The 230686-nt window shown below is 61.2% G+C and carries 191 protein-coding genes, 12 tRNA genes, 3 rRNA genes, 1 pseudogene and 2 CRISPR repeat arrays (1 of these 209 running past the window's edge); of the genes and pseudogenes, 44 read left to right on the forward strand and 163 right to left on the reverse strand.

Translation table 11 applies throughout. The annotated features are described in order from the left end of the window. The 7 genes from J4862_RS07085 to J4862_RS07115 all read left to right on the forward strand — a co-directional run. Nucleotides 1-22, forward strand: partial view of a cell division protein FtsQ/DivIB gene (locus J4862_RS07085; protein WP_211788423.1) — the end only. The gene continues 1157 nt to the left of window position 1, outside the view; the window shows 22 of its 1179 coding nt (coding positions 1158-1179); the start codon falls outside the window, past its left edge; the stop codon is at nt 20-22. Nucleotides 23-28: 6 nt separating this feature from the next. Beyond that, nucleotides 29-1540 carry a cell division FtsA domain-containing protein gene (locus J4862_RS07090; RefSeq protein ID WP_211788424.1) on the forward strand — a complete coding sequence of 504 codons (1512 nt, stop codon included), beginning with the start codon at nt 29-31 and terminating at the stop codon, nt 1538-1540. A 14-nt stretch (nt 1541-1554) separates the two neighbouring features. Then, nucleotides 1555-3003: a cell division protein FtsZ gene (ftsZ, locus tag J4862_RS07095; protein ID WP_211788425.1), complete on the forward strand. Its 1449-nt coding sequence runs from the start codon at nt 1555-1557 to the stop codon at nt 3001-3003. Between the two features lie 56 nt (nt 3004-3059). After that, entirely contained in the window at nt 3060-3494 is a 435-nt protein-coding gene (locus J4862_RS07100) for a BT0820 family HAD-type phosphatase (RefSeq protein WP_211788426.1), read from the forward strand. 36 nt (nt 3495-3530) lie between these two features. Beyond that, nucleotides 3531-4028 (forward strand): MoaF N-terminal domain-containing protein, encoded by a 498-nt coding sequence (locus J4862_RS07105; RefSeq protein WP_211788427.1) that lies wholly within the window; start codon nt 3531-3533, stop codon nt 4026-4028. Between the two features lie 887 nt (nt 4029-4915). Further along, on the forward strand, nt 4916-5575 hold the full coding sequence (locus tag J4862_RS07110; protein WP_211788428.1) for a hypothetical protein: 660 nt from the start codon (nt 4916-4918) through the stop codon (nt 5573-5575). A 43-nt stretch (nt 5576-5618) separates the two neighbouring features. Continuing rightward, nucleotides 5619-6317, forward strand: coding sequence for a hypothetical protein (locus J4862_RS07115; protein ID WP_211788429.1), 699 nt, complete (start codon nt 5619-5621; stop codon nt 6315-6317). Between the two features lie 92 nt (nt 6318-6409). On the opposite strand, the gene mutS is transcribed toward J4862_RS07115, so the two are convergent. The 5 genes from mutS to J4862_RS07140 form a co-directional block, all read right to left on the reverse strand. After that, nucleotides 6410-9073: a DNA mismatch repair protein MutS gene (mutS, locus tag J4862_RS07120; RefSeq protein ID WP_211788430.1), complete on the reverse strand. Its 2664-nt coding sequence runs from the start codon at nt 9071-9073 to the stop codon at nt 6410-6412. Nucleotides 9074-9137: 64 nt separating this feature from the next. Next, nucleotides 9138-9512: a thioesterase family protein gene (locus tag J4862_RS07125; protein WP_211789574.1), complete on the reverse strand. Its 375-nt coding sequence runs from the start codon at nt 9510-9512 to the stop codon at nt 9138-9140. Between the two features lie 232 nt (nt 9513-9744). Beyond that, the gene (rsmD, locus tag J4862_RS07130) at nt 9745-10329 is read right to left on the reverse strand and encodes a 16S rRNA (guanine(966)-N(2))-methyltransferase RsmD (protein ID WP_211788431.1); all 585 of its coding nucleotides are present in this window, start codon (nt 10327-10329) and stop codon (nt 9745-9747) included. A 12-nt stretch (nt 10330-10341) separates the two neighbouring features. Further along, nucleotides 10342-11199, reverse strand: a complete 858-nt coding sequence (locus J4862_RS07135) for a DUF3822 family protein (protein ID WP_211788432.1) — start codon at nt 11197-11199, stop codon at nt 10342-10344. After that, nucleotides 11199-11834 (reverse strand): hypothetical protein, encoded by a 636-nt coding sequence (locus J4862_RS07140; protein ID WP_211788433.1) that lies wholly within the window; start codon nt 11832-11834, stop codon nt 11199-11201. Before J4862_RS07140 ends, J4862_RS07135 begins: the two co-directional genes overlap by 1 nt. Before the next feature lie 143 nt (nt 11835-11977). On the opposite strand from J4862_RS07140, the gene J4862_RS07145 reads away from it, so the two are divergent. The 3 genes from J4862_RS07145 to J4862_RS08845 are packed head-to-tail and all read left to right on the forward strand — an operon-like array spanning nt 11978 to nt 14826. After that, a complete protein-coding gene (locus J4862_RS07145) occupies nt 11978-13420 on the forward strand; it encodes an ATP-dependent RecD-like DNA helicase (protein ID WP_211788434.1) in 1443 nt (480 codons plus the stop codon). A gap of 39 nt (nt 13421-13459) precedes the next feature. Beyond that, a complete protein-coding gene (locus J4862_RS07150; protein WP_211788435.1) occupies nt 13460-14002 on the forward strand; it encodes an RNA methyltransferase in 543 nt (180 codons plus the stop codon). Beyond that, complete coding sequence (locus J4862_RS08845; protein WP_249107412.1) at nt 13999-14826, forward strand: MnmC family methyltransferase; 828 nt, start codon at nt 13999-14001, stop codon at nt 14824-14826. The genes J4862_RS07150 and J4862_RS08845 overlap by 4 nt, the downstream gene beginning before the upstream one ends. A 173-nt stretch (nt 14827-14999) precedes the next feature. On the opposite strand, the gene J4862_RS07160 is transcribed toward J4862_RS08845, so the two are convergent. From J4862_RS07160 to J4862_RS07190, 7 genes are all read right to left on the reverse strand, one after another. Next, nucleotides 15000-17504: a glycoside hydrolase family 2 TIM barrel-domain containing protein gene (locus tag J4862_RS07160; protein WP_211788436.1), complete on the reverse strand. Its 2505-nt coding sequence runs from the start codon at nt 17502-17504 to the stop codon at nt 15000-15002. An 82-nt stretch (nt 17505-17586) separates the two neighbouring features. Further along, on the reverse strand, nt 17587-17796 hold the full coding sequence (locus J4862_RS07165) for a hypothetical protein (protein WP_211789576.1): 210 nt from the start codon (nt 17794-17796) through the stop codon (nt 17587-17589). 2 nt (nt 17797-17798) lie between these two features. Further along, the gene (locus tag J4862_RS07170) at nt 17799-18263 is read right to left on the reverse strand and encodes an N-acetylmuramoyl-L-alanine amidase (protein WP_211788437.1); all 465 of its coding nucleotides are present in this window, start codon (nt 18261-18263) and stop codon (nt 17799-17801) included. Further along, nucleotides 18260-18721 (reverse strand): hypothetical protein, encoded by a 462-nt coding sequence (locus J4862_RS07175; RefSeq protein WP_211788438.1) that lies wholly within the window; start codon nt 18719-18721, stop codon nt 18260-18262. Before J4862_RS07175 ends, J4862_RS07170 begins: the two co-directional genes overlap by 4 nt. Nucleotides 18722-18999: 278 nt before the next feature. Then, the gene (locus tag J4862_RS07180) at nt 19000-19521 is read right to left on the reverse strand and encodes a DNA-binding protein (RefSeq protein ID WP_211788439.1); all 522 of its coding nucleotides are present in this window, start codon (nt 19519-19521) and stop codon (nt 19000-19002) included. Between the two features lie 167 nt (nt 19522-19688). Beyond that, nucleotides 19689-20240, reverse strand: coding sequence for a shikimate kinase (locus tag J4862_RS07185; RefSeq protein WP_211788440.1), 552 nt, complete (start codon nt 20238-20240; stop codon nt 19689-19691). A gap of 33 nt (nt 20241-20273) precedes the next feature. Next, nucleotides 20274-22343 (reverse strand): HD family phosphohydrolase, encoded by a 2070-nt coding sequence (locus J4862_RS07190; protein ID WP_249107414.1) that lies wholly within the window; start codon nt 22341-22343, stop codon nt 20274-20276. Between the two features lie 1206 nt (nt 22344-23549). On the opposite strand from J4862_RS07190, the gene J4862_RS07195 reads away from it, so the two are divergent. From J4862_RS07195 to rpoN, 4 genes are all read left to right on the forward strand, one after another. Then, complete coding sequence (locus tag J4862_RS07195; protein WP_211788441.1) at nt 23550-24638, forward strand: asparaginase; 1089 nt, start codon at nt 23550-23552, stop codon at nt 24636-24638. A gap of 28 nt (nt 24639-24666) precedes the next feature. Then, entirely contained in the window at nt 24667-25467 is an 801-nt protein-coding gene (locus J4862_RS07200; protein WP_211789578.1) for an MBL fold metallo-hydrolase, read from the forward strand. A gap of 188 nt (nt 25468-25655) precedes the next feature. Beyond that, nucleotides 25656-26234, forward strand: a complete 579-nt coding sequence (locus J4862_RS07205) for a cob(I)yrinic acid a,c-diamide adenosyltransferase (protein ID WP_211788442.1) — start codon at nt 25656-25658, stop codon at nt 26232-26234. Next, nucleotides 26235-27689, forward strand: coding sequence for an RNA polymerase factor sigma-54 (gene rpoN, locus J4862_RS07210; protein WP_211788443.1), 1455 nt, complete (start codon nt 26235-26237; stop codon nt 27687-27689). It abuts the gene before it with no gap. 206 nt (nt 27690-27895) lie between these two features. Here the strand turns inward: rpoN and serS are convergent, their stop codons facing one another. From serS to J4862_RS07230, 4 genes are all read right to left on the reverse strand, one after another. Further along, nucleotides 27896-29179 (reverse strand): serine--tRNA ligase, encoded by a 1284-nt coding sequence (gene serS / locus J4862_RS07215; protein ID WP_211788444.1) that lies wholly within the window; start codon nt 29177-29179, stop codon nt 27896-27898. A 154-nt stretch (nt 29180-29333) separates the two neighbouring features. After that, nucleotides 29334-29591, reverse strand: coding sequence for a 50S ribosomal protein L27 (gene rpmA, locus J4862_RS07220; protein ID WP_211788445.1), 258 nt, complete (start codon nt 29589-29591; stop codon nt 29334-29336). Between the two features lie 35 nt (nt 29592-29626). After that, nucleotides 29627-29944 (reverse strand): 50S ribosomal protein L21, encoded by a 318-nt coding sequence (rplU, locus tag J4862_RS07225; protein ID WP_211788446.1) that lies wholly within the window; start codon nt 29942-29944, stop codon nt 29627-29629. 179 nt (nt 29945-30123) lie between these two features. Further along, nucleotides 30124-30705 (reverse strand): hypothetical protein, encoded by a 582-nt coding sequence (locus J4862_RS07230; protein ID WP_211788447.1) that lies wholly within the window; start codon nt 30703-30705, stop codon nt 30124-30126. A 457-nt stretch (nt 30706-31162) separates the two neighbouring features. Between J4862_RS07230 and J4862_RS07235 the strand changes: the two genes are divergently transcribed. From J4862_RS07235 to J4862_RS07245, 3 genes are read left to right on the forward strand one after another with little or no spacing between them, the layout of a single operon-like run. Then, complete coding sequence (locus J4862_RS07235; RefSeq protein WP_211789579.1) at nt 31163-33847, forward strand: DNA gyrase/topoisomerase IV subunit A; 2685 nt, start codon at nt 31163-31165, stop codon at nt 33845-33847. After that, complete coding sequence (locus J4862_RS07240) at nt 33837-34847, forward strand: hypothetical protein (protein ID WP_211788448.1); 1011 nt, start codon at nt 33837-33839, stop codon at nt 34845-34847. Before J4862_RS07235 ends, J4862_RS07240 begins: the two co-directional genes overlap by 11 nt. A 2-nt stretch (nt 34848-34849) precedes the next feature. Beyond that, nucleotides 34850-35950, forward strand: coding sequence for a S41 family peptidase (locus J4862_RS07245; RefSeq protein WP_211788449.1), 1101 nt, complete (start codon nt 34850-34852; stop codon nt 35948-35950). A 161-nt stretch (nt 35951-36111) separates the two neighbouring features. On the opposite strand, the gene J4862_RS07250 is transcribed toward J4862_RS07245, so the two are convergent. From J4862_RS07250 to J4862_RS07320, 15 genes are all read right to left on the reverse strand, one after another. Next, complete coding sequence (locus J4862_RS07250; protein ID WP_211788450.1) at nt 36112-37425, reverse strand: MATE family efflux transporter; 1314 nt, start codon at nt 37423-37425, stop codon at nt 36112-36114. Next, complete coding sequence (locus tag J4862_RS07255; protein ID WP_211788451.1) at nt 37422-38885, reverse strand: potassium/proton antiporter; 1464 nt, start codon at nt 38883-38885, stop codon at nt 37422-37424. Before J4862_RS07255 ends, J4862_RS07250 begins: the two co-directional genes overlap by 4 nt. Before the next feature lie 555 nt (nt 38886-39440). Then, nucleotides 39441-39635 (reverse strand): hypothetical protein, encoded by a 195-nt coding sequence (locus J4862_RS07260; RefSeq protein WP_211788452.1) that lies wholly within the window; start codon nt 39633-39635, stop codon nt 39441-39443. A gap of 6 nt (nt 39636-39641) precedes the next feature. Continuing rightward, the gene (hemB, locus tag J4862_RS07265) at nt 39642-40625 is read right to left on the reverse strand and encodes a porphobilinogen synthase (RefSeq protein WP_211788453.1); all 984 of its coding nucleotides are present in this window, start codon (nt 40623-40625) and stop codon (nt 39642-39644) included. 21 nt (nt 40626-40646) lie between these two features. Next, nucleotides 40647-41369: a helix-hairpin-helix domain-containing protein gene (locus J4862_RS07270; protein ID WP_211788454.1), complete on the reverse strand. Its 723-nt coding sequence runs from the start codon at nt 41367-41369 to the stop codon at nt 40647-40649. A gap of 12 nt (nt 41370-41381) precedes the next feature. Next, nucleotides 41382-42062, reverse strand: a complete 681-nt coding sequence (locus J4862_RS07275; protein WP_211788455.1) for an ABC transporter ATP-binding protein — start codon at nt 42060-42062, stop codon at nt 41382-41384. Continuing rightward, complete coding sequence (locus J4862_RS07280; RefSeq protein ID WP_211788456.1) at nt 42043-42807, reverse strand: ThiF family adenylyltransferase; 765 nt, start codon at nt 42805-42807, stop codon at nt 42043-42045. Before J4862_RS07280 ends, J4862_RS07275 begins: the two co-directional genes overlap by 20 nt. Nucleotides 42808-42815: 8 nt before the next feature. Continuing rightward, nucleotides 42816-43940, reverse strand: coding sequence for an endolytic transglycosylase MltG (mltG, locus tag J4862_RS07285; RefSeq protein ID WP_211788457.1), 1125 nt, complete (start codon nt 43938-43940; stop codon nt 42816-42818). A gap of 27 nt (nt 43941-43967) precedes the next feature. Beyond that, nucleotides 43968-45107, reverse strand: coding sequence for a DUF4369 domain-containing protein (locus J4862_RS07290; protein ID WP_211788458.1), 1140 nt, complete (start codon nt 45105-45107; stop codon nt 43968-43970). Nucleotides 45108-45129: 22 nt separating this feature from the next. Continuing rightward, on the reverse strand, nt 45130-46137 hold the full coding sequence (gene dusB, locus J4862_RS07295) for a tRNA dihydrouridine synthase DusB (RefSeq protein ID WP_211788459.1): 1008 nt from the start codon (nt 46135-46137) through the stop codon (nt 45130-45132). Beyond that, nucleotides 46134-47831, reverse strand: coding sequence for a SulP family inorganic anion transporter (locus J4862_RS07300; protein ID WP_211788460.1), 1698 nt, complete (start codon nt 47829-47831; stop codon nt 46134-46136). Before J4862_RS07300 ends, dusB begins: the two co-directional genes overlap by 4 nt. Before the next feature lie 516 nt (nt 47832-48347). After that, nucleotides 48348-49856: a CRISPR direct-repeat array (repeat unit 47 nt; unit sequence GTTGGATTGCAACTGCGAAGGTACATAAACGGGAAGCCAATCACAAC). Nucleotides 49857-50160: 304 nt separating this feature from the next. Then, nucleotides 50161-50544: a DUF1573 domain-containing protein gene (locus J4862_RS07305; RefSeq protein ID WP_211788461.1), complete on the reverse strand. Its 384-nt coding sequence runs from the start codon at nt 50542-50544 to the stop codon at nt 50161-50163. 85 nt (nt 50545-50629) lie between these two features. Beyond that, on the reverse strand, nt 50630-51823 hold the full coding sequence (obgE, locus tag J4862_RS07310) for a GTPase ObgE (protein ID WP_211788462.1): 1194 nt from the start codon (nt 51821-51823) through the stop codon (nt 50630-50632). 153 nt (nt 51824-51976) lie between these two features. Continuing rightward, nucleotides 51977-52549 carry an adenylate kinase gene (locus J4862_RS07315; protein ID WP_211788463.1) on the reverse strand — a complete coding sequence of 191 codons (573 nt, stop codon included), beginning with the start codon at nt 52547-52549 and terminating at the stop codon, nt 51977-51979. Between the two features lie 14 nt (nt 52550-52563). Further along, nucleotides 52564-53100, reverse strand: a complete 537-nt coding sequence (locus J4862_RS07320) for a phosphoribosyltransferase (protein WP_211788464.1) — start codon at nt 53098-53100, stop codon at nt 52564-52566. Nucleotides 53101-53165: 65 nt separating this feature from the next. Between J4862_RS07320 and J4862_RS07325 the strand changes: the two genes are divergently transcribed. Then, nucleotides 53166-53306 (forward strand): hypothetical protein, encoded by a 141-nt coding sequence (locus tag J4862_RS07325; protein ID WP_211788465.1) that lies wholly within the window; start codon nt 53166-53168, stop codon nt 53304-53306. Nucleotides 53307-53488: 182 nt separating this feature from the next. Here J4862_RS07325 and J4862_RS07330 read toward each other — a convergent pair whose 3' ends face one another. The 31 genes from J4862_RS07330 to J4862_RS07480 form a co-directional block, all read right to left on the reverse strand. Beyond that, nucleotides 53489-53902, reverse strand: coding sequence for a DUF2752 domain-containing protein (locus tag J4862_RS07330; protein ID WP_211788466.1), 414 nt, complete (start codon nt 53900-53902; stop codon nt 53489-53491). Between the two features lie 20 nt (nt 53903-53922). Continuing rightward, nucleotides 53923-54270, reverse strand: a complete 348-nt coding sequence (locus J4862_RS07335; RefSeq protein WP_211788467.1) for a TM2 domain-containing protein — start codon at nt 54268-54270, stop codon at nt 53923-53925. Between the two features lie 97 nt (nt 54271-54367). Continuing rightward, complete coding sequence (locus tag J4862_RS07340) at nt 54368-55513, reverse strand: metallophosphoesterase (protein ID WP_211788468.1); 1146 nt, start codon at nt 55511-55513, stop codon at nt 54368-54370. Between the two features lie 46 nt (nt 55514-55559). Further along, nucleotides 55560-56951, reverse strand: a complete 1392-nt coding sequence (locus J4862_RS07345) for an MATE family efflux transporter (RefSeq protein WP_211788469.1) — start codon at nt 56949-56951, stop codon at nt 55560-55562. A gap of 209 nt (nt 56952-57160) precedes the next feature. After that, on the reverse strand, nt 57161-57310 hold the full coding sequence (locus J4862_RS07350) for a DUF4295 domain-containing protein (RefSeq protein WP_211788470.1): 150 nt from the start codon (nt 57308-57310) through the stop codon (nt 57161-57163). Nucleotides 57311-57328: 18 nt separating this feature from the next. Beyond that, a complete protein-coding gene (rpmG, locus tag J4862_RS07355; RefSeq protein WP_211788471.1) occupies nt 57329-57517 on the reverse strand; it encodes a 50S ribosomal protein L33 in 189 nt (62 codons plus the stop codon). A gap of 13 nt (nt 57518-57530) precedes the next feature. After that, nucleotides 57531-57782, reverse strand: a complete 252-nt coding sequence (gene rpmB, locus J4862_RS07360) for a 50S ribosomal protein L28 (protein WP_211788472.1) — start codon at nt 57780-57782, stop codon at nt 57531-57533. Nucleotides 57783-58529: 747 nt separating this feature from the next. Further along, on the reverse strand, nt 58530-60590 hold the full coding sequence (locus tag J4862_RS07365; protein ID WP_211788473.1) for a RagB/SusD family nutrient uptake outer membrane protein: 2061 nt from the start codon (nt 60588-60590) through the stop codon (nt 58530-58532). A gap of 11 nt (nt 60591-60601) precedes the next feature. After that, nucleotides 60602-63796, reverse strand: coding sequence for a TonB-dependent receptor (locus tag J4862_RS07370; RefSeq protein ID WP_211788474.1), 3195 nt, complete (start codon nt 63794-63796; stop codon nt 60602-60604). A 1482-nt stretch (nt 63797-65278) separates the two neighbouring features. Further along, complete coding sequence (purL, locus tag J4862_RS07375; RefSeq protein WP_211788475.1) at nt 65279-68989, reverse strand: phosphoribosylformylglycinamidine synthase; 3711 nt, start codon at nt 68987-68989, stop codon at nt 65279-65281. A gap of 477 nt (nt 68990-69466) precedes the next feature. After that, nucleotides 69467-69670 (reverse strand): hypothetical protein, encoded by a 204-nt coding sequence (locus J4862_RS07380; RefSeq protein ID WP_211788476.1) that lies wholly within the window; start codon nt 69668-69670, stop codon nt 69467-69469. Nucleotides 69671-69750: 80 nt separating this feature from the next. Next, on the reverse strand, nt 69751-70020 hold the full coding sequence (rpsN, locus tag J4862_RS07385; RefSeq protein WP_021667372.1) for a 30S ribosomal protein S14: 270 nt from the start codon (nt 70018-70020) through the stop codon (nt 69751-69753). A 6-nt stretch (nt 70021-70026) separates the two neighbouring features. Further along, entirely contained in the window at nt 70027-70587 is a 561-nt protein-coding gene (gene rplE, locus J4862_RS07390) for a 50S ribosomal protein L5 (RefSeq protein WP_211788477.1), read from the reverse strand. Next, nucleotides 70587-70907 carry a 50S ribosomal protein L24 gene (gene rplX, locus J4862_RS07395; protein ID WP_211788478.1) on the reverse strand — a complete coding sequence of 107 codons (321 nt, stop codon included), beginning with the start codon at nt 70905-70907 and terminating at the stop codon, nt 70587-70589. Before rplX ends, rplE begins: the two co-directional genes overlap by 1 nt. A gap of 19 nt (nt 70908-70926) precedes the next feature. Beyond that, a complete protein-coding gene (rplN, locus tag J4862_RS07400) occupies nt 70927-71292 on the reverse strand; it encodes a 50S ribosomal protein L14 (RefSeq protein WP_211788479.1) in 366 nt (121 codons plus the stop codon). A 3-nt stretch (nt 71293-71295) separates the two neighbouring features. Then, complete coding sequence (gene rpsQ, locus J4862_RS07405; RefSeq protein ID WP_044114910.1) at nt 71296-71553, reverse strand: 30S ribosomal protein S17; 258 nt, start codon at nt 71551-71553, stop codon at nt 71296-71298. 12 nt (nt 71554-71565) lie between these two features. Continuing rightward, nucleotides 71566-71763: a 50S ribosomal protein L29 gene (rpmC, locus tag J4862_RS07410; protein WP_211788480.1), complete on the reverse strand. Its 198-nt coding sequence runs from the start codon at nt 71761-71763 to the stop codon at nt 71566-71568. A gap of 8 nt (nt 71764-71771) precedes the next feature. Beyond that, a complete protein-coding gene (gene rplP / locus J4862_RS07415; protein ID WP_009432248.1) occupies nt 71772-72206 on the reverse strand; it encodes a 50S ribosomal protein L16 in 435 nt (144 codons plus the stop codon). 22 nt (nt 72207-72228) lie between these two features. Continuing rightward, entirely contained in the window at nt 72229-72978 is a 750-nt protein-coding gene (gene rpsC / locus J4862_RS07420; RefSeq protein WP_211788481.1) for a 30S ribosomal protein S3, read from the reverse strand. 5 nt (nt 72979-72983) lie between these two features. After that, entirely contained in the window at nt 72984-73388 is a 405-nt protein-coding gene (rplV, locus tag J4862_RS07425; protein ID WP_211788482.1) for a 50S ribosomal protein L22, read from the reverse strand. 54 nt (nt 73389-73442) lie between these two features. Next, the gene (gene rpsS, locus J4862_RS07430; protein WP_009432244.1) at nt 73443-73712 is read right to left on the reverse strand and encodes a 30S ribosomal protein S19; all 270 of its coding nucleotides are present in this window, start codon (nt 73710-73712) and stop codon (nt 73443-73445) included. A 21-nt stretch (nt 73713-73733) separates the two neighbouring features. Then, nucleotides 73734-74558 carry a 50S ribosomal protein L2 gene (gene rplB, locus J4862_RS07435; protein WP_211788483.1) on the reverse strand — a complete coding sequence of 275 codons (825 nt, stop codon included), beginning with the start codon at nt 74556-74558 and terminating at the stop codon, nt 73734-73736. 7 nt (nt 74559-74565) lie between these two features. Continuing rightward, entirely contained in the window at nt 74566-74859 is a 294-nt protein-coding gene (rplW, locus tag J4862_RS07440; RefSeq protein WP_211788484.1) for a 50S ribosomal protein L23, read from the reverse strand. Between the two features lie 17 nt (nt 74860-74876). Then, the gene (rplD, locus tag J4862_RS07445) at nt 74877-75509 is read right to left on the reverse strand and encodes a 50S ribosomal protein L4 (RefSeq protein ID WP_211788485.1); all 633 of its coding nucleotides are present in this window, start codon (nt 75507-75509) and stop codon (nt 74877-74879) included. After that, on the reverse strand, nt 75510-76130 hold the full coding sequence (rplC, locus tag J4862_RS07450; protein ID WP_211788486.1) for a 50S ribosomal protein L3: 621 nt from the start codon (nt 76128-76130) through the stop codon (nt 75510-75512). Between the two features lie 21 nt (nt 76131-76151). Next, nucleotides 76152-76457 (reverse strand): 30S ribosomal protein S10, encoded by a 306-nt coding sequence (gene rpsJ, locus J4862_RS07455; RefSeq protein ID WP_211788487.1) that lies wholly within the window; start codon nt 76455-76457, stop codon nt 76152-76154. 21 nt (nt 76458-76478) lie between these two features. Then, complete coding sequence (gene fusA / locus J4862_RS07460) at nt 76479-78602, reverse strand: elongation factor G (protein WP_211788488.1); 2124 nt, start codon at nt 78600-78602, stop codon at nt 76479-76481. A 15-nt stretch (nt 78603-78617) separates the two neighbouring features. Further along, on the reverse strand, nt 78618-79094 hold the full coding sequence (rpsG, locus tag J4862_RS07465) for a 30S ribosomal protein S7 (RefSeq protein ID WP_211788489.1): 477 nt from the start codon (nt 79092-79094) through the stop codon (nt 78618-78620). A 223-nt stretch (nt 79095-79317) separates the two neighbouring features. Beyond that, entirely contained in the window at nt 79318-79722 is a 405-nt protein-coding gene (gene rpsL, locus J4862_RS07470) for a 30S ribosomal protein S12 (RefSeq protein ID WP_211788490.1), read from the reverse strand. 337 nt (nt 79723-80059) lie between these two features. Further along, nucleotides 80060-80788, reverse strand: coding sequence for a hypothetical protein (locus tag J4862_RS07475; RefSeq protein ID WP_211788491.1), 729 nt, complete (start codon nt 80786-80788; stop codon nt 80060-80062). A 31-nt stretch (nt 80789-80819) separates the two neighbouring features. Then, nucleotides 80820-81548 carry a hypothetical protein gene (locus J4862_RS07480; RefSeq protein ID WP_211788492.1) on the reverse strand — a complete coding sequence of 243 codons (729 nt, stop codon included), beginning with the start codon at nt 81546-81548 and terminating at the stop codon, nt 80820-80822. Between the two features lie 1070 nt (nt 81549-82618). Here J4862_RS07480 and J4862_RS07485 point away from each other — a divergent pair. After that, complete coding sequence (locus J4862_RS07485; RefSeq protein ID WP_211788493.1) at nt 82619-83251, forward strand: hypothetical protein; 633 nt, start codon at nt 82619-82621, stop codon at nt 83249-83251. Between the two features lie 89 nt (nt 83252-83340). After that, a complete protein-coding gene (locus J4862_RS07490) occupies nt 83341-84423 on the forward strand; it encodes an acyltransferase (RefSeq protein WP_211788494.1) in 1083 nt (360 codons plus the stop codon). A 207-nt stretch (nt 84424-84630) separates the two neighbouring features. Here J4862_RS07490 and J4862_RS07495 read toward each other — a convergent pair whose 3' ends face one another. From J4862_RS07495 to J4862_RS07535, 9 genes are all read right to left on the reverse strand, one after another. Beyond that, complete coding sequence (locus J4862_RS07495; RefSeq protein WP_211789580.1) at nt 84631-85938, reverse strand: cobyrinate a,c-diamide synthase; 1308 nt, start codon at nt 85936-85938, stop codon at nt 84631-84633. Nucleotides 85939-86025: 87 nt separating this feature from the next. Continuing rightward, nucleotides 86026-86856 (reverse strand): 4-(cytidine 5'-diphospho)-2-C-methyl-D-erythritol kinase, encoded by an 831-nt coding sequence (gene ispE, locus J4862_RS07500; RefSeq protein WP_211788495.1) that lies wholly within the window; start codon nt 86854-86856, stop codon nt 86026-86028. 86 nt (nt 86857-86942) lie between these two features. Continuing rightward, a tRNA-Leu gene (locus J4862_RS07505) sits at nt 86943-87026 on the reverse strand. A 48-nt stretch (nt 87027-87074) separates the two neighbouring features. Then, nucleotides 87075-87157 (reverse strand) — tRNA-Leu (locus J4862_RS07510). Between the two features lie 1482 nt (nt 87158-88639). After that, nucleotides 88640-88748, reverse strand: a 5S ribosomal RNA gene (rrf, locus tag J4862_RS07515). A gap of 83 nt (nt 88749-88831) precedes the next feature. Beyond that, nucleotides 88832-91722: ribosomal RNA gene (locus tag J4862_RS07520) — 23S ribosomal RNA — on the reverse strand. A 782-nt stretch (nt 91723-92504) separates the two neighbouring features. Next, nucleotides 92505-93992 (reverse strand): hypothetical protein, encoded by a 1488-nt coding sequence (locus J4862_RS07525; RefSeq protein WP_211788496.1) that lies wholly within the window; start codon nt 93990-93992, stop codon nt 92505-92507. Further along, nucleotides 93953-94771, reverse strand: coding sequence for a metal ABC transporter permease (locus J4862_RS07530; RefSeq protein WP_211788497.1), 819 nt, complete (start codon nt 94769-94771; stop codon nt 93953-93955). The genes J4862_RS07525 and J4862_RS07530 overlap by 40 nt, the downstream gene beginning before the upstream one ends. Before the next feature lie 50 nt (nt 94772-94821). Beyond that, nucleotides 94822-95286, reverse strand: a complete 465-nt coding sequence (locus J4862_RS07535; protein WP_371742394.1) for a phospholipase — start codon at nt 95284-95286, stop codon at nt 94822-94824. A gap of 134 nt (nt 95287-95420) precedes the next feature. Here J4862_RS07535 and J4862_RS07540 point away from each other — a divergent pair, with 134 nt between their 5' ends. After that, on the forward strand, nt 95421-96638 hold the full coding sequence (locus J4862_RS07540; protein WP_211788498.1) for an S-adenosylmethionine:tRNA ribosyltransferase-isomerase: 1218 nt from the start codon (nt 95421-95423) through the stop codon (nt 96636-96638). A gap of 113 nt (nt 96639-96751) precedes the next feature. On the opposite strand, the gene J4862_RS07545 is transcribed toward J4862_RS07540, so the two are convergent. The 4 genes from J4862_RS07545 to hflX form a co-directional block, all read right to left on the reverse strand. Beyond that, a complete protein-coding gene (locus J4862_RS07545) occupies nt 96752-97264 on the reverse strand; it encodes a low molecular weight protein-tyrosine-phosphatase (protein ID WP_211788499.1) in 513 nt (170 codons plus the stop codon). Between the two features lie 105 nt (nt 97265-97369). Beyond that, the gene (locus J4862_RS07550; RefSeq protein ID WP_211788500.1) at nt 97370-99418 is read right to left on the reverse strand and encodes an alpha-L-fucosidase; all 2049 of its coding nucleotides are present in this window, start codon (nt 99416-99418) and stop codon (nt 97370-97372) included. Between the two features lie 101 nt (nt 99419-99519). Continuing rightward, the gene (locus tag J4862_RS07555) at nt 99520-100575 is read right to left on the reverse strand and encodes a ferrochelatase (protein WP_249107416.1); all 1056 of its coding nucleotides are present in this window, start codon (nt 100573-100575) and stop codon (nt 99520-99522) included. After that, on the reverse strand, nt 100568-101815 hold the full coding sequence (gene hflX / locus J4862_RS07560; RefSeq protein WP_211788501.1) for a GTPase HflX: 1248 nt from the start codon (nt 101813-101815) through the stop codon (nt 100568-100570). Before hflX ends, J4862_RS07555 begins: the two co-directional genes overlap by 8 nt. Nucleotides 101816-102461: 646 nt before the next feature. Here hflX and J4862_RS07565 point away from each other — a divergent pair. After that, a complete protein-coding gene (locus tag J4862_RS07565) occupies nt 102462-104195 on the forward strand; it encodes a phosphoenolpyruvate carboxykinase (protein ID WP_211788502.1) in 1734 nt (577 codons plus the stop codon). A gap of 146 nt (nt 104196-104341) precedes the next feature. Here the strand turns inward: J4862_RS07565 and J4862_RS07570 are convergent, their stop codons facing one another. From J4862_RS07570 to J4862_RS07735, 34 genes are all read right to left on the reverse strand, one after another. After that, a complete protein-coding gene (locus J4862_RS07570; protein ID WP_211788503.1) occupies nt 104342-105373 on the reverse strand; it encodes a discoidin domain-containing protein in 1032 nt (343 codons plus the stop codon). Nucleotides 105374-105387: 14 nt separating this feature from the next. Continuing rightward, entirely contained in the window at nt 105388-106572 is a 1185-nt protein-coding gene (locus tag J4862_RS07575; RefSeq protein ID WP_211788504.1) for a DUF1735 and LamG domain-containing protein, read from the reverse strand. 14 nt (nt 106573-106586) lie between these two features. Further along, nucleotides 106587-107702 carry a glycoside hydrolase family 18 gene (locus tag J4862_RS07580; protein ID WP_211788505.1) on the reverse strand — a complete coding sequence of 372 codons (1116 nt, stop codon included), beginning with the start codon at nt 107700-107702 and terminating at the stop codon, nt 106587-106589. A 36-nt stretch (nt 107703-107738) separates the two neighbouring features. Further along, a complete protein-coding gene (locus J4862_RS07585) occupies nt 107739-109283 on the reverse strand; it encodes a SusD/RagB family nutrient-binding outer membrane lipoprotein (protein WP_211788506.1) in 1545 nt (514 codons plus the stop codon). A 27-nt stretch (nt 109284-109310) separates the two neighbouring features. Next, on the reverse strand, nt 109311-112325 hold the full coding sequence (locus tag J4862_RS07590) for a SusC/RagA family TonB-linked outer membrane protein (RefSeq protein WP_249107417.1): 3015 nt from the start codon (nt 112323-112325) through the stop codon (nt 109311-109313). Between the two features lie 623 nt (nt 112326-112948). Continuing rightward, nucleotides 112949-113569, reverse strand: coding sequence for a 16S rRNA (guanine(527)-N(7))-methyltransferase RsmG (gene rsmG, locus J4862_RS07595; RefSeq protein WP_211788507.1), 621 nt, complete (start codon nt 113567-113569; stop codon nt 112949-112951). Between the two features lie 16 nt (nt 113570-113585). After that, a complete protein-coding gene (locus tag J4862_RS07600; protein ID WP_211788508.1) occupies nt 113586-114446 on the reverse strand; it encodes an RsiV family protein in 861 nt (286 codons plus the stop codon). 453 nt (nt 114447-114899) lie between these two features. Continuing rightward, nucleotides 114900-114973 (reverse strand) — tRNA-Ala (locus tag J4862_RS07605). Between the two features lie 16 nt (nt 114974-114989). Next, a tRNA-Ile gene (locus J4862_RS07610) sits at nt 114990-115063 on the reverse strand. Between the two features lie 132 nt (nt 115064-115195). Continuing rightward, nucleotides 115196-116725 (reverse strand): 16S ribosomal RNA (locus J4862_RS07615). 883 nt (nt 116726-117608) lie between these two features. Continuing rightward, nucleotides 117609-118097, reverse strand: coding sequence for a hypothetical protein (locus J4862_RS07620; RefSeq protein ID WP_211788509.1), 489 nt, complete (start codon nt 118095-118097; stop codon nt 117609-117611). Between the two features lie 63 nt (nt 118098-118160). Continuing rightward, nucleotides 118161-119579, reverse strand: a complete 1419-nt coding sequence (gene dnaA / locus J4862_RS07625) for a chromosomal replication initiator protein DnaA (protein WP_211788510.1) — start codon at nt 119577-119579, stop codon at nt 118161-118163. 598 nt (nt 119580-120177) lie between these two features. Then, nucleotides 120178-120330, reverse strand: a complete 153-nt coding sequence (locus tag J4862_RS07630; RefSeq protein ID WP_211788511.1) for a hypothetical protein — start codon at nt 120328-120330, stop codon at nt 120178-120180. Between the two features lie 319 nt (nt 120331-120649). Next, nucleotides 120650-121177, reverse strand: a complete 528-nt coding sequence (locus tag J4862_RS07635; protein ID WP_211788512.1) for a hypothetical protein — start codon at nt 121175-121177, stop codon at nt 120650-120652. A gap of 8 nt (nt 121178-121185) precedes the next feature. Next, complete coding sequence (locus J4862_RS07640; RefSeq protein WP_211788513.1) at nt 121186-121674, reverse strand: hypothetical protein; 489 nt, start codon at nt 121672-121674, stop codon at nt 121186-121188. A gap of 729 nt (nt 121675-122403) precedes the next feature. Next, entirely contained in the window at nt 122404-122877 is a 474-nt protein-coding gene (rplQ, locus tag J4862_RS07645) for a 50S ribosomal protein L17 (RefSeq protein WP_211788514.1), read from the reverse strand. 7 nt (nt 122878-122884) lie between these two features. After that, nucleotides 122885-123901 (reverse strand): DNA-directed RNA polymerase subunit alpha, encoded by a 1017-nt coding sequence (locus J4862_RS07650; RefSeq protein WP_211788515.1) that lies wholly within the window; start codon nt 123899-123901, stop codon nt 122885-122887. 22 nt (nt 123902-123923) lie between these two features. Beyond that, on the reverse strand, nt 123924-124529 hold the full coding sequence (gene rpsD, locus J4862_RS07655) for a 30S ribosomal protein S4 (RefSeq protein WP_211788516.1): 606 nt from the start codon (nt 124527-124529) through the stop codon (nt 123924-123926). A 267-nt stretch (nt 124530-124796) separates the two neighbouring features. Continuing rightward, entirely contained in the window at nt 124797-125183 is a 387-nt protein-coding gene (rpsK, locus tag J4862_RS07660) for a 30S ribosomal protein S11 (RefSeq protein ID WP_211788517.1), read from the reverse strand. 11 nt (nt 125184-125194) lie between these two features. Further along, complete coding sequence (gene rpsM, locus J4862_RS07665) at nt 125195-125575, reverse strand: 30S ribosomal protein S13 (protein ID WP_211788518.1); 381 nt, start codon at nt 125573-125575, stop codon at nt 125195-125197. A 32-nt stretch (nt 125576-125607) separates the two neighbouring features. Next, complete coding sequence (ykgO, locus tag J4862_RS07670; protein ID WP_005468190.1) at nt 125608-125724, reverse strand: type B 50S ribosomal protein L36; 117 nt, start codon at nt 125722-125724, stop codon at nt 125608-125610. Between the two features lie 12 nt (nt 125725-125736). Then, entirely contained in the window at nt 125737-125955 is a 219-nt protein-coding gene (infA, locus tag J4862_RS07675) for a translation initiation factor IF-1 (protein WP_211788519.1), read from the reverse strand. Between the two features lie 13 nt (nt 125956-125968). Then, nucleotides 125969-126757 (reverse strand): type I methionyl aminopeptidase, encoded by a 789-nt coding sequence (map, locus tag J4862_RS07680; protein ID WP_211788520.1) that lies wholly within the window; start codon nt 126755-126757, stop codon nt 125969-125971. Between the two features lies 1 nt (nt 126758). Further along, complete coding sequence (gene secY / locus J4862_RS07685) at nt 126759-128099, reverse strand: preprotein translocase subunit SecY (protein WP_211788521.1); 1341 nt, start codon at nt 128097-128099, stop codon at nt 126759-126761. Between the two features lie 6 nt (nt 128100-128105). Continuing rightward, nucleotides 128106-128552 (reverse strand): 50S ribosomal protein L15, encoded by a 447-nt coding sequence (gene rplO / locus J4862_RS07690; RefSeq protein ID WP_211788522.1) that lies wholly within the window; start codon nt 128550-128552, stop codon nt 128106-128108. Nucleotides 128553-128579: 27 nt separating this feature from the next. Beyond that, the gene (gene rpmD, locus J4862_RS07695) at nt 128580-128756 is read right to left on the reverse strand and encodes a 50S ribosomal protein L30 (protein WP_211788523.1); all 177 of its coding nucleotides are present in this window, start codon (nt 128754-128756) and stop codon (nt 128580-128582) included. A 31-nt stretch (nt 128757-128787) separates the two neighbouring features. Continuing rightward, entirely contained in the window at nt 128788-129309 is a 522-nt protein-coding gene (gene rpsE / locus J4862_RS07700) for a 30S ribosomal protein S5 (RefSeq protein WP_211788524.1), read from the reverse strand. Nucleotides 129310-129323: 14 nt separating this feature from the next. Continuing rightward, a complete protein-coding gene (rplR, locus tag J4862_RS07705; RefSeq protein ID WP_211788525.1) occupies nt 129324-129668 on the reverse strand; it encodes a 50S ribosomal protein L18 in 345 nt (114 codons plus the stop codon). Between the two features lie 25 nt (nt 129669-129693). Beyond that, complete coding sequence (gene rplF / locus J4862_RS07710; protein WP_211788526.1) at nt 129694-130245, reverse strand: 50S ribosomal protein L6; 552 nt, start codon at nt 130243-130245, stop codon at nt 129694-129696. Nucleotides 130246-130266: 21 nt separating this feature from the next. Further along, complete coding sequence (gene rpsH / locus J4862_RS07715) at nt 130267-130662, reverse strand: 30S ribosomal protein S8 (protein ID WP_211788527.1); 396 nt, start codon at nt 130660-130662, stop codon at nt 130267-130269. A 427-nt stretch (nt 130663-131089) separates the two neighbouring features. Further along, complete coding sequence (locus tag J4862_RS07720) at nt 131090-131305, reverse strand: hypothetical protein (RefSeq protein ID WP_211788528.1); 216 nt, start codon at nt 131303-131305, stop codon at nt 131090-131092. Between the two features lie 212 nt (nt 131306-131517). Beyond that, a tRNA-Ala gene (locus J4862_RS07725) sits at nt 131518-131591 on the reverse strand. 418 nt (nt 131592-132009) lie between these two features. Further along, nucleotides 132010-132777, reverse strand: a complete 768-nt coding sequence (locus tag J4862_RS07730; protein ID WP_211788529.1) for a DUF695 domain-containing protein — start codon at nt 132775-132777, stop codon at nt 132010-132012. Between the two features lie 343 nt (nt 132778-133120). Beyond that, nucleotides 133121-133948, reverse strand: a complete 828-nt coding sequence (locus tag J4862_RS07735; RefSeq protein WP_211788530.1) for a class I SAM-dependent methyltransferase — start codon at nt 133946-133948, stop codon at nt 133121-133123. Between the two features lie 301 nt (nt 133949-134249). On the opposite strand from J4862_RS07735, the gene J4862_RS07740 reads away from it, so the two are divergent. Then, the gene (locus J4862_RS07740) at nt 134250-134453 is read left to right on the forward strand and encodes a winged helix-turn-helix domain-containing protein (protein ID WP_211788531.1); all 204 of its coding nucleotides are present in this window, start codon (nt 134250-134252) and stop codon (nt 134451-134453) included. 264 nt (nt 134454-134717) lie between these two features. On the opposite strand, the gene J4862_RS07745 is transcribed toward J4862_RS07740, so the two are convergent. The 6 genes from J4862_RS07745 to J4862_RS07770 form a co-directional block, all read right to left on the reverse strand. Then, a complete protein-coding gene (locus J4862_RS07745) occupies nt 134718-135296 on the reverse strand; it encodes an SMI1/KNR4 family protein (RefSeq protein ID WP_211788532.1) in 579 nt (192 codons plus the stop codon). A gap of 355 nt (nt 135297-135651) precedes the next feature. Then, the gene (locus J4862_RS07750) at nt 135652-137835 is read right to left on the reverse strand and encodes a carboxypeptidase-like regulatory domain-containing protein (RefSeq protein ID WP_211788533.1); all 2184 of its coding nucleotides are present in this window, start codon (nt 137833-137835) and stop codon (nt 135652-135654) included. Nucleotides 137836-137840: 5 nt separating this feature from the next. Further along, nucleotides 137841-138668, reverse strand: a complete 828-nt coding sequence (locus J4862_RS07755) for a hypothetical protein (RefSeq protein WP_211788534.1) — start codon at nt 138666-138668, stop codon at nt 137841-137843. A gap of 273 nt (nt 138669-138941) precedes the next feature. After that, a complete protein-coding gene (locus tag J4862_RS07760) occupies nt 138942-139493 on the reverse strand; it encodes a hypothetical protein (protein WP_211788535.1) in 552 nt (183 codons plus the stop codon). A gap of 187 nt (nt 139494-139680) precedes the next feature. After that, nucleotides 139681-142062, reverse strand: a complete 2382-nt coding sequence (locus J4862_RS07765) for a TonB-dependent receptor (RefSeq protein ID WP_211788536.1) — start codon at nt 142060-142062, stop codon at nt 139681-139683. A 118-nt stretch (nt 142063-142180) separates the two neighbouring features. Next, nucleotides 142181-142666: a hypothetical protein gene (locus J4862_RS07770; RefSeq protein ID WP_211788537.1), complete on the reverse strand. Its 486-nt coding sequence runs from the start codon at nt 142664-142666 to the stop codon at nt 142181-142183. Between the two features lie 470 nt (nt 142667-143136). On the opposite strand from J4862_RS07770, the gene J4862_RS07775 reads away from it, so the two are divergent. Next, nucleotides 143137-143409: a hypothetical protein gene (locus J4862_RS07775; protein WP_211788538.1), complete on the forward strand. Its 273-nt coding sequence runs from the start codon at nt 143137-143139 to the stop codon at nt 143407-143409. Nucleotides 143410-144844: 1435 nt separating this feature from the next. Here J4862_RS07775 and rpoC read toward each other — a convergent pair. From rpoC to J4862_RS07855, 17 genes and pseudogenes are all read right to left on the reverse strand, one after another. Next, entirely contained in the window at nt 144845-149209 is a 4365-nt protein-coding gene (gene rpoC / locus J4862_RS07780; RefSeq protein WP_211788539.1) for a DNA-directed RNA polymerase subunit beta', read from the reverse strand. A gap of 110 nt (nt 149210-149319) precedes the next feature. Continuing rightward, a complete protein-coding gene (rpoB, locus tag J4862_RS07785) occupies nt 149320-153132 on the reverse strand; it encodes a DNA-directed RNA polymerase subunit beta (RefSeq protein WP_211788540.1) in 3813 nt (1270 codons plus the stop codon). Between the two features lie 120 nt (nt 153133-153252). Next, nucleotides 153253-153621 (reverse strand): 50S ribosomal protein L7/L12, encoded by a 369-nt coding sequence (gene rplL / locus J4862_RS07790; protein WP_211788541.1) that lies wholly within the window; start codon nt 153619-153621, stop codon nt 153253-153255. Between the two features lie 48 nt (nt 153622-153669). After that, complete coding sequence (rplJ, locus tag J4862_RS07795; RefSeq protein WP_211788542.1) at nt 153670-154176, reverse strand: 50S ribosomal protein L10; 507 nt, start codon at nt 154174-154176, stop codon at nt 153670-153672. 17 nt (nt 154177-154193) lie between these two features. After that, entirely contained in the window at nt 154194-154889 is a 696-nt protein-coding gene (gene rplA / locus J4862_RS07800) for a 50S ribosomal protein L1 (RefSeq protein WP_211788543.1), read from the reverse strand. A 17-nt stretch (nt 154890-154906) separates the two neighbouring features. After that, nucleotides 154907-155347, reverse strand: a complete 441-nt coding sequence (rplK, locus tag J4862_RS07805; protein WP_211788544.1) for a 50S ribosomal protein L11 — start codon at nt 155345-155347, stop codon at nt 154907-154909. 65 nt (nt 155348-155412) lie between these two features. Beyond that, nucleotides 155413-155964, reverse strand: coding sequence for a transcription termination/antitermination protein NusG (gene nusG / locus J4862_RS07810; protein WP_211788545.1), 552 nt, complete (start codon nt 155962-155964; stop codon nt 155413-155415). Nucleotides 155965-155991: 27 nt separating this feature from the next. Then, nucleotides 155992-156198, reverse strand: a complete 207-nt coding sequence (gene secE / locus J4862_RS07815; protein ID WP_211788546.1) for a preprotein translocase subunit SecE — start codon at nt 156196-156198, stop codon at nt 155992-155994. Between the two features lie 15 nt (nt 156199-156213). Then, nucleotides 156214-156286 (reverse strand) — tRNA-Trp (locus J4862_RS07820). Nucleotides 156287-156341: 55 nt separating this feature from the next. Continuing rightward, the gene (gene tuf / locus J4862_RS07825) at nt 156342-157529 is read right to left on the reverse strand and encodes an elongation factor Tu (protein ID WP_211788547.1); all 1188 of its coding nucleotides are present in this window, start codon (nt 157527-157529) and stop codon (nt 156342-156344) included. Nucleotides 157530-157596: 67 nt separating this feature from the next. Then, a tRNA-Thr gene (locus J4862_RS07830) sits at nt 157597-157671 on the reverse strand. Nucleotides 157672-158190: 519 nt separating this feature from the next. After that, nucleotides 158191-161349: a type I restriction endonuclease subunit R gene (locus J4862_RS07835; RefSeq protein WP_211788548.1), complete on the reverse strand. Its 3159-nt coding sequence runs from the start codon at nt 161347-161349 to the stop codon at nt 158191-158193. Nucleotides 161350-161551: 202 nt separating this feature from the next. Next, nucleotides 161552-161683, reverse strand: a complete 132-nt coding sequence (locus J4862_RS08875) for a hypothetical protein (protein ID WP_256438144.1) — start codon at nt 161681-161683, stop codon at nt 161552-161554. Next, nucleotides 161684-162091, reverse strand: a pseudogene (locus J4862_RS07840) (restriction endonuclease subunit S); the annotation flags it as partial. After that, complete coding sequence (locus J4862_RS07845; RefSeq protein WP_211788550.1) at nt 162091-162735, reverse strand: restriction endonuclease subunit S; 645 nt, start codon at nt 162733-162735, stop codon at nt 162091-162093. The gene J4862_RS07845 and the pseudogene J4862_RS07840, both read right to left, overlap by 1 nt. Then, nucleotides 162732-163340: an ORF6N domain-containing protein gene (locus J4862_RS07850; protein WP_211788551.1), complete on the reverse strand. Its 609-nt coding sequence runs from the start codon at nt 163338-163340 to the stop codon at nt 162732-162734. The genes J4862_RS07845 and J4862_RS07850 overlap by 4 nt, the downstream gene beginning before the upstream one ends. Beyond that, nucleotides 163337-164911, reverse strand: coding sequence for a type I restriction-modification system subunit M (locus J4862_RS07855; RefSeq protein ID WP_211788552.1), 1575 nt, complete (start codon nt 164909-164911; stop codon nt 163337-163339). Before J4862_RS07855 ends, J4862_RS07850 begins: the two co-directional genes overlap by 4 nt. Before the next feature lie 1637 nt (nt 164912-166548). Here J4862_RS07855 and J4862_RS07860 point away from each other — a divergent pair. The 10 genes from J4862_RS07860 to J4862_RS07905 all read left to right on the forward strand — a co-directional run bounded on the left by J4862_RS07860 (nt 166549) and on the right by J4862_RS07905 (nt 180633). Beyond that, nucleotides 166549-167379 carry an oxidoreductase gene (locus tag J4862_RS07860; RefSeq protein WP_211788553.1) on the forward strand — a complete coding sequence of 277 codons (831 nt, stop codon included), beginning with the start codon at nt 166549-166551 and terminating at the stop codon, nt 167377-167379. Nucleotides 167380-167758: 379 nt separating this feature from the next. Then, nucleotides 167759-168949, forward strand: coding sequence for a hypothetical protein (locus J4862_RS07865; protein WP_211788554.1), 1191 nt, complete (start codon nt 167759-167761; stop codon nt 168947-168949). Then, a complete protein-coding gene (locus tag J4862_RS07870; RefSeq protein ID WP_211788555.1) occupies nt 168946-169533 on the forward strand; it encodes a hypothetical protein in 588 nt (195 codons plus the stop codon). The genes J4862_RS07865 and J4862_RS07870 overlap by 4 nt, the downstream gene beginning before the upstream one ends. A gap of 5 nt (nt 169534-169538) precedes the next feature. Continuing rightward, complete coding sequence (locus tag J4862_RS07875; RefSeq protein ID WP_211788556.1) at nt 169539-172175, forward strand: TonB-dependent hemoglobin/transferrin/lactoferrin family receptor; 2637 nt, start codon at nt 169539-169541, stop codon at nt 172173-172175. A 15-nt stretch (nt 172176-172190) separates the two neighbouring features. Further along, nucleotides 172191-173957 (forward strand): hypothetical protein, encoded by a 1767-nt coding sequence (locus J4862_RS07880; protein ID WP_211788557.1) that lies wholly within the window; start codon nt 172191-172193, stop codon nt 173955-173957. A gap of 9 nt (nt 173958-173966) precedes the next feature. Continuing rightward, entirely contained in the window at nt 173967-175385 is a 1419-nt protein-coding gene (locus J4862_RS07885; RefSeq protein ID WP_211788558.1) for a hypothetical protein, read from the forward strand. Beyond that, complete coding sequence (locus J4862_RS07890) at nt 175382-176419, forward strand: hypothetical protein (protein ID WP_211788559.1); 1038 nt, start codon at nt 175382-175384, stop codon at nt 176417-176419. The genes J4862_RS07885 and J4862_RS07890 overlap by 4 nt, the downstream gene beginning before the upstream one ends. Before the next feature lie 18 nt (nt 176420-176437). Further along, nucleotides 176438-178282 carry a BACON domain-containing protein gene (locus J4862_RS07895; protein WP_211788560.1) on the forward strand — a complete coding sequence of 615 codons (1845 nt, stop codon included), beginning with the start codon at nt 176438-176440 and terminating at the stop codon, nt 178280-178282. Nucleotides 178283-178314: 32 nt separating this feature from the next. Beyond that, entirely contained in the window at nt 178315-180156 is a 1842-nt protein-coding gene (locus J4862_RS07900; RefSeq protein ID WP_211788561.1) for an Ig-like domain-containing protein, read from the forward strand. A gap of 3 nt (nt 180157-180159) precedes the next feature. Further along, entirely contained in the window at nt 180160-180633 is a 474-nt protein-coding gene (locus J4862_RS07905; RefSeq protein WP_211788562.1) for a hypothetical protein, read from the forward strand. A gap of 513 nt (nt 180634-181146) precedes the next feature. Here the strand turns inward: J4862_RS07905 and J4862_RS07910 are convergent. From J4862_RS07910 to J4862_RS08015, 22 genes are all read right to left on the reverse strand, one after another. Continuing rightward, entirely contained in the window at nt 181147-181605 is a 459-nt protein-coding gene (locus tag J4862_RS07910; RefSeq protein WP_211788563.1) for a hypothetical protein, read from the reverse strand. A 45-nt stretch (nt 181606-181650) separates the two neighbouring features. Beyond that, the gene (locus tag J4862_RS07915) at nt 181651-182454 is read right to left on the reverse strand and encodes a UDP-2,3-diacylglucosamine diphosphatase (protein WP_211788564.1); all 804 of its coding nucleotides are present in this window, start codon (nt 182452-182454) and stop codon (nt 181651-181653) included. A 10-nt stretch (nt 182455-182464) separates the two neighbouring features. Next, nucleotides 182465-182788, reverse strand: coding sequence for a metal-sulfur cluster assembly factor (locus tag J4862_RS07920; protein WP_211788565.1), 324 nt, complete (start codon nt 182786-182788; stop codon nt 182465-182467). A 55-nt stretch (nt 182789-182843) separates the two neighbouring features. Then, nucleotides 182844-184463, reverse strand: a complete 1620-nt coding sequence (locus tag J4862_RS07925; protein WP_211788566.1) for an ABC transporter ATP-binding protein — start codon at nt 184461-184463, stop codon at nt 182844-182846. Continuing rightward, nucleotides 184457-185590, reverse strand: a complete 1134-nt coding sequence (locus tag J4862_RS07930; protein ID WP_211788567.1) for a nucleotidyltransferase family protein — start codon at nt 185588-185590, stop codon at nt 184457-184459. The genes J4862_RS07925 and J4862_RS07930 overlap by 7 nt, the downstream gene beginning before the upstream one ends. 64 nt (nt 185591-185654) lie before the next feature. After that, on the reverse strand, nt 185655-185921 hold the full coding sequence (locus J4862_RS07935; protein WP_249107418.1) for a PqqD family protein: 267 nt from the start codon (nt 185919-185921) through the stop codon (nt 185655-185657). Between the two features lie 37 nt (nt 185922-185958). Then, the gene (locus J4862_RS07940) at nt 185959-186390 is read right to left on the reverse strand and encodes an RNA-binding S4 domain-containing protein (protein WP_211788568.1); all 432 of its coding nucleotides are present in this window, start codon (nt 186388-186390) and stop codon (nt 185959-185961) included. A 98-nt stretch (nt 186391-186488) separates the two neighbouring features. Beyond that, entirely contained in the window at nt 186489-186875 is a 387-nt protein-coding gene (locus tag J4862_RS07945) for a DUF2147 domain-containing protein (RefSeq protein WP_249107419.1), read from the reverse strand. Between the two features lie 56 nt (nt 186876-186931). Further along, the gene (locus J4862_RS07950) at nt 186932-187918 is read right to left on the reverse strand and encodes an HNH endonuclease (RefSeq protein WP_211788570.1); all 987 of its coding nucleotides are present in this window, start codon (nt 187916-187918) and stop codon (nt 186932-186934) included. Between the two features lie 6 nt (nt 187919-187924). Continuing rightward, on the reverse strand, nt 187925-189184 hold the full coding sequence (locus J4862_RS07955) for a DNA cytosine methyltransferase (protein WP_305792243.1): 1260 nt from the start codon (nt 189182-189184) through the stop codon (nt 187925-187927). A 34-nt stretch (nt 189185-189218) separates the two neighbouring features. Beyond that, nucleotides 189219-190664, reverse strand: coding sequence for a CCA tRNA nucleotidyltransferase (locus J4862_RS07960; protein WP_211788572.1), 1446 nt, complete (start codon nt 190662-190664; stop codon nt 189219-189221). A gap of 159 nt (nt 190665-190823) precedes the next feature. Further along, nucleotides 190824-192689 carry an oxaloacetate decarboxylase gene (locus tag J4862_RS07965; protein ID WP_211788573.1) on the reverse strand — a complete coding sequence of 622 codons (1866 nt, stop codon included), beginning with the start codon at nt 192687-192689 and terminating at the stop codon, nt 190824-190826. 31 nt (nt 192690-192720) lie between these two features. Continuing rightward, nucleotides 192721-193476, reverse strand: coding sequence for a 16S rRNA (uracil(1498)-N(3))-methyltransferase (locus J4862_RS07970; RefSeq protein ID WP_211788574.1), 756 nt, complete (start codon nt 193474-193476; stop codon nt 192721-192723). A gap of 924 nt (nt 193477-194400) precedes the next feature. Beyond that, nucleotides 194401-195324 carry a riboflavin biosynthesis protein RibF gene (ribF, locus tag J4862_RS07975; protein ID WP_211788575.1) on the reverse strand — a complete coding sequence of 308 codons (924 nt, stop codon included), beginning with the start codon at nt 195322-195324 and terminating at the stop codon, nt 194401-194403. Further along, nucleotides 195309-196703 (reverse strand): murein hydrolase activator EnvC, encoded by a 1395-nt coding sequence (locus J4862_RS07980; protein ID WP_211788576.1) that lies wholly within the window; start codon nt 196701-196703, stop codon nt 195309-195311. Before J4862_RS07980 ends, ribF begins: the two co-directional genes overlap by 16 nt. Beyond that, nucleotides 196700-197566, reverse strand: a complete 867-nt coding sequence (locus J4862_RS07985; RefSeq protein ID WP_211788577.1) for a DUF4292 domain-containing protein — start codon at nt 197564-197566, stop codon at nt 196700-196702. The genes J4862_RS07980 and J4862_RS07985 overlap by 4 nt, the downstream gene beginning before the upstream one ends. After that, a complete protein-coding gene (locus J4862_RS07990) occupies nt 197538-199367 on the reverse strand; it encodes a tetratricopeptide repeat protein (protein WP_211788578.1) in 1830 nt (609 codons plus the stop codon). Before J4862_RS07990 ends, J4862_RS07985 begins: the two co-directional genes overlap by 29 nt. A 149-nt stretch (nt 199368-199516) precedes the next feature. Next, a tRNA-Glu gene (locus J4862_RS07995) sits at nt 199517-199591 on the reverse strand. 44 nt (nt 199592-199635) lie between these two features. Then, nucleotides 199636-199890, reverse strand: a complete 255-nt coding sequence (rpsT, locus tag J4862_RS08000) for a 30S ribosomal protein S20 (protein WP_211788579.1) — start codon at nt 199888-199890, stop codon at nt 199636-199638. Between the two features lie 28 nt (nt 199891-199918). Then, a tRNA-Glu gene (locus J4862_RS08005) sits at nt 199919-199990 on the reverse strand. A 598-nt stretch (nt 199991-200588) separates the two neighbouring features. Beyond that, nucleotides 200589-200663: transfer RNA gene (locus J4862_RS08010), tRNA-Pro, on the reverse strand. Nucleotides 200664-200699: 36 nt separating this feature from the next. Further along, nucleotides 200700-200773 (reverse strand) — tRNA-Asp (locus J4862_RS08015). Between the two features lie 498 nt (nt 200774-201271). Between J4862_RS08015 and J4862_RS08020 the strand changes: the two genes are divergently transcribed. Both J4862_RS08020 and J4862_RS08025 read left to right on the forward strand, forming a co-directional pair. Continuing rightward, nucleotides 201272-201357 (forward strand) — tRNA-Ser (locus J4862_RS08020). A gap of 236 nt (nt 201358-201593) precedes the next feature. Next, nucleotides 201594-204050: an outer membrane beta-barrel protein gene (locus J4862_RS08025; protein ID WP_211788580.1), complete on the forward strand. Its 2457-nt coding sequence runs from the start codon at nt 201594-201596 to the stop codon at nt 204048-204050. A gap of 168 nt (nt 204051-204218) precedes the next feature. Here J4862_RS08025 and J4862_RS08030 read toward each other — a convergent pair whose 3' ends face one another. From J4862_RS08030 to purH, 9 genes are all read right to left on the reverse strand, one after another. Next, complete coding sequence (locus tag J4862_RS08030) at nt 204219-205025, reverse strand: RNA methyltransferase (protein ID WP_211788581.1); 807 nt, start codon at nt 205023-205025, stop codon at nt 204219-204221. Between the two features lie 135 nt (nt 205026-205160). After that, a complete protein-coding gene (locus J4862_RS08035; protein ID WP_211788582.1) occupies nt 205161-205982 on the reverse strand; it encodes a GIN domain-containing protein in 822 nt (273 codons plus the stop codon). A 1311-nt stretch (nt 205983-207293) separates the two neighbouring features. Next, nucleotides 207294-208037 carry a DNA alkylation repair protein gene (locus tag J4862_RS08040; RefSeq protein ID WP_211788583.1) on the reverse strand — a complete coding sequence of 248 codons (744 nt, stop codon included), beginning with the start codon at nt 208035-208037 and terminating at the stop codon, nt 207294-207296. A gap of 122 nt (nt 208038-208159) precedes the next feature. Further along, the gene (gene rodA, locus J4862_RS08045) at nt 208160-209626 is read right to left on the reverse strand and encodes a rod shape-determining protein RodA (protein ID WP_211788584.1); all 1467 of its coding nucleotides are present in this window, start codon (nt 209624-209626) and stop codon (nt 208160-208162) included. Between the two features lie 6 nt (nt 209627-209632). Then, on the reverse strand, nt 209633-211492 hold the full coding sequence (gene mrdA / locus J4862_RS08050) for a penicillin-binding protein 2 (RefSeq protein WP_211788585.1): 1860 nt from the start codon (nt 211490-211492) through the stop codon (nt 209633-209635). 4 nt (nt 211493-211496) lie between these two features. Further along, on the reverse strand, nt 211497-212012 hold the full coding sequence (locus J4862_RS08055; protein WP_211788586.1) for a rod shape-determining protein MreD: 516 nt from the start codon (nt 212010-212012) through the stop codon (nt 211497-211499). Further along, nucleotides 212005-212874 carry a rod shape-determining protein MreC gene (mreC, locus tag J4862_RS08060; RefSeq protein ID WP_211788587.1) on the reverse strand — a complete coding sequence of 290 codons (870 nt, stop codon included), beginning with the start codon at nt 212872-212874 and terminating at the stop codon, nt 212005-212007. The genes J4862_RS08055 and mreC overlap by 8 nt, the downstream gene beginning before the upstream one ends. A gap of 45 nt (nt 212875-212919) precedes the next feature. Continuing rightward, on the reverse strand, nt 212920-213939 hold the full coding sequence (locus J4862_RS08065; RefSeq protein WP_211788588.1) for a rod shape-determining protein: 1020 nt from the start codon (nt 213937-213939) through the stop codon (nt 212920-212922). Nucleotides 213940-213970: 31 nt separating this feature from the next. Then, on the reverse strand, nt 213971-215488 hold the full coding sequence (purH, locus tag J4862_RS08070; RefSeq protein WP_211788589.1) for a bifunctional phosphoribosylaminoimidazolecarboxamide formyltransferase/IMP cyclohydrolase: 1518 nt from the start codon (nt 215486-215488) through the stop codon (nt 213971-213973). A 737-nt stretch (nt 215489-216225) separates the two neighbouring features. Here purH and J4862_RS08075 point away from each other — a divergent pair. The 8 genes from J4862_RS08075 to J4862_RS08110 all read left to right on the forward strand — a co-directional run bounded on the left by J4862_RS08075 (nt 216226) and on the right by J4862_RS08110 (nt 230399). After that, entirely contained in the window at nt 216226-216771 is a 546-nt protein-coding gene (locus J4862_RS08075; protein WP_211788590.1) for a hypothetical protein, read from the forward strand. A 691-nt stretch (nt 216772-217462) separates the two neighbouring features. Continuing rightward, nucleotides 217463-220495, forward strand: a complete 3033-nt coding sequence (locus tag J4862_RS08080) for a TonB-dependent receptor (protein WP_211788591.1) — start codon at nt 217463-217465, stop codon at nt 220493-220495. A 21-nt stretch (nt 220496-220516) separates the two neighbouring features. After that, nucleotides 220517-222163, forward strand: a complete 1647-nt coding sequence (locus J4862_RS08085; RefSeq protein ID WP_211788592.1) for a RagB/SusD family nutrient uptake outer membrane protein — start codon at nt 220517-220519, stop codon at nt 222161-222163. Between the two features lie 63 nt (nt 222164-222226). Further along, a CRISPR array of direct repeats spans nt 222227-222461; the repeat unit is 33 nt; unit sequence CTGCCTTTTTGTGCGCGCACGCGTGCCTAGTCT. A 553-nt stretch (nt 222462-223014) separates the two neighbouring features. Next, a complete protein-coding gene (locus J4862_RS08090; protein ID WP_211788593.1) occupies nt 223015-226317 on the forward strand; it encodes a DUF2723 domain-containing protein in 3303 nt (1100 codons plus the stop codon). Nucleotides 226318-226344: 27 nt separating this feature from the next. Further along, nucleotides 226345-226977: a polysaccharide deacetylase family protein gene (locus J4862_RS08095; protein WP_211788594.1), complete on the forward strand. Its 633-nt coding sequence runs from the start codon at nt 226345-226347 to the stop codon at nt 226975-226977. Between the two features lie 294 nt (nt 226978-227271). Next, nucleotides 227272-228681, forward strand: coding sequence for a tRNA (N6-isopentenyl adenosine(37)-C2)-methylthiotransferase MiaB (gene miaB / locus J4862_RS08100; RefSeq protein ID WP_211788595.1), 1410 nt, complete (start codon nt 227272-227274; stop codon nt 228679-228681). 19 nt (nt 228682-228700) lie between these two features. Then, nucleotides 228701-229681: a dihydroorotate dehydrogenase-like protein gene (locus tag J4862_RS08105; protein ID WP_211788596.1), complete on the forward strand. Its 981-nt coding sequence runs from the start codon at nt 228701-228703 to the stop codon at nt 229679-229681. 46 nt (nt 229682-229727) lie between these two features. Then, nucleotides 229728-230399, forward strand: a complete 672-nt coding sequence (locus J4862_RS08110; protein ID WP_211788597.1) for an OmpA family protein — start codon at nt 229728-229730, stop codon at nt 230397-230399. Nucleotides 230400-230686 lie beyond the last annotated feature (287 nt).

A 230686-nucleotide genomic window follows, 5' to 3' on the forward strand; every position in this document is an offset into this window, starting at 1 on the left:
AGCAAAGCAACCCAAGCACTAAGACGATATGAACGAAGGAAGAGAAGATATCTTTGTCGTGATCAATATCGGGAGCAGCTGGCTCTCCGGTATCCTAGCGCGCAAGCACAGCGATGGCCGTGTACGCCCTATCCACGCCTGCCGCGTCCCCGCCGCTGGCGCGATACGTCAGGGCTGTATCCACAATATGGACGCTGCCGCACGCTACATCACTCAGATCGTCGACGAGCTGACGAGCCACCTCTCCGACGACGCCTCCATCCAGGGCGTCTACGTCGGGCTCGACTGCCGCAGCATGCACTCCGAGACCTTCACCGCCTCGCTCCAGCTGGGCTCCGAGCCCCGCGAGATCAAGCAGGCCGACCTCGAGGCCCTACGCGAGCAGGTAGACCAGGCTCACTACGAGGGGCAGCGTATCCTCGCCATCACCGACCCGCGCTACCTCGTGGACGGCCGCCGCGAGCACACCCCCCGCGGCGTCATGGGTCGCCGCATCGAGGCTCAGTACAAGGTCATCGTCGTGCGGCAGAACATCCTGGCACACATCGAGGAGCTCATCGCACGCCTCGAGCTCCAGCTGCTGGGCACCCTCCCCGCACCGCTCGTCGAGGCGCGCGCTACCCTCACCACCGAGGAGAGTGCTCTGGGCTGTGCCTACATCAACATGGGCGGAGGCACCACCTCCATCGCCATCTACAAGGAGCGCCTCCTGCAGGGGCTCTTCATCATCCCCTTAGGCGGGCAGTGCGTCACACGTGACCTCACAAGCCTCCCCACCCCGCTGCTGGAGAAGGACGCCGAGCTGCTGAAGATCAGCGAAGGCTCTATGGATACCTCTATCCCTCGCGGGGAGATCGTCGAGCGCATGAGTCCAGAGAGCGGCAAGGCTATCCGTATCGACCGCCTGGAGCTCAATCGCTTCGTCGACGCCCGTGTGCGGGAGCTGCTGTGGAACTGTGTCCACCTCATCCACGAGTCGGGCAACGAGGCCAACGTATCACGCGGGCTGGTCTTCGCAGGCGGCGTCACGCGCACGCGCTTCTTCTATGAGACGCTCGAGCAGCTCAACTTCGAGTACCGCCGCGGCACGCTCCGCCGTGAGGTCTACGACGAGCGTCTGGAGCTGCAGCCAGAGGGCGCGACAGGCGGCATCAACTACCTCGGCGACTACATGTCCGAGCTGGCGCTGGCGTGGTGGGCGCAGAAGTCGGGCGTCAGCTACCAGCTGCGCGACCTCGACACCTTCATGCAGGACGAGCCCGAGCCCACCCCTGCCGCCACGACGCAGTACGCAGCCCCTGTCGAGGAGCCACAGCGTGCAGCCGACGACTTTACCTTCGAGCCGCTCGACCAGAAGTTGAGCAACTACCTCGAGGAGGCCGAGGAGCAGGAAGAGACCGAGGAGCGCACGGGCAAGAAGGGCGGCAGCACCTCGCAGTGGCTCTCCAACGTATGGGGCAAGCTAACTAAGGCCCTTGCCCCCGAGGAGCACCCAGAGGACGACGACGAGGATGAGGACGACGGTGAGATCCACCGCTAGCAGCGAGCCGAGGTATGACAGAACGTGGTAGCATAGACTTTATGTACGAAGAGAATACAATCCCCCAGCTGATCAAGGTCGTAGGCGTAGGCGGGGGCGGTGGTAACGCCGTGAGCATGATGCACAGCCAGGGCGCTGTGCGTGGGGTATCCTTCCTGGTGTGCAATACCGATAGGCAGGCCTTCTCCAACAATAGTGTAGAGCATCGAGTGCTACTCGGGCCCAACCGCACCCGCGGGCTCGGCGCGGGCAACCGCCCCGAGGTAGCGCGTGAGGCAGCTGAGGAGAGCGTCGAGGAGATCCGCAGCGCGATGATGGGCGACGATACGCGTATGGTCTTCATCACCGCGGGCATGGGCGGCGGCACCGGTACCGGGGCAGCTCCCGTCGTAGGGCGCGTCGCCATGGAGGCAGGGCTCCTGACGGTGGGCATCGTCACCATCCCCTTCCTCTTCGAGGGCAAGCAGAAGATCCTACAGGCCCTGCGCGGCGTCGACGAGATGCGCAAGCACGTGGACGCCCTCCTGGTGATCAACAACGAGCGCCTACTGGAGGTCTACCCCAATCTCGAGCTCGACAAGGCCTTCGAGATGGCCGATAACACCCTGAGCTGGGCGGCGCGCGGTATCTCCGACATCGTCAACATCGCGGGGAAGATGAACCTTGACTTCGCCGACGTCGAGGAGACGCTCAAGGCTGGGGGCGTGGCCGTCATCAATACGGGTATGGCCTCGGGCACGGGGCGCATCGCCCGCGCCATCGAGGAGGCCCTACGCTCACCGCTGCTGAACAATAAGAATGTCCACCTGGCGAATAAGCTCCTGCTGAACGTCTACCAGAGCAGCAGCAGCCCCCTCAGCACGGGTGAGCTCCAGGAGGTACGTCTCTTCACCGAGCGCTTCAGTGATCAGGTGCGCGTCATCTGGGGCTATGCCACACGTGACGACCTAGGGGATCAGGTGGCCGTGACCATCCTGGCCTCGGGCTTCGACTACAATGAGGATGACTACAACGACTTCGTGAGCAAGACCGACAGCCATAGCTTCGAGGCTGCCGACGCTGCCAAGCGACAGAAGGAGGAGGACAAGCGCATCGCCGAGATCTATGGCAAGAAGGCGGTCTCCAACCGTCAGGCAGCTCCCCTCTACCTACGTCTTGCGGAGCTAGACGACGAGGACCTCATCCTCATCCTTGAGGAGCAGTCGCCGCTCAAGCGCGACCGCACCATCTTCGACCGCAAGCGCACAGAGCAGGACGAGCTTCGTCCTGTGCGCATCGCTACGCAGAGTAGCGACACGCTCGCCGCTGCCGCCTGGCAGCCACAGAGCGTCTACAGCTCGATCTCAGAGGCCGAGGCCCAGGATCGACCCTCGGCATCCGCCGTGCCCAGCGAGGCCGTGCGTGATGCCCAGCCCCAGGAGCAGCCTGCCGAGGACGACGAGTCCCAGGTCATCCGCTTCTAGGGGGCTCAGCAGCAGACAGGTAATCGTACCCTCCCTTTTATTCACATCTACCGTATATGATCATCGCTGTGGACTTCGATGGCACCATTGTACGCCATCGCTATCCCAAGATTGGGGAAGAGATCCCCTTTGCCACCTCTACCCTGCGCATGCTGATCCAGGATAGGCACCGCCTTATCCTCTGGACGGTGCGCGAAGGCGAGCTGCTCGACGAGGCAGTCGAGTGGTGCCGTGCCCGAGGCGTGGAGTTCTACGCCATCAACCGTGACTTCCCCGAGGAGGACAGCTCGGGGGAGGGCTATTCGCGCAAGCTCAAGGCCGATCTCTTCATTGATGACCGCAGCTTCGGCGGTCTCCCCGACTGGGGTACTATCTACCACCGCATCAGCGAAGGCAAGGCTCTGGAGGCCGACTGGGGGCTCCTGACCAGCGGGGAGGTGACGGAGCGCGAGCGCCCTGGCTTCTTCGCCCGCCTCTTCGGTGCGAAGTAGTCCGCCTTGTATTCATCTACTATTTAGATTCAGGCTATGCGACGACTCTTCTCGAGCTTAGCTCTGGCCCTTGGGCTCTGCGCCTGTCACTCCCCCACGGGGACGAGTACAGAGCAGCAGCCTACCGCCGAGCCAGGGCCCACGCCCACAGACACCGTGGCCGCTGAGCCCCCACAGAGCAGTGATACGACGCTCGTGGGGAAGCGCCTACACTTCTCCTTCGAAGGGAATAGCTCCGTCGTGGAGTACCTCTCGGACCGTCACCTGCACTGGCTCTCGCGGGACTCTGTCCACGGCGAGAAGGAGGGCGAGGATAGGTACCATGCGCAGCATATCGAGCCGCATGTCTTCTTCGTCAACTGGGTGGAGGCCGATGGGACGACCATCAGCCAGGTGCTTGACCTCAAGGCGCGCACCTGCCAGGCCTTCATCAACTCCAACGTCTACGCACGCAATCGCCGCGGACGCGAGACAGTGATCCTCTCGGGCCGCATCACCAAGGTCGAGGACGCCACCCACGTCCTCCTCGAGTAGCCCGACGAAGGGCTCATCCTAACGACACGTTCGCCCCCAGCAGTACGCTAGCGTATTGCTGGGGGCGAACGCATTAGGGTAGGCAGGGCGAGCAGCGATGAGCAGCCTCAGCGCTAGCTGTGCGAAGGAGGTACACCCGCTAGCAGAAGGCCCCTCGACCGAATGCACAGCATGCTCATTATCACGTAGCGACACAGCCCCTCCGCCGAGGGCTTCTTCACCTAGGTAGGTCAGCCTGCTCTGCTCGGAGCTGAGGACGCTGCCCCACCTAGGTGAGCGTGCTCAGCATCGTACACACGAGAGGAGCACACCGATAGGGAGGGGAGCGGATACCCAGCGGCATGTATGCCCTAGGAGCGATGTACATCCTTATCCAGCAGAAAGATTAACTTTGTGACATACTACTACGCAACTAGGGCGGAGGCACATAGAGCCCCCGCCCACTAAGGAGCTACACAGCTATGAAAGGCAAGGACATCGCTACAGGGCGCGCTCGAGCCGAGGAGCTTGAGTCGCTGCACGCAGCCCGCACCACGAGTATGGGGGACGACAGGGGCTCAGAGAGCAATCCCCTAAGCCTGGAAGAGTTTCGCCAAATACGGATGCAAGGAGACTTCGCCCCTTATTGGGTCAAGGTTGGCAAGCAGGTCTACTTCGCCCCTTATGGAGGAGAAAGAGGCTATACATTTGGGAACACAGCCCCCTCTCGCGACTACGCCCAAGTGCAACTGAACAGTCGGCTCATAGACAAGACCGATATAGGAGTCACTTCCTCCCTACTACAGGAGCTCACCCACGCACGCCAAGTATGTCCATTCATTGAGCATGGCATCAGGCAGTGTCAGAAGGATCATTGAGCGCTACAATATTTAAAGTCGCTTCCAGAGATGATGCAAGCTAAACACATCCTTGCGCTCGGCGCGATGCTGGCGCCTTGCGGTAACGCGCTCGGGCAGATACGTCTTGGCGAAATGGAGCGGGGACACAGACTAATCCCCGACACGGTGTACGAGGAATATCTGAAGACGCCTGTCCCTCTGCCTGTCGGGCCTATAGGCTACATCAAGCTAGGGAAGATCGTACCCGACGAAACAAAAGTGCGCCCTAGAGACTACCCCGTATGGGCAAGATATGATGAAACTCAAAAGTACCTACAGGATAGCGCTAAGCTCATCAAGTACTCCTGTCAGAGTCGCTTTTGCTATATTCCACGGTGCTGGCATATCAACGCGACAAAAGATGACTGGTACTACCTCTACTACAAGTATCCTGCTGTAGAGATTAGCGCCGAGGAGTACAAGGCGCTACGCTTCATCCCCATGAAGCAGATCGACAAGTTCCTTAAGCCCTATCGTCTACCTCGACCGAGGCACCCCAATGGGAAATTAATCTATGGTATCGGCGAGCTGTACCGCTATCAGCACCCCAACCTCTACGCCGTAGAGTACGAGCCCAAGGAGCAGCGCTACTACAAGTACCGCATCGTCCTCGTCATCTATATTGACACCATGCATCCCAACGCGGCGCGCCTACGCTTCGAGGAATAGCAACGACTTCTCCAATGGAAATCCCTATAATAAGAGAAAAGCTATGCAAGCTAAACACCTCCTTGCGCTCGGCGCAATGCTGACGACTTGCGCTAGCGCACTCGGGCAAATACGTCTTGGCGAAATGGAGCGGGGACGCCTCCTAAGCCTCGACACGGTGTACGAGGAATATGTGCAGACGCCTGTCCCTCTGCCTGTCGGGCCTATAGGCTACATCAAGATAGGGAAGATCGTACCCGACGAAACAAAAGTGCGCCCTAGAGACTACCCCGTATGGACAAAATGGAAAGTTACCTCAAGATTCCTACAGGATAGTATTAAATACTCCTGTGACAATCAATTCGTCTACTATCCTAGATACTGGGGTGCTTACGAGGAGAAGGATGAGCGGTACTACCTCTTCTACAAGTATCCTGCTGTAGAGATTAGCGCCGAGGAGTACAAGGCGCTACGCTTCGTCCCCATGAAGCAGATCGACAAGTTCCTTAAGCCCTATCGTCGACCTCGACCGAGGCACCCCAATGGGAAGTTAATCTATGGTATCGGAGAGCTGTACCGCTATCAGCACCCCAACCTCTACGCCGTGGAGTACGAGCCCAAGGAGCAGCGCTACTATAAGTACCGCATCGTGCTCGTCATCTACATTGACACCAAGCATCCCGACGCGGCACGCCTACGCTTCGAGTGTGGGTTCTTCCAGCAGGAAATGAAACACTATAGGCCCCAAAAGCTAAAGCGATAGCCCCCAAAAGCGATAGCCCCCAAGTCCGTCAGTGTGCGGACTTGGGGGCTATCGCTTTAGCTTTCTAAGGCGTAGAGCAGTTATGCTGGAGGCTACTTGGGGACCTTGAGCAAGGACTGGATCTCGCTGAGCTTATTGAGGGCCTCCAGCGGCGTCAGCTGCTCGATCTTGACCTCCAGCAGACGGTCGCGGATGTCGGAGAGCACAGGATCGTCGAGCTGGAAGAAGCTCATCTGCACGCCTTCGACGCGGGCAGCGGTGGTGCTGGCAGCAGGCTGTGGTGCCTTGGCGCGCTTCACCCGCACCTCGGCCCCTAGCCCCGTCTCCTCGTGGATGTGCGCCGTCTCCAGCTGCTCGAGGATCTCGCTAGCGCGCTCGGTAATACACTGCGGCATCCCCCCGAGGCGGGCGACCTGGATCCCGAAGCTGTGCTCACTGCCCCCAGGAACGAGCTTACGGAGGAAGAGCATCTTGCCCTCGATCTCGCGCGCCGAGACGTTGAAGTTCTTGACGCGCTCGAGACGTTCCTCCAGATCGTTGAGCTCGTGGTAGTGCGTGGCGAAGAGCGTCTTGGGTCGGCCGACAGGGTTGTCGTGCAGATACTCGATGATGGCCCAGGCTATAGAGATACCGTCGTAGGTGCTGGTACCACGGCCGAGCTCGTCGAAGAGGATGAGGCTGCGGTCGGTCAGACCATTGAGGATGCTCGCCGCCTCCTGCATCTCGACCATAAAGGTGGACTCGCCGCGGGAGATGTTGTCCGAGGCTCCGACGCGGGTGAAGATACCATCCACGATACCTATGTGTGCGGCCTCAGCGGGGACGAAGCTACCGATCTGCGCCAGCAGCGTGATGAGTGCCGTCTGCCGTAGCAGGGCAGACTTACCGCTCATATTGGGCCCCGTGATGACCATGATCTGCGTCTGCTGCTGGTCGAGCAGGACGTCATTGGGGACGTAGCTCTGCCCGAAGGGGAGCTGCTCCTCGATGACGGGGTGACGCCCCGCACGGATGTCGATGCGCGTCCCCTCGTCCACGACGGGGCAGACGTAGCGGTGCGTGACGGCCGTCTCCGCCAGGGCCGTGAGGCAGTCCAGGCGCGCCAGCTGCTGCGCGTCCTGCTGCAGGGGCTGGATGTAGCGGGCGATGCGCTGCAGTAGCGCCGTATAGAGCTGCGCCTCGAGGCTGGAGATCTTGTCCTCCGCCCCTAGGATCTTCTCCTCGTACTCCTTGAGCTCGGGGAAGATGTAGCGCTCGCCCGAGGTCAGCGTCTGCTTGCGCGTCCAGTCCTCGGGAACCTTGTCGCGGTGCGTATTGCGTACCTCGATGTAGTAGCCGAAGACATTATTATAGGCCACCTTGAGCGAAGGAATGCCCGTGCGCTCACTCTCGCGCTGCTGCAGCTCCAGCAGGTACTCCTTGCCGTGGGAGGAGAGGCAGCGCAGCTCGTCGAGCTCGGGGGAGATACCTGGGGCGATGACCTCACCGCGGCCAAGGGCTGCGGGGGGCTCGGCCGTCAGCGTGCGCTCGAGGTCAGCACGCAGCTCGGGGCAGGGGTCGATAGCCTCGGTCAGCGCCACGAGCTCAGGGCAAGGGACGAGGCTAGTGAGGCTACGCAGCTGCTCGCAGGTGGCGAGCGTCGTGGCCAGCATACGCGCCTCACGGGGGGAGATACGCCCGACGGCGACCTTGGCCGTCAGGCGCTCGAGGTCGCCGATGCCGCGCAGCAGCTCGGCGATGCTACGCCGTAGCTCGGCCTCATGGTAGAGCTGCGAGACGACGCGCTGCCGCTGCTGGATCGCGCTGAGCTCCAGCAGGGGGAAGGACAGCCAGCGGCGCAGCATACGCCCGCCCATGGGGGTCTGCGTCGCATCGAGGACCTCGAGGAGGCTCTTGCCCTCCTGGCGATTCATCGGCTGCAGGATCTCGAGGCTGCGGAAGGTAAAGCTATCCAGGCGCATGGTCTCCAGGCGCTCGATGCTCCTGAGCGTGGTGAGGTGCCCCAGCTCGGTGTGGCTCGTCAGCTCGAGGTAATTGAGGATGGCGCCCGCAGCGGCTATGGAGCGCGGCTTGTGCTCGAGGCCGAGCCCCTTGAGGCTCTGCAGGCCGAACTGCTGCTGGAGCTTGCGCCTATTGTTCTCCAGGGCGAAGGTCCAGTCCTCCACCTCGTAGACGAAGCCACGGTAGCTGAAGTGCTGGTCGAGCAGCGCGCGGTAGCGTCGGTCGACCAGCACCTCCTTGGGCTGGTAGGAGGAGAGGAGCTTGTCGAGGTAGTCGGCGCGCCCCTCCGAGACGAAGTACTCGCCCGTCGAGATGTCCAGCAGCGAGAGCGCGCCCTCGGCCTCGGGCTCGAGGTAGAGCGCCGCCAGATAGTTGTTCTCCTTATTTTTCAGCACATTGTCCCCGAGCACGACGCCTGGGGTGACGAGCTCGGTGATACCGCGCTTGACGAGCTTCTTGGTCAGCTTGGGGTCCTCCAGCTGGTCGCAGATGGCTACGCGGCGGCCAGCGCGCACCAGCTTCGGCAGGTAGCTGTCGAGGGCATGGTGGGGGAAGCCCGCCAGCTCGACGTACATCGCAGCGCCATTGGCACGGCGCGTCAGCGTAATGCCGAGGATCTCGGCCGCGGCGATGGCATCGTCGCTGAAGGTCTCGTAGAAGTCCCCCACACGGAAGAGGAGGATCGCGTCGGGGTGCTTGCTCTTGATCTCCTGATACTGCTTCATCAAGGGCGTCTCAGCGATTTTCTTGGCCATAGTCGTACTGGGCTGGAGGGAGGAGAAGGAGGGGAAGAGGCGGGGGAAGAAGTAAGGGCGCGGCCTAGTCTAGGTAGTCCTTGAGCAGCTCGGCGAAGAACTCGCCCCGCGTCAGACGGCCGTGATCCACGACGACGCACTCCACCTCGCCGCGTGCTGCGAGCGTGCCATCGGTGTGGAGGATGTCCTGGTAGAAGACGAGCTTGGGCGGGCGCATAGCGCAGCGCAGGGCCGAGCGGTAGTGGTCGCCACTACGCAGGCTCTTCTTGTAGGAGATGCTCACCTTGGTGACGAAGGCATCCAGTCCGTCCTCGTGCATCTTGCCGAAGTTGACCCCGAGGCTCTCGAGGAACTCATGGCGCGTATGCTCCATGTAGTGCTGGTAGTTGGCGTTGTTAACCACGCCCTGAAGGTCGCACTCGTAGTCACGCACCTTCATATCGAGACTATAGATGTAGTCCACTGCTTGTATCTGATTCTAGGGATGAATAATGCCCCCAGTGCGTCAGCGCCCCACTTGTCTAGGGGCGTCGCACCTGAGGGATAAGGCTGAGCCCGCGTGAGGGATATCCGTCAGCGCGCTGAGGGACGGCCGTGCGGCCGCTGAGGGATATCAGTCAGCAAGGGTACAGCGTGCAGGCGGTGCAGGCTGCCCCTTAGGCGGCCTCAGGCTAAGGCTCCTCGGCGCTATCTTCCTCCGCCTCCTCGGGCTCCTCGAGGGCGAAGATGGAGAAGTTCACCGAGCCATAGACGCGGCGCTCACTGAAGTAGGACAGCGCGCTGAAGTCGTACTGCGCGGGGTGCTCGACGACGAAGACACCCCCCGTACGCAGCAGCCCCGAGTCGTGGATGAGCTGGGGTAGCGTCGCGATCTCGCTGAGCTTGTAGGGCGGGTCGGCAAAGATGAAGTCGTACTGCGCGCCGCCCTTGGCAGTAGCCAGATAGCGGAAGACATCGGCCTGCAGCACCTGCAGGCTGCGCTCCTCGCCCAGCTCGCGCACCACGCTGCGGATGAAGAGGGCGTGCTCGCGCCGCTGCTCGAGGGCGACGACACGGCTGCAGCCGCGGCTCAGCAGCTCGAGGGCGATGCTCCCCGTACCGCTGAAGAGGTCCAGCGCCGTGAGCCCCTCGAGGTCGAGGTACTGCTGCAGGACGTTGAAGAGATTCTCCTTAGCGAAGTCTGTCGTGGGACGAGCGTTGAAGCTCTTAGGGACGTCGAAGCGGCGCCGCTTGTACTTCCCGCCTATGATGCGCATAGCTGATGATCATTAGAGTGGGGCGAGGCTGGTCGAGCGATAGGCCTCGAGCTGCAGCTGCCCGATATGGGGTCGTAGGAGCTCCGCCAGTAGGTCGGCCGCCTCGTGCAGCAGATGGCAGGTGGCGGCATCGCCCTCCTCGGGGTAGCCGATCACGAGCCCAGCCGTCTGCCCCTCGAGGCCGTGGTGACGCCAGTAGCTGATGAGGTAGAAGGCCGCTTCCTCGGCCACGACCCGCGCCTCCTGCATCCCGACCAGCGGGTAGTGCCCGCAGCTCAGGAGCTCGCCCTCACGCAGCAGGAAGAGCTCCAGCTGTCCCGCACGCAGCAGGAGCAGCACCTCGGGCGAGCGGCTAGCACGCGACAGCTGTCGGTGCGCCGAGAGGGGCAGGGCGAAGTAAGGACGCGGCTCCAGCAAGAGGAGCGTACGTCTGAGGAAGTGATAGGCCTCGGCATCCCAGGCGAAGACGAAGGTCTGCACCGAGTCGGGCTGCGTCCAGGAGAGGAGCTGCTGGCGCTGCTCGGCTCCGCCCGTAGCCGTAGGCTCGGTAGCGGCATCCAGCCAGAGGGCTTCGCTGCCTGGGCGGAAGAGCTCGGTAGGCACGAGGCACCAGCGCTGCGGCTCGACATAGAGGACGACCTCGCCGTAGGGGTAGCTGAGGAGCTCGCTCTGGTAGTAGAGCTCCTCGAGCTGCTCGTAGAGCCGCGCCTCGGGGCGGCGGCTGGCGAGGAAGCCCCGCTCGACGAGCTCGGGGACAGAGCCACGGCGCTGGACACAAAAAGCAAGTCCACCCGACGCGGGTCGGATGGACAAGCTATAGTCTGCTGCCGTAGCAGCCGTGAGGGGTGAGCTGCTGGGCTCCTGAGTCATTACTCCCAGTTACCGTTGGTCTTAACCTCGGTCAGCGAGCCGACACGTACGCCAGCGAAGGCATTGGCCTTGCTGTTGGCCTTCTCGATCTTCTCCTTGACGAGGCGATCATTGCCGAGGCGGCCGAGGTAGCTCTGGTAGCCAGCCGATGCCTGGAAGACAGGGACCTGGATCTTATTGTCCCCTACCTCCTGCTCGATGGTGCCAGCTACGACCTGGATCGTAGAGTCAGAGCCTGGGATGGAGAAGAGCTTAGCCAGGTCGGTGCCGTCCTTGAGCAGCGAGTCCTTAGCGCTGACCCAGATCGTATCACGGCGGATGAGGCCGCGACGAGCTGCATCCTCTTCGGACAGCCCCTGCTCGCGCATGGCGCTGGTGTAGTCACCTTCGGCACGGATGTAGAAGACGCGACCGTTGTTGAGGAAGTTCACGAGCTCGTCCTTGTCGGCATACTTGTCGTACACGCTCTTGTAGGCGTCTTCGTAGGTAGCGATCTTCTTCAGCTGCTTCTGCAGTACCAGCTCGATCTCTTGCTGTTTCTTGTCGAAGCTCACAGGAGCCAGGACGCTCTGCACAGTGACGTAGGCCAGAGCCAGTACAGCTACGGCTACGATGATGAGGATAACCTTCTTCATTTCCTTGTATAGTAGTTTTAATTTAGTCTAGACGGGCGTGCGACCCACGCGCCCCAGGACGAGCACCTCGTCGAGGCTCTTCCTAGGCGTATGTGCGCCAAATGCACTAACTTCACAGCAACAAAGATAGAAATTATTATCACATGCCGTATACAGCGCTCTCAGATCTGCTGGCTCGGGGCAGCGACTTACCGCTGACGGGCGATCAAGAGGAGGCCATCGCAGCCCTCATCGACTACCTCGATGACCCTTCGCCCTACACCGTCTACCTCCTACGGGGCTATGCGGGGACGGGGAAGACCTACCTCCTGCGCTGGATCACCGAGGCCGCGATCGCCTCGGGGCTGCAGGTCGAGCTGATGGCCTCCACGGGACGCGCCGCCAAGGTGCTGGCCGCAGCCTCGGGGCGCCGCGCCGCCACCATCCACCGCACCATCTACCGTGCCTCCAGCCAGATGCAGGAGGAGGGCGGCACCTTCCAGCTGGCCTCCTCGAGCCCCGAGCGACGCCCCACCCTCTACATCGTGGATGAGGCCTCGATGATCTCGGGCAGCTCGGGCGAATACAGCCCCTTCGGCTCGGGCAACCTCTTGGATGATCTCCTGGCCTACGTCTTCGGCAGCGAGGACAGCCGCCTCCTGCTCGTCGGGGATACGGCACAGCTGCCGCCCGTGGGGATGGAGCTGAGCGAGGCGCTCGACCCCGAGGTGCTCTCGGGGCGCTACGGCCTCACCGTCTACGGCGCCGAGCTGCGGCAGGTCGTGCGCCAGCGTCAGGGCGGCATCCTGCATAATGCCACCGCCCTGCGCGACCTCATCGACGAGTACAGCGACAGCGAGCCCGAGAACTACCTGCCCATACACCTGGAGACGGAGGACTGGCGCGGCATCTACCCCGTAGAGCCAGGCGAATTTTTCGAGGACCTCGAGGAGGCCTACCAGCGCTACGGCAGGGAGGAGACGCTCGTCATCTGCCCCTCCAACCGCCTCGCGCTGGAGTGCAACCAGGCCATCCGCGGCGAGCTCCTCTACTACGAGGAGCAGCTCGTCCCCGGCGAGCGCCTCATCGTAGCGCGCAACAACTACCACTACACGCGCCTTAGGGATCACTCCGACTTCATCGCCAACGGCGAGGTCATCGAGCTCCGCCGCGTCCTGCGCTACTGGCACGAGTACGAGCTGGACTTTGCCGACGCCCTCGTCTACCTGCCCGACCGCGATGAGCAGCTGGAGGTGCGCCTCCTAGTGAGCTCCCTCACCGACCCCAGCCCGCAGCGCAGCGCCGAGCAGCGCCAGGAGCTCTTCGACCGCATCTCGGCCGACTACGCCCACATCAGCTCCGTGGTCGAGCGGCGCAAGGCGATCCGTAGGGATAAGTTCTGGGGTGCCCTCGAGGTCAAGTACGCCTACGCCGTGACGGCGCACAAGGCGCAGGGCGGGCAGTGGCGCTGCGTCTTCGTCGACATGAGCCTCGCGGGGCGCTACCTGCCCCTCGACCGCTCCATGGCCCGCTGGATCTACACCGCCCTGACGCGCGCCACGAGCCGCGTGTATCTCCTAGGCTTCGTCCCCGAGCTCGTAGACTAAGCCCCCACCCCTTCGACCCGACACTACCCAACAAGCTACATGAGCAAACTCAAGATCACCGAGATGGAGCGCCTCAGCGCCGACGACTACCGCACGAGCGCCAAGCTGCCCCTCATTCTCGTCCTAGACAGCATACGCAGCATGAATAACATCGGCTCTATCTTCCGTAGCGCCGACGCCTTCCGCATCGAGGGGCTCATCCTCTGCGGCATCACCGCACAGCCCCCGCACCCCGACATCCACAAGACCGCCCTCGGTGCCGAGGACAGCGTCCCCTGGCGCTACAGCAGCAGCGCGCTAGAGGCCGTGCGCGAGCTGCAGGCGAAGGGCTACACGGTGCTCGCCCTCGAGCAGGCCCACGAGAGCCTCCGCCTCGACCACTTCGTCCCCGAGCCTGGGAGGCGCTACGCCCTCGTGCTGGGCAATGAGGTGAAGGGCGTCGCCGAGGAGGTCGTCGCCGCTGCCGACCACTGCCTTGAGATCCCGCAGTACGGCACCAAGCATTCGCTCAACGTGAGCGTCGCCGCAGGTATCGCCCTCTGGCAGCTCGCCCACCCACTCTTCCCCCAGCTTGCCCGATGAGCCAGACGATCCCCCAGCTCGAGGAGACCGAGGACGGCAGCCTCACGCTCTACACGCCACGCTTCGGCGAGCACTATCACTCCACGCACGGCGCTGTGCAGGAGAGCGCCCACATCTATCTCGGCCTCGGCCTTAGGCAGCGTCTCGAGCAGTGGACAGAGCCCGAGGGGGCGGCGCTGCGCTGCTTCGAGGTCGGCTTCGGCACAGGACTCAATGCCCTCCTCAGCTGGAGGGAGGCCGAGCGTAGCCACCGACTTATCCACTACTACAGCATAGAGCGCTACCCCATCCCCGCCGAGCTCTACCGCCAGCTGCACTACGAGCTATCCACAGCACTCCCCTTATCCACAGCGGGCGGCACCGAGCCGAGCTGCAAGAAGGCCTTAGCCCCTGCCGAACTAGCGGCTCGCCTAGGGACACAGGGGACAAAGGAGGTGAGTTCCTCCACGAGCAGCGCTCCCCTCGACAGCCTCGAGGACAGCCACAGCGCGCTGATGCGGCTGCATGAGGCGGCCTGGGACGAGGACGTCACGCTGAGCCGCTACTTCGTCCTGCACAAGATCTCGGGCGACCTCAACGCCCTGCCCTTCCCCGCCGCACTTGACCTCGTCTACTACGACGCCTTCTCCCCCGAGAGCCAGCCCGAGCTGTGGCGCGAGGAGCTCTTCGCCCAGCTGCGACGCTGCTGCCGCCCAGGGGCGATCCTCACGACCTACTGCGCCAAGGGCGAGGTGCGCCGCCGTCTCGAGCGCTCGGGCTTCTCGGTCGAGCGCCTCCCTGGCCCTCCCGGCAAGCGCGAGGTGCTCCGCGCTACCGCCCGCTAGCACACAGCCACCGCAGCAGCGAGGAGGCAACAGCCGTGAGGAGGCTGTGGCAACGAAAAGGCCGCAGCACCTCCCGCTTCCTTCCCTGCCCCGCCAGCGGACAAAAAAGAAAGGCCAGCGCCTCGGCTCCCTAGGGAGTCGAGGCGCTGGCCTTAGTATTGGGGGATAGTGGGCTACTTGACCTGGATCTGCAGGCTCGCGGTGGGGAGGTCCTTAGCGCTGACCTTGAGCGTCGCGCTGCCGCCCTTCGTACCGCCCTGTACCAGCACGACGAGCTGACCACTGAAGGCGTGGTGCTGCGGTAGGTGGAAGGCGTCGAGCGAAGCGGGGTTACCCGAGGCCGCAGCGCGGAAGCTGGCGGCGCCCGAGACGGCGAACTTCAGGAGGCGTCCATCGTCGGGGATGAGGTTGCCGTCCTTGTCCACTACGCGCACCGTGACGAAGGAGATATCCTTGCCGTCGGCGGCGATGGTGCTGCGATCAGCGACCAGCTCGAGGTGGTGCGGCTTGCCTGCCGTGCGGACGATCTGCTCCTCGGCGGGGCGACCTGCAGCGTCGTAGGCGACGACCTTGATCTCCCCGGGCTCGTACTTCGCGTCCATCCACATCAGGCGATAGCGACGCTGGCGGACGAAGTCGCGGCGGCTCTGATCGTTCTCCGTGTCAGCGATCTTGACGCCGAGGTCCTTCTTCTGTCGGCCCTGACTCTTGCCGTTGATGAAGAGCTCGGCCTCGGGGTAGCTGGTGTAGACGAAGACGGGCGTCGTCTCGCCCTCGCGTCCCGGCCAAGTCCAGTGCGGCAGTATGTGCAGGGTCTTGGCCTCCTTGTTCCAGTGGCTGCGGTAGAGGTAGAAGCGGTCCTTCGGCAGTCCCGCCAGATCCACAGCCCCAAAGAGCGAGGAGTGGCTGGGCCATTCGCTGTAGTAAGGCGTAGGCTCGCCGAGGTAGTCGATCCCCGTCCAGATGAATTCGCCCATCATCCAGTCGTTGTCCTCCTGGCGGATGAAGTCATCCTCGGGGAGGTTGCTCCAGCCGCAGTGCTCTACGTCGTAGCTCGAGGACTGATGGTCGGGGTACTTGGCCATGGACTTGCGCACGACGGGGAACTTGTAGACCCCGCGCGAGCTGACGGTCGAGCAGGTCTCCGATCCGAGGAGGAAGCCCTGCGGCAGTACCTTATGCGCCGTGTCGTAGAGGAAGGGGCGGTAGTTGAAGCCCGGCACGTCGAGCGTGCCAGCCATGCCCGTACGCAGCACCTCGATGGGATTGTCCATACCGTTGGTCACAGGGCGGGTGGGATCCTCGCGGTGGCAGATCGCCTGCAGGCGGTAGGCCAGCTGCGTGCCCACGGCGTGCCCCTGCTCGGGCACCTCGTTGCCTATGCTCCACATGATGACGGAGGGGCTATTGCGGTACTGGTGGATGAGGTTCACTAGGTCACGCTCGTGCCACTCATCGAAGTCCAGATTATAGCCGTTGGGGACCTTAGGCATCTTCCAGCAGTCGAAGCTCTCGGCCATCAGCGGCATCCCCATCTCGTCGCAGAGACGGACGAACTCAGGGGCGGGCATGTTGTGCGAGGTACGGATGGCATTGACACCCATATCCTGCATGATGCGGATCTGGCGGCGCATGGCGGCCTCATTGACCGCCGCACCCAGTGGGCCAAGGTCGTGGTGCAGGCAGACGCCCTGGAACTTGATCTTACGCCCGTTGAGGAAGAAGCCTTCGCCCGCCTTGAGCTCAATGGAGCGCACGCCGAAGGGCACCGTATCCCTGTCGAGGAGCTTGCCCTCATGACGGACGCTCACTACATATTTATAGAGCTGCGGCTGACCGATGTCCCAGAGGCGGGGGGCCTTGAGGTCGAAGCCCGCGCGGAAGACCGAGTCCACGCTCTCGGGGCCGAAGTAGCCCGCACGCTGCTCACGCGCCACGACCTTACCCTCGGGGGAGAGAAGCAGTGCCTCGAGGTCGAGCCTGCCCGAGCGGAGCGTCCCGAGGCCGCTGAGGCGGGTGCGTACCTCCACGCGTGCGTAGTCCTTGCTCACCTGGGGCGTCAGGATCTGCGTCCCCCAGGTGGAGAAGTGGATGGGCTCGATGATGGTGAGATGCACATTACGGTAGAGCCCTGCACCAGGATACCAGCGGCTGCTCTCGTGCTTGTTCTCTAGTCGCACGGCCAGCACATTGCGCTGCCCGGGGCGTACGTAGTCGGTGATGTCGAAGTAGAAGCTATTGTAGCCGTAGGGCCAGTAGCCGACCTCCTGCCCGTTGACGTAGACCCGTGCGTGGCTCATCGCCCCATCGAAGGTCAGGCGTACGCGACGCTGCCCGAGGTCGCGGGGGATCTCCAGCTCGCGACGATACCAGCCCACGCCGACGAAGGGCAGTCCCCCCGTACGGCCAGCGTGCTCCATCGCCTCCTTCTGACCATCCTGAGTGATCGCTAGGTGCTGCTTGTCGTTCTCAAAGCTAAACGGTCCGTAGATGGCCCAGTCATGGGGTACGGTGACCTGCGACCACTTGCGGTCGTCGAAGTTGGCGGCTGCGGTGCCGGGCTTATCCTCGCGGGAGAAGCGCCAGCCCTGCTCCAGCTGCGTCGTCGTGCGCTGGGCTAGAGCTGGGAGGCTGAGGGCTGCCCCTACGAGGAGGGAGCAGACGAGTCGTCTCTTCATCGAAGCTATTATTTAATGGTGAGTTAGTCGATCTGTGGGCTCACGGCGGAGCCCAGCGCAAAGATAAGGAAAGTACCCGTGCCTAGCGCCCCCGATAGTGGTAGTCGATGCCGAAGAGCGCTCCAGCAAAGGTCATCACCTCGCCGTAGGCCACCAGCACGCTGGAGTGGATCTCCCCTGGCGGGCTGGTGAAGAAGGCCGCTCCCAGCAGCGCCATGCCGAAGGTGCAGAGCACGCAGGCCATCCACAGCTGCACCCTATGGCGCCCGTCCTGAGGTCTTGGCGTCTCCATCATCATAGGTCATTAAGGGTGCGGTATTCGGTCTCAGCCTCGAGACAGGGGCAGCTCTTGAGCCACTCCTCGGAGGTGATGCGCCCATCGCCATTGCGGTCGGGGCTGAGGTCTCTGTGCCCGAGGATGTGCGCCTGGGGAGCATAGCCCTTGAGCTGGCGGAGGAGGCGGAGGAGGCTCGCCCGCTGCTTGGGCGTGCGTGTGTCGGCGGGTCGCCCTGCGCTATCGAGGCCGCCCTCATAGCAGACGCCCCAGCTGCAGGCGTTGTAGCCGCGCACGTGGGCGCCGATCTGATCCAGCGGGCGGCAGGGGATGACCTCGCCCGAGCGGCGCACGTAGTAGTGGTAGCCTATACCGCGGAAGCCCCGCCCGCGGTGGTCGTGCTCCAGCGCCTCGGGGCTGTAGTCCTGCGTGCTCCGCGTGGCGCTGCAGTGCAGGACGATGTAGCGGATGTCTGTCGTCCTCATCTGAGCGCCCTCCGCACTCTATAGCTAAGATAGGCCCCGAGCCCAGCTCCAAGGGCGAGACCTAGGCCAAGGAGCAGGAGGCGTGGCTGGCGCCGTGACTCCTCGCGCAGCTGCTGCTGGGTCTGCCTGCTCTGTGTGACGGAGGCCGCCTGCAGCTGCGCGGCACGCGTACGGCGCTGGTAGTAGAGGCGCCCCTGGGTGCGTGACGGGCGAAGAGGCGCGGCGGAGGCTGCGCGAAGGGGGAGGGAAAGCCCCGCCGAGGGAAGCAGCGGCACAAGCTCAAGGCTATCAGGGAGCTCCAGCAGCAGCTCCTCCTCGATGAGCTGACTCTGGAGGGCGGACTGGCGGAGCTGCTGCTGGGCCTCGGCGCTCAGCTCCTGCCGCTTGATCCTGGGGCTACAGCCCAGGCTGCCGAGCGTCGCCACGAGGGCGAGCCCGCAGGCTACATAGTACATCATAGATATAGGAGTATAAAGTGAGTATAGCTAGGCCTCCATCCTCTGGAGACCGCTGCGAAGGTACGGCCGCGCGCACCTCCCGCCCCCTGCTCCAGTCCGCTAGGCGGGCTAAGTCCATTAGGCCGAGGCACAAGCCCCCGCACTAGGACACTCAGCGCCCCCGACGCCCCTCCCCGACCGCTACCAAAGCACTGGCGGCACCCAGCCCCACAAGTGGGGAGGATGCCGCCAGACTTAGCTAGGGCTGTAGGGAGCGCCTTGCAGCGCTTCGCCTCGGACTAAAGGCCGCTATTATGCCCGCCCGTGCTGCCAGGGCCCGAGGACTCAGAGGAGCCGCCGTGCCCCTCCTCGGCCTTCTTGGGCTGCTTGGTCTTAGGTGCTGTGCTAGGGCTCACGGGCTGGAGCGAGAAGCGCTTGTAGCGCATGCCCTTGAGGTCGAAGTAGCGCTGCTTGGGGCGCAGGACGACGCGGGCGCTCTTGATGTGCTTGGCCGCGTCGAAGGCCTCGCCCTCGGGTACCTGCACGCTGCGCATCGAGGGCTGGAGGAAGCCGAGGCGTCCGTACTCGACGCTGGAGCCGTTGGACACCAGGTCGCGTGCCATATCGGCCGAGAGGTTGAGGATGGAGGCTACCTCCATGTAGTTGAAGGTGGAGTGCCCGGAGACGAGCGTACAGAAGCGCTCGAAGGAGACCGTCTGGCGGTGCGTGGGGTGTGCCTGCACCACCTTCTTGCCTTGGTGCTTGCCGAGCTTGGCGACGTGTGTCTTCAGGACGTAGGTCAGTGGCTGTGTCTGTGCCATGATGTAGAGGAGTATAAAAGGTGAATAAACTGTATTGCCCTCAGTCCCTCTGAGGACACTGCAAAGGTAGCTCCTCCTCTAGGGGCTCCCCCCTCATCACGGCTTTTCGTGGAGCTAGCGGCCTCAGCCTCCTAGCCTTAGCCCCCAGACCTCACGCCGCGCTGGGATCAGCCCCCCAGTACGGGCTGACGTAGCCGAGGGTCGGCCGCGAGCTGGCGGGCGAAGTCCCGCTCCATCCTCGGGCTGACGATCTCGTCTATATCATAGGTATAGTGCGCGCGCGTATAGATGGGCGCACGCTCTAGGAGCGTCTCGCGCACGAAGGTCTCCAGCTCCGCTCCGCTCTTGTCGCGGATGGTCGGGCGGGTACGCTTGCAGAGCTCCAGCCGCTGCACCAGCACCTCGGGGGTGCAGCGGAAGTAGATCGTCACCCCCGCCTCCCGCAGCAGCTCCATCGTATCGCCGTAGCAGGGCATCCCGCCCCCTGTGGCGAAGACCGTGTCCTCCATCGTCATCAGCTCCTCGATGACCATACGCTCCCGCCTGCGGAAGCCTGCCTCCCCCACCGAGGCAAACATATCGGTGATGCGCTGCCGCCAGCGCGTCTCGATGAAGACATCGGTGTCGATGAATTGCCAGCCGAGTTCGTCGGCCAGCTGACGCCCCACGGTGCTCTTGCCCGAGCCCATGAAGCCGAGGAGGAAGATCGCCTTGTACATGCTCTATCGGTGGGTAGTGCTCATCCTCGGGCGCTAGCGCTTGTCGGGGTAGGCGATGCGCGCGTGGTACATGGTCATGAGCTTGAGGATGAAGACCTCCTTGATCTCGCGGATGTCACGGAAGGTCAAGGGCGTATCCTCCAGCAGCCCCTCGGCGACAATGCCGTCGACCAGACGCTGCACCAGCTGCCGTATGCCCTCCTCGGTGTAGCTGGTGAGGCTGCGGCTGGCAGCCTCGACGCTGTCGGCGAGCATCAGGATCCCCTGCTCCTTGGTCTGGGGATTGGGCCCTGGATAGGTGAAGGGCTCGGGGTCTACCTCCTCACCAGGGTGCTCATTGCAGTAGGTATTGTAGAAGTAGCGCGTCGTGCTGCGCCCATGGTGCGTGCGGATGAAGTCGATGATCTGCGGCGGCAGCGAGCTCTTCTGCCCGAGGATGATCCCATCGGTGACGTGGCGGATGATCACGCGGGCACTCTCGTGCGCCGAGAGCAGGCGGTGGGGGCTATTGGACGGGGCGTTCTCGGTGAAGAACTCAGGGTGCAGCATCTTGCCTATATCGTGGTAGAGCGCCCCGGCACGGATCAGCTGCGTATCGGCCCCGATACGTGTGGCGGCGGCCTGCGCTAGGATGGAGACCTGATAGGAGTGCTGGAAGGTCCCGGGCGCGATCTCCGAGAGCTCGCGCAGCAGCGGCATGGCCGTATCGCTCAGCTCCACCAGGCGCACATTGGACACGTAGCCGAAGGCACGCTCGACGAGGAAGGCCAGCACGTAGGTGAACATCAGGAAGACGAGGTTGACCCCGTAGTACAGCAGCTTCATCCAGTAGTCGGTGGTGATCATGTCCTTGCCCAGCCACTCGACCAGCATCGAGGAGAGGATGTAGACAAGATAGACCGAGAAGGCAGCGCGGATCAGCTGCCCGCGGTTGGAGAGGCTCTGCAGGGTGAAGATCGCGGAGAAGCCCGCCAGGAGCTGCACGAAGATGAAGTTCAGCGGGTCGAGGGTGAAGTAAGCCACCGCAAGGATCGTGATGACGTAGGTCGTCAGTGCCATGTGGCTGGCGAAGAAGGTACGCAGCAGCAGGATGATCATCACGTAGGGGACGACCTCGATGCTGAACCAGTCGACGTGCGCCACCTGCAGCTTGGTCAGCCCGATGAAGGTGAGGATGCTCAGCAGCACGAGGACGACATTCTTCGTCTGCTCGGTGAACTCGCGGTAGAAGAGTACCAGATAGATCGCCAGCGCCGTGAAGAGGAAGAAGAAGTAGCCCAGCAGCGGCAGCTGTAGGAAGCTGGTCTGCTCCCCGACGCGGGCCTTGTACTCCTCGTTGAGCGAGCGGATGACATTGAGCGCATAGGGCGTCAGCACCTCCCCCTGGTCGATGATGCGGCGGCCCTGCTGGTAGCGCTCCGTCGAGGTCGCCAGGCTCGAGAGGGCCTCGGCGAGCATGCGCTTGGTCTCGGCCTCGGCATAGCTCACATTGGGCTGCAGGTACTGCGTGATCTCCAGCTGGCGCAGCAGCTCGGGCTTGAGCCCCTGCCGTGTAGCCTCGTCGATGATGAGCTTGTAGACCTCGCTCAGGCGGTAGAGGCGTGCCACGGGGACGTTCGTCCAGCCCGTGCCCGTCTGCCCGCTGCCGAGCATACGTACCTCGAGGCGGCGATCTAGGTGCAGCTCGTCGAGGGTCTTGCTGTCTATGATCCCGAAGGAGTAGTACTTCTTGAGCTGCTGCTGCAGGAAGAGGTAGTAGCTCTCGGGGACGGTCGCTGCCAGCTCCTTGTACTGGTCGTGCAGCTGATTGATCATGCGCGGCATGACGTTCTCATCCATGCGGCACATGGGCGGGATGATACGCTCCACGCTGTCCCGCTCCATCTTCATCTGCTCCTCCGTCTTGAGGACGGGGAACTCAAAGGGGGCTACCAGAGGCCGCTCACCCCAGGGCTGGTCAGCCTTGAGGGAGGGGTAGTTAGGCACATAGCCCTCCTTGGGCGAGGTGTTGATACTCGCCACGAGCGCCCCGACGAAGAAGATCGCCAGCACGTAGAGCATGTGGAGGTAGAGCGCCTTATTATCCTTGAGGAACTTCAGCATATCTAAGCTATTAGGTCTTAGACAAAGATACGCAAAAGCCCCCGAGCCCCCGCCGAGCCTAGGACGGACGCATCGCATCGATTAGGGATAGGAGGGGTACTCCTTGAGCTTTACCCAGAGACCTAAGGCAAGGCTTAGCCTCCCCCCTCCTATACTTTGAGCAGACGAGAAGGAGAAGCCCCAGCGGGGCGACCCCTTCCAAAGCCCAGGGTGCGTAGCCCTGCAAGGGCGACCAAACCCTAGGACACGAGAAAGTATGAATTAGGAAGAGGAAGAGCGCCCCGTCAGCTTTACCCAGAGACCTAAGACAAGGCTTGGCCTCTTCCCTCCTATACTTTGAGCAGACGAGAAGGAGAAGCCCCAGCGGGGCGACCCCTTCCAAAGCCCTGGGTGCGTAGCCCTGCAAGGGCGACCAAACCCTAGGACACGAGAAAGTATGAATTAGGAAGAGGAAGAGCGCCCCGTCAGCTTTACCCAGAGACCTAAGACAAGGCTTGGCCTCTTCCCTCCTATACTTTGAGCAGATGAGAAGGAGAAGCCCCAGCGGGGCGACCCCTTCCAAAGCCCAGGGTGCGTAGCCCTGCAAGGGCGACCAAACCCTGGGTAGGCTAAACAAATAGGTATAGAGCCCTACAGGGGCGACCCTCAAAACACCCATAAGCAAGGGCGGAGTGGTGTAGCAAGGGCACTACGAACGCTTTATGGGTCGCCCCTGCAGGGCTCTTTAAGGATCGGAGGGCTTGACCCAGGGTTCCGTCACGCCTACAGCGTTCCCTCACCCTGGGCTTTGGAAGGGGTCGCCCCTATAGGGGCTGGCTAGACCTTTTGCTCTTATCGGAGGATGGAGAATAGGCTGCGGGCTTCTTGACGCAGCCACCCCCGCCGAGCAGGCCCGGCAAGGGGCGGAGTGCAGCGATAGCCTAGGGTGAGCGGCCGTGAGGGATATCAGTCAGCCTGCTGAGGGACGTCCGTCAGCGCCGCGAGGGATATCCGTGGCGCAGCTGAGGGATATCCCTGAGGAAGGCTCCCCCCGTAGAGGCGCCTTGCACCCGAGCAAGGAGCGGGCCCTCCCCCACCCCGGGGAGGGGCGCCGCAAGGCACCGCGCAGCAGTACGACCGCGCCTGCTATTTTGCTATCTTTGTAGGGAGGGCTAGCCCCCTAGCTGGCCCAAAGCATGACACGAGTGCTCCTCTAAGCGATACACTATGGCCACCGAACGACGCATCTCCATCCTCCTCATCTACACCGGAGGGACTATAGGCATGGTCGAGAACCCCACGACGGGGGCCCTCGAGCCCTTCGACTTCGCCTATCTACAGGACAACGTCCCCGAGCTACGCCGCCTCGGCTGCGACATCTCCAGCGTGGCCTTCACCCCTCCGCTCGACTCCTCGGCCATAGCACCCGAGGACTGGACGCGCCTGGTGGACATCATCGCCGAGCACTACGACCGCTACGATGGCTTCGTCGTCCTGCACGGGACGGACACCATGGCCTACACGGCCTCCGCCCTCAGCTTTGCCCTCGAGGGGCTGGCTAAGCCCGTGGTCTTCACCGGCTCGCAGCTCCCCGTGGGGAAGCTGCGTACCGATGGCAAGGAGAACCTCATCACCGCCATCGAGATCGCTGCCGCACGTGACGAGGCCGGGCAGCCCCGCGTGCCCGAGGTCGCGCTCTTCTTCGAGAACTACCTGATGCGCGGCAATCGCACCAGCAAGGTCAGCGCCGACCAGTTCAGCGCCTTCGACTCCTACAACTATCCCCATCTAGCCTACGCGGGCATTGAGATCCGCTACCACGATGCGGCCATCAAGCGCGATGCCCTCGGCCAAACCCTGAGGCCGCACCGCTCCTTCGACCCCAATGTGGCGGTGCTCAAGCTCTTCCCAGGCATCACCCGCGAGGTCGTGCAGTCGCTGCTCAGCCTGCCCTCGCTCAAGGGCGTCGTGCTGGAGACCTTCGGCAGTGGCAATGCGCCGATGCTCCCATGGTTCCTCGAGGCGCTCGAGGCAGCTGTGGCACGCGGCGTGGTCATCGTGAACGTGACGCAGTGCGTGACGGGCTATGTGGACATGATGCGCTACGAGACGGGGATGCTGCTGCAGCGTATGGGGCTGGTGAGCGGACGGGACAGCACCACGGAGAGCGCCCTGACGAAGCTGATGTACCTCTTCGGTCGTGGCTACAGCCCCCAGGAGGTCAAGCAGCAGATGGCCCTGCCCCTGCGGGGCGAGATGACCCTCGAGCCGACGGCCGAGGACTTCGGTCGTGAGACCTATATCTATAGACGCTAAAGGAGAGACGAAGCAAGTGATACGATTCATGAGCCTGGGGAGTGGGAGCAGTGGCAACTGCTACTACCTCGGGGACGAGACGGGCGGCCTGCTGCTGGATGCAGGCATCCCCATACGCAGCATCAAGAAGAGCCTAGCCGCCGAGGGCATCAGCCTCGAGGACGGCCATATACGTGGCGTGCTGGTGACGCACGACCACGCCGACCACATACGCACCATAGGCGTGCTGGGAGCAGTCTACCACCTCCCCGTCTACGCTACAACCCTGGTGCACGACAGCATCACCCGCAGCCGCTTCGTACAGGAGCCGCTGGGGGCCTCGCGCCGCGAGCTCGCCATCCACGAGCCGCTGGAGCTGGCGGGCTTCTCCATCGAGGCCTTCCCCGTGCCGCACGATAGCGCGGAGAACGTAGGCTATCACATCACCCGCGGCGAGGACTTCCGCTTCACTCTCGCTACCGACGTAGGCCACCCCACCGCGGTCATCGAGCGCTACATCGCCGCCGCCCAGCACGTCGTGCTGGAGGCCAACTACGACAGCGAGATGCTCCGCACGGGCAGCTACCCACCCTTCCTCAAGGAGCGCGTAGCCAGTCCGCTGGGACACCTCTCCAATGAGGAGGCCGCCGAGGTCCTAGCGCGCTGCTACCACCCCGAGATGCGCAACGTGTGGCTCTGCCACCTGAGCAAGGACAACAACCACCCCGAGCTCTGCTGGAAGAGCATCGAGCAGCGCCTCTTCAGCGAGGGCATACGCGTGGGGAAGGACCTTAGCCTGACAGCCCTGCGCCGCACCGCGCCCTCCCCGATGTACCTACTGGAGCCCTAGCCCCACTAGCACGCCCCTACCCCCACAACGGGGACGCCCCGCCGCCCCGCCTAGGAGGAGACAGCTCCTCCCCTCCCTGCAGCCCGAGCGGCACGGCACCCCTTCCTGCGCCTCCTCTAGAGCGCAGATAGCACAGACAGACCATTACCCTAGGCTGCCCCCAGCAGCCCCACACCCGACACAGCACTATGGATACAGAGAAGTACAAGCTCTATACGAAGGGCGGCGACAAGGGCCGCACCTCCCTCGTCGGGGGACAGCGCGTCCCCAAGTATGACCTCCGCCTGGAATGCTACGGCACCATCGACGAGCTCAATAGCTTCGTCGGAGTCCTCTTGGCCTACGAGCTCGAGGAGCCCGACAGCCGCTTCCTCTACTGGCTACAGCACAAGCTCTTCTCCGTCGGCGGCTATCTGGCCACCGACACCAGCAAGGACGAACTCCACGAGGTGACCTGCGTCACCGAGCGCGCCGTAGCCAAGGTAGAGCGTGAGATCGACCGGCTTGATGACCTCGTGCCGCCCATCAAGGCCTTCATCCTCCCCTCGGGCGGGCACATCACCGCCGCGGCACACGTCTGCCGCACCGTCTGTCGCCGCGCCGAGCGCCTCATCTACCGCCTCGACAGCGAGCATCCCCTAGCCCCCGAGGTCCTGCGCTTCGTCAATCGCCTCAGCGACTACTTCTTTGCCCTAGCACGCAAGGAGGTCTTCCGCGCCCAAGGGCAGGAGATCGTCTGGACCTACGATCACGACGACGCCGACTAGATGGCAGGACTGGAGCAGACCCAACGCCTAGAGCAGACCCAGGGGCTGACCCCTGCGCAGCTGCTGGCGGTGAAGATGCTGGAGGTCACGAGCCTCGAGCTGGAGACCCGTATCGAGCAGGAGCTGGAGGAGAACCCCGCCCTCGAGGAGAACTATCCCGAGGAGGAGCAGCGCAGCGGCACGGACGAGGGGGATGAGGACGGCGCCACCGAGCAGGACTGGGAGCTAGGCGAATACGCCCAGGACGACATCCCCGAGTACAAGCTACGCGAGCTGCAGGAGCGCCAGTCGGTGCGTGAGGAGATCCCCTTCGCCGCTGGAGCCCCCAGCCTCGAGGAGCAGCTGCTGGAGCAGCTCTCCATGGTCACCGAGCTCGAGGGTCGCCGCTACGAGCTGGCACGCTACATCGTGGGCAGTATCGACGCCGATGGCTACCTGACGCGCTCGGTGGAGGAGCTCCAGGACGACCTACTCTTCAAGGCCGGCATTGATGCCCGAGCCGAGGAGCTCGAGGAGCTCATCGCTCTGGTCAAGACCCTTGACCCGCCCGGCGTAGGGGCGCGTGATCTGCGTGAGGCCCTCTTGCTGCAGCTGCAGCGCCTGCCCGAGGACGAGCTCTCACAGGCAGCTGATCGGCTTATCCGCGAGCACTACGAGGACTTCGTCAATAAGCGCTTCGACCGCCTCTGCTCGGCCCTAGGCATCGACGAGCAGCGCCTCTCGGAGCTCTACGCCTTCATTGCCCGCCTCAGCCCACGCCCCGCCAGCGGTCTCGGGGACGACGCCGAGGCACGCTTCGCGCACTTCACCCCCGACTTCATCGTCACCGAGCGCGACGGCGAGCTACAGGTCTCGCTCGTCGGGGAGCGCGAGATTGCCCCGCTGCGTCTGAGCCCTACATACCTCGAGCTGCTGGAGGCGCACCGCGACCAGGCGGGTCAGAGCCGCCAGAGCCGCGAGGCGATGACCTTCCTCAAGCACAAGGTCGAGCAGGCGCGCTGGTTCATCGAGGCCCTCGAGACGCGCCAGCAGACGCTGCGCCGCACGATGATGGCCATCGTGGAGCACCAGCGTGACTTCTTCTTCTCAGGCGAGGTGAGCGACCTCAAGCCTATGGTGCTGCGCGACATCGCCGAGGCCACGGGGCTCGACATCAGCACCATCTCGCGCGTCAGCAACAGCAAGTCGGTGCAGACCGACCACGGCATCTACATGCTGAAGTTCTTCTTCGGCGAGGGCATCACCACCGAGGAGGGCGAGAGCATCTCCACGCGTGAGGTACGGCAGGCCTTAGCCGCACTCATCGAGGCCGAGGACAAGCGCCAGCCGCTGACGGACGAGGAGCTGACGCAGCAGCTGGCCGCCCAGGGCTACCCCATAGCCCGCCGCACGGTGGCCAAGTACCGCGAGCAGCTTCGCCTGCCCATCGCGCGCCTACGCCGCCAGCTTCCCTAGCTCGGCAGCAGCTCAGGCTCCCTAGCCCTAGCCCCATCTCCCAGCTTCCTCGACCCACCTCCCGAACTTCCTCTGCCCTCGTGGAGCGAACGAGCGGAGCCCCTTCGCCCCGCACCCCACCAAAGGCACAAGCCCCACCGAGACGCCCCAGCTACGGCTGGAGCTACTCGGTGGGGCTTGTGCTCTAGAGGGCTTAGCCTCGGGTGCTACTTCTGGGGCAGCGGGATGAGATCGAAGCCCGTGTAGGGTCTCAGCGCCTCGGGGATGCGGATGCCCTCGGGCGTCTGGTTGTTCTCGAGGAGGGCGGCCACGATGCGGGGGAGGGCGAGGGCACTCCCGTTGAGCGTGTGTGCGAGCTGTACGCCCTGCTCGCTATCGCGGTAGCGCAGGCGCAGGCGGTTGGCCTGATAGCTCTCGAAGTTGGACACCGAGCTGACCTCCAGCCAGCGCTGCTGCGCGGCGGAGAAGACCTCGAAGTCGTAGGTCAGCGCACTGGTGAAGCTCATGTCACCGCCGCTGAGACGCAGGATACGCCAGGGCAACTCCAGCTTCGTCACGAGGGTCTCCACGTAGGCGACCATCTCGTCCAGACGCTCGTAGCTACGCTCGGGCTTGTCGATGCAGACGATCTCGACCTTGTCGAACTGGTGCAGACGGTTCAGTCCGCGCACGTCCTTGCCGTACGAGCCAGCCTCGCGACGGAAGCAAGCCGAGTAGGCGGTGTTGCGTACGGGCAGGTCCTTCTCGTCCAGGATGACGTCGCGGTAGATGTTGGTCACGGGTACCTCAGCCGTGGGGATGAGGTAGAGGTTGTCCACGCCGACGTGGTACATCTGCCCCTCCTTGTCGGGGAGCTGGCCCGTGCCGTAGCCCGAGTCCTCGTTGACGACGTAGGGGGGCTGCACCTCGGTGAAGCCTGCCTCGCGTGCGTTGTCGAGGAAGAAGTTGATGAGCGCGCGCTGCAGGCGTGCCCCATAGCCCTTGTAGACGGGGAAGCCGGCACCCGTGATCTTGACGCCGAGCTCGAAGTCTATGAGGTCGTAGGTCTTCGCGAGCTCCCAGTGGGGAGCAGCGTCGGCAGGGAGCTCAGGGTTGTGCCCGCCCATCTTGACACAGACGTTGTCCTCGGCTGTCGCGCCCTCGGGCACGATCTCGGCGGGGAGATTGGGGATCTGCAGCAGGATCTCGCGGATACGAGCCTCTGCCTCGTTCTTCTTCTCCTCGAGCTGGCGGCTAAGCTGCTTGAGGTCGGCGACCTGGGCGCGTATCTTCTCGGCCTGATCCTTCAGTCCCTGCTTCATCAGGGCACCGATCTCCTTGGCGATGGCATTCTGCTGCGCCAGGCTCGCGTCGAGCTCCTGCTGGGTGCGGCGGCGCAGCTCGTCGAGGTCGAGCACCTCAGTGATGTACTGGCGCGCCTCGAAGTGCTTCTTCTGTAGGAGGCGGAGGACGTCCTCCGTCTGCTCCTTGATTCGCTTGATGGTAAGCATCTCTCTCTTGGGTCTATTAAAGGAGGAGAGCTTGCCCTCAAGGACTATGGCCCTCGGAGCAAGCTCTCTCGTTACCTATATCTCTCTGTAGGCGGGATGATCCCACCTCGGGAGGGTAGCTGGTCGTCCCCTGGGGGACGTCGGGGTCTCGTCCTTAGGCTTCTGCCTGGATCGAGACGTAGGAGCGATCGTTCTTCTTGCGCGTGAAGACGACCGTACCATCTACGAGGGCGTAGAGCGTGTGGTCCTTACCGATACCCACGCCTGCGCCAGGGTGATGCTGCGTGCCGCGCTGGCGCACGATGATGTTACCAGCCTTGGCATGCTGACCACCGAAGAGCTTTACACCAAGTCGCTTGCTTTCTGATTCGCGTCCGTTCTTGGAGCTACCTACACCTTTTTTATGTGCCATTGTCCTTGTCTAACTAATGCGGTGATACTTATTTACTAGCCTACGATTTCCTTCACGACGACCTCGCTGAACTGCTGGCGGTGGCCATTGAGCTTGCGATAGCCCTTGCGACGCTTCTTGTGGAAGACGAGCACCTTGTCGCCCTTGACGAGCGGCGTCAGTACTTCGCACACGACCTTAGCACCGGCTACGGTAGGCGTGCCTACGGTGAACTGACCGTCCTTCTCAATGAGCAGGACCTTGTCGAACTCTACGGTAGCACCAGCCTCGGCGCCCTTGACGTGATGGATGAACAGGCGACGGCCTTCCTGGAGGTTGAACTGCTGTCCCTGGATGTCTACGATGACGTACATTGTACTTTATACTAATTAGGATTAGCCCCGCAAGGTGTCGCCCCCGCTCTCGGTGACGTGCTTCGTCCGTGTACCTTGCATAGGAAATGCGCACAAAGATACACATTATCGCACAGATACACAAGGGACGAGTCCACACACATCCCTCACCGCAAGGCAGAGGCGCGCCTAAGGGCTACTCATGGGCTGTAGCGGAATCCCTCAGTCGCCTCCTCTGAGGCAAAGAGCTCCGCGTCATGGACATAGCTCTCCCCCTCCTCGCAGAACCACGAGGGCTCGAAGCTAGGCGGCTCCTCCCCCTTACGGAGCGCGGTCTGAAGCCCCGAGAGGAACTTCCACAGGAAGATATTGAAGGACGAGGCGATGAGGAAGACTTCCCTCCGACGGGCGGGGTCATAGGCCCCGATATAATGATTGCCCGCGCTATCGACCTTGGCCAAGTAGCCCCACTTGAGCCCCGAGGGTGAGGACGAGAAGCCCCAAAAGGACGAGCTCAGCATAAAGTCCCAGGCCCAAAGGGAGAGCATATGATCGTGCAGATAGGGGCGCAGCTCCCGCGACTTGAAGCCGTAGAACTCATGACCAAAGGCCCTCATACCATTGCTCAGGCAGAGGAAATCGACGTACTGCCTATCGCAGGCGCCGAGGATCTTCCCGATGTTCCGAAGGATGACGAGCCGCCCGTACTGGGGGTACAGCTCCACCTGATCGCTCTCCTCGGCCAAGGCCTCAGCCAGCTCCATAATGCGGGATAGCTCCATCGCTCTACTATCGAATAAGCCGTCTTAATTACTGCTACCTCGCCCCTCACCACTGCCCGCAGCCCGCTGGGACGGAGGGGGGGTCGGGCACGAATTTAGGGAGAAAACTTCACCTAGCACGCCTCTCGCGGCGGGGAGGGCTAGGGGGGGCTCGCTGAGGGATAGCAGTCAGGGCGCTGAGGGACGTCCCTCAGCGACGGGAGGGATATCAGTCAGCGCCCTGAGGGATATCTCTAAGGAAGGCTAAGGGATAAGGGGCGGGAGGCCTTGGGGATTAAGAGGCGAGGGCGGCAGGGCTTGGAGGGGGAGACGGCGGGGGAAGACCTTCGGAGGGTGGGGAGCTTGGCCCCAGGGAGGCTATAGGCCTCAGGACAAGCGCCACACTGCCTTAGCGGAGTGGCTACGCTGCCGACCTTTCCTTATCTTTGTAGCTATGATAGATCAGCCAGATGCACAGATGACAGCACAGCACGACGAAGAGATCGGGGAGGAGCTACAGCCCACAGAGGAGCTCCTTGACCCCGAGACGCCCCAGGGCACCGAGAGCCCCGGCCTACGCCCCGAGCTCAGCAGCCTGACGCGGATGTACCAGACGTGGTTCCTCGACTACGCCTCCTACGTCATCCTCGAGCGTGCCGTACCCCATATAGATGATGGACTGAAGCCCGTACAGCGCCGCCTGCTGCACAGCATGAAGGAGATGGATCGGGGCAAGCTCATCAAGGTCGCCAACATCGTCGGCGAGACGATGAAGTACCATCCGCACGGGGACGCCTCCATCAAGGACGCCCTCGTGCAGCTCGGTCAGAAGGGCTTCCTCATCGACACGCAGGGCAACTGGGGGAACATCCTCACAGGGGACTCCGCCGCCGCTGGCCGATACATCGAGGCCAAGCTCAGCGCCTTCGCCCTCGAGGCCGCCTTTAGCGACCGCGTGACCGAGTGGAAGAAGAGCTACGACGGCACGACGGACGAACCCGTGGCACTGCCCGTCAAGTTCCCCCTCCTCCTAGCCCAGGGCGCCGAGGGGATCGCTGTCGGACTCTCGTCCAAGATCCTCTCGCACAACTTCACCGAGCTCGCGGAGGCCGCCTGCGCCTATCTGCGGGGCGAGTCCTTCACGCTCTATCCCGACTTCGCGACGGGGGGGTTGATCGACGTCTCGCGCTACAACGACGGCGAGCGTGGCGGCAGTCTGCGCTCCCGTGCCAAGATCGACAAGATCGACGCCAAGACGCTCAGCATCACGGAACTGCCCGCGGGCAAGACGACGACCTCCCTCATCGAGTCCATCCTCAAGGCCGTAGAGAAGGGCAAGATACGTATCCGCCGCGTCGACGACATGACGGCCGCCGGCACCGACATACGCCTCAGCCTAGCGGCGGGGGTCTCCTCGGACAAGGCCATCGACGCGCTCTACGCCTTCACCGACTGCGAGGTCAGCATCAGCCCCAACTGCTGCGTCATCTCCGACGAGAAGCCGCTCTTCACCAGCGTCAGCCAGCTGCTACGCTACAGCGTGGATAGGACGAAGCAGCTCTTCACCGAGGAGCTGCAGATCCTGCTGGGCGAGCGTCAGGAGCAGTACCTGGCCGCTTCGCTGGAGCGGATTTTCATCGAGGAGCGTATCTATAAGGATAGGGAATTCGAAGACGCGGAGAGTGAGGCACTGGCGCTGGCGCATGTGGCGCGGCGCCTGGAGCCCTTCGCCGAGCAGCTACTGCGCCCTATCACGGAGGCCGACCTCAAGCGTCTTCTAGAGATCCGCATGGCACGTATCCTGCGCTTCAACCTCCCCCGCCACGAGGCTGCGATGCTGCAGCTCGAGGAGGAGATCGACCGCCTGAAGTACGACCTGGGGCACATGACCGAGTACACCATACGCTGGTATGAGCACCTCATCGCCCGCTACGGAGCGGCCTACCCCCGTAGGACGCGCATCACGAGCTTCTCCACGATCGAGGCGGCGAAGGTAGCCGAGCTGGACGCCAAGCTGTACATCAACCGCGAGGAGGGCTTCGTCGGGACGGCGCTGAAGGATGGGGAGTTCGTCTGCAACTGCTCTACGATGGATGAACTGATCATCTTCTTCCGCTCGGGGCGCTACAGCGTCTTCAAGGTCGAGGACAAGAAGTTCTACGGGCACGAGGAGGTCATCCACGTGGCGCGCTACCAGCGTGGGGACGAGCGTACTATATATAATGTAGTGTATCGCGACGGCAAGGCGGGGGCGGTGTACGCCAAGCGCTTCAACGTCCTCTCTGTGATCCGTGACCGCAGCTATGACCTTAGCCGCGGCAAGGAGGGCTCCCGTATCCTGTACTTCTCAGCCAATGCCAATGGCGAGGCGGAGAAGGTATCCATCAAGCTCAAGATACGCAACGCACGGCAGCGCCTCTTCCAGTTCGAGAAGGACTTCTCCGAGCTGCCGATCAAGAGCCGCAGCTCTGTGGGCTTCCTCGTCACCAAGGCCGAGGTGCACTCGGTGACGCTGCTCAGCAAGGGCTACTCGACACTCGGGGGGCGCGACGTGTGGTTCGACCGCGACGTCCTGCGCCTCAACTACAATGGTCAGGGCGAGTACCTGGGCTCCTTCCACGCCCACGACCGCATCCTCATCATCCTCGACTCAGGGGAATGCTACACGACGGACTTCAGCGACAGCATCCATATCGAGGAGAACCTCATGCGCATCGAGAAGCACCGCCCACAGAAGATCTGGACGGCCGTCTACTACGACGCCGAGCAGCGCCTGCAGTACATCAAGCGCTTCAGCATCGAGCCCGAGGCCAAGCGCGAGCAGATCGTCGGCGAGGACACGCGCAATAAGCTGCTGCTGCTGACCGACACCTACTACCCTATCCTCGAGTACGGGCGCAAGGAGAAGGGAGGCGAGCTGAAGCTGACCACCCTCGAGGTCGAGGACTTCGCCCTCGTGAAGAGCATTCGCGCTCGAGGCAAGCGGCTAGCGCCGCAGCTCGTGGAGGAGCTGCGCGAACTGGAGCCCCTCAAGCCCTCCCCCAGCTTCGACGACGAGCCCGAGGAGGGCAGCGCGGACGAAGCGGACGCTCCGAGTGAGGAGGCGGAGCTCTTTGCCGAGACCGACTTCACCCCTAGCCCTAAGCCCAGCGATGAGGACTAAGTACACGACCCTTGCTCACCGCGCAGGGCTCACCCTCGGCCTCCTGACAGCGCTCCTCAGCGGGGCACTCACCGCTGCGGGCGCTCCGCTCGCCGAGGCCACAGCCCAGGAGGCACAGGATAGCCTCCCCAGCACAGAGCGTGCCAAGAGCATCCTCCTCGAGCCCCGCGAGGTCACCCACAGCCCCATCAGCCAGGTGCGCTCCTTCAGCCTCGGGGGGATCATCCAGCGCGACAGCTACCTCAGCCCCCTGCGCTACGGGGGCACACAGCTCGGCTTCGTCAGTCAGTCTGCCAGCTACGGCTATAGGCGGCAGCGCCGCGGCGGCCTCAGCCAGCTGCTGGCACGCCCCGAGCGCAGCGTAGACCCACGCTGGACCGACCACAGCCTCCTCAGCCTCAGCCTCAGCCAGAGCACCAATCCCGCAGGCAACGGCCGTATGTGGGGGCTACAGTTCAGCTACGACCGCAGCTACCTCAGGCGCCTCGTAGAGGGACGCTACGGCCGCCTCGCCCTCGGCCCTGCCCTCGTCGGGAGAGGAGGCGCACGCTACAGCAGCCGCAATGGCAATAACCCTGTGAGCATCGAGGCCTCCCTCGGGCTTGGCCTCTCGGCCCTCTATAGCTATCGCCTGCCCAGCCTCCGCTTCCCTGCCCGCCTAAGGCTCTACGGAGAGCTGGACCTCGTGAGCCTCTCCTTCAGCCAAGAGTACGGCGAGAGCTACTACGAGCTCTACTACTACAGCTCCTGGCAGCGACGCCTCTACCTCCGAGGCCCGGGGCCAGCCCTACGCAGCCAGCTCGTGGCGGGCATCGACCTGCCGCTGCTGGACTGGATGACCCTCAGCCTGGGCTACCGCCTCGACCTACAGCGTCTCCGGGTCAATGCCCTAGAGCGCTCGAGCCTCAGCCAGGGGCTGCTCGTCGGGGTCTCCACCCAGCTGCTGCCCCTCTCGGGACGCCGAGCACAGACCGACTACGCCCCACTTAGCCCCTTCTAGCCATGCCGCTACACCACAGACGATCCCGCCTCCTCGGAGTCCTCGTGACGGCCTTTCTCCTCATCTCGGGGCTGGGCTCCTGCTCCACCGAGGAGGACTTCACCAGCGATAGCTTCCGCAACTTCGACGTCCTCTGGGAGACGCTCGACCGCAACTACTGCTACTTCGACCTCAAGCTCCCCAAGGACTCCAGCTGGGCTGACATGCGGCTGAAGTGGCGCAGCCAGCTCCGCGCCCAGATGTCCAGCGACTCGCTCTTCCTCGTCCTGACGGGGCTGATCTCCGAGCTCAAGGACGGGCACGTCAACCTCATCACGCCCTTCGACCAAGGTCGCTACTGGCGCTGGAAGAGCGACTACCCCGCTGGGAGCAATAGCAGCCTCATCGAGGACTACCTCGGGCAGGACTACCGCATCGCTGGGGCGCTGAGCTACACCTGGCTCAAGCACCACGATCACGGGCAGGACAGCATAGGCTACATCCGCGTCTCGAGCTTCGCCCAGGGCCTCAGCGAGGGCAATATCAATGCCGCCCTGAGCCGCCTCAGCGGCTGCCGTGCGCTGATCATCGACATACGGGATAATGGCGGCGGACAGGTAACGAACTCTGACCTACTGGCCAGTCACTTCATCGACGCCGAGCGCGTGGTCGGCTATATGAGCCACAAGCACGGCCCCGGGCACGACGACTTCGCCCCGCGCGTAGAGCTGCGGCTACGCCCCGTAGATCGGGGCGTGCGCTGGCTGCGCCCCGTGGTGCTGCTCGTCGACCGCGGGGTCTACAGCGCCGCCAATGACTTCACGCTCAGGATGAGCAGGCTGCCGCTGGTGACCATCATGGGGCAGCCTACGGGCGGCGGCGGTGGGCTGCCGATGAGTAGCGAGCTGCCCAACGGCTGGTCGGTACGCTACTCCGCCAGCCGCACCTACGACGCCGAGGGAGGCGACATAGAGCAGGGGATCAAGCCTGACCTCACGCTCAGCTTCGAGCGCGAGGCTGCTATCCGCGGCTACGACACGATGATCGAGGGCGCGGTGAGCTACCTGAAGGAGCGCTTCGAGCACCTACGCCGCACGCGCCGCTGGTCTAAGTTCCCCCGCTAGCCCCCAGCCGCCCCCAAGAGCTCCCCACAGAGCCCGAGCCTGCACGAAGGCCAGCACAAAGCAAGCGCCCCCACAGATCCGAGTGATCTGTGGGGGCGCTTTTCTTCGGGCGAGAGCCCTATAATAAGGAGTTAGGAGGGACAGCCGAGCGCGTGCCGAGGCTAAGCGTAGAGCCTACGCGCCGCACGCAGCACCCAGCCGCTACGCAGCGCCAGATAGCTGACGAAGGCCAGCCACAGCGCATCCGCCCCCAGCCAGCTGGCTGTCGCGGCATAGAGCAGCACGTAGCCCACCAGGCCCACCAGCACGGCGCGGCTCATGTCGATGCTGCGCGTGGCGCCGACCATGATCCCATCGCCGAGGAAGGCGAGGAAGGACGCGAGCGGCACCACGGCGATCCACAGGCGCTCCTCGGCAGCGCGCGCCAGCACATCAGCCTTGTCCGTCAGCAGCGCCAGTAGTGGCTCAGGGATGAGGGCATAGAGGAGGGCGAAGTAGAGCGCCACGCCAGCGCCGAGGCGCACGACCGCAGGGATGACCTCCCCGAGGCGGCGCTTATCCCGCGCCCCGACGGCCTCACCCACCAGCGCCTCCGCGGCGTAGGCTAGGCCGTCCATGAAGTAGGAGAAGAGGCTGAAGAGCTGCATCAGGAGGCCATTGGCCGCCAGCGTCACGCTCCCCATACGTCCCCCGATATAGACGAAGCTCAGCATCACCGACTGTAGGAGCAGCGTGCGCAGCATCAGATGCTTGCCCACGTGGAAGTAGCGCAGGATGGTCTCGGGGTGCCAGGCATCGCTGAGGCGTAGCCTACGGAGCACCTCCCGCTCGCGGCGCCAGCCTCCGAGGGCCAGCAGCACGAGGGCGCTGTACTGCGCCAGCACCGTCCCGAGGGCCAGTCCCCCGACGCCAAGGCCGAGGGGGAAGGCTAGGAGGTAACTGTAAGTGATGTTGAGCACATTGCTGGCGATGCTGACGCTCATGACGAGCTTCATCTGCTGCATCCCCACCAGCCAGCCATTGAAGACATAGAGCAGCAGTGCCGCGGGCAGCCCGAGGAAGGCATAGCCGAGGTAGTCCTCGGCGGCGAGGCTCAGTGCCCCACCCTCCTGCTCGAAGAGCGAGGCCACGGGTGCGACATACAGCGGGCTCGCCAGCGCCAGTATGAGGCCCACCACGAGCGCGATAAGGCTCCCCGAGGCCAGCCCCCGACCGAGGGCGGCGACGTCGCCCGCCCCACGTGCCTGCGCCGTGAAGCCCGTCGTGCCCATACGCAGTAGGCTCCACTGCCCGACGACGAAGGAGGTGACCGCCGCCCCTACCGTGACGGCAGCGATGCTCTCCCCGCCAGCCATACGGCCAGCCATAGCGATGTCGCTGATCATCAGCAGCGGCACCGTGATATTGGAGAGGATATTGGGATAGGTGAGCCTGAGGATCTGTCGGTAGAGGCTCTCGGGTGCGTGCTGCTTCATCGGGAGAGGTGGTGCTCGGAGACGATGAGGAGGATGTCGCCCACGGCGAGCTCCAGCTTGCCCTTAGGCACCATATAGCGATCGCCACGGCGCACGAGGATGACGAGCTCCTCCTCCCTGAGGTCGAGCTCCATCAGGAGGCTGCCGCCCGCCAGCATGGGTGCATCGACATGACGCTCCTCCATGCGGGCGCCCGTATGCTTGGGGATCTTGACGCCGAAGAGGCTTACCTCCTCCTTGACCTCCTCATCGAGCTTGAGCCAGCGCGCCACCAGCGGCAGCGTCGTCCCCTGGATCAGCAGCGAGAGCAGGGTGATGAAGAAGACGATATTGAAGAGCGTCTCTGCCCCCTCGACCTGGCTCATCAGCGGATAGGTGGCGAAGATGATGGGCACGGCGCCACGCAGGCCTACCCAGGCGAGGAAGTGGCGCCCGTTCATCGAGATGTGGGGGAAGAAGAGCAGGCAAAGGTGCACGGCCAGCGGACGCGCGAAGAGGATCATGAAGATCCCTGAGAGGAGCGCAAAGCCCGTGATGGGCAGCAGTTCGCTGGCGTTGACGAAGAGCCCGAGGCTGATGAAGAGCGTGATCTGCAGCAGCCAGGTAATGCCGTCGAAGAAGGTGGAGATACTCTTGCGGTGCACGATCTTCCTATTCCCCACCAGTACGCCCATGATGTAGACAGCTAGGTAACCATTGCCCTGCAGCAGGCTCGTCACCGAGAAGGTGAGGAAGACCAGGCAGAGCAGCAGGATGGGATAGAGCGACTCGTTGCCGATGTTCACCTTGTTGAGGAACCAGCCCGTCAGCTTCCCCAGCACATAGCCCAGCAGGCTCCCCACGCCGAACTGTAGGAGGAAGGTCTTCAGGATATCCGTCCACGCCCCTTCGCCTCCGCCCGTGATGTACTGGATCAGTGCGATGGTGAGCATGTAGGCCATGGGGTCATTACTCCCACTCTCGAGCTCGAGGATGGGGCGTAGGTTCTCCTTGAGGTGCATTTTGCGCGAGCGCAGCAGCGCAAAGACCGAGGCTGAGTCCGTGCTGGACATCGTCGCCGCCAGCAGCAGGGCGATGGGGAAGGAGAGGTGTACGGGCGCCCAGCCCAGCAGGTCCATTCCGTAGAAGAAGCCCCCAAGGCAGAAGGTCGTCAGCAGCACCCCCAGCGTCGAGAGCATGATCCCTGGGCCGAGGACAGGGCGTATGTCGGTGAGCTTCGTCTCCAGTCCCCCCGTGAAGAGGATGACCGTCAGAGCGAGGATCCCGAGGTCCTGCATACGCCCTGCATCATTATACTGAATGCCCAGCCCCGAGCTGCCGAAGACCATACCCGTCAGGAGGAAGAGCAAGAGGGCAGGCACGCCGAAGCGCGTCCCCACCTTGCCCGCCAGGATCCCTGCCAGGATGAGCAGCGAGCCCATGAGGAGGAAAAACTCAAAGGAGAAGAGGTCCAATGTCATCTAGTGCTATTCTATTCGCTTTGTCTGCATGAGCGCCCGAGGGCGTTTAACAAATATAAGCATTTTGCCAGGGGAAAGCAAGACTTCGCGCACACTGTGCCCCCGAGGCAGGCTGCACAGCAGCCCAGCGCTCCTCCCCCACCGCTTCGAGCTGCGGGCGCAGCCTCCCCACAGCGCCTCCCCGCTCCCTAAGGGACACGCACGCCCGAGGGAGCACCAGCGCAGCGCGAGCCCTACCTCCCGCTCCCGAGGGATATCAGTCAAGCAGCTGAGGGGCGTCCATCAGCACGCTGAGGGGTATCAGTCAGCACGCCGAAGGATATCCCTCAGAGTGCCTCGGAGAGGCGACGCGTGCGGCAAGGCTTAGCCGAGCCTCCCGCAGGACTAAGCGCGGGCTGCTTCGAGGGGCTACTGAGCTCCTTCGGACAAATCAGCTCAGCCCGCCCAAGCCCACAAGGGGCGCAGGGCGCACAAAAAGCAAGGAGCGCTGCAGGCCTTGCCCCGAGGAAAGGTGACCTGCAGCGCTCCTCGAGCGTGCACGATAGGGAAGCTGGACTAGCGACGCGAGTGGCGCTGGCGCCAGCTCTTGATGATTGGGTAGAAGACGAAGACGGCCGAGAGCAGCAGCGTGAGCAGCGTCGGTCCGTCTAGCCGCCCGCCGCGCATCCACAGCGTATAGCCTACAAGGCTCAGCCACAGCAGCGCGAAGAGCAGCATCTGCCGCGTGGTCAGCGGTCGTCGGTAGGCCATAGCACGCTAGTACTTAGCCTCACGCAGCAGCGCGGCTGCCTCGCGGGCGAAGTAAGTGAGGATGAGGTCGGCGCCCGCACGCTTGATCGACAGCAGGCTCTCCATCATGATGCGCTCGCGATCGATCCAGCCGTTCATCCCCGCAGCCTGGATCATGGCGTACTCACCGCTCACCTGATAGGCTGCCAGCGGCAGGTCGTAGCGATCGCGCGCCCAGCGGATGACGTCGAGGTAGGGCATGGCGGGCTTGACCATGACGATATCCGCCCCCTCGGCGATATCGCTCTCGATCTCGCGCATGGCCTCACGGATATTGGCGGGGTCCATCTGGTAGCTGCGTCGGTCACCGAAGGCAGGGGCGGAGTCAGCAGCGTCACGGAAGGGGCCGTAGAAGGCGGAGCTGAACTTCGCTGCGTAGGACATGATGGGCAGCTGCTCGTAGCCCTCGCGGTCGAGGGCCTCACGCATGGCGGCGATACGCCCGTCCATCATATCCGAGGGGGCGACCATGTCCACCCCAGCGCGGGCGAAGGAGAGGGCCTGACGGCAGAGGTAGGGTAGCGTGGCATCGTTGTCCACCGTGTAGTGCTCGTGCAGGATGCCGCAGTGCCCGTGGTCGGTGTACTCGCACATGCAGATATCGGCGATGACGACGAGCTCAGGCAGGGCGGCCTTCAGCGCACGGATGCCCTGCTGGACGATGCCGTGGTCGCTGTAGGCTTCGCTACCCGTCTCGTCCTTGTGCTCAGGGATGCCGAAGAGCATGACGGAGAGGACACCGAGGCGGTAGAGCTCCGTACACTCCTTCACCAGTTCGTCCACCGAGAGGCGGTACTGTCCAGGCATGGTGGAGATCTCCTCACGGATGCCCGTGCCGTGCACGACGAAGAGGGGGGCGATGAAGTCGGAGGGGCTGAGCGTCGTCTCACGGACGAGGCTACGCAGCTGAGGGGTCATACGCATACGGCGTAGACGTGTCGTAGGGTACATAAGCTAGCTTATAGGATGTGATCAATGTGCTGAGTGAAGGCTGTCGGGGAAGTAAGGCGCCAGGCGGATACTATCCTCGCGACTGAAGGCAGGGCTCTGACGCAGGTGACGCCAGCTGAGGCGACGCCCCTCTCGCAGCACCCCGAGGCGCAGGCCCTGCAGCTGCGCGCGGTTGAGGTAGGGATGCCAAGGCAGCGAGTCGGCTCGCAGCGCGGAGAGCGGATGCTGGCGCGGCGGCGTACGGACGGCGAACCATGGCCGCAGCTGGACGAAGCGGTCGGCATCCATCCCATAGACCTCCTGCAGCTGCAGCACCGTATAGTAGCCCCCGAGGCGGCTACGAAGGGAGAGGATGCGGTGGGCGAAGGCTGGGCCTATGCCTGGGACGCGCAGCAGCGTCAGCGAGTCCACGGCGTTGAGGTCCAGCGAGACGTAGTGCTGATACTTAGCTACGGTGCGCTCCGTCCCCGAGGGCGGGCCCACATAGTCGGGGCTCGTCACCAGGCGCTGGGCGGAGTCCCTCCGCTCGGGCGCCGAGTATACCCCCTTCCGCAGCTCGGGAGTGGGCGCGGAGGCTGTAGTGCTATCGCTTGAGGGGGAGGGGGCGAGCGCTGCGACCGCCCCTGGGCTAGGGCTGCGGTACTGCGTCCAGGCGTAAAGCGCGAGGGCCGAGCTTAGGACGATGACCAGCAGCATGAGGACGATACGCTCTGCCTTACCTATGGGATGGTCGCCCTGTCGCATGTCGGTCTCTGGCTATAGGCTATCGCGGCGCAGCTCCTGCTCGATGCGTCCATCCCGAAGGACGATCATGCGGTCGGCACGCGCGGCGAACTCGGAGTCGTGGGTGACGATGACGAAGGTCTGCCCCAGCTGGGCACGCAGGTCGAAGAAGAGCTGGTGTAGGCTCTCCTTATTGGCCGTGTCGAGGCTGCCCGAGGGCTCATCGGCGAAGATGACGGCGGGCTCATTGACCAGCGCACGTGCTACGGCGATACGCTGGCTCTCGCCGCCCGAGAGTTCGCTGGGCTTATGCCCCGCCCGCTCGGCGAGGCCGAGACGGCTGAGCAGCTCGAGGGCACGCGCCTTGGCCTCAGAGCGCGAGCGCCCCAGCAGTAGCGCGGGGATCATGACGTTCTCCAGGGCGGTGAACTCAGGCAGCAGCTGATGCGACTGGAAGATGAAGCCGAGGCTACGGCAGCGGAGCTCGGCCAGTCGGCGCTCGCTGAGCTGGGCGACCTCCTCGCCCTCGATACGCAGCGAGGCCCCGGGCTCGGCCTGCTCCAGCGTCCCGAGGATCTGCAGTAGGGTCGTCTTGCCCGCGCCACTAGCGCCGACGATGGAGATGATCTCGCCCGCCTCGACGCTGAGGTCAACGCCCTTGAGCACCTCGAGCGAGCCGAAGTGCTTGTGTATGTTAGTTGCCTGTAGGAGCATGCTGCGGGGGGATAGCGGATGAGGCGTGGATATGCTGCAGCACATAGGCCGCCAGCTGGCAGCCGAAAAGGGCCGGCATATAGGAGATGGTGCCCGCGGTGGAGCGCTTGCAGCGCTCGCCCTCGATCTCCAGCACGGCCGACTCATCGGGCAGCTCGCTAGAGAAGACGACGGGCACGCCGCGGCTGATGCCCAGCTTACGGAGGCGCTTGCGGAGGGCACGGGCCAGCGTGCAGTTGTAGCTGTGCGCTAGGTCCGCCTGATGGATCTTGGAGGGATCGCTCTTCGCCCCCGCCCCCATGGAGGAGACGATGGGCAGCCCGCGCTCCCGCGCCAGGGCGATGAGGTAGACCTTGGGGGAGAGGGAGTCGATGGCATCGACGACGAAGTCATAGCGATGGCGGTCGAGGAGCTCGACCATGTTCTCATCCTTGAGGAAGTCCTCGATGACCTCCAGCTCGACCTCGGGGTTGATGTCCCGGAGGCGCTCGGCGAGCACGCGGGCCTTAGGCTCGCCGATGCAGCTATGCGTGGCGATGAGCTGGCGGTTGATATTGGAGGGCTGTATCGTGTCGGCGTCGACGATGGTGAGGCGACCGATGCCGCCACGCACGAGGAGCTCGCTGGCGTAGCCGCCGACGCCCCCCAGCCCCACGACGAGGACATGGCAGGCAGCGAGCTCGTCCACACGCTCATCCCCGAGCAGCAGTCGCGTGCGCTCCGTCCAGGCTTTGGCTTGACTCATCGAGGGACTTAGTTGATGCCGCGCTTATTGAGCTCCTGCTGGTAGAGCTTGGCGTTGACCAGATGCTCGCTGAAGCGTGCGGCGAAGCGGTGGTAGCCCGAGAAGTCCTCGCGGGCACACATGTAGAGGTAGTCGTGCGCCTCGGCCGCCAGCACGCTGTCGATGGTCGCCGTGTGGGGCAGCACGATGGGCGCAGGCGGGAGGCCTACGACGCGGTAGGTGTTGTAGGGCGACTCGATGGCTAGGTGCTCACCCTTAATGCGCTTGAGAGCGAAGTTGCCCGTGGCATACTTCACTGTCGGGTCGGACTGTAACTTTATGCCCTGACGGAGGCGATTGAGGTAGAGGCCTGCGATGCGGCTATACTCGTCGCGCTTGGCTGACTCGCTCTCCACGATGGAGGCCAGCGTCGTCACCTGCAGCGGAGTGAGCCCCAGGCGCTGGGCAGCCTCATTGCGCGCACCGCGCCAGAAGCGCTGGTAGCCGCTGTGGATGCTATCCAGCAACTCCTTCCCCGTAGCCGTCCAGCGCAGCGTGAGCGGCTGACGCATCAGCTGGGCACGCAGCGTCTCGCGGGTCATGCCATAGCGGGAGAGGAGCGCAGGGTCACTGAAGGCAGCCTCCAGACTGTCGCGCTTGACCCAGAGCTGGGCGGCAAAGAAATCGAGAATCTCGGCATTGGTACGCAGCGCCCCCGGCTGGAGCACAAGGGGCACATCCGCACCGTGCTGCAGCTCGTCGATGACCCCAGCCATATTCATATCGCGCGTGATGGCATAGCGTCCAGGGCGCAGCGGCTCGGAGCTCAGGCCTCGGTAGTCCGCCAGCCAGCCGAAGAAGCGGGGGTAGCGCAGCCAGAGCTTGGACTGCAGCTGCTGTCTGAGCTCGGGGTACTTCGCCCCTGGAGCTACGAGGATGTAGGTCGTATCGGCCTCAGGGCGTCCTGCAGGTGCCGTATAGAGGTAGCCCCCCGCACCCAGCCCTAGGAGGACGAAGAGCAGGACAAGGAGCAAGAGGTAGCGTCCCCAGGGACGGCGGCGACGCCCGTAGCTGGAGCGGTGCCCGCGGTACTTGGAGGGCAGGAGGCGACGCCCGTTGATGCGCTGATAGTGCGCGACAGAGTTCTTTGACATGGGAGGGAGGGCTCGGGGAGGTGAGTATTAGCGGTAGAAGGCACTCGGCGAACTGAGGCGCTGCAGGTCCCCGCCGCGGATGGCGTAGAAGGAGGGCAGGTGCTGCACATTGTACAGACCAAGGCTACGCCCCTCGGCATCGTGGACAGTCGTCCAGGGGAGGGTGCGCGTGGCGTTCTTCCAGAAGTAGCTATCGGCATCCACCGAGACCTCGTAGATACGCAACTCGGGGTGCGCCTGCTGGAGCTGGCGCAGCTCTGCCACGAGCTCGGGCGACCAAGGCTCGGCGTAGGAGGTGAAGCTGACGAGCGTAGGGCCCTGAGCCGCGAGCTCCTTGAGCGAGACCTTGCGCCCCGTGCGGTCGGGATAGCTGAGCTCGGGATAGGCGACGACCTCAGGCTGCTGAGGCAGCTCGTAGTCTGGCTCATCGATCACGCAGCTGCCACGCTTGATAGCTCGCGCCTGGAGGGCAGCCTTTTTGAGCAGGGCCGCATAGGGAGCCTCGGGATAGAAGGTATCGTAGGCCGTAGCTACGGCAGCGAAGGCCGCGGCATCGTCTGGATTGAGCGGGGAGAAGTAGCTGCCCGACCCAATGGTCTGCAGCAGCGCAAAGCAGGCTGCAGGGCTCTTGGGGTCGGCGTAGATGAAGCGCTCGGTGAGCTGCTTCTTGAGCGCCGCGATGAGCTCTGAGCTACGAGCACGCGCCGAGTCGGCATTGAGCCTATTCGCCCAGGCCTCCTGCACGATGGGCTCAAGCTGACGGCTGGTAGCCGTACTGAGGCGACAGACCTCCTGGATCTGCTTATTGTAGTCCTCGGGCGAAGTGATACGGTAGCTGTCGAAGAGGCGCGCTCCCTCGGCTGTGATGCTGAAGCGACGTGCCGAGTCCGCCGCGAAGGGGATATGCTGCTCCCCGAGGCGCAGGCGGTAGAGCATCGGGTAGCTGTGCCCCTCACTGCGGAAGGAGAAGTGCCCCTGCTTATCAAGGCGCACCGAGTCAATGAGGCGAGGCTCCTCAGAGATCGTCTCCTCGAGGTAGAGCATCTGGTTGGCAGCGCCGCTGATGGTACCCTCGGCGATGAAGTCGCTCGACTTGCGGCCCGAGCAGCTGGCTATAAGGCAGAGGGCTAGCGTCAGCCCCAGTAGTCGTCCTATTCTCTTGGTCATGTGTCTATGATCGTGTGTGTCCTTATTCTGTCCAGTAGTCCCCAGTGGCAAGCAGCAGCTCCTCGGCACGTGCGATCTCGGCAAAGAGCGTCTCGCGGGTCGTGGCCTGCAGCATGGCGATGCGCACGGGGCGGAAGTGGTCTATGCCCTTGAAGATGGGGCTGGCGGCGATGTGGCGGCGGCTGTGGAGGATTCCGCGGCGCTCATCGAGCTTAGCGATATTGTTATCCACCAGCTGACGCAGCACCTCGACGTAGTAGCTCTTGGCACGCATCGGCAGCTGCTCGCCCGTCGTGAGGTAGTGGCGCATCTGCTCGAAGATCCAAGGCTGCCCGATGGTCGCACGGCCTACCATGACGGCATCCACGCCGTAGGTATCGAAGGCGCGACGAGCCTCTTCGCCCGCCGTGATATCGCCGTTGCCAATGATGGGGATATGCATGCGGGGATTGTTCTTCACCGCCCCGATGAGCGTCCAGTCGGCCTGCCCCGTGTACATCTGGGCACGGGTACGGCCATGGATGGTAAGCGCCTGGATGCCGCAGTCCTGCAGTGCCTCCGCCAGCTCGACGATGATTCGACTGTCGTGGTCCCAGCCGAGGCGTGTCTTGACCGTCACGGGGATCTTCACCGCCTTGACGATCTCACGTACGATCTCCAGCATGAGGGCAGGGCAACGAAGCATCCCGCTCCCAGCGCCCTTACCCGCTACCCGCTTGACGGGACAGCCGAAATTGAGGTCCAAGAGGTCGGGGCCTGCAGCCTCGGCGATGCGTGCCGCCTCCACCATGGGGGCGACCTCACGCCCGTAGATCTGGATGGCTACGGGGCGCTCCTCGGGGTCAATGACTAGCTTGCGCGTCGTGCCCGCCACTTGACGGATGAGGGCATCGGCGCTGAGGAACTCGGTATAGACAAGGTCAGCGCCGAAGCGGCGACACATCAGCCGAAAGGCGGCATCCGTCACGTCCTCCATCGGAGCCAGCAGTAGCGGCTCCCGTCCTAGCTCTAGGCTCTGTCCTATCTTCATCCCTTCTTTCCTTCTACTATATATACTGAGGCCACCTCTAGTGCCCGATGGATATCCGGACAAATATAAGTATCTCCGATGAGATCTGCTAGCCCCGTGGCACGCAGCGTACTATGGACGCGCTCGTTGACCCCCGAGAGGATGAGGCGCGTGCCGCTACGCTTCGAGGTCGCGACGAGGATCCCGAGGTTGCGCACCGCCGTCGAGTCCATGAAGGGCACCGAGCGCATACGTAGGATACGCACGGGTGGAGCGGCCTGCGTCACCGACGTCACTTCCTCGAAGCGATTGGCAATGCCGAAGAAGAAGGGCCCCTCGATCTCGTAGACCTCTACCCCTTCGGGCAGCGTGAGGCGCTCGCTCTTGCCCTGATGTCCGTCATCCCCCGAGGCATGCAGCTCGAGCTCGCCGCGCGAGACGAGGATACGCGTGCTCTCGACCATGCGCTGCATGAAGAGCAGCATCGCTAGCAGCAGCCCCAGCTCGATGGCGATCGTCAGGTCGAAGATCACCGTCAGCAGGAAGGTCACCACCAGCACCGCCACATCGCTCTTCGGCCCGCGCAGCGAAGCGCGCACAGAGCGCCAGCCACTCATATTATAGGATATGACCACCAGCACCCCTGCCAGCACCGCCATAGGAATATAGGCCATCAGCGGCATGAGGAAGAGGAAGGTCACAAGGAGTACCACGGCGTGCGTCATCCCCGCGATGGGGCTGCGCCCGCCGTTGTTGATGTTGGTCATCGTGCGGGCAATGGCTCCCGTGACGGGGATCCCACCGACGAAGGGCACGATGATATTGGCCACACCCTGCGCCACGAGCTCCGTATTGGAGCGGTGGCGCTCCCCGATAACCCCATCAGCGACGCTAGCGGAAAGGAGCGACTCGATGGCGCCAAGCAGCGCGATGGTGAAGGCGGGTGAGATGAGGCGCTCCACCAGCTCCCAGCTCAGCTCAGGGGCGACGAGCGGAGGCAGACTCGTGGAGATCTGATAGCGGTCGCCTATGGTCACCAGCTCGGTGATGCCGCAGTAGGTCTTCAGCACATAGCCAAGGATCGTCATCACGACGATCGCGACCAGCGAACCCGGAATGACCTTCGTCAGCCGTGGCGTCAGCTGGATGATCGCGATGCTCCCTAGGCCTACGGCGAGCGTCAGCCAATGGGTCTGTCCGAGGCTCGAGAGCAGGACGCCCCACTTGGGGACGAACTCCTTAGGCAGGCTCGTGAGGCCGAGGCCGAAGAGGTCATTGATCTGCGTGGTGAAGATCGTCACCGCAATCCCTGCCGTGAAGCCTAGGATGATGGGATAGGGGATGAACTTAATCAGCGTCCCCAGCCTAAGCAGTCCCATCAGCACGAGAAGGATCCCTGCCATCAGGGTCGCCACGAGCAGCCCGCTCATGCCGTACTCGGTGATGATCCCGAGCACGATGACGATGAAGGCGCCCGTCGGCCCCCCGATCTGCACCGAGCTACCGCCTAGGGCGGAGACCACGAAGCCCCCGATTACAGCCGTAATCAGCCCCACCTCCGGGGAGACGCCACTGGCGATGGCGAAGGCGATAGCCATAGGTAGGGCAACAATCCCTACGATTAGTCCTGCCAGGAGGTCGCTCGTCAGCATCCCCCGACTGTAGCCCTTGAGGCTATCCAGCAGCATAGGTCGTACAGAGAATCCTAGCTTCATCTACTTCCGTCTATATATGATCATGAGGACTACAAAGATACGAAGAGCAGGGCGCATCACCCAGCCCTAGCCTCAGCCCGCCGTCAGGACTCTCTCCCCAAGTACAAGCACGAAGGCAAGGAGGCTACCACACCTCACACGGAGTCTTCTCCTTACACACTCCCTCCAAGGCTTGCACGTATCAGGGGGCATCGCCTATACCACACTCAAGCTACGGCAGACGGAAGGTCAACGGGCTTCGGCAAAAGGCTCCATGGTATCCTGCATGCCCTGCTAGGCTCCAAGTAAGGTCCTAGCCGACCTCCCCGTCTCCCACCAGAACAGCCCTTGGGCGCAAAAAATGAGCCCATACACGAAAAAGCCAGTGGTCACCCACTGGCTTTTTCTTTCTTCGCATCCCTTAATAAGTAGCTGTCCCCAATAGACTTACAGAGGTCGCGTTGGATTGCAACTGCGAAGGTACATAAACGGGAAGCCAATCACAACAGTACGTGCCATCAGCGTTGAAGGTCGCATGTTGGATTGCAACTGCGAAGGTACATAAACGGGAAGCCAATCACAACTGGTCGGTCGTACCTTCTGGGTAGCTGTACGTTGGATTGCAACTGCGAAGGTACATAAACGGGAAGCCAATCACAACTGCCCGAATGCGTCAGTATGCACAGCATCGGTTGGATTGCAACTGCGAAGGTACATAAACGGGAAGCCAATCACAACAGCATGAAGCATTCTATACTCTTTGACTTCGTTGGATTGCAACTGCGAAGGTACATAAACGGGAAGCCAATCACAACTGCATCTCAGCCCTCCTCTTCGCTCTCTCCGTTGGATTGCAACTGCGAAGGTACATAAACGGGAAGCCAATCACAACGACCTTGACGATGGCGAGATTGGCGGGCGCGTTGGATTGCAACTGCGAAGGTACATAAACGGGAAGCCAATCACAACGCGTCCTTGTAGATGTCATCCATGATAAGCGTTGGATTGCAACTGCGAAGGTACATAAACGGGAAGCCAATCACAACCAGAACGATCCTCGCCCGAGCTGCCTCACGGTTGGATTGCAACTGCGAAGGTACATAAACGGGAAGCCAATCACAACAGTAGGTCGCTCGCTTTCAGCGTGGTGTTCGTTGGATTGCAACTGCGAAGGTACATAAACGGGAAGCCAATCACAACCTCGTTAACAAACAGGACGTCTCGCTTGCGGTTGGATTGCAACTGCGAAGGTACATAAACAGGAAGCCAATCACAACCCCAGGAAGTACGAGTCTTCCGAGGCCTATGTTGGATTGCAACTGCGAAGGTACATAAACGGGAAGCCAATCACAACGCTGACCATCCTTGCCTACCTAGTGCAGAGTTGGATTGCAACTGCGAAGGTACATAAACGGGAAGCCAATCACAACAAGTAGATTCGTTTGACCGATAGGGACGGGGTTGGATTGCAACTGCGAAGGTACATAAACGGGAAGCCAATCACAACGTCAAGTCTGCATCTATTGAGTTTAAGGGGGTTGGATTGCAACTGCGAAGGTACATAAACGGGAAGCCAATCACAACCGCTGTGAAAGCCTTTCGCCACAGCGTTAGGTTGGATTGCAACTGCGAAGGTACATAAACGGGAAGCCAATCACAACCCTTATGCGTCGATTACAGGCTCTCCGATGGTTGGATTGCAACTGCGAAGGTACATAAACGGGAAGCCAATCACAACAGCTTGCGGATAATCGATTCCCTTGTCTTTGTTGGATTGCAACTGCGAAGGTACATAAACGGGAAGCCAATCACAACCGATGAAACTTGCTGATAGTGACTTCTTCAGTTGGATTGCAACTGCGAAGGTACATAAACGGGAAGCCAATCACAACGATTCGGATGGCATCCTTAGCAGACCCAAGGTTGGATTGCAACTGCGAAGGTACATAAACGGGAAGCCAATCACAACAGCGGTCGCGAGTACGAGTGGCGCAACATCGTTGGATTGCAACTGCGAAGGTACATAAACGGGAAGCCAATCACAACTGACCTGAGGCGGCGTATCCTCTGAAATAAGTTGGATTGCAACTGCGAAGGCACATAAATGGGAGGCAATCACCACCTAGACCTTGGCGAGCGCGGAACGGGGAGGCCGAGGAGGGGTACGAGGGAGAGAGGCGGCAGGGACACAAGGACCGCCCCCGCGGAGCGGCTGCTAGGCAGCGGCGCTTCGCGGGGGCGTTCGTCGTTAGGGATGCTGAGGCAAGGGAGACGCCTCGACCCTGAGGGAGAGGCTATGTGGCCTCAGCAGAAGGCTGAGGCGACGGAGCCTCACGGGGCGGCGAGGGGCTTACTTCACCTCGCCCTTGATGCGGAGGGTGAAGCCGCCGTCCTTGCCGTTGCTGTAGACGGCGATATTCTTGTAGAAGGGGCCGGGGCGGCCTGCGGGGTTGTAGGTCACGACGACCTTGCCCTCCTTGCCTGGGGCGATGGGCTCGCGGGTATGCTCGGGCGTGGTGCAGGAGCAGGGTGTGGAGACGCGCGTGATGATCAGCGGGGCGTCGCCGATATTTTTGATGATAAAGGTATGCGAGACCTTACCATTAGCCTCCAGGATCGTGCCGAAGTCGAACTCCGTCACGGGCGCCGAGATGACTGCCCCCTTGGTAGCCTGAGCTAGGGCAATCCCCACGAAGAGCAGGAGCGCACTGAGGATAAAAGCAAAACGTTTCATAATCTATCATTATTAGGTGTTCACAGCCGTCCCCCATTAAAGGGGAGGGCTAGCAAAGGTAAGTAAATAACGCCTAGCGGGCAAGCTAGCGTATCTCTGAGTCCTCGGCCTCGGGCAGCTCGTCCCAGTCGAACTCCAGCTCCTCGCCTTCGTCCCACTCCTCGTCCCACTCGTCCTCTTCGTCCAGCTCGGGCAGCTCCTCATCCTCGTCCTCCCAGCTGAGGCTGGTGACGTCGATGGTCTGCTGGATAAGGCTCTCGGGGCGGTGCTTGGTCTCACGATTGAGCTCCTGCCACAGCAGGTCCTTGAGCTCGGTGAGGCCCATGTGTGCTGCCGAGGAGATGAAGACGATGGGCAGATCTGCGTCCAGCTCCTTGTGGAGCTCGTCCAGCAGCCAGCCCTGGATCTCCTCGTCGATGAGGTCGCACTTGGTGATGGCCAGCACCTTGCGCTTCTCCACCAGCTCGCGGTTGTACTTGACCAGCTCCCCGAGCAGCAGGCGATACTCGTCGGCGATGCGCTCGGTGTCGGCGGGGATCATGAAGAGCAGGAGGGCATTGCGCTCGATGTGACGAAGGAAGCGCAGCCCTAGGCCACGCCCCTCAGCTGCGCCCTCGATGATCCCTGGGATGTCGGCCATGACGAAGGAGCGATCGTCACGGTAGCGCACCATGCCGAGGTTGGGCTCGAGCGTGGTGAAGGGATAGTTGGCGATCTTGGGCTTGGCAGCCGTCAGGACGGAGAGCAGCGTAGACTTCCCAGCGTTGGGCAGGCCTACGAGGCCGACGTCCGCCAGCATCTTGAGCTGGAGGATGATGGTACGCTCGCGGGCGGGCTCGCCAGGCTGTGCGTAGCGGGGTGCCTGGTTGGTGGCTGTCTTGAAGAAGGTATTACCCTTCCCGCCGCGACCACCCTTGAGGAGCAGCTCGGTCTGTCCGTTGCGGTTGAGGTCGGTGATGAACTCGCCCGTCTCAGCATCGTAGACCGCCGTACCCACGGGCACCTCGATGACCTGATCCACTCCGTCGGCACCCGAGGAGCGCTTGCCGCTGCCGGGGGCACCGCTGGTAGCGATGACGTGGCGCTGGTAGCGGAGGTGCAGCAGCGTCCAATAGTTCTCATTGGCACGCAGGTAGATGTCACCACCGCGACCGCCGTCGCCGCCATCGGGGCCACCCTTGGGGATGTACTTCTCGCGTCGGAAGTGCGTCGAGCCGCGACCGCCCTTACCGGAGCGGCAGTAGATCTTGACGTAGTCTACGAAATTTGATTCTGCCATAGTCGGCTATACATTGATAATAAGGAAAGGCGGACATCCGAGGCGTAGCCCCCTCGGGAGCGAGGACGACTACTCTTCGGATGCCGCGCCTTGTCCTCCAACCGTAGTGGTCTGGTCCCTCCCCGCTCGGGGGAAGGGCCGAGATGAGGGGGCTTAGCCTAGTGCGTCGATCACCGCAGCGATGCGCGCTGTGATGTCGCTGATGGCACCACTGCCTGCGATGGCGTGGTGCACGCCCTTCTGGGCGTAGTACTGGGCGATGGGCGCCGTCTGCGCGTGGTAGACCTCGAGGCGCTTCTTGATCGTCTCCAGGTTGTCATCGCTACGACCGCTCTCCTGGCCGCGCTTGAGGAGGCGCTCTACGAGCTCGTCCTCAGCGACCTGCAGGTCGAGGACGGCGTGCACGGCCGTAGCGTGCTTCGCCAGCAGCGCATCCAGCGCCTCGGCCTGAGGCACGGTGCGGGGGAAGCCGTCGAAGATAAGGCCCTTCTTGGGCTGGCGCTCCTGGAGCACCTTCTCGATCATGTCGATGATGAGGCTGTCGGGGACGAGCTGCCCAGCGTCGATATAGCTCTTGGCAGCCTTCCCTAGTTCGCTCTCGGCCTTGATCTCAGCGCGGAGGATGTCGCCCGTGGAGAGGTGGTCGAAGCCATACTGAGCGATGAGCACCTCGCTCTGCGTTCCCTTACCAGAGCCTGGGGCTCCGAAGATCACTAAATTCAGCATCGTGGGTATGATGTTTAGTCTTTGAGTTGGTAAATGTCCTTGTACATGCGGCCGTACTCATCGTAGTCGAGGCCGTGGCCGAGGATGAACTTATTCTCGATGTCCATGGCTACGTAGTCGGTGTCGACGTCGCAGCTGACCGCCTCGGGCTTGCGGAGCATGGCGGCGATATGGACCTCGGCGGCGCCCTGCTCGAGGAAGAGCTTCTTGAGGCAATACACCGTATAGCCGGTGTCGATGAGGTCCTCAACGATGACGACGACGCGCCCCTTGAGCTCCTGAGTGACGGGCATCAGCTCCTTGAGCCGACCCGTGCTCTGCGTGCCCTCGTAGCTCTTGTAGCGTGCGAAGGCGACCTCCCACTCCTCGTCGATGGTGTACATCAGCTCGGAGGCAAACATGAAGGAGCCGTTCATGATGCAGACGAAGAGGGGATCACGACCCTTGAAGTCATTCTTTAGGCGCAGCCCTAGCTCTCTGACGGCAGCACTGACCTGCTCGCCCGTCAGATAGGGCTCGAAGGTGCGACCATGAAGTACTACTTCTTTCATCTTTGTAGCGTTACTATTCTATACGGTCTATTACGAAGATACCTTACTAAGAAGCCACAAAGATAATGCTATTCCCTGAGACACAGCCCCAGGCACTCCATGCGGCCTCCAGCGCAGGCGGAGCAGCCCTCCCTCCCCTACCCTGGTGCGGCCTCACCCCTACGCCAGCCAAGGCCAAGCAGCGGTCTGGTGCGGCAGCAGCCTGAGTCCAGCGCCGCGAGGGATATCAGTCAGCGAGCTGAGGGACGTCCGTCAGCGCCGTGAGGGATAGCAGTCGGCGCGCTGAGGGATATCCATCAGCGACCTGCGGGTAAGGGCAGAAGTGCGGGAGGAGCGGCGCGGGGGCTTCGGTCAAGGCTAAGCCGCAGGAGAGGCGCACGGGTACGAGCTAGAGCCCGTAGCAGTTGCGTAGGACGACCCAGCCCAGGGTCAGGAGCGCCAGCAGGAGGAGTGTCGCGGGATGACGCAGCAGGCGCGCCAGCCGCGGCCAGCGCTCCCCATAGTGCGGCAAGGCTAGGTAGAGCAGCCCTAGGGGGAGCATGATAAGGAGGAAGTAGTTATAATGTAGGGCTTCGCCCAGCCGTCCCCCGAGGAGGGCATGCAGCGCACGCTGCGTCCCGCAGCCTGGGCAGCGCACGCCCGTCCAGCGATAGATCTGGCAGCTGGGGAAGTAGCCCAGCGCGGGGTCTACTAGGGCGTAAAGCAGGAGCAGCAGCCCTAGGCCTAGAAGCCAATAGTCCCTAGCCCACCGCCTGAGGCGTGTGAGATAGGGACTAAGTCGTAGGGCAGGCCGGCGCCGCATGATGCGTCTCGGAGCGCCTACTAGGAGAGGATGGAGAAGTACTGTGCGATGGTCTCGAAGTTCTTCTGGCGGGCCTTATCCTGGATCTGGAACCAGTCTATGACGGTCCAGATCCCGCAGCCACCAGCGGTGATGAGCTTGAGCGCGCCCATCGGGATATCCCCCAGCAGGAAGCGATCGATGCCGAGGTAGCCGCCGAAGATCGAGACGAGGAGCATGACGGTAGGATCCATCAGCTCGACTCCATTGATCGAGTGAAACTGCTCATCCGTCAGCTGCATGAGGCGCTCACGGATGTAGGGTAGGTGTTCGGCGGCGAAATACTTCTGCTTCATGACAAGGTAAAGGTCCACCATTTGCTTGTCCATAATCTCTCTGATACTTATGTGAATGAATGCTTGGGGCTAAGGAGCCCTAGCACAAAGATAGGGCTATTGGGCGAGGGTACAGCGAGCTCGCAGCGCGCTACCACCAGAGGTCGTAGACGACGATCTCGCTGCGCGTACCGATGCGGTAGGTAGCCCCCGCCGAACCGATCCCCTGCGAGATATAGAGCTCACGCTCGCCCTCACGGCGCAGGCCCGAGGCCATGCCGACGCGCGCCCAGACCAGCAGCTGCCCCGGCCAGATCTGCCCGCCGTGCGTATGCCCGCAGAGCATGAGGTCCATGGGATAGAGGCTGAGGCTGTCGATGGACTTCGGCGTGTGCTCCATGAGGATCGTGGGGAGGCTGCTGGGTGCGCCCGCGAAGAAGGACTCCAGCGGACGGCGCTCCTCGTTGACCGCATCGTCGCGGCCGATGAGCCTGAGGCTATCCCCGCGAGGGCTGACGATGAGGGCAGTGCTGTCGCGCAGGAGCGTGGCACCCGTCTCCGCCACGTAGCGGATATTGGCCATCGTATCGGCGCGGTACTCATGGTTGCCCAGCACATAGTAGGCACCGCTGGGGGCGCCGGCGTGGAGGCGCCGCATCAGCTTCATCACCCGCGGGTCATAGGCGTACTCGCTGAGGTGGTCGATGAAGTCCCCGCCCGAGAGGATGACGTCGGGGTGCTGGGCGAGGATGAGGTCTACGGCGCGGCCTACGTAGTCGGGGGTCATCGCCTCGCCGATATGTAGGTCAGAGAAGAAGACCAGCCTCATGCGCTGGCGCGGCTCAGCCCCCGCGGGCGTCAGCCGCGAGAGTACCAGGCGGCGATGCACTACCTGCGGGTAGCGGACATTGTGATGTCCGACGACCATGAGGCCGAAGAAGAGCAGGACGAGCCCTGCGAAAAGGCCCTGCTTGAGCCACCTCTGCCCTCGCAGCCCCAGGCGCCCATAGCAGCCCCAGTAGCGCGCGTCGAGGCGCCGCAGCCCATTGATCAGGAAGACCGCAGCCGCGACATAGAGCGTGGAGAAGAAGATGTAGACCATCCCATTCATCACGGCGCTCATCCAGTCCGCCTGGAAGAGGCGATGCGTCGCCAGACACAGGAAGAAGAGGACGAAGATCGTCGCCAGTAGTCCCCAGTAGAGGCGGCGTGCCCGCGCCCCGAGGGCTTGACCTCCGCGCCAGCCCAGATAGGGGAAGAGGAAGAGGCAGCAGAGTACGGAATAGAGGTAGACCATAGGAGTAGTGATGCTTAGCGCCGAGGCCAGCCAGCGCGCCTGGGGCCTAGCGCCCTTCGCCGAACTGACGGTCGAAGATGCGGAACTGGTAGTACATCAGCGCCATCCCCAGTACCCCGGAGCAGATGTCGGAGAAGGGCAGCGCCAGCCACACGCCCGTACTCCCCCAGAGTCGGGGGAAGAGTAGGAGCGCAGGGATGAGGAAGAGCGTCTGACGCGAGATACTCAGCAGGAGTGCCTTCCCCCCGAAGCCGATGCTCTGGAAGAACTGCGTGGCCGTCACCTGGAAGCCCACGAAGGCGAAGCCATAGAGGCAGAGGCGCAGCGCATGCACTGAGGCCTCGATCATCTCAGGCGAACTGGTGAAGAGCGAGGAGATAAGCCCTGGCGCCACCACGGCCGAGAGCGTCATCAGCAGCCCTATACCGAGATTGGTCGCCGAGCAGATCTGGAAGGTCTGCCGCACACGAGGCAGGGCACGCGCCCCGTAGTTGAAGCCCACGATGGGCTGCATCCCCTGAGCGATACCCACCATGAACATGAAGCCTACCAGCGCGGCGCTATTGATGATCCCATAGGCGCCCACAGCGCGGTCGGCCATCAGCGGGCTCTCGGCGTAGTCGGCCAGTGTCTTATTGATCAGGAAGGCCACACCGCTGCTGAGGAGCTGCAGGAAGAAGGGCGACATCCCGATCGAGAGGATAGAGCTGATCTGCTGCCAGGAGAAGCGCAGATTGCGGCGGCGGAAGTGCACCTCACTATCGGCGCTCAGGAAGTGGTGCATCACGAAGGCCATAGACACCGCCATAGCGATGACCGTAGCCCAGGCGGCACCCTCGATCCCCCAGCCAAAGCCGTAGATGAAAAGCGCGTCGAGGAGGGTATTCAGCACCGCTCCGATGAGCATCGTCACCATGGCCTTGTAGGGATAGCCCGAGGCACGCATGACGGCATTGAAGCTAAAGCTGAGGGTGGAGAAGATGTTCCCCGGGATGATGATCTTGAGGTAGTCGTAGGCGAAGGGGAGCGTCCTATCGTTCGCCCCGAGGAGGCGCAGCAGGTCCTCCAGCCAGATCATCACGGGGATGATGGTCGCCAGCTGCGTGACGAGCGTCAGCAGGAGGCTATTCCCCAGGATGCGCTCAGCCTCGTCATGCCGCCCCTCACCGAGCAGGATGGACACGCGGGAGGAGGCGCCCACGCCGATGAGCATGCCCCAGGCCTGCATGAAGATGATGATGGGGAAGGTCAGCGCGAGGCCCGTGATGGCGAATTCGCTGACGCCCTGACCGATGAAGACGCGGTCTACGACGCTGTAGAGGGCGTTGACCATCGTCCCCACGACGGCGGGGATACCATAGTGGAGGAGGAGGCTAGGGATGCGCTCGTGGGCAAGGCGCTCCGTGCGCTCGGTATGAGGGGTGGCTGTAGCCGACATATCGGGAGGGGATGTGGGAGGTGCGGAGGGATCGAGGGGATACGGGTGATACCCCTACCGAGCGCGCTCAGGCGCGGTACTGGGTAGGAGGGCTAGGGAGCTACACAGAAGAGGCTGCCCGCAGTATGGGACAGCCTCTTCTAGGGTAGCTATACACACAGCATAGGCCTTTGAGGGACTAAGGTCTGTGTGGGAGGGGGAATGTCGGCTTAGGAGAAGAACTCCTTGACAGCTTCGTTGGGTACCATCTCTTCCTGGAAGACGTAAGCGCCCGTCTTAGGGGACTTGACCATCTTGATTACCTTAGAGTAGGTACGGCCGTCAGCCTTCTTGAACGATGCGACTGCTTTCTTTGCCATTGTCTTATCTCCTTATCCTTACTTGATTTCCTTGTGAACAGTCATGCGCTTGAGGATGGGATTGTACTTCTTCAGCTCGAGACGCTCTGTCGTGTTCTTTCTGTTCTTGGTCGTGATGTAGCGGGACGTACCGGGTAGACCGCTTTCCTTGTGTTCGGTGCACTCGAGGATGACCTGCACTCTGTTGCCCTTAGCTTTCTTTGCCATGTCGTTTATCTCCCTACTTTACTTTGATTTCACTTAGATAGCCCTTATCTGCAGCCTGACGGATAGCAGCATCGAGACCGATCTTGTTGATGATGCGGAGCCCAGCGGCCGAGACCTTGAGGGCGACCCAGCATCCTTCTTCTGGCCAGAAGAACTTCTTGGTAAACAGGTTGACATCAAAGCGGCGCTTCGTCTTGCGGTTGGAGTGCGAGACGTTGTTGCCGACCATGGCCTTCTTGCCTGTAATCTGACAAATCTTTGACATTACTCTTTATATTTAGTTTGTTTGGTTCAAACGCTTGGGCGACTTCGGGACCGATCCTCACGGACACAGGACCCTACAATCGGTTTGCAAAGTAAGTAAAAAAAACGCACTTCAGCAAATGAATACAGCTCTGCCCAGTGCCTAGGCGCACTCTACCCTCGGACGAAGGTGCGACAGAGCGTAGACGGACGGCCCTTCCCGTCTAGCTTTAGCCTAAGGAGGAGGCTTGGGCGAAGCGCTCGGAGCGCCTCTTCGATGACTCGCGACACCCCTCCCCTAGCCCAGCCGCCCTCCCCTCGCGCTCGGGCAATAGAGCTAGCTGGAGCGCGGTCGGCAAGCCTCCCCAAGGCCTCGCCCCAAGCCCCTCGTGCTCAGCTAGGCCAAGGGCCGCGGCGCCTCGTGCTAAGGGTAGGAGCCCGTGAGGGCTATCCGTCAGCGGGCTGAGGGACGGCAGTGAGCGGCGTCACAGCTATCCCTCAAAGCACTGAAGGATATCCCTCAGCAAGGCAAGTGCAGGCGACGAGCGCGCTGGCCCTCCCCCCGAGTAAGCGCTGGGAGCCCTCCACCGAGCCATCGTCCAGGAGGGGCAGGGTGCGGCCGAAGTAAGGAGAAGAGAAAAAGGCGCAAAGGCTAGGATACAGGGAACTAAGGGACAGGATACAAAGGGGACGCGCCCCCAGGCGGCGTCAGCTCGAGGGCTGGCGTGCCTGGGGGCGCGTCCTTAGTATAGGGGCTATACGCTCGTGCTTACTTCAGCGCATAGGGCTTGTCCGCGCTGGTCGGCCAGTTGATATTCTGGTAGAAGTAGCTGGCGTCGACCTTACCCGTAGGCGAGCAGAGCTCCATCGTCTGTATGGTGACAGGCGCGAGGTAGTGCGCGAGGTAGAAGGTGTAGCCGTCGTACATCACGTTGTTGTTCTCCTTGGAGATGATCTGATAGGGACGGTGGTACACGCCGAGGCTGCGCGCCGAGAGGTTGGACTTAGAGGTACCATCGGCGACGATACGGCTCTTGTACTGGCCGCCTTCCTTGACGAAGTTACCCTGCTTGTCGCGCTCGATGAAGTAGGGGTAGGTGTACATCTTCGTCCAGATGTTGACGCCCTCGATCTGATAGTTCTTCACCTGGTCCATAGCACACCAGCGGACGAGGTCCTCATTGCGCATGCCTTCGCCAGCGAACTCACAGCGGCGCTCGCGGCGGATGCTGTAGAGCGTCTTGTCCACGGGCTGCCCTGCGGAGAAGGCACCCCAGTCGTAGGAGGCGCGGTTGACGTTGGCCTCCTTGCTCATATCCGTAGCCGCGATCGTCTCGTCGATCGAGCCCGTGATGCCGGCACGCTTACGCAGGGCATCCCAGTACTTACGCGCGTCGGCGTCGAGCGTCTTGGTCAGCTCGTAGCTTGCCTCGATGTAGTTGAGGTAAGCCTCGGAGGCGCGCAGGATGGGTACACCCGAGACGTCGTTCATCTCAGAGCCAGCACGCATGGCAGGGTCGTAGTTGTAGTACTTGCGCTGCGCGTAGCCCGTGACGTCACGTACCTCAGGCTTGTCGATCATATTGGGGAACTCGTAGGCACGTACCTCGCGCTTCTCCGTGTCGTAGAAGCGGGGAGTCTTCTCATCGAAGAGGAAGAGCGACAGGCGCTCGTCTCTGTCCTTCTTAACCTCCTCCAGCGTGGCGTCGGTGTAGCTACCCGTCTTGGCGTAGTAGGGCTTACCATCCTTCATTAGGAAGGACTCGACGAGCCCACGCGTCCAGCCCGAGTTGGTCCCCGAGATCAGCTGGTGGGAGACGAGGTGCACGATGCCGCGCTCCTTGTTGTACTGGCGCCACAGCAGGATCTCCGAGTAGCCCGCCAGGCTACGCGATGCGAACATCTCGTAGTAGGGATTCCAGCCGCTGAAGTTCGGCAGGTCGGGGTTCATCTTGTGGCTATTGGGCGTCAGCTCGACGGCATCGGCCACTACCTTGGCGGCGTTCTTAGCCTCGGTGAGGAAGAACTCTACCTCGGCCTGCTGGTTGAAGGTCTTGCCTGCGTTCCACTCCTTATCCTTACCGGGCCAGTTGGCATCGCCTGGCACACGACCCGAGCCGCGGTGGTGCAGCTCGAAGGTCCCCTCATAGAGGGCGACACGGCTCTTGAGGAGCTGAGCGGCGAGCTTCGTCAGGCGCTGGTTCGCTGGGTAGCTAGGACGCAGCATCGAGATAGCCTTGTCCAGGTCCTTGAGGATGAAGCGAGCCACCTCATTACGGGGCATACGGCGCGAGGCCTCGAGGATCAGCTGATCGTCCGTATCCTTGAGGATCTTCGTCTCATCGAGGATGGGGAAGTCGCCGTAGGAGGTCAGCACGTCGAAGTAAAGCATGGCACGGATGACGTAGGCCTCGCCGATGTAGTGCTTGATGTCGTCGGCGTTCCCCGTGATCGTCCCTGCCTCGTACTTCGGCAGTACGTTGCTGAGGAAGACATTGACATTGCGGATCGAGGAGATATCAGGCTGCCCCGTGCTCCCGACCTTCCACTGGTCATTGCTGAAGGTCTGGCGGTTGGGCTGGGTGCCGGCCTGGTTGTCCGTGCCGTTGTCATAGAGGGCGATCCCTGCGTTCCAGCGCCCACTACCATGCCCCTGGAAGATGGAGGCGTAGTAGTTGATGGGGAAGGTGCTCAGCTGGTCGGCCGTGTTGTAGTAGGCCTTGGGCCCGACCTGGTCCAGCGGATCGCGGTCGAGGACGTTGCACGAAGTGGTAGCCAGGGTAGCCAGTGCTAGCACCAGCGCCTTCTTAGTACTCTTATATAGGTTCATCGTAGTCAGGATTAGATATTGACGTTAAGCCCGAAGGAGATGACACGCTGCAGTGGATAGATCTTACCAGGACCCCAGTCACCACCCGTAGCCTCAGGGTCGAAGATCTTAGGCATCTTGGTGAAGGTCACGAGATTGTCCGCTGAGGTGTAGACACGTACGCGGCTCAGACCCCACTTGGTCGTCAGAGAGGTAGGCAGCGTGTAGCCGATCTGGAGGTTCTTGATACGCATGTAGGCAGCGTTCACGATGTAGCGGGACTGCGTCTGCATGTTCTTACCCCCAGCGCTGAAGAGCGGACGGGGCAGATAGGCGTTGAGGTTCGCACCGAGGGGGTCACCCTCTGGGCGGAAGAAGTCCCAGTGCTCCTTGAAGCCTGCCGCCTGCCACTGCCCAGCGCTGGTAGCACCGACCGAGTAAGGCGAAGCGTCGAACCAGTCGCGATGGCCTACGCCCTGCAGGAAGACGGAGACGTCAATACCATTCCACGAGGCGTCGAGGTTGAGACCGAACTTGTAGCGGGGTACGTTGTAGCCCAGGATGCTGAGGTCACCGTGATTGTCCAGGGTGCTGGCGCCGTCGGAGACCGTCTTGTCGCCGTTGAGGTCCTTGTACATGATGTCCCCAGCCTGCCAGTTGGAGCCCCAGGTGGGCTTGTTCTCCTTGAGGTGCTCGGTCATCTCCTGATTGCTCTTGGCGATACCGACGGTGGTGTAGCCCCAGATCTCACCGACACGCTTACCCGAGTACCAGGTACTGAGGCTACCGGTGGGGTTGTTGTACTCGGTGACCGTCTGGATGTCGTCGGAGAGGACGAGACGGGCGCCGTAGTTCACCTTACCGATGTTGTCGCGCCAGCGGAGCTCAGCTTCCCAGCCCTTAGAGACGAGGGTAGCGTTATTGACCTGAGGCAGGCCAGCACCGATGGTGAAGGGCTTGGGCGCAGGAGGACCGACCATGTCGCGCGTGGTGCGGTTGAAGTAGTCGAGCTGTCCCTGCAGTCTGTTGTTGAAGGCGCCGAAGTCCAGCCCGACGTTCCAGGACTCGATGCGCTCCCAGGTCAGCGAGCTGGAGACGAGGCCAGGGGAGTTGGATGTATTCTGTCGCTCGCCGTTGAGGACCCACTGAGAGTTGGCCGTACCGACGGGCTGGGCGAGGAACCAAGGATAGAGGGCCTTCACCTCAGTGTTCCCCAGCGTACCCCAGGAGCCACGGAGCTTGAGCATGGAGACGTGCTGCTTGAGCGGAGCGAAGAAGGCTTCGTTGGCGATGTTCCACCCGAGCGAGAAGGCGGGGAAGGTCGCCCAGCGCTTGTCGCCGATGAAGCGAGAGGAGCCGTTGCGACGCAGGGAGACCTCGAAGAGGTAGCGCTCGTCGTAGGCGTAGTTGAGACGTGCGAAGTACCCCATCGTAGCCCAGTGCGTGTAGCCACCATAGAGGCTAGGCTTGTCATTGGTAGCGGTGTTGACGGTCGCTACGTCGTTGGTGATGAGGTCGAGCTTGGTACCGCCGAGGTCGCGATACTTATTGATCTCAAGGTCAAGACCAGCTACGACCTTGACGTCGTGCTTGTCGGCGAAGAGGTGACGATACTCCCCGTAGTAGCGACCGTTGAAGTAGTTCGTCTTGTAGGCGTCCTCATGGACAGAGGTACGACCCGCGTCACCACCCTCGCGGCTGGTGAGGACAGGCTCGCCCTTCTTATCGTGGCTATAGATGGCGCGTACGTCCCAGTGGTTATTGGCCGAGGTGACGTTGTAGTTGTTCTCAGCGCGCAGCATCAGGCCTGCGATGGGTCGAGCCTCGAGGGTGATCTGCTGGGCGGAGTAGTCCTTCTGCGTGCGGTCGATCCCGCTACCCTCCATCTGGATGATTTCATTCCCTGCGACGTAGTGGCCGTTGGGGTCACGTACGGGGTTGGTCGGCCAGCGGCGGGCGATGTTGTGGAAGAAGAGGCCCGTCATGTAGCTGGGGCGGGAGTACTCCTCGCGCGTCCAGCGGTTGGTGTAGCCGAGGGTTAGCCAAGGGAGGATCTTGATGTTCATCTTGGCCGTGAGGTTGTAGCGCTTGAAGAGGTCCGAGCCGTGGCGGATGATCCCCTGCTGATCCAGGACAGCACCGCTGACGTAGTAGTTCACGTTGCCCGAGCCACCCGAGACGGAGAGGTTGTGCTCCTGTGTGGGGGCGTTCTTGCGATACATCTCGTCGAACCAGTTGGTGTTGGCCCAGGCGTTGGTATAGAGCGCCCAGTTCTGGTCACGATCGTTCCACTCGGTACCGAACTCATCGCCCTTCTCGCTGCGGCCAGCCTTGTAGGCCAGGATACGCTTCATCGCTGCGTCGTTGAAGACGACCCCGTTCCCGGAGTTGGCCCCTGCGGCGTTGAAGTACTTGGCGAACATCTCCGAGTCCATCATCTCAGGGATCTGCGTCGCGGTAGCGAAGCGCACATTACCCGTATAGGATACGCGGGGCTTGCCCTCACGGCCGCTCTTGGTCGTGATGAGGATTACCCCGAAGGCAGCACGCGAGCCGTAGATGGAGCTGGCGGAGGCATCCTTCAGGACGGAGATATTCTCGATATCGTTGGCCGACAGAGCGTTCATATCGCCCTCCGAGCCGTCGATCAGGATGAGCGGGCTAGCGTTGGAGCCCGAGCCAATCGTACCTGTACCACGGATGTCGATGCTCAGCTTGCTGTTCAGCGCACCCCCGCTATTACCTACGGAGAGGTTGAGGCCAGGGATCATCCCCTGCAGTGCCTGACCGACATTCTGCACAGGGCGAGCTGCCAGCGCCTTGGAGTCGAGCTGCGAGACGGCTCCCGTGAGGTTGACACGCTTCTGCGCACCATAGCCGACGACGACGACTTCCTGAGTGATCTTGGCGTCCTCGCTCAGCACGACATCGACGGTCGTGCGACCTGCGAGGGCTACCTCCTGCGTCTTCATCCCGATGAAGGAGAAGACCAGGGTGGCATTCTTAGCCACTCCCTTGAGGGAGTATTCGCCCTTCATGCCGGTCAGTGCTCCGTTAGACGTGCCCTTGACGCGGACCGAGACCCCAGGGAGGGCCTCCTTCTTGGCATCGGTGACCGTCCCCTTGACGGTGATCCCCTGTGCCCAGACCAGCGAAGGACTAGCCAGAAGCATCACTAAAGTGGCCAGGACAGCCACTAGTGATCGTACTCGTAAGAGATACTTCATGTTGTAGAGGTGTTAGTGTGGATTGATAGCGTTTAGTGTAGTTGTACGACCGAGGTCTATAGATAGAGCAAGCCGCCTCGTGGGTAGCTGCACCACGGCGCTGCCCCTAGGGGCTCCGCAGCGCGCCAGCCTCTTGGCGGCACCATTTGTATAATATGGTTAAATCCTTGCATCCTGCTCTGCAAACCTTTTGTGCCAAATTTAGACAAATTTGAAGCAATACAAAGCCGCGCCGAGGGATTGGATTTATTAAATTTTGATGATAAGTAAAGCCACTTAATATCATCACCTTACCAGCCTCCCAAGAAAGTCCCTAAGCAGCCCCCAAAGTCGCGCGCCGCGCCCCAAAGCGCCCGGGAGGCCCTAACGATCGAAGTATAAATTTATTCCCAGGCGTACATTATTTAACATATTCATACACTATCAGCGCCCTCCGAGACCGCCCGAAGCTCCTCCAAGGTCGCTCCCGAAGGCGGCAGCAGCAAAGCACGAGCAGCACCCAAGGATAAGCCTCTGAGCGCCCCACACAGGTGTGCTGCCGCGCTGGCGGACGCCCCATCCCGCCCTGAGGGATATCAGTCAGCTCGCTGACTGCCGTCGGTGGGCACCGTCACTGCCGTCAGTCAGCGCGCCGAGGGATAGCAGTCAGTACGCTGAAGGAGATAAGACGAATAAGCACGCAGACGACAGACCTAGCACAGCGCCACGCGACTTCGGAGGATCGCCCCTGTAGGGCTCTATACTTCTTTGTCCAAGCACCCCAGGGTTTGGTCGCCCTTACAGGGCTACGCACCCTGGGCTTTGAATAGGGTCGCCCCTATAGGGACTTAGCGCCATGAAGAACAAGCAGGCACACGGGTGGCTAGCGAACAGCGAGATCCGACATGCCAGCTGCGCCCTCCACACCGACTGCCTACGAACGGCCACGCAAGCCCCAGCGGGGCGATCCATCCAGAGCCTAGGGTGCGTAGCCCTGTAAGGGCGACCAAACCCTGGGTCAAGTCCCCCCCCAATATCCCCAAGAGCCCTACAGGGGCGACCCATAAGACGAATAAGCACGCAGACGACACACCTGGCACAGCGCCACGCGCCTTCGGAGGATCGCCCCTGTAGGGCTCTATACTTCTTTTATCCAAGCACCCCAGGGTTTGGTCGCCCTTACAGGGCTACGCACCCTGGGCTTTGAATAGGGTCGCCCCTATAGGGGCTTAGCACCATGAAGAACAAGCAGGCACACGGGTGGCTAGCGAACAGCGAGATCCGACATGCCAGCAGCGCCACCACGGGAAGCTAGCGGACGGCACGATTCACATACCAGTAGCACCCTCCGCACCTACAGCCTACGAACAGCCACGCAAGCAGGCACACAGCGGTCGTAGCGAAGCGGGGGCGGCGACTCAGCCCATATAAAGAAGCCCTGCGAGGCGGAGGCTGCCGCAGCAGCTCCGCCCCGCAGGGCTCTTTGCTTAGTCGCTCGGGAGGCTAGGCCTTCACCTGATGCGCGAGGCACCAGTCGTAGGCGTTGCGGAAGGCCTGCATCCAAGGAGTCACCTCATGCGCAGCACGCTCCCCCTCGGGGTAGTAGCCGCACTGCCAGGGGAAGATCGCTCGCTCGGGGTGCGGCATCAGCGCTAGATGACGGCCGTCGGCACTGCACAGCCCCGCGATCCCCTCGGGCGAGCCGTTGGGGTTGGCAGGGTAGCCTTCGTAGGCATAGCGGGCGATGACGTGGTAGCGGTCACTGCTGTAGGGCAGGTCGAACTTGCCCTCCCCGTGCGCCAGCCATACGCCGAGTTCGCTGCCAGCCAGATTGCCCAGCATCACGGAGTGGTTCTCAGGGATGGTGAGGCTGACGAAGGCGCTCTCGAACTTGTGCGAGTCGTTGTGCGCCATCTTGTGCTTCAGCTCGTGCTCGGGATAGAGCAGCTCCAGCTCGGCCATCAGCTGACAGCCGTTACAGATCCCGAGGCTGAGCGTATCGGGACGTGCATAGAAGCGGTCGAGCGTAGCCTTGGCGCGCTCATTGAAGAGGATACCCGCAGCCCAGCCCTTGGCCGAGCCCAGTACGTCGGAGTTGGAGAAGCCCCCGCAGAAGACGATGAGCTGCACCTCCTCCAGCGTCTCACGACCCGAGATGAGGTCCGTCAGGTGTACGTCCTTGACGTCGAAGCCTGCCAGCCAGAGGGCATAGGCCATCTCGCGCTCACCGTTCGTCCCCTTGTCGCGCAGGATCGCGGCACGCACGGGCGCCTTGGCACTGCGGTCGGGATCGAGGCCAAGGCTCGCGAGCTTGCCATCGAAGCCCTCGGGGAAGCGGAAGCGTAGCGGCTGTTCCTTGTAGTGCTCGAAGCGCTGGCGCGCCAGCTCCTCGCCACTCTGATGCTGATCCATGAGGTAGGAGGAGCGATACCACAGCTCGCGCTTCTGGTCGATATCCAGCTCGAGCCTGCGGCCGCCCTGATGCAGCGCGAGCGTGCGGCTGCCGAGGACAGGGGTCGCTAGGCGCACGAAGCCAAGGCTGGCATCACGCAGCAGCGCCTCCAGCTGCTCGGGGTCGCTGGTCTGCACGAGCACCCCAGGGTTCTCGGCGAAGAGGAGCTTGACCCAGTCGCTCTCGGGGAAGGCCGAGAGGTCGACGGAGAGCCCGCCCTCGGTGTGGCTGAAGCAGAGCTCCAGCAGCGCCGTGATGAGCCCGCCGCCCGAGATGTCGTGCCCCGCCACGAGGATGCCGCGGCGGAGGGCCTCCTGCACGGCGGCGAAGGCCTCGCGGAAGTACTCGGGCTCGGCGATGTAGGGCGTCTCGTCCCCCAGCTGACCGAGGGCCTGCGCCAGCGCAGAGCCGCCCAGCGCCAGCGGAGCGAAGCTGAAGTCGATATGGTAGACGGGATACTTGGGATCGAGGCGCAGCACGGGCGAGAGGATCTCCTTGACCTCCGAGACCTCAGCCATAGCGCTGATGATGACCGTGCCAGGGCTGAGCACCTTGGAGCCGTCGGGGTACTTCTGCGTCATGGAGAGCGAGTCCTTACCCGTGGGGATATTGATGCCGAGCGAGATCGCCAGATCCGAGGCAGCCTCTACGGCGTCGTAGAGACGAGCGTCTTCGCCGGGGTTGCGGCAGGGCCACATCCAGTTGGCACTCAGCGAGACGCCCTCCAGCCCGTAGGTCAGGGGGGCGAAAACGATATTGGTCAGCGCCTCGGCGATCGCCAGCTGCGAGCCTGCTACGGGGTCGACCAGCGCAGCCGCTGGGGCGTGCCCGATGGAGGTCGCCATACCCGAGCGGCCGCGGAAGTCCACAGCCATAGCGCCGCAGTCACTCAGCGGCAGCTGCAGCGGGCCCTGACACTGCTGGCGTGCCACGCGTCCCGTGACGGAGCGGTCGACCTTATTGGTCAGCCAGTCCTTACAGCCGACGCCTTCCTGCTGCAGCACCGCATCGAGGTACTGCTCCAGCTGGCTGGGCTCGTAGCGGAGGGCGGGCTGCTCCTGGGGCTGGCGGCTATCCCGCATATAGGTCTTCGGCGCCGAGCCGAACATATCCGAGAGCGCCAGGTCGATGGGACGCTCGCCGCGTGCGTTCTCGAAGGTCAGGTGCATGTCGTCCGTCGTCTCCCCGACGACGTACATCGGGGCGCGCTCGCGCTCGGCGATGTGGGCGATACGCTCCAGCGCCTCTTCCTCGACCAGCAGCCCCATACGCTCCTGGCTCTCATTGCCAATGATCTCCTTGTCGGAGAGCGTCTCGTCGCCGACGGGGAAGCGCTGGAGGTCGAAGTGCCCACCTGTCGTCTCGACGAGCTCGGAGAGGCAGTTGAGGTGCCCCCCTGCGCCGTGGTCGTGGATGGAGATGATGGGATTGTCCTCGCCCTCGGAGAGGGTGCGGATGACGTTCTGGACGCGCTTCTGCATCTCGGGATTGGAGCGCTGGACGGCGTTAAGCTCGATGGCGCCAGCGTACTGGCCCGTATTGACCGAGCTGACGGCGCCTCCGCCCATACCGATGCGGTAGTTATCTCCGCCGAGGAGGACGACCTTCTCACCGGGCTTGGGCGTGCCCTTCTGCGCATCGCTGCGGCGGGCATAGCCGACGCCGCCCGCAAGCATGATGACCTTGTCGAAGCCATAGTGCGCCTGGGGCGTGTCCTGCTCGAAGGTCAGCACCGAGCCGCAGATCAGCGGCTGGCCGAACTTATTCCCGAAGTCGCTCGCCCCATTGGATGCCTTCGTGAGGATCTGCTGTGGTGTCTGGTAGAGCCAGGGGCGCGCCTCGGTATACTGCTCCCAGCTACGCCTTGCCTCACTGCGTGGGTAGCTGGTCATATAGACGGCCGTACCCGCCAAGGGTACACTCGCACGGCCGCCCGCCATACGGTCGCGGATCTCGCCGCCCGTACCGGTGGCGGCACCGTTGAAGGGCTCGACGGTGGTGGGGAAGTTGTGCGTCTCGGCCTTGAGGCTCAGCACGCTGTCGATAGACTTACGGACGAAGAAGTCGGGCTTATCCCCAGAGGCGGGGGCAAACTGCTCCAGCGCCTGAGGTCCGTCGATGAAGGCGACATTGTCCTTGTAGGCAGAGACTAGGTGGTTGGGATTGGCGGCACTGGTGTCCTTGATCATGGAGAAGAGCGAGCGCTCCTGCTCCTCGCCGTCAAGGACGAAGGTACCACCGAAGATCTTGTGACGGCAGTGCTCACTATTGACCTGCGAGAAGCCGAAGAGCTCGCTGTCGGTGAGCGGACGCCCTAGGCGTCCTGCCAGCTCCTCGAGGTAGACGATCTCCTCCTCGCTCAGGGCAAGCCCCTCAGCCTCATTGTAGGCACGGATATCCGTAACAGAGGCGATGGGCGCCGCGCTGAAGTCCGTGACGAAGACCGACTGATCCAGCCCCTCATAGCGGTGCTGCAGCATGGGGTCGTAGGCGGCGTCCGCCGTGGCGACCTCGGTAAACTCCTCGATGCGCTTCACGCCGGGGATGTTCATATTGCGGACGATCTCCACGGCATTGGTGCTCCAGGGGGTCACCAGCTCGCGGCGAGTACCGACGAAGTGTCCTTTAAGCTCGCGCTCGGCAAGGGGCTCGGCCCCTGCGAAGAGCCATATCAGACGATCAAGAGAGGTGGGATCTAGTGCCTCCTGGCTCTCTACCACGTAGAGGGTAGCTCGCTGAGGCTGGCGAAAGAAGGTAATCATTCGGTAGGTCTTATCCTAGTCTAGTATAGTGAACAGACGTGCGGTGAGCGCCTGTAAAGACGCCACTTAGCGCCACAAAGATACGCAAAAGGCTCGGAGGCCACGCCGCACCACGCTGCCCGAGGCGCTAGCCCCGTGTATTCCGCGTCTGCCGCCCCCCTACTCCGCCCCATCCTATCCGAAGAACCCGACCCGAGGCAGCCTGCTGCGCTACGCCCGACGCTGCCGACCTTCCCCACGTCTCCTAAGGACGCTGTCCAGCCTCTAGAGCCGAGCAAGGGTGCTAGGCTGGGACAGCAAGGACGCTTCAAGGCCAGTCCTATTCGGGGGCTTGGCCCATCGAGACGAAGCCTGAGACGCGTAGCAAACGAGGAAGGCGAGCTAAGGGAGGCCCTATATATATGTAGCGCGAGAAAGAGCGGGAAAGCGCGGAGGGCGAAGCTGAGGAGCTAGAGACAGCGGGGCTGAGGGCTGAGCTTAGCGACGGCAGACGCCGCAGCTATTCCCCGGCAGGGAGCAATGACGGCAGTAGCGGCAGTTCTTGCACACACGGCAGGACTTACTGCCCGTACAGCCGCGACGCTCGAGCGTCTGGGCGTAGGCATAGTAGCAGCTCGCTCCCGCCCCCACGAGGAGCACGGAGAAGAGCAGCGCGTAGAGGAGTCGCTTCTTGGTAAGCATAGGAAGGAGGGAAAAAGGAAGCGCCCCTCACCCTGCCGTACGGCGGAGTGAGGGGCGCTATCATTGGGGATAAGGCACTATTACCAGCTAGCCTTCTTCACACCAGGGATGAGACCGGCAGAAGCCATCTCACGGAACTGGATACGAGAGATACCGAACTGGCGCATGTAGCCCTTAGGACGACCCGTCATGCTGCAGCGGTTGTGCAGACGTACGGGCGAAGCATTCTTAGGCAGAGCCTGAAGCGCTTCGTAGTTACCTTCGGCCTTGAGCTGAGCACGCTTGGCAGCATACTTAGCGACGAGCTTCGCACGCTTTACCTCGCGTGCCTTCATTGATTCCTTTGCCATAGTATATTAGTTGCCTTTCTTAGCGTTCTTGAATGGGAGGCCGAACTCCTTGAGCAGGGCATAGCCTTCTTCGTCCGTCTGAGCGGAGGTGACGAAGGTGATGTTCATACCCAGGATCTTCGTGATGCCATCGAGGTTGATCTCGGGGAAGATGATCTGCTCGCTGATACCGAGGGTATAGTTACCACGGCCGTCGAACTTGCTTTCGATCCCCTTGAAGTCACGGATACGAGGCAGGGCGATGCGGATGAGGCGCTCGAGGAACTCGTACATCTGCTCGCGGCGGAGCGTCACCATGACACCGATAGGCATCTTCTTACGGAGCTTGAAGTTGGAGATATCCTTCCTCGAGACCGTAGCGACAGCCTTCTGACCGGTGATGGCGGAGAGCTCAGCGATAGCTACGTCGATGATCTTCTTATCAGCGGTAGCGATACCGAGGCCCTGGTTGATGACGATCTTCTTGAGGACGGGCACCTGCATGCGGGACTGGTAGCCGAACTGCTCGATCAGGGCAGGAACGATGCGTTCCTTGTATTCGTTCTTAAGACTTGCAGTGTTGCTCATTACTTGATCTCCTCTCCTGACTTTTTGGAATAACGTACGAGCTTCCCTTCGTCATTGAGGCGACGACCTACACGCGTAGCCTTACCCGTCTTAGGATCTAGGACGTTGAGCTTAGCGATGTGGATAGGAGCTTCCTTCTTCTCGATACCCCCCTGAGGGTTCTTTGCGCTGGGCTTAGCGTGCTTAGCGACGATGGCGATACCCTCGACGATCGCGCGCTGCTTGTCGACCAGGACCTCGAGGACGCGGCCCTTCTTGCCCTTGTCAGCACCACTGAGGACGACGACCTGGTCGCCCTTCTTGATATGTAACTTACTCATTTCTTCTTCGTCTTTAGGATTAGAGGACTTCAGGCGCGAGAGAAACGATCTTCATATTCGTGGCGCGCAGCTCACGAGCTACAGGACCGAAGATACGGCTACCACGCATTTCGCCAGCGGCGTTGAGGAGGACGCAAGCGTTGTCATCGAAGCGGATGTAGGAGCCGTCGGGACGACGTACTTCCTTCTTCGTGCGGACGATGATAGCCTTGGAGACGACACCCTTCTTCAGATCCGAGGAGGGGATGACGCTCTTGACAGCTACTACGATGATATCACCGACAGAGGCATAGCGTCGACGCGTACCCCCGAGGACGCGGATGCAGAGGGCTTCCTTAGCACCGCTGTTGTCAGCTACTACGAGTCTTGATTCTTGCTGGATCATATACTACTTAGCTCTTTCGATAATATTGACTAGTCTCCATCTCTTGGTACGACTCAGAGGACGCGTCTCCATGATACGGACCGTATCACCGATGTTGCACTCGTTCTTCTCGTCGTGTGCATGGTACTTCTTCGTCTTGTTGACGAACTTACCATAGATAGGGTGCTTCTCCTTCCACTTGACCGCGACCGTGATGGTCTTGTCCATCTTATTGGAAGAAACAACGCCTACACGTTCTTTTCTTAATCTTCTCTGTTCCATCGGGAGGACACATTAATTGTTGTTGAGTTCACGCTCACGAAGAACGGTCTTCATCTGAGCGATCGTGCGACGCATACGGCGGATCTCAGCTGGGCTATCAGCTGGCGTGACCGCGTGGTCGATGCGCTTCTTGTTGTAAGCTGCTTCCTCAGCTACCACACGCTCCTGTAGCTCGGGCGTGGTGAGCGCCTTGATCTCTGCTAACTTCATCTCTTCTATTACAGGTTGGTGTTGGACATATCGTAGTCACGGCGGACGACGAACTTGGTAGTTACGGGGAGCTTCTGAGCGGCTAGGCGAAGTGCTTCCTTAGCGATCTCGAAGGATACACCCTCGATCTCGAAGAGCATACGACCTGGAGTAACGTTGGCGACGAAGCCCTCGGGCGAACCCTTACCCTTACCCATTCGGACGTCGGCAGGCTTCTTGGTGATGGGCTTATCTGGGAAGATACGCACCCATACCTGACCCTGACGCTGCATGTAGCGCGTCACCGCGATACGAGCAGCCTCGATCTGGCGGCCGGTGATCCAGCGTGTGCCGAGGGACTTGATCCCGAAAGAACCGAAGGCGAGCTGATTGCCACGCTGAGCGTTGCCCTTAGCACGACCCTTTTGGACTCTTCTAAACTTAGTTTTCTTAGGTTGTAACATTGCTGTCTTCTGTTCTTATACGTTAGCGATTGCCCCCGCGACGACCGTCACGACGGTCACGGCGACCACCGTCACGGCGCTCACGGCCGTCACGACGACCTGCCTGGCCGGGCTGGGGGTTGGTGAACGAAGGAGCGAGATCACGCTTGCCGTAGACTTCGCCCTTGCAGATCCACACCTTGATACCGAGGATACCGACCTTCGTCAGAGCCTCAGCCTGAGCGTAGTCGATGTCGGCACGCAGCGTGTGCAGAGGCGTACGACCCTCCTTGAACATCTCGGAGCGAGCGATTTCGGCACCATTCAGACGACCAGAGATCTGTATCTTGATCCCTTCTGCGCCACCACGCATAGCAGCGCCGATGGCGCCCTTGACTGCACGGCGGTACGCGATCTTCCCCTCGAGCTGGCGAGCGATGTTATCAGCAACGATCGCAGCGTCGATATCTGGACGACGTACTTCAAAGATGTTGATCTGAACATCCTTGTTGGTGATCTTCTTCAGCTCTTCCTTGAGCGTATCTACATCCTGTCCACCCTTACCGATGACGACACCAGGACGTGCCGTGCAGATGGTGATGGTGACGTGCTTGAGGGCACGCTCGATAACGATACGAGAGACACTTGCCTTAGCCAGACGGACGCTCAGGTAGCGACGTAGACGGCTATCTTCGAGAAGCTTCTCACCGTACTTACGACCGCCATACCAGTTGGAATCCCATCCACGGATGTATCCCAAACGACTGCTAATAGGATTAATCTTTTGTCCCATCTGGTTTAGTTCTCTTTATTGGTTATTGAATCGACAAAGATCGTGACGTGGTTCGAACGCTTGCGGATGCGGTACCCACGACCCTGAGGGGCGGGGCGCATACGCTTGAGCGTAGCTGCTCCGTCGACGAAGATGCGCGAGATGTAGAGCTCGCCATCCTCGGCCTTGCGTCCGTTCTTCTCTTCCCAGTTAGCGATAGCCGAGCGGAGGAGCTTCTCCACGCGTGCCGACGCTTCCTTGTTAGAGAACTTGAGTACCCCGAGGGCACGACCTACTTCCATACCGCGCACCAGGTCAGCCACCAGACGCATCTTGCGAGGCGAGGTGGGGACGTTGCGCAGGGAAGCGAAGTACGTGGACTTCAGGGCTTCCTTTCTTCCTTCGGCTGATATTTTCTTTCTTGCACCCATTTCTTTAATCTTACTTAGTTCAGAGGTCTGAAGTGTGAATTACTTCCAGCCGAATTACTTCTTCTTGTTGCCACCATGACCACGGAAGGTACGCGTGGGGGAGAATTCCCCTAGCTTGTGACCGACCATGTTCTCCGTGATGAACACGGGGATGAACTTGTTCCCGTTGTGTACGGCAATCGTATGACCGACGAAGTCAGGGCTGATCATCGAGGCACGAGCCCAAGTCTTGATGACGACCTTCTTGCCAGATTCATTCATCGCCAAGACCTTCTTCTCGAGCTTCAGGTTGATATATGGACCTTTCTTTAGTGAACGACTCATAGTTCTTTTGCTTTAATCAGATTACTTCTTACGTCTCTCGATGATGTACTTCGACGAGTGCTTCTTAGGAGCACGCGTCTTGAGACCCTTAGCGTAGAGACCCTTACGAGAGCGTGGGTGACCACCGCTTGCGCGACCTTCACCACCACCCATTGGGTGATCAACAGGGTTCATGACGACACCACGGTTGTGAGGACGGCGACCGAGCCAGCGGCTGCGACCAGCCTTACCGGAGCGCTCCAGCGCGTGGTCGGAGTTACCTACGGCACCGATGGTAGCCTTACAAGCGGAGAGGATGCGGCGGGTTTCACCCGAAGGCATCTTGATGACCGCATAGAGACCTTCACGAGAGGTAAGCTGAGCGAAGACACCCGCGGAGCGGACCATCTTGGCTCCCTGACCTGGACGAAGCTCGATGTTGTGGATGATCGTACCCACAGGGATGTTAGCCAGTGGCAGGCTATTCCCTACTTCGGGGGCAGCTTCGGCACCCGACATCACTGTCTGACCTACCTGCAGGCCGTTGGGAGCGAGGATATAGGCCTTCGCACCATCGGCGTAGTACAGCAGAGCGATACGAGCCGTACGATTGGGGTCGTACTCGATGCTCTTGACCGTAGCAGGGATACCGTCCTTATTTCTCTTGAAGTCGATGAGACGCAGCTTCTGCTTGTGACCACCACCGATGTAGCGCATGGTCATCTTACCGGTGTTGTTACGACCACCGGACTTTCTCTTACCTACGACAAGAGACTTCTCTGGTGCGCTGGCAGTGATGTTATCGAACGCACCAATAACCTTATGTCTTTGCCCCGGGCTAGTGGGCTTCAGTTTACGTATTGCCATTATTTACTTAGATATTAGCGTAAAAGTCAATGGTCTGACCATCCTGGAGGGTAACGACGGCCTTCTTAAACGCAGCGAACTTGCCGCGTATGAGTCCACTCTTCGTATAGCGAGCCTTACGCTTGCCGCTATAGTTTACGGTGTTTACACTCTCGACCTTTACATTATACAGAGCCTCGACAGCCTTCTTGATCTCGATCTTGTTGGCATCGGGAGAGACGCGGAAGACGTAGCGTTCAGCCTTCTTCTCCGTCAGGGCAGTAGTCTTCTCCGTGATTACGGGCTTGATGATGATTCCCATTCTTCGTATCTCCTTTATTATGCCTTAAACTGTTCGTTGATCACAGCCACAGCCGCTTCGCTCAGGACGAGCTTCTTGCAGTCGAGCACCGAGTAGGTGTTCAGCTGGAAGGCGTTCATCACGCGAGCCGTGCGGATGTTGCGCGAAGAGAGGACGAGGTTGTCCGTGAGGGCTTCGACTACGAAGAGCGCCTTCTGACCTTCGATCTTCAGAGCCTTCGTGAGGGCGATGAAGTCCTTAGTCTTGGGGGCAGCGAAGTCGTAGTTCTCCACCACGATGATCTCCTGCTTCTGGGCCTTGTAGGTCAGTGCGGAGCGACGAGCCAGCGCCTTAAGCTTCTTGTTGAGCTTGAAGCTGTAGTCGCGGGGCGTGGGGCCGAAGACGCGACCACCACCGACGAGCACGGGCGAGTTGATATCCCCGCGGCGAGCACCGCCACCGCCCTTCTGGCGGATGAGCTTGCGCGTACTACCGGAGATCTCGCTACGCTCCTTAGACTTGTGCGTACCCTGACGCTGGTTGGCCAAGTATTGCTTTACGTCCAAGTAGATGGCGTGGTCGTTTGGCTTCTCGATGGCGAAGATCGCGTCATCGAGGACGATCTTGCGACCGGTATCTTCTCCCTTGATATTATATATGCTCAGTTCCATTTACTTTTCGATTGCAACGATTGAACCTTTAGCACCAGGCACGCTCCCCTTGATGAGCAGGAGGTTGTGCTCGGGCATTACCTTGATCACTTCGAGGTTCTGAACGGTCACGCGCTCAGCACCCATCTGGCCCGCCATGCGCGTTCCCTTGAAGACCTTCGCAGGGTAGGAGCACGCACCAACAGAACCAGGAGCACGGAGTCGATTGTGCTGACCGTGGGTCGTCTGGCCGACACCGCCGAAGCCGTGACGCTTGACTACACCCTGGAAACCCTTACCCTTCGACGTACCGACGACGTCTACGAAGACCGTGTCAGCGAAGAAGTTGACGTCGATCACATCTCCCAGATTGTACTGAGAGCAGTCGAAACCCTTGAACTCGGCCAAGTGGCGCTTGGGAGCGACGCCGGCCTTCTGGAAGTGACCCTGAAGGGGCTTGGACGTGTGCTTTTCCTTAGCATCCACGAAGCCCAGCTGAAGAGCTTCGTAGCCGTCCTTTTCCAGAGACTTGATCTGCGTCACTACGCAAGGTCCTACTTCAATAACAGTGCATGGGACGTTCTTCCCCTCGGCACTGAAAACGGATGTCATTCCGATTTTCTTTCCTAATAAACCTGGCATTTCAGTTTCTTATTTAGTTGATCACACCTTGATTTCTACTTCTACACCGCTGGGCAGCTCGAGCTTCATTAGCGCATCGATCGTCTCAGCCGTCGAGTTGTAGATATCGATGAGTCGCTTGTAGGAGCTGAGCTCGAACTGCTCGCGAGACTTCTTGTTGACGAAGGTCGAGCGGTTCACCGTGAAGATACGCTTGTGCGTAGGCAGGGGAATTGGTCCGCTGACCACAGCGCCGGTAGCCTTGACGGTCTTGACGATCTTCTCTGCCGACTTGTCGAGCAGCGTATGATCGTACGACTTCAACTTGATTCTAATCTTTTGGCTCATATCTCTAGTTGGTAATACTATTTACTTGATGAGATCTACACGACCGCCGACTTCCTCGAGGACCTGACGCGCGATGGATGCAGATACGGGTTCGTAGTGCGAGAAGGTCATCGACGAGGTAGCGCGACCAGAGGTGATCGTACGCAGGCTCGTGACGTAGCCGAACATCTCAGCCAGGGGCACCGAAGCCTTCACCAGGCGAGCGCCGGATGGCGTACTGTCCATACCCTCGACCTGACCGCGACGCTTGTTGAGGTCACCGATCACGTCACCCATGCTTTCCTCAGGCGTATCGACCTCGAGATGCATGATAGGCTCGAGGAGGACGGGGCCTGCCTGTGCCGATGCGTTCTTGAAGGCCTGGATAGCACAGATCTCGAAGGAGAGCTGATCCGAGTCAACGGGGTGGAACGAACCATCGAGCAGCGTGACCTTCAGCTTGTCCAGAGCATAGCCTGCTAGGACACCGTTGGTCATAGCCTTCTGGAAGCCCTTCTGTACCGAGGGGATGAATTCCTTAGGCACGTTACCGCCCTTCACTTCGTCGACGAACTGCAGGTCGCCTTCGAAGCCTTCGTCAGCGGGCTCTACGCGTACGATGATGTCAGCGAACTTACCACGCCCCCCAGTCTGCTTCTTGTAGACTTCGCGGAGCTCGACGGGCTTAGTGATCGCTTCCTTGTACGATACCTGGGGCTTACCCTGGTTAGCCTCTACCTTGAATTCACGCTTCAGACGGTCGATGATGATCTCCAGGTGGAGCTCACCCATACCGCTGATGACGGTCTGGCCGGTCTCTTCGTTGGTCTGCACACGGAAGGTGGGATCTTCTTCGGCCAGCTTAGCCAGACCGACACCCATCTTATCCATATCCTTCTGCGTCTTGGGCTCGACGGCGATACCGATCACGGGCTCGGGGAAGTCGATCGACTCGAGGACGATAGGATTATTCTCGTCGCAGAGCGTGTCCCCCGTACGGATGTCCTTGAAGCCGACACCTGCACCGATGTCACCGCAGCCGATGACCTCCATGGGGTTCTGCTTGTTGGAGTGCATCTGGAAGAGACGCGAGATACGCTCCTTCTTCTCAGAGCGCGTGTTGTAGACGTAAGAGCCTGCGGGCAGCTCACCAGCGTAGACGCGGAAGAAGCAGAGGCGACCTACGTAGGGGTCGGTAGCGATCTTGAAGGCCAGTGCCGTCAGAGGCGAGCTGGGGTCGACCTTGCGGACGATCTCCTTCTCGGGATCGCGGGGATCCGTACCGATGACCTCGGGCGTATCCATAGGGCTGGGCAGGTAAGCAGCGACTGCGTCGAGCAGCGTCTGTACCCCCTTGTTCTTGAAGGACGAACCGCAGAGCATGGGGTTGATCTTCATCGCGAGCGTACCCTTACGCAGAGCAGCGCGGATCTCATCTTCGGTGATCGTGGAAGGATCCTCGAAGTACTTCTCCATCAGGACGTCGTCGCAGTCAGCCAGAGCCTCGAGCATCTTGTCGCGCCACTCCTCAGCCTCAGCCTGGAGCTCAGCAGGGATGTCGACTACGTCATAGTGCGAACCCATGGTCTCATCGTCCCAGACCAGAGCCTTCATCGTCACGAGGTCAACGACCCCACGGAAGGTCTCTTCCTGACCGACAGGAATCTGGATGGGGCAAGGCGTAGCACCCAGGATGGTCTTGATCTGGCGGACAACCTCGAAGAAGTTGGCACCCGAGCGGTCCATCTTGTTGACGTAGCAGATACGGGGTACGCGGTACTTGTCGGCCTGACGCCATACCGTCTCACTCTGAGGCTGTACACCACCGACAGCGCAGAAGGTGGCGATAGCACCGTCGAGGATACGGAGCGAGCGCTCTACCTCTACAGTGAAGTCCACGTGCCCTGGGGTGTCGATCAGATTGATCTTATACTTCGTATTGTCGTAGTTCCAGAAGGTCGTCGTAGCAGCAGAGGTGATCGTGATACCACGCTCCTGCTCCTGCTCCATCCAGTCCATCGTAGCGCCACCATCGTGTACTTCACCGATCTTGTGCGTCAGACCGGTGTAGAAGAGGATACGCTCGGACGTGGTCGTCTTCCCGGCATCGATGTGGGCCATGATGCCGATATTTCTCGTAAGTTCTAGGTGTTTGTGGTCAGCCATTGTCTTTTGCCTTTCTTAGAATCTGAAGTGAGCAAATGCACGGTTGGCTTCGGCCATACGGTGCATATCTTCCTTACGCTTGAAGGCAGCACCCTGGCTATTGAACGCATCCACGATCTCTGCTGCAAGCTTGTCTGCCATGGTCTTACCACCACGCTTGCGAGCAAAGAGGATGAGGTTCTTCATGGAGATAGATTCCTTTCGCTCGGCGCGGATTTCCGTAGGCACCTGGAAGGTAGCACCACCGATACGGCGGCTCTTTACTTCTACCTGAGGAGTGATGTTGTCGAGGGCGGCCTTCCAGATATCCAGGCTGGTCTTTTCCTCCTGCTGGATCTTCTTGCCGACAATCTCGAGGGCGGAGTAGAAGATATCGAAGGCGATATTCTTCTTACCGTCGTACATCAGGTGATTTACGAACTTCGTCACCTTTACGTCACCAAATACGGGATCAGGTAGTACCTGTCTCTTTTTGGGCTTAGCTTTTCTCATTGCTTGTTTTAATTGCGTTTCTGTCGATTGGTTGTGCTTGGATCGTCTTCACCGCCCCCGCTGGAGCAGTTACTCAACCTTGCTAGCCTATCCAACGAACTCAAGAAACTTGGTTCTATTGTTACTGAGCTATGCCCTCTCCTGGAGGGCGTCCCGCAGCCTAGCGCTAGCGACCTCTCGGCCTAGAGAGAGGCGGCGGGTGGGGCGAGGAGTGGTCGGGCGACTACTTCTTACCCTTAGCTGGAGCAGCCTGACCTGGCTTGGGACGCTTAGCTCCATACTTAGAGCGGCGCTGCAGGCGACCGTTGACCCCAGCCGTATCGAGGGCACCACGTACGATGTGGTAGCGTACCCCTGGAAGGTCCTTCACACGTCCACCGCGTACGAGGACGATGCTGTGCTCCTGGAGGTTGTGACCTTCACCTGGGATGTAGGCGTTCACTTCCTTACCATTCGTCAGGCGCACACGTGCCACCTTACGCATTGCGGAGTTAGGCTTCTTAGGGGTCGTCGTGTACACACGCACACAGACGCCTCGGCGCTGGGGGCAGGAGTCCAGAGCAGGGCTCTTACCCTTCTCCACGAGCGACTCACGTCCCTTTCTTACCAATTGTTGAATAGTTGGCATTTCGTTTCTACTTATGTTTGAACAACTTATCTATCTAGCTGGGCGCATAGCGCAGGGTACTCCATACGCTATACGGCATACAAAGATACGTAAAATCAGCGAATAAACAATAGGGGCTCAAGTCCTTAGCGTGCAGAAGCGCCCCCTTAGCTGCCGCAGCGCTCCCGCTCCCCTCGGGACCCCGCTCCCCTCCATCTCTTCCGACGCCACTCCTCATATATATAGGTAGCGATAGCCCCCTCAGCGCGCCGTGTGCTGAGGGGGCTAAATTATGCCCGCCGAGCAGGTAGCCTAGCTCGGGACGGCCCAGCGGAGGGCCTACTACAGCGCCTAGACGCTATAAGCTCAAGTAAAGCCCCAGGGGAAGCGCCTCCGAGAGGAAGCCATAGCGCAGCAGCTGGCGATAGAGCTCCTTGTCGCGGGCGATCTCTTCCCGAGTAATCGTCCCAGGATAGAGGTCGCGGGCGAAGAGGTTTCGTCGCCTATAAGCGATCTTGTCCCAGGTATGCAGACGCGCGCCGATTTGATAATCTATATATAGATAGTAGAATAGGACCGCATAGTTCACCCGATGGCGTAGTATCCGTCCGCGGTAGTCACGCGTCACGACATAGAGCGTCTTGTCGAAGTAGGCAGCACGTGCCTCCACCTTATCCATGACTTGGACGAAGGCGGCCACTGGCGTATAGCGCTGAGGCGGCGTGAAGAGTGTATCAATGCGGTCGACATAGAGGAGCAGCATGGCCTCAGGATAATCCCAACCCGTGTCGTAGACGAAGAGCGGGAGCTCGAGCGAGTCCTGCAGCCCCTTCCATACGGGGCGCAGCGAGAGCCAGCCCCTATTGCTCGGAGGAGCCTTGTGCCGCCGCTCCTTGATCGGGCTCTCGTAATAGGCCTTGATCCGCGGAGCAAAGTCTCGCATCCGCTCCATCCGCGGCGAGCGCTGATAGTCAAAGAGCAGGGAGGTCGTGTCCGCAGGCGCGGCGACCTCCGCCGAGGCCTTCGCCCCGAAGCAGAGCCCCAAGAGCGTGACCAAAAGAATAGCGAGATAGCGTGAATAGCTCATAAGGCGAGGAAGACGAAGCACAGGAAACAGCCTAGAAGGTAAAGTAAGGCCCCAGGGGAAGCGCCTCCGAGAGGAAGCCATAGCGCAGCAACTGACGATAGAGCTCCTTGTCGCGGGCGATCTCCTGCCTAGAAATACTCCTAGGGAAGAGCACTCGAGCGAAGATGTTCTTCCGCTCATAGTCCAGCTCATCCCAGGTATGAAGCATGACGCACATATCGTGCCCTCGATATACATAGTAGCGCAGGAGCACATAGTTCACCTGATGGCGCAGCATCCGCCCGCGATAGTCGCGCGTCACGACGTAGAGCGTCCTGTCGAAGTAGGCAGCACGCGCCTCCAACTTCGTGATAGCCTCAGCGAAGGTAGCCATCGGCGTATAGCGCTGAGGCGGTGTGAAGAGCGTATCAATGCGCTCGACGTAGAAGAGCAGCATCTTTTTAGGCTCAACGGCACCCGCTTCGTAGACGAAGAGTGGCAGCTCGAGCGAGTCCTGCGGCCCCTTCCACACAGGGCGCAGCGAGAGCCAGCCTTTATTCTTCGGGCGATTCTTGAACCCTAGCTCCTCGTAGGGACGAGCAAGGTAAGCCTTGAAGCGCGGGGCAAAGTCCCGCATCCGCTCCATCCGCGGCGAGCGCTGATAGTCAAAGAGCAGGTAGGTCGTGTCCGCAGGCGCGGCGACCTCCACCGAGGCCTTCGCCCCGAAGCCAAGCCCCCAGAGCGCGAGCAAAAGAAAAGCGAGATAGCGTGAATAGCTCATACGACAAAGACATAAGCACAGCTCCTCGGAGCATGCTCGGAGGCATGCGGCAGGGGCGGCAGTGAGCGCTCAGTGCTCCCCCAGCCCTACGAACGCCGAACCCTGCCCCAAGGGCCAGCCATCGGGCCGCGATCCCGAGCGGAGCACAAGCTGCAGACAGCACGGCCTCGAGGGCTCGTCCGAGACAAAGTTAATCATTAACCACACAGATAGATACGTCCTGAATAAAGCAAGTTTTTAAGGAAGGGGAAGTGCCCCTAGAGAGGCGCTCTGAGGCTATTTCGGAGCGAGCTCGAGCCCCAGCCGCAGGCTGCAGCCCGAGCGCTCGGAGCCAAGCTCACCCGCGCTGAGGGGTATCCGTCGGCGCCCTGAGGGGCATCAGTCACGCGGCTGAGGGACGGCAGTCAGCACGCTGATGGATATCCCTCAGCGTGCTCTACCGCCAGGCGGAGGCTGCTGAGGGTTCACCCTCGAGGAGCGCCGCAGCTCTGCGGGCAGCTATCTGCTCCTTAGCGGCAGAGGAGCGCCAGGCGCGGGAGGGCGCCAGCGCTAGCCCAGCGGGGCAGGATGTGCCGAGGGCTCGCGATACAGCCCAAGATCAAGACAAGGCACCAAGCCAAAGCGCCTTAGAGCGGATCTACGAGCCGCACATCCACCCGAGCCCAGCCTGCGGGGGACGAGGTATAAAAATAGCTGTATATTTGCCGCCGAAGAAAAGCGAACCCTGCTCCTAGCTCTAGCTAAGGACATTAGGCAGCACCTGCTGCCCTCGGCTCTACGTTGCGGTGAAACCTGAGAAATTTCCAAGCAAGCAATTCGGGAGCGGAGGGTAAGGATCGGTGCATAGGCGTATGCGTGGGCGCTATTCTTTATCCAGTACGAATTGCGGGCATTCTCAGGGCCTCACCGAGTATGTGTTGAGATAGCGTCCACGCTATCTTCCGTAATTCATGGGATAGGATAGGTTCTGCCGCCCAATGACTTGACACCGGCTCCCCCCTTAGATCTCAAGGGGCGGGGCTGGTGCATGTCGCGCCTTGGCTCAGGCCTCCCCCCGACGACATCAGACTATGCTCCAGGTTCTCTACCAGAGGTATCCCCTCCTGGTACATCTAGGCTATAGCCTCCTCTTGCTCCTCTCCGCCACGGCTTGTCAGCCTGAGGCTGAGGGCAGCTACACCAGCCGAGCGCGCGCCGAGACCGCAGGCCAGCACGAGGCCGCGGACCCCATCCGCCTACTCTCCGAGCTCTCGGAGGCCTTCGCCGAGGATAGCGTCCCACTGGCACGCATCCTAGGCGCTAGCCCCGCTAGTCTCTCGCGCCTGATGAGCCGCGAGAGCAGCCCGACCCCCGAGTTCCGACAGCAGCTGAGCTCCACGCACCGCCTCTACCGTCAGTCGGGGCGCGACACGCGGATACTGCGGCAGCAGCTCGACCCCGAGTACAAGTGGTACGAGTACGTCCTGCACTACCCGCTACTCTATCCGCTGCATCCCCTGCTGCTGGTGCTAGTACTGCTCATTCTCTACAGGCTCCACCGACATCCGCTGGTGCTGATCCTCCCCCTATTCACCCTCTTCTTCCTCTGGATCGTAGCCCTCATCTATACGAGCCTCACCCCCTGCCGAGGCACGCATGACCACTATCGTCAGCAGCTCAACCCCAAGGTCGAGCGCCCGCGAGAGGCTCACCGCCCGAGCTAGCTGCTGCGAGACGGGCATACGCCCTCAGACAAAAAGCCTTACCTTTGAAGGGGCGAAGGACTATCCTTCGCCCCTTCCTTATATCCGCTATGCAGTCCGCCCCCCCATCTCCCGAGTTCTCTCGCCTGGTGAGCGCCCTACGCTTCCCCCTGATCCTCCTGGTCGTCTCGGCGCATCTGCTGCCGACGCAGCTACGGCGCCCGCAGGTGGAGGAGCACTATATCTACTCCTATCTGGTCGAGCTGGTGAGCCACGTCCTGGCGCGCGTGGCCGTGCCGCTCTTCTTCTTTATCTCGGGCTACTTCTCCTTCTGGGCGAAGGACTGGCGCCGTCGTGAGGTCTTCCTTCCCGCCTGGCGCAAGCGCCTCCGTAGCGTCCTGCAGCCCTTCCTCCTATGGAATGCGCTGGCCTTCGTCCTACTGAGTGCCTACAGCGCCGTGACCACCGCACTCGGCGGCAGCCCAGCAGCGCACCACGATCCGAGCTGGACGCAGCTGCCGCACTACTTCACCGACCAGGTGCTGGACTACCCGCTGTGGTTCATGCGCGACCTCATCTGCCTGACGCTGCTCTCGCCCCTCATCTACTATCTGCTGGGCCTCAGCCGCGGCTGGATCCTGCTGCCGCTGGCCCTGCTCTTCGTCCTCGACCGCGAGATGAGCGTGGCGATGCTGGGCTCACGCGCCCTCTTCTTCTTCCCCCTAGGCGGCTGGATGGCCATCGAGCAGCTCGACCCGATCAAGGCCCTACGGCGCCTGCGCTACCCGCTGCTAGGGCTGGCGCTAGTCCTAGCGCTGGCCATACCCTTCTGCTCCTACGGCGCCGCCTATCCCTACTACCGCTATGTGCTCAATAGCTTCATCCTCACGGGCTGCCTCTCGGTACTGGCCTGGGGGCAGCAGCTGCTGGCGCTCCCCCCGCGACTCCTCGAGCGCTCCGCCGCCCTCAGTAGGTATGTGATGTATATCTACGCGGCACACGCCCTGCTGCTGCTCGACCTCGGGCGCTGGCTTGCCTACCTCTGGGCGCCGCTACGCCCCAGCGGCGCACTTCCTCTGCTGGGCTATCTGCTGACCTGGGGGCTGACGGTAGGGCTCTGCTTCCTGACCTTCGCCCTCTTCAAGCGCCTAGCCCCCCGCCTGCTGGCCTTGCTCTACGGCGCCCGCCTCTAGCCCCTGAGGCGAACTAAGGCCTTGCCCGCCGAGCCCTCCACGCTCAGCGGCGCACGCCGTCTCAGGCAAGCCATCCCCCATCCGCCGTCCCTTCGTACCTCACGACGAAGCAGCTCACACAAAGCACGAAGCCCTGCGGGACGACACTCGGTCGTCGCGCAGGGCTTCGTCTTTACCTACACTTGGACAGCCGTAGAGGCCGCCGTGCTAGTGGGCGAACTGGTCGAAGAGCTGCAGCGGATCACGCTCCGCCCAGTACCAGTGCGTATAGCCAGCCAGCACGCCGCCCACACGGTACAGCAGCGTCGGCGCCGCCTCACCGCGTGCCGTACGCTGCCCCCCGAGGGTCTCGAGGCCTTCGGAGGCCTCTACGATGCTGGAGTAGTGGAACTCATGCCCGCGCCACAGCTCCGTCCCCACCGTGAGCTCACGGTAGCCGAGCCTGAGGCGCATGCCCTCCATCGTAGCCTCCATATCGAGCACGCCACACATACGCCAGGCGCGCCCCTCCTCATCACGGATAGCACGGCAGAGGTACATCATCCCCCCGCACTCAGCCAGCACACGGCCGCCCTCGGCCACGTGGGCCGCTATGGTGCTGCGGCTCGTCGAGGCAGCCTCCAGCTCCTCGAGGTAGAACTCTGGGTAGCCCCCCGGCAGGTACAGCAGGTCGCAGGGAGGCAGCGGCTCATCGGCCAGTGGGGAGAAGAAGCTCACCGAGCCCAGCTCCGCCAGGCGGTGTATGTTCTCCTCGTAGATGAAGTTGAAGGCTTCGTCCCGCGCTACCACTACACGCAGCGAGCCCTCGGGGGCAGGGCGTGCGGGAGGCGGGGGGAGGCAAGGGCGCATGCAGAGCTCCAGGAGCCCATCGAGGTCCACGTGCTGCTCCAGCAGGTCAGCCACATGCTCGGGCAGATCATCCAGCTCGGCCAGCTCCTCCAGCGAGAGGCCGAGGTGACGCGAGGGTACCTCCAGCAGCTTTGTCTTGGGGATATAGCCCAGCGGACGTACGCCAGCGTCTTCGGCTGCCTCACGGAGGAAGCGATAATGGTTCTCCGAGGCCACGCGATTGAAGACCACACCGACGACCTCTGCCTCGGGGCGGAAGTTCTTGAAGCCGTAGAGGATGGCGCCCACCGAATAGGCAGAGGAGCGCGCATCGATGAGCAGCACCACGGGCGCCCCGACCGTCGCGGCGACCTCGTAGGACGAGCCCTGCATACGCACGTAGCCGTCGTAGAGCCCCATCACACCCTCCAGCACCGCCACCTCGGCCCCGGCCGTGCGGCGCGCATAGACCTGACGCACGTGCTCAGGGCTCATCATATAGAGGTCTAGATTGGTCGAGGGCTGGCCGCTGGCTAGCTCGTGGAACTTCGGGTCGATATAGTCAGGCCCGCACTTGAAGCTAGCTACCTGCAGTCCGCGGCGGCGTAGCGCGCGCAGCAGACCGAGCGTGAAGGTCGTCTTGCCACTGCCAGAGCTGGCGGCAGCGACAAGGAGCTGGGGGATCATCTTATTCATAGGAAAGGGATAGGATACTTGGGTAAGAGGTGTAAGGCTTGCACGTCGTCGGCGTGCTAGCTAGCGCAGCGCCTATGGTTAGAGCCGCGTCTGCCAGTGGAAGCAGCCCGGCCAGGGGCTGAGGTCAAGCTGCAGTGGCTGCGCGGAGAGGGCGTAGAGCGCGGCGCCCGAGCCCGTCAGGAGGGCGAAGTCCGCCCCTGCCGCGTAGAGCGCCGCCTTGAGGGCCGCTAGCTCGGGATGTCGGGGGAAGAGGCTCGGCTCGAAGTCATTGACCAGCCGTTCACGCCACTCCTCGAGCGGCGCGGCCAGCACCTCCTCGATGCTGTAGCCCTTGGGCGCTATCGGCAGCAGCCCGCGGAAGGCCTCCGCCGTCGAGATATGCAGCTGTGGCTTGACGACCGTCAGCCAGCGCCCCTCGAGCTGCGGCAGCTCCAGCGGACTAAGGACTTCGCCGATGCCACGCGCCACGGCGGGCCTATTGGCAATGAAGACGGGGCAGTCTGCCCCGAGCGTCAGTGCCACGCGCTCCAGCTCGGCATCCGTGAGCGCGCAGCCCGTGAGCTCGCGCAGCGCCGTCAGGGTAAAGCTCGCATCGGCCGATCCGCCGCCCATGCCCGCACCCGAGGGGATCTCCTTCTTTAGGCGAAGAATCACCGCAGGGATAGGCACGAGCTCACGCAGCGCTCGGACGGCACGCAGCACAAGGTTATCCTCCACGGCACCGAGATCTGCCCCTACCGCACCCTCGAGCTGGAGGCGATCCGTCCCCGACTCGGGCTGCAGCTCTAGCTCCAGCGTATCGACTAGGGGTATCGGGAGGAAGGCGGTCTCCAGTAGATGGTAGCCGTCGGCGCGGCGCCCCGTGACGAAGAGCCCGAGGTTTAGCTTGGCATTGGGGTAAACGATCATTGCTGCGAAGATTCTTACGAGCCTGTATAAAAGCAGAGCGCGAGACCAGCTAAGTACCCTTAGTCCGTCTCGCGCTCTTCGTCTTGTACGCGGGATGAGATTTGAACTCACACGCCGTAACCGGCACTACCCCCTCAAAGTAGCGTGTCTACCAATTTCACCACCCGCGTATCTATGTTTGCTCTCGGAGAAACGACGCTCTGTTTCGCTCAGAGGTGTGCCCGGGACAGGAATCGAACCTGCACGTCTTTTGAACACTCGCACCTGAAACGAGCGCGTCTACCAATTCCGCCACCCGGGCGCTTTCCGTTTGCACTGCAAAGATAGTGCAAATCTTGTTTCCCTCCAAATCCTCCCCGCAAGCAAGCTCGCGCCAGCCCCTTCTCTCCATATCGTCCCACCGCTCATCGCCCTCCTCTCACTCGAAGAAAAGCACTGCAGTAACCACTGCACCAGTCACTTCCCCTCCACCCGCAGGCTGCCCTATACTCCAGCCACAGCGCCCCGCCCCTATCTTCACAGCAAAGGCCTCCCACACTCCCCATCGAAGCACCCCAAGCCCCCCGCCGAATGATGACTCGCAAGAAATCCAATCCCGCTCCGCCCCTCACCCCAGACTGCCTTTGTCCTTAGCCCAGTGCTGCCAGCCCTCCAGCTAAGCGCACCCAACCTTCCAGCAAAGCCCGTCAAGTCTTCAAGCCGAGCCCACAGCCAAGCCCTAACCCCACGAGGGATATCCCTCAGCCTCCTGACTGATATCCCCCACGCCTCCCATTGACGTCTCTCATCCCGCTGACTGATATCCCTCACCACCCCTCACTGACGCCCCTCTGCCCACCGACTAATATCCCTCCCCTCCTCCAGCCAATAAGGACCAGCGACTGTACAAGCCCCCAGCAAAGTCAGCCGTTCCGAGCCCAAAGTACGCAGCCCTGGAAAGGCAAACACCTCCTGAGTAGGCTAGATACGCAATGAATGAAGCCCGCAAAGTCGACCCACAATTGATCCTTCCACCCCTTATCTAAGAAGATAAGGCTACTCCCCTGCGAGAAGGCCGCTTTACTACTCCTCCGAGGGAAAGGCGCAGCTATGCAAATGGGCAAGCCCGAGAGCAAGCTAACAGAGGCGCTGGAAGTAGGCTGAGAGAAGAGACGAAGCACTCGGAAGAATAGACGAAGCAAGCCAAAGGAAAGATTACCACACTGTCAGGACAGACTTTGCCCTTCGATAGAAATCCTCCTCTCCTTGACACAATCAAGCCTGCTACTCTTGTTGGCAGCAGGGCGGAGCTTCAACGGGAGGAGGCAGGCTCTACTGGACGGCGGACTATACTTGGGAGTTGGAGGCTTAATAATAAGATAACAGAGAGCTATATGCGCAGCTGGTAGCGAGCAGCCCACTGGCGATAAAAGCACTTTCAATGCTGGGCGACAGGCTTTGTCGTCGGGGGTATGAGCGGCGTGTGCTTGGCTGGTAGCTTGGGCGACGTACAGAACGAGCGGCAGACGGGGGCTCTGCTCGCAGGAGTGCTTGCACTGCTGGCGACAGGCTTTGCCGTCGGGGGTATGCGTGGCGTGTGCTTGGCTGGCAGCTCGGTCGATGCACGGCTGGCCGCTGGAGGCAATTCTGCTGGCGGAGCGGAGAGTAGGCAGGCTGAGGTAAGCGGCGGCGCTGTTAGTAGGAAGCGCTGCTGCCCTCGTGCGGTGATCTGAGTGCCAGCTCGCAGCAGGGCACAAAAAAAGAGCGGGTGCGATCGCTTCTGCAATCACACCCGCTCATCCTAAAATGGCGGCTACCTACTCTCCCACTTTCGCAGTACCATCGGCACAATTGGGCTTAACTTCTCTGTTCGGAATGGGAAGAGGTGGAACCCCAACGTTATAACCACCTAAATATCTCAATATCTAGACAATCATTGACTTGATAAAAACATCCGATACTCACCACCGTAGCGCTAAGTCGGTATACAACCACGCGCGCAAAAACTTTCGGGCTATTAGTACTACTCGGCTTTGATGTCACCATCTTTACACCTGTAGCCTATCAAGGTCATCGTCTTTAACCACCCTTATAATGAGATCTAATCTTGAGGCAAGCTTCGTACTTAGATGCTTTCAGCACTTATCTCAACCGAACGTAGCTACTCGGCACTACACCTGGCGGTATAACCGATAGACCAGCGGTTCGTCCAACACGGTCCTCTCGTACTAGTGTCAGGCCCCCTCAAATCTCAAACGCCCACAACAGATAGAGACCGAACTGTCTCACGACGTTCTGAACCCAGCTCGCGTGCCACTTTAATGGGCGAACAGCCCAACCCTTGGGACCTTCTCCAGCCCCAGGATGTGACGAGCCGACATCGAGGTGCCAAACCGCTCCGTCGATATGAGCTCTTGGGAGCGATCAGCCTGTTATCCCCGGAGTACCTTTTATCCTTTGAGCGATGGCCCTTCCATACGGAACCACCGGATCACTATGCTCTAGTTTCCTACCTGTGCGACTTGTTAGTCTCCCAGTCAAGCACCCTTGTGCCATTACACTCTACGACCGGTTACCAATCGGTCTGAGGGTACCTTTAGAAGCCTCCGTTACTCTTTTGGAGGCGACCACCCCAGTCAAACTACCCACCATGCAATGTCCTCGCATCCGCGAGTTAGAACCCAAATAACAAAAGGGCCGTATTTCAACGGCGACTCCACGAATACTGGCGTACCCGATTCATAGTCTCCGGCCTATCCTACACATTTGTTACCCAAATCCAATGCAAAGCTATAGTAAAGGTTCACGGGGTCTTTTCGTCCCGTTGCGGGTAATCGGCATCTTCACCGATACTACAATTTCACCGAGCTCGCGGTTGAGACAGTACCCAGATCGTTACACCATTCGTGCAGGTCGGAACTTACCCGACAAGGAATTTCGCTACCTTAGGACCGTTATAGTTACGGCCGCCGTTTACTGGGGCTTCAATTCAATGCTTCTCTTGCGATGACATCTCCTCTTAACCTTCCAGCACCGGGCAGGTGTCAGGCTATATACAGTATCTTTCGATTTAGCATAGCCATGTGTTTTTGTTAAACAGTCGCCTGGGCCTATTCTCTGCGGCTCACCTTTAGAGTGAGCGTTCTTTTTCCCGAAGTTACAGAACCATTTTGCCTAGTTCCTTAACCGCGAATCACTCGAGCGCCTTAGTATACTCAACCCAACCACCTGTGTCGGTTTATGGTACGGGTAATCATGCAATATGCTTAGCGGATTTTCTTGGGAGCGCCGTTACTCTGTCCATATCACCTCGTGCAAGCACTCAGCGTACTGTCAGGTTCAGCTCTCAGGGCGGATTTGCCTACCCCGATCATCGCCTACACCCTTCAACCAGCTATTCCGTCAGCTGGCAGGACCGTCACATCTCCGTCTCCACATCGCTCACATAATTAGTACCGGAATATTAACCGGTTCGTCCATCGGGTGCGCCGTTCGGCTGTCCCCTTAGGCCCCGACTAACCCTGATCCGATTAGCGTTGATCAGGAAACCTTAGTCTTTCGGCGAGGAGGTTTCTCACCTCCTTTATCGTTACTTATACCTACATTTGCTTTTCTAGAAGCTCCAGCCTGAGTTGTCCTCAAACCTTCTACGCCGCTAGAATGCTCCCCTACCGATATTTTCATATCCCACAGCTTCGGTAAATAGCTTATGCCCGATTATTATCCACGCCAAAGCACTCGACTAGTGAGCTGTTACGCACTCTTTAAATGAATGGCTGCTTCCAAGCCAACATCCTAGCTGTCTTAGCACTCTGACTTCGTTTGGTCAACTTAGCTATTATTTCGGGACCTTAGCCGATGGTCTGGATTCTTCTCCTCTCGGACATGGACCTTAGCACCCATGCCCTCACTCCATGGATCTAACTTGTGTGCATTCGGAGTTTGTCTGGACTTGATAGCCGGTGAAAGCCTCGCATCCAATCAGTCGCTCTACCTCACACAAGAAACTCCACAGGCTGCACCTAAATGCATTTCGGGGAGTACGAGCTATCTCCAAGTTTGATTAGCCTTTCACCCCTACCCTCAGTTCATCCGAAAGCTTTTCAACGCTTACCGGTTCGGTCCTCCAGTTGGTTTTACCCAACCTTCAACCTGACCAAGGGTAGATCACTTGGTTTCGCGTCTACTCCCTCTGACTATCCGCCCTATTCAGACTCGCTTTCGCTTCGGCTCACGTGACTCCTCATCACTTAACCTTGCCAGAGAAAGTAACTCGTAGGTTCATTATGCAAAAGGCACGCAGTCACAGCCAATGGCTGCTCCTACCGCTTGTAGGCAGACGGGTTCAGGATCTATTGCACTCCTCTGTTCGAGGTTCTTTTCACCTTTCCCTCACGGTACTGGTTCACTATCGGTCTCTCGGGAGTATTTAGCCTTACGGGATGGGCCCCGCAGATTCACACAGGATTTCACGTGTCCCGCGCTACTCAGGATACTCCTAACTCCAACTAAAACTTTCGGATACACAGCTGTCATGTTCTATGGCAGGCCTTTCCAGACCTTTCTCCTAGTCTTGTCTTCATATGACGGAGTCCTACAACCCCGTGCTTGCCGAAACAAGCACGGTTTGGGCTTCTCCCCGTTCGCTCGCCACTACTAAGGGAATCACTTTTGTTTTCTTCTCCTATGGGTACTTAGATGTTTCAGTTCCCCACGTTCGCTCACTGCTCTGCAGTGTGACATGTCTTCTACATGCCGGGTTGCCCCATTCGGAAATCTACGGATCAATTCGTATGTGCCGATCCCCGTAGCTTATCGCAGCTTATCACGTCCTTCGTCGCCTCCGAGAGCCTAGGCATCCACCGTCTGCCCTTATCTGTTTTTGCGCCTAAGATGCTTCAAGTTACCCATCCGCATCCAGGTTGTATACTAACTTATTTAATATGCTCTACGTTGTTTTCTCGTTTGTTTTTATCAAGTATGTCAATGATCGCTTTTAGCTATCTAAGGAGAATTGCTTCTCGTCTTAGACTCATCTCGCTCCCGAGGCTTGTCTCTTCCGTCCCTGCCCGGCGCGCTTGCCGTAGCTCCGTGGGCGTTTCCTCGTTTGCGGTTGCAAAGGTAAGACGAAAAAGCAATACCAACCAAATCTCGAGGAGAAAAAGGCGCTCGGAGTAGGCCCTGAGTGCTATTCATTAGGCCGTAAGACAGCTAATTACAAAGGCCAAAAGTTTTTTCTCGTTCGGGTGAAGATGGGGGCTGGAAGGGGCGCTCAGCAAGCGCGGAGCGGGGTGAGAGGGCGCGGAAAAGGGGAAATGGAAGCGCTGCGACAAGCCGCGCGGGGCGGTGAGACAAGGCGAGAGGAGCAGCGGCAGACTTGGCAGAGGGAGACGAGCGACCTGGCGGAAAGCAGAGCGGAGCCGCTTCGACGTCGCTGACCCATAGCAGTCACGCAGCCCACTGACGCCAGTCAGCCCAACGACCCTCGCCAGTCAAGACGGCGAGGGATATCAGTAAAGGCCGCTCCCCCACAAGGCTCGATGAGCTTTGCGGGGGAGCGGCCTTCCTTTATATATACACGACGAGAGGAATAGCTATACGCGAGGGCGGGGATAGAGATACGTCAGAGGGACGCTATATACTAGGTACGGGCTGGGGCGCGGAGGGAGCTAGGGGCGGCTGGGGAGCTCTTCGAGACGCGGGGCGAAGCCCAGTTGGCACGCCAGCTCGGCATCCTGCTCCAGAGCCGCCCGATAGCGGAGCGCCGCGGTGCGATCCGTGAAGCCCCAGACGCGGAGCCCCTGCCGCCCCGCCTGCTGGTAGGGGCTGAGCTCGAGCAGCTGTTGGGTAAACTGGCTGTAGTGGTAGGCGGTGAGGAGGAAATAGACTTCGTATGGCGCCAGCCGCAGCTCGGCGGGGAGGGGGAGGAAGTAGCTCGGGATGACTTCGGCGGTCGCCTTGGACTGCACCTCACGCGGGGAGGGGGGGAGGCTGTCGGACTTCGACCAATCGAGCTCGGGCGGTGCGATGGGGAAGGCGCCAGGCTGACGTCCCGCCGCGAGGTTCTGCAGCAGGCCCGCCACCAAGGGCTGCAGCGCGGAGGCCGGGTAGCGCTGATGCAGTTGGGTGAGCTGCTCGCGGAAGGCCGCGACTCGCCCCTCCTGAGCAAGGAGCAGCGCCGCGAGGAGCTCGACCTGCACGCGCGCCGTCGTGTCCAGTCTCTGCCCGAGGAGGCTGTCCAGCAGGGGACGCACCTCGTGGCTGCGCCCGCTCCGATAGGCCTCCAGCGCCCGATCATAGAGCGCGGGACGAGGTGAGGATGCGGCTGCGGAAGGCGTGGGGCTGAAGTTCGTAAGGGGCGAAGCCGCGGGGAGGCTCTGGACGAGGCGGCTGTAGTAGCGGCGCAGCTGGGGGCGGCGCTCGCGACGCAGGAGCTCAGGGAGCAGGCGGCGGGCGGCGGGATAGTCGCCCGAGGCCAGGGCTAAGGCCAGCCGTGCCGTATAGCCCTCCACCTGCTGGAGGGCAGGGCTCGCGGCGCGCTCCAGCTCCTCGATCAGCAGCGCAGCCTCCGCCGTGCGCCCAGTCTCAGCATAGAGCCGTGCCAGCCACAGCGAGGCCGCAGCATAGGGCACGGGCTCGGTGAGGTAGCGCTGACGCATCTGCTCCAGCCGCTGCTCGGCCTCGGGGAGCTGCCCGAGGAAGTAATGGCTCTGCCCGAGGAGCAGCCAAGCGCGCCACAGTACGGGATTGTGCTCCTGCCGTGCCTGCGCCGCCAGCGCCTTCGGGTCGCGCCGCCAGCCGGGCGCCTTCGACGGGCGCTGCGTGAGGCTGTGCTCGGCGATCGCCAGCTGCGCCTTGTCCCGCGCACGAACGAAGAGCGCCCGCGCGGAGTCCCGAGCGAGCGGTACGTAGTAGGTCGTAGGATGGGGGGGAAGGGTATCGGCGAGCGAGGCTAGGAGCTTAGCCTGCCCCTCTGCGAGCGCCTGGTCGCCATGGTAGAGGACGTTGTATCGGGTGGTGAAGCCCTGCCAGAAGTGCGTCCAGGGGGTTATCCGCCGTCGTGAGCAGGAGGACACCACGAAGAGGAGCAGCAGGAGGACGAGCGGGAGGAAGCGCCTTAGCCGCGTGCGCCTCGTCGCTGAAGCATGCGTACACATTTGCCTAGAGCGAGGAAGAGGAAGAGCAGCAGGATGATCAGCACGCCCGAGGGGACGGCGATGAGGTAATAGCTCAGGAGCAGCCCCCCGACATTGGCCACGAGGCAGAGCAGTACCGAGCCGATGATGATGCGGCGGAAGGAGGCGGTGAAGAGCCCCACCGTAGTCTGTGGCAGCGTAAGCAGTGAGAGCAGCAGCATGATACCCACCGAGCGTATCGTCAGGACGAGGCTGACCGCGACGAGGATCAGCAAGAGGCGTTCCCAGGCCTCGACCCGCAGGCCGCGTGTACGGGCAAAGTCGCGGTCGAAGGCTAGGTAGAGGATCGTATGATAGCGCCAGGAGAAGAGCAGGATGAGCAGCGTCGCCAGCGCCGCCAGCGCCCAGAGGTCACTCGTCGTGACCAGGAGGATATTGCCGAAGAGGTAGGAGGGCAGGCTGCTCGCGTAGCCTGGGGTCAGCGTCATGAAGAGCACGCCGAGGGCCATACCGAGGGCCCAGATGCTGGCAATGGCCGAGTCCTCGCGGATGCCTTCGCTGCGGCTCATGCGCCCGATGGAGAAGGCGGCCAGCACCGCCGCCCCTGCCGCCGAGAGTAGCGGAGGGATGCCGAGGTAGAGCCCCAGCCCGATGCCCCCGAAGGAGGCGTGCGTGATGCCGCCGCTGACGAAGACGATGCGACGCACGACGATATAGGCCCCGACGATGCCGCAGACGAGGGCCGTCAGCAGCGACGCTAGGAGCGCGTTCTGGAAGAACTGGTAGCCGAAGATCTCCATCCTCTTCCTCTATCCCTATTCTATGCGGCCTACGGACTTAGCCTAGGCCTTTAGGCAGCCGCTTCCTCAGGGCGCCCATGCAGGGCGTGGGCGGCACGCTGCTCCCCTACCAGCAGGTAGAGCTCGGGGCGCAGCGCCTCGGGGAACTCGAGCCCGCGTAGCTGCAGGCTGCGCACCCAGGGCGATACCTCGTCCTCCTGCAGCGAGAGCAGCACGTCGCGGAATTCCTCCACGGCGGCCTCGCTATAGGCCTCGGGGCTCGTGCCGCGGTAGCGGTCCAGCTCCTCATCCTCGTAGTAGACGATCTCGGGACTGACGGCAGCCAGCAGGCTGTCGGCCTCACAGGTGGCGTGCTGCCCACAGCAGCCCTCAGCCGGAGCGACGTACTCGGGCTCGGGGGCGACGTATTCGCCGCGGTCGATACGGCGCTGGCGGCTACGTGCCTGCAGGCTGCTGACGATGGCGGCGGCAGCCCCCAGCAGGACGAGGGCCGCGATGATGACGATGATTCCCATATATATAATGTAGGCTTGAGATGATACCTGGCTATCCCTTGCCCCCTCCTCTGGGGGGAGCTCAGCGCCTTGTGGCGCCTTATCTCTATAGGAATAGTACGGGCGCAAAGATAGTTCATTATATCTTTGCAGGTATGACGCAGGACATCAGACCCCAAGACATCGCAATAGCCTCATACGACTACGAGCTCCCCGAGGAGCGCATCGCCAAGTATCCCCTCGAGGAGCGCAGCCAGTCGCGCCTCCTCATCTGGCGCGGTGGCGACATCGCCGAGCGCCACTTCTACGACCTCCCGGGCGAGCTGCCCGAGGGCACGGTGCTGGTGCGCAATGACTCGAAGGTCATCCGTGCGCGCCTGGTCTTCGCCAAGGACTCCGGGGCGCGCATCGAGATCTTCTGCCTTGACCCTTCGGCCCCGACGAGCTACGAGCGTGCGCTAGGCTCGACGACGGGCTGCAGCTGGCACTGCATGATAGGCAATGCCAAGCGCTTCAAGCTCGGCAGCTCCGTCACCGCGAGCCTCGAGGGAGCTAAGGGCCCCGTGACGCTACGCGCTAGCCGCATCGCCGAGACGGAGGTGCACTTCGACTGGGACGAAGAGGCCTACAGCTTCGGCGAACTGCTGGAGCTCCTCGGCATCCTCCCTATCCCCCCCTACCTCAATCGCGCCACCGAGGAGCGCGACCTCAAGACCTACCAGACGGTCTACGCCGCGCATGAGGGCTCGGTAGCCGCACCGACGGCAGGGCTGCACTTCACCCCCGAGGTCTTCGCCGCCCTAGAGGCACGCGGGACGCAGGTCGTGGATGTGACGCTGCACGTGGGGGCGGGTACCTTCCGCCCCGTCAAAGCCGAGCAGATCGGCGACCACGAGATGCACGCCGAGCTGATCAGCGTCAGCCGCACCACCCTCGAGACGCTGCGCGCCGCCCTCGGGCGCATCATCGCCGTCGGGACGACCTCGGTGCGCACACTGGAGAGCCTCTACCACCTCGGCGTACAGCTGCACGCAGCCCCCGAGACACCTGCCGAGGCGCTGCACGTCGGCCAGTGGCAGCCCTACGAGGTGGGCTATCCCCTGAGCCCCGAGGAGGCGCTCTCGAGCCTCATCGCTTGGCTGGAGGCCCACGGCGAGGAGCAGCTGGTCTTCCCCACCAGCATCATCATCGCCCCGAGCTACCGCTACCAGCTGATCCGCGGGATGGTGACGAACTTCCACCAGCCGCACAGCACGCTGCTGCTGCTGATCGCCGCGCTCGTCGGCGAGGACTGGCGGCGCATCTACGACTACGCCCTCAGCCACGACTTCCGCTTCCTGAGCTACGGCGACAGCTCGCTGCTGCTGCCTTAGCACGGGCACACTATATACCTATAAGCAAAGGCCAGGGGGCGCTGCGATCAGTTGATCGCAGCGCCCCCCAGCCTTACTGGAATAAGGGCGACTAGCGGCCCCGAGGCGGGTAGCTAGCGGCGGTGGGTATGGCGGTAGAGGTCGGGGAGGATGGCCTCGAGGAGGTCCAGGACGTGCTCGAAGCCCTCGGCGCCGCCGTAGTAGGGGTCAGGCACGTGGTCGCGGGCGGGGCGCTCCGACCACTCGGGCAGCAGGGAAACCTTCTCCTGCAGCTCGGCCGTCGGTGCCAGGGCTAGGAGGCGCTCCCTATTCTGCTCGTCCATCCCGATGATGTAGTCGTAGTAGAAGAAGTCCTCGTAGCTGATGGGACGCGAGCGCGAGTCCAGCGTGTAGCCACGGCGGGCAGCGTGCGCACGCATGCGTCCATCGGGCAGCTCACCCTCGTGGACGGCGATGAGCCCTGCGGAGTCGATCTCGTAGTCCTCTGCGGCACCCTGCTCGGTGACGTAGTGGCGGAAGACGCCCTCGGCCGAGGGGCTGCGGCAGATATTGCCGAGGCAGACGAAGAGGACGCGCACGGGACGCTGCTCCTCACGGGGGGCAGTACTGAGCTTAGGGAAAGGCATAGCTATTGGATCTATCGTGGATAAAGCTGCGTGCAGCACAGTGCTGAGGCTCGAGGCCCCGAGGGCTGTGCTGCACGCGCATTAGGAGGAGTCTTAGGCTAAGGCCTACTCGACGGCGAGGTCACCGATATTGACCTGCTCGACGTCGCCTACCAGCTTGGTGACTACCAGGCGCAGCGTCTGTCCCTTCGTCCCTGCGGGGAAGTCCACAGCGACGGGGATAGGGTTGTTGCGGATATTGGCGAACTCTCCCGCCGCTACGCGCTTGCCGTCGACGTAGAGCTCATAGCCCTGGATGTGCCCCTGCGCATCGCGCTGCTGGGAGGGCGTGTAGACGAAGCGCGTAAGCGGACGCGCCTCGGGGAACTCGATCGCCAGCGAGCGGACACCCTTCCCCAGACGCGTCTCCGTGCGTCCCGAGCCATCGAAGAGGGCGAAGTGCTGCGCGGGGCTAAGCCCAGGCGTGACGAACTGGCTGGCGGAGTAGCCCGAGCGGTAGCGCAGCTCTGGCTTGTCCTTATTCACCTCCGTAGAGACGCGCGCCACGAGCTCGACATGGTCGCCGGGCAGGTAGACGGGACGCGTATAGGTCTGCCAGGGGCCCTGCTTGCCGCCCGTGAGGAGGGCGTACTCGAGCTTGGCATCACGGCTGAGGCTCGTCAGGTAGAGGCTGTCGCGGCTGTCGCGGCGCACGCTCGGCGCCTCCAGCACCTCGGGCACGAGGTAGGCAGCGACCTCGGAGAGCAGCACGGGGCCACGCGATTCCAGTACCGTCACACGCAGCTGCTTGGTCTCTACGGGACGGAAGCGCAGCAGGCGCTTGTAGCCTATGGTCGTCAGCGAGTCCTGCGTGTCGATGGGGCGGAAGCTGCCATCGGCGCCTGCCGTCTCGACGCGGAAGCGCGCCACACGCTGCCCCAGAGCGATGGGCTCCTGCAACATGAGGTTATTGATCTGCGTGGCGCGCGGCAGGGTGAAGGTGAGGCTCACCTCGCCCGAGCCCTCGGCAGCCGCCCAGTAGGTCTTGGTCTGGCCGTCGAGGAGCTGCTGTGGGGCGAAGGCCTTACCCGTGCGCTGGCTCGAGGCCTGGACGGAGGCAGAGCTCAGGAGGTTGTGACGGAAGCCTGCCTTGAGGTGATCGTACCAGGCCACGATATTGGTCGAGTCCTGCGCAGGCACCTTGCCGCGGAGGTCGATGGGGAAGTTGAGCAGTAGATTGGCGTTGCGCCCGACGCTCTGGTAGTAGAGGTTGACGAGGTTGGCTACGGAGCGTACCTGCTGGTCCTCACGGGCGTGGTAGAACCATCCTGGGCGCACGCTCACGTCCACCTCCCCGGGGAGCCACTGCTTGGCATCGCGCATGCCCCACTGAGCCTCGGTGTGGTGCTTCTCCTTACTATAGTCGTACATCGCCCAGTTGGTCTGCCCAGCCCAGCCGCGCTCGTTGCCGATCCAGCGGATGGTGGGCTCGGTGCCGCCGAAGATCATCATCTCGGGGTTGTTGCGGTAGAGGATCTCGGCCGCCACATGGTAGCCGTAGTAGCTCTTGGGGTCGATCTGGCGTGCCTCACGAGCACCGCCGTAGTAGCCCGTACCGCCGTTGGCGCCGTCGAACCAGAACTCAAAGAGCTGTCCGTACTGCGTGGAGAGCTCGCGGATCTGCTCGTGGTAGATCTTCTGATAGGCCTCCTTGCCGTAGCCCGCATTATTACGGTCCCAGGGCGAGAGGTAGAGGCCGAACTTCAGCCCATACTTCTTACACGCGCGGCTCAGATCGCCGACGAGGTCGCCCTTGCCCCCCTTCCAAGGGCAGTTCTTGACGGAGTAGTCCGTCGTCTTGGTAGGCCAGAGGCAGAAGCCATCGTGGTGCTTGGCCGTGAGGATGACGCCCTTCATGCCGGCGCGCTTGAAGGTGCGCACCCACTGCTCGACGTCGAGGAGCTCGGGGGCGAAGGTGCTGCTGGGCGTGTCGCCGTAGCCCCACTCGAGGTCGTTGAAGGTGTTGAGCCCGAAGTGGACGAAGGCATAGGTCTCCAGCTCTTGCCAGGCGAGCTGCGCCTTGGTGGGCACGGGCCCCACAGGGGCGGGTGTCTGGGCGCTGAGGCTCGCCGCGGAGAGCACGGCACTGAGCGCCAGGAGGCTTAGTTTCTTCATAGGTGTATCGCTATACATTAGTGTTTGTACTTACGTTTGTTCTCCTCGCTCAGGAGGGCAGCGGGGTCGGCCAGCGTCGACTCCACGAGCTCGCTGAGGCTCTAGATGAAGGCGGGACTGCTATTGAGGCAGGGTACGTAGCTGAAGCGCTCACCGCCCTCCCGCTCGAAGATGCCGTGGTAGTAATCATCGATCTCCTGCACCGTCTCCAGGCAGTCACAGACGAAGCCTGGGCAGACCACCACCACACGCTTCAGCCCCTCGGGCACGAGCTGATGGATGCGCTCACTCATATAGGGGCGCATCCACTCATGGATGCCGAGGCGCGACTGATAGACCAGCTCCACCTGCTCGGGGGCTAGCCCCAGGTCGCGGCAGAGGTAGTCCTTGGTCTCCTCGCACTGCAGGCGATAGCAGTCCTCCTCGCCCCAGCGCTCGTGCCAGGAGCGGCGGGAGGCACAGCCCCCGACGACACCGTTGTCGTGGCGGCAGGCCTTGGGGATGTGCGAGGTGGGTATGCCATGCATGGAGACGATGAGCCGATCGAAGGGCTCCTCTAGATACGGCCGCACGCTCGCGGCAAGGGCCTGGCGGTAGTGCTCGTCGGCGTAGAAGGGCGCCAGGAGCCTCACCCTCAGATGCCCGAGGTCGAGGCGGCGCAGCTCGGAGAGGGTATAGGCCACCGCCGTCTCGTAGCTACTGCGGGCGTAGTGAGGATAGAGCGGCGCGATGACCAGCTCCTCGAGGGCGGGCATAGAGGCCAGGGCCTCGAGCGCCTCTCCCGTCGTCGGGCTGCCGTAGCGCATACCGAGGGCCACGGGCTCGTGCCTGAGGGCGCTGAGCTGCTCGGCGATGGCGGCGCTGTGGGTGATGAGAGGGAAGTTCTGGGCACGCTCATCCCAGATGGTGGCGTAGCTCTCGGCCGAGCGCGGCGCGCGGCGTGGGACGATCATCTTCTTGACCAGCAGGTAGCGCACCCACTGCGTGAGCCCGATGACGCGCCTATCCATGAGGAACTCATCGAGATAGCGGTGGACGTCCTCTACGGCAGGGCTGTCGGGGCTGCCGAGGTTGAGCAGCAGCACCCCGCGGCGTGCGCCCTGGTACTCCCCGCCATAGAGGCAGGGACGGGGACTGGGGGAGTAGCGGCTAGGCATGATCCTCTGCGGCTAGCTCCTCGGCCTCGGCACTGTAGTCCTGGAAGAGGAAGTCGTTGTAGGGGAAGCGCTGCACGTGGATCTCCTTGACGCTGTCGTAGAGGCGCTGCTTGAGCTGCTCGATGCCCTCCCCCGTACGGGCGGAGATGAAGACGCAGCCCGACTCGCCGAGCTGAGCCATCCAGCTTGCCTCGAGCTCGGCGCGGCTGACATTGCGCTGCGTACGCTCGCTGAGGTCGTCGGCCTGCTTCTCCTCGTAGGTGAAGGCATCGATCTTATTGAATACGAGGATCACGGGCTTCTGCTCCCCGGCCATGATCTCGCTGAGCGTCGTAGAGACGACCTGGATGTGCTCCTCGAAGTTGGGGTGCGCTATGTCCACGACGTGCAGCAGCAGGTCGGCCTCACGCACCTCGTCGAGCGTACTCTTGAAGGACTCGATGAGCTCGGTGGGGAGCTTGCGGATGAAGCCCACCGTATCGCTCAAGAGGAAGGGTAGGTTATGGACGATGACCTTGCGCACCGTCGTATCGAGCGTGGCGAAGAGCTTGTTCTCGGCGAAGACTTCGCTCTTGCTCAGGACATTCATCAGCGTGGACTTACCTACGTTGGTATAGCCCACGAGGGCGACGCGTACGAGCTTGCCGCGGTTCTTGCGTTGCATGGACATCTGGCGGTCGATGACCTTGAGCTCCTCCTTGAGGTGCGCGATGCGGTCCTGGATGAGGCGCTTGTCGGTCTCCAGCTGGGTCTCCCCTGGGCCGCGCATCCCTACCCCACCGCGCTGGCGCTCGAGGTGCGTCCATAGGCGCGTCAGTCGGGGCAGCATATAGCGGTACTGGGCGAGCTCGACCTGCATCTTGGCGTAGGCCGTAGTGGCGCGGGCGGCGAAGATATCGAGGATGAGGCTCGTGCGGTCAAGGATCTTGACCTTGAGGACGGCCTCTATATTGCGGAGCTGCTTGGGCGTGAGCTCGTCGTCGAAGATCACCAGCCCGATCTCCTGCTCCTCGACATAGAGGCGGATCTCCTCGAGCTTCCCCTTGCCAACGAAGGTGACGGGGTGCGCCTGGTCGATGCGCTGGGTGAAGCGCTGGACAGGGTGCACGCCGGCGGTGCGGGAGAGGAAGTCCAGCTCATCGAGGTACTCCCTCGACTGGGCCTCGCTCTGCTGGCGGGTGATTAGGCCGACGAGGACGGCCTCCTCGCTCTTGGCTTCGGTTATAATGAAATCTCTCATATACTTAACAAAAATACGACTTATCCGCCACTTGGCACCGAGGGAGCCTAGTGGCGCTCGAGAGCACTGTCCCCGAGAGGATGTGGCGGCCGTAGCCTGCGCTGCTCGAGGGAGGGCGAAGCAGCTCGTGCTAAGCACACTACGAGGGACGAGCGAAGCCCTCCATAAGGAAGGCGAACGCTGCAGGCTAAGGCGGGCGCGGCTGAGGGATATCCGTCAGCGCGCTGATGGGTATCAGTCAAGGGGGGTGAGGGATAGCCCTCAGCGCCCTGATGGATATCCCTTAGGAAGGCGGGGGATAGCGGTCAGAGAGGCAGGGGCAAGGCTTGGGCTGCGGGCACAGGCCTAGGGGAGCGCTGCGCGGGATGAGGGAGCACGCGCTGAGGCTGCAGCGGGAGGGAGTTACAGGGGCAGCGAGAAGGATGCGGCGGGGCGAGGAGGAAGGGTACGGAGGGATCAGCGGGAAGGGTGCGGAGGGGCGAGGAGGAAGGGCGCTCCGAGCCGCGGGGAAGCGGCCCTCGGAATGCACACTCAAAACACTTATGTGCAAGCAAAAAGCGGATAAATTTCCTTATTCGTAAAGTTTGCCTTACATTTGCAGAGGTAAGGACACCTTTGTCGTCACCTATTAAACCAACCGTTAGCAATGTTACAGGAATTCACCCTTAGCCGAGGTCGCGCCATCATCAACTTCACCTCGAAGTACTGCGACAACCGCCGCAAGATCCTGACCAGCTACGCCTATGGCCGCGTAGTCGAGTCCTTTATCTACTATCTCAAGAAGGACAACCCCGTTATCTTCGAAGCCTTCAGCAAGGGCTTCGAGAGCGATGACCAGCTCATCCGCTCCTTCATGGAGGTCATCCGCCTGCTCAGCGTGTGCAGCGTCGAGGAGCTCCTAGAGGTCAACAACAAGTACGCTCCCTTCTTCCAGGACCGCGACCTCTTCCTCGAGGTCATCGAGCTCCTCTACCACTACTGGCGCCGCATGGAGCGCATCGTCGTCGTCCACAACCAGCGTCAGGGCGATGGCGTGCAGAACGTCCGCTTCGTCCAGGCCTACGAGCTCTTCAACGAACTGATCCTGTCCATCTACCGCCGCACCAAGGAGGTAGCCAACGGCTTTGCTAGCCAGGTCTACCGCCAGACGACGGCGGGCGCCAACGCGGGGCTCATCCTCAATGACGTCACCTGGAACAGTCCCCTCGAGTACAAGGGCCTCACCGGGATCCCCTTCATCAACTCCGTCCTCATCAACCCGCCCTACGTATCCTACACCAAGAAGAATACGCGTGACGGGATCTTCAGAGAGCAGACGCTCAACCCCGTAGCCGGCATGATCCTCAACGAGGACGACTGGTTCCTCTTCCCCGCTAAGGTCGGCGACCTGCTGGCCTTCGTCTACTTCCACAAGGACTTCATGTGCCACGGGCTCGGACTGGCCAACCTCTTCGAGCTCGCCAAGCAGGACGAGTACGTAGGGAAGAAGCCCGACATGATCTACATCTTCGGTTACCCCGACGGCCACGATGAGAAGCGCACCTTCTACTACAAGGACAAGAAGAACGACATCCTCGTGGGCTATGCCAACTACTGCGACGAGATCGACTACTTCGGCTATATGAAGAAGATGCTGCTGACCCTGCACAACATCAAGCAGATGGAGCGCGGCAAGCTGCCTATCCACGGCGCTATGGTCAACATCATCCTGAAGAATGGGCGCGAGGCTAATATCATCATCATGGGTGACAGCGGCGCCGGGAAGAGCGAGAGCCTAGAGGCCTTCCGCACGCTCAACGAGAAGTACATCCGCCACATGCGTGTCATCTTCGACGACATGGGCTACCTCTCGCTCGATGCCGATGGGCAGCTCAAGGCCTACGGGACCGAGATCGGGGCCTTCGTCCGTACCGACGACCTCGACCCCACCTACGCCTTCAGCCAGCTCGACCGCGGGATCTACACCAACCCCGACAAGGTCAACGCCCGCGTCACCATCCCCATCTCGACCTACGAGCTGATCTCTAAGGGCTTCCCCGTGGACTACTTCCTCTACGCCAACAACTACGCCGAGGCCGAGCAGAAGATAGCCCTCTTCGACGACATCGACGAGGCGATCAAGACCTTCGAGGCAGGGGCGCGCAAGGCTAAGGGTACGACGACGGAGCAGGGTCTGGTGACCTCCTACTTCGCCAACCCCTTCGGCCCCGTGCAGGAGCGTCCTCTGGCCGAGCAGCTGGTGCGCCAGTACTTCGGCGTCCTCTTCGAGCGTGGCGTCAAGGTCGGTGAGATGCACACCTCGCTGGCGATCGAGGGTCAGACGAAGGACGGGCCTCGCCTGGCGGCTGAAGAGCTCTTCAGCATGATCAACGAGGACTAAGCCTCCCCTCCCCCTACAGCAAAAGATGAGCGCCCCCGAGTAGCACGTGCTACTCGGGGGCGCTGTCGTATAGAGGGGCCTCGCGAGCGGTGAGGCGAGAGAAGGCAGCGCCCCGAGGTCCAGCGGACACTCGGGGCGCTCCATGCTTAGTTGTCGCTATCTACGATCGCGTAGACCTCGGAGATCGAGCCACGACCGGACTCGTCGTAGGAGGCTGCAGTACTCGTATAGCGGAGGTAGCGTGCAGCGTAGGCCTTGCGGAAGTAGATCGTGCCGAGGTCGAAGAGGAAGCCTGCGCTCGTGGTCTTCTCATCCCCGAGGGTGAGCTCACCTAGCGTCGTCCAGGCCTTGCCGTCCGCCGAGCACTCGAGGCGGAGGCCTACGGGCATGTAGGTGGCACTCCAGTACTGGAGGTAGACCCCACGGAGCTTGGGCACGACACGACCGAAGTCTATCGTGAAGCTGATGGGAGGCTGGTCAGCTGCCAGGTCGCTGCTCTCGCCGTCGAAGAGGACGTTGGGATTATTGGCTCCCTGGATACCAGGCGTGACGTCGATGAGCTTCCACTTCGTGGCACGCGTATCATCGCCATCGTCGCCGTAGTCGAGGTAGGAGACATTGCCCGTATAGCTGGCGATGAGGGCATCCTCACTCTGCTTGCGCTTGTGGAAGGTCACCGCATAGAGGTTCTGATTGCTGGAGAGCTGCACACCTGCGGGCGCACTCTTGACCGCATCGATAGAGAAGCTGACCTTGAAGGTCTGGCTCTCGGCCTTCGTCTCGAGCTTAGACTTGTCGATGGTGAAGGTGACGGGCTCGCTGGTGATCTGCCCTGCCTTGATCGTAGCCTCGGTGGCACTTACCTTGAGGGCATCCTTGAGCTCTGCCTTATCGAGGGTGGACTTGAGCGAGACGACGACGTCCTGTGCCTGAGGGCGCGTCAGACGTACCGTGACCGATCCACCCAGCTCGCCCTCAATCCCATCGGAGCTATGCTTGAGGGTATGGGTCAGGGCAGGGGCGGAGTAGCGGTCGCCCTGCAGATAGACGCGTGCGGGGTAGTTGCGCTCCATGAGCTCCTCGACCGACTCGCTGTCCTTGGAGCAGGAGGAGAAGGCTGCCGTGAGGGTCAGGGCTGCACACGCAGCCACAGACCAGTGCTTGATATACTTGTTCATTCTTGTCAGCTAGCTTAGTCCTGATCGGAGCGGATATCCACCCAGTGCGAGGTCAGGTTCTGGTTAGACGAATAGAGCTCGAGGGCGGGCGTCTTACCCGTGTACTCCTTGAAGCTCGTACCCGCGCCGTCGTCCAGCTTCCAGTAGGCCATGAGGCCAGGCGTCTTGGGGTCTACGGCGTAGCGATTCTGACGGATCTGGCTAGCCGTACGCACGACGTTCCAGAAGCGTACCTCGCTCATGTAGTAGCTGGAGCGGCGGTAGGGGTGCGTGGCAGAGCGGGGGTAGGCCAGAGCGAACTCCTTGTACTGCGCCTTGATGGCGAACTTGGCGTTCTGGAACTCCCCACTGGGCTGCCCATTGACGTAGAGGCGTACCGTACCAGCGTCGCAGACGATGGCCACATGGTACCACTTGTTGCTCTCGGGCTTGACGGTAGCGTTGATCCCGTCGTGGCCGTTGATCTTGAACTGCAGGGCCTCACCCTCCCAGCGACCGAAGATGAAGCCTGAGCCCTCACCTCCACCAGGGATCCCCGAGCCGAAGCCCATGAAGGACTGGTTGTTGTAGCGCTGGCGGATGTCGTCGCTCTTGATGCGCATCTCCACCGTCCAGGTGTTGGTCTGGATACCCTCGGGGCGCATGACGCGCATGCCCTGGGTCGGCTCCAGCTTGATCGCCTTGGTCTTAATGACCTGGTCGCAGGCCACGACGAAGGTACGCTCGGCAGCCTGAGGAGCGAAGTCGGCACCCGTCACGCTAGAGATATAGACGGGGACGGCGTACTTCTTACCGCTCTTCTGCAGCTCGGCGCTGAAGGGCTTGATCTTGACGGTGAGCGCGGGGGCGGACACACGTCCTGGCTCGATGGTCAGCTCCGTAGCCGAGAGCGTATAGAACTCTGCGGGCAGGAGCTCATAGCTGGCATCGTAGCGCTTGTTGTAGGCCTCGAGGGCCGCCTTGTCCACCGACAGCTGCACCTTGACGGGCTGAGCCACGGGAGCAGCGGTACGGATGAGGAGCTCGGTCGAGACCTCATTGTCGCCGATGGTAAGGGTGCGCAGCGGGTCAGCCGCCGCGCCGTGGATATAGACGGAGTTGTCCAGGGGCTTGTAGTCGGCATTGGAGCAGCTCGAGAAGGCTGCCAGCGCCAGCGCTAGGCCGCAGACGGATAGGATCGTCTTATTCATCTTGTTCATTGCTTAGCCTGTGATTACTTGACGGGAGGGTTCATGATGCGGATGGCGCGGCGCAGGGCGGGATAGGTCCCTGGCTGACCCGAGACGGTGTACTCGTACTCCATGTGATAGGTACCGACACCGGCCTTCTGCAGCACCTTGCCGTCGACGATGGGCATCCAGCGCGCCATACCCTCGACGCTGGCCATGGTGTTGCCATAGCGGTCGCGGTAGTTGGGAGCGCCACCCGTAGAGGCGTACTTCTCGTAGTTCTCGGTGACGAGGTACTTACGTGCCACTTCGGTCGCGGGGAGGTGCCCAGCGTAGTTGCGCACCGTGGACTGGAAGCGGCGATCCAGGTCAGCGTCGCCGCTGCTGTCGTAGGCCTGGACGATGAAGTAGTCGAAGTACTTGCCCAGCTCAGGCACCATGCTCTGCGGCTCGCCGTTGACCGTCAGGATACGACCCGTGCCCGACTGGGGGCCGAGGCGCTTGCCGAGGGTCTCGATGAAGGCCTTCATGTTGTCGGCCTTAATCTTCTTACCTGCCGTGCTGTAGTTGGCATTGTAGTTGAAGGCGATGTTCCCACTGTGGCCGTAGCTCGGCTCGAAGTCGAAGTCGAAGCCGTCGAGGCCCAGCGAGTCGATGAGGTCACAGATGGCGTTGGCGTACTTCTGGATGGCGGCCTTCTGCTTGGCTAACGCCTCCGCGCTCGTGCCGTCCTCCCAGCCCCAGTACTTGGCAGCGTCCTGGCCGGCAGGGGTCATCTGCACGCCGACGTTGTCGATGATGAAGCCAGCGATAACCTTGGTCCCCTTGAGCGTCTGCACGGCCTTGAGGTCGGCGCGCTTGAGGTCGTTCATATTCTTCCAGTCACCCCAGAGCGAGACGAGGCCGAGGCTATCGGGGAGCCCCATGAGCTGCGTCTTCATCGAGGCCCCCTCACCCGTCCAGCCAGCGAACCAGCCGAAGCCCGTGGGTGCACCCGTCGCCTTCCAGGCGCGGAGGTTGGCGTAGTAGTCCTCCGTCGTCGTATTGCCACTTAGATCTGTGGGCTTGTACTGCGTGGGCTCCGTCCACTTGGAGCAAGAGCTCGCTCCAAGGGCGACGACAGCACCAGCAGCCAGTGCCCAGCGCTTGATATTCTTCATATGCTTATTCTTTACCATGGATAGTATAGGGCGGCCTTAGTTCTTCTTCTGCCACCACATCTTCGTGGCGAAGTTATCGGGGCCGCCGAGTAGGCCGACAGCCGCCTGGATATTGGCGCCATTGACATCGTACTCCTTGCGCGAGAAGGGCATGCGGTTGGCCACGTCCATATTGGCGTAGGCCGACTCGACGGTGCCCACCAGCGGGAAGAACTTAGGATAGCCCGTACGACGATGCTCACACCAAGCCTCGAAGCCCAGCGGCCAGAGGGCGATCCACTTCTGCGTGATGATACGCTCGAGGTTCTCCTCCGTGCTGGCACCCGAGTCCCAGCGGGGAGTGATGGAGCTGACGGCAGGCGTGCTGTACCTACCCGAGGGATCGGTGTAGGCTGCAGGCGTAGCCGTGCTGGCGAGGTAGCTCGCAGCCGAGCTAACCCCCCACTGAGCGAAGGACAGCTTGATCCCATCCTCGTAGAGGCTCTGAGCCGTAGCCGCACCCATGTTCCAGCCGATCAGCGCGGCCTCTGCCTTGAGGAAGGCCACTTCGCTGGCCGTCATCAGGATCGTGGGGTCGTTGTTGCCCACCTGGACATTGGAGTACTTGGTGTACTCAGCACCGTCCTGCGTGGAGCCCGAGCGGATCCCCTGGAAGCCGCCGCCTGGGAAGGTCGTGGCCGTGAAGTAGAAGGGACGACGGGGGTCATTGTAGCCATTCATGTAGCTCGTCAGGTCGGCGGCCACACGGGCATCGTTCCAGCCCTGCGTGATGAGCCAGAGCATGCTCTGCCCCTTCTGACGGAGGATAGCGTTGTCGCCGTTCTCCGTGATGACGCCGTAGGTCTGGCTGACGGCCTCCTCAGCGGCCTTGCGAGCCGTAGCGGGGTCGGCGTAGCGCATACGCATGGCGATACGCAGCTTGAGCGAGTTGGCGAAGCGCACCCACTTGCGGAAGTCACCCTGATAGACCAGGTCCTGATCCTTCATGAGGATGGCCGTAGGATTGACCGTCAGGTAGCTCGTGATCTCAGCGATAGCGGTGTTGAGGTCGGCGAGCATCGCCTTGTAGACAGCCTCCTGCGAGTCATAGGGCACGTGCAGGTTACCGCCCTCGATCTGCGTGTAGGGGATGGGCCCGTAGAGGTCGGTGAGGCGGTGCATCAGCCCCACGCGGTTGATCAGCGCCCAGGCGTAGCTGATGCCACGGCCCTGAGTACCCTCCTTGATCTTACGGAACTCGGGGTAGAAGTTCGTCAGGATATCGAAGGGCGTATTGATCCAGCCCTCGTGCATGTAGCGGAAGACCGAGAGGTTGTTGTTCCACTTCGTATTGCTCATCAGGAAGCGGCCCCAGGTATCCCCAGCGAGGCTGAAGTGCTGGAAGTAGCCCGAGCTAGCGGCGGGCACGATGAGCTGCTGCAGCTGGGGGAAGGAGGCTGCGATCTCGTAGTTGTCCCCACGGAGCTGCTCCTTGGTGAAGCTATTCTGCGGCTCGTTGATCTCATCGAAGCCACTGGTACAGCTGGCGACCGAGCCAGCCACGACGAGCGTGGAGAGCAGGATCTTCTTGGATATATTCATTGCTTGTAGTAGTCTTAGGTAGGGATACTAGAACTCCAGTCGGAGGCTGAAGCCGAAGCTACGCAGCGAGGGCATCATGAAGATGTCCGAGCCCTGATTGTAGGTACCCGTGGAGGCCGTTGCCTCAGGGTCGAAGGGAGCCTTATTGTAGATCATCCAGAGGTTGCGCCCGACGAGGGAGGCCGTGAGGCGAGCCTTGTTGGCGAGCCACTTCTTGGGCAGCGTGTAGCCCAGCGAGAGCTCCTGCAGGCGTACGTTGGTCGCATCGTAGATGTACTCCTGGAGGATCCCGTTGCGGCCAGCCACTTCGTTGTAGTAGCCCTCGGCATCGACCATACCCTTATTGACACGGATACCGCCTGCGTTGCGTGCATCAGCCGAAGCCTGCGATACGCCGTAGGCATCCATCATCATCTGCGTCATCGAGGTCACCTGACCACCGAAGCGAGCTGCGACGAGTGCCGTGAGGTTGATCCCCTGCCAGGAGAAGGCATTGCGCCAGCCGAGGTTGCCATCGGGCAGTACGCTACCGATCTTGCGGGGCGTCTCGAGGTTGGTCGCCTTGACATTATTGGAGGAGGGGTCTACCCAGATATTGCCGTTCTCATCGCGCTGGAAGTCACGCGAGGTGTAGAGGTCACCCATAGAGCCATCCTTCACCAGGCGCACGTTGCCCATGTTGAGGAAGGGCAGGCTGTAGGTCTCCTTGGTGACGGGGTCGTAGTAGTTGTCCAGCAGCTCGACGATACGGTTGCGGTTGAAGCTGTAGGTGACGTTGGTCTCCCAGTTCAGCTTGCCGAACTCCTGACGATAGCCCAGGGCGAACTCCATACCATAGTTGCGCACATTACCCGACTGCACATACATCGAGGAGTAGCCACTGGCGGGCGAGGTCGTGATGTTGAAGGTCTGATTCTTCGTATCCGACAGGTACCAGGTGACGTCCAGCGAGAGGGCGTTGCGCAGGAAGCGCATGTTCAGACCCGCTTCCCACGAGGAGGTTTTCTCAGGATAGAGCTTCCCGAGGGGACGATAGGTGGGGGCTACCCAGGTACGCGACTTGGAGTCCCAGGTGTAGCGAGGCTGCGTGAGGTTGCGTGGCAGCGGCGAGCCTACGTCCGCGTAGGACACACGAGCCTTGAGGTAGCTGACGAACTCAGGGAGCTTCACCATATCGGAGATCACACCCGAGAGCCCGATCGAGGGGAAGAAGTAGGAGAGCTGCTCCGTACCGGCCAGCGTCGAGGACCACTCATTACGCGCCGTGACGGTGAGGAAGAGGTAGCGCTTGTAGCCCAGCTCGGCGCTCCCGAAGGTCGCCAGCGAGCGCTCGCGCCAGCCGCCTGCACTCGGAGAGCCGAGGTTGCGGTCGATGTTGTAGACGTTGAAGCCATTGGGTACATCGGCCAGAGGACCGCCGTAGCCCAGGGACTTGTAGGAGGTGTTGGAGAGGCTACCCCCGATATTGGCCGTGAGGCTGTAGTCGTCCCCGAAGTTCTTGTTGATGTTGGCCATAGCATCGGCGTACATCTGCTTCTCCTCGGAGCGGCTCTCGCCATAGCTCCCCTTGAGGCTACCGCCCGTCCAATAGGTATCGGTACCAGCGCGGAACTTGTCCGAGCTATTGACCACGGAGTTATCGATGCGGATACGTCCCGTCAGGTCGAGCCAGTCAGTGACCTTCCACTTGAGGCTACCGTTGAGCATATAGCGCTCGCGGCCCTGGTGGCGGTTCTTGCCATACATCTGCCAGTAGGGGTTCTCCATGTCGATACCGCCGTTGCCCCAGCGCCAGTTCTGTACGCTGACGTTGCGCGCCTCGTCGTAGATCTCATACTGACGCACCTCGTCGAAGCTCTCCCCACGGGGGTAGAGGTAGAGTGCGGGCAGCGGGTTGTAGTAGTAGCCCTGCGCCACCATGTTCTTCTGATTCTGGATGATGTACTGCGCCCCGAGGTCGAGGTGGAGCTTATCGCCAAGGAACTTGGTGGAGTTACGGAAGGTGAAGTTGTAGCGGTTGTAGTGGTTGTTGGGCAGGATCCCTGCGGAGTTGGTCGTCGCTGCCGAGAGGTAGGTCTGATTCTTGTCCGTACCCGTGGTGAGGGCTACCGAGTTGATGACGTTAGTCCCGGTGTTGAAGAAGTTCTTCGGATCGTAGTTCAGCGCAGCGCCCTTAGCACCCCAGCTGCGGAAGGAGCCAGGGACATTGCCGTACTCGCTCTGGAAGCGGGGCATGATGAAGGGATCGGAGAAGGTCGTGCTGTTGGAGAACTCGAGCTTGACCTTACCTTCCTTACCCTTCTTGGTGGTGATGAGGATGACCCCCTGTGCAGCGCTGGAGCCGTAGAGGGCAGCAGCGGCAGGCCCCGAGAGGACGCTCATGCTCTCGATATCATCGGGGTTGATGTCCGAGATACCTTCGCCGCTAGGCTGGCTGGAGTATTCGCCCGAGGTAGCACCGTTATTGACGTTGAAGATGGGTACCCCGTCGATGACGTAGAGGGCGTTATTATTGGCGCTGATGGACTTGATCCCACGCATGACGACACGCGTAGCACCGCCGACGCCAGCTGCCGAGCTATTGATGTTGACCCCAGCGACCTTACCCGCGAGGCTGTTCATGAAGTTGGCGTCCTTGACGGCCGTCAGGCTCTCGCCCTTGACCTCCTGGACATTATAGCTCAGCGCCTTCTGCGAGCGCTTGATCCCGAGGGCGGTGACGACCACGGCATCGATCTGCTTGTCTGCCGAGGCGAGCTCGATCTGGAGCTCCGTCTGCTTGCCTACGGGCACCTCCTTGGTCGTGTAGCCGATGTAGCTGACCACGAGGGTAGCCCCAGCCTTCACGCCCTTGAGGGTGAACTTACCGTTGATGTCGGTCACAGCACCCTGTCCCGACGCTCCCTTTACGGTCACTGTCGCACCGATCAGGGGCTCATGATCGGCGGCATCCGTGACGGTACCGCTCACACCTCTACCCTGGGCAGCTGCTGTAGCCACACAGAGCACGAGGCTCATGAGGAATAATAGTACTTTCTTCATATAGTTAAATTAAACACACTTGTGTACAATCCTTGGGCTGGGTGAGGCGCAGTGCGTGGCGCTGCTCACCCGACGAGCAGCTCCCCGTGTAGGGCCGCTGACTCGCAATAGTCTTTCAGCCACTAAGCCCCCCGAAGCAAAGGGCACGTCGCGGCAAAAAACCGGGCTAAGATAGGCAAAATAAGCCTGCCAGCAAAGGCGTATTAGGCCCTGAGACTTAATAAATTATTTAAGGAAATATATTCCCCTCAGTCTCTGCCCGCTACGCCCCTCGGGAAGGGCGCTTGCCCAAGGCGTGCGAAGGCCCCGTTGCGCCCTTATTTAGGCCGCCGTCCCCTCCCGAGGGAGGCTGTGCGGCAGGCTTAGCCCAGAGCGCCGCTGAGGAATATCAGTCAGGAGGCTGAGGGACGTCCATCAGCGCCGCGAGGGATAGCAGTCAGCAAGCCGAGGGATAAGGGCAAGGAAAGCCCCCTGCTAAGGGCGCTTGCTCCTCAAGCAAGGCCTCCGCCCAAGCGCCCGCAGCGGCCAAGCCCGAGCACAGAAAAAGCCGAGCGGACAGAGACGCTACTGCATCGCTGTCCGCTCGGCTGGGGGCTTCGCCCACCTGGGGCTGCCGAAAGGGCTTAGAGAGGAAGGTAGACGACCTTCTTGGTCTTGAAGAAGTCCTCCTTGAAGGTCGGATAGAGCTCCTGCACCTCGACGATACGCTTGTAGGGGCGTAGCTCGGCCTGCAGCTCACCACCCTTGAGACAGATGAGCCCATTAGGCATACCGTTGCGCTGCTCGTGGTGCACGAGGCGACGCACGAAGCCTACCAGCTCGCTGAGCTGCATCACGGCGCGGCTCACGACAAAGTCAAACTGCTCCTGGACGTCCTCGCCACGGCCGTGCAGCGTACGCACGTTCGTCAGACCAAGGGCCTCGGCGACCGCTGCGGCGACCTTGACCTTCTTGCCTATGCTATCCACGAGGAGAAACTCACACTCGGGGAAGAGGATCGCCAGCGGGATCCCAGGGAAGCCGCCACCCGTACCGAAGTCGAGGATACGCGTGCCGGGCTTGAAGCGGATCATCTGTGCGATGCCCAGCGAGTGCAGGATGTGATGCTCGTAGAGGGCGTCGATGTCCTTGCGGGAGATGACGTTGATCTTGGCGTTCCAGTCGCGGTAGAGGGCGTCCAGAGCAGCGAACTGGCGCTGCTGCTCCTCAGTGAGCTGGGGGAAGTACTTCAGGATAAGCTCCATCGAATGGTAGGGGGACTTAGTTCGTAGGGAGATAGGCCGCCAGCGGCGAACCAGGGCGCAGGAGCTTCGTCAGCTCGACATAGGGCACGCGCACACGGATCGTACCCGCGGCGAAGGGCGCTATCTCGTAGGGGTTGTAGCAATAGATGAGCCCCTCGGGCGAGAGGGTGAAGTTATCGTTCGGCGCAAAGTCCGTGAGGTAGGCCCCGATCTTCTCCTCCAGCTCCTCGACCGTCTTGCAGCCGTAGGTCGTAAGGGCACAGCGCTGCAGCACCTTGGCCAGCTCGGGCTGATAGCCGTCGACGAAGAGGTCGCCCTCACTGAGCACGGTGCGCGTCTTGAGGTCGATATTGTAGTAGGAGGTGCCGAGGAGCCCATGCGCCGCACCTGCCGAATAGGTGTAGAGCTCCTTCTGCAGCGAGAGCAGCCCATGGGGGACATCTACGAAGCTGGCCTTGGTCACCAGCGAGAGCGCGCTCTTGAAGTCCGCGATCTCCTCGGCCGTGTACGTCGTGATGCTATCGTCTGGGGCGAAGAGATACTCCGCCCGCACCTCACGTGCATAGCTTGCCAGCGCCTCCTGCGGCGGGATGCTATCGTAGCCGTCCCCGAAGGTCAGACGTCCAAAGAGGCGCTGCAGCGTGCTGTCGGCCTTAGGGAAGAGGTAGTTGATGAAGACGTCCACGGAGGAGCCCTTCTTGTGCACATCGTCGTCGTAATAGGTACGGTCGAGGATGAGGGAGTCCCACTGGATCTCGGAAAGCATAGCCGCCGAATCCACCGCGCCCTTAGCTCCACCCGAGCCCGTGCAGGCCGTGAGCGAGAGGAGAACAAACAGCCCGAAGGCCAGCAGCAAGGAGGGGATACGATGTGACATAAGCATAGCAATACGCGCGATTATCAAGTGTGTAGCAAAGATACGGAATTATAAGCCGCCCACCTAGCCGTGCCGCTCTCCGCCACCCCTTGCCGCGCCCTCTTTCCGCTGCCTGCCAAAACGCCTCCACACACTGCCCACTACCCCTCCACGCTCTCTACGATCCGCCTCCCGACGTCCTATAGTCGACCAGCAAGGCATAAGGGGAAGCTCGCCCAGCGTAGTGTGCAAGGCAAGCCGCGTAGAGGTCTAAGGGAAGACTGAAAAGCCGATAAGGCAAAGCAGCGTAGTATATAAAGACAAGGAGGGAAAGGGCCAAGCAAGCCCGGAGACCTAAGACAGCGCGGCTATAACTAAGGAAGAATGCCCCGCCGCCCGCCGCGCACAGTAGGGATAAAAGGAAAGCCGCTAGTCACTAGGCGTACCTAGTAACTAGCGGCTCTTAGTCGGAAGTGGAGAATAACGGATTCGAACCGTTGACCCCCTGCGTGCAAAGCAGGTGCTCTAGCCAGCTGAGCTAATCCCCCGGGGAAGTCTCTTAAGTAGTCCCAGGCAGATTTGAACTGCCGACCTCTACATTATCAGTGTAGCGCTCTAACCAACTGAGCTATAGGACTGTCTTAGGACTCGATAAGGAAAGACATTGATATGACAGCAGAAGGTAGCACGCGCGCTAAAGGTCCAAAACCTAACACATCTATACGTACATACTACACTAACTATACTAAAGCCCATTTTCAGAACTCCAGAAAGGAGGTGTTCCAGCCGCACCTTCCGGTACGGCTACCTTGTTACGACTTAGCCCCAGTCACCTGTATTACCCTAGGCCGACCCTCGCGGTTACGGACTTTAGGTACTCCAGACTCCCATGGCTTGACGGGCGGTGTGTACAAGGCCCGGGAACGTATTCACCGCGCCATGGCTGATGCGCGATTACTAGCGAATCCAGCTTCACGGAGTCGAGTTGCAGACTCCGATCCGAACTGTGATGGGGTTTGGAGATTCGCATCCTGTCGCCAGGTAGCTGCCCTTTGTCCCCACCATTGTAACACGTGTGTCGCCCCGGATGTAAGGGCCGTGCTGATTTGACGTCATCCCCACCTTCCTCACGCCTTACGACGGCAGTCTCTACGGAGTTCCCAGCATCACCTGATGGCAACCGCAGACAGGGGTTGCGCTCGTTATGGCACTTAAGCCGACACCTCACGGCACGAGCTGACGACAACCATGCAGCACCTACATAGATGCCCCGAAGGGAAGCCGACTTTCACCGGCGGTCATCTACATTTCAATCCCGGGTAAGGTTCCTCGCGTATCATCGAATTAAACCACATGTTCCTCCGCTTGTGCGGGCCCCCGTCAATTCCTTTGAGTTTCACCGTTGCCGGCGTACTCCCCAGGTGGATAACTTAACGCTTTCGCTTAGGAGCATACTGTATATCGCATACGCCCAGTTATCATCGTTTACTGCGTGGACTACCAGGGTATCTAATCCTGTTTGATACCCACGCTTTCGTGCTTCAGCGTCAGTTGTACCTTAGTAAGCTGCCTTCGCAATCGGAGTTCTGCGTGATATCTATGCATTCCACCGCTACACCACGCATTCCGCCTACCTCATCTACACTCAAGCCCGCCAGTATCAATGGCAATTTAGGAGTTAAGCTCCTAGATTTCACCGCTGACTTAACAGGCCGCCTACGCACCCTTTAAACCCAATAAATCCGGATAACGCTCGCATCCTCCGTATTACCGCGGCTGCTGGCACGGAGTTAGCCGATGCTTATTCGTAGGGTACATTCACTGAGGCACACGTGCCCCTCTTTATTCCCCTACAAAAGAAGTTTACAATCCATAAGACAGTCATCCTTCACGCGACTTGGCTGGTTCAGGCTCTCGCCCATTGACCAATATTCCTCACTGCTGCCTCCCGTAGGAGTCTGGTCCGTGTCTCAGTACCAGTGTGGGGGTTCAACCTCTCAGTTCCCCTACCCATCGTCGCCTTGGTGAGCCGTTACCTCACCAACTAGCTAATGGGACGCATGCCTATCTCACAGCGAAATTCATTTCCTCTACCCTGGATGCCCAAAATGGAGTGTACGCGGTATTAGTCCGTCTTTCGACGGGTTATCCCCCTCTGTGAGGCAAGTTGCATACGCGTTACGCACCCGTGCGCCGGTCGCCATCAGTCTTAGCAAGCTAAGACCATGCTGCCCCTCGACTTGCATGTGTTAAGCCTATCGCTAGCGTTCATCCTGAGCCAGGATCAAACTCTTCATTGTCAATATTTTTATTGTACTTTGTTTCTGTTTGTCTTGCTCCGAAGATGTTTCTTGCTTCAGATTCATTAGTGTTCTTACCTAAGTAAGGTTCGTATTGACGGTTAGGTCTTTTTGTTCCCTAAACGTTTGTTACTACACTTCTGTTTGTCAATATCAAATATCTCAAAGATCTCTCAAAGTCAGTCAGTAAGCATCTCTCAGCTTAGCTGCCCGTTTTTTTGATTGCGAGTGCAAAGATAAGAGCTTTTATCCAAACCACCAAATCAGCGCGATGATCCTTTGCTCTGCGTCCTGCTGTGACTTAGGCCTCAGCTAGCCTCGCTATCGTATCTCATTTTCGTCGCGCCCCTCGCTCGGTTTGCGGTTGCAAAGATAGAGCTTTTCCTGAATACAATCCAAATCAAAAGAAAAAGTCGTGCGCAAGTGAGCTTAGATTAGGGGATTAGACAAGGGGACTCAAAGCCAGGGAGCCGCTTCGATGGGGCTAACAGCGTGGTGAGGGCGGGGATGAGGGGCCGCCGAAGAGAATAAGAGCAGCGTTGCGAGGCAAGAAGAGCGAGCTACTTTATAGCTCGCGGGGCACCTATATATAAGGATGGACGAGCCGAGGGATAAGGCAGCCCTCCCCCACCGATATCCATCAACCTCACCACCGACGTCTGTCAGCGCCCCGAGGGACGCCCCTCAGCGCGCTGATGGGTATCAGTCACCCGCGGCAAGCGCAAGGAAAAGCAGAGACACGAAGCAAGCTGGAGCGAGTGCCAAGCAAAGCCACAGCACAAAAAGCCCTGGCCCCAGGTAGCGCTCCATCGGAGCAGCTACCTGGGGCCAGGACTATAGGGGGAATGGGTGGCGGGCAAGGAGCCCGCGTGGGGAGGGGGCGCTAGAAGGCGGAGAGCTGGACTTGGTCGGAGACGGAGTAGTCCGTCAGCTTGAGCTCCTTCACATAGGTCTGCACCAGCGTCCCCTGACGATAGAGACGCGCGACGAGGCGGACGGGGATCTCGGCAGGCTGATTCGCACTCTCGGTACGCTTAGCGATAAGGCCGATGCCGAGGGCGATCCCCCGATGGGTGAAGGTCGTCTGCAGCTTCTTGATCGCCTTGTCGGCGCTGTCCTCATTGTAGAAACTCTGAGCGACGAGCTTCCCGTCCCTATATATATTAGGATCGCCACCCGTCGAGGCCAGCCACGAGAGGTTGACGGGTGCGCCCGCCTCGATGCTGAACTCACACTTCAGCTCCACGCCGTTGATCCCGGGGGGGACAGGGCTATCGTTCTTACTGCTGCAGGAGGGCAGCGTGACTACGGCCGCAGAGGTCGCAAGGAGCGCTGCGAAGGGCAGCGCCTGGAGGAGTTGTCTTAGCTTCATATCCTTAGATTAATAATGGATTAATAATGGATTAATAATGGATTAATAATGGGTGAACTTGGGCTACTGGCCGAGGAGCTCGGCCTCGATCTGACGGACGCGCTCGCGGAGCTCGGCCTCGATCTCGAGGCGGCCCTCGATGCTCTTGACGCCGTGCATGATCGTCGTGTGATCCTTACGGTTGAGGAGCTTGGCGATAGCCTTGTAGGAGCTGTCGGTATGCTTCTTCACCAGGTACATGACGACCTGGCGGGGCAGGGCCAGCTCGGCCTTGCGCGAGGAGACCTTGAGCTGCGCGGCCTCGATCGCGTAGACGCGGCAGACGCAGTCGAGGATGCGCGAGGGGGTGAGCTCGAGCCGCTGGATATTGACCGAGCTGCCGACGACCTCGCGTGTCGTCGCTAGATCCACAGGGCGATCGGAGTAGCGTGCCCGCGTGATGAGCGTGCGTGCGGCGCCCTCGATCTCGCGGATATTGCTCTTCATGTTCTCGGCGATGAACTCCATGCACTCCTCGCCGAGCTGTACGCCGCTCTCCGCGACGCGGCTCATGAGGATCTTGCGTCGGAGCTCGAGGTCAGGGCGGTCAATGTGGAGCATCATCGCACTCTGCATGCGCGTCAGGATACGCGTCTCCATACCCTGCAGATCGATAGGGGGGACGTCGGAGGTGACGATGATCTGCTTGCCCAGCAGCGTCAGGTGATTGAAGATGTCGAAGAAGGCCTGCTGCGTCTTCTCCTTACCGATGAGCCCCTGGATATCGTCGATGATGAGGATGTCCATCTGCTGGTAGAAGTCGATGAAGCGCCCGCGGCCAGGGCCGTTGAGGCTGTCGCGCATGTACTGCATCTGGAACTTGGAGCAGGCCACATAGCACACGCGCATCGAGCTGTGCAGCTCCATGGCACGCTGCCCTATGGCTTGGCATAGGTGCGTCTTCCCCACCCCGCTGGGCCCGTAGATAAAGAGGAAGTTCAAGCCCTCCTGCCCAGGACGTGCCGCCGTAGCCTCGGCGATGCGCAGTGCCTCGCGGTTGCATGCGCTCTCGAAGAAGGTCTCGAAGCGCAGCGCAGCACTCAGCGCAGAGGAGTAGGTCTGCATCTTGGGCGAGAGCTGCGGCGCCGCAGGCTGCGTCGTCCCCAGCCCCGCAGTCCCCTCGGGCTGCGGCTCGACATCCAGCACGGGCTCGATGTCGGCGCCCATCACCTCACGCAGCACCGCCAGCAGAGGCTGCGCGTAGTGCGTCGTCAGGCTCTGGCAGAAGGTGCGATCGGGGGCGTAGAGGTAGAAGATGCGGAAGGTACCCTGCGCGTCACTCCCGGTACCGAAGCCCCCACAACGCAGCGGCTGGAACCACTGCTGTATGGTCTGCGCATCAAGGCGCTGAGTGAGGAGCTGAAGGCTCTGCTGCCAGAGCTCCTCAGCCGAGGGGCTAGGGGCGACCTGCGGGGCAGGCTGCGGGCTATAGGTCGTTGTCACGAGGCGGGTACTTAGGGGTATGGCTTATTGGTTCGTTCTATGGGCGGCAGGCGCACTCCGAGGCAGGGCACTTATCCACAGCAGCCATACCAAGACAATCGTCTGACATACAGCTCGCTAAGGCCTAAGCACGCTCCTCACGAGGGCTGAGCCTGGACTGCAAAGTTCTACAATTCGGTGCACTTAAAAAAACGTCCCCTTATTTGCTTTTCTCGATTATTCTCTATGCTCTTTGTGCTCAACCGCTTACAGAGCTCTCCACATAGCCTCGCCGCGCGCCCCTGGCTAAGTAGCTCATTGCTAAGCCTGCAGGAGAATACCCACAGGCTTACCCTCAGCCTTATCCACAGAGCACCTCAGCTCACTCACATTTGTAGCTCAAGATCTTAGCACATCACGGAGAAAACTTTTCCACAGCCGCGGAGCAAGGTGCTTAGCAGTCAGCGGTGGAAGCCCAAGCCTAGGCCAGCTCATCCACAAGGCCGATAGAACAGACTTGGGGCAAGGAGCTTGGCTTCCTTGCCCCAAGCTCTAAGCTGATCCAGAGCCTATTAGGCGAACGCCCCAGAGGCCTCTGGACGAAGTGCTGCCTACGGGCTTACTTCTTCCCCTGCGTACGATTAGGGTTCAGCTGCGCCCCCCTATTACCATGCACCAGGGAGTACTGTCGGTTCACGCCTGACGTTCCCTTGTTGGCGTTCTGCATGTTGGCACTGTTGTCTGCTGGCTTGATGGGCTTCTTTGCGCTCATTGTCGTGAAGATGATTAGTTGTTAGTAATAGCTTTTCCCCACCTAAGGGGGCAGCAAAGATAAGGAAAAGGATGAAAGAGCAAACACCTATAGTCCCCGAGTCTACTAGGGTACAAATTCGCCCGCCTCGATCGACAAGCATCCGCCTAGCTCTGTCGGGAACAAAGCAGCTAGAGCAGTCCACTAAGCCCGTCCGAATAGTGACTACTCGCCAGTACCAAGCCCACTCTCAGTGATAATGCAAGCAGCGCCTCGACCTGCTTCGTAGAGCGGGGTCAAGGCGCTGCCTAAAGTAAATCGCAGAAGAAATTGGCGAGTCCTAGCGCATCTTTAGATTGAAGCGCACGCCCTCCTCGAGCCACTGGAGCTGGGCTGGCTTGGAGACCTTCTTGAGCTGCTCGTTATACTGCACCTTATTCACGATTACCTCATAGGGACGTCCTCTGTAGCGAGGGACGCCCAGCGTCAGTACCCCTTGTAGCACACAAGTACCATAGGAGACACCCGACCAGTAATCGCGCGCGAGGAAGCGAACCTCCAGGGCACAGGCTACCGCAGACTCATCCTCGTTGCTCCAGACGGGGTAGAGGTTGATGGAGTGCTGCAGCTCCTTGCCGCTGCGAGGAGCGATCTTCTTCATCACGAGCTCTGCGAACTGAGCCCCTGCCAGATCGAAGGCATCCCCATAGTCAGTCCGGAGACGGCGCTGGACCTCAGCCTCGGTAGGCTGAGCGCGGTTCGAGCGCGAGCTCACGCCCTGAGACATCCCGCAGCTCTGCAGCACGAGGCTGAGCAAAGGCAGGAGCAGGAGCGCAGCTAGCGCACGGAAAGATTTTAGCTTACACATAGAGTAGCTTACTTCTTATAGACATCGAAGCTGGCGACAGAGCTCGCATCGCCCTTACCTACCTCCTTCGTCACCTCGTTAGCATAGCTAGGGGTGAAGATAGCTGGGTACGAATCGGGACGGAAGCTGAGGCTGACCGTCAGGCGGCCACGGAGCTCGAAGTCGTGCTTCCCCTCAGAGAGTAGGGCCTTACGAGCCTTCCAGCGCAGCGTCACCTCTACCGTAGCTTGATCCGACTGCGCATCATAGCTAATGGCCTTATCATCGAATGTATAGGTCATCTCATGACGCGTGTTGGGGGAGATGGCACGGCTCTTACGATCGACAGCTGCACGTGCCGCATCCTCCATCAGGGTACGCAGCTGCTGCTCCGTGGGGCGTACGCCGCGCTGGATCTCGGTGGACTGGCGCTTGGGTTCCTCAGTGACACAGGAGCTCATGGCTGCCGTGAGGCTCAGTGCCAGGAGCATACTAGGGAGTAGCTTCTTCATTCTCATTTCTGTTCTTTTGTTTATAGGTTAATAAAGTGAACTGCAGGGTAGCATCCGTCCGCTCGCGTACGGAAAAGAAACAGCGCAGCATCCTCCCCCAGCTGTGGGGAGGATGCTGCGCTGTCTATGCTAGGCGATTTCAGAGATAGGCTAATATGCTTGTGCGCGAAGTGCACAAGCATCCGTAGTACTACGGATGCCCTTTAGGCAATGTGGTGCCATCTCTGCATGCCAGACCATAACTATTTCTAAGGGGTAACTTTTAGCAAAGATAAGTCTTTTCCCCATGCCACACGACTAGGGAGCTCACCAACAGCTCGGAGGAGCCAGCCCCGAAGCATCAGCCCCCTTAATCCAAAGCCTCGCGGGCGGGCCTCTCTATGCCCCAGCAAGCGCTTGCCCTAGGCTAGCCCGCCTCAATATATTCCCCCGACCAGCCTCCGCAAAGGCAAGCGCAAAGGCGCCGACCAAGGGGCAGCCGATCGAGGCGTAAGGGAGAAGTCTGCTGACTGCTATCGGTCAGCTCACTGACGGGTGTCCGTCAGAGCCGTGAGGGATAGCAGTCAGCGAGCCGAGGGGCAGCAGTCAGGACGTAAGGAGCAGGAGGGGACGAAGCTAGAGGCGTAGGGTGAGCTCAGACGAAGGTAAGGAGAGGGAAGCTCGGGGGACAAAAAAGCCAGGGCTGCGTCCTCGAGGAGGACGCAGCCCTGGCGTAGTAGTGGAGGCGAAGGCAGATTACTCTGCGCTCTCTGCAGCAGGAGCAGCAGCTTCGGCAGCAGGCTTGGAGCTGCGGCGCGAGCGGCGCGTAGTCTTAGCAGCCTTCTGCTCGGCCTTAGCACCGAGCATGTTCTCGTTGAAGTCTACGAGCTCGATGAAGCAGACAGCCGCATTGTCACCGAGACGGTGCCCCGTCTTGAGGATGCGGGTGTAGCCACCAGGGCGGTCAGCGACCTTCTCAGCGACGGTGCTGAAGAGCTCCTTGACAGCGAACTTGTTCTGCAGCTCGGCGAAGACTACGCGACGGCTGTGCGTAGAGTCTTCCTTAGCACGCGTGATCAGGGGCTCGACGTAGACACGGAGTGCCTTAGCCTTAGCGACGGTGGTGAAGATGCGCTTGTGCAGGATGAGCGATGCAGCCATATTGGACAGCATGGCCTCGCGGTGCGCCTTCTTACGACCGAGATGATTGAATTTCTTATTATGTCTCATCTTTTACTTAGTCATTATCTAAATTGTACTTGCTAACATCCATCCCGAAGCTAAGCTGCAGACGCTCGATGAGGTCCTTGAGCTCCTCCATCGACTTGCTCCCGAAGTTGCGGATCTTCTTGAGATCCTCTTCCTCGAGGGCCACGAGGTCTGCCAGGGTGACGACATTGCCGGCACGCAGGCAGTTGAGGGCGCGGACGGAGAGGTCGAGCTCGCTGAGCTCCTTCTTGAGCAGGTCAGTGACACGGTTGATCTCCTCCGTGTCCTCTACCTCAGCTACCTCAGCGGCGAGCTCCTCGCTGCTCTCCTCGACCTCGACAGGAGCGAGGGTGAAGAGGCTGAAGTGCTCGATGAGGATAGCTGCCGCATCCTTGAGCGCCTGCAGCGGATGGATGCTCCCGTCGGTGGTGACCTCCAGGACGAGCTTCTCGTAGTCGGTCTTCTGCTCGACACGGAAGTTCTCCACCGCATACTTGACGTTGCGGATAGGCGTGTAGATAGAGTCAATCGCTATCGTCTGCAGCTCATTGTCCTTAGCCGTCTCGACTGCCTTCTCATCAGCGGGGATGTATCCACGTCCCTTATTGATGGAGAGCTCGATGGTGAGCGTGTAGGCCTCATCGATATGGCAGATGACGAGCTCGGGATTGAGGACCGCGAAGGAAGAGAGCTTGCCGTTGAGCTCCCCGGCCAGGAACTTATCCTTGCCAGAGATCGTCAGACGGACCGTCTCCTCGGTAGCATCCTCAGTGAGCGGACGGAAGCGTACCTGCTTAAGGTTGAGAATGATGTTAGTTACATCCTCCAAGACACCCGGAATAGTAGCAAATTCATGATTGACACCTTCGATCTTGACCGTCGAGATGGCATAGCCCTCGAGTGAAGAAAGGAGTATACGGCGCAGAGCATTGCCGACGGTGGTGGCATAGCCTGGCTCTAGGGGACGGAACTCAAACCGAGCGAATGAGTCCGACGCGTCCATCATGAGGACGTTTTCGGGCTTCTGAAATGCTAATATTGCCATGTGAGTGAGCTTCTAGAGTTTATTACTTAGAGTATAGTTCGACGATCAGCTGCTCCTTGATCTCCTCGGGGATATCCGCACGCTCGGGGGCGTGGAGGAAGGTACCGGAGAGGGAAGCACTGTTCCACTCGAGCCAGCTGTAAGCCGTGTGGCTACGACCAGCGAGGGAGTCGGTAATTACCTCTAGGCTCTTAGCCTTCTCACGTACACCGACGACCTGACCAGGCTTGAGGGTGTAGGAGGGGATATTGACGACCTGCCCATCGACAGTGATGTGGCGGTGCGAGACGAGCTGACGAGCTGCGGCGCGGGTCTTAGCGATACCGAGGCGGTAGACGACGTTGTCCAGGCGGCTCTCGAGGAGCTGCAGGAGGACTTCACCCGTCACACCCTTGGTGCGCTGAGCCTTCTCGAAGAGGTTGCGGAACTGACGCTCGAGTACGCCGTAGGTGTACTTGGCCTTCTGCTTCTCCTTGAGCTGGATGCCGTATTCACTCGTCTTACGACGGCGGTTGTTCCCGTGCTGGCCAGGAGGGTAGTTCTTCTTGGTCAGAACCTTATCTGCTCCGAAGATAGGAGCGCCGAGCTTACGGGCGATCTTGGATTTGGGACCTGTATATCTTGCCATTGTCTTCTATTGATTGAGTAGCAGCTCCGCCGCGGGAGTAGCGCGGGAGGTGGATAGCTGGGATGGAGGACGGAGTGCAGCCGCGACCGGTTATGAGGAGAGGATAGATATTGAAAGTATAGCCAATCTATTCACTCATCGTACCTCATCCGAGCATCATCCCTAGGGCTAGGCCCCGACACGTCCGAGAGCAGGGCTCTATGGCGGGACGTGGCGTGGGGAGCTGAGTACTACGATTGATATTGCTAGGGGATCCTAAGCGGAGGCTTAGACGCGACGACGCTTAGGAGGACGGCAACCGTTGTGGGGCATGGGCGTCACGTCGATGATCTCGGTGACCTCGATGCCCTTGGCAGCTAGCGTACGGATAGCGGACTCACGGCCGTTACCGGGACCCTTTACCAGCACCTTGACCTTACGCAGGCCGAGGTCGTAGGCGACCTTAGCGCAGTCCTCAGCAGCCATCTGAGCTGCATAGGGGGTATTCTTCTTGGAGCTGCGGAAGCCCATCTTACCAGCGGAAGAGGCGCTGATCGTCTGCCCTTCGTTGTTGGTCAGGGTGATGATGATGTTATTGAAAGAAGAGTGGATGTGAGCCTGGCCCACGGCGTCGACCTTGACGACCTTCTTCTTTGCTACTACTTTCTTTGCCATATCAACGTCTATTACTTACTAGCCTTCTTCTTATTAGCGACGGTCTTCTTCTTACCCTTACGCGTACGAGCATTGTTCTTAGTGCTCTGACCACGCAGGGGCAGACCGATACGGTGACGGACACCACGGTAGCAACCGATGTCCATCAGTCGCTTGATGTTGAGCTGGACTTCGGAGCGAAGATCCCCCTCGACCTTGTACTCAGCGCCGATGACCTCACGGATAGCGGCAGCCTGGTCGTCGGTCCAGTCCTTGACCTTGATATTGCGATCGACCCCAGCCTTATCGAGGATCTTGATGGAGCTGCTGCGCCCGATCCCGAAGATGTAAGTCAAGGCAATTTCTCCTCGTTTGTTTTGTGGCAAGTCTACGCCAACAATTCTGATAGCCATACTTATCTATTGGTTTACTTAGTTCGGTGAGACTAACCCTGACGTTGCTTGAACTTGGGGTTCTTCTTGTTGATTACGTACAGACGCCCCTTGCGGCGAACGATCTTGCATTCGGCGGTGCGCTTCTTGAGTGATGCTCTTACTTTCATATCTATATAGGGTTATTTATATCTGAATGATATACGCCCCTTCGACAGGTCGTAGGGGGACATCTCCACCTTGACCTTGTCCCCTGGGAGGATCTTGATGTAGTGCATACGCATCTTCCCAGAGATATGGGCGGTGATGACGTGGCCATTCTCGAGCTCGACCTTGAACATAGCGTTCGAGAGCGCCTCTAGGATGACCCCGTCTAGTTCTATAGCTGCTTGCTTCGGCATATATCGTACTTGATTAAAACTCGCGGTCGCCCAAGACGTCCTTGATAAAGTCAAACGAAGAGAGGATGTCGGCGCGGCCGTTGCGGATGGCGACACAGTGCTCGAAGTGAGCGCTGGGCTTACCAGTCTTGGTGCGCACCGTCCAGCCGTCGTTGCGGTCGAAGGTGACATTCTTGGAGCCCATGTTGACCATAGGCTCGATGCAGATGCACATTCCCGAGCGCAACTCAGGCCCAGTGCCGCGGCGTCCGAAGTTGGGGACACCTGGCTCCTCATGCATATTCTTCCCGATACCATGCCCCTCGAGCTCGCGGACGATGTGGTAGCCGCGATGCTCGCAGTACTGCTGTACCGCGTGGCCGATATCTCCCACACGCTTACCAGCTACAGCCTGCTCGATGCCGATGTAGAGAGACTCCTTGGTGGTGCGCAGCAGCGCAAGCACCTCGGGAGCGATCTCACCGACGGCGAAGGTGTAGGCGGAGTCGCCTGTGAAGCCAGCGAGCTTGGTCCCACAGTCGACGGAGACGATGTCTCCCTCCTTGAGGATCATCTTCGCTGAAGGGATGCCGTGCACCACATGGTCATTGACCGAGGTGCAGAGGCTACCCGGGAAGCCATTATAGCCGAGGAAGGCGGGAGTAGCACCGTTGTCACGGATGAACTCCTCGGCGCGCTTGTCCAGATCCAGGGTCGAGACCCCAGGAGCTATGATCTTAGCGACCTCGGCCAGCGTGCGCCCCACGAGGAGGTTCGCCGCACGCATGAGTTCTATTTCTTCGTCTGTCTTTAGGTAGATCATCTTAGTAGGCAGCTACAGAGCCTGTACGCCCCTTGATACGGCCGCTCTTGAGCAGACCGTCATAGTGACGCATCAAGAGATGGCTTTCGATCTGCTGGAGCGTATCCAGGACGACACCGACCAAGATCAAGAGCGAGGTACCGCCGAAGAACTGTGCGAACTCTCCTGAGATACCTAGGATACGAGCGAAGGCGGGCATGATAGCCACGATCGCCAGGAAGAAGGCCCCAGGCAGGGTGATTCTATCCATGATCGTATCGAGATAGTCCTTGGTTGCCTTACCTGGCTTGATCCCGGGGATGAACCCATTGTTACGCTTCAGGTCGTTGGCCATCTGCGTGGGGTTGATCGTGATCGCGGTGTAGAAGTAGGTAAAGAGCAGGATCAGGATCGCGAAGACGGCATTGTACCATACGCCAGTATTATCCGAGAATGCACGGACGAAGGCGCTGGGGCTGTCGCCCTGAGCGAAGGAGATCAGCGAGATCGGGAGCATCATGATCGTCTGCGCGAAGATGATCGGCATGACGTTGGCGGCATTGACCTTCAGAGGGATGTACTGACGGGCACCACCATACTGCTTATTGCCCACCACGCGCTTGGCGTACTGGACAGGCACACGACGCGTCCCCTGCACCAGCAGGATAGCACCAGCCATCACCGCGAGGAGGAAGACGATCTCGAGGAGGAACCACACGATCCCCCCAGAGTGGAGGGAGGTACGTACGCCCCACTCCGTCAGCACAGCGGCTGGGAGGCGGGCGATGATCCCGACCATGATGATCAGGGATACCCCGTTACCGAGGCCCTTATCCGTGATGCGCTCACCCAGCCAGAGGACGAACATACTACCGGCCGCCATGACGACGATCGCATAGATGTCGAACCACAGCCCGCTAGGCAGCATACCCCCAGAAGCCTGCAGCTGTTTGCCTAGGTTCACTAGGTAGACTGAGCCCTGGAGGATCAGCAGGAGCACCGTTAGGTAGCGTGTCCACTGGTCGATCTTGCGGCGACCACTCTCACCCTCCTGCTGTAGCTTCTGAATCGAAGGCACAACGATAGCTGCGAGCTGCATCACGATCGAAGCCGAGATATAAGGCATGATCCCCAGCGCAAAGATTGATGCGTTGGAGAAGGCCCCCCCGGAGAACATGTCCAGCAGCGCCATCAGCCCCTCGCGGGTCTGAGACTGGAGAGCTGTCAGGTGGTTCGGATCAATCCCTGGGATGACGATGTACGACCCCAGGCGATAGATCAGGACGAAAAACAAGGTGGTGAGGATCCGCTGACGCAGTTCCTCAACCTTCCATATGTTCTTCAGTGTCTCGATTAAGCGCATGAGCTACTAGAGTTTTACAGCGCTACCTCCCTGTGCGATGATAGCAGCCTCAGCTGACTTGGAGAAGGCGTTGGCCTCTACCTCGAGCTTGACGCTGAGCGTGCCGTTACCAAGGATCTTCACGAGGTCGTTCTTGCCGACGAGACCAGCCTCTACGAGCTCGGTCTTGGAGATACGGCTCAGCCCCTTAGCTTCGGCCAGCGCCTGCAGCGTAGCGAGGTTGACGGGCGCGTACTCTACACGGTTGATGTTCTTGAAGCCGAACTTAGGCAGACGACGCTGGATAGGCATCTGACCACCCTCGAAGCCGAGCTTCTTGGAGTAGCCCGAGCGGCTCTTAGCACCCTTATGACCACGCGTAGAGGTACCCCCGAGACCAGAACCTGGACCACGACCGATGCGCTTACGCGTCTTTACAGAGCCCGCGGCGGGCTTCAAACTTGACAAATCCATCTTTGCTTTCTGTCTTTTATAGGGTGATTACTCTACGATGCGGACGAGGTGCTTTACCTTCTCGACCATACCACGGATCTGTGGCGTGTCGTTGTGCTCAACGATCTGGTTGAGCTTCTTGAGGCCGAGGGCCTGGAGCGTGAGCTTCTGGTCCTTGGGGCTCTTGATCTTGCTGCGTACTTGCTGGATCTTTATCTGTGCCATTGTACTAATTCTGTCTTGTGGTGAGCACTTACTAGCCCTTGAATACCTTCTCTACAGAGATACCACGATGGCGAGCGACGGTCAGCGGCGAGCGCATCTCCGTCAGTGCCTGGATCGTAGCCTTGACGAGGTTGTGAGGATTGGACGAGCCCTTGCTCTTAGCCAGGACGTCCGTCACACCGACGCTCTCGAGGACGGCGCGCATAGCACCCCCAGCCTTAACCCCCGTACCGGCAGAAGCGGGCTTGAGGAAGACGCGAGCGCCACCGAAGGAAGCAGTCTGCTCGTGAGGGATCGTGCCCTTGTGCAGGGGGATGGAGACGAGGTTCTTGCGAGCAGCGTCGTTACCCTTCTGGATAGCAGCGCTCACTTCGCCTGCCTTACCCAGGCCGAAGCCGATGCGGCCCTCGCCATCACCTACGACGACGATAGCAGCGAAGGTGAAGGTGCGGCCCCCCTTGGTGACCTTGGTCACGCGGTTGATCGCCACCAGGCGGTCTACGAGCTTATCCTTCTGCTCGGTCTCTCTATTCTTAGTGCGATTATCTGACATTGCGATAGACAGTATTAAAAGTTAAGCCCTGCAGCACGTGCTGCTTCTGCTAGCTCCTTCACGCGACCGTGGTAGAGGTAGCCGTTACGATCGAATACTACGGTGGATACCCCAGCGGCCTGAGCAGCCTTAGCTACCTCAGTACCTACGAGGGCGGCGATCTCCTTCTTCGTGCCCTGAGCATCGAGCTTGAGCGAAGAGGCGCTAGCAAGCGTTACCCCTGCTACGTCATCGATCACCTGAGCATAGATCTGCTTATTGCTTCGGAATACCGTCAGGCGAGGACGCTCTGCCGTACCGCTGATCTTGGCACGTACACGCGTCTTGATCTTCTTTCTTCTAGTTTCTTTCTGTGGCATGATTGCTTATACGTGTTTTAGCGGTTTACTTACCTGCGCTCTTACCCGACTTACGACGGACGACTTCGCCCTCGAAACGGATACCCTTACCCTTATAAGGCTCAGGCATACGGAAGGAGCGGATCTTGGAGCACACCTGACCGAGCAGCTGCTTGTCTGCGCTGGAGAGGATGATCAGAGGGTTCTTGTTACGCTCCGACTTCGTCTCTACGTTGATCTCCTTAGGCAGCTGGAGGAAGATGTTGTGCGTGAAGCCCAGCGAGAGCTCGAGGAGCTGACCCTGGTTGGATGCACGATAACCGACACCTACGAGCTCGAGCGTCTTGGAGAAGCCTTCGCTCACGCCTACCACCATGTTGTGGATCAGGGCGCGATAGAGACCGTGCAGCGAGCGCTCCTGGCGCTCGTCGCTCTGACGGCTGACGACGACCTGACCTTCTTCTACCGCTACTGCGATACGAGCGTCTACAGCCTGGCTGAGTTCGCCCTTAGCCCCCTTGACAGTGACGACACCATCCTTTACCGTGACGGTCACACCTGCGGGGATGCTCACTGGGAGCTTACCTATTCTTGACATAGTTTGCTTAGCCTCCTTGCTTTAGTAGATGTAACATAGTACCTCACCGCCCACCTTGAGCTGCGAAGCTTCCTTGTCGGTCATGACACCCTTCGAAGTAGAGAGGATAGCGATACCGAGACCATTGAGTACGCGGGGCATCTCACGATAGCCGACATACTTACGGAGACCTGGGCGAGAGACACGCTTCAGAGCCTTCAGGGCATTGATCTTGCCGCTGCGGTCATACTTGAGCGCTACCTTGATGCTGCCCTGGGGACCATCCTCGACGAACTTGAAGTTCAGGATGTAGCCCTTGTCGAAAAGGATCTTCGTGATCTCTTTCTTTAGATTAGACGCGGGGATCTCGACCACACGGTGACCGGCCTTCACTGCATTACGCAGGCGCGTCAGGTAATCTGCAATAGGATCTGTCATTCAGATTGAGAATTAAATTGATCCGGACTGTCCGGACAATATTTAAACATGATTACTTGCTTGCCTTTCCCTGCCACCGACCCTCACCCGAGGATACATGTGCGCATGAAAAAGCACACAAAAGTACAAACAATTATCGAGATACGCAACTATCACAGACAGACGCCAATCATATCAACTCGGCGCAATACGGAGACCAAGCTCTCAAGCACCCTCCCCTAGCCTCGAAATACCACTCAGAGAACACCCGCAGCACCCCCTCCAGCTACAAAAGAGCCTCCCCTAGGCCACCCGTCGCGACGACGAGCAGCCCAGAGGAGACCCCAAAAGAACGATCGGCTGGCGACCTCGAGGATCACCAGCCGACCATTAAGAGGCTACGCTGCAGCACTCATCGTACTGCGGCGCGCAGTCTTGCAGACCTAGCTTACTTGACTACAGCTTCTACAGCAGCCTTAGCGGAGTCTACAGCAGCAACAGCCGTAGAGTCAACTACTGCCTTAGCAGAGTCAACAGCTGCTACAACTTCCGTAGCGATGCTGTCCATAGCCGTGCTATCCGTAGCGTTAGCTTCGCTGTTACCACCGCAAGAAGCAAGGGTAGCTGCAAGAGCTACGAATGCGAAAGCGAAAAACTTCTTCATCTTCGTTTCTGTTAAATTGGTTATTAATTTGAATTCATCTTGAATAACACAGCAAATATACTGCAAGTTTCTGATCCAGCAAGCGCTAAGACCAAGTTCCCTCGCTACCGCCCGCCTCGGAGCGCTTCTCCAAGGCAGCCTAAACCTCTCATTCAAAAAGAGTCTTTGCTGTGCTATGCAGAGAGGGCGGCACATGACCACCCTCTCTGCGGTGGAGTATAGCGGACTCGAACCGCTCACCTCGACACTGCCAGTGTCGCGCTCTAGCCAGATGAGCTAATACCCCGTATATATAAGCTGTATGGGGCGATCCCCCGTGCCTTTTCCGCTGCAAAGATAAGCATTATTTTATTTACTTGTATCTCGCAGCGAAAAAACTTAGTGGCGGCAGCCCAGCGCGCTCCTGCTAAGATCGACGGCTAGCCTGGGGGCCTACCGTCCCCTCGCCGCCTCTTCCTAGCCCTGCGATCCCGCACATACACGCCGAGCCGCATGGCAAGCCATGTAAGCCCGAAGTAGAAGAGTAGCGTAGTCACATTATTGCTCATCGTATACCAGCTATCACAGACCGGAACTGGTCATCAATTAGAAGTCGTCCTGAATAACGCAGCAGAGACACCCCTAGCCTCTGACCCAGCGAGCTGCAGTACGGGACCAGCCGCACGATGTGGTCTGATGTGATGTCCTCCCAAGCTGGGATAGACTCATGCCTCAGCCTTACCGCAGGCCCAGCCATCATAGTAGCCACCGAGCTCCTCGGCCACATCGAGCAAGAGCCAGGTAACAGGATGGATATCCTCGGGGACGTCTCGGCGAGCGACTCCGACCTGATAGGGAAATTCGTCCTCCGAGTCGAGGACATTGGTCGTGAAGACCTCGAAGCCCTCAGCGACCACCTTGCCGAGGAACTGCTCCGCCGACTCCTTGGAGCTGAAGTAGGCCCAGTGCTCCACGTAGCGCTCCTTGCTCACATCGTCGCCCTCGCTGATGAGAGCTCGCAGCACCCTACTATTGGCAATCTCCTGCAGGGAATACCTATCGGGATAGAGTAGCTCTAGATAGCACTCCCACGCCACGTCTTCGTCTACCCACAGCTGGCACTTGTAGTCGGGGAACTTGTCGTCTAAGGCCTTTACCAAGGCCTCTTCGATCCCTTCCGCGCTCTTGGCATAGAGGAAGAAGTTTACTCTGTTGTTCCACTTCATGACCCCTGCGTAGATGACATCAAGCGTCTCCATGCACTCATACAGGGCATCCTCCACCTCCCAAAGCATTGGGTTCTCCTCCTCCGTAGGGAGTCCGCGCTCCGTAGGCGTACGATAGTAGACGGCAAACTGAATCCGCTGGGCGTACTCCGCGCTGGGGGTAAGCTCGATCAGAGCCAGGTTGGTGCGGATCACCGCAGGCTTGTCATCGACCTCCTGCATATAGAGGCCCCAATTCTGTTCTAGTTCCTTGATGTTAATTCCCATGTGACCTTCCTCCTTTTTGATTACGTTTAGACTTGATCGCTGCCCCTGAAGCATGGGGCACAGGGACAAATATAGGTATAAGTCTCAAGCTAGCACAAGGGCATATAAGACAAGGCCTTAATCCCCCAGCCCCCCTATGTTGCGGCCCTCGCCCAGCGTGTAGCCCAGCACTGCAGCTTAGCCCCAGAGTCTCGCCCCAGCTGCGGAGGAGCACAGCTGAGGGATATCAGTCAGCTCGCTGAGGGACGTCCATAAAGCAGGTGAGGGCTATCAGTCACGATGCTGACTGATAGCCCTCACGGAGCTCACGCAAGGCTAGCACCACGCGCTGCCCTTAGTCCCGCTAGAGCGTGAAGGTGAAGATCTGCGTGCTGTAGCGCGAGGGCTTATGCAGCCGCATCAGCCTCGCAGGCCACCACACCTCGGCCATCAGGTCCATGACGGCCACTTTACGATCGAAGTGTGCCCTAGGCACGAGCGCCACGATATCGGCCTCGGAGTCGATGCCGCCCGTGAAGCACGCCTCCATCTTCTTTAGCGTGTCGTGCATCTTCGTACGCCCCGCCCAGAAGCTGCTCAGCGCGTCGAAGACGACGACGCAGCGACCCGCGAAGTGCGTCTCGAGGAGCTGTAGCACACGCTGGATTTGCTCCCGCGTGAGGTAGGCAAAGACGCCCTCGATGGCCACAAGCACCCAGCAGCGCTCCCCCACCTCGGCTGCCAGCTGCTCCACCCAGCCCGACTCCAGTAGGTCACAGCCTATCGCGTGCTCCTCGTCCCCAAGCAGCCCGCGCCGCAGCGCTACGACCTCGGGGAAGTCCACCGCGTAGTGCGCCGCGCCGAAGGTCTTCGCCGCGATCCGCTGCTCCCGTGTATCGAGCCCGCAGCCCGCATTGACGAGGACGAAGTCCCGCCCCTCAGCATGCAGCTGCTGGGCATAGCGCACCAGCTCCGCATCTATATAGCGCGCCCGCTGCAGGCAGCCGTAGTAGCTGGGGCTACGCCGCGGGGCGAACTTCTCCCTATCGTAGCTCACGCGATGATAGAGCTCCTCGGCACGGCGATCCCCGAGGATGGGCCGCTGATCGGCAGCATCAATGGCCCGCATCGCCAGCGGGATGATGAGGGTCTCCTGGACGGCACCCAGTCCCTCGATCTTGATCTCGTTCATAGTAGTATCTATAGGTGGCACTCCCTTGATGGAGCCTAGGTGCAAAGCTAGGCGAAGCATCCGCCTCGAGCAATACCTAGTCGAGGGGATAAGGCTCCCCGCTGCTACATAGATATACTGAGGGGTACGGCGGCAGGCTACCCATAGCCGAGCGCACCGAGGAAGCAGGCAGGGCGGGCATTTGGAGATTAGGCCGAGAGTCTCTACCTTTATCCCAACACAAAGGGGAGGCTTCGCCCTAAGGCGCCTCCCACACTAGGGGAACAAGCATTCAATACTCACTTCCTAAATAGTACGACCTATGATAGAACTAATCGGGACAAACGCAGGCCTCGTCTGGCAGGCCCTAGACAAGCTAGGCAAGATGGATACCAAGGCACTCAAGAAGGCGACCAAGCTGCGCACGGACAAGGAACTGTATGCTGCCCTCGGCTGGCTCGCCAAGGAAGGCAAGCTACACTTTGACCAGTCGGGCGACGAACTCATCGTAGAGCTCATCTACTAGTCTCAGCTCCGCAGCGCCTCGCTGCCGCCGTCCCCCGCGACCGCCGCAGCCCAAACAAAGTACCGCCCCCACCCACGGCAGCAGCCGTAGGTGGGGGCGGTGTCCTTTTTGCGGCTCATAGCCCTAGGGATAGGACTTACTTCGCCTGACTCCCGAGAGCAAGGGCTCTGTTGCTTTGTCTGCCAGCCTCCCTTCCCGGCCGAGGAGCTCCGCTCAAGGATATTCCTCAGCACGCCGAGCGCCCTTGGCCACGGGCCTGAGTCACTATATAGGGAGGGTCTTCTGCCGCTCTACCTGGAGCACTCCCCGAGGATCGTGGATGGAGCGCAGCCGCTGGATCTCCTCGGTCAGCATCGCAGAGAAGCTATCCCACTGCCGAAGCGGTGTAGCATCACGGCGAGCACAGTAGTACACTTGCTCCCCATCCCTCCGCATATAGAGGCGCGAAGCATCATAGCTATAGCTCCCAATAAAAAAGCAATCTTCATCAGCATTCCGCGGACGCTCGTAGCAGTTCGGTATATCTAGGTCAAAAGGGCCAAGGACCCCGCTCCGCCGATGGAGCTCCCCCTGCAAGCCATAAAGGTTAAGGCAGCGATGGAAGAGGTGCATCCCATTGCTGACCTCGCTCAGGAAGGCTGCATAGGCCTCGGGAAGCACCATCCCTAGACGCTCTCTCAGGAGACTCAGCTGCTCCTCGGCCAAGGGCGCGAAGGTATAGACGCTGTAGGCCTCAGGGCCTATATGCGGGAGATGACCATACTTGTGCACGCCCGACGCACAGACGTAGCCGTAGGCGGACTGCTCCTCGAGGAGACTTTGAATAGAGGCTAGATACTCCATAGATACTTATTGATTAGACTTCATCGCTAGTCCTGCCTAGGGGCTCTAGCTATTCTAGAGCAGCCCCGCAGTGTGCTGTGCTCGGCTCCGAGAGCGCCTCTGCTGCCGCGTGAGGAGGCCTCACTGATCCTCCCTGCAGTGCAGGTGCATCCCCGCTCCAAGTCCTCCAGCTCGCCCTCTAGCTTGGCAAACTAGGCTCATGGCCCCGAAGGGAGGCCTACGCGACAAACGCAGTGCTCCGCCCTACACAAAGATAGCATACTGCTAGCCGTGCGGGCGGAGCAAGGGGAAAAGGAGCTAGGAAAGGCGGAGGAGGGAAGGTGCGGCCGTGGGGCGAAGCGCCGCGCTGGGAGCGCTAGTGCCAGCTGAGCATCGCCCCGAGGTAAAGGGCGCGGCGCTGCAGGTAGAGTGGATGGGTCGTGCTGTAGTCGGGGGAGAAGTAGTGCTCACGTACGTTGGCCGTATTGAGCAGATTGCTCAGCGAGGCATAGAGCGTCAGCATCGAGCGCCCGAGGGACATATAGCGGAAGACCTGCAGGTCGAGGCGCTGATAGTCCGCCCCACGCTCCCAGCTTAGCCCGCGCGGCACATAGATGCCAGGGGCGAGCTGCTCGGCACCGCTGACCTTCGCCAGATAGGGCCCTCTATGGGCTAGGTAGGCGAGGCTCGCGGTGAAGTAGCGCGGGTGGCTCCACTGCAGGTGCAGCTTGGCGAAGTAGCCCCACTCTTGCTGCGTCGCCTGCTCCGCCACGAGCGGCGCGCGCTGTCGCCTCAGCGCCGAGAGCGCCAGCCCATAGCTCCAGTGCGGGTTCAGCACATCCTCCCAGCTGTACTCCGCGCCCCAGCTAGGCAGCTCGCGGCGCTCCCGCCGCCCGAGGCCGTGTAGCCTCCAGGAGCTGTCGTAGGGCACATCCTCCCGCCTTAGGTAGACCGAGACCTTCATCTGACGCGCCCCGTGGCGATACTCGTAGTCGAGGTTGAGCCCGCGTGCCGCGCACAGCAGGCCCTCCGTGGCGTAGAGGGCGGGCGGCACATAGGCGCGGTAGACGCCTGCCCCGAGGAGCAGCCGATGGCCCAGTGCGGGCTGCAGCTGCAGCATTCCTTGGTAGCTAAGGAAAGGCGCGTCCTCCTGCCCCATAGGGTGCACGTAGCGCAGCCCTAGCGATAGATCCAGCAGCCCCCGCAGCAGCGGGCGATAGGCATAGAGGTAGGCGTCGAGCGAACCGTAGCGTCCGCGCCCTGCAGCGTCGCGGGCAGGAGCACCAGGGGCGAAGCCTCCTGCGTAGCGAGGCAACTGCCCCAAGAGCGCGTAGTAATGCCCGTCCCAGGCGAGGCCTCCCTCCAGCTCCATCCCCCAGGCCTGTAGCTTGTGCTCAAGGCTGAGGTAGCCGTGCTCGGCACGCTGCTGGAGGTCGAGGAGCCCCAGGCTAAGGCTAGGGCGCTTGGCGTCGTAGCCGAGGTTGAGGCTCGTCACCCCGAGCCGCTCCGAGCTATGGCGGAGGTTGAGGACAGAGAAGAAGCGCCGACTGCGCGTCCGTACCTCCCCCGCATAGTTCATCGTCCCCGTCACCCCGCGGAAGGCGTCCAGCAGCCCATAGCTATAGAGCTGGAGGACGAGGCGCGGAGCCAGCTGCAGCCTGAGGTTCATCCCGAGATCAAGGGCGGAGAAGTGCCGCAGCTCGGGGTAGGACTCGGGGGCAAGCGCTGTCAGGAGGTCGGAGCGCTGGGCATTGCCGTAGAGCTGGACGAAGCTACGAGACGAGCCAAGGCGCTGGGAGCGCACCACGCTCACCCCGGCCATCCCCAGCGAGAGGGCGGTGCTGCTGGTCTCGAGGCGCTGGCGCGAGCGAACGTCCACCAGCCCAGAGAGCGCCTTGCCCGCCGTGATCGGCGGGTTGCTGGCGTAGACCCACTGCTGATCCAGCAGCGCGGGATGGAAGAGGCTGAAGAAGCCCTGATTGCTCAGCCCGCTGTAGCGCACGGGACTCTCGATCGGCACCTTGTTGATCGTGACGAGGCTGTAGGCAGCGGGGCTGCCGCGGAACTCAGGGTTGGCCTGCTCGGTGGCGGCCGTCGAGCTCGCCAGTGCCGTCACGGCCTTGAGCGGATCGGCCTGCGCCAGCGGGTTGAGGTAGACGTCTAGCTCCGTCATCCGCTCGCCAGCGAAGCGGTGCGCTATAGGGGCACGTGCGAGGATCTCTACCTCCGCCAGGGCCCGCTCTCGCTCTCGGAGCTGCACCACCAGCGAGTCCAGCCGCGGCTGCCGCGCCAGAGGGAGGCGAATCGGCTGGTAGAGGCTGTGGCTGATGAGGAGCGTATCGCCACGCCCCAGCCCCTCGAGGCGGAACTCCCCCTCGAGGCCGCTAGTCACACGGCGCGTGCTATCGCCCAGGCGCTGGATACGTGCCCCGAGGATGGGCTGCCCCTCGCGGTCATGGACGTAGCCCGAGACGACGAGCCCCTGCCCCGAGGCCGAGAAGGCCCCGAGGAGCAGCCCGCATAGCCCTCCGAGGAAGAGGCGTAGAAGGCGTATCGACATCGTGGCTAGGGCTTCGTACTCGCGGCTGCGGCCTCGATCCGTCCCTTCAGCTGCTGCAGCATGGGACTGGCGGGGAACTCCCCGAGGGCCTTGGCGCAGAGCGCAGCCGCCTCATCCCGCGCCCCCGTGTCGAGGTACAGGCGGATGAGGTACTCGTAGGCTTCATCGCGGCCCCAGCTCGGGAGGTAGTCGGAGGGGGTCTGCTGGGCGGATAGCTCGAGGGCCTTGGTCAGATACTCCTTGACCTTAGTCTTGCCCCCGAAGGCGACGGGGGTGAAGTAGTTGTTGACCCCAGCCACGACGTAGGCGCGGGGGTTCTGCGGGTCAAGGGCGATGGCCTGGGCGGCGTGCTCGGCCATAGCCATGGCCAGCTGGGGCGTCTTGCTGCCCGCGTAGCTCGTGGCGAGCCCCTCGAGGCGCGCCAGCAGGGCGTACTCCTCCGATCCCTTGTGCCCGTAGCCCTCAAGGAGCTTGATGCCCTCGCCGACAGCCTCGGCGGCACGCTCGTGCTGCTGGTGCTGGCTGTAGTAGAGCGTCTGGAAGAAGCGGAGGTAAGCCTGCCAGTAGGTGTGGAGCTGCTCGAGGCTGCGGTTGCCTGTGGGGCGCTCTGCGGCGAAGAGCTGCAGGAGGGCAGGCAGCGCCTCGGCCTTGCCCGAACGCATATCGCTGGCGAAGGCCTGCTGCACGCGCTGCTGCATGCCTGCGAGCTGGAGTTTGGTGGCGGCCGTCTGCTGCTGGGCAAACGGCGCGGCGGCCTGACTAGGGGACTGCGGGGCGGCCTCAAGGCCGAGGCTGCCCGAGAGCAAGAGGAGGCTAAGTAGTGTAGGACGCATAGTAGTAAGTATTTAGTAAGGAGCGGCGGCGGGCACGCACTGAGGCGACGTCCTCGCCGCGTGCTGTCGTAGGACCTCTCTAGGGGCAAAGGTACATAATTTCCCTGCCCCTTCGCCGCCTAGGCCTCGGGGTACACAAGTCCCCCCATCCGAGCCTCTTAGCCCCAGCCCTAGCCCCTCGTCCGAGGCTAGGAAAAGGCCGCGGCGCGCGCCTCCTCGGGGGGGGAGACACGCGCCACGGATGCTGAGGCCCTTGGGCTAGGCGCGAGGGCCTTAGTTTGCCTTCGGCAGGAGGCTGAGCTTACCTGCTCGCTCTGCGATACGGACGACATTGAAGCCCTCCTCTGCGGCACAGGCCTTTCCCTCGTGCAGCAGCTGCTCCAGCGCGACGCCCGAGCTGAGGCCATAGGCCTGCTCCTTGGCCTCCCGGTAGCGGAAGGTACACTGCAGCGTGAGGGGCTCTGCGCCCGCGCTGAGGCTGAGGTCGTAGTGGAGGAGGTCGCCATCCTTGACCAGCACCGTCCTAGGGAGCTGCGGGTCGGGGAGCGTGAAGACCAGGCGCGCCCTATCCCCCGCGCGGCGTCCAGGCTGGACGACATAGGGGAGACGCTCCCCGCTGTAGGGGGCACGTACGGTGAAGCGCTGGAGGAAGTCGCTCGTCAGACCCTCTCCAGACTCGAGGATCACCTCGAGGCGGCGCTCGACTAAGGGGCGCTGGGCATAGGTACGGAGCTCCTCGGCCTGGCTAGCCTTGGAGCATGAGCTGAGGGTGGAGCCGGCCACGCAGAGCCCGAGGGCTGCGAGCAGCATATAGGTCCTTGTCATAGTGATAGGGGCAGCGCGGGGAAGGCCTTGCCCCCTAGGGAGCTAAGGGAGGGGGACTGCCTCGGCGGGTCCTAAGTTTAGCTTGAGGTTAATAATGCGTGCTATTTATATGGGGTAAAGGTAGCAAGAAAAGCGACACGCAGCAAAGCCCTAGCCAAGCCACCGCGCCCCCACGGGAGGCCAGCGGTCAGAACTTAGCGATCAGCCCCAGCGTCGGGAGGACGAGGCGGCTGTAGTAGTCGAGCTGGCGCAGCTGCTGACGGCTCGGGTCGGTGGGGTGCTCCATGAGGCGCCCTGAGGGGTCGAGGTTGGTATAGACAGGTGCATTGACCGTACCGCTCAGGTAGGCATTCTGTACGTCCACGTAGAGGTTCAGCATCCAGCGCTTGAAGTAGAATTCCTTATCCAGGCGCAGGTCGAGCTGATGCTTGTCGGGGAGCCTGAGCGTATTGAAGCGCGCGTAGTCGGGATAGGCGCGGTGCGTCAGCGCCCAGGCGGCGCGATCCGTCGAGCGCTCCATATCTACGGGCGTGTAGGGCGCTCCACCGATGTAGCGCCAGCGTGCCGAGAGGTACCAGCTCTTGCCCAGGCGATAGCTCAGCAGGAGGTTGAGCATCTGCTGCGTGTCCCAGGAGGAGGGGCGGTAGACCCCTGCCCTATCAGTGAACTCGCTCCTGAAGAGCGTATAGGTCGCCGTGGCCGAGAGCTGGCGCCAGGGCGAGAGGCGTGCCACGAGCTCGAGACCATAGGCACGACCCAGCCCCGTAGACTCCACGGCCTCATCCCCCACCTGGCCATACTCCGTCCCCTTGCTGGATAGACTCACCCCCTCCAGCTCAGAGATGGGGTAGCCGCTGTAGGCCTTGTAGAAGCCCTCGGCCGAGAAGCGCAGGTAGTCCCCTGGGTGATACTCCGCCCCCAGCACAGCCTGATGGGAGATGATGTAGCCGAGGCGCTCCTGATTGGGGTAGCTGCCGTCCGAGGCACGGTAGCCCATCAGCGTGTAGGAGGGGCGCATGGCGTAGCGGCCGAGGTTGGCATTCAGGTCAATATCCTCCGTCAGGGCGAAGGAGAGGGAGAGGCGGGGCGAGAGCTGCGGCAGGGGATTGCTCATGCGCGCATTGAGCGTATTGCCCACGAGGTTGAGGCCGAGGGCGACCTTGAGCCTGCGATCCAGATACTCATCCGAGGCCTGGGCGAAGGCCGTGTAGGCGAAGAGCCTCGCCTCAGCACTCGTCGAGCGCGAGACGAAGCGTCCCGCCTCGAGCGTGAGGCGCTCGGACTCGTTGCTGTAGCTGGCGTAGCGGAGGCCTGCGCCTAGGCTGAGCTTGAAGGGCAGGGAGGTGTAGACGCGCTCGTAGCGGAGCTTATTCTCCGTCTCGTCGGACTGGTATTCGGAGAGCTTACCCGCGGCAGGATCGTTGCCCTGGTACTTGACCCCGCGGTTGCGGAGCATATTGCGGCTCAGCGTCCAGCTGTCGACATGGCCGCGGGCGTAGTGCTTGTAGACCGCCCCGACGGTATAGTTCCACTGCCGATACTCGGGGAGGTAGCCGAGGATATAGCGCTGCACCTCGGTGCCCGTAGTCTGCAGCTGGGTATTGAGGCTCATATTGTCGAGCGCCCCGATGCCAATGAGGGTGAGCTCGTGCTGCGCATCAAGGCGGCACTTATACTTGAGCTGGAAGTCATTATAGGTCGGCAGGAAGGGCAGCTTGATGGCCTTGAAGAGCCACTGCAGGTAGGACTGGCGGGCTGAGGCGATGAAGGAGGCCTTCGACCCCAGGGGTCCCTCGACGGTCAGGGCGGCGTCGGAGGCGCCCACCGAGGCCTTGAAGTGCATGCGGTCGGCATCCCCGTCGCGCTGCTTGATCTCCATCACGGAGCTCAGCGCACCAGGGCGGCTGGCAGGGAAAGCCCCGCTATAGAAATTGATCTCGCGCACGAAGTCGGGGTTGATCATCCCCACGACGCCACCCGAGGCGCCCTGCGTGGCGAAGTGATTGATCACGGGGATCTCGATGCCGTCGAGGTAGAAGACGTTCTCCGACGGCCCCCCGCCGCGCACGATCAGGTCATTACGGTTGGGATCCGTAGCGCCGACCCCGGGGAGGGTCTGCACCAGCTTGGAGACGTCGCGATTGGCCCCCGCGCTCTTCTCGATCTGCTTGAGGCCGAGGGTCTGCAGCGAGAGCGGGCTCTCGGCACGCTTGAGGAAGAGCTTGGGGCGCACGAGCACCTCCTTGAGGCTCGTGGCCTCCTCGCTGAGGGCGATGTCCATGAAGCTCGTCTGGTTGCCCAGCACCTGCAGCTCGGCCGAGAGGGTCGTCTCGTAGCCGACCATACGGACGATCAGGCGCACGAAGCCCGGCTTGACGCCCGTGATGACGAAGCGCCCCTCGAGGTCTGTCCTTCCTCCGAGCTCCATGCCCTGGACCTGGACGGTGGCGAACTCTAAGGGTTCATTGTTCCGAGCGCTATAGACGCGCCCCTTGATCGTCCCTTGCTGTGCCAGAAGCGAGCTCACGGAGAGCAAGAGCAGCAGCAGGCTGTAGTATAAGTGCCTCATAAAATGGGGCTAAACCCTTAAGTACCAATAAATCGAAGCAGAGCGCCCACGCGGGCGTCCCTACATGTACCCCACGGGGAGGCATCACGGCACGAGGCCGCGCCTCCCCGCGGGGGTGCTAAGGCCGCTCTACCAGACGCACGGGGCCAAGGTAGTCCCGCGAGACGATGACGGCGGCGAAGGGACGCATCTGGGCACCCTTGAGCTCCGCACCACGCACGACGCGGTAGCTCAGGACGAGCTCCCCTGGCGTGCGCTGCTGTAGCGAGAGGGGGACGATCTCGGTGGAGACGCCCGTGGCAGGCAGGACGATGGGGATGACGAACTCGCGCGACCAGTCGATCGCCGTTGGGCGGGCGCTCATCGTCGCGGCCATGCCCATATACTGCTCCTGCTCCTCAGCGCTGAGGATCGTCTCGGGGAGGCTATCGGCGGCGGCAAAGTAATGCTCGGCCAGGCGGAAGGGGACGCGGTCCTCCATGAGGGTCGTGTCCGAGAGCAGGGCGACGCTGTCGCGGTCGTTGGTGCTCGACTGCTCGCCCGTGCAGGCGGAGAGGAGGCCTAGGCTAAGGAGCCCAAGGGCCAGGAGCTGGATCTTATTCATCTGTCTGCGGGATAAGTACACATGTACACTACACAAATGTAGTACTTTTATCCCAGCTCAATCCGCCACCGCTCGGGGGCGTGCTCCGACGAAGGTGCGGGCGAACTGAGGACTAAGTGTCCACGAGCTGAGTGCTAGGTGCGGGCGAGCTGAGGGCCTGGTCGGACGGAGCAAAGTAATATAATATTCGGCGGAATCTTATATAATATTTCGGTAAAAGTAATATAAGAATTGACGGAAAGTAATATAACTTTTGCCCAAATATTATATTACTTTTCCTAGCCTCAGCCTAGTTGCCGCTCCGCCCGCCTCTCTGGGGCGCGTGCCAAGGGCTTAGTCCCAACGCGCCGAGCGGCTGCTCTAGGGAGCGCGCCGAGTCAACTAAGGCCAGCCCTAAGTCTCCCAAGGAGCTCAGCGCTAGCCTACTTCGGGAGAATGACTACCTTTGGAGAGAGAAAACACTACTTACTATGCAGTCCTCAAGCCAGCGTCCCCCCGCCTACCTTCCCGTCGTCTTCGGCTCCCTCGTGCTGGGGGCTATGGTCTATCTCGGATGGATGCTTGACCATGGCTTCCTCCACTCGCTGAGCCTTGGCCTCGGCATCGTCGGCTCCATAGCACTCTACCGCGGTGTCGCTAGGCGCTACGGCTGCAGCGAGGTGTGGACATTCTGGGCGATCCTCACGACCTTCCTCGTGATGAGCCTCGCCGCCTTCCTCTCGGGCGTCGTCTTCCACAGCTAGCCGTCCGCACCCCGCGCCGCCTAGGCCTCCCCCACTCAGTCCCTCCCCCATCCCCCATAGACGCACGACGTAGCGGAGCAGCGATCTGTGCTGCTCCGCTACGTCGTCTCGGCGCTCTATAGCCTAGTCACAGATGAGGCACAAGCTCCCTGTAGAATACCCCGCAACATCAGGAAAAGTCCTCCCCTCTGCCGAACAGCAACTGCTCGAAGGGTCGCCCCTGTAGGGCTCTACTCTAGTTGCTCTAGCCTACCCAGGGTTTGGTCGCCCTTGCAGGGCTACACACCCTGGGCTCTAAAAAGGATCGCCCCTATAGGGGCTCAACCCTGCAGGCCGCGACTCCTGCACCCCCTTGGAGGCGCATACTATAGCGTCTTGGGAGGAACTGCGCTACCTTGGGGAGCGTGCACCCACGTACCCGTGGGTACCCAGATCGCAGCACCTTGGGGAGGAAATACCACTATCCAGTGAGAGGAACCGAAGCTCCTTGGGGGCACATACCACGTACACTTGGAAGCGCATACTGCAGCACCTTGGAAGGAAATACCGCAGTACCCGTGAGCAGAACTGCGGTGCCTTAGGAGCACAGACTGCAGCACCTTGGGAGGAAATACCGCAGTACCCGTGAGCAGAACTGCGGTGCCTTGGGAGCACATACTGCAGCACCTTGGGAGGAAATACCGCAGTACCCGTGAGCAGAACTGCGGTGCCTTGGGGGCACATACTGCAGTACCTTGAGAGGAAATACCGCAGTGCCCGTGAGCAGAACTGCGGTGCCTTGGGAGCACAGACTGCAGCACCTTGAGAGGAAATACCGCAGTGCCCGTGGATGGAAGCGCAATACCTTGGGGGCGGATACGAGGCCCATGTCCTCTTGTAGTCGAGGTCGTATTCTTCGCTCTGCGGGCTACGACTGGGCGAGTAAGCCCCTATAGGGGCGGCCCCTCCAAAGCCCAGGGTGCGTAGCCCTGCAAGGGCGACCAAACCCTGGGTAAGCCATAAGGCCTAAAGGAAAGAGCCCTACAGGGGCGACCCCTCCAAAGCCCAGGATGCGTAGCCCTGCAAGGACGACCAAACCCTGGGTAAGCCATAAGGCCTAAAGGAAAGAGCCCTACAGGGGCGACCCCTCCAAAGCCCAGGGTGCGTAGCCCTGCAAGGGCGACCAAACCCTGGGTAAGCCATAAGACCTAAAGGAAAGAGCCCTACAGGGGCGACCCTCCAAACGCTTAAGCGAATGCTGGCGAGCGCTGTCCCCCCTAAGCGACAGCACGAGGGAAGCTCCCTTATCCTTAGCACAGATGAGGCACAAGGCAAGGGAAGGCAGCAGCCCTAGCCCTGCGGCGGAGGCCGCGGCTAGGAAACAAAAGCGCCCGAGCGGCTGCCTTCCCCTAGGGGAGGACAGCCGCTCGGGCGTTCTTGGCTGATGGTGCGGAGCTTACTCGGCCTTGGCTAGGACGGCATCCTCAGCGGCGTCGTCGAAGGAGGCAGAGGCAGCCAGCGCCAGCTGGTGCTCGCTCTCGGGCATGACCACGAGGCGCTTGTACTCGCGCAGACCCGTACCTGCGGGGATGAGGTGACCGCAGATGACGTTCTCCTTGAGCCCTTCGAGGGTGTCGACCTTACCGTTGATGGCGGCGTCGTTGAGCACCTTGGTCGTCTCCTGGAAGGAAGCAGCGGACATGAAGCTCTTGGTCTGCAGCGCGGCGCGCGTGATCCCCTGAAGGATCTGACGAGCCGTAGCGGGCTTAGCCTCACGTACCTCGACGAGGCGGAGGTCACGGCGCTTGAGCTGGCTGTTCTCATCACGCAGACGGCGCAGGGTGACGATCTGACCAGGCTGGAGCGTCTCGCTGTCGCCAGCGTCGACGACTACGACCTTGCCCCAGAGGCGGTCGTTCTCCTCCATCACCTCGAGCTTGTCAGCGATCTGCTGCTCGAGGAAGAGCGTATCCCCTGGATCGAGGACCTCGACCTTGCGCATCATCTGGCGGACGATGACCTCGAAGTGCTTATCGTTGATCTTCACGCCCTGAAGACGGTAGACGTCCTGTACCTCATTGACGATGTACTCCTGGACGGCCGTCGGGCCCTTGATCTCGAGGATGTCGGTAGGCGTGATCGCACCATCGGAGAGCGGCATACCAGCGTAGACCGAGTCGCCCTCCTGGACGAGGAGCTGCTTGGAGGTAGGTACGAGGTACTTACGCTCAGCGCCCAGCTTGGTGGTGACGATGACCTCACGATTACCACGCTTGAGGCTCTTGCCGAAGGAGATGACGCCATCGACCTCAGCGACCACTGCGGGGTTGGAGGGGTTGCGCGCCTCGAAGAGCTCGGTGACACGAGGCAGCCCCCCAGTGATGTCACCCGCCTTGCTGGCAGAGCGGGGGATCTTCGCCAGCGTCTCCCCGACGTGGACCTCAGCACGGTTCTCCTGCACGAGGTGAGCACCTACAGGGAGGTTGTAGCTCTTGACGATGTTGCCCGCGGCGTCCTCGATGTGGATGCCTGGGATGACGTTACGGTCCTTGGACTCGGTGATGATGAGGTCACGTACGCCCGTAGCTTCGTCGACGTCCACACGATAGGTCGAGCCCTCGATGAGATTGTCGAAGATGACGCGCCCTGGCACTTCGGTGATGATGAGGGCGTTGAAGGGGTCGAACTCAAAGAGGACTTCGCCCTTCTTGACCTCCTGCCCTTCGGCGAAGAAGAGCTTGGCACCGTAGGGCACCTTGATGGAGCGCAGGACCATCTTGGTGTTCTTGTCCAGCAGCTTGAGCTCGGTCATGCGGCTGACGACGATGTCGTAGCTGGGCTGACCTGCCTCGTGGCTGCCCTCGACGACACGCAGGTCATCGAAGGAGACGATCCCGTCGTACTTGGCGGCGACATTATTGCGCGTAGCGACGTTGGAGGCAACCCCCCCGACGTGGAAGGTACGGAGCGTGAGCTGGGTACCAGGCTCCCCGATGGACTGAGCGGCGATGACCCCGACGACCTCACCCTTCTGGACGAGGATGTTGGTGGCCAGGTTACGGCCGTAGCACTTGGCGCAGACGCCCTTCTTGGACTCACAGGTGAGCACGGAGCGGATCTCGACCTGCTCGATGGGCGAGGCCTGGATGCGCTCGGCGGCAGCCTCACGGATCTCCTCACCAGCACGGACGAGGACTTCGCCCGTCGAGGGGTGGATGATGTCGTGGACGGACACACGGCCCAGGATACGCTCGTAGAGGGTAGCTACTACCTCGTCGTCGTTGTCGGGCTTGGTGAGCTCGGTAGCCACGAGGCCACGCAGCGTACCGCAGTCCTCCTCGGTGACGATGACGTCCTGCGAGACGTCGACGAGACGACGCGTCAGGTACCCAGCGTCCGCCGTCTTGAGGGCGGTATCGGCAAGACCCTTACGGGCACCGTGGGTAGAGATGAAGTACTCGAGCACGGAGAGCCCTTCCTTGAAGTTGGAGAGGATGGGGTTCTCGATGATCTGTCCGCCATCGCTACCGCTCTTCTGAGGCTTAGCCATCAGACCACGGATACCGGAGAGCTGACGGATCTGTTCCTTCGAACCACGAGCCCCAGAGTCCATCATCATGTAGACGGAGTTGAAGCCCTGGTTGTCCTCACGCAGGTGCTTCATCAGGATGTTGGTCAGCTCGCTATTGACGTGCGTCCAGGTGTCGATGATCTGGTTGTAGCGCTCGGTGTTGGTGATGAACCCGCCGCTATAGTTGCCCATGATCTCCTCGACATCCTCGTAGCCCTTGGCGATGAGCTCGGCCTTCTCCTCGGGGATGATGACGTCACCGAGGTTGAAGGACAGACCGCCCTTGAAGGCCATGTAGTACCCGAGGTTCTTGATGTCGTCGAGGAACTGTGCCGTCGTGGCGACCCCGCAGACCTTGATGACGCGGCCGATGATGTCGCGCAGCGACTTCTTACCGAGAACCTCATTGACGAAGCCTACCTCCTGGGGTACGTACTCATTGACGAGCAGGCGACCCATAGAGGTCTCGACCATGTGACGGACGGGTGCGCCATCCTGGACATCGTCGACGTAGACCTTGATCGGAGCGTGGAGATCGATCTTGCCCTCGTTGTAGGCGATCGTAGCCTCCTCTACGCCGTAGAAGGTATAGCCGTCGCCCTTAGCACCGGGGCGCAGCTTGGTGATATAGTAGAGCCCGAGCACCATGTCCTGCGAGGGGACGGTGATGGGGGCGCCGTTGGCAGGGTTGAGGATATTGTGCGAGGCGAGCATCAGCATCTGTGCCTCGAGGATAGCCTCGTTGCCGAGGGGGAGGTGGACAGCCATCTGGTCACCGTCGAAGTCGGCGTTGAAGGCCGTACAGGACAGTGGGTGCAGCTGGATAGCCTTACCCTCGATCATCTTGGGCTGGAAGGCCTGGATACCGAGGCGGTGCAGGGTTGGAGCACGGTTGAGCAGCACAGGGTGGCCCTTCATGACGTGCTCGAGGATATCCCACACGACAGGATCCTTGCGGTCGACGATCTTCTTAGCGCTCTTGACCGTCTTGACGATGCCGCGCTCGATGAGCTTACGGATGACGAAGGGCTTGTAGAGCTCAGCAGCCATGTACTTAGGCAGACCGCACTCGTGCATCTTCAGCTCAGGGCCGACGACGATGACCGAGCGGGCAGAGTAGTCGACACGCTTACCGAGGAGGTTCTGACGGAAGCGGCCCTGCTTCCCCTTAAGGCTATCGGAGAGCGACTTGAGGGGACGGTTGTTGTCCGAGCGTACGGCGCTGGACTTACGCGAGTTATCGAAGAGGGAGTCTACCGCCTCCTGCAGCATACGCTTCTCGTTGCGCAGGATGACCTCGGGCGCCTTGATCTCGATCATGCGCTTGAGGCGGTTGTTACGGATGATCACACGACGGTAGAGGTCGTTGAGGTCAGAGGTAGCGAAGCGTCCCCCATCCAGCGGCACCAGCGGGCGCAGATCGGGTGGGATGACGGGGAGCACCTTCATGATCATCCACTCGGGGCGGTTGATATGCTTGGAGGCACGGAAGCTCTCGACGACCTGCAGGCGCTTCAGAGCCTCGTTCTTGCGCTGCTGCGAGCCGTCAGTGCTGGCGCGGTGACGGAGCTCGTAGGAGAGCGAGTCGAGGTCGAGGCGCAGGAGCATATCGTAGATAGCCTCGGCACCAGTCTTACAGATGAACTTATCGGGGTCGCTGTCCTCGAGCTGGTCGTTGCCGGGGTATTCGGCATCCAGGTAGTCGAGGTACTGCTCGTACTGATCTTCGCTGAAGACGGGGTTTGGATCCTTCTCCAGGGACTTGGCAGCGGACTCATGCGTCAGCTCGTCGTTGATGCGTGCAGCCAGCACCCCAGGCTGGATGAGGACGTAGCGCTCGTAGTAGATGATGGACTCGAGCTTCTTTGCCGACATACCCAGGAGGTATGCCATCTTGTTGGGCAGCGTACGGAAGTACCATACGTGGGCTACGGGCACCTCGAGCTTGATGTGCCCCATGCGCTCACGGCGTACCTTCTTCTCCGTGACCTCGACGCCGCAGCGGTCACAGACGATGCCACGATAGCGGATGCGCTTGTACTTACCGCAGTGGCACTCGAAGTCCTTGACGGGACCGAAGATGCGCTCGCAGAAGAGGCCGTCACGCTCGGGCTTGTAGGTACGGTAGTTGACGGTCTCCGGCTTGAGCACCTCACCGCTGGAGTTCTCCAAGATCTCCTCTGGGGAGGCCAGAGATATCCGAATCTGTGAGAAGTTACTCTTTATCTTATTGTCTTTCTTGAAAGCCATAATCGGGATGGAAAATAATCTGTAGACTCCTGCCTTTGCCCTCAGCCCCTAGCTGCTCCCCCACTCTAAGCAGGGTCAGCGGCTAGGGGCGTGGGCCTAAGGATTCGGATTTATTCGAGGGAGAAGCTGAGGCCAAGACCCTTGAGCTCGTTCAGCAGGACGTTGAGCGACTCGGGGATGCCTGGCGTAGGCATGGGGTCCCCCTTGACGATCGCCTCATAGGCCTTGGAGCGGCCGTGGACATCGTCCGACTTGATGGTCAGGATCTCCTGAAGGATGTGCGAAGCACCGAAGGCCTCAAGAGCCCAGACCTCCATCTCCCCGAAGCGCTGGCCACCATGCTGGGCCTTACCCCCGAGGGGCTGCTGCGTGATGAGCGAGTAGGGACCGATGGAGCGCGCGTGCATCTTGTCATCGACCATGTGACCGAGCTTGAGGAAGTAGGTCACACCAACGGTCGCGGGCTGGTCGAAGCGCTCACCCGTACCCCCGTCGTAGAGGTAGGTCTTACCGTTGCGAGGCAGGCCAGCCTTGTCCGTCCAGGCGTGCATATCGTCGAGCGAAGCACCGTCGAAGATAGGTGTGGCGAACTTGCAGTCCAGACGACGACCCGCCCAAGCTAGGACGGCCTCGAAGATCTGACCGAGGTTCATTCGCGAAGGCACCCCGAGCGGGTTGAGGCAGAGGTCCACAGGCGTACCATCCTCGAGGAAGGGCATATCCTCCTGACGGACGACCTTGGAGACAATACCCTTATTCCCATGACGACCGGCCATCTTATCCCCGACCTGGATCTTACGCTTCTTGGCGATGTAGACCTTGGCCATCTGGATAATCCCGGAGGGGAGCTCGTCGCCCATCGTCTCGTCGAGCTTCTTGCGGCGGAGCTCGGAGTCGTACTCCTTAGACTTCTTGAGGTAGTTGGCGATGACCTCAGCGATGAGCTTGTCTGTATGCTCGTTGCCCGTCCAGCTCGATACGAGGATCTCGTTGTAGTCGAGGCTCTCGAGCTCGGTGCGGGTGAACTTGGCCCCCTTGCGGATCTTCTCGATGCCGAGGAAGTCCTTGACGCTGTTCTTGCAGGTCTTGCCCGAGGTGAGCTTATAGAGCTTGTCGATGAAGCTGTCACGCAGCAGGCCCTGACGCTGCTCGCCCTTGGCGTCGAGCTGAGCGACGACCTCCTTGAGCTCGGCGCGGCTCTTCTTACCCGCCTTGGAGTAGAGCTTGGTGTCGATGACTACCCCGCGCAGCGAAGGCGTGGCCTTGAGCGAAGCATCCTTGACGTCGCCTGCCTTGTCGCCGAAGATGGCGCGCAGCAGCTTTTCTTCAGGCGTAGGATCAGACTCACCCTTAGGCGTGATCTTACCGATGAGGATGTCCCCAGGGTTGACACGCGCCCCGACACGGATGATCCCGTTCTCATCGAGGTTGCGTGTAGCGTCCTCCCCGACATTGGGGATGTCGCTGGTGAGCTCTTCCATCCCACGCTTGGTCTCACGGACGTCGAGGCTATACTCGTCGACGTGCACCGAGGTGAAGAAGTCCTCACGGACGAGGCGCTCGTTGAGCACGATAGCATCCTCGTAGTTGTAGCCCTTCCAAGGCATGTAGGCAACCTGCACGTTGCGGCCAAGCGCCAGCTCTCCAGCCTGGGTCGAATAGCCCTCGGTCAGGATATCGCCGTGCTCGACACGCTGCCCCTTGTGGCAGATGGGGCGCAGGTCGATCGTCGTGCTCTGGTTCGTCTTACGGAACTTGGGTAGGTGGTAGGTCGTGATGGGATCCTCGAAGCTGACGAAGATCTCGTCCTCGCTGCGGTCGTAGCGGATCTTGATGCAGGTAGCGTCTACGTAGACGACCTCACCCGAGCGCTCGGCGACGACCTGCGTGCGGGAGTCGCGTACCAGCTGAGCCTCGATACCCGTACCGACGATAGGAGCCTCGGGGCGGAGGAGGGGGACAGCCTGGCGCATCATGTTCGATCCCATGAGGGCACGGTTGGCATCGTCGTGCTCTAGGAAGGGGATGAGCGAGGCAGCTATGGAGGCGATCTGAGTAGGAGCGACGTCCATCAGCTGGACCTCCATGGGGTGTACGACGGGGAAGTCGGCCTCCTTACGCGACTTGACGGCGTCGCGGATGAAGCGGCCTTCGTCGTCCAGCGGAGCATTCCCCTGAGCTACGATCAGGTCTTCCTCTTCCTCTGCGGTGTAGTACTTCAGCGAGTCGTCAGAGAAGTCCACACGCCCCTCCTCTACCTTGCGGTAGGGGGTGGTGATGAAGCCGAGGTTATTGATCTTGGCGTAGACGCAGAGCGAGGAGATCAGACCGATGTTTGGTCCTTCTGGCGTCTCGATAGGACAGAGACGGCCGTAGTGGGTATAGTGTACGTCACGGACCTCGAAGCCGGCACGCTCACGCGACAGACCGCCAGGGCCGAGGGCCGAGAGGCGGCGCTTGTGCGTGATCTCGGCCAGAGGGTTCGTCTGGTCCATGAACTGCGACAGCGCGTTCGTCCCGAAGAAGGAGTTCACGACCGAGGACAGGGCCTTGGCGTTGATCAGATCAGTGGGGACGAAGACCTCATTGTCGCGAACGTTCATACGCTCACGGACGGTGCGGGCCATACGTGCTAGGCCGACGCCGAACTGATTGTAGAGCTGCTCACCCACGGTACGCACACGGCGGTTGGAGAGGTGGTCGATATCGTCGACGACCTCCTTGGAGTTCACCAGCGCGATGAGGTGCTTGATGATGGCTACGATATCCTCGTTGGTCAGGACGCGGATATCGGGATCGATTTCAAGGCCGAGCTTCTTATTGATACGGTAGCGGCCGACCTCGCCGAGGTCATAGCGCTTGTCCGAGAAGAAGAGGCTCTTGAGGACCTCACGTGCGCTCTCCTCGTCGGTAGGCTCCTGGTTGCGGAGCTGACGATAGATGTAGTAGAGAGCGTCGTGCTCGGAGTTACAGGGGTCCTTCTGCAGCGTGTTGAAGATGAGGCTGAAGTCTAGGGCATCCTCAGCCTTATCCTTATGCAGGAGGATAGTCTTATTGCTGGACTCGAGGATCAGCTCGATGTTATCCTCCGTCAGGACGGCCTCACGGTCGACCAGCACGGTGACGCGCTCCAGCGAGACGACTTCACCCGTGTCCTCATCGCTGAGGTCATCGATGTAGGTCTTGGTGACGCGGCCTGCCAGACGGCGGCCGATGCACTTCTCCAGCTGGGTGCGGCTGACCTTCACCTCCTCGGCTAGGTCGAAGAGATCCAGGATATCCTTATCCGTCTCGATACCGATGGCACGAAGGAGCGTCGTCATAGGCAGCTTCTTCTTGCGATCGATATAGGCGTACATCACATTGTTGGTATCGGTGGCGAACTCGATCCAAGAGCCCTTGAAGGGGATGATACGTGCCGAGTAAAGTGGCGTACCATTGGTATGGATGCTCGAGCCGAAGAATACCCCGGGCGAGCGGTGGAGCTGAGAGACGACGACGCGCTCCGCACCATTGATGACGAAGGTCCCAGCATCCGTCATATAGGGGATGTAGCCCAGGAAGACATCCTGGACCGTCGTGTCAAAGTCCTCGTGGTCGGGATCCGTACAAGAGAGCTTGAGCTTTGCCTTGAGGGGCACACTATAGGTCAGCCCACGGCTAAAGCATTCCTCAATGGTGTACTTCGGGGGATCGACATAGTAGTCGAGGAATTCGAGGACGAAGTTATTGCGCGTATCGGCAATCGGGAAGTTCTCGTTGAAGACGCGGTAGAGTCCTTCGCTCTTACGCGACTCGGTAGCTGTGTCCAGCTGGAAGAAGTCGCGGAAGGACTTCAATTGGACCTCGAGGAAGTCTGGGAACTCCAGGGGGTTCTTGATCGAGGCGAAGTTGACTCTCCGTGATTGAGGATTAGCGGCCATCTATATATCTGAGTGATGTGATAGTACGGATTCGTTATTCTAAGACACGAAAAGGTTAAGACCCCCCTCGCAGGGGGTCTTAACCATAATCACCTGTAGGACAGGTGGTATAGCGTTAGCTTACTTCAGCTCTACTTCAGCGCCGGCTTCTTCGAGAGCCTTCTTCAGCGCTTCAGCCGTAGCCTTGTCTACGCCCTCCTTGACAGGAGCGGGAGCAGCGTCTACGATGTCCTTAGCTTCCTTCAGACCGAGGCCGCACTGTTCCTTAACAGCCTTGACGACCTGAAGCTTAGCAGCACCTGCGCTCTTGAGGATCACATCGAAGGAAGACTTTTCTTCTTCCTGAGCGCCTTCAGCGGGGCCAGCAACCACTACAGCAGCTGCTGCGGGTTCGATTCCGTACTCATCCTTGAGGATAGCTGCGAGTTCGCTTACTTCCTTTACCGTCAGGTTTACTAGCTGTTCGGCAATTGCTTTGATATCTGCCATGTCGATTGATTATTTCGTTGTTGTTGATTCTTGTTACTGTATAGGGGCTTACTCAGCTGCAGCTTCCTCTGCCTTGTCCTTGTTCTCAAGCGCAGAGACCACGTTGCGGATAGGCGACTGGAGGAGCGCGACGACGTCGGCGATGAGCTCTTCCTTGCTCTTGATAGCGACGAGCTCAGCGAGCTGGTCAGCACCGTAGAAGCCAGTCTCAGCGTAGGCAGCCTTGAGGCGCAGCTTCGACTCTTCCTTCTTATCCTTAGCGAAGTCCTTGATGATCTTGGCGGGGGCGTTTGCTACCGTGGTGAACATGATAGCGGTGTTGCCCTTCAGTGCGCTGTAGAGGGTAGCGAAGTCCGTCTCAGCCTCAGAAAGCGCCTTGCGTAGGAGCGTGTTCTTAGCTACGACGAGCTTGATCCCACCCTTGTTGCAGGCACGACGGAGCAGAGCCGTCTTAGCTGCATCGAGACCTTCGATGTTGGTCAGGTAGAAGTGTGGATACTCGTTGAGGTAGCCCTTGAGCTGCTCTACTACAAGTCCTTTATTTTCCTTTCTCATGATTTCTTCCTTTGCTATTATTCTTCTACGGACTTAGGATCGATCTTGATACTTGGACTCATCGTGCTGGAGAGATAGATGCTCTTGACATAAGTCCCCTTGGCAGCCGTAGGCTTCAGGCGGATCAGCGTAGAGATGATCTCATGCGCATTGTCGTAGATCTGCTCCGCAGAGAAGGATGCCTTACCGATGGAGGTATGGACGATACCCGTCTTGTCGACCTTGAAGTCGATCTTACCCGACTTCACGTCCTTGACAGCGGCGGCGATATCGTTGGTCACCGTACCACTCTTGGGGTTAGGCATGAGGCCACGAGGACCGAGGACGCGACCGAGAGCACCGATCTTACCCATGATAGCGGGCATGGTGATGATGACATCGATCTCCGTCCAGCCACCGCGGATCTTTTCGATATACTCGTCGAGTCCTACATAGTCAGCACCTGCCTCCTTAGCTTCAGCTTCCTTGTCAGGAGTACAGAGGGCAAGTACACGTACCTGCTTACCCGTACCGTGAGGCAGAGTGACGACGCCACGAACCATTTGATTTGCCTTGCGAGGATCGACACCGAGGCGGACATCCACGTCTACGGAGGCGTCGAACTTGGTCGTGGTGATCTCCTTGACCAGTGCTGCTGCTTCCTTCAGTGAATAGCTCTTCCCGGGCTCGATCTTAGCGAAGGCCTCCTTGCGCTTTTTCGTAAGTTTGCTCATTTTCGTCTTGATCTATATTAGTTACCGGGGAAGTCGCCCTTAACGGTGATACCCATACTGCGAGCCGTACCAGCAACGATCTTCATCGCAGCCTCGACAGTGAAGCAGTTTAGGTCAACAATCTTATCCTGTGCGATCGCGCGGACCTGATCCCAAGTGAGCTCAGCTACCTTGTTGCGGTTGGGCTGTGCCGAGCCGCTCTTGAGCTTAGCCACTTCCTTCAGCTGGACAGCTACGGGAGGGGTCTTAACGATGAAATCAAAGGACTTGTCAGCATAGTAGGTGATCACTACAGGGAGCACCTTACCAGCCTGGTCCTGAGTTCTGGCATTGAATTGCTTGCAAAACTCCATTATATTGATCCCCTTAGCACCCAGTGCAGGTCCTACGGGAGGTGAGGGGTTTGCAGCCCCACCCTTAATTTGCAATTTTAGTTGTCCAGCAACTTCCTTAGCCATTGTTTTACTCTTTGACTATTACACACTTAGTAAATAGTGCAAAAGAATAGCCTGCGTAACCAGCGCTACTCTTTAACCACCTGCGAATAATTAAGCTCCAGCGGAGTCTTACGCCCGAACATCTTGACCATCACACGCAGCTTCTGCTTCTCGGGAGTGACCTCCTCGACCGTCGCTTCGTAGTTGGCAAAGGCCCCATCGATGATGCGTACGACATCACCCACATAGAGATCGATCTCGTAGACCCCTTCCGAATCGGCCATCTGGTCGGCTCTGCCTAGGATCTGCTCCACCTCTGAGCGCTTGAGGGGCTCGGGCTCTCCACCACGCTTAGCACCCAGGAAGCCGATGACGTTGGTCATATTGCGCAGCGTGTGCGCGACATCACCGACGAGGACAGCCTCGATGAGCACGTAGCCGGGGAGATAGGGGCGCTCCTTGATGACCTTCTTGCCGTTACGCTGAGAGACGATCTTCTCTGTGGGGATAAGCACCTGAGAGACATACTGACCCAAGCTCGTAAGCTTCATCTCTGCCTCGATCTGCTCCTTCACCTTCTGCTCCGTGCCGCTGACGGCGCGTAGCACATAGAATCTCTTTTCTCTTACTTCAGACATAAACTGCTCTTGGTCTCTAGGGTAGCGCTAGGCTCCGATCGTGCTATACACCAGCTTCAGGATGGTCTCGAATGCCTTGTCCATCCCTAAAACGACTATAGCGATGATGAGGGAAGCAACCATCACCACCACAGCGCTATTGGTAAGCTCCGACCACGTGGGCCAGCTCACCTTCTGCGTAAGCTCGACATACGAGTCGCGGAACGCGGCTCCTATCTTTTTTGTGAAACTCATTATCGCTTTATTTAGCACGGGTTGAGAGACTCGAACTCCCGACACCTGGTTTTGGAGACCAGTGCTCTACCAACTGAGCTAAACCCGTAGGAGAGAGGGGCAGCAGCGGAGGCTGCTACCCCTCTTCTTTGTTTGGCCTCTTCTTAGTCGAGGATTTCGGTGATCTGACCCGAACCTACCGTACGGCCACCTTCACGGATAGCGAAGCGAAGACCTACAGAGCAAGCTACTGGGTAGATGAGCTCAACGTTGATCTCAACGTTGTCACCAGGCATCACCATTTCTACACCTTCGGGGAGGGTGATCTCACCGGTTACGTCGAGCGTACGGATGTAGAACTGAGGACGGTACTTGTTGTGGAAAGGCGTGTGGCGACCACCTTCTTCCTTCTTCAGGACGTAGACACTAGCCTTGAAGCGAGAGTGGGGCTTGACCTGGCCAGGCTTAGCGATGACCATACCACGCTTGATTTCGTTCTTGTCGATACCACGGAGGAGGAGACCGACGTTGTCACCAGCCTGACCTTCGTCGAGGATCTTACGGAACATTTCGACACCCGTTACGACAGACTTCAGACCTTCTGCACCGAGGCCGATGATCTGAACTTCGTCACCCGTGTGGATAACACCCGTTTCGATACGACCCGTTGCTACCGTACCACGACCCGTGATGGAGAACACGTCTTCGACGGGCATGAGGAAGGGCTTATCGATGTCACGAGGAGGCAGGGGGATCCAGGTGTCAACGGCATCCATCAGCTCCATAACCTTCTCTTCCCACTGGGGCTCGCCATTGAGCGCACCGAGGGCAGAGCCACGGATGACGGGCGTTTCATCACCGTCGAAGTCGTAGCTGGAGAGCAGCTCGCGCATGTCCATTTCGACGAGCTCGAGCATTTCTTCGTCATCGACCATATCGCACTTGTTCATGAAGATGACCAGGCGAGGTACGTTGACCTGACGAGCCAGAAGGACGTGCTCACGCGTCTGAGGCATAGGACCATCCGTAGCAGCTACTACAATGATAGCACCGTCCATCTGAGCAGCACCGGTAACCATGTTCTTCACATAGTCAGCGTGACCTGGGCAGTCAACGTGAGCGTAGTGACGGTTAGCCGTTTCGTACTCTACGTGCGAGGTGTTGATCGTGATACCGCGTTCCTTTTCTTCGGGAGCGTTATCGATCGAGTCGAACGAACGGAGTTCGGAGAGACCGCGCTTAGCAAGCACCGTGGTGATTGCAGCGGTAAGGGTCGTCTTACCGTGGTCGACGTGACCGATCGTACCGATATTTACGTGCGGTTTCGATCTGTTAAAAGTTTCTTTAGCCATAACTAAAATATCTATTCTTAAGAAATATGCTCGATGTGAGCGTCTAGATACTCCACGTCCGACTCTTTGGAGCCGATGTCGGGACTTGAACCCGAGACCTCTTCCTTACCAAGGAAGTGCTCTACCGCTGAGCTACATCGGCTTGTCATGCATGCGTATCTGTGGAAGACGCCTCTCCCTAATAGCGTGAGCCTCACTGGACTCTTGGGCTATTTTCGCCTGCAAATATACAAACTTTTCTCAACATACCAAACGCACAAGCAATTACCGCCTGCACGCCGCCCTCCCACGCTCCCCTAGCCTCCTCTATCTCTTGACGCACCGCCTCCCTAAGGCTGGGAGGGAAGCACCGCCTCTAGGCTCTCGCCGCGCGCTCCTACGCTCTATATATAATGGAGCAGAATGCTCTCCCCTCACCCCAAGCAGGCGCTTGCCCGCCTCTCCCTTCGAGGACAAGCTCCCCTAAGGGCCACGCCCGCGCTCCGCCCATTAGCCTCGGGGCGCGCTGAGGGATATCCGTGAGGCCTCGTGAGGGCTATCGATCAGCGAGCCGAGGGACGGCAGTCAGCGCGCTGATGGATATCCCTCAGCGCGGGGGCAAACTACAGTGATGACTGCAAGGGTAAGGAAAGGGAAAGCAAAAGGGAAAAGCGAGCGCGGCCTACTCGTCCTCAGGATCAAGCGCCGAGGGATCGAGGAGCTCGCCCCCGATCTGCTTGTAGGTATCCACGAGGCGCTCGACCCGCTCGAAGATACGCCGCAGCCGCTGCAGGTAGCCTGGATTCTTGACAAGCGGAGCTGGGGGCAGGATCTCACTAAAGTCCGTTCCCAGGTCGGAGGCATACTCCTGGTGTAGCGCAGCAGCGATATACCGTCGTGCCTCCTGGGGGCGCAGCCCCTCCTCGCTGATGAGCTCCTCGACCTCCTGCTCCTTGCGGTCTCGGGCATAGGCATAGAAGGCACGCACCAGCGTCTCCTTGTCGGGGATGCTGTCTAGATCCTGCCCCTGGATGAAGTCAGTGATCAGTCCCTCCTTGGCTCGGTGCTCTACGCTCGCACGCACCACGCGGCGCAGCTCTTCGATGAGCCCTTCCTTACTCTTCTTCTCCTTGTAGTAGTCAAAGAGCAAGCTCAGCAGGTAGTCCAGCGTGATCTCCTGGCTCTTGAGGAGCTCGATCTCGAAGGTCACTCCTGACCAGTCGACTGCTGGGGTAGGCGATGGGGTATCGTCCTCCTCGCCTCCTGTTGAGGGCGTAGCAGAGCGGCGCTTGCGGAGGATGTCCTGGTAGGTCGATCTGTAGTCCTGCGTATCGCGATGGCTGAGCAGCTCGGTCTCTACCAGCTCCTGCAGCTCCTCCTCGCTCAGTCCATAGCGCTCCTGGATACGAGCACGTCCCTCGGTATCCTCGGGCTGCAGCGCCTCGAGCTCACGGCAGGCCGTATACTGGTCATAGTTGCGCAGCCTGTGTTCCATCCTCAGATAGGCACCGAAGAGCACCACGAAGTCGTACTCTGCCTGTTCCCCCACGATAGCCTTAGGGTCGGGGAAGCTGCTGCGCAGCTCACCGAGCAGCTGCTGATAGCCGGGCTGGAAGGTGCCCGAGGCATCCTCATAGCCGTGCATGTAGTCCCCATAGCCAAGCTCCAGCAGTAGCGTGGTCTCCTTACCCAGGCTGTCGCTGAAGAGGCGCAGCGCTTCGTTCGTCGCCCCCTCGAGGTCTCGGAAGCAGACGATATTCCCGAAGGCCTTCGTCTCGTTGTAGATACGGTTGGTGCGGGAGAAGGCCTGGATCAAGCCATGATAGCAAAGGGGCTTATCCACGAAGAGCGTATTGAGGCACGGCGCGTCGAAGCCCGTGAGGAACATCCCCACCACGAGCAGCAGGTCTACCTCCCCTGCACGCGTCCGCTTCGCCAGGTCACGGTAGTAGTTCTGGAAGGAGGCGCTATCCAGCCCATAGTTCGTGCCGAAGTAGCCGTTATAGTCCTTGATGGCCCGCGCGAGGAACTCCCGATTCGACAGCTCCAGCAGCTCGGGATCCGCCCCCTCGTCCGCGATCGAGCCCTTCGGTTGTACCGGCTCATTGGGCTGGACGGAGAAGATCGTCGCCACACGCAGCGGCCGATCGAGTCCCTGCTGCAGCTGCTGCAGCTCGTCATAGTAGACGCGTAGGGAGTCGATACTGTCGACGGCGAGCATCGCATTGAAGCCGCCGCGGCCGCTCACCGGGCGGTGGGTCTTGCGGGGATACTGCTCGAGGATATAGCGACAGATCTGGCGGATGCGCTCGGGGCTCCTTAGCCCGACGTTCGCCCCAGGGAGTGCATCCACCTCCTCAGGCGAGGCGCGCTCCAGATCACGGAAGGCAGGGCGCACATCATTATAGTCGACCTTGAACTTCAGCACCTTCTCATCCCGTATCGCATCGGGCAGGATATAGCGGTGCAGGCAGGGACCGAAGACCAGCTCCGTCGTCTGGTCCTCGACCGCGTTCTCCTTGAAGATGGGCGTCCCCGTAAAGCCGAACTGATAGTAATAGCGGAAGCGAGTCTGGATGAGCTGCTGCGCCTCGCCGAACTGCGAGCGGTGCGCCTCGTCGAAGATCAAGACCACCTGCTGCTCGTAGACGGGGAGCTCCGCCTCCCCACGCAGTAGGCGCGTGAGCTTCTGTATCGTCGTGACGATGATCTTGCGGTCAGTGCGCTCAAGGTTGAGCTTCAGGCCGCGCGTGCTGTCCGATCCATTGACGCTGTCGGGCGAGAAGCGCTGGTACTCCCGCATCGTCTGGTAGTCCAGGTCCTTGCGGTCGACGACGAAGAAGACCTTATCCACGAAGTCCAGCTGCGTGGCTAGCTGGGCGGCCTTGAAGCTGGTCAGCGTCTTGCCCGAGCCCGTCGTATGCCACACGTAGCCGCCCGCCTTGGGAGTGGACCAGGCCTTTTGCAGCCAGGCGTTGCGCACCTTGCTGAGGATGCGCTCGGTAGCCGCCACCTGATAGGGACGCATCACCAGCAGCGTATCCGTCGTATCCAGCACCGTGTAGGTCAGCAGCAGCGAGAGCAGCGTGCGCTGCCCGAGGAAGGTAGCGGTGAAGTCCCGCAGCTCCTTGATCGGCTGGTTGTCTACCAGCGCCCAGTTCATGGTGAAGTCATAGCTACTCTTCTCTCGGCGCGTCGTGGCGGCGAAGTAGCGGGTATCCGTCCCGTTGCTGATGACGAAGAGCTGTACGTAGCGGTAGAGCGAGCTCTCCCCGTGGAAGCTCTCGCGACTGTAGCGGTGGATCTGGTTGAAGGCCTCACGTATGGCCACCCCGCGCCGCTTGAGCTCGAGGTGCACCAGCGGCAGCCCATTGACGAGGATCGTCACGTCGTAGCGGTTCGTCCGCAGGCCCGTCTGCTCGAGCTGCGAGATGACCTGCAGCTTGTTGCGCCGCTGGTCCTGCTTATCGACCAGGCGGATGTTACCCAGGTGCCCATCATCGTAGACGAAGTCATAGATATAGTCATCGTAGAGCTTACGCGCCTTGGCCACGGCATCCTCACCGGGCTTGTCGAGGTATTCGTCCACGAAGCGCTGCCACTCGGCCTCGTTGAAGCTGATGCCATTGAGTGCCTCCAGCTGCCGCCTCACGTTGGCCAGCAGCTGTGCGGGGGTCTTGATCTCGGGGGCATACTCGTAGCCCTGCGCCACGAGATCGGCGATCAGCTCGCGCTCTAGCTCGGCCTCACTCTGATAGTGATCGCCCGAGCGCGCTACGGGGGTGTACTGGTCGAGGACAATATAGTCGGGTGCCTCTGCGATGGGAGTGTACTGCTTCATTTCTGGCCTTACTTGCTTTTGATGGTAGCTTATGCTTAGGAGGCTCCTTGCTGCCCCCAGGGGGATGCGGGGCTCCCTTACGTACGTATATATATGTAGTAGTAGCACCCCGTCCATAGACCGCGCTGGCGACTGGGGTTGGGGCGGTCCGCATAGAGGCCGCCCTATGAGAGGGGGCTCCTGTGAGGGTAGACGGAGGAGATCAACTAGCGTCAGCCTCCCTCGGGAAGGAGAGCAGCTGGTCTCTGTAGTAGGCGTACTGCTGGCGGCGCAGCTCGATCTCGCGGGGCAAGCCCTCCGTCAGCGAGCTGGTCAGCGTATCGAACTCGTCCAAGAGCCGCACGATGCGCTCCTGCTCCTCTAGCGGAGGGATGGGGATGGGGAGCCTCTCAATTCTATGTTTGGGCAGATGGGCTGGTATCGCTTCTGTTGCCAGTGAGTATATCTCTCCTTGACGTGCCCTAAGGAAGTGGAGTAAGAAACGATTATCAAGCTCCAGATGTGGGAACACCGAGTAGCAGACATCGTTCGCCCAAAAGTCCGTCTCTTGCCAGTCCACATAACCAGCCGTCCCATATTGAGCTATGGTTATAGTCTCTGCCTTCCTGTTAGACTGAGAGAAATATCCCAAAGGTTTAGTCCCTCCACTTACTACAGGGTAAGCCCCATTAGCAGTCAGCTGCGACTTTGTGACCCTATCACCTCGCCTGATAGACGCCACCTCACCGAGGGGTCTATACACTATTTTACCCCCCCCCCCCCGCGGTTCGTGAACTTTAACAATTCATCTCGGTAATGGGCGTACTGAGCCCGCCTCGCCTCCAGCTCCGCCTCCAGCTCCGCTGTCAGCGAGGTGAACGAGTCGAGGATACGAACTATCTCCGCCTGCACCGACAGCGGAGGAATAGGGATGACAACCTTGGCAAGATCGGTTGCCGATACATCAATAACCTTGGTCCCTTTTGCCAGCTTACGCTTCTGCTGATAGAACTCATCGGTCATCGTATAATAAACTAGATACTTCCCCAAAAGTTGGTTCGACGGCCTAAAGGTACAAGCATGCCCACCTATCACCCCCTGCTCCTCCACTAGATACAGTAGAGCCTTACAGACGTCATCGATATTCTCGCTGGTGTTGGTAATGATGACATCCCCGTAATCTACCTTACGCAGCTTACTGGCAACCTCCTCTGTAACGTAGGATAGAGTCTTCTCCACCGAGGCCTTGTAATAGGTATAGATCTGCCCGTAATGGATGGCGGGAACCCCTGTCTCACAAAGGTCTTTCTTCTGTAGCCCCGAGCCTCGGGTGAATACTCCCACCTCGCCGAGGGGCTTCCAGACGACGGGCTGGCCTTGCAGTAGCTGCTCTATGTACTTGATCATGATTCCGAGGGCTCTGTTTTCTTGACCCGCTTGACGGTGTGCTTGATCTTACCGATGAAGAAGTTCAGCTCCAGTGTGGACTCGGTCTCCGTCGTCTCGAGGTCGGGCATGACGATATCCGTGAGCACCTGGCCGAAGTGCTCCAGCTTCTCCCGATGCCGCGGCACATCGCGCTCCTCATGGAGCTCGACGAGCTCGCGCCTGAGGCTGCGCACCTGGGCAAAGGTCTCGATGATCGCGAAGGTCACGGCCGTAGCAGCGCGCCCACGGAGCACGGTGGCCAGCATGTAGAGCCCCTTCTCGGTGAAGACCTTAGGCAGGGCGCGCGTCTTGGGAGAGAGCTTTGTGGCCGTTTTCTTCGTCCGCAAATCCGCGACCTCCTCCTGCGTGAGGACGAACATATAGTCCTCGGGGAACTTGTCCGGATTGTTGCGCACGGCCTCGTTGATGCGCTTCGTCTCCACCCCGTAGAGGGCGGCCACGTCGGCATCGATGATGACCTGCTGCCCACGCAGCGAGAGGATATGCTGCTGTACGCGCTGGGTGAGGAGCTCGAGCGAGGTGCGCGCTCCTCCTCCCTTGCGCTCAGTGACGAGCTGGCTCATGAGGCAGCTCCCTCCTCCTCGAGCGCCGCGATGATCTGGTCTATCCCTCGACGCAGCTCGTCGATACGCACCACACGCTGGCGGAGCTCCTCGTTGAGCGCGCGGATGTCGATAGCCTCACGCGTGTCCCGCGCCTCGATATAGCTTGAGACGGAGAGGTTGAAGTCCTGCGCCGCCACCTCCTCAAAGGGGACGGAGCGCGCTACATGCGGCTCCTCCTCGGAGCTGGCGAAGAGCTCCTCTATGCGGTTGATGTGCTCGGGACGCAGGACGTTGTTATTCGTCTCCTTGCTATAGAAGTCCTCCCCACTGGCGTCGACGAAGCGTATGGCGCGCGTGGACTTGGCCTTGGAGAGGGTCATGATGTTCACCGCGATAGAGGTGCCGTAGAAGAGGTTGGGCGGGAGGGCGATGACGCTCTCCACATAGTTGCCCTCCACCAGCCAGCGGCGGATCTTCTGCTCCTTTCCCCCGCGGTAGAAGATCCCTGGGAAGCAGACCACGGCGGCACGCCCGCGCTCGGAGAGGCGGTCGAGGATGTGGAGGATGAAGGCATAGTCCGCTTTGGAGCGCGGCGCCAGCACCCCCGCGGGGGCGAAGCGGTCATCATTGATCAGCGTGGGATCCGCGTCCCCCACCCAGTTCACCGAGTAGGGAGGGTTGGACACGATGGCGTCGAAGCCTAGGCGCGGCTTATGGGCAGGGCGCAGGAGGGTATCCCCGTGCTGGATGTCGAACTTGGAGTAGTTGACCCCGTGCAGGAACATGTTCATCCGCGCCAGGTTGTAGGTCGTCAGGTTGATCTCCTGCCCACAGTAGTTCCCGCTGAAGCGTCCCTGACGCTCCAGATGCCGCGCCTGCAGCAGCAGCGAGCCCGAGCCACAGGCGGGATCGTAGATGCTGCGCACCTCCCGCTGCCCGTGCACCGCCAGCCGCGCGATGAGGCGTGAGACGGCCTGCGGGGTGAAGAACTCGCCCCCCGACTTGCCGGCATTGGCTGCATAGTTGCCGATGAGGTACTCATAGGCGTCGCCGAAGAGGTCGATCTGCGCCTCTCCGAAGGGACCGAAGTCCAGCTCCGCCACGCCCTGCATGACGGCCAGCAGGCGGCGCGTCTTCTCCTGCACGGTGTTCCCCAGGCGGGTGCTCGTGGTATCGAAGTCAGCGAAAAGCCCCTGCAGCTGCTTCTCGGAGGGATAGCCCAGAGCCGAGCCCTCGATGGCATTAAAGATATTCTTGAGGCGCGTATTGAGGTCGGTATCCTGCGCCGCCGTACGAATGACATTGCCGAAGAGCTGGCTGGGGGCGATGTAGTACCCCAGGCGGCGAACGATCGTATCACGCTCGACCGCGCTGATCTCCTCGTCCGCCATCTGGGTGTAGCCTATCGAGCTATCGCCGCCCTCCACTGTGAGGACGAACTGCTCGCTGATGAAGCGATAGAAGAGCATGCCGAGGACGAACTGCTTGAAGTCCCATCCATCGACCGCCCCGCGTACCTCGTTGGCCATCTTCCATATCTGCGCATGCAGCTGCGCGCGCTGGTTCTGTGCCAGCTGTGTATCTTGCATCTGTAGTCACTCTTGGTCTATCGCCCAGGCCTAGCGGCTGCGGCGCCTCGTCTCGCGCTCGAGGCAGCGCATGCGCTAAGGCACCAGGGGGCTAATGATCCCTATCTATTACCTAGCGGTAAAGATACGGCGAATCGCCAAGACAGCAGCCTCGGGGCGCGCTGAGGGATATCCGTGAGGCCTCGTGAGGGCTATCAGTCAGCGAGCCGAAGGACGGCTGTCAGCGCGCTGAGGGATATCCCTCAGCGCGGGGGGCTGGTAAGAGTCAAGCTGAGCCGCGGGAGCACAGAGTACCGCGAGAGGCAAGCCGCAGCGTGGTCGGGAGACCTAGGAGCAGGGTGCTACGGACTTCTTGAGGGTCGCCCCTGCAGGGCTTCATGGCTATTTATCTAGGCTACCCAGGGTTTGGTCGCCCTTACAGGGCTACGCACCCTGGGCTTTGGGAAAGGATCGCCCCGCTGGGGCTTGCGCAGCCGCTAGCGCCCTACAAGCAGGAGGGTACAAGGGGGAGGAAGCCCCTTAGGATGGATCAAGTCATAAAGCGTAAGGGGAGCTAGGAAGCTACAGAAATAAGCTGCGGGCATAGCAGAGCAGGAGGACTAGCCTTGCCTCCTCGTACTCCGTGCCCCAAGCCCCGATAGGGGCGATCCCTCCAAAGCCCAGGGTGCGTAGCCCTGTAAGGGCGACCAAACCCTGGGGCCTCAGGAGAGCTAGCCTTGCCTCCTCATACTCCGCGCTCCAAGCCCCGATAGGGGCGACCCTTCCAAAGCCCAGGGTGCGTAGCCCTGTAAGGGCGACCAAACCCTGGGGACGCAGGAGGACTAGCCTTGCCTCCTCATACTCCGCGCTCCAAGCCCCTATAGGGGCGACCCCTTCAAAGCCCAGGGTGCGTAGCCCTGTAAGGGCGACCAAACCCTGGGGACGCGGGAGAGCTAGCCTTGCCTCCTCATCCTCCGCGCTCCAAGCCCCTATAGGGGCGATCCCTCCAAAGCCCAGGGTGCGTAGCCCTGTAAGGGCGACCGAACCCTGGGGACGCAGGAGAGCTAGCCTTGCCTCCTCATACTCCGCGCTCCAAGCCCCTATAGGGGCGACCCCTCCAAAGCCCGGGGTGCGTAGCCCTGTAAGGGCGACCAAACCCTGGGGACGCGGGAGAGCTAGCCTTGCCTCCTCGGACTCCGTGCCCCAAACCCCTATAGGGGCGACCCCTCCAAAGCCCGGGGTGCGCAGCCCTGTAAGGGCGACCAAACCCTGGGGACGCGGGAGAGCTAGCCTTGCCTCCTCGGACTCCGTGCCCCAAACCCCTATAGGGGCGATCCCTCCAAAGCCCAGGGTTCGCAGCCCTGTAAGTGTAAGGGCGACCAAACCCTGGGGACGCAGGAGAGCTAGCCTTGCCTCCTCATGCTCCGCGCTCCAAGCCCCGATAGGGGCGACCCCTCCAAAGCCCAGGGTGCGTAGCCCTGTAAGGGCGACCAAACCCTGGGGACAGCAGCACCAATAAGGACAGAGCCCCACAGGGGCGACCCTGCATACGGGCGGCGGGCAGCCGCGGGGGGGCTTCGTCGCGCGGGGGAGGGGCGGGCGGGACATTAGCCCTATCTTTGGGGGCGAAGAAAGCTACAGAAGCAAAGGACAGCAGTATGAGTAAAAAGCAAGCTAAGGTCATCCTCATCACGGGCGCCAGCTCGGGCATAGGGCGCGTCAGCGCCGAGCGCCTCCTCCGTGAGGGCCACATCGTCTACCCCCTTGCCCGCCGCCTCGAGGCCATGGAGCCCCTTCGCGCCCTCGGGGCCCACCCCCTACACCTGGACGTCAGCGACGAGGCCGAGGTGCGCGCCGTCGTCGCCCAGATCTTCGCCGCCGAGGGACGTATCGACGTGCTGTGGAATAATGCGGGCTTCGGCCTCTTCGGCCCCCTCGAGGACGTCCCCCTTACGGAGGCACGCCGCCAGCTGGAGGTCAACCTCCTGGGGCTCGCGGCGATGACGCAGGCCGTCCTGCCCTATATGCGCCAGGCGCGCCGCGGCCTCATCCTCAATACCTCCTCCATCGCGGGCAAGATCCACTTCCCCCTCGGGAGCTGGTACCACGCCAGCAAGCACGCTGTGGAGGGCCTCAGCGACTGCCTGCGGCTGGAGCTGCAGCCCTTCGACATCGAGGTCGTGCTGCTGGAGCCGGGCTTCATCGCCACCTCCTTTGGCAGCGTGCTGCGCGATGAGACGGGGCGCTTCACCGCGGGGAGTGCCTACCGTGCCCTGATGGAGCGCGTCAGGGAGCAGAGCCACCGCAGCGATACGGGCGGCGGCGGTTCGTCCCCCGAGCGGGTGGCTGCCGTCGTTAGCCAGATCGTCCGTGCGCGCCGCCCGAGGACGCGCTACCGCGTCGGCCAGTTCGCCACGACCCTCCTCACGCTGCGCGCCCTGCTCCCCGATAGGCTCTTCGACCGACTGATGCTCCGCCAGCTACGCTAGTCGGGGCAGGCCCCGAGCGCTAAGCACTTCGCCCCTTAGCCCAGGCCCCCCAGCGCTTGGACTAAGGGGCGAAGCCCTTTACTCCCTTCCCCTAAGCCGCTCTGCAGCCTGCGCAAGGGGCGAGCCGTCCAAGGGAGCGTAAGCCGTGAGGACAGGGCCCCGAGTGCTGCCCCACCCTCGCGCGGGTTCCCGCAGCGGCTGGTGAGCGGCAGGGAGCCTAGGCCTAGGGCAAGGCTCGAGCGTCATGCGGCTACCCCCGCGCACGCAGTACCTACATATAGGGACACGCGCGCGGAGATTTACCTAAGACTATGGAGGGCGGAGGGAAGTGAATTCCCCTACCTTTGCGGCGCACGCAATTTTATTGACGCAGCCCCGTATGAAACATCTATTTTCCCTCCTCGGGCTCGGTCTCCTGCTCGGCCTCTCGGCCTGCAGCGAGCGCGGCGAGGACCCCACACGTGCCGCAGAGGAGCTCAGCCAAAGCCAGCGCCGCAATCTCCTGGAGCGCATGGATCAGCTCCTGGACGAGGTCTGGGAGGCGCCCGAGGCCGTGGCGCGCCAGACGCAGCAGCTCTTCCCCGCTGGAGCACACAGCCTCCTCGCGGAGGACGAGGAGCTACGCAGCACTTGGAGCTACCTGCGCAAGGCCCAGCTCCTCAGCCAGCGCGTACGCCAGATCCAGGCCGAGTGCCGTACTACGCGCTACGACCGCTACCAGTCGATGATCATCCTCTCGGGCAGCTACAGCAAGCCCAGCATCGAGCAGGTCGCCACCGACCCCAGCCTGCTGCTTTTCCGCCGCGCCCAGCTGGAGGCTCAGCTCCGCACCTTCCTCCAGCAGGAGGCCCCGAGCTACAAGCGCCGCTCCCCCCAGCGCGAGGCCGCCCTAGAGCGTGCCGTACAGCAGCGGGGGCTGGCGGTGCTGGATAGCACACTGGCCACCTACCCCGAGTTCACAGGGCGCGAGGCCGAGCTGGAGGGTAGTCGCTGGCAGCAGCAGGGCTTCCGCCGCGGGGCCCTACTCCCAGGCTCCTACAGCAGCTATGAGTGGCTCACCACCGAGCCGCTGGGCAATAGCCTCAGCTTCGGCGCGGGACACGCCCTCAGCCTCGACTACCTACAGACACCCAAGATCTACGGCAACTTCCCCTACGGCTACGACGCAGCGCGTATCTTCGACGACTACGACTCGCGCGGCACGGGCGAGGGCGGTAGCATCTACGGGCGCGGCGAGGACTGGGACAGCAGCCGCCCACAGCGCTACTACTTCGGCAAGCGCTACCTGACGCTCGTGCTGCCGATGACGCGTGCGCTGGCCTCGAGCTTCGGCCCCTATACCGTCGTCTGGACGATGCGCTACCAGGGGGAGGCCTACAAGGCGAAGCAGATGCTAGAGCCCGAGTACGACACGTCGAAGCGTACCGAGGCCGCAGCCGATCCCTACCTCTACATCAGTATCTATGACTCGGAGCGCCACTACGGGACGCTGTTGGTCGGCCGCGCCGTACAGCGCGACTGGCACGGCCCCGTGCGCCTGCTCAAGTCCCAAGCCAAGGCACAGCGATGACCCACCACCCTACTCCTTATATATATAGCCGCGCGGGACGGCTGCTCCTAGTGCTGGGGCTGGCCGCTGGGCTCGCGGGCTGCTTCGAGCGCGAGCTGGAGCGCGAGGACAACTATCAGAACGTCAAGCAGGCGCCCAGCATCGCCGACAACGAGGTGCTGCGCTTCCGCAGCTTCAAGATCGAGGGGCACGACCGCTTCCTCATCTTCGGTACGAGCAATGAGGTGAGCCTCGAGGGCTCGGCACAGCTGCCCTGCCTCTTGTCGGTAGACGGGCGCAACCACGCCGCCACGATCGATCTAGCGGGCAGCATCTACAGCTATACGAGCCGCAGGGACAGCCTGCACTTCGACGGGGCGCTCCTACGCACCAGTGCCCTCCCCGAGCCTGTGGTCGTCGGCGTCACCTGCCGCCTACGCCGCGAGGAGATCGAGGGTGCTCGCGACCGCTATACGCTCCGACTGCAGGGGCTCAGCCTCCCCTCGGGCGCCCAGCTGACGGTCGAGCAGCGCGCCCCCTGGCAGGGGCATGAGCTCGGCTTCAGTCTCGAGCAAGTCTTTGACCTCACCTATTACCGTAGCTAGAGCCCATGACGAGACGACTACTCCTGCCGCTACTTAGCCTCAGCCTCCTCTCGCTCGCCTCAGAGCTCCATGCCGAGAGCAGCGATAGCCTGCAGCGCCGCCCCGTGCTCATCCGTCGGGCGGTAAAGAAGCAGACGCCCACCGAGCCCCTCAAGAAAGAGCCGCTCAAGAAGGAAGCGCAGCAGCATACCCCCGCCCGGAAGGACGCCACCCCCAGCAGTCCCAGCAGCCCAAGCCCTGCCCCCAGCGCTACGGCACAGACGCCGAGCAGCACGGACAGCGTGCGCCGCACCATCCAGCTGCGCAAGGTCTACATCGACGACCGCCTGCGCCCCAAGAAGATCCGCAAGAAGGACATCGGCCGCGAGGAGCTCACCGAGCGCGACATCGCCCGCCAGTTCATCCTCCAGACCAAGGACTTCGTCCGCTACCTCCCAGGCATCGGCCTCAGCGAGTCCGTCTCCCGCTATGGGAACAAGGGCTTCGCGATCCGCGGCGTGGACGAGAACCGCGTATCCATCTCCGTGGACGGACTGCCACAGCCTGAGACGGAGACCAACGTCGTCTTCAGCTCCTACGGACTGATCAACTCGGCCCGCCCGCAGTTCGAGACTGAGTTCATCAAGAAGGTGGACATCAAGAAGGGCGCCTCCTCCTTCGAGCACGGCACGGGGGCGCTGGGCGGAGCGGTGAACTTCGAGACCAAGGAAGCCCGTAGCATGATCAGCCCAGGCCGCTCCCTCGGCCTGCAGGCCAAGGTCGGCGGGGATAACATGGCCCAGGGGCGCGTCTACTCCGTCGGCGGGGCCGCCGTCCTCGGCGGGCTGGAGGCCATGGCGCTCTACGCCCACCGCACGGGAGGCGAGACGCGCAACTTCGGCTCAGGGCCGCTCGTGCGCAGCATCTTCGCCACACGCCCCGACCCGCTGAGCTACCGCCAGCAGTCCTTCCTCGGCAAGCTGGCCTACCGCCTCGGCGAGCACAAGCTGACGGCCTCCTACTACACGCAGAATAAGGTCACCGACACCGAGGTCTGGTCACTGGAGCCCGCCTACGTGCTGACCTCCCAGCACGAGCCCTACTACTACGGGCACGACCAGGTACTCTCGCGCCGCTGGGACCTCAACTACCGCTACACGCCCCTCGAGTCCAGCTGGCTCAATGAGGTCAACGTCTACGCCAATACGCAGACCAGCTACCTCGACGCCGACACGCGCAGCTCGCTCTACCGCCCCGAGATCAGCTCCTTCCGCCCGAACTATCTCTTCGCCGGTAGCCGACGCCTCCTGAAGGGGATGAGCTTCGGCGACCAAGCCCTCTCGCTGAAGGCCACGACCAAGCCCCTCAACTTCGGTGCCCTCGGCTACCACTTCTTCACCCTGCAGACCAGCTACCTGCACCACCACACTGAGGACAAGAACGTAGACATCTCGCGCAGCATCAATACCTACAGCGAGGGCCTACGCTACAAGGGGCGCACCTATACCTTCGGCGAGGAGCTCCCCCCGAGCAGCTACGTCTACTCCTTCCAGCGCCCAGCTAACCGAGACAACTTCTCCCTCCTCGTGAGCGACCGCATCTCTCGTGGGCGGCTACGCCTGGAGCTGGGGCTGCGCTACGACTTCTTCCACTCCGAGACGCTGGACTGGAAGGGCGACAACGACTTCAACTACCTGGGCTACCTCATCGGCAACCTTAAGACGGCGGGGATGGACTTCGACCGCGCCAGCATCCGTGAGTGGGGGCTGACGCCTATGGCCATCGTCAGCTATGATGTGGCGCCTGAGCTCTCCGTGGGCTACAAGTTCTCCACGGGCTACCGCGTGCCGACCTCGCAGGAGCGCTTCTTCCAGTACGTCAGCCTCTCGCCTGCCTTCTTCGTCCTGTCCAATCCGCAGCTGCGACGCGAGCAGAGCTTCAACCACGAGTGGCACGTCGGCACGGCCCAGCCCAAGGCCTTCGCCTACGACCTCAGCTTCTACTACAATACCTATAGGGACTATATCGAGCCGCTCTACGGCGTGCAGAAGGTCTTCCTCGACGGGCAGAATAGAGACGTAGCCTACTCGATCAATGAGAATAAGAAGCGCGCCTGGCTCTGGGGGATCGACTTCAGCAGCAGCGTCTACCTCGAGGAGCTGCTGCCCCAGCTGCGCCGCTACGGCTCACTGGCGCTGAGCAGCTCGCTGAGCTACTCGGTGGGACGCTTCAGCGACGGCACCTCGATGATGGCCATCCAGCCGCTCAAGGCTGTGGCGGGCCTGGACTTCGACCTGCCGAAGGAAAAGGGCGGGCTGAGCCTCAGGGTGAACTTCCTCAAGGCCAAGGACGTCGACCAGACGCGCTTCGTCGGGAGCTTCTACGGCGACGAGCAGATCCAGCAGTTCCCCTACTACCTGATGCAGAACCACGTGACGGTGGACCTCTTCGCCTACGCCCAGCTGAGCCGCTGGCTGACGCTGCGCGCCTCGGTGATGAACCTCACCAACGCCCGCTACTGGCTGTGGGATGACCTCCGACAGATCATCAGCCCCGTGATGCTGGTGCACCACGCCGACTTCTTCCGTGGCGGGCTGGAGCGCCTCGTCCGCTTCTCCCAGCCCAAGCGCTATGTCAACCTAGCGCTCGAATTCAAGCTCTAAGTCCGCATCCATCCTATGACACCCCGCATATCCCTCCCCTCCGCCACGGCGCTGCGTCGGGCACTCCTACCTCTGGCGCTCACGCTGGGGCTCCTCGCCTCCTGCCAGCGGGTCTACGAGCCCCTGACGCGGCAGCAGCCCGACGAACCACCCGCCCAGGGGCTGGAGCTGAGCCAGGCCCAGCTACAGCAGCACATCAGCGACTATCTGAAGGGGCTACAGTTCGCCCTAGCACGGCAGGAGCTGGAGCTCATCACCGACCGCCACACCCAGGACTCGCTGCGCAGCGTACTGGAGCGTGCTGAGGCCTTCGCCGACGCGCACCTCATCTACGCTATCGACGAGCAGCAGCGCAAGACCTACCTCGGCGGCAAGGAGCGCATCAACTACTACCTCCAGCACGGGCACCTCTCCTCGATGGAGGACCCCACAGCGCTGAACTTCGTCATGGCCGGCCGCGACAGCCAGCAGGACTTCAGCTCGGGCATTGCCCTTCCCGAGACGATGACGCAGCTCTACAACCTCGCCCGCTACAGCACCCTCACCGAGCTGCACCTCACGGCAGGCTCGCTGGAGCGCCTTGACCTCAGAGGCCTCTCACAGCTACGCAGCCTCGAGCTACGTCACGCCAAGGACGGGCTCGAGGTCGACCTCAGCGAGTCGCCCCACCTCCAGGAGCTGCGGCTGAAGAATACCCCCAACCTACGCCTACGCCTTGCCCCCCAGGCGCGTCCCCGCATCATCGTCCAGGGCGGCTACTACAGCTCCCTCTCGGGGCTGCAGGTCGAGCAAGCCTCCAGCCTTATCCTCGAGGGCATACGCCTGAGGGATGTAGAGCTGCTGGGCAAGGTCAGCCCCCAGCTCCGACGCCTCGACATTACGATCGAGGATGGGGACCAGCGCGGCGCCGACGGTATCCTCTACCACCCGCTGCGCTTCGACAAGGCCTTCGTCACGAAGCTCAGCGAGCAGCTCCCCCAGCTGGAGCAGCTCAACATCCTCGTCACGGCACGCGAGTCGCTGGAGCGGGCCTCGCTGCAGGAGCTCCGCCTACCCGCCCTCAGACGCCTCAGCCTGCAGCTTCGTCCCAAGACGACCTACACGCCCGAGAAGGACTGGGGCAAGCGCTTCGCCCTCAGCCTCCCCCACTGCCCCCAGCTCGAGGAGCTGACCCTCGGCGCCCTCTACTATAAGGAGGTAGACCTCTCAGGACTCAGGGAGCAGACGCAGCCGCGGCTAAAGAGCCTTCTTTGCTACGGCGCCCTCTCCAGCCTCCGCACCCCGAGCCTTGGGCACCGCTACGACCTGCGCCTGCACCTCGACCACGTGGACGAGCTCCAGGTGCCCGAGGCAGGACGCCTCCAGGCAGAGCTAGCACTCTACAACTATACTAGCCGCAACCAGGACGGCAGCCCCGCCGCCAGCTACGAGCACGGACTGCTGCCGCTGGATGGACAGCAGCTCTTCCGCGACTTCCGCAGCGTCGTCGGCTACGTGCTGCCCCTCGTCCCGAGCCGCTACCAGCCACGTGGCGATGAGTCAGTGCTGCGCTTCTCGGGCTCGGTGTGGGACTTCAGCGGCAGCCAGTGGCAGGGCTTCAAGGGGCTCATCTCCACACGCGCCGTCAGCTCCTACAACGCCCTGCCGCTGGACTACCTCGACTTCGGGAAGCTCAGTGCCAGCTGCTTCGTAGAGAAGAGCATCACCGTGCGCCCGGGCTGCATCGTCAAGAACGTGCCCGAGGGGATACGTGTCGTCGAGGAAGAGATCAAGAACTATTAAGGCAGCTATATGATACGACACAGCTATATCGCTAGCCTCGCCCTAGCGCTGGCAGGCCTCACGGCGGGCTGCAGCGAGCAGCCCCGCACGACGGGGAGCACGACGCCCTCCGCCAGCATGACGTCAACCACCACCCCCGCGCTGGGACGGGATCGCTACGTGCTGATGACCTACATCCCGCAGGTCGTGCCCGCAGGGCCGCTGAAGGGGCGCACCAGCTACACCAGCTATATCTCCTACAGCGATACCCTCCCCCAGGGGCAGGCGCTTAACAACATCCTCCAGGACAATACCCTCATCGGGCGCTATGGCGCTGGGGGCGGAGGGCTGCTGGAGGGTGGCGGACGGCTCTACCGCTTCGCCAACAATGCCAACCAGCAGACGCAGACCGAGCTGATGACCAATACGCCCGTACGCCTGCTGCTCTCCTCCAAGGGCGGTGTCATAGAGCAGCGCGCCTACCTCGAGGATCGCCGCACGGGCTTCAGCCAGGCGCCGAAGAACTTCGTCGTCGGGCCCGACCGCGGCTTCCTCGTGATGCCACCCGCTCGGGACGAGAGCTACAGCATACAGCTCTTCGATCCCGAGAGCTTCGCCCCGCTGCTCGAGCAGATCCTCGTCAACAATGCCGACCGCGAGCAGATGCGTCAGTTCGTTCTCGAGAAGACACCCTCGCTGAAGGGGCAGACGCTGCCGCTGGTCGTCCTCGGGCAGCAGCTGATGGTGCTGCATGGCGGGGCGCTCATCATGGACCTCAGCCTACAGACCGCACAGGGTAATAGGATCTCGCGCGACAGCTACCTCGTAGCCTACGAGGCCAAGTCAGGCGGGCGCCTGCTGAGCCTCTCCTATCTGCCCAATACGGGGCGCCTCGGCTCAGCCTCCGAGCTCCTGCAGTACAGCCACGACGAGCGGGGCGACCTCTACCTCATGACGCAGGGCGGTGACCCCCAGGGCTTCTACCAGAATGCCCTCATCTACCGCATCCGCAAGGGCGCCACCGAGGTAGACCCCACCTGGAGCTACAGCATCGCCGAGCTCGTCAGCGACCGCCCCGCACGCTTCCATGGGATCCTCGCCCGCGGGGGCAAGCTGCTGACGCTGGTCAATGTCTCGGCCCTCACGGAGAGCAGCGCCCTCGTGCCACCCAACCTCTGGCAGTACTACCTCATCGACATCGCTAGACGCAGCGCCCAGCCCCTCCCAGGCCTACAGCCCTGCTCAGCTCCGCTGCTGGGCGTCAACCTCGGCATCGCCCTCGGCGATGAGCTCTACCTGCGCTACGTCCGTACGGGCAGCGACGCCCCCTACAACGGCTACTACAGCTACGAGCCCAAGAGCGGTAGGCTGCGTCCCGCCTTCTCTGTCTCCCTGCAGAGCGGCTACGTGGCCGACCTCAAGCACATCACCCTACCCGCCGACCGATGAAGACCCAGCTATATATCTGCCTGCTCTCGCTCCTGATGCTCCTTGGCCTCGGGGGCTGCACCAACGACCTGCCGATGAAGGGCGACGAGCAGAGCCGCATCGAGTTCCCCGCCTCGCTGACCCTAGAGAAGATCATCGGGGTGACCTGGCGTGTCGATGCCCAGCGCCTGAGGGTGCTGCTGCCCACACGCCTCGACCAGCTCTCCGCCACGGCTCGCCCTATCCTCAGCGTCAGCGGCGGCTACCTGCACTCCCTGCAGCTCTCCAAGACGGGGCAGGTCTACGCCACCTACACCATCCCCGAGCTAGGCAATACGATCTTCTACTACACGGGCTCGTGGCGCCTGGACAAGGACCAGCCCGAGGAACTGCTGCTACGCTTCGGCTCGCCCGTCGGGGGCGACCTGAGCTGCAGAATGAAGGTACGCCGCTTCCACCTGCTGGACAACATGCTCCACATGGAGGCCTTCTTCGTCAACTCAGAGTACAGCTTCTCCGCCGAGCTCATCGGTAAGGGAGCACAGGAGAACTACTGGAGCCGCGAGACCGACGTCATCGACCCCAGCTGGAGCGCACGCAACCCGCTGAGCACCGAGCCTCTCGAGGCGAAGGCCCTCGAGGGCAGCTATCGCGTCAATAGCGAGGACTGGAAGCGCGTCACGCTGATGGATGATGCCGTGCGCAACCTCTATCCCCTCTTGATGAGCTACCGCCTGCAGCTGCGTCCCAATGGCGAGGTTATCCTCTCGGCGCTGCCTGTGCCGCGCTTCGGCGTCAATCAGTTCCGCGGCCGCTGGCGTGTCGCTGGCTCCCGCGCCCTGCTGCACTTCGACCTCTTCCCCTTCTTCGGGGACAATAAGGCCTACCCCGGCGTCTTCGAGAGCGACTATATCTTCCCCATCATCACCAGCTACGCGCGCCAGCAGGTAGACCTCTACCTCGAGCTAGTACGTAGCGAGGAGGGCAAGCTCCTGGTGCGCCTCACCGAGCCTGGGGTCTGCTCCGTCTACCTCACCATGCACCGCACGGCCTAGCCCCCCATACCGATCATCATGAGTATCCACCTCTATAGACTCAGTCTCCTGCTCACCCTCGGCCTCGGCGCCTGCCAGCAGAAGGATGAAGCCCCTCGCCTGAGCCTCGCCTCCTCCCTCACCGAGGCGCCCATCACCGCCCGCAGCGAGGGTGACACGCTGCGCATCCCCTTCACCAGCTCCATCGACGACGCTCGCCTGCAGGTAGCCGAGCAGGCCGACTGGATCGAGACCAAGCTCCAGCAGGGCATGCTCCTCGTCTACGTGGCGCGCAATGCCACAGCCGCCCCACGCCAGACGGAGCTCCTCCTGCAGATCATCGAGCGCGGCGAGCGCAAGGCAGGCCAGCGCCTGCGCATCCAGCAGAGCTCCACAGAGCAGCTCGCGGCCGACCGCTACCTCTTCCCCTACGTCACGGCCTTCGACTACCCCGTCAGCACCTTCTATGAGAACCGCAGCGACGTCTACACGCTGCTCGCCCCTCAGGGAGGCGGCACGCTGCGGGAACCGCTGGTGCTGCGCTGTAGCTTCGACGCGCGGACGCTCGAGCAGCGCTATGAGTGGCAGGGCGGTGCCGAGGGCTGGCTAAGGACGGCCAAGATCGTCCCCCACGAGCTCGGCTGGGGGATCGAGCTCGAAGCCGATCCCCTACCCAAGGGGCTCGCCCAGCGCAAGGCCCTCCTGCACCTCTCCGACCCGCTGCACCCCTCCCTCTCCATCAGCTACCGCATCCTCCAGCTCGGCGCCAGCGTCCAGCTCGAGGCCACGCGCCAGCAGCTGCCCCTCCTCACCCCAGGACAGACGGAGCTACGGATCCCCTTCACCAGCAGCCTCCCACTGGAGGAGCTGGAGCTGACGACCTATGTCGTGACGCGCACCCATCAGGGGCTAGGCAAGAGCGTCGAGGAGACGCAGCGCCAGAGCGCCCAGATGCTCCAGTCCGCCTTCTGGCAGTACAGCATCAAGCCCGAGGACTTCCAGATGGAGCGCCCCGAGCTGCAGCAGTATTTCCAGCTCGTGCGCACAGCAGGCGGCCTAGCCATCCAGGGACGCCCCACGAGCAATGTCAACCACCTCGGCAATAGCCTGGCGGATATGGATGACGCCATCTACGCCTTCTGCATCACGAATAAGCGGAACGAGCAGCGGGCGTGGTTCTTCCGTCAGGTGCCCTTCTTCCCCACCAGCAGCTATATCAAGAGCCGCACGGGCAGCAAGTCCGAGACACTACGCATCGATCAGGAGGCGGGTACGCTCGAGCTCACGCTGCAGCTCAACGGCCGAGGCAATAGCCTCAGCTGGAGTACCCCCTCAGGCGTCAGCATCCCCTCCGACGACTGGCAGACGGGGCTCCCCGAGGGTGCCGAGCTCAGCTACCCCGACCTGCTGACCGTGCGCGGCATCAGCTTCCCAGCGAACGCCTCTCGCCGCGAGCGCCGATTCACCATCACCGTCGGCTACAATGATCAAGGGAAGAGCAGCTCCGAGGCTGCCAAGCCCGTGAGCTTCCACTGCGTCCAGGCACCCTTCACGGGTAGCTACACGCTGACGACGGACGAGTCCCGCAGCCTACGCTTCGCCGCCGCGCCCGAGTACTATGAGAAGTACGTCGTGGCCACCGTCGCCCTGACGACCAACCTCTCCCCCGAGCTCATCCGCATCGAGCGACCCGCCACCCGCTCGGGCTGGCTACTGGCCCAGCTCAAGACCGACCCCACGACGGGGCTGGTCAGCTCCATCGCCTTCTACGCCGAGCCCAACGAGACGGGCAGCCCCCGCAGCACCTCGCTACGCCTCGTACCCCCCTCGGGCGAAGGGCTGCAGCCGCTCAGCTTCACCTTCACTCAGGCCGCAGGCCAGTAGTCTACGCGCCCTAGCCCATCGACCCCACGCTTATGTCCCTACTCCATAGACTCGGCGCCCTCGCTACGGCGCTCCTCGCCCTAGCCTCCTGCTCGGCCGAGGATCCCATCGTCCAGCAGCTCTCGATCGCCCCGCTGGCCTCGGACACACTCTACACGGGCCGCAGCTACCAGCTGGAGGTACGCACCACCCCCGAGGTAGATGCCCCACGCCTCAGCTGGAGCGTCTCCGATGCCAGCCTCGCCTCCATCCAGTACGGCGGGCTCTTGAAGCCGCTCGCCAGCGGCGAAGTCACCGTCTACGTCACCAGCCTCAATTCGGGTGGGCAGCGCGTCCGCAGCAGCCGTCGCTTCCTGCTTCTCTCCTCAGGCGTCTACCTTCGGGACAAGAGCCTTACGCTCAACCCGCTGGAGCGCTACACCCTCGGCACCCAGTATCTCCCTGCCGACTACCGCCCCAGCGAACCCGTCCACTGGAGTAGCAGTGCCCCCGACATCGTCCGCGTGGACCAGTCTGGGCAGGTGGAGGCCCTCCAGGAGGGTGAGGCCGTAGTACGTGTACGCCTCGGCGATCCCCTCTCCAGCACCTTCTCCGAGGACTCGGTGAGCATCACCGTCAGCCACCACGAGGCCCCGAGCTTCACCTACCGTGAGGGCATCCTCGAGCTGACGCAGCGCGTGCCAGGACTGCTCCCGCAGGTGGCGAAGGATATCCCCTTCTTCACCAAGATCATCGTCCACGGCCCCGTCAACGGCAGCGACCTACTCTTCTTCGTCGAGCAGCGGGACAAGATCGCCACGCTGGACCTCGGCGATGCACAGCTCTCGCCTGGAGGGCGCGGCATCACCCGTCGCCGTCGGTGGAACGAGACCAAGGACCCCGAGCCGATACGTGTCACCGAGGGGCGCCTCCCCGATGAGTTCGCCACTGGGCTACAGATCAAGCGCCTGACGCTCCCGCTGGGGATACAGAACGAGCTGAACTTCAACCCCGGCTACAGCTACGAGCTTCTGCGCTGCCCCGAGGGCTACAGCAGCCTCAGCCTCGGCACCCTCTCCGTCCAGAGCCTCGAGCTGCCGAGCTCGCTGCGGCAGTTCTACTGCGGACAGAGCCTCCTGCCGATCGACGAGAAGGAAGGCAGCGAGGAGCGCGAGCTGCCGAGCATCACGAAGGAGCTAAGCCTCCCCGAAGGCCTCGAGGAGCTACGTCTGCTGGCTAAGCTCTCTGCCCCGCTCAGCCTCCCCCGTGGGCTCCGCGCCGTGACGCTACAGGGTAGCTACAGCGATGTGCGCTTTGCACCCACGACGCAGCTGCGTAGCCTCGACCACCGCTTCAGCCTCCTCAGCCCAGCGCACAAGCCCAGCTATGGCCGTGCCAGCTTCGGCACGCTGAGCCTTCCCGAGGGTCTAGAGCGCCTAGCCCCCTATGCTCTCTCCGCCTCGGTATGGCATAGCTACACCGCCAGCGGCACGATCCAGCCCGAGCAGGGCTGTGCCCTCCAGGTGCTCCGCCTCCCCTCCACGCTGCGACATATCGACCGCGCGGCCCTCTTCGCCCTACAGCTCAAGGGACCCTTGACCCTCCCTGAGGGATTGCTTAGCCTCGGCGACCAAGCCCTCTACGCTGCGGCCATCACCGAGATCACGCTCCCCTCGACGCTCCAGAGCATCGGACAGCAGGCACTGGCGCAGTGTAAGGCGCTCGAGCTGGTACGCTGTCTGGCGAAGACTCCCCCCAGCCTCGGCGCGGCGGCCTTCTTCCGCCCCACGCAGAGCGAACGTATCGCCCGCCTCCTCGTCCCCCGAGGTACGAAGCAGGCCTACACCCAGGCGGGCTACGGCAGCTACTTCTTCCAGATCGACGAACTCCCCTAGCCCATGCCCCACACGATGCACCTTAGCGCGCTTTCGAAGCGCCTTCCTAGGCTCCGCCTCCTTATAGCGAGCCTCCTTGCCCTCCTCTTCCTCGCAGCCTGCAAGGGACAGGAGACGCCCGAAGCCCCCTCGAATAGCCTCGTCGGCAGCTACTGGACGGAGGGTACGGGGACGATGACACTGGACTTCCACAGTGCCGACCGCCTGCGCTTCGTCCTCTATACGGGCAGCACCCTACACCCAACCCTCACCTACGAACTCAGCTATCGTGTCGAGGGGACGAAGCTCCTCATCGACGACTACGCGCAGGACACGCCCTTCGGCGAAGCGGTCATTGTGCGTGGCTTCGTAGGGCAGCTGGAGGGGCAGCGCCTACGTACGGACTTCACCACGACCTCAGTGGAGCTGGATGCCGCGACGCTGATGCCGCGCTTCCGCCCTCAGACGCTCCGCGGCTATCTCTTCTACCGCCGCTAGCGCCGCCCCTACCTACGACAGCGCCCCGCCGCCTAGTCTCTCTCGAGACCAGGCGGCGGGGCGCTTTTTCTTTTCCCCTCAGCCAGCTGCAGCCCTCCTCCTGAGCCAGCCCGAAGTAAAGGGCTGTAAGTTCTTTTTAATTGAATAGAATTAAAAAGGATCAGGCAGTATGGAGGCTCGGAGGAGGCTTGGGGGAAGGGCAGAAGCAGCAGGTGGAGCGGCGGGACTTGGCGGCGGGGGACGGGAGGGATAGCAGTCAGGGGGCTGACTGACGGCAGTCAGCGCGCTGAGGGGTGTCAGTCAGTGCCGTGAGGGATAGGGGGCAGCAAGCTACAGGAATAGTCCCATCTTGAATGAGGCTAAAAGGGTGGGAACTTAGTACAAAGTAAGACTAAAGGCGAAGCGGAAAAGGAAGCCCCCACACAGAGGGCTCGCGAAGGGTGCGAGCGGCTCTATGTGGGGGCTGTGCGGCGGGGGGAGGCTTAGCCTCGGAGGGAGCTTGGGCGAGCGGGCTTACTTGGCTTGGTTCACTTCCTTAGCCGTACCGACGAGGACGAGCGGGGTACGGTCTCCGCTCTTGGCCTTGGCTGGGTCAAGGATGCTTGCCATCACGGTGCCTTCCTTGAGGTCCACGATCTGCGTCACCGCCGTACCATCCGCCTCCTGCCAGGTGACGAAGAAGCGATCTCCGCCCAGCGCCTCATAGGACGGGATCTCGCGGTCCTGCCTCGTCAGCTGCCCTTCGGGGGTCATCGTGCGCCAATAGACAGAATCAGAGTCATAGCGTACCTCGGCCTTCATCGTGCCGTAGTCGAGGAGGAGCGTCTTGCCGATGAGCACTTGGCGCCCCTCGAGGCTGTCGGTGCTGGCGATGGAGTCGGACGCTAGGGAGTTCGTCTGTCCCTGCTGGCTGCAGCCTAGTGAGAGGAGGCTAAGCACGAGGAGGGAGGAGCATAGGAGTATGCGCTTCATGCCTTGGGGTATATATAGGAGTAATGCGGAGGCAGTAGGAGGAGCTTAGTCCTCGACCTCCCACTGATCGAGGTAGAGGACGCTGCCGTCCCAGACCGCGTACGAATTGTAGCGCAGCCAATCCCCAAGGATGAGCACGCGCCGATCGCCGCGGAGGGCGAGGTCCACCAAGAGATGACGGTGGCCGAAGAGGTAATAGTCGATCTCGGGATGCTTGGCAGCGTAGTCCTTCGTCCAGCGAATGAGCGTCTCCTGCTCGAGGTCGAAGTACTCATTGTGGTAGGCGTGCGGGACTTCGCCGAGGGTCGCCCGCTTGAGGCCCTTGCGTCGGCTGCGCAGCGAGCAGCTGAGGGCAAAGCCTACCGTCCAGCGGGGATGTACGGCGCCGTAGAGGAGCTGTGCCAGTGGATTGCGGAAGAGGCGGTAGAGGAAGGCGCTCGTCCAGCCTTCGCTCTGCGACTCCTCGTCGCCATGCGCCAGGCGGAAGCGCTTGCCATCCAGCACGCACTCCAGCGCGTGGTGATGCACCTGGGCGCCAAGCTCCTGCTGTACATAGTCCCTGAACCACACATCGTGATTGCCCGCGAAGAAGTGGATATCCACCCCGCGATCGCTCATCAGGGCCACCTGCCCGAGGAAGCGCACATAGCCTCGAGGGACAACCGCGCGGTACTCGAACCAGTAGTCGAACATGTCCCCGAGGAAGTACACCGCCCGTGCCTCAGGCTCGATGTGCTGCAGCCAGCGCACCAGCCGCTGCTCCACGGCGAGCGGATCCTGATGGTAGCCCGAGCCGAGGTGGGCATCGCTGGTGAAGAAGACCTTGGTACGTGCTGTCTGTGTCATCATAACCTGATCCCTAGAGGAAGCCCAGCTCCAGCATGGCCTCCTCGCTCATCATCTCCTTGGACCACTCGGGCTCGAAGGTAAGCTGAATCTCTACCCCAGTGACGCCCGCGACGTCCTCGATCTTCATGCGTACATCCTCGAGGATGAAGTCGGCGGCAGGGCAGTTGGGGGCTGTAAGGGTCATGGTGATGATGACGAACTTCTCGTCCGTCAGCTCGACACAGTAGATGAGCCCTAGGTCGTAGACGTTCACGGGAATCTCGGGGTCGTAGACCGTGCGGAGCGCGGCGACGATGTCCTCCTCTATGCGTAGGTATTCGTTGTCCTCTGACATATATCTTAGTTAGGTTCTAGAAAGTGATGCGTGCGTGCCTGCAGCGGGGGATCCGCTAGGCAGGGCGTAGCTCGACGACCTGATCACAGGCAGCCGCCACACGCGGATGATGGGTGATGAAGATCACGAGGCGATCCTGCACCGAGCGTCTCAGCTGCTCGAGGAAGCGTGCCTCCGTATCCTCATCCAGTGCCGAGGTGGCCTCGTCCAGCAGCAGGATACGCCCAGGACGCAGCAGCGCTCGGGCGATGGCGATACGCTGCGCTTGGCCCTCGGAGAGCCCTAGGCCACGCTCGCCGATCAGCGTGTCGAGCCCCTCGGGGAGGCTACGCACGAAGTCTGCGACGGCTAGGTCCAGCGCTTGCCATAGGCGCTCGTCGCTGGCCTCATCGTCCCCAATGAGGAGGTTCTCTCGTATGGTGCCACTCATCAGGCTACCGCCCTGAGGGACGTAGACGAAGTTGGATCGTGTGCGCTCGGCTATGGGATAGCTTCGCCCTCCAGCACGCAGCTCCAGGCTCCCTTCGGTAGGGCTGACGAGGCCAAGCAGTAGGCGCAGCAGGGTGGTCTTGCCCGTGCCCGTGCGACCCATCAGGGCGATCATCTGACCGCTGCGGGCCTCGAGGTCGAAGTCCCGGTAGACCCAGGGCTCCTCGGCACTGTAGCGGAAGCTCAGCCCCTCGACGCGCAGCTCCAGCTCGCCACTGAGGCGCAGCTCACGCTGCATGTCCTCGGTCTTCAGCGCGAGGATTTGCCCGAGGCGATCGAGGCTAGAGCGGGCATTGACCAGCGTAGGCAGGAGGCCCAGGAGCGTATTCAGCGGCCCCTGGATGCGCCCTACCAGCTGGAGGAAGGAGGTCATCATCCCGAAGGTCACCGTGCTATAGAAGATACCCCGTACGCTCCATAGGAAGGCCGTGATGTAGCCCGCAGAGAAGGCGCTTTGGATGAAGAGGCTGGTGAAGACGGAGACAAAGGTCTGGCGGCGTACGGCCTGCATGTAGCGGCCTTGCTTGAGGCCTAGCTCCACGAGGCTGGACTCCTGGCGCTCGAAGGTACGCAGGAGGGTCTGGTTGGTCAGGCGCTCCTGGATGTGGGCAGTGATCTGGCTCTCGGCGGCCTTCATCTCATCCGTATAGCGGCGCATACGGCGGTAGTAGAGGCGGCTGAAGAGCAGCACGAGCGGCATCCCTAGGCCAAGGATAAGTGCAAGGCTTGGGCTGAAGTAGTAGAGGAGCAGCAAGGCACCCAAGAGCTGGATGCTCGCTGTGATGGCTGTGGGGAGGGAGGAGACGAAGAAGCCCACCAGGGCATCTGTGTCGCGCAGCATACGGACGATGACGTCGCCGCTATGGAGCTCGGAGAGCTGCTGCCAGCGCGTATAGAGCAGATGGCGGAAGACCTTACGCTGCAGGGCGATGCTCATACGAGCCCCCGTGTAGCCCGTCAGGCGTACTGAGGCGACCTTGCAGACGACCTGCAGGGCAAGACTTAGGACCAGAAGGGTGATGTCGCGGGTGAGGGTGGCCGACTGATGCAGTACGGCCTGGTCGATGACCTCCTTGGACAGATAGACAAAGGCAAGGGCGAAGCCTACCCCCAGTATCCCCAGGAGGATGATCACGAGGATGCTCCAGCGATGACCGCGGAGGAGGAAGCGCAGCAGCTCTACCATCCTCGGGGGCGCAGATGGAGCATCACGTGCCCCAGGACACTGCCCCAGATGATGCGGGAGGCGTGATGCGGTGTAATGGCATAGAGGCGACGCGAGCGGCGTGCCTTGAAGGTCAGCTTGCGCCAGTTGGATACCCAGACGTTGGAGGCGGGCTCGGGGCGCTGGCCGAAGCCGAAGTTCCCCCCACGCAGCACATCCTGCAGGACATCCTCGCTATGCGGGTCGTCCTCCTCAAGGAGCGGGAAGGGGAAGAGCTCGGGGGCTGCTCCCAGGTGACGGATCGCCGCCTGGGCAAAGAGCTGCATCGGGTAGAGGATATCCAGCTGCTGCGCCATCTCGGTGAAGCGGCTATTATCCAGCTCGGGGCGGTGTGCCTCCAGGTAGAGCAACCAGTCGCAGTACTGCCTGAAGCCTACCCCCCAGTGCAACCAATGGAAGAAGATATGGATGAAGATGTAGAGGGCATTGATATCAGCGGGGAGCGTGTCTACCTCGACACCCTCGCCCAGCGACACGCGCTCTAGGCGTCCCTCACGGATCGCCGCCTGCACGAGCTGCTCGAAGTAGGCGTTGTGGCGCTTGAGGTCAAAGAAGACAGCCCGCGCATGGTTCTCCACCAGCGTGCTCCGATAGCTGAAGGCCGTGTGCCCACGGCGCGCCTCCGACTCGACATGCAGGTGGTAGCCCTCCTGCATGAGGAAGACATTAGCCCACAGGTAGTCAGTCTCGCTGTAGTACAGCAGGTCCAGATCGCCGCCTGCCCGCAGCTCGGGCTTCGGGTAGTACTGGCTGATGCCTAAGCCCTTGAGCAGGACGAAGGGCAGCTCTACCTCCTCGAGCTTGGTCATCAGATCCTTGAGCCCAGCCAGCAGACGGCGGTTGCCCTCCTTCGTCATCTCTACCTCGGTGAAGATCTTGAGGTAGAGCTGACGCGGGGGGAGTGCCTCCTTAGGCAACTTGAGGATCGTATCCCCGACGAAGCCCGCCACGGCGTGTGCTCGCGCCAGATGACGTATGCGCCGCCAGACGGCCTCCTTCAGCCCCAGGAAGGGCGTAGGATCAGGCTGCTCGCCGCGCATCGCTATGCGTAGGAGCAGAAGGAAGAGCCGATCAGCCTGGGTCAGCATCGCCGTATGGTGGGGGCTGTGGGTGATGAAGTCAGTAAGGGTTTGGGGAGCCCTCGGAGAGCCCTTAGTCGAGGACCTTGACCTCGTGCAGCTCGGTAATGAGGCGCGCCACATCGGCGGCAGCCGTCTCAGCATCGACGTCGTAGCGCTCCATCAGGAGCTCTACCCAGTCCTCAGCCTCGAAGGGCTCCTGCCCTACACTCTCGAGGAGGTAGGCAGCCGTATCGTTGAGGCTCACAGCCTGGGTGTAGTCCAGGCTCGACCCAGAGCCTACGATCATGATGTACTCGTCAGCGATGTGACGAATGGAGATAGAGTCTTTGATCTTCATACGCTGTTTGCTTATGGGTGTACTCTCTTAGGTTCGGCTAGTGTAGCTCCTCATCCCAGTCCTCGTCCCAATCGAAGAGGTCCATACCCTCGGGGAGATCGTCGGCGAACTGGTCGAGGTCGCGACGGTCCTTCTTGGTCGGACGGCCGAGCCCCTTAGCTCGGTCGACAAAGCCTGAGACCCGCTGCAGCTCCAGTAGCTCGTACTGCTCGCGGGGGGTGACGTTCTCCAGGTACTGGGGCACGAGCTTGGCACCGACGCGGCTACCGATGAGCTCCAGCACTCGGAAGGAGTAGGTCACAGGAGGCTTGCGGACGGAGACGATCGCGCCACGCTGTAGCATGCGCGCAGGCTTGACTGTGGCCCCGTCGATCGCTACGCGCCCCTTGCGGCAGGCGTCGGTAGCGATGGAGCGTGTCTTGAAGACGCGCACCGCCCAGAGCCACTTATCGATACGTACCTCGTCCATCTAGTGATCCTATATACTTATGCAAAAGTAAGCATTTATCTGCAAGAGACGTTAAAGAGTGTCTTTTCGCACTGCGAAGCGCACCCGTCTGAGGGCTGCTAGCGCTGGCGCGTCCAGAGGGTCGTACGTCCGAAAAGGGACGCCCCGATGAAGCCGCGTACCTTAAGGTTGCCGTCCGCCTGGCGCGTGGCCTTGCAGCTGTAGGTCTTGCCGCTCTCGGGGTCATAGATCTTACCGCCCTTGTAGTCAGCGCCTTCGTCATGCTGCAGATCGCGGAGGATGACCTTGCCGACGAGCTTCTTCTCGGCCTCGGCCTTGTCGGGGTTCTTGCTGTCGAGGACATCGCCGCGGCGTGTCCAGACGAGGGTACCGATGTAGCGCGTGCCCTGCTTGGAGACGACGATCTTGGCCTTGCCGCCCTCGGTCATATAGGTACCGAGGATGGCATCTGCGGGCTGCTGGGCTGCGAGGCCGAGTGCTGCCAAAAAGAAGAGGCCGCTTAATAAGGTTACCCTAGTCCACTCCATCAATAATATAGGTATTAATGTTTAAGGATATTATCTCTATGATATGCCATATATTCTTGTCGACCTTCGATGGGGAGGTTGGGATAACTCTTCCCTGAGGCCAACCCTAGCAAGCTAAATGTTCGAGGAGACAAGAAGGGCGAAAGTATAGACTGTTTATCATCCGTAAATGACAGATAACCCTGATCAAATAGGCGATCAATTGTAGGCGTAAGCATCAACCCATTTTTGGGGTCCAAGCGTTCTCGATCGGAAGATACAGCCCATGGTTTAATATGACTTGCGATCAGCAGTCGATCGTCGGAGACTAGGGTTACAGGACAAAAAGGGCATTCTTCAAGCAATCGACTACGATATGTTCCTTGCCCCTGCCGTGAACGAACAATCTGCTGACGCTCTGTAGCGGGGATATCCAGCTGCAATACTTGTTGCTCTTGTTGCTCTACAATTGCCGGATGAATTTCATCCCCTAAGAAACTCGCAAATAGGCGGAAATAGTACGACAAGCGCCCGCCCTCATCAACGAGCTTAAGGATACTCACATAGGTCACATTAGGTAGAGATAGCTCTCTTATAAGGTTGTAGGCTGATCCTTTCCGAGTCTCAGAGGAGACATAGAGTCTCGGCCCTACAATCTGAGTTTGACTTTGCAGTGAAAACTCAATCCGATCAGGGTAAAGCTCCACAACCTTACGTCTATTTCGCCACAGCTCAGGCAGGGTCTCTTTTGCCTGATAGTTCTGCTCCGGATAAAGATACTCAGCATGCACTTGGTCTAGGTAACGCAAAAGATCATTCTTGAGTAAGAAGCATTGACACGCAAAAGGCTCTTTTCCCCAAAACTGAAGATTACTGTCCGTACGCTGGCCCACATATAGTTTTGCTTCCCCATTACCTGAGCCGAGTTTATTTGCTCGAACGACAAAACTATCTGCGATCGTCAGCTTTTCTCGAACATCGACAATCTTATAGCTATCTCCTGCCAAAATAATGTTATCCATAATTATTTATTCTGAAGCATAATTCATAATATCGATCTGCTTGAGCAGGGCAATCAGGACATCCACGACAATACTATTGCCAGCCTGCCGGTACATTTGGGTATCGCTAACAACCTGCCGAAAGCTATCCCTAAACCCCATTAAGCGTAAACACTCACGAGGAGTCAGCTTGCGAATTCGCCCAGTATGAGTAACATAATTATCTACGCCCGCACGATGCATTTTGTGCATAGATTGTAATAGAGGCCGAGCTACCTCTAAATCAGTCCGTATGGAAGTTCTGAAAGTCTTTGTCCCAGGAGAAAGAACATACTCCTTCACTTTATCTGAGAGATAGTATTTCTCCTCCACATCTCGAACATCAAATAAGAACTCATCAAACTCAGGTACAGCACGCTCATCAAACACAAAATCACCATGCCAATTGAACTGCTGATTTGCCTTTTGACATAGAGCGACCTCCCCATTAATTTGAGTATAACGCTTCAGGCGATTCTTGCTACTCGTAACAAACTTGACCCCCTTTTCTTGGAGAAAGTATCGGCTATCGATATAATCCTCAAGAAAATCCTGCATCCTTGTTTCAAGCTTAATGGGCGAAGGAAATGTGAATTCTGTAGAAGGATCGCGAAACCCCACGATAAAGATGCGCTCTCTATTCTGTGGAATCCCATAGTCCTTAGCATTCAATACTTGAGCGTAATAGCGATAGCCTAACTCATCAAAAGTAGCCTTAACCACCTCAAAGGTTCTTCCTTCATCGTGATTGGTCAGCCCCCTCACATTCTCGTAGATGAATACCTTAGGCTGTATTTCTGACACTAGGCGTGCAAACTCATAGAACAAAGTTCCCCTTGCATCTTCCATGCCTCGTCTTTTCCCCACAAGCGAGAAAGATTGGCAAGGACTTCCTCCAACAAATAGGTCTACCATGCCTTGAAATCGTCGTCCATCTATCTGCTTGACGTCATCAAACCAACGATCCTCTGTCATTGGATAATTAGCGAAATAACTCTTTCGGACAAAGGGGTCAATATCGCAAGCAAAGGTGAGTTCGGTCTCGAGGTTAAGACGATTGAACGCGTGCTCTATAGCTCCAATGCCGGAAAAGACAGTCGCCAATCGTAATCTCCGATTGGGATAGGACATTTGAGAATTAACCCAACTAGGATCAAATTCATCTCCATCAAACAACAGGTTGCAATCCGAGCAAGAAGCATCCTCGCAAGGAGGAATATAGGCGGTAGGGTATTCTACTACTGACATCCTAGCTTGTTGCTGATTCGATAATTGTTTCATATTACTGGGCGGTGAGGCCGAGCTTGGCGGCCTCGTGGAGCATGTAGGCGTGGGCGGCCTCGTACTCGTTGGGAATGGTACCCTCGAGGATGGCCTCCTTGATGGCGTCCTTGATGAGCCCCACCTCGCGGCAGGGGCTGAGGGCAAAGGTCTGCATGATCAGTTCGCCCGAGATGGGCGGCTGGAAGTTGCGTACTCGGTCCTTCTCCTCGATATCGGCGAGCTTCTGCCGCACGAGGCTGTAGTTGTCGAGGTACTTACGCACCTTCTGCGGGTTCTTGCTAGTGATGTCGGCCTCCACCAGGAGCATGAGGTCGTCGATATCATCCCCCGCCTCGAAGAGCAGGCGACGCACGGCCGAGTCCGTCACGCCCTCATCGACGAGCATGGCGGGGCGCATGTGCAGGTTCACCAGCTTCTCGACGTAGTGGAGCTTGGCATCCAGCGGCAGGCGTAGACGAGTGAAGATACGCTTGACCATCTTCATCCCCACGTAGTTGTGGTTGTGGAAGGTCCAGCCTAGGCGCTTGTCGAAGCGCTTGGTGCGCGGCTTACCGATGTCGTGCAGCAGCGCCGCCCACAGCAGCCACAGGTCCTCCTCGCGGCGCCCGCGAGCCGTGAGCGCCCGCGCTAAATTGTCTACGACCTTATAGGTATGGGTAAGGTTATCCTTGTGCCCTATGCCCTCGCGCGTCTCGGCGCCCTTCAGCTCCAGCAGCTCGGGGAAGACGAGGCCCATGAGCCCCGAGAGCTCGAAGAGCTCCAGCCCCACCGAGGGACGAGGCGAAAGCAGGATCTTGTTGAACTCCGTAGAGATGCGCTCGGCCGAGATGATGGCGATGCGCTCGGCATTGCGCCCTATGGCCGCGAAGATCTCGGGGTCGATGAAGAAGCCCAGCTGCGAGGCGAAGCGTAGCGCCCGCATCATGCGCAGCGGATCATCGCTGAAGGTCACATCGGGGTCCAGCGGCGTGCGCAGCGTCAGGTCCTCCATGTCCTCCAGCCCGTAGAAGGGGTCGACGAGCTCGCCGAAGCGCCCTTCATTGAGGCAGAGTGCCAGAGCATTGACGGTGAAGTCACGGCGCTGCTGGTCCTCCTCCAGCGTCCCGTCCTCGACGACGGGCTTGCGGCTATCGGGGCTGTAGCTCTCGCGGCGCGCACCGACGAACTCTAGCTCCAGCTCCCCCTGCTTGACCTGAGCCGTACCGAAGCGAGCAAAGACCGAGATGTGCGCCCCACGGCCTAGCCTCCGCGCTACGGCCTCCGCTAGGTCGATCCCCCGCCCCACGGAGACGATGTCTATATCCTTGGAGGGGCGACGCAGGAAGAGGTCACGCACGTAGCCGCCCACGACATAGGCCTCGACGCCTAGTTCGTCAGCTGCCTGACCTATGAGATGGAAGAGGGGGGTGTCGATCTTGTCCTTTACTAGGGCTTCATCAAGCATCTTGTACTTCAGATTTTGTTTGCCGCAAAGATACGGCTTTTCGGGCAGCCCTAGCTACCGCGGGGCGGGCCTCAGCAAGCGCCTAGAGGGGCTCGCAGGGACGCTAGGCATCCCCGCGAGCCCCTCTAGGGCTTCGTAATCGTATGGTCTAGGTGAGGCTTACTTCTCGCCGCGGCGCTTGCGCAGCACGTGGCGTACCTCCTCGAGCTTCTCGACGCGCTTGAGCTGCTCGCTCTCACACTCGACGAAGAGCTCCTCCTTCTCGGCGGGACGGACGTAGGCTAGGGCCTCACCCTTGCGGACGTTGGCGCCCTGAGCCGTGACCTCGGAGAGGCGACCCGTGAAGTTGGAGTACACAGGCTCGAAGTAGCCTGCCGTCGTCTGGATGTAGCAGAGGGGCTCACCCGTCTTGATGTAGGTGCCGAGGGCTGGGGCCGTAGAGTAGTCCTCGGGGTCTACCTCCCAGATGATCTGACCGGAGGCAGGGGCCTCGATAGGCTCGGTACCCTGACGCTTGACCTTGAGGGCATCCTCGGGGCTGTAGCCCTTCTTGACGAGGGCGTCGGTCTTAGCCTTGTCCAGCTCTGCCTGGAAGCGCTCCTTAGCCGCACCACTCTTGTAGTCGCGGTACTGGCTCTCGTGCATGGCGAATTCGAAGAGCTCTTCGTCGTCCTCGCCCAGCTCCCAGCCGTTCTCTACCATCTCGGCGCGGAACTTATCCAGCGCATCGGGGTAGTTGAGCTGAGGGTCCTCGGTGGTGAACTCGAAGCCCTTGCTGGCAGCCAGCTCGACGATCTCGGGATCGAGCTTGCCCGGCAGGCGACCCGACTTGCCGAGGATCATACCCCAGGTATTGTTGTCGATCGCCTCCCAGCGGCCCTTGCCGATGGTGAGGTTGTAGACGTTCATCAGCGCGACGTTCTTGACGTACTGGCTGAAGGGCGTCACCAGTGGGGGATACCCGAGGCGAGGCCATACGTAGGCGACTTCGTCGAAGAGGCGCACCAGGAGGTCGTCGACGCTCAGCTCGGGCTCACCCTTCTTGCGCAGGTGCATGTTGATCCCAGCGTGCACGCCCTTGAGGTCAGCCATCATCGAGCCCATCATACCACCAGGCAGACCGCAGCCTACGAGCAGCGAGGACATGAGGAGGTTGGAGGGGTTGATGAAGTAGCCGAGGAAGTCGTCGATGAACTCCTGCGTCAGGGCACGTGCCTTCATGTAGGCATCCATGTTGATGTCGGCGACCTTGAAGCCCGCATCGATGAGCATCTCACGGATGGTGATGACGTCTGGGTGGATCTTACCCCAGGACAGCGGCTCGATAGCTACGTCGACGATGTCGGCACCATTACGGCAGACCTCCAGCATAGAGGCGACGGAGAAGCCAGGGCCCGTGTGGCCGTGGTACTCGATGATGACCTCGGGGTGCTTGGTCTTGATGGCCTTGACCAGACGACCGAGGAAGGCGGGACGCCCTACCCCAGCCATGTCCTTGAGACAGATCTCGGGGGCGCCTGCGGCGATGAACTGATCGGCTAGGTCGGCATAGTACTCTACCGTGTGCACGGGCGAGTGCGTGATACAGAGCGTAGCCTGGGGGATCATGCCCGCCTCCTTGGCGTAGGTGATGGAGGGGATGACGTTGCGCGGGTCGTTAAGCCCGTCGAAGATACGCGTGATGTCTACGCCCTGCGCCTTCTTGACCTTATACATCAGGCGACGCACGTCAGCGGGCACGGGGAACATACGCAGACCATTCAGACCACGGTCGAGCATGTGCGTCTGGATACCTGCCTCGTTGAGGGGCTTGGTGAAGGCGCGCACGGCCTTATTGGGGTTCTCGCCGTAGAGGAGGTTGACCTGCTCGAAGGCACCGCCGTTGGTCTCGACGCGGGCGAAGCAGCCCATCTCGACGAAGACAGGAGCGATACGCTCGAGCTGATCCTTACGTGGCTGATACTTACCCGAGGACTGCCACATGTCGCGGTAGATCAGGCTGAACTTGATTTCTCTCTGTTCCATAAGAGTTGATCGATTGATAAGGTATGTATAGTTATTCTTGTCTCGTGGTAGTGCTCTGGGCCGATCGGTCCATCTGGTCGAGGGTGTGCAGCCACTGTAGGGCCACCAGCCCCGCCGTCTCCGTGCGTAGGCGACTCTCCCCAAGGGTAATGGGCTGATAGCCGCGCTCGAAGGCGCGCTGCAGCTCCTCCTCGGTGAAGTCCCCCTCAGGGCCTATCGCCAGCAGCGTATCCGCCCCCGCCTGCCAGCAGTCGGAGATGAGGCGCCGCGCGGGCTGCAGCTCCGCGCGGCAGTGGGCGATGAGCTTGACAGCCGCGGGATGCTCCTCTAGGAGCTCGGCGAAGGGTACGTCCACACGCAGCTCGGGCAGCCAGGCCTTGTGGCTCTGCTTCATGGCGCTCTCGATGATACGCTCTAGGCGCGCCACGTTGGTATGCTTGCGCTCGGAGTGCTTCACCCGAAGGAGGATGAGCTCATCCACGCCGAGCTCGACGGCCTTCTCCAGCGTCCACTCGATGCGCTCCATGCTCTTGGTCGGGGCTAGGGCCAGCGTCAGACGGCCGCGCCAATAGGGCTGCCAGCGCTCCTCATGCATCAGCTCCACCAGGCAGTGGCGCCTGTCGGTAGCCGTCACCCGCAGCTCGTAGAGCGCGCCACGGCCGTCGGTGGCCAGCAGCTCGTCCCCAGGCCTGACGCGTAGCACGCGCAGCGCATGCTGCGCCTCCGCCTCGGGCAGGGCCAGCTGCTCCTTCACATCAGGGGCATAGAAGAGGGGCCAATCCTTCATGTTCGTTTCCTATCCGTTTACTCTACCAAAGTTAAGCCTTTTATCTCGAACAAGGGGCATGTCATGGAAAGAATTCCGTAATTGCCCCAGCCTACCCTCCACCTGCGCAAAAACCTGCTCACATCGAGCAAAAGTGCGCAAGAGAAGGGCGCTCCCCCTAGCCCTGCAAAGCCCCGCATCCACAAGCCTCACGAACCCCAGCAAGCAAGGCCGAAAGGCCCTCCTCCCCACCTCCGCCCGCCGCCTCACGGGGGGGGGCCGCGGTGGGTCCCACGCTCCCCACGAAGCAAGCCCGACAAAGCCACACGCCAGAGGCAAGCGAAGCCTCAGCCGAACTCACCCCAAGCTCCGCTCCACCAAGCTCCGCCGCAGACAGCAGCCGACCCAAGGGAGCGAGCAAGGCGACCCACAGGCTCGCAGCACCCCCGCGAGCACCGAGCGCGCCTCGTGAGGGATATCTATCAGCGCGTTGAGGGACGCCAGTCAGGCCGCTGAGGGATATCAGTCAGAGCGCCGAGGGATATCCCTCAGCCGACCGAGACAGAGCCGTCACTACCCTAGGGGACACAAGAGGCCACGAGTACCGAGTGCGGCGGGCAGCATGCTGAGCGACATCTACTGCATCCACAAGTATAGCACTCAGCATAAGGAGCGCCCCGCCCGAGCTTGACAACCAAGTCGCCAGCACGCGCACAAGCCTACCCTTCCCCGCTCCCGCACAGACCCAACACTGCATCCCGAAAGGCTGTACAGAGGCAACAAGGCCTAAGCGCAAGGACTAGCACAAGCAACGCGGCGGCGCGACAGACACTATACGTTCCACGTGGAACATCAAGCCTCGGACAGGGGTAAACATAAAGCAAGGCGGGCGGACGTTCCACGTGGAACATACGCCCGCCTTGCTCAGGGACCACAGAAATAAAACTAAGGATGCGCTGCGAGATAGGCGCGCGTCTCGTCGGCATAGACCGAGAGCGCCGTCTTGAGTTCGTCGAGCGAAGCGAAGCGCCGCTCGGGAGCCAAGCGACTCAGCAGCTCGACGCGCAGCTCCGCCCCGTAGATCTCGGCATCGAAGTCAAAGAGGTGTACTTCGATGGAGGGCTCCAGATCGCCGCCCAGCGTAGGGCGCGAACCGAGATAGAGCATACCGCCCCGCTCGGGCACGAAGTGCGTCGACCCGGGGAGGCTATACACGCGGCAGGCATAGACACCTGCAGGAGGCAGCAGCTGCAGGGGGTCAAGGCGCTGGAGGTTCGCTGTCGGGAAGCCCAGACGACGGCCGAGACGCTGACCAGAAACCACCACGCCACTGCAGCTATGCGGGCGACCCAGGAGCTCCCTAGCCTCCTCCATCGCACCCTCGGTGATGGCGCGGCGGATAGCGGACGAACTGATCGGCCGCTCATCGCCGTAGAGCAGCGCCACATCACGCAGCAGGGTGATGCCACAGTCCGCGGCGAGCGCTTCGTACTCCTCGGGGCTCAGCTGACGCCCGTCCGAGCCGAAGCGATGATCATAGCCCAGGAAGAGGTGTGTCACCCCGTAGTCCGTCGCTAGGTGGCGCAGGTATTCCCCTGCCGTGCGTGCTGCGAGCTCGCGGGTAAAGAGCTCTACCTCGACCTCGTCCACGCCTGCGGCGTAGATATAGGCCATGTTCTCGGCCAGCGGCAGGAGATGCGGCGGGGCGGCCTCGGGGCGTAGCAGTTCGGCAGGATGCGGGTCAAAGGTCAGGACGAGCGTACGCCCTCCGAGCTTGCGAGCAAAGGCCTGCATGCGCACGAAGAGCTGCTGGTGCCCGCGATGTATCCCGTCGAAGCTGCCGAGGGTAGCGACTAGCGCCTGATCCATGAGAGCGGGTTGAGCTTGGTGCGTTCGTGCCACAGCTGGAAGTGCAGCAGCCTATCGGCAGAGCCGTCGGGGGCCGCGCCTATAGCGCCCAGCGCTTGCCCCGTAGCGACACGCGCACCCTGGGAGACGGAGACGCTGCTGAGGTTGGCATAGACGGTCAGATAGTTCCCGTGGCGCAGGATAATGGAGGTGCCGTAGCCGGGGATGACAAAGATGCGGCTCACCACGCCCGAGAAGACGGCGTAGGCTTGGCCCGCTGAGCGGAGGCCGAAGTCCACCCCACTGCTCGATACCTGCACGCGGCTATGCTGGCTATGCTGGTGCACGCCGAAGGTGCGGAGCAGCGAATAAGCGCCGCGGATAGGTGCTGGGAGGCGCCCCTTGTTCTGCTCGAAGGAGGAGGCCAGCGCGCGCTCATTGGCATCCATAGCATAGCCTCCTGGGGTCGCAGCACGGCGTGGCTCATCGCCTAGATCCTCCTGCTGCCTGGGGCGCTCTACGGGCTGCTCGGCGGGCTGAGACTGCCCTGGCTTATCGCGAGGGATCGTGGGGCGCGCGGCGCGCTGGGCAGCCTCGCGGCGGCGACGCGCCTCCTCCTGACGGCGGCGCTGAGCCTCGGCACGCTGCTGGGCAGCGCGTATCTCGGCCTCGACCTGCTGCTGGATGCGGCGGTCGAGCTCCTCGGCACGCTGGCGCTGCTTGGAGAGATCCTGCGCGAGCTGCTGCTGCTGCCCCTTGAGCTCCTTGACGGAGGCCTGCTGCTGCTGCTCCTGGCTCTCGAGCTTCTTCTGCTCCTGGACGCGGAGGCTCAGGAGCTGCTCCTTCGCAGCATGGGTGCGCCCTACCTCCTGCTTGGTATGCTCGATGCGGCTACGCGTATCTCTTAGCCCCTCTGAGGCTCGGCGCACGGCGGAGACATAGCGGCTGAGGAAGCGCTGACGCTCACGCGCCTGATTGGGAGAGGAAGAGGAGAGCACGAAGATCATCGGGTCGATATGCGCGTCGATACGCTGCAGCTGCCTCAGCGCCTCGCTATAGCGCTGTAGGAAGCCAGACTCCTCGCGGTGCAGCTCGGAGATACGCCCCGTGAGGGAGCCGATCTGCTGCTCGAGACCCGAGATCTCACTGCCGAGGACGCTGACCACCTGCTTGCGCTGGGCGACCTGCTCCTGCACGAGCCTCAGCGAGCGCTCCTGCTGCTTGGTGCTCTTACGTAGCTCCTGCAGCTTGCGGTCCGAGGCGGCGATGTTCTTCAGGAGCTGCTTACGCTCCTGCTCCAGGCGGCGTAGCGTACGCGACTGCTGCGCTTCAGCGAGGCTCGGCATAGCCAAGAGAAGCGCGAGACCTAGGACGAGACTAGGTATAGGGCGGTGCATCATAGCTTGGAAAGGAGCTTAACCAGCTCGGCGAGCTCTATGCGCTCGTAGCTGGGCTTTATCTTTATGGTGAGGTCAGGCAGGGCGCCCTCGTGGGGGCTCAGGCCCGACCAGTTGAGGCTAAACTTGCTCTCGCCTTCGCCTGCGCTACGCTGCACCACGATGGTCGTCGTATAAGGTAGCCCGCGCTGTATGCTCTCCGCGCTGTAGCCATAGCGAGCCGTGACGAGCGGAGTCGCGTGCATGGTGCTCTGGTAGTAGCGTGCCTCGGAGAGCCCCCATCTATTGAGCTCCATGTGGAGCATGTGCTTGTCGCGATCGAGGAAGACCGCCATGGCCCCCCGCCCCATCGGGCGGAAGGTCTCAAGCCGCATGCTGCCCTTCCCGAGGTTAGGCTTGGCCAGCAGCAGATACTCTACATCCTCGTAGCTGAGGGGGAAGCCCAAGAGCCGCGAGAGCTCCGCGAAGCTCGCCTGAGCATAGCGCCCGTGCATGCGGTCGATGACGGTGACCCCTTCGGGGGTGAGCCATACGCGTGCGGCCTCCACCAGCGGGAAGGGGACGACGGACCAGTAGATGGTCTGCCCCTTGACGATCGTAGCGTTGATGCGCGTCGTCAGCGACTGTGCCCCGAGCTGTAGCTCGGCATCAAGTGCACCGCGCAGGACGGAGGCGTAGGGTGCCTCCCCCGCGATCTGCGCCTCTAGTGTGCTCTGCGTGGGACCCCAGGCGTCGACAGCAACGACTTGGTAGTCCTCCTCGCTGGAGCTCGTAGTACGGATGATGCCACAGCTGGAGAGGGTGAGGAGCCCGAGGGCTAGGGCAAGGGGCTTAGCGCTAGGGGCGCTGGATCTTCTTCTTTGCATCGTTGATCTTCTTTTTGAGTGTGGGGAGGGAGGCGCGCAGCTCCTCGGCCTGGGAGGCCTCGAGCTCAGGGTCGGCGAGCTTCTTCTGAGAGGTCTCCTCAGCGAGCCTCCAGTAGCGCTCCGCCTCAGCCCAATCAGCCTCCGCAGCTAGGATATCACCCATGTGCTCGTACATGTCGGCCGAGGCGCTCTCCCCTGCCTCATCGAGGGCCTTACGCTGGTAGAGCTTCGCCAGCGTATAGTTCTTGAGGCGGAGATAAATGTAAGCGTAGGTATCGAGGATGTGGGGGGCCTTGGGGCTGAGCTTGACGGCTTGCCCCGCCAGACGCTCGGCCTTGTCGAGCTCCTGCCCAGCCTTCGCTAGACGATAGGCATAGTTATTCAGCACCTCGGGGTCGGAGTCGTAGGCGGCGAGTGCTGCCTCGTAGTATTCATTGGCCTTGGCACGCTCTTCCTTCGTTCCCGAGGCATAGAGGTCGGCCAGCAGCCCTAGGATGCGCCCTGGGCCTATGCCTGTCTTGGGCTCGACCTCCTGGCAGGCACGCTCCAGCGCTACGCGCGCCTCCTCGCGCTTGCCTGCAGTATAGAGCTCGGAGGCCGCTGTGATATGGTAGCGCCAGTCGGTGGGGACGTGTCGGAGTGCTTCGCTAGCCACACGGCCGATCAGCGCCTCATCCTCGAACCCTACGGCGTCCTGGAAGTATTCGTCCCACAGCCAGGGCTCGTCAGCGCGCTGCTTGGACGCGGGCTCCAGGAGGGCTATGGCCTCGCGGTAGCGCTCCTTGTAGCGCAGCAGCCGCACGTAGTACTGCAGCGCCGCCTTAGGATCGAGCTTCACGAGCTGCTCCACATAGGGGAGGTACTGATCCTGCAGCAGGGCGTTCTCCGCCTCCTGCTGGCTGGAGGAGACGAGCGCCCAGAGCTGGAGCTTCTCCACGGTGAGGAGCGTTGTATCCTGATTGACGCTCGCTAGGAGCCGCTCGGCATCGGCATACTTCTTACGGTCAAGTGCCTGGTGCACGCGTAGGACAACGGCATCGACAGGCTTGAGGTAGCCCTGACGCTGCTTGTCCTTGAGGAACTTATCGAAGGAGCTGTCCAGCCTGCGATTGATGAGGTAGAGGCCGTAGTCATAGTTCGCAGCGCGGTCATCAGGGAAGAGCTCGAGACGTCGGTAGTGCTCGTCGAAGATGTGACTCCCCTCCCCCGCCATCCTCTGCAGCTGGATCTTCATCTGCGTGACCTGCCCGTAGGCGTCGACGTTGCGCTTGAAGCGCTCCTGCAGCTCACCGCAGAGCTCGATGGCCTTCTTTAGGTCTCCCGAGCGCGCGTAGAGCTGTACGAGGCGGTAGCGCATATCATCATTGTCAGGGTCAGCCTTAGCTAGCTGCTCGGTGATACGCAGGGCATCCTGCAGGCGCTCGCGGCTGAAATAGGCGGAGGCAAGCGCCTGGCCATACTCGCGACGACTGCTATCGGCACGATAGGCGAGCTCGAGCAGCGGCAGACTCTCCGACTCACGGCCGAGGTCAGCGGCCACACGCCCGAGCAGATAGGCGATGTCGCCATCCTCAGGGGCCAATGCATGGGCGTGGCGCAGCAGCTGATAGGCCGAGTGCGGCTGATCCGCGCTACGCGCCAGCACCGCCTGATAGTAGTACTCGGTGGCCTTCGCGAGGCTGTCCTCACGCGCTGCCGACTGGGGCTGCTGGGCACGAGCCTGGAGCCCCTGCCCCACTAGGAGCCCTAGCCCCAGCACGCAGAGGAGGCCTATTTTCTTAGCATCCGTCCTTGACTTCATATTATCCTTAACGTCTTAGATCTCTAGACTTGTACCTCTGGTTTGCCTGCCTTGGGAAAGGCCCTGCGGCCTATCCTACCCAGCCCCTTGCCAGTGTATGCGATCAAAAAAGCAATAGCGCCAACCCCGTATGGAGCTGGCGCTACGTGTGGTAGTCCATAGGAGAATCGAACTCCTCTTTCAAGGATGAAAACCTTGCGTCCTAACCGATAGACGAATGGACCGCCTGTTCTGCCCTCACTCCTAGGAGCTGGCAGCGTGATGTCTCTTAGCCGAGGCGAGCGATCTGACGAGCGAGCTTGCTCTTCAGGTTAGCAGCCTTGTTCTTGTGGATGATGTTCTTGCCGGCGAGGCGGTCAAGCATAGAGCTAAGCTGTGGCAGTGCCGCACGTGCCTCTGCCGCATCCGTCAGAGCACGGAAGCGACGAACCGCGTTACGCATGGTCTTTGCGTAGTAGCGATTGTGCAGACGACGAGCGTTAGTCTGACGAATTCTCTTGATCGATGACTTATGATTTGCCATTTCTTAATTCTTCTCTTGTTTGTTCTTGTAGCCCATAGGAGAATCGAACTCCTCTTTCAAGGATGAAAACCTTGCGTCCTAACCGATAGACGAATGGGCCGACCTAGTGGCAAGCGCACCCCTAAGGGCTCACTTGCGAGTGCAAAGTTAAGACAAATAATTGAATCTACAAATTGCCTGCAGAAATTCCCCGCACAGGGCGGCCCCCCTCCCCCTTGCCCCGCAGCTCCGTCCCCTCTATCCCCTCAGCACCGCGCCTCCTAATCCCTCACCACTCCTTTCGCCCATCCTCCCCCACCCGCACAGCCAAGGCAGGCCGCCTCTGAGGGATACCCGTCAGCCCTCTGAGGGACGTCCGTGGGCGCCGCGACTGATATCACTCAGCGCGCTCCGACACTACTAGGAGGGCGGCGCGAGCTAGAGGCGAGGATAGTTAAGGAATAGGCGTCCAAAGGAAACAGCCCCGTGCTGCGCTTCCCGAGCCCCGCTCTGAGCGGGCCTGCTACTTAGCCCAAGCCAAGCCCCACCTTAGCCTCTCCCCCCAGCCAGTAAGTGCGAAGGCCACCCGCGGACGCGTACCTATTATATAGTCGTGGGCAAGTGGCCGAGCTTTTGCCCCCCAAGCCACAAAGGCACAAAAACAAGAAGTCCGACCCTCCAGCGGAAGATCGGACTTATTGATGTCGCTTGTATGATCGTCGGGATACCAGGATTCGAACCTGGGACCCCCTGCTCCCAAAGCAGGTGCGCTAACCGGACTGCGCTACATCCCGAGTTGTCCAGAGGAGCGGCGGCTCATTGCTGAGCGGCGGTATGGACGGGACTCGAACCCGCGACCCCCTGCGTGACAGGCAGGTATTCTAACCAGCTGAACTACCACACCGAGTGCATGTCGCTGCCTCTTGACGGCTGCAAAGATAGCACTAATTTTCTTTTTCGCAAAGCTACTCCCTCAGCCTCACCCCTCTAGCCCCTACGCCCCGAGGCCCTTACGCCCGAAGCATTCCGCCGCTCTCCTACCCGCCCTAAGGACATTCAGCATAGCCTCCCCCGCACGTAGCCTTCCCCGCTCAGCCAGCTGAGTCCATCGCCCTAGCACACCCTCGCCTAAGGAACCCCTCGCTGACCGATAGCTATCAACGCCGTGAGGGCTATCAGTCGGACGGCTGAGGGACGTCAGTCAGCGCCGTGAGGGATATCCTTCACGGAGCCTCACGGATAAGGGGGACGAAGCTCAAAACAAAGGGAGACACTACAGCAAGACAAGTCAAGCAGCCCTACAGGCCAAAGCATCCGCAAGTCGCTGTGTTTATGTAATTGTCCGAGCTGACGTATCCGTGCAGCACGGAGGACATGACTACCCGTGCGGTCGTGCTCCATCGGAGAGATGGTAGAGTGGTCGATTGCGGCGGTCTTGAAAACCGTTGAGGTGAGAGCCTCCGGGGGTTCGAATCCCTCTCTCTCGCGAGGGAAGATCCTTCAGCGGCGTAGCTGAGGGGCCTTTCGTGGAAATAGGAAGCGTCGTGACTTTGAGGAGTCGCGACGCTTTTTTTGGGGGGGGGGGAGGAACGGAAGGGCAAGGCGGCGGAGCTCAGCGCTTTGGCGTACTTTTGTTTGGGCGCGGCTGGGAGCTCGGTAGGAGCGGAGTCAGAGGGCGCGCAAGCAAAAGAAGGAAACACCCACAACGACCGGAGGACATCACGATGAATAGACTTATACTCAGCCTGCTCCTACTGGGGCTCGGCATCAGCTACGGGCTCAGCGCGAGCGCTCAGACCAAACTCAGTAGCGCACAGACGAAGATCAGCAGCAGCGCTCAGACGAAGATCAGCAGTAGCGCACAGGCGAAGCTCAGCGGCAGGGTGCTCGACGAGCAGCGCAAGGGCGTAGAGGCAGCTATCGTGCTGCTTATTACTTCGCCCGACAGCATGCTGGTAGCCTCGACGCTGACCGACAGTCTGGGGCGCTTCTCCCTATCGGCGCGTCCGGGCGACTTCGTTCTCTGTGTCCGCAACCTCGGCTATAAGGAGGCTAGGCGCAGCCTGCGCCTCGAGAGCTCCGAACGGCTGGGCGACATCCTGCTGGAGCCCGAGGCGCAGGCTCTGGAGAAGGTCGTCGTCACGGCGCGCAGGTCCCGTCCGCTCACCACCGTCACGCAGGGCAAAATCCAGCTCCACGTGGCGCAGTCCTACCTCAGTGACCTGGGCAGCGCGCTGGACGTCCTGAAGCACGCCCCCGGCATCACCGTCAGCAGCAAGGGCGAGATCTCGCTGGCGACGATCGGCGGGACGGCCCTCTACGTCAATGGCAAGAAGCTGATGCTGCAGGGCGAGGAGCGTGCGGCCTTCCTTCGCACCCTCTCCTCCTCCAAGATCGCCCGTATCGAGAGCTCCCCCAGCCCCAATGCGAGCTTCGGTACCGACGGTGCGGGAGGCATCATCAACATCATCCTCAAGGCCACGGAGGGCGAAGGCTTCTTCCTCTCGACCTCCCACAGCGCAGCCTACTGGGAGAACCTTAGGCAAAGCTCGGACTTCGCCCTCTCCTACAACAGGAGCAAGTGGCAGCTGGGGCTCAACTACAGCCACAGCATCGGCCACCACGCCATGGACTACGGCTACGAGAAGCTGCAGGGGGGTGATCGCAGCGTCTCGACGACGATCGACACCGATAAGCGCAATACCTACACGGCGGGACTAGACTTCGCCTGGCAGCTGAGCCCGAGGAGCCAGCTCTCCGTCAGCAGCTCCGTCAGCCTACTGGCTGGCCCCGGCCTCACAGAGACGAGCACCGAGCTCTACAAGGGGGAGCACACGCTCACGGGTATCCTCAAGGCACGTAATGACTATGTCAAGCAGCAGACCCTGCGCTACAGTCATAGCGCGAACTACCGCTACAGCCCCTCCGAGCAGCAGCAACTCTCCCTCTCGGCCGACTGGACGCACTTCGACGGCACGGCACGCTGCGAGCAGCCCAACGACTACTATTCTCCCTCCCACACGCTCCTGCGGTCGGAGCTCTTCTACTCGCAGCCCGAGAAGGAGATCGACATCTACGCGCTGCTGGCGGACTACAAGTACGCCCCCAGCGCACGGAGCGAGCTCCTCTCGGGGCTCAAGGGCTCGCTCATCAAGAGCGGGAATAGCTTCGTCTTCACCCGCAATGGGCTCCTCGACCCCCAGCGCTCCAACCGCTTCTACTACGATGAGGCGAACCTCGAGGCCTACACACAGTACACCCACTCCTGGGATCGGCTCGAGCTCAGCGCAGGCCTACGCCTGGAGTACATGCACACCCTCGGCAGGCTCCGCGCCCACAGCCCTCAGGGATCCGAGGAGCACCGCGGCGGGCGGCTGCGCCTCTTCCCCAACCTCAGCCTCAGCTATACGCAGCCCTCGGGGGGAAAGCTCAGCCTCCTCTACAGCCAACGGCAGGACAAGCCCCGCTACGAGGATCTCAACCCCTTCGAATACCTCCTCGACGAGTTCTCCTACTGGAAGGGAAACCCCTTCCTCCGCCCTCAGACGAGTGATAAAATCCTCCTCAGCTACAGCCTCCGAAGCCTCTCACTCAGCCTCTACTACACGCGGCTGGAGGACTACTTCACTGGGATCACCGATGCTCTGGGGCAGGACAAGACCATCATGACGACCAAGAACATCGGCCGTCAGCAGCAGGCGGGGCTCGAGGTCATATACTCGAGACGCCTCACCCCCTGGTGGGACTTCAGCGCCAATGTGGGCCTCTACTACTTTGTCAACCGCCTAGACTATGAGCACTACCAGCAGACCTATCAGCGCCCCTCCTGCTCCCTCTCGGCGAGCAACAGCCTCCTGCTGCCCCTCGGGCTTAACCTAGAGCTCTCGGGGCGCTACCACTCCGCGCGCCAGGGTGGGAGCTATGAGCTGAGTAAGCCCACAGGCAGCATCGACCTCGGTCTGAATCGCAGCTGGCAAGGCGGACGGCTACGTCTAGCGCTCCTCCTGACCGACCTCCTGCACAGCGAGCGCTGGGACAGCTACGGGACGAAGGACGCCCTCAGCCTCTCCTCCTGGGGTAATGGCGAGAGCCGCAAGCTCATCCTTCGGCTCAGCTACAGCCTCGGCAAGCAGAAGTACCCCAAGCAGGAGCAGAAGCTCGAGGAGGTCAATAGACTCTAGCCCCAAGCCTCGGGCACGAAGCCTGCAGCCTCAAGATACGACAGCGCCCCCCAGCCGTGGCTGAGGGGCGCTGTCGTGCTTGGTCCCTCACGCAAAGGCGTAAGGAAGGAGCAAACTAGGTAGGGGGCTAGATAAAGCGCAGCGCAGCGCTGAGGCCAAGGCGGCTGCTTAGCGCCGCAGGCGCAGCTCCCAGATGGCGACAGCGGCGGCCGCGGCCACGTTGAGCGAATCCACCTCGTGTGCCATGGGGATGCGTACGACGAGGTCCGCCCCCGAGATCGTCTCTGGGGCAAGGCCGTCGCCCTCCGTGCCGAGGATGAGCGCCAGACGCTCAGGCTCAAGTAGGCGCGGATCGCCCAGCTCGAGCGCATCCTCACGGAGGGCCATCGCTACCGTGGTGAAGCCATAGTCTCGCAGCTGCGCCAGCGGGGGCGTGATCCAGCACCAGGGCACGAGGAAGGTAGCACCCATAGAGACGCGCGCCGATCGCCGCGTGAGCGGGTCACAGGCGCCAGGGGTCAGCAGCACGGCATCCACCCCAAGGGCTGCGGCGGAGCGGAAGATCGCCCCGACATTGGTACTATCCACTACCCCATCGATGACGACCACGCGACGCGCCGTCCCCAGCAGGGTCTCTAGCGCGGGCGGCTCGGGGCGACGCATCGCTGCCAGCACGCCCCGCGTGAGAGTATAGCCCGTGAGCCCCGCCAGCAGTGCACGTGCCCCTGTATAGACGGGAATTGTGCCACAGCGCTCGATGAGGGAGGCCGCGTCGCCCGTGATGTGCCGCTCCTCGGTCAGGAGCGCTATAGGGCTGTAGCCCGCGTCGAGCGCTCGGTGGATGACCTTGGGACTCTCGGCGATGAAGACACCCTGCCCGCCGAGCTCCTGCTGGCGCAGCTGGGCCTCCGTCAGCGAGGCGAAGAGGGCGAGCTCGGGGTACTCGTCGAGCGAAGTAATGGGGATAATGGGCATAGGCCTAGAGTTAGGGGGAGAACGTAGGGCTAAGGAAGCTGTCAAGGCTGCCGCCTCCTAGACAAGCGCGAGCCCCACTGCTCGGAGGCTGGAGCTAAGCCTAGGGGGGCAGGAGCTGTGCTATCCTAAGGGGGCTTAGTGCGCCGAGACGCTGCTGGCGCCCGTCACCGAGCGCTCGCCGAGGACGGGACGCCCGCGGTAGCTGAGGCGCGAGGCCCCCGAGAGGGCATAGCTGAGGGCCTCCATCTCGCCGATATGCGCTGTCGAGGCACCGCTCAGCTCCGCCGAGACGACGCGGCCCTGGAGCTCGGGAGCCTTGAGCGTGCTGGCGCCCTTGAGCTCCAGCTTGAGGTCATCGACGTGGCCCTCGAGGCGCAGCGTGCTCGCGCCCTCGAGCTCCAGCTGGCAGGCCTCATCCACAGACACCCGCCCCGAGGCTACGCTGGCGCCCGCGGAGGAGAAGAGGAACTTGCCCGCACTGAGCCGCAGCCCTGTGAGCGTCGAGGCGCCCGAGAGGATCAGCCTAAGGCTCGGCGTCGTGATGCTATCGACGAGCTGCGCCCTCGCCGAGGAGCCGAGTTCGAGCCCGCGTAGGCTCGTCACCCAGACCTCCGCCTTGGCGCCCTTGCGCGACCAGCGCCCGAGGAAGCGGCCGAAGCCCGTCTGCTCCCTGCGCGAGGTGATGAGCAGCGCCCTACCATCGGTGCGCAACTCCAGCTCGCGCCGTACCTGCTCGGGCATCTCGGGGTCGAAGACGATGGCCGTGCGCTCCCCGACGTGCACCTTGACATCGATGGGGAAGTCTACGATGAGCGCTTCGCAGTCGGGCAGCGCCGTGCTGTCGACCTTGGTGAAGCCTAGGTGTGAGGAGCTCAGGCGGCAGGACGAGAGAGAGAGTAGCGAGAGGGTCAGGACGAGCAGCAGGCTCGCTGGAGGTAGGGAGTACTTGGTGTTCATAGTCGTAATCTATTAGCTGGGGTCATCTAGCTCAAAGGTAGCACATTCTCCTAAACCGCGCCTCGAGGGCAGGCAGAGGCAGGCTGCAGTAGTAGCTCTAGCCGCACATCACGGAGGCCGGTAGCGGAGGTGAAAGCCCCTAAGGGTCGCCCCTGTAGGGCTCTGTACTTACTTACGCTACCACACCCAGGGTTTGGTCGCCCCTGCAGGGCTACGCACCCTGGGCTTTGAAAGGGGTCGCCCCTATAGGGGCTCTACCTTGTCAAAGGTGAGCTGGCCTGCGAGGCATCAGCAGAGCGTAAGGAGGTGAAAGCACCAGCAAGGCGGCCCTTCCAAAGGATAGCAGCAGTGGCGTAAGCCCCAGCGGGGCGACCCGTCCAAAGCCCAGGGTGAGGGAACGCTGTAGGCGTGACGGAACCCTGGGTCCAGCCCCACTTACACTAAAAAGCCCTACAGGGGCGACTCATCAAACAAGCTAGGCAAGCCACGGCTGTTCTGTGGGTCGCCCCTGTAGGGCTCTGTACTTACTTACGCTACCACACCCAGGGTTTGGTCGCCCCTGCAGGGCTACGCACCCTGGACTTTGATAGGGATCGCCCCTATAGGGGCTCTACCTTGTCAGAGGAGAGCTGGCCTGCGAGGCATCAGCAGAGCGTAAGGAGGTGAAAGCACCAGCAAGGCGGCCCTTCCAAAGGATAGCAGCAGTGGCGTAAGCCCCAGCGGGGCGACCCTTCCAAAGCCCAGGGTGAGGGAACGCTGTAGGCGTGACGGAACCCTGGGTCCAGCCCCACTTACACTAAAAAGCCCTACAGGGGCGACCCATCAAACAAGCTAGGCAAGCCACGGCTGTTCTGAGGGTCGCCCCTGTAGGGCTCTGTACTTACTTACGCTACCACACCCAGGGTTTGGTCGCCCCTACAGGGCTACGCACCCTGGGCTTTGAAAGGGGTCGCCCCTATAGGGGCTTTCCCTTGTCAGAGGAGAGCTGGCCGGCGAGGCCTAAGCGGAGCGGCGGAATAGGGGGAGGGGCTGTAAGGGACATACGTGCTGCGTGTGAGAGGATCAGTAAGGCAGGCTGAGAGATATCAGTCAGCGTGCTGAGGGACGTACGTGGTGCGTGTGAGAGGATCAGTAAGGCAGGCTAAGGGATATCCCTCAGCGGGCTGAGGGACGTCCATGGCACGCGTGAGGGGTATCAGTCGGGTAGGCTGAGGGGTATCAGTCAGAGCGCCGAGACGAGGGAGGCCGCTCACGGCGGTGCATCCCTTAGCCCGCTCCGCCTGTAGGCTCAGCGCGCTAGGAGATACGGGGCTAGTCCTTCGGCAGGGGGACACGCAGCGCTGCCAGCCGTCGCTTCTCCTCGGAGGAGCAGCGCAGCGACTCGCGGATCTTCTGCAGCGCCTTGTTGTGTACCCAGGGGGCGAAGCGGCGCTCCGAGAGATAGGGCTCCGTGACCTCAGGGTAGCGCACATAGCACTCGGCGATGGCCCACGCGAGCCCCATACGCACATAGTAGCCCTCGTGGCGTACCGTGAGGTAGCGCTCCAGGAGCTCGGCCACGTGCTCTGCATCGACGAAGTACTGCATCAGGACGACAATGCCGAAGCGCAGCGGATACTCCTCCTCCCGCTCTAGGTAGGAGGTGAGGAAGCGCCACAGCTGTTCACTATGCTCCGCCACCAGCCGCTTCCCACCAGCGAAGGTGAAGGTATCACAGACCGACCAGGAGTTGATCCGCTCCACCCAGCGCGCCACATGCTGGAGGTAGGGCTCTAGCGCGCCCACGGGGATCTGCCCGAGGACGAGCCCGTGCAGGATGCGTGCCTCCATGAAGTCCTCAGTCTCGGAGCGGGCGCCCGCCTCAGCCTCCGCGAGGTAGCGCTCCCAGTCGGGCTGCTTAGCAATCCGCCTGGCCAGCGCTCTGAGGTCAGGGATACGGAGCCCGAGCACCCCTGGGATGCCTGGGTGCAGGCGCTCGGCGAAGGGCTTATTGGCGCGCCCCGTGAGGCGGAGGAGCTGCTCGGTGATGGTCAGCCCGTCGATCGTATAGGACATAGGGATAGGTGGGATTAAGGTAGTAGTCTTAGGGAAAGGCTTCCCCCGCCCGCTGGAGCGCGAGGTCGGGGGCGGCTTCGGAGCGGCTCGCACAGCCCTCGGGAGTCCGCGAGGGGGCGCCTCTAGGCTCGGCGCATCGTACGCCGCGCGTCGATGCCGAGGAAGATGAAGAGCAGGAAGGTGAAGCCCCAGAGCGAGCTCCCCCCATAGCTGAAGAAGGGCAGCGGGATACCGATCACGGGCACCAGCCCCAGCACCATACCGACGTTGATGAAGAGGTGGAAGAGGAAAATCGAGGCCACACAATAGCCGTAGACACGGCCGAAGTGCGTCACCTGACGCTCTGCCAGCGCGAGGATGCGCAGGATGAAGGCACCGTAGAAGAGCAGCAGCAGCGAGGAGCCGACGAAGCCCGATTCCTCGCCCACGGTGCAGAAGATGAAGTCCGTCTCCTGCTCGGGCACGTAGTTCAGCTTGGTCTGCGTGCCCTTGAGAAAGCCCTTACCCGTCAGCCCTCCCGAGCCGATGGCGATCTTGGACTGGTCGACATTGTAGCCCTTGCCCTTGAGGTCACTCTCAATACCCAGGGCGATCTTGATACGCACCTGCTGGTGGGGCTGCAGGATCTCATCGAAGACGTAGCCCACCGAGTAGAAGAAGCCCATCGATCCGAGGGCAAAGAGGGCCATCATCACATAGCGCAGCAGGTAGTCCCTCAGCGCTAGATAGAGCAGCCCGAGCACACCCAGCACCAGCATCCCCAGCGCTACGTAGGCCCAGTCGAAGCTCACGAAGAAGCTGATGAGCATACAGACGAAGTACACGCCCAGCATCCCCAGCGCCCCGTAGCGTAGCCAACGCCAGCGCTCGCGCCCCTTGCCATAGACGGCGTAGAGCACGCCCGTGAAGATCAAGATCGCATTACAGACGAAGAAGAGATCGGCCTGCGTCTCCCCGCCCCACAGCGTGTCCTCGAAGATCAGCGCCCCGATGAAGTAGACCGCCGCCGAGAAGCTCAGCCCCATAAAGAGCCCGGAGAAGCCTTCGCGGAAGAGCGCCAGGAAGAGGGCGAAGAAGACCAGCGCCGAGCCCGTCTCCTGCTGCAGCAGGATCAGCAGCACGGGGAAGAGCACCAGCCCGAAGAGCTTGAGGTAGCTGCGTATGGACTTGATCTCGAACTCGTACTGATTACACAGCCAGGCCAGCATCAGCGCTGTGGCGACCTTGGCAAACTCTGCGGGCTGTAGGCGCACAGGCCCCAGCACCAGCCACGAGCGGGATCCCTTGATGTCGGGGGCTATGACGATAGTCACCATCAGCAGGAGCATCATCGCCCCATAGAAGAGCGGCGCCCCCACCTCGTAGATATCGGTATCGAGCGAGAGGACGGCGAAGCCCAGTACCAGCCCGAGCCCCATCCAGAGGAGCTGCATCAGGGGGCGGCTGCCTGGGGAGAGAAGCTGCTCGGTCTCGAAGTTGTACGAGGCCCCGCAGATGGAGAGCCATCCGAAGAAGATCAGCATGAGGTACATGGCGATGCTCACCCAGTCGATGGACTGCAGCAAGCCGCCCGAGGGACGTCTGCTCATAGCGCGCTATAGATCGTTGAGGTAGGAGATGCTGCGGTGCTCCATCTGCGAGGCTATGGCCTCACCAGCACCCGAGAGCTTGCCCCCACGTAGGTAGTACTCCATCATCACACGGCCGATAGGTACGCCGTAGTGCGCCCCGAAGCCCCCATTCTCCACATAGACCGAGACGGCGATGCGGGGACGCGAGCGGGGGGCAAAGCCGATGAAGGCCGAGTGATCCTTACCGTGCGGGTTCTCGGCCGTACCCGTCTTACCGCAGACCTCGACTTGGCCAGGGGCGAAGTTGGCCGCGCGGCAGGTACCGCCCGTGACGGCCTGCGCCATCCCCTGCACGATATACTCCCAGTGCTCGGGCGAGATGCCCGACTGCTGGCGCTGCGTGTACATCGTGTCCAGGCGCTGGCCCGAGATGTGGCGCACCAGATGGGGACGGACGTAGCTGCCACGATTGGCGATGATGGCCGCAAGGTTGGCGATCTGTAGCGGCGTGGCGAGCACTTCGCCCTGCCCGATGGAGATGGAGATGATGGTAGAGGAATTCCAGCGTCCCTTATAGGCCTTGTCGTAGACGCTGCTATTGGGGATGTAGCCGCGCTTCTCCCCTGGGAGGTCTACGCCGAGGCGGTAGCCGTAGCCGAGGCGCACGATGCGCTCCTTCCAGTGCTCGAGGGCGACCTCTACACTCGGATAGCGCTTGCGGTCGTCTAGGAGGAAGTGCATCCCCCAGCAGAAGTAGGCGTTGCAGGAGGTAGCCAGTGCTGGGACGAGCGAGATAGGCGAGCCGTGGGGGTGGCACTTAGGCTTCCCACCGAGGCGCGGATAGCCGCCGTAGCAGCTGAGAGGTGTAGAGGGGGAGAGGACGCCTTCGGCTAGGAAGATCGCCCCTTGTGCGGGCTTGAAGGTCGAGCCCGGGGGGTAGTTACCCTGTATGGCACGGTTCAGGAGCGGCTTCCCGTAGCTCTCCTCGAGCATACGGTGGTTACTGCCCTTGTCCTTACCTGCCAGCAGCGCGGGGTCATAGTTCGGCGCCGTGACCATAGCCAGCACCTCGCCCGTCTCGGGCTCGATGGCGACGATGGCGCCGCGCTTGCCACGCATCATGCGCTCGCCGAGGGCTTGGAGCCCCGCGTCTATAGATAGGGTGAGGTCGCGGCCAGGGACGGGGGCCTTGTCATGCGTCCCGCCATCGAGGCGCCCCTGGATACGGCCGCGGGCATCGCGGTAGAAGATCTCTTGCCCCTTCTCCCCACGCAGCACCTCATCATAGGTACGCTCCACGCCGCTACGCCCGACGAAGTCGCCCGACATGATGGCACTGTCGCGCTCGAGGTCGGCCGTGGAGGCCTCGGACATATAGCCCAGCAGATGGGCGCCGTTGTGGTAATCGTACTGACGTATCGTGCGGGAGCGGACGGAGAAGCCGGGGAACTTATACAGCTGCTCCTCGAAGCGGCCCACATCCTCGGGCTCGAGCTGCGAGAGCAGCACCTGCGGCGTGTAGGGATTGTAGCCGCGGTTGATACTGCGGTCTCGGACGGCAGCCAGGCGCGCTACGATCTCCTCGCGCGGCAGGCCCAGCGTCGAGGCTAGCAGCGTCGTATCGAGCTTGTCCTTAGCCTGATGCATCACGACCATGAGGTCGTAGATGGGGCGGTTCGCCACCAGCAGCTGCCCGTAGCGATCATAGATCACCCCGCGGGCTGGGATGGTGGAGAGGATGTAGTAGGCGTTGTTCTCGGCACGACGTTTGTAGTCGTTGCTAGCGACCTGAAGGAAGAAGAGCCGCATGACGAAGACCCCGACGATGACGACCGTCAGTAGGGGGAGCAGCAGGCGACGCTTGTAGAGTTCGTCACTGACCATAGGCCTAGCTACGGTGCGGCGGCTCGGTGCCGAAGAAGAAGAGGAGGATCAGCCCGATCAGCCAGCTCAGGCCATAGCCTGCGGCGAAGCTAAGCAGGACATAGGGATCGCGGTGCAGCGTCGCCCCCACCAGAAGGTAGAGCGCTAGGTGATGGATGAGCAGTAGGAGACTCATCAGGATGATCGCCCCGCTGCGCAGCGTGCCGTAGAGAGGCAGAGCCGAGGGCGGCGTCTCCCTGTCCGTGAGCGCCTGCAGTAGGGGGTAGCGGACGAAGGCCGCCAACGTCATCGCCGCAGCATGAATCCCAGGCGTGAGCCCCAGCACATCGATGGCGCCACCGATGGCAAAGCCGAGGATGGGCAGGAGGCTACGATTGGCCCCAATGGGCAGCAGCATCAAGACGAAGGGATAGACGAAGGGCGTCGCTACGCGGAAGAGCTCCACGGGACTGAGTACCCAGACCTGCACCGCGATCAGGAGCAGGCTCATCAGGACGAAGCGTAGGTAGCTGCTATTCATTCGTCGCAATAGAGTCCTCTAGGGCCTTGACCTCTCGCGAGGGCTTGGCGAGGATGACGTAGACGTAGCGCAGCGACTGGAAGTCCGTCGCCAGGCGCACCGTGTAGTTGGCGAAGATGCCCGCGGCGCCCTTAGTGCGTACGGGCTTGGCATCGGCTACCGTCCCCACCATCATCCCCTCGGGGAAGAGGTAGGAATAGCCGCTGGTCATGATCGTGTCGCCCTTCTGAGGCCGCGCATGAGGCGGTACGCCCGAGAGGACGGCAGCATTGTCGTTGGGATTGGTCGGTGCCGTGAGCGTCCCGCTGACGGACTGCCCGCGCAGGGTGCAGGAGAGGCGGATCTTGGGGTTGAGCACGGGGATGACCAGGGCGTAGTGGCTGCTCGTGGCCATCACGGCCCCGACGACGCCGGTGCTGCTCATCACGCCCATATCGGTCTCGATGCCGTCGGCCGAGCCCTTGTTGATCGTGTAGTAGACCTCGCCGGTACGCGTCACCCTATTGACGACACGCGCCACCACGACGGCTCCCGAGCTCATCGGGAGGCTATCGGTGACGTGCAGATGCGGCAGCGTGCCGTGGGCCTCAGCATCCTGCATCTGGCGTGAGAGCAGGGTGTAGCTATGGCGCAGCTGGGCGTTCTCCAGGAGCAGGCGCTCGTTGGAGGCCCTGAGATCCATGTAGCTCCAGGCCTCGGTCATCCACTCGTTGAGCTGCCCCACCACGCGGCTCGTGGCGTACCACGCTATGCTCCGTGCATAGACCGAGCCGCTCAGCACACAGGTCAGAGCGATCACCTCCAGTAGGATGAAGACGAACCAATGCCGATAGCGCTTGAGGAACTCGAGGATCTGCTGCACGGGGCGTGGTAGCTGGGCTAAGCTCGGAGGCTCGTGGCGAGCCGCCTAGCGGAAGAGGAAGTTGAAGTTATGGATGTTCTTCAGCGCGATCCCGGTACCGATAGCGACGGAGTGGAGCGGGTTCTCAGCGATCTGGAAGTTGAGCCCGAAGCGCTTGCTCAGGCGCTTGTCCAGCCCGCGCAGCAGTGCCCCACCACCGGTAAGGACGACCCCATTGGCGACGATATCGGCATAGAGCTCGGGCGGAGTAGCCTCCAGCGAACGCAGGATAGCGCTCTCGATCTTGGCGATCGAGGCATCCAGGCACTGGCAGATCTCGTGGTAGTTGACGTCCACCTTGCGGGGCAGCGTGTCCATCATGTTGGCTCCCCATACGGTGAAGGGCTCGGGCTCCTCGTCGAGCTCCTCATAGACGGCGCCGACGCGTATCTTGATCTGCTCTGCCGTACGCTCCCCGACCTTGATCTGATGGGTGTCGCGCATGTGGTCGATGATGTCCTGCGTGAGCTCATCGCCTGCGGTATCGATGGACTGATCCTCTACGATACCCCCTAGCGAGATGACGGCGATCTCCGTCGTCCCGCCACCAATATCCACAATCATATGCCCCTCGGGTGCCAGCACATCGATGCCGACGCCGATAGCAGCAGCCATAGGCTCGTAGATCATATAGATGTCACGGGCCTCGGCGCGCTCGCTGGAGTCACGCACGGCACGTATCTCGACCTCCGTGCTGCCTGAGGGGATACAGACGACCATACGCAGCGTGGGCTTGTGCCAAGGGCGGCGGGGCACGATCATACGGATCATGCCACGGATCATGTGCTCGGCAGCGTCGAAGTCCGCGATCACGCCCTCACGTAGGGGACGGATGGTGCGGATGTTGGAGTTGCCCTTCTCGTACATCTCGCGCGCCTTGGTCCCGACGGCGATCATCTCACCGGTGCGGTTGTCGAAGGCCACGACAGAGGGCTCGTCGAGGACGATCTTGTCATCCTTGACGATAATCGTATTGGCTGTGCCAAGGTCCATGGCCAGCTCTTGGCGGAAGGAGAATAATCCCATTGTAATGTATCTGGTCGTTCTGTGAATGTCCTTAATGCTTGAAGTGGCGTACCCCCGTCATCACCATGGCGATACCGTGGGCGTCGGCGGCAGCGATGCTGTCGGCGTCACGCACGGAGCCTCCGGGCTGAGCGATGGCCGTGATCCCAGCCTCGGCCGCGAGCGTCACGCAGTCGTCGAAGGGGAAGAAGGCATCACTAGCGAGTACAGCGCCCTGGAGCTCGAAGCCGAAGTGGCGCGCCTTCTCGATAGCCTGCTTGAGCGCATCGACACGCGAGGTCTGCCCCACGCCCGAGGCGATGAGCTGCCCGCCCTTGGCGAGCACGATGGCGTTGCTCTTGCTGTGCTTGACGAGCTTGGTGGCGAAGACTAGGTCCTCCAGCTCGCCCTCGGTAGGCACCACCTTAGTAACGGGCTTCATCTCTGCCTTAGTCTCTACGGCGCGGTCGGTCTCCTGCGCCAGCACCCCGCCCAGCATCGAGCGGTAGCTCCAGTTGCTCTCGATGGGCTGGTGCTGCTCTAGGAGAATGCGGTTCTTCTTGGACTGCAGTACCTCCAGCGCACCCTCCTCATAGGCGGGTGCCACGAGTACCTCCATGAAGAGCTTGTCGATCTCGCGCGCCGTCGCCAGGTCGATGGGACGATTGGCCACGAGCACGCCTCCGAAGGCGGAGACGGGGTCGCCAGCCAGTGCAGCCGTCCAAGCCTCCAGCAGTGTGGGGCGGCTGGCGCAGCCACAGGCATTATTGTGCTTGAGGATGGCGAAGGTCGGTTCGCTGAAGTCCTGCACGAGGGCCACCGCGGCCTCGATATCCTGAAGGTTGTTGTAGGAGAGCTCCTTGCCGTGCAGCTGAGTAAAGTAGCGGCCAAGGTCGCCGTAGAAGACCCCCTTCTGATGGGGGTTCTCGCCGTAGCGCAGTACCTTGCCGTGGTCGGCCGTGAGGCGCAGCGCGCTGCTGTCCTCAGCGTCGAAGTAGCGGAAGATCGCCGCATCGTAGCCCGAGCTAACGGCGAAGGCACGGCGAGCGAAGTGACGGCGCTGCTCGAGGCTCGTCTTAGCTCCCTGCGCCTTGAGGATATCGTAGAGCGTAGCGTAGTCGGCCTGGGAGGGGATGATGACCACGTCCTCGAAGTTCTTCGCCGCCCCACGGATGAGGCTGATGCCACCGATGTCGATCTTCTCGATGATGTCCTCCTCGCTAGCGCCCGAGGCTACCGTCGCCTCGAAGGGATAGAGGTCTACGATCACCAGGTCGATCAGCGAGAGGCCGTACTCGGCGACCTCCTGCTGGTCGGTAGCATGGCTGCGACGAGCGAGGATACCGCCCTGGATGGCGGGGTGCAGCGTCTTGACACGCCCCCCGAGCATGGAGGGGTACTTCGTCAAATCCTCGACGGCCACACAGGGATAGCCGAGGGACTCGATGAAGCTACTGGTACCTCCCGTGGATACGAACTCTACGCCCGCCTGATGCAGCAGGGCTAAAATGTCGGCCAGACCGTCCTTGTGGAACACCGAGATCAGCGCTCGGCGTATTTCCTTCTCCATAAGCTGTTGAGCTATGCTACTTATTGTGATGTATTTACGCCCCGACGCCCCTAGAGCGGACAGGCTAGCCAACTCTATACTAAGGCTCTAAGCTACACAAAAATACGCTTTTTCCCGCACACTGCCCCGTGGCCTGGCACAGCGGCGCTCCTCCCAGCCTCCCGACTCACTAGGCGCTAAGACGCAGCAGCCCTAAGGGACAAGCCGCAGCACCTGCTCCCCGTGAAGGTGTCCGCTCCCCTGCCTAGAGCGACTCCTCACGAAAAAGATCTCACGAAATAAAGGCATAGGGGCGAGGAAGATAGCCGCCTCGTCGGGGAGGAGATCAGAGGGGCAATGCGGGAGATACGGAATAAGTGCGTATATTTGCAGCGTTATATACAAGCTAATTTTCAGAAACTAAGACGAGGGGCTGCGCTGGGAAGCGTGACCCCTTTTCGCTATTCTAGCCCCAGCGCTCCCCTTCTGAGCGCGGCGCACCTCTCCCTTGATTTTCGCCTTACCTCCCTACTTAATAGGGAGCACTCATTCCTCGCGCCAAGTGCGCTCCCCCCAGCCTTTCCCCTTACCTCCGAGCTTGACACAGCATGCTGATCCCGTTAGCTCAGCGCGATCCCGCCTAGCCCGTACGCTAGGCGGGGAGCAGGCTAAGCGCTGCCGCTTAGGGGGCTTAGCCTGCGGATAAGTGAATTTGCTACCTTTGCCGCTACAAGTATCACATCAGTCCTCAGACACTCATGACACGCACCCTCAGACTTCGCCTAGGCCTCCTCTCCTTCGCCTGCCTAGGCCTCAGCACCCTCTACAGTTGCTCTGGCACGAGCGGAGCAGGCAGCAGCGACTCCGCCCAGCGCGACAGCAGCGCCCTCACCCTCGCGAGCCCCTCAGACTCGCTGCACGCCGACAGCGCCCTGCTGCATCAGCTCTACAACTCCCCCCTGCTGGATCGCCACGTAGGGCGCGACAAGAAGACCGAGCTCCAGGCCTACTGCAGCGATCGCCTCCTCGACGAGCTCGCGAAGACCTATCAGGAGATCGGCGTCATGGACAGTGACCCCGAGGAAGGCTACTATACGGAGGTCTTAACCAGCGGAGACATCAACGGCTACGACGGCCCCGAGGCGAACCGCCACGTGCAGCTGCTCGACATCAAGCCACTCGGCGGGCGTCGCTACAGCGTCCGTTACCTCCACGCTGGGGGCGAGCATCAGACGGAGCTGGAGCTCATCAGCGACAGCCAGGGTGCCCCACGCGTCGACCGCATCCTACGCCGCGCCTGGTAGCTTAGCTTAGGCCCAAGCGCCTCCCCCCAAGACCACGAGCCCCAGCAGACCGAAGTCGTGCCACGCACGCCGCTTCGTCTGCTGGGGCTCGCTCTATATAGAGACTTCACCCCACAGCAAACTAGGCGGCGCACCGTCTAAGCTCCACACGCCCTCGAGGAACGAGCCTCAGCGTCCTCCGCCCTTAGTCTAAGCCCTCCCGAGGGATATCCCTCAGCCATCTGACCGATATCCATGAGGGCGCTGACTGCCGTCCCTCGGCCCCCTGACTGATATCCCTCACGGAGCTCCCCCTAGGAGGAGATTCGCCTGCAGGACTCCTCGCACCACGCTATTACCCCACCTAGAGCTGCCCTCGCCCGCAAGCCGAGGTACTCCCCAAGGGCGTACGCAGCACGATCCTGAGGAGGGACAAAAGGCCCTTCCCCCACCCTTCCTAAAAATCTTAGATAAATACACTGCTTTTCAGGCCCTTACCGCCCCTTGCATCCTACAGGGAATCGTCCTATATTTGCCCTACGAAGAGATAGTCGCTAAGGAAAACACAGAGCAGCGCTCAGCGCGTGATCGCCGCTCGCTCCGAGGGATGCCCCACTGCGCTCAAGAGGCCCCGCAGTGCCCTCGACCCCCGAGAGCCCCTAGGATCAGGCACTCGGCTCACAGTACTACATTATCACCATCAATTATCAAGATGAAGACATCACTACGCAGGCTCAGCATCCTTGGGCTCCTGCTCCTGCTCGTCTCCACCATCAGCCCGCAGCTAGCGGCTCAGGGGCTGACGGTACGCGGGCGTGTCGTAGACAGCAAGCAGGAGGCCGTCATTGGCGCCTCTATCTTTGTCAAGAACAGTAAGGGCAAAGGGAGCGTGACTAACGCTCAGGGCGAATTCACCCTCAGCGGCGTCGCTCGCAACGCCATCCTTCGCGTCAGCTTCATCGGTATGAAGACCGAGGAAGTAGCCCTAGCTGGGCGCAGCGAGCTCACCATCATCCTGCAGGATGAGGCGACCAAGCTGGAGGACGTCGTCGTAGTCGGCTACGGCACGCAGAAGAAGGTCAACCTCTCCGGATCCGTCGCAGCCATCGACACCAAGCAGATCCAGGCGCGCCCCATTCAGAACCTCACCAACGGCCTACAGGGGCTCATCCCTGGGCTCAGCATCACCGGTACCAACGGCGCCCCTGGGCTCGACAACGGCGAGCTGCGCGTACGTGGGACGGGTACGCTGAACTCCGCAGCGCCCTACATCCTCATCGATGGACTGGAATCAGGCTCGCTGAACATGCTTGACCCCAGCGATATCGAGAGTATCTCCGTGCTCAAGGACGCAGCCTCCGCAGCGATCTATGGGTCGAAGGCGGCCAACGGGGTCATCCTCATCACCACCAAGCGCGGCCGCAGCGGCAAGGCACGCATCAACTACTCGGGTACCGTGGGTATGCAGTCCGCCACGCGCCTGATGGAGCGTATGGGCTCCTACGAGTACGCCACGCTGACCAATAAGCTGCGCAAGGCTGCTGGGCAGACACCCCAGTTCAGCGACGAGGCGCTACAGAAGTTCCGCGACGGTAGCGACCCCGAGAACTACCCCAATACCGACTGGTACGCCCTAGCCTTCCGCACCGCCCTACAGCAGCGCCACAACCTCAGCGTCAGCGGGGGGACGGATCAGATCAAGTACATGGGCTCTATCGGCTACCTAGGTCAGACGGGGATCCTGCCCAATGCGCAGCGCAATCAGTACAACGTGCGCACCAACCTCGACCTCAACCTCAGCCGTATCATCTCCGCCCGCGTAGGCCTCTCCTACATCAAGAATAAGTACGCCGACCCCAATAACTCCTACGTCTCGGGAGGCTCGGACCAGATCATCCGACAGCTCAATGTCGTCTCCCCCTGGATCCTCGGCCGCGCTAAGGACGGTACCTACGGCACGACGGGCGACGGGAACCCGCTGGCCTGGCTCGACTCGGGGCAGACCATCGACCGCGATAACCACAACATCTCCGCCACGGGGGGCATCGACATCCGCCCCATCGAGGGACTGACGCTGACGACGAACGTGGCCTACGTAGCACACCTGCTGCACTACAAGGCCTTCGTACAGTACATACGCTACAATCCCAATAAGGAGACTTCGCCCAACAACCTGGACGAGTACTACAACCTCTGGACGCGTGCCAGCTTCGACGCCTTCGCCAACTACACCAAGAGCCTCGGCCAGCACAACCTCAAGCTCATGGTCGGTACCCACGCCGAGGACTACAACTACGGCTACCTACGCGGCGGACGCAAGAGCTTCCCCAACAACAAGCTCACCGACATTGATGCAGGTGACCGCTCCACGCAGACCAACGAAGGCTCCACGCAGGCCCTGTCGATGGTCTCGGGCTTCGGGCGTATCAACTACGACTATGCGGGCAAGTACCTACTGGAGGCTAACTTCCGTGCCGACGCCTCCTCGCGCTTCGCCGAGGGCTACCGCTGGGGCTACTTCCCCTCCTTCTCCGCAGCCTGGCGCCTCTCCAAGGAGGCCTTCCTCCAGCCGCTGTACCCCGTGCTGAGTGACCTGAAGCTACGCGCCTCTTGGGGGCTTCTCGGGAACCAAGAGGCTCTGAGGGACTACTATCCCGCCATCAACACCTACAGCATCACCCCCAGCTATCCCATGGGCGGCACGCTCCTCGGAGGCTACGCCCAGACGCAGCTCAAGCTCAAGGACATCAGCTGGGAGAAGAGTGAGAACATGGGCTTCGGGCTGGACTTCGGCTTCTTCGGCGGCCGCCTCACCGGGAGTCTCGACCTCTACAAGCGCAAGACGACGGGCATCCTGATGAGCGTCCTCGTGCCCTACGAGTTCCCCCTCGCCCCCTACACGGCCAATGTGGGCTCCCTCGAGAACAAGGGGATAGAGCTCTCACTGAACTACCAGACGCGCTTCGGAGACTGGACCATCGGCGCAGGGGGTAACTTTGCCTACAACAAGAACGTCATCCTAGACCTCGGCGGGCAGAGCTACATCGGCGATCAGATACGCAACGCCGTAGGCCAGCCCTTCAAGACCTACTACCTCTACAAGGCCGATGGGCTCTTCCAGAGCAAAGAGGAGGCCGACGCCTGGGTAGCTAAGTACGGCACGCCCTTCGGCTCGCGCCCTCAGGCGGGCGACATCCGCTACGTGGACGTCAATGGTGACGGCAAGATCAACGGCGCCGACCGCATCTACACCAAGCCCATCGAGCCGAGCTACACCTTCGCGATGAACTTCAACGTAGGCTGGCGTGGCTTCGACCTCTCGGCGATGTTCAACGGCGCTGCAGGCGCAGCTCGCTACTACAGCAGCGAGGTCTTCGGGGAGTTCGCTGGGGATACGGGGCACCCCTCGACCGTATGGCGTGACGCCTGGAGCAGCACCAACCCCTCGGGTACGATGCCCCGCATCTTCCGCAAGGGCACGGCGCGTCACAACGACGCCAACTCCACCTTCTGGCTACAGAAGACGGACTACCTCCGCCTGAAGAACCTTCAGCTCGGCTACACCATTCCCCAGCGCCTGACCCAGCAGCTCGGGGTCTCCTCGGTACGCGTCTTCTACTCGGCTGAGAACCTCTTCACCCTCGACCACATGCGGGGCAACATCGACCCTGAGGCCACCAGTGCACGCCTCTCGTCCTATCCGCTGCTGCGCACACACTCCTTCGGGCTCAACGTATCCTTCTAACCCGCACGCTCCCCTACGACAATGAATACATTATATAAGGGTGCTCTCGTAGCGCTCCTCGCGCTCGGTACCAGCTCCTGCTCGGGCTTCCTGGACAAGGAGCCCCACAACGCCCTATCGCCCTCCACGACCTGGAAGACCCCTCAGGATGCCCAGAAGTTCCTCATCGGCTGCTACGACGGCTGGGTCTCAGGGGCGACGATCCTCTACCTGGACTGCATGTCGGACTTTGGCTTCAACTTCCATGTCCACGAGGGCTACCGCAGCGTCGGCAACGGCTCGATGACGCCCTCCAACCCCGGCGTCTCCTTCTATGACTACTCCACCATCGGGCGCTGCAACCTGCTACTGGACCGCATCAAGGACATCCCCTTCGCCGACGAGGCCGAGCGCAAGGACATCATCGCCCAGGCCAAGGTCATCCGTGCCTACCAGTACTATACGATGAATATCGTCTACGGCGGTGTACCCATAATAGAGCTCCCCCAGACGGCAGAGGCCGCTCAGCTCCCACGCAAGACGGAGGCCGAGGTACGCGCCTACATCGCCAAGGATCTGGACGAAGCGCTGCCCGACCTACAGAAGAGCCCCACTGCCCGCGGACGCTTCGGCAAGGGCATGGCCCTGGCACTGCGCATGCGTGAGGCACTCTACTACGGCGACTGGGCCCTAGCGCGGGAGAAGGCCAAGGCCATCATGGACCTCGGCATCTACGAGCTGGAGGCCGACTACGCTAAGCTCTTCACGGTCGAGGGCCAAGGCTCCAAGGAGATCATCGCTGCCGTCCAGTACCTCGACAATACCAAGCCACTGTACACCGTCATTGGCTCGATGTACAACAACGCTACGGGCGGCTGGTCCTCCCTCGTCCCCACGCCCAACCTCCTCAACACCTATGAGATGGCCAACGGGATGACGATCACCGAGTCGGGCTCAGGCTATGACCCTGCCCACCCCTTCAAGGGCCGTGACCCACGCCTAGCGAAGACGATCTGCTACCCAGGCGCTGACTACATCCGCACCGATGGGCTCAAGGCTATCTACAACTCGCTGGACAAGACCCTCGACGGGAAGAACAATCCCGACTACCCCGAGGCGGCCAACAACAGTTCCAAGACCGGCCTGACGTGGAACAAGTACACCTACCCCGCCACGCAGTACACCGACACCTGGGCCTGCAACGCCTGCCCCATCGTCTTCCGCTACGCCGAGGTACTGCTGACGCTGGCTGAGGCGAGCAACGAGCTGAGCGGTCCCTCCGCCGAGGTCTACAGCGCCCTCGACCAAGTGCGTCGCCGCGCTGGCTTGCCCGCCGTCGATCGCAGCAAGTACGCCTCTAAGGACAAGCTGCGCGAGCTCATCCAGCGCGAGCGCTCCGTAGAGCTCGCTGGCGAAGGCTTCCGCCGTATGGACATCATCCGCTGGAAGGGCAGCGATGGCAAGATGCTGGCCGAGCACGTCCTCAACGCTCCGCTGGAGCGTGTGGTCGGCACCGTCGACAGCCGCATCTCCGACCCCACGATGCGCGCCACGATCAAGGTCAGCGCCACGGCAGCAGAGAAGAAGGTCGAGGACCGCAGCTTCAAGCCCCATCACCGCTACCTACCCATCCCGCAGGCTGTCCTTGACCGCAACCCCAACTTCGGCAAAAACAACCCCGACTACTAGGGCGGCTCTTCATAGAGCTTCCCCCAAGCTACCGCAGGGCAGGGCTCCGTCTCGGAGTCCTGCCCTGCCTTTTTGTGCGTGCACAGCTACTTAGGTCTTGGCGTACTTGATGGAGGGGATGAGCTTGCGCCCTGCCTTTTTGTGCGCGCACGCGTGCCTAGTCAGGAGGCGCAGCGCATCGAGGGTGGAACAGCCGACCTGCCTTTTTGTGCGCGCACGCGTGCCTAGTCTCAACGCGTTCCATCAGAGCCGCCTTTGCTATCGACTGCCTTTTTGTGCGCGCACGCGTGCCTAGTCTATTAGGATAGCGAAGCAAAGGGAGGGCGCAGCACACGCGCCGACCTAGCGGCGCCCTTCCTGTGTTGCCGCTCCACGGGACAAGCCCGACACAGCTATCCTCCCAAGGAAGCAGAGCGCACGAGGGACGTCCCCCCTTGCGGTTTGGGGCAAGGGGAAGGGCAGCCGAGGGATATCAGTGAGGCGGGCTGAGGGACGTCCGTGAGGAGTGTGAGGGATATCAGTGAGGCGACCTCTAGGATATCCCTCACGGAGCTCCTCCTTAGCTCTAGCCGTACGCAGCCACCTCCATAGGCCTCATGGGAGGCCTTGGGGGCGGCGCTCGGGGCTCTGCTCTGAGCTAGCCCCCGAGGCTCAGGGCGGAGGCAGCAAGGGCGCTCGCGATGGGACTCGTCCCTGGGAGAGGAGCGGGGGCTCTAGCCGTGGCGCTTAGCTCCTGATCCTTATTCGACTACCTGCCACACGGCCTTCGGGCTGTACGCTATGGATTAGTTATCTTTGTGGACAATATGGCTAGCCGTAGGGCTGGCTTTAGGATAGAATTATACAGAGACATGAACTGGAAACAATTCGACCGAGCGAACAACCTCCTGGCTTGGGGCGCCTTCCTCATCGCCACCCTGACCTACCTGATGACGATAGGTCCATCGGCGAGCCTCTGGGACTGCGCTGAGTTCATCGCTTGCGACTACAAGCTCGAGATCGGGCACCCTCCCGGGGCCCCCTTCTACATGCTTGTATATAATGTAGTATCCCATCTGGGCGGAGGCCCCCAGCATGCCGCACTGCTGACCAATGTCACCAGCGCCGTGATCAGCGGCTTCACCATCCTCTTCCTCTTCTGGACGATCACGCACATGCTGCGCCGTGTGCTCACCCCCAGCGCGCGCCTTGGGCTCAACGAGGCGCAGCCCACGGGTGAGGTCATGACCCTCGGGCAGGGGATCACTATCCTAGGGGCAGGGCTCGTGGGGAGCCTCGTGTACACCTTTTCGGACTCCTTCTGGTTCAGTGCCGTAGAGGCTGAGGTCTATGCCTTCAGCTCGCTCTTCACGGCCGTAGTCTTTTGGCTGATCTTCAAGTGGGACGAGCGCTGCGACAATGAGCGTAGCGACCGCTGGCTGGTACTCATCGCCTACCTCATGGGTCTAAGCATCGGGGTGCACCTGCTGAACCTCCTTTGCCTGCCTGCCATGGCCCTGGTCTACTACTACCGCCGCACCAAGGAGCCCACGCTCAAGGGTGCTGGCATCGCGCTGGTAGCCTCCTTCGCCCTCGTCGGGCTGATGATGTACGGTGTCGTGCAGGGAGTGCCCAAGCTCGCGGGTAAGTGGGATATGTTCTTCGTCAACAACCTGGGGCTGGGCTACAACCAGGGGCTCTACATCTATCTCGCAGTAGTCGCACTCGTCCTCATCTGGGGCGCCTACGAGACGCAGCGCGCCTATAGCGCACCCAAGTACCTCGAGAGCCACCGCCTACGCATCGCTCTGATCGCCTCGCTGATTCTCATCGGGCTTCCGCTGATCGGCAATACACTGGTGGGCCTCCTGATTGCGGGGGGTATCGTAGCCTTCTTCTACCTCTACAAGGGGCTCACGGCGCGCATGGTACATACCCTGCAGATGTGTCTCGTGGCCATCATGGTCGGCTTCTCCAGCTATGGGGTGATCCTCGTGCGTGCCGAGGCCGATACGCCGATGAACGAGAATTCGCCTGCCGACGCCTTCTCCCTGCGCTACTATCTGGCACGTGAGCAGTACGGCTCCGCACCCCTGCTCTACGGGCAGACCTTCGCCTCGCGCATCAAGTACGGCAGCGATGGCCGTCCCGTGATGAAGGAGGAGGAGCCCACCTACGGACGTATCAACAAGGAGCGTCCCAGCGACCCCGACCGCTACGTCGTGCGTAGCCTCAAGGAGGAGCCCGTCTACGAGGAGAGCGAGATGATGCTCTTCCCCCGTGTCTACGACCGCGGGCACGCCCAGATGTACAATAGCTGGATGGGCCGCGCCGAGGATGATATGAGCGTCCCGAGCTTCGGCGAGAACCTCAGCTACTTCTTCAACTACCAGGTCAACTACATGTACTGGCGCTACTTCCTGTGGAACTTCGCAGGGCGTCAGAACGACCTGCAGGGTGACGGCGGCCTGCTGCGTGGCGGTGCCATGACGGGGATCCCCTTCATCGACGCCCTCTTCTACGGCGATAGCGACAGCCTGCCCGAGCTGATGACGGATAATAAGGGGCACAACGTCTATTACGCCCTCCCACTGCTGCTGGGGCTGATCGGTCTCTTCTTCCAGATCGGGGCAGGACGCCGTGGGACGGAGAGCTTCTGGATCACCTTCATGCTCTTCTTCATGACGGGTCTGGCCATCGTCCTTTACCTCAACCAGTTCCCTGGGCAGCCCCGCGAGCGTGACTACGCCTACGTGGGCTCCTTCTACGCCTTCGCCATCTGGATCGGCTTCGGCGTGGCAGCCCTCGTCACGGCCGTCAATCAGCTCCTCGCCTCGAAGGAGGCCAAGGCTAAGGCCGTCAAGGACAAGCAGGCCCTACCCCTACAGTCTACCTATGCTGCCATCGTCGTCCTGCTGAGCCTCCTAGTACCCCTGCAGATGCTCGGGCAGAACTGGGACGACCACGACCGCTCGGGCCGTACCGTCGCTAGCGACATGGGGCGCAACTATCTAGAGAGCTGCGAGCCCAACGCCGTGCTCTTCTGCTACGGGGACAACGACACCTTCCCCCTCTGGTACGCCCAGGAGGTCGAGGGTGTGCGCACCGACGTCCGTACGGTCAATCTCTCCTATCTGGCAGGTGACTGGTACATCGACCAGATGAAGAAGCAGGCCTACGAGGGCAAGCCCCTACCGCTCGGACTGCTCCCTGCCTCCTACTATTACTACCACGCCTACGCGCTGGTCAATCGTCAGGGCAATGAGCCCATGACGGTGCAGGAGGCCTTCGCCCAGCTCAAGGACGCTCCGCGCAATGACCCTGCGACGCTCCCCACAGGTAACATCGTCCTCCCCGTAGACTCGGTGCGCGCACAGCGCCTCGTGGCTCAGGCTGCCCCCGACGTCGCCTGCGAAGTGCTCCCCGTGATGCCCCTCTCGATCCAGAGCCGTCAGTATCTGGACATCGGCGGGCTGAGCGTGCTGGATCTCATAGCAGGCAATCAGTGGAAGCGCCCCATCTACTGGGCGATCACCTCACCCCGCAATGCCTTCGACAACCTCCCCGAGCACATGGTGCAGTCGGGCATGGTGCACCAGCTGCTGCCTATAGCCTACCCGCAGGACAGCACGGGGCAACGCAGAGAGAGCGGCATCGGCAATCTCGACCGCATGTATCAGACGGTGATGACGAAGTTCCGCTGGTGCGGCGCTGATCGTCCCGGCACCTACTTCGACGAGAATGCCCGCGGCATCGTCTCCACGCTGCGCAATCAGATCTTCTCCCCGCTGGCCGATGGCTTCATGGCGCGTGGCGACAAGGCCAAGGCCCAGGAAGTCCTCCGCAAGTGCCTCTCCGTGATCCGCGAGGACAACGTCCCCTACGAGACGAACTCGGTGTACTTCGCCCGCTCACTCTATCGTGCGGGGCTGACTAAGGAGGCCGACCACGTGCTGCAGGTCATCGTACGCCGCTCGCTGAGCACGCTCGTCTGGGGGCTGAGCCTAGAGCCCGAGCAGTTCCAGCAGCTGGTGCAGCACGCCGACCTGCAGGAGGCCTACATGGGTCTGACCTATCCGCTGCAGCTGGCCGATGAGTTCGGCTCCACGGGCCTCAAGCAGTACGAGGCTCAGATCACCGAGATCGCTCGCCGCCTAGGCGCTGGACAGCGCTAAGGCTCCACAGCACCAGAGTACAGCACCATGCTGGAGCGTCTCCTCTGCCGCGTACCTATGTGGTACCGCATGCTCGTCCCCGGGGCTCGCTGGCGCATACCAGCGATCTCGGGGAGGAGCATTTACCTGACCTTCGACGACGGCCCTATCCCCGAGGTGACGCCTTGGGTGCTGGACGAGCTCGACCGACTGGGGGTGAAGGCTACCTTCTTCTGCGTGGCGGACAACGTGCGCAAGTGGCCCGAGCTCTTCGAGGAGATCAAGCGTCGAGGTCACCAGGTAGGCAACCACACCTACCACCATATCCAGGGACTCTACCACGGCACGCGCAGCTATATGGAGGATGTGCATGCCGCGCACGAGCTCATCCATTCGCGCTACTTCCGCCCCCCGCATGGGCACCTGCGCTTCAGGCAGAATATCGAGCTCAGCCACAGCTTCGAGATCATCATGTGGGACGTCGTCACGCGCGACTACAATGCACGGCTCACGCCCGAGGAGGTACTCTCCAACGTCAAGCGCTACGCACGCAACGGCTCGATCATCGTCTTTCACGACTCGCTGAAGGCTGAGAAGAATATGCGGGAGGCTATGCCTCGGGCCGTGCGCTGGCTCCTCGACGAGGGCTATCACTTCCTACGCATAGGCGACGCCCCCTAGGGGAGTACGCCCCCCAGACAGGGCAGCGAGTGGCTGCCCAGCTACTAAATGAGGAAGCTAAGGGATCATAGGCATAAGGTCTTTGGTACGGGTATAAAAAAAGCGGAGCTGACTTCCCAGCCAGCTCCAACCTATTAACCAAAACCTTAACTATGAAAAATTACTTTTTCAACACAAAGGTAGCAATAATATCGAACAAAGGAAAGACCGCCCCAGCACACCGCTGACACCGCAGCAAGTGCGGCCCGCGGGTGGGCGGACAGACAGCTTGAACGAACTTACTATTAATCCCTTATGAACCGACCCCTGACACCGGACTCTAAATCCGACCTGTCACTCGCTCCTAAGCGCGTCTATATCGAGACCTACGGCTGCCAGATGAACGTGGCCGACAGCGAGGTCGTGGCCTCCATCATGCAAATGGATGGATACCACCTCACAGAGGATCCCGAGCTAGCGGACGCCATATTCCTCAACACCTGCTCGGTGCGTGACAACGCCGAGCAGAAGGTGCTCAATCGCATCGCCTACTACCACTCCATACGCCGCAAGAAGCGCCGCCGCATCACCATCGGCGTCCTCGGCTGCATGGCCGAGCGCGCCAAGGAGGAGCTCATCGAGAAGCATAAGGTAGACCTCGTCGTCGGCCCAGATAGCTACCTCGACCTGCCGAACCTCATCGGAGCCGTGGAGCGCGGTGAGAAGGCCATCAACGTAAAGCTCTCCACCAACGAGACCTATAAGGATGTCATGCCGCTCAAGCTGGGCGGCGTCCATATCTCGGGCTTCGTCTCCATCATGCGTGGCTGCAATAACTTCTGCTCCTACTGCATCGTCCCCTATACCCGTGGTCGCGAGCGCAGCCGCGAGCTGGAGAGCATCATCCGTGAGGTCAAGGACCTAGAGGAGAAGGGCTATCGCGAGATCACCCTGCTGGGACAGAACGTCAACTCCTACCGCTACGTCGATGGCGACAAGGTCTACGACTTCGGCGACCTGATGGAGCAGGTGGCGCTGGCCGTACCCGGCATACGCATCCGCTTCACCTCGCCCCACCCCAAGGATATGGATGACAAGGCCATCGCCGTAATGGCGAAGTACCCCAACATCTGCAAGCACATCCACCTACCCGCCCAGTCGGGTAATGACCGCATCCTCAAGCTGATGAAGCGCAACTATACCCGCGCCTGGTATCTCGAGCGCGTGGCAGCCATACGCCGCGCTATGCCCGACTGCGCCATCACCTCAGACCTCTTCTGCGGCTTCCACGACGAGACAGAGGAGGACTTCCAGGACACGCTGAGCCTGATGCGTGAGGTGGGCTACGACAACTCCTTTATGTTTAAGTACTCCGAGCGTCCAGGCACCTACGCTGCCAAGTACCTCGTGGACAACATCAGCGAGGAGACGAAGATCCGCCGCCTACAGGAGATGATCGACCTCCAGACGCAGCTCTCGCTGGAGAGCAACCTTCGGGACGTGGGCAAGACCGTGGAGGTACTGATCGAGGGCTTCAGTAAGCGCAGCCACGAGCAGCTCTTCGGCCGCACGCAGCAGAATAAGGTCGTCGTCTTCGACAAGCAAGGCTACCGCGTAGGGCAGTACGCCCAGGTCCTCGTCGAGTCGGCTACGGCAGCGACCCTCATCGGCCGTCCCGTCCAGCCCGCCGAGGGCTACGTGCCGCCTGTCACCGATGCACCCTAACACTTGACTACACTATACTATGGTTAATCTACAGACGACCTTCGCTGGGCTGCAGCTCTCGAGTCCGCTCATCCTGAGTAGCTCGGGCCTGACACGCAGCATCGATCGTACCAAGGCCTTAGTCGAGGCTGGCGCTGGTGCGGTCATCCTCAAGAGTCTCTTCGAGGAGCAGATCCTCATGCACACGGGGCATCTGCTGGCGCACAACGAGTATCCCGAGGCCGCCGACTACATCGCCTCCTACACCCGTGTAGAGGCCGTGGACGAATACCTCGAGCTCCTGCGCCGCGCCAAGGCCGAGCTATCGGTGCCCATCATCGCCTCCATCAACTGCTCGGGGCTGGAGAGCTGGACGGACTTCGCCCAGAAGCTCAAGGAAGCTGGTGCCGATGCCCTCGAGGTGAACATCATGCGCCTGGAGACCTCGCGCTTCTACGACCCTGTAGCGGGTGAGGAGCTGTATCTGGAGATCGTTCGCCGCCTGCGTGCTGTGGGTCTACCGCTCATCATCAAGCTCTCGCGCCACCATACGGCGCTGCCCACACTGGTGGACAAGCTACGTGCGGCGGGGGCTACGGCCGTCACGCTCTTCAACCGCAGCTACCAGCTGGACATCGACCTGGAGCGTGAGCAGATCGTCGGCGGGGATGTCTTCTCCCACGCGGGGGACTTTGCCGAGACCCTACGCTTCACAGGGCTCATCCGTGGCGTCGTGCCCGGTGTCGAGCTCGCTGCCTCAACGGGCATCTACGGCTGGCAGGAGCTGACGAAGATCCTCCTGGCAGGGGCCGATGTGGCGCAGATGTGCACGGCGGTCTACAAGCACGGGCCCTCCATCATCAAGGACTCGCTGACGGGCCTCGGGCGCTGGATGATGGATCATGGCTATCAGAGCGTGGACGAATTCCGCGGTCGCCTCAGCTATGCCTCCGTCTCGGACCCGAGCCTCTTCGAGCGCCTCCAATTCATGAAGTATTATTCAGGGCGTACGCAATCCTAGCCTTCGCCCGTTATTCTACCAACTACTAATATAGATCAAGAACAAGATGAAGAAGAATGTAATGATCGCTTCGCTGCTCGCTGGGGGCCTCGTCCTCTCTAGCTGCGGCCTAAGCAATGCAGTCAAGGGCGCTGGTATTGGCGCTGGTGCTGGTGCTATCATCGGCGCTGGTGTAGGTCGTGTCCTCGGGAATACCGGCCTCGGTGCAGCCATCGGTGGCGTCGTAGGTGGCACCGCGGGTACCCTTATCGGTAACAAGATGGACAAGCAGAAGCGTGAGCTCGAGGAGAAGATGAAGACAGCTAAGGTCGAGAGCGTCAATGACGGTCAGGCCATCCGTGTGACCTTCGACAGCGGTATCCTCTTCGCCACCAACTCCGCTAGCCTCTCCACCAGCTCGCAGACTGAGCTCCGCAACCTGGCCGTTAGCCTCAAGGAGAACCCCGACACCGAGATCAAGATCGTCGGCCACACCGACAACACGGGTAGCGACAAGATCAACGACCCCCTCTCCCTCAAGCGTGCTACCAGCGTGCAGAGCTTCCTCGCTGCTCAGGGCGTATCCTCCAGCCGCATGCAGGCCATTGGCGAGGGCAGCCACAGCCCCATCGCAGACAACGGTACCGCTGCTGGCCGTCAGGCTAACCGCCGCGTAGAGGTCTACATCCTCCCCAGCAAGGCGATGATCGAGGCTGCTAAGGCAGGTACGCTGAAGTAAGCCTTCCGACTCCCTTAGCCCTTAGTCCCGCGCGGACTCAAGCAAGCTATATACCGCGCCCCCAAGCCGTCCACCGCGACGACTTGGGGGCGCTCCTTTTTCCGCTCCTAGCCCAAGGCCCGCGCGCGCAGTTCCCTGGCTTAGAGCGCAAACAGCCCAAGGCGAGCGAGCTTAGTTCCCTGTCCAGGCGAGCTTAGTTCCCTATCCGAGCGAGCCGAGTGACTTGCCTCGGCGAGCTCACATCCTACACTCCGCGAGCAAAGTGCCTGATGTCGGCGAGCAAAGTA

Origin of the sequence: Porphyromonas sp. oral taxon 275 (genome assembly GCF_018127745.1) — a bacterium.
In the GTDB taxonomy this organism is placed as follows: domain Bacteria; phylum Bacteroidota; class Bacteroidia; order Bacteroidales; family Porphyromonadaceae; genus Porphyromonas.

Excerpts from the sequence above, each read along its gene's own strand:
- J4862_RS07090 (WP_211788424.1), top strand. The coding sequence starts at position 29 with ATGAACGAAGGAAGAGAAGATATCTTTGTCGTGATCAATATCGGGAGC.
- ftsZ (WP_211788425.1), top strand. The coding sequence starts at position 1,555 with ATGACAGAACGTGGTAGCATAGACTTTATGTACGAAGAGAATACAATC.
- J4862_RS07100 (WP_211788426.1), top strand. The coding sequence starts at position 3,060 with ATGATCATCGCTGTGGACTTCGATGGCACCATTGTACGCCATCGCTAT.
- J4862_RS07105 (WP_211788427.1), top strand. The coding sequence starts at position 3,531 with ATGCGACGACTCTTCTCGAGCTTAGCTCTGGCCCTTGGGCTCTGCGCC.
- J4862_RS07110 (WP_211788428.1), top strand. The coding sequence starts at position 4,916 with ATGATGCAAGCTAAACACATCCTTGCGCTCGGCGCGATGCTGGCGCCT.
- J4862_RS07115 (WP_211788429.1), top strand. The coding sequence starts at position 5,619 with ATGCAAGCTAAACACCTCCTTGCGCTCGGCGCAATGCTGACGACTTGC.
- mutS (WP_211788430.1), bottom strand. The coding sequence starts at position 9,073 with ATGGCCAAGAAAATCGCTGAGACGCCCTTGATGAAGCAGTATCAGGAG.
- J4862_RS07125 (WP_211789574.1), bottom strand. The coding sequence starts at position 9,512 with ATGAAGGTGCGTGACTACGAGTGCGACCTTCAGGGCGTGGTTAACAAC.
- rsmD (WP_211788431.1), bottom strand. The coding sequence starts at position 10,329 with ATGCGCATCATAGGCGGGAAGTACAAGCGGCGCCGCTTCGACGTCCCT.
- J4862_RS07135 (WP_211788432.1), bottom strand. The coding sequence starts at position 11,199 with ATGACTCAGGAGCCCAGCAGCTCACCCCTCACGGCTGCTACGGCAGCA.
- J4862_RS07140 (WP_211788433.1), bottom strand. The coding sequence starts at position 11,834 with ATGAAGAAGGTTATCCTCATCATCGTAGCCGTAGCTGTACTGGCTCTG.
- J4862_RS07145 (WP_211788434.1), top strand. The coding sequence starts at position 11,978 with ATGCCGTATACAGCGCTCTCAGATCTGCTGGCTCGGGGCAGCGACTTA.
- J4862_RS07150 (WP_211788435.1), top strand. The coding sequence starts at position 13,460 with ATGAGCAAACTCAAGATCACCGAGATGGAGCGCCTCAGCGCCGACGAC.
- J4862_RS08845 (WP_249107412.1), top strand. The coding sequence starts at position 13,999 with ATGAGCCAGACGATCCCCCAGCTCGAGGAGACCGAGGACGGCAGCCTC.
- J4862_RS07160 (WP_211788436.1), bottom strand. The coding sequence starts at position 17,504 with ATGAAGAGACGACTCGTCTGCTCCCTCCTCGTAGGGGCAGCCCTCAGC.
- J4862_RS07165 (WP_211789576.1), bottom strand. The coding sequence starts at position 17,796 with ATGGAGACGCCAAGACCTCAGGACGGGCGCCATAGGGTGCAGCTGTGG.
- J4862_RS07170 (WP_211788437.1), bottom strand. The coding sequence starts at position 18,263 with ATGAGGACGACAGACATCCGCTACATCGTCCTGCACTGCAGCGCCACG.
- J4862_RS07175 (WP_211788438.1), bottom strand. The coding sequence starts at position 18,721 with ATGATGTACTATGTAGCCTGCGGGCTCGCCCTCGTGGCGACGCTCGGC.
- J4862_RS07180 (WP_211788439.1), bottom strand. The coding sequence starts at position 19,521 with ATGGCACAGACACAGCCACTGACCTACGTCCTGAAGACACACGTCGCC.
- J4862_RS07185 (WP_211788440.1), bottom strand. The coding sequence starts at position 20,240 with ATGTACAAGGCGATCTTCCTCCTCGGCTTCATGGGCTCGGGCAAGAGC.
- J4862_RS07190 (WP_249107414.1), bottom strand. The coding sequence starts at position 22,343 with ATGCTGAAGTTCCTCAAGGATAATAAGGCGCTCTACCTCCACATGCTC.
- J4862_RS07195 (WP_211788441.1), top strand. The coding sequence starts at position 23,550 with ATGGCCACCGAACGACGCATCTCCATCCTCCTCATCTACACCGGAGGG.
- J4862_RS07200 (WP_211789578.1), top strand. The coding sequence starts at position 24,667 with ATGAGCCTGGGGAGTGGGAGCAGTGGCAACTGCTACTACCTCGGGGAC.
- J4862_RS07205 (WP_211788442.1), top strand. The coding sequence starts at position 25,656 with ATGGATACAGAGAAGTACAAGCTCTATACGAAGGGCGGCGACAAGGGC.
- rpoN (WP_211788443.1), top strand. The coding sequence starts at position 26,235 with ATGGCAGGACTGGAGCAGACCCAACGCCTAGAGCAGACCCAGGGGCTG.
- serS (WP_211788444.1), bottom strand. The coding sequence starts at position 29,179 with ATGCTTACCATCAAGCGAATCAAGGAGCAGACGGAGGACGTCCTCCGC.
- rpmA (WP_211788445.1), bottom strand. The coding sequence starts at position 29,591 with ATGGCACATAAAAAAGGTGTAGGTAGCTCCAAGAACGGACGCGAATCA.
- rplU (WP_211788446.1), bottom strand. The coding sequence starts at position 29,944 with ATGTACGTCATCGTAGACATCCAGGGACAGCAGTTCAACCTCCAGGAA.
- J4862_RS07230 (WP_211788447.1), bottom strand. The coding sequence starts at position 30,705 with ATGGAGCTATCCCGCATTATGGAGCTGGCTGAGGCCTTGGCCGAGGAG.
- J4862_RS07235 (WP_211789579.1), top strand. The coding sequence starts at position 31,163 with ATGACAGCACAGCACGACGAAGAGATCGGGGAGGAGCTACAGCCCACA.
- J4862_RS07240 (WP_211788448.1), top strand. The coding sequence starts at position 33,837 with ATGAGGACTAAGTACACGACCCTTGCTCACCGCGCAGGGCTCACCCTC.
- J4862_RS07245 (WP_211788449.1), top strand. The coding sequence starts at position 34,850 with ATGCCGCTACACCACAGACGATCCCGCCTCCTCGGAGTCCTCGTGACG.
- J4862_RS07250 (WP_211788450.1), bottom strand. The coding sequence starts at position 37,425 with ATGAAGCAGCACGCACCCGAGAGCCTCTACCGACAGATCCTCAGGCTC.
- J4862_RS07255 (WP_211788451.1), bottom strand. The coding sequence starts at position 38,885 with ATGACATTGGACCTCTTCTCCTTTGAGTTTTTCCTCCTCATGGGCTCG.
- J4862_RS07260 (WP_211788452.1), bottom strand. The coding sequence starts at position 39,635 with ATGGCCTACCGACGACCGCTGACCACGCGGCAGATGCTGCTCTTCGCG.
- hemB (WP_211788453.1), bottom strand. The coding sequence starts at position 40,625 with ATGTACCCTACGACACGTCTACGCCGTATGCGTATGACCCCTCAGCTG.
- J4862_RS07270 (WP_211788454.1), bottom strand. The coding sequence starts at position 41,369 with ATGCGACAGGGCGACCATCCCATAGGTAAGGCAGAGCGTATCGTCCTC.
- J4862_RS07275 (WP_211788455.1), bottom strand. The coding sequence starts at position 42,062 with ATGCTCCTACAGGCAACTAACATACACAAGCACTTCGGCTCGCTCGAG.
- J4862_RS07280 (WP_211788456.1), bottom strand. The coding sequence starts at position 42,807 with ATGAGTCAAGCCAAAGCCTGGACGGAGCGCACGCGACTGCTGCTCGGG.
- mltG (WP_211788457.1), bottom strand. The coding sequence starts at position 43,940 with ATGTCAAAGAACTCTGTCGCGCACTATCAGCGCATCAACGGGCGTCGC.
- J4862_RS07290 (WP_211788458.1), bottom strand. The coding sequence starts at position 45,107 with ATGACCAAGAGAATAGGACGACTACTGGGGCTGACGCTAGCCCTCTGC.
- dusB (WP_211788459.1), bottom strand. The coding sequence starts at position 46,137 with ATGAAGATAGGACAGAGCCTAGAGCTAGGACGGGAGCCGCTACTGCTG.
- J4862_RS07300 (WP_211788460.1), bottom strand. The coding sequence starts at position 47,831 with ATGAAGCTAGGATTCTCTGTACGACCTATGCTGCTGGATAGCCTCAAG.
- J4862_RS07305 (WP_211788461.1), bottom strand. The coding sequence starts at position 50,544 with ATGAAACGTTTTGCTTTTATCCTCAGTGCGCTCCTGCTCTTCGTGGGG.
- obgE (WP_211788462.1), bottom strand. The coding sequence starts at position 51,823 with ATGGCAGAATCAAATTTCGTAGACTACGTCAAGATCTACTGCCGCTCC.
- J4862_RS07315 (WP_211788463.1), bottom strand. The coding sequence starts at position 52,549 with ATGCTGAATTTAGTGATCTTCGGAGCCCCAGGCTCTGGTAAGGGAACG.
- J4862_RS07320 (WP_211788464.1), bottom strand. The coding sequence starts at position 53,100 with ATGAAAGAAGTAGTACTTCATGGTCGCACCTTCGAGCCCTATCTGACG.
- J4862_RS07325 (WP_211788465.1), top strand. The coding sequence starts at position 53,166 with ATGCTATTCCCTGAGACACAGCCCCAGGCACTCCATGCGGCCTCCAGC.
- J4862_RS07330 (WP_211788466.1), bottom strand. The coding sequence starts at position 53,902 with ATGCGGCGCCGGCCTGCCCTACGACTTAGTCCCTATCTCACACGCCTC.
- J4862_RS07335 (WP_211788467.1), bottom strand. The coding sequence starts at position 54,270 with ATGGACAAGCAAATGGTGGACCTTTACCTTGTCATGAAGCAGAAGTAT.
- J4862_RS07340 (WP_211788468.1), bottom strand. The coding sequence starts at position 55,513 with ATGGTCTACCTCTATTCCGTACTCTGCTGCCTCTTCCTCTTCCCCTAT.
- J4862_RS07345 (WP_211788469.1), bottom strand. The coding sequence starts at position 56,951 with ATGTCGGCTACAGCCACCCCTCATACCGAGCGCACGGAGCGCCTTGCC.
- J4862_RS07350 (WP_211788470.1), bottom strand. The coding sequence starts at position 57,310 with ATGGCAAAGAAAGCAGTCGCATCGTTCAAGAAGGCTGACGGCCGTACC.
- rpmG (WP_211788471.1), bottom strand. The coding sequence starts at position 57,517 with ATGGCAAAGAAAGCTAAGGGCAACAGAGTGCAGGTCATCCTCGAGTGC.
- rpmB (WP_211788472.1), bottom strand. The coding sequence starts at position 57,782 with ATGTCAAAGATTTGTCAGATTACAGGCAAGAAGGCCATGGTCGGCAAC.
- J4862_RS07365 (WP_211788473.1), bottom strand. The coding sequence starts at position 60,590 with ATGAACCTATATAAGAGTACTAAGAAGGCGCTGGTGCTAGCACTGGCT.
- J4862_RS07370 (WP_211788474.1), bottom strand. The coding sequence starts at position 63,796 with ATGAAGTATCTCTTACGAGTACGATCACTAGTGGCTGTCCTGGCCACT.
- purL (WP_211788475.1), bottom strand. The coding sequence starts at position 68,989 with ATGATTACCTTCTTTCGCCAGCCTCAGCGAGCTACCCTCTACGTGGTA.
- J4862_RS07380 (WP_211788476.1), bottom strand. The coding sequence starts at position 69,670 with ATGCTTACCAAGAAGCGACTCCTCTACGCGCTGCTCTTCTCCGTGCTC.
- rpsN (WP_021667372.1), bottom strand. The coding sequence starts at position 70,020 with ATGGCAAAGGAATCAATGAAGGCACGCGAGGTAAAGCGTGCGAAGCTC.
- rplE (WP_211788477.1), bottom strand. The coding sequence starts at position 70,587 with ATGAGCAACACTGCAAGTCTTAAGAACGAATACAAGGAACGCATCGTT.
- rplX (WP_211788478.1), bottom strand. The coding sequence starts at position 70,907 with ATGAGTAAGTTACATATCAAGAAGGGCGACCAGGTCGTCGTCCTCAGT.
- rplN (WP_211788479.1), bottom strand. The coding sequence starts at position 71,292 with ATGATCCAGCAAGAATCAAGACTCGTAGTAGCTGACAACAGCGGTGCT.
- rpsQ (WP_044114910.1), bottom strand. The coding sequence starts at position 71,553 with ATGGAACAGAGAAGATTAAGAAAAGAACGTGTAGGCGTTGTTTCTTCC.
- rpmC (WP_211788480.1), bottom strand. The coding sequence starts at position 71,763 with ATGAAGTTAGCAGAGATCAAGGCGCTCACCACGCCCGAGCTACAGGAG.
- rplP (WP_009432248.1), bottom strand. The coding sequence starts at position 72,206 with ATGTTACAACCTAAGAAAACTAAGTTTAGAAGAGTCCAAAAGGGTCGT.
- rpsC (WP_211788481.1), bottom strand. The coding sequence starts at position 72,978 with ATGGGACAAAAGATTAATCCTATTAGCAGTCGTTTGGGATACATCCGT.
- rplV (WP_211788482.1), bottom strand. The coding sequence starts at position 73,388 with ATGGGTGCAAGAAAGAAAATATCAGCCGAAGGAAGAAAGGAAGCCCTG.
- rpsS (WP_009432244.1), bottom strand. The coding sequence starts at position 73,712 with ATGAGTCGTTCACTAAAGAAAGGTCCATATATCAACCTGAAGCTCGAG.
- rplB (WP_211788483.1), bottom strand. The coding sequence starts at position 74,558 with ATGGCAATACGTAAACTGAAGCCCACTAGCCCGGGGCAAAGACATAAG.
- rplW (WP_211788484.1), bottom strand. The coding sequence starts at position 74,859 with ATGGGAATCATCATCAAGCCCGTAATCACGGAGAAGACTACTGCCCTG.
- rplD (WP_211788485.1), bottom strand. The coding sequence starts at position 75,509 with ATGGAACTGAGCATATATAATATCAAGGGAGAAGATACCGGTCGCAAG.
- rplC (WP_211788486.1), bottom strand. The coding sequence starts at position 76,130 with ATGCCAGGTTTATTAGGAAAGAAAATCGGAATGACATCCGTTTTCAGT.
- rpsJ (WP_211788487.1), bottom strand. The coding sequence starts at position 76,457 with ATGAGCCAAAAGATTAGAATCAAGTTGAAGTCGTACGATCATACGCTG.
- fusA (WP_211788488.1), bottom strand. The coding sequence starts at position 78,602 with ATGGCTGACCACAAACACCTAGAACTTACGAGAAATATCGGCATCATG.
- rpsG (WP_211788489.1), bottom strand. The coding sequence starts at position 79,094 with ATGAGAAAAGCTAAGCCCAAAAAGAGACAGGTACTACCTGATCCCGTA.
- rpsL (WP_211788490.1), bottom strand. The coding sequence starts at position 79,722 with ATGCCAACTATTCAACAATTGGTAAGAAAGGGACGTGAGTCGCTCGTG.
- J4862_RS07475 (WP_211788491.1), bottom strand. The coding sequence starts at position 80,788 with ATGAGCTATTCACGCTATCTCGCTATTCTTTTGGTCACGCTCTTGGGG.
- J4862_RS07480 (WP_211788492.1), bottom strand. The coding sequence starts at position 81,548 with ATGAGCTATTCACGCTATCTCGCTTTTCTTTTGCTCGCGCTCTGGGGG.
- J4862_RS07485 (WP_211788493.1), top strand. The coding sequence starts at position 82,619 with ATGCTCCAGGTTCTCTACCAGAGGTATCCCCTCCTGGTACATCTAGGC.
- J4862_RS07490 (WP_211788494.1), top strand. The coding sequence starts at position 83,341 with ATGCAGTCCGCCCCCCCATCTCCCGAGTTCTCTCGCCTGGTGAGCGCC.
- J4862_RS07495 (WP_211789580.1), bottom strand. The coding sequence starts at position 85,938 with ATGATCCCCCAGCTCCTTGTCGCTGCCGCCAGCTCTGGCAGTGGCAAG.
- ispE (WP_211788495.1), bottom strand. The coding sequence starts at position 86,856 with ATGATCGTTTACCCCAATGCCAAGCTAAACCTCGGGCTCTTCGTCACG.
- J4862_RS07525 (WP_211788496.1), bottom strand. The coding sequence starts at position 93,992 with ATGTGTACGCATGCTTCAGCGACGAGGCGCACGCGGCTAAGGCGCTTC.
- J4862_RS07530 (WP_211788497.1), bottom strand. The coding sequence starts at position 94,771 with ATGGAGATCTTCGGCTACCAGTTCTTCCAGAACGCGCTCCTAGCGTCG.
- J4862_RS07535 (WP_371742394.1), bottom strand. The coding sequence starts at position 95,286 with ATGGGAATCATCGTCATCATCGCGGCCCTCGTCCTGCTGGGGGCTGCC.
- J4862_RS07540 (WP_211788498.1), top strand. The coding sequence starts at position 95,421 with ATGACGCAGGACATCAGACCCCAAGACATCGCAATAGCCTCATACGAC.
- J4862_RS07545 (WP_211788499.1), bottom strand. The coding sequence starts at position 97,264 with ATGCCTTTCCCTAAGCTCAGTACTGCCCCCCGTGAGGAGCAGCGTCCC.
- J4862_RS07550 (WP_211788500.1), bottom strand. The coding sequence starts at position 99,418 with ATGAAGAAACTAAGCCTCCTGGCGCTCAGTGCCGTGCTCTCCGCGGCG.
- J4862_RS07555 (WP_249107416.1), bottom strand. The coding sequence starts at position 100,575 with ATGCCTAGCCGCTACTCCCCCAGTCCCCGTCCCTGCCTCTATGGCGGG.
- hflX (WP_211788501.1), bottom strand. The coding sequence starts at position 101,815 with ATGAGAGATTTCATTATAACCGAAGCCAAGAGCGAGGAGGCCGTCCTC.
- J4862_RS07565 (WP_211788502.1), top strand. The coding sequence starts at position 102,462 with ATGTTACAGGAATTCACCCTTAGCCGAGGTCGCGCCATCATCAACTTC.
- J4862_RS07570 (WP_211788503.1), bottom strand. The coding sequence starts at position 105,373 with ATGAACAAGTATATCAAGCACTGGTCTGTGGCTGCGTGTGCAGCCCTG.
- J4862_RS07575 (WP_211788504.1), bottom strand. The coding sequence starts at position 106,572 with ATGAACAAGATGAATAAGACGATCCTATCCGTCTGCGGCCTAGCGCTG.
- J4862_RS07580 (WP_211788505.1), bottom strand. The coding sequence starts at position 107,702 with ATGAAGAATATCAAGCGCTGGGCACTGGCTGCTGGTGCTGTCGTCGCC.
- J4862_RS07585 (WP_211788506.1), bottom strand. The coding sequence starts at position 109,283 with ATGAATATATCCAAGAAGATCCTGCTCTCCACGCTCGTCGTGGCTGGC.
- J4862_RS07590 (WP_249107417.1), bottom strand. The coding sequence starts at position 112,325 with ATGAAGAAAGTACTATTATTCCTCATGAGCCTCGTGCTCTGTGTGGCT.
- rsmG (WP_211788507.1), bottom strand. The coding sequence starts at position 113,569 with ATGGAGCTTATCCTGAAGTACTTCCCCCAGCTCACTGAGGAGCAGCAG.
- J4862_RS07600 (WP_211788508.1), bottom strand. The coding sequence starts at position 114,446 with ATGTCACATCGTATCCCCTCCTTGCTGCTGGCCTTCGGGCTGTTTGTT.
- J4862_RS07620 (WP_211788509.1), bottom strand. The coding sequence starts at position 118,097 with ATGAAGCTAAGACAACTCCTCCAGGCGCTGCCCTTCGCAGCGCTCCTT.
- J4862_RS07630 (WP_211788511.1), bottom strand. The coding sequence starts at position 120,330 with ATGAGCGCAAAGAAGCCCATCAAGCCAGCAGACAACAGTGCCAACATG.
- J4862_RS07635 (WP_211788512.1), bottom strand. The coding sequence starts at position 121,177 with ATGTGTAAGCTAAAATCTTTCCGTGCGCTAGCTGCGCTCCTGCTCCTG.
- J4862_RS07640 (WP_211788513.1), bottom strand. The coding sequence starts at position 121,674 with ATGAGAATGAAGAAGCTACTCCCTAGTATGCTCCTGGCACTGAGCCTC.
- rplQ (WP_211788514.1), bottom strand. The coding sequence starts at position 122,877 with ATGAGACATAATAAGAAATTCAATCATCTCGGTCGTAAGAAGGCGCAC.
- J4862_RS07650 (WP_211788515.1), bottom strand. The coding sequence starts at position 123,901 with ATGGCAATATTAGCATTTCAGAAGCCCGAAAACGTCCTCATGATGGAC.
- rpsD (WP_211788516.1), bottom strand. The coding sequence starts at position 124,529 with ATGGCAAGATATACAGGTCCCAAATCCAAGATCGCCCGTAAGCTCGGC.
- rpsK (WP_211788517.1), bottom strand. The coding sequence starts at position 125,183 with ATGGCAAAGAAAGTAGTAGCAAAGAAGAAGGTCGTCAAGGTCGACGCC.
- rpsM (WP_211788518.1), bottom strand. The coding sequence starts at position 125,575 with ATGGCTATCAGAATTGTTGGCGTAGACTTGCCACAAAACAAACGAGGA.
- ykgO (WP_005468190.1), bottom strand. The coding sequence starts at position 125,724 with ATGAAAGTAAGAGCATCACTCAAGAAGCGCACCGCCGAATGCAAGATC.
- infA (WP_211788519.1), bottom strand. The coding sequence starts at position 125,955 with ATGCCGAAGCAAGCAGCTATAGAACTAGACGGGGTCATCCTAGAGGCG.
- map (WP_211788520.1), bottom strand. The coding sequence starts at position 126,757 with ATGATCTACCTAAAGACAGACGAAGAAATAGAACTCATGCGTGCGGCG.
- secY (WP_211788521.1), bottom strand. The coding sequence starts at position 128,099 with ATGCGCTTAATCGAGACACTGAAGAACATATGGAAGGTTGAGGAACTG.
- rplO (WP_211788522.1), bottom strand. The coding sequence starts at position 128,552 with ATGGATTTGTCAAGTTTGAAGCCCGCCGCGGGCTCTGTAAAGACGCGT.
- rpmD (WP_211788523.1), bottom strand. The coding sequence starts at position 128,756 with ATGGCACAGATAAAGATCCAGCAAGTACGCAGCAAGATCAAGAGCCCC.
- rpsE (WP_211788524.1), bottom strand. The coding sequence starts at position 129,309 with ATGTCAGATAATCGCACTAAGAATAGAGAGACCGAGCAGAAGGATAAG.
- rplR (WP_211788525.1), bottom strand. The coding sequence starts at position 129,668 with ATGCCACAGAAAGAAACTAGAAGAAAGAAGATCAAGACGCGTGTACGT.
- rplF (WP_211788526.1), bottom strand. The coding sequence starts at position 130,245 with ATGTCAAGAATAGGTAAGCTCCCAGTGAGCATCCCCGCAGGTGTGACC.
- rpsH (WP_211788527.1), bottom strand. The coding sequence starts at position 130,662 with ATGACAGATCCTATTGCAGATTACCTGACGCGCCTGCGTAATGCAGTG.
- J4862_RS07720 (WP_211788528.1), bottom strand. The coding sequence starts at position 131,305 with ATGAAGAAGTTTTTCGCTTTCGCATTCGTAGCTCTTGCAGCTACCCTT.
- J4862_RS07730 (WP_211788529.1), bottom strand. The coding sequence starts at position 132,777 with ATGGGAATTAACATCAAGGAACTAGAACAGAATTGGGGCCTCTATATG.
- J4862_RS07735 (WP_211788530.1), bottom strand. The coding sequence starts at position 133,948 with ATGAACGAGATCAAGATCGAGGGACTGGGTGCCGTCCAGGAGACCCTC.
- J4862_RS07740 (WP_211788531.1), top strand. The coding sequence starts at position 134,250 with ATGATAGAACTAATCGGGACAAACGCAGGCCTCGTCTGGCAGGCCCTA.
- J4862_RS07745 (WP_211788532.1), bottom strand. The coding sequence starts at position 135,296 with ATGGAGTATCTAGCCTCTATTCAAAGTCTCCTCGAGGAGCAGTCCGCC.
- J4862_RS07750 (WP_211788533.1), bottom strand. The coding sequence starts at position 137,835 with ATGTCGATACGCCTTCTACGCCTCTTCCTCGGAGGGCTATGCGGGCTG.
- J4862_RS07755 (WP_211788534.1), bottom strand. The coding sequence starts at position 138,668 with ATGCGTCCTACACTACTTAGCCTCCTCTTGCTCTCGGGCAGCCTCGGC.
- J4862_RS07760 (WP_211788535.1), bottom strand. The coding sequence starts at position 139,493 with ATGACAAGGACCTATATGCTGCTCGCAGCCCTCGGGCTCTGCGTGGCC.
- J4862_RS07765 (WP_211788536.1), bottom strand. The coding sequence starts at position 142,062 with ATGAGGCACTTATACTACAGCCTGCTGCTGCTCTTGCTCTCCGTGAGC.
- J4862_RS07770 (WP_211788537.1), bottom strand. The coding sequence starts at position 142,666 with ATGAATAAGATCCAGCTCCTGGCCCTTGGGCTCCTTAGCCTAGGCCTC.
- J4862_RS07775 (WP_211788538.1), top strand. The coding sequence starts at position 143,137 with ATGCAGTCCTCAAGCCAGCGTCCCCCCGCCTACCTTCCCGTCGTCTTC.
- rpoC (WP_211788539.1), bottom strand. The coding sequence starts at position 149,209 with ATGGCTTTCAAGAAAGACAATAAGATAAAGAGTAACTTCTCACAGATT.
- rpoB (WP_211788540.1), bottom strand. The coding sequence starts at position 153,132 with ATGGCCGCTAATCCTCAATCACGGAGAGTCAACTTCGCCTCGATCAAG.
- rplL (WP_211788541.1), bottom strand. The coding sequence starts at position 153,621 with ATGGCAGATATCAAAGCAATTGCCGAACAGCTAGTAAACCTGACGGTA.
- rplJ (WP_211788542.1), bottom strand. The coding sequence starts at position 154,176 with ATGAGAAAGGAAAATAAAGGACTTGTAGTAGAGCAGCTCAAGGGCTAC.
- rplA (WP_211788543.1), bottom strand. The coding sequence starts at position 154,889 with ATGAGCAAACTTACGAAAAAGCGCAAGGAGGCCTTCGCTAAGATCGAG.
- rplK (WP_211788544.1), bottom strand. The coding sequence starts at position 155,347 with ATGGCTAAGGAAGTTGCTGGACAACTAAAATTGCAAATTAAGGGTGGG.
- nusG (WP_211788545.1), bottom strand. The coding sequence starts at position 155,964 with ATGTCTGAAGTAAGAGAAAAGAGATTCTATGTGCTACGCGCCGTCAGC.
- secE (WP_211788546.1), bottom strand. The coding sequence starts at position 156,198 with ATGAGTTTCACAAAAAAGATAGGAGCCGCGTTCCGCGACTCGTATGTC.
- tuf (WP_211788547.1), bottom strand. The coding sequence starts at position 157,529 with ATGGCTAAAGAAACTTTTAACAGATCGAAACCGCACGTAAATATCGGT.
- J4862_RS07835 (WP_211788548.1), bottom strand. The coding sequence starts at position 161,349 with ATGAAGCAGTACACTCCCATCGCAGAGGCACCCGACTATATTGTCCTC.
- J4862_RS07845 (WP_211788550.1), bottom strand. The coding sequence starts at position 162,735 with ATGATCAAGTACATAGAGCAGCTACTGCAAGGCCAGCCCGTCGTCTGG.
- J4862_RS07850 (WP_211788551.1), bottom strand. The coding sequence starts at position 163,340 with ATGAGCCAGCTCGTCACTGAGCGCAAGGGAGGAGGAGCGCGCACCTCG.
- J4862_RS07855 (WP_211788552.1), bottom strand. The coding sequence starts at position 164,911 with ATGCAAGATACACAGCTGGCACAGAACCAGCGCGCGCAGCTGCATGCG.
- J4862_RS07860 (WP_211788553.1), top strand. The coding sequence starts at position 166,549 with ATGAGTAAAAAGCAAGCTAAGGTCATCCTCATCACGGGCGCCAGCTCG.
- J4862_RS07865 (WP_211788554.1), top strand. The coding sequence starts at position 167,759 with ATGAAACATCTATTTTCCCTCCTCGGGCTCGGTCTCCTGCTCGGCCTC.
- J4862_RS07870 (WP_211788555.1), top strand. The coding sequence starts at position 168,946 with ATGACCCACCACCCTACTCCTTATATATATAGCCGCGCGGGACGGCTG.
- J4862_RS07875 (WP_211788556.1), top strand. The coding sequence starts at position 169,539 with ATGACGAGACGACTACTCCTGCCGCTACTTAGCCTCAGCCTCCTCTCG.
- J4862_RS07880 (WP_211788557.1), top strand. The coding sequence starts at position 172,191 with ATGACACCCCGCATATCCCTCCCCTCCGCCACGGCGCTGCGTCGGGCA.
- J4862_RS07885 (WP_211788558.1), top strand. The coding sequence starts at position 173,967 with ATGATACGACACAGCTATATCGCTAGCCTCGCCCTAGCGCTGGCAGGC.
- J4862_RS07890 (WP_211788559.1), top strand. The coding sequence starts at position 175,382 with ATGAAGACCCAGCTATATATCTGCCTGCTCTCGCTCCTGATGCTCCTT.
- J4862_RS07895 (WP_211788560.1), top strand. The coding sequence starts at position 176,438 with ATGAGTATCCACCTCTATAGACTCAGTCTCCTGCTCACCCTCGGCCTC.
- J4862_RS07900 (WP_211788561.1), top strand. The coding sequence starts at position 178,315 with ATGTCCCTACTCCATAGACTCGGCGCCCTCGCTACGGCGCTCCTCGCC.
- J4862_RS07905 (WP_211788562.1), top strand. The coding sequence starts at position 180,160 with ATGCCCCACACGATGCACCTTAGCGCGCTTTCGAAGCGCCTTCCTAGG.
- J4862_RS07910 (WP_211788563.1), bottom strand. The coding sequence starts at position 181,605 with ATGAAGCGCATACTCCTATGCTCCTCCCTCCTCGTGCTTAGCCTCCTC.
- J4862_RS07915 (WP_211788564.1), bottom strand. The coding sequence starts at position 182,454 with ATGATGACACAGACAGCACGTACCAAGGTCTTCTTCACCAGCGATGCC.
- J4862_RS07920 (WP_211788565.1), bottom strand. The coding sequence starts at position 182,788 with ATGTCAGAGGACAACGAATACCTACGCATAGAGGAGGACATCGTCGCC.
- J4862_RS07925 (WP_211788566.1), bottom strand. The coding sequence starts at position 184,463 with ATGGTAGAGCTGCTGCGCTTCCTCCTCCGCGGTCATCGCTGGAGCATC.
- J4862_RS07930 (WP_211788567.1), bottom strand. The coding sequence starts at position 185,590 with ATGCTGACCCAGGCTGATCGGCTCTTCCTTCTGCTCCTACGCATAGCG.
- J4862_RS07935 (WP_249107418.1), bottom strand. The coding sequence starts at position 185,921 with ATGAAGATCAAAGACTCTATCTCCATTCGTCACATCGCTGACGAGTAC.
- J4862_RS07940 (WP_211788568.1), bottom strand. The coding sequence starts at position 186,390 with ATGGACGAGGTACGTATCGATAAGTGGCTCTGGGCGGTGCGCGTCTTC.
- J4862_RS07950 (WP_211788570.1), bottom strand. The coding sequence starts at position 187,918 with ATGGATAACATTATTTTGGCAGGAGATAGCTATAAGATTGTCGATGTT.
- J4862_RS07955 (WP_305792243.1), bottom strand. The coding sequence starts at position 189,184 with ATGTCAGTAGTAGAATACCCTACCGCCTATATTCCTCCTTGCGAGGAT.
- J4862_RS07960 (WP_211788572.1), bottom strand. The coding sequence starts at position 190,664 with ATGCTTGATGAAGCCCTAGTAAAGGACAAGATCGACACCCCCCTCTTC.
- J4862_RS07965 (WP_211788573.1), bottom strand. The coding sequence starts at position 192,689 with ATGGAACAGAGAGAAATCAAGTTCAGCCTGATCTACCGCGACATGTGG.
- J4862_RS07970 (WP_211788574.1), bottom strand. The coding sequence starts at position 193,476 with ATGAAGGATTGGCCCCTCTTCTATGCCCCTGATGTGAAGGAGCAGCTG.
- ribF (WP_211788575.1), bottom strand. The coding sequence starts at position 195,324 with ATGGATCAGGCGCTAGTCGCTACCCTCGGCAGCTTCGACGGGATACAT.
- J4862_RS07980 (WP_211788576.1), bottom strand. The coding sequence starts at position 196,703 with ATGATGCACCGCCCTATACCTAGTCTCGTCCTAGGTCTCGCGCTTCTC.
- J4862_RS07985 (WP_211788577.1), bottom strand. The coding sequence starts at position 197,566 with ATGCAAAGAAGAAGATCCAGCGCCCCTAGCGCTAAGCCCCTTGCCCTA.
- J4862_RS07990 (WP_211788578.1), bottom strand. The coding sequence starts at position 199,367 with ATGAAGTCAAGGACGGATGCTAAGAAAATAGGCCTCCTCTGCGTGCTG.
- rpsT (WP_211788579.1), bottom strand. The coding sequence starts at position 199,890 with ATGGCAAATCATAAGTCATCGATCAAGAGAATTCGTCAGACTAACGCT.
- J4862_RS08025 (WP_211788580.1), top strand. The coding sequence starts at position 201,594 with ATGAATAGACTTATACTCAGCCTGCTCCTACTGGGGCTCGGCATCAGC.
- J4862_RS08030 (WP_211788581.1), bottom strand. The coding sequence starts at position 205,025 with ATGCCCATTATCCCCATTACTTCGCTCGACGAGTACCCCGAGCTCGCC.
- J4862_RS08035 (WP_211788582.1), bottom strand. The coding sequence starts at position 205,982 with ATGAACACCAAGTACTCCCTACCTCCAGCGAGCCTGCTGCTCGTCCTG.
- J4862_RS08040 (WP_211788583.1), bottom strand. The coding sequence starts at position 208,037 with ATGTCCTATACGATCGACGGGCTGACCATCACCGAGCAGCTCCTCCGC.
- rodA (WP_211788584.1), bottom strand. The coding sequence starts at position 209,626 with ATGAGCAGACGTCCCTCGGGCGGCTTGCTGCAGTCCATCGACTGGGTG.
- mrdA (WP_211788585.1), bottom strand. The coding sequence starts at position 211,492 with ATGGTCAGTGACGAACTCTACAAGCGTCGCCTGCTGCTCCCCCTACTG.
- J4862_RS08055 (WP_211788586.1), bottom strand. The coding sequence starts at position 212,012 with ATGAATAGCAGCTACCTACGCTTCGTCCTGATGAGCCTGCTCCTGATC.
- J4862_RS08065 (WP_211788588.1), bottom strand. The coding sequence starts at position 213,939 with ATGGGATTATTCTCCTTCCGCCAAGAGCTGGCCATGGACCTTGGCACA.
- purH (WP_211788589.1), bottom strand. The coding sequence starts at position 215,488 with ATGGAGAAGGAAATACGCCGAGCGCTGATCTCGGTGTTCCACAAGGAC.
- J4862_RS08075 (WP_211788590.1), top strand. The coding sequence starts at position 216,226 with ATGACACGCACCCTCAGACTTCGCCTAGGCCTCCTCTCCTTCGCCTGC.
- J4862_RS08080 (WP_211788591.1), top strand. The coding sequence starts at position 217,463 with ATGAAGACATCACTACGCAGGCTCAGCATCCTTGGGCTCCTGCTCCTG.
- J4862_RS08085 (WP_211788592.1), top strand. The coding sequence starts at position 220,517 with ATGAATACATTATATAAGGGTGCTCTCGTAGCGCTCCTCGCGCTCGGT.
- J4862_RS08090 (WP_211788593.1), top strand. The coding sequence starts at position 223,015 with ATGAACTGGAAACAATTCGACCGAGCGAACAACCTCCTGGCTTGGGGC.
- J4862_RS08095 (WP_211788594.1), top strand. The coding sequence starts at position 226,345 with ATGCTGGAGCGTCTCCTCTGCCGCGTACCTATGTGGTACCGCATGCTC.
- miaB (WP_211788595.1), top strand. The coding sequence starts at position 227,272 with ATGAACCGACCCCTGACACCGGACTCTAAATCCGACCTGTCACTCGCT.
- J4862_RS08105 (WP_211788596.1), top strand. The coding sequence starts at position 228,701 with ATGGTTAATCTACAGACGACCTTCGCTGGGCTGCAGCTCTCGAGTCCG.
- J4862_RS08110 (WP_211788597.1), top strand. The coding sequence starts at position 229,728 with ATGAAGAAGAATGTAATGATCGCTTCGCTGCTCGCTGGGGGCCTCGTC.